This window comes from Enterovibrio litoreus (genome assembly GCF_045679545.1).
Taxonomy (GTDB): Bacteria; Pseudomonadota; Gammaproteobacteria; order Enterobacterales; family Vibrionaceae; genus Enterovibrio.
Window position 1 is genome coordinate 173015 of sequence record NZ_CP166195.1, and the last position, 230686, is coordinate 403700.

187 protein-coding genes, 1 tRNA gene, 2 pseudogenes, 1 CRISPR repeat array and 1 riboswitch (2 of these 192 cut by a window edge) are annotated in these 230686 nt (G+C 47.8%); of the genes and pseudogenes, 73 read left to right on the forward strand and 117 right to left on the reverse strand.

Features of this window, described 5'->3' with window-relative positions:
• The 21 genes from AB8599_RS16500 to AB8599_RS16600 form a co-directional block, all read right to left on the reverse strand.
• A protein-coding gene (locus tag AB8599_RS16500; protein WP_407333996.1) for a transglycosylase SLT domain-containing protein crosses the window boundary here: on the reverse strand, positions 1–1360 show its 5' portion. 362 nt of this gene lie to the left of the window's left edge; only the first 1360 of its 1722 coding nucleotides appear in the window; it begins with the start codon at positions 1358–1360; its stop codon lies beyond the left edge, outside the window.
• A gap of 78 nt (positions 1361–1438) precedes the next feature.
• Positions 1439–2038 (reverse strand): LPP20 family lipoprotein, encoded by a 600-nt coding sequence (locus AB8599_RS16505; RefSeq protein ID WP_407333997.1) that lies wholly within the window; start codon positions 2036–2038, stop codon positions 1439–1441.
• 2 nt (positions 2039–2040) lie between these two features.
• The gene (locus tag AB8599_RS16510) at positions 2041–3030 is read right to left on the reverse strand and encodes a hypothetical protein (protein WP_407333998.1); all 990 of its coding nucleotides are present in this window, start codon (positions 3028–3030) and stop codon (positions 2041–2043) included.
• A 21-nt stretch (positions 3031–3051) separates the two neighbouring features.
• Entirely contained in the window at positions 3052–4023 is a 972-nt protein-coding gene (locus tag AB8599_RS16515) for an LPP20 family lipoprotein (protein ID WP_407333999.1), read from the reverse strand.
• Positions 4024–4537: 514 nt separating this feature from the next.
• Positions 4538–5812 (reverse strand): type VI secretion system ImpA family N-terminal domain-containing protein, encoded by a 1275-nt coding sequence (locus AB8599_RS16520; RefSeq protein WP_407334000.1) that lies wholly within the window; start codon positions 5810–5812, stop codon positions 4538–4540.
• A 24-nt stretch (positions 5813–5836) separates the two neighbouring features.
• A complete protein-coding gene (gene tssM, locus AB8599_RS16525; RefSeq protein ID WP_407334001.1) occupies positions 5837–9382 on the reverse strand; it encodes a type VI secretion system membrane subunit TssM in 3546 nt (1181 codons plus the stop codon).
• A 19-nt stretch (positions 9383–9401) separates the two neighbouring features.
• Positions 9402–10817, reverse strand: a complete 1416-nt coding sequence (tssA, locus tag AB8599_RS16530) for a type VI secretion system protein TssA (protein WP_407334002.1) — start codon at positions 10815–10817, stop codon at positions 9402–9404.
• Between the two features lie 8 nt (positions 10818–10825).
• Complete coding sequence (gene vasI, locus AB8599_RS16535; RefSeq protein WP_407334003.1) at positions 10826–11530, reverse strand: type VI secretion system-associated protein VasI; 705 nt, start codon at positions 11528–11530, stop codon at positions 10826–10828.
• Positions 11531–11532: 2 nt separating this feature from the next.
• Positions 11533–13086, reverse strand: a complete 1554-nt coding sequence (locus AB8599_RS16540) for a sigma-54 interaction domain-containing protein (RefSeq protein ID WP_407334004.1) — start codon at positions 13084–13086, stop codon at positions 11533–11535.
• A gap of 3 nt (positions 13087–13089) precedes the next feature.
• The gene (tssH, locus tag AB8599_RS16545; protein WP_407334005.1) at positions 13090–15753 is read right to left on the reverse strand and encodes a type VI secretion system ATPase TssH; all 2664 of its coding nucleotides are present in this window, start codon (positions 15751–15753) and stop codon (positions 13090–13092) included.
• Positions 15754–15764: 11 nt separating this feature from the next.
• Entirely contained in the window at positions 15765–16541 is a 777-nt protein-coding gene (gene icmH, locus AB8599_RS16550; RefSeq protein WP_407334414.1) for a type IVB secretion system protein IcmH/DotU, read from the reverse strand.
• A gap of 18 nt (positions 16542–16559) precedes the next feature.
• Positions 16560–17894 (reverse strand): type VI secretion system baseplate subunit TssK, encoded by a 1335-nt coding sequence (gene tssK, locus AB8599_RS16555; RefSeq protein WP_407334006.1) that lies wholly within the window; start codon positions 17892–17894, stop codon positions 16560–16562.
• A 2-nt stretch (positions 17895–17896) separates the two neighbouring features.
• Positions 17897–18364, reverse strand: coding sequence for a type VI secretion system lipoprotein TssJ (gene tssJ, locus AB8599_RS16560; RefSeq protein WP_407334415.1), 468 nt, complete (start codon positions 18362–18364; stop codon positions 17897–17899).
• Between the two features lie 4 nt (positions 18365–18368).
• Positions 18369–19829 carry a type VI secretion system-associated FHA domain protein TagH gene (tagH, locus tag AB8599_RS16565; RefSeq protein WP_407334007.1) on the reverse strand — a complete coding sequence of 487 codons (1461 nt, stop codon included), beginning with the start codon at positions 19827–19829 and terminating at the stop codon, positions 18369–18371.
• A gap of 8 nt (positions 19830–19837) precedes the next feature.
• The gene (gene tssG, locus AB8599_RS16570; RefSeq protein WP_407334008.1) at positions 19838–20881 is read right to left on the reverse strand and encodes a type VI secretion system baseplate subunit TssG; all 1044 of its coding nucleotides are present in this window, start codon (positions 20879–20881) and stop codon (positions 19838–19840) included.
• Positions 20845–22611 carry a type VI secretion system baseplate subunit TssF gene (tssF, locus tag AB8599_RS16575; protein WP_407334009.1) on the reverse strand — a complete coding sequence of 589 codons (1767 nt, stop codon included), beginning with the start codon at positions 22609–22611 and terminating at the stop codon, positions 20845–20847. Before tssF ends, tssG begins: the two co-directional genes overlap by 37 nt.
• Positions 22612–23049 (reverse strand): type VI secretion system baseplate subunit TssE, encoded by a 438-nt coding sequence (gene tssE / locus AB8599_RS16580; RefSeq protein ID WP_407334010.1) that lies wholly within the window; start codon positions 23047–23049, stop codon positions 22612–22614.
• 3 nt (positions 23050–23052) lie between these two features.
• Positions 23053–24528, reverse strand: coding sequence for a type VI secretion system contractile sheath large subunit (tssC, locus tag AB8599_RS16585; RefSeq protein ID WP_407334011.1), 1476 nt, complete (start codon positions 24526–24528; stop codon positions 23053–23055).
• A gap of 29 nt (positions 24529–24557) precedes the next feature.
• Entirely contained in the window at positions 24558–25070 is a 513-nt protein-coding gene (gene tssB / locus AB8599_RS16590) for a type VI secretion system contractile sheath small subunit (RefSeq protein ID WP_407334012.1), read from the reverse strand.
• An 897-nt stretch (positions 25071–25967) separates the two neighbouring features.
• Complete coding sequence (locus tag AB8599_RS16595) at positions 25968–26252, reverse strand: type VI secretion system PAAR protein (protein ID WP_407334013.1); 285 nt, start codon at positions 26250–26252, stop codon at positions 25968–25970.
• A gap of 200 nt (positions 26253–26452) precedes the next feature.
• A complete protein-coding gene (locus AB8599_RS16600; protein WP_407334014.1) occupies positions 26453–27232 on the reverse strand; it encodes a phospholipase A in 780 nt (259 codons plus the stop codon).
• A gap of 336 nt (positions 27233–27568) precedes the next feature.
• Between AB8599_RS16600 and AB8599_RS16605 the strand changes: the two genes are divergently transcribed.
• Complete coding sequence (locus AB8599_RS16605; RefSeq protein WP_407334015.1) at positions 27569–28081, forward strand: hypothetical protein; 513 nt, start codon at positions 27569–27571, stop codon at positions 28079–28081.
• 37 nt (positions 28082–28118) lie between these two features.
• Positions 28119–29624 (forward strand): GGDEF domain-containing protein, encoded by a 1506-nt coding sequence (locus AB8599_RS16610; protein WP_407334016.1) that lies wholly within the window; start codon positions 28119–28121, stop codon positions 29622–29624.
• Positions 29625–29712: 88 nt separating this feature from the next.
• Here the strand turns inward: AB8599_RS16610 and AB8599_RS16615 are convergent, their stop codons facing one another.
• From AB8599_RS16615 to AB8599_RS16645, 7 genes are all read right to left on the reverse strand, one after another.
• Complete coding sequence (locus AB8599_RS16615; RefSeq protein ID WP_407334017.1) at positions 29713–30417, reverse strand: ThuA domain-containing protein; 705 nt, start codon at positions 30415–30417, stop codon at positions 29713–29715.
• 23 nt (positions 30418–30440) lie between these two features.
• Positions 30441–31325: an NAD(P)-dependent oxidoreductase gene (locus tag AB8599_RS16620; protein WP_407334018.1), complete on the reverse strand. Its 885-nt coding sequence runs from the start codon at positions 31323–31325 to the stop codon at positions 30441–30443.
• Between the two features lie 61 nt (positions 31326–31386).
• Positions 31387–32943, reverse strand: coding sequence for a sugar ABC transporter ATP-binding protein (locus AB8599_RS16625; RefSeq protein ID WP_407334019.1), 1557 nt, complete (start codon positions 32941–32943; stop codon positions 31387–31389).
• Positions 32940–33890 carry an ABC transporter permease gene (locus tag AB8599_RS16630; protein ID WP_407334020.1) on the reverse strand — a complete coding sequence of 317 codons (951 nt, stop codon included), beginning with the start codon at positions 33888–33890 and terminating at the stop codon, positions 32940–32942. Before AB8599_RS16630 ends, AB8599_RS16625 begins: the two co-directional genes overlap by 4 nt.
• A gap of 24 nt (positions 33891–33914) precedes the next feature.
• Positions 33915–34934 carry an ABC transporter permease gene (locus AB8599_RS16635; protein WP_407334021.1) on the reverse strand — a complete coding sequence of 340 codons (1020 nt, stop codon included), beginning with the start codon at positions 34932–34934 and terminating at the stop codon, positions 33915–33917.
• Positions 34935–35094: 160 nt separating this feature from the next.
• Positions 35095–36030, reverse strand: coding sequence for a sugar ABC transporter substrate-binding protein (locus tag AB8599_RS16640; RefSeq protein WP_407334022.1), 936 nt, complete (start codon positions 36028–36030; stop codon positions 35095–35097).
• Between the two features lie 70 nt (positions 36031–36100).
• On the reverse strand, positions 36101–36904 hold the full coding sequence (locus AB8599_RS16645; RefSeq protein ID WP_407334023.1) for an SDR family NAD(P)-dependent oxidoreductase: 804 nt from the start codon (positions 36902–36904) through the stop codon (positions 36101–36103).
• A 402-nt stretch (positions 36905–37306) separates the two neighbouring features.
• Between AB8599_RS16645 and groL the strand changes: the two genes are divergently transcribed.
• A complete protein-coding gene (groL, locus tag AB8599_RS16650) occupies positions 37307–38917 on the forward strand; it encodes a chaperonin GroEL (protein WP_407334024.1) in 1611 nt (536 codons plus the stop codon).
• A gap of 110 nt (positions 38918–39027) precedes the next feature.
• Here the strand turns inward: groL and AB8599_RS16655 are convergent, their stop codons facing one another.
• The 5 genes from AB8599_RS16655 to AB8599_RS16675 all read right to left on the reverse strand — a co-directional run bounded on the left by AB8599_RS16655 (position 39028) and on the right by AB8599_RS16675 (position 45422).
• A complete protein-coding gene (locus AB8599_RS16655; protein ID WP_407334025.1) occupies positions 39028–40482 on the reverse strand; it encodes a 2-oxo acid dehydrogenase subunit E2 in 1455 nt (484 codons plus the stop codon).
• A gap of 14 nt (positions 40483–40496) precedes the next feature.
• Positions 40497–41957, reverse strand: coding sequence for an NAD-dependent succinate-semialdehyde dehydrogenase (locus tag AB8599_RS16660; RefSeq protein WP_407334026.1), 1461 nt, complete (start codon positions 41955–41957; stop codon positions 40497–40499).
• Positions 41954–42934 carry an alpha-ketoacid dehydrogenase subunit beta gene (locus AB8599_RS16665; protein WP_407334027.1) on the reverse strand — a complete coding sequence of 327 codons (981 nt, stop codon included), beginning with the start codon at positions 42932–42934 and terminating at the stop codon, positions 41954–41956. Before AB8599_RS16665 ends, AB8599_RS16660 begins: the two co-directional genes overlap by 4 nt.
• On the reverse strand, positions 42922–43908 hold the full coding sequence (locus AB8599_RS16670) for a thiamine pyrophosphate-dependent dehydrogenase E1 component subunit alpha (protein WP_407334028.1): 987 nt from the start codon (positions 43906–43908) through the stop codon (positions 42922–42924). Before AB8599_RS16670 ends, AB8599_RS16665 begins: the two co-directional genes overlap by 13 nt.
• A gap of 209 nt (positions 43909–44117) precedes the next feature.
• Positions 44118–45422, reverse strand: a complete 1305-nt coding sequence (locus AB8599_RS16675; RefSeq protein WP_407334029.1) for a M24 family metallopeptidase — start codon at positions 45420–45422, stop codon at positions 44118–44120.
• A 226-nt stretch (positions 45423–45648) separates the two neighbouring features.
• On the opposite strand from AB8599_RS16675, the gene AB8599_RS16680 reads away from it, so the two are divergent.
• On the forward strand, positions 45649–46689 hold the full coding sequence (locus AB8599_RS16680; RefSeq protein WP_407334030.1) for a LacI family DNA-binding transcriptional regulator: 1041 nt from the start codon (positions 45649–45651) through the stop codon (positions 46687–46689).
• 116 nt (positions 46690–46805) lie between these two features.
• Here AB8599_RS16680 and AB8599_RS16685 read toward each other — a convergent pair whose 3' ends face one another.
• Positions 46806–47174 carry a winged helix-turn-helix transcriptional regulator gene (locus tag AB8599_RS16685; RefSeq protein WP_407334031.1) on the reverse strand — a complete coding sequence of 123 codons (369 nt, stop codon included), beginning with the start codon at positions 47172–47174 and terminating at the stop codon, positions 46806–46808.
• A gap of 348 nt (positions 47175–47522) precedes the next feature.
• Between AB8599_RS16685 and katB the strand changes: the two genes are divergently transcribed.
• A complete protein-coding gene (gene katB, locus AB8599_RS16690; RefSeq protein WP_016958868.1) occupies positions 47523–48983 on the forward strand; it encodes a catalase KatB in 1461 nt (486 codons plus the stop codon).
• A gap of 144 nt (positions 48984–49127) precedes the next feature.
• Here katB and AB8599_RS16695 read toward each other — a convergent pair whose 3' ends face one another.
• Entirely contained in the window at positions 49128–49790 is a 663-nt protein-coding gene (locus AB8599_RS16695) for a DNA alkylation repair protein (RefSeq protein WP_407334032.1), read from the reverse strand.
• A 71-nt stretch (positions 49791–49861) separates the two neighbouring features.
• Positions 49862–50755, reverse strand: a complete 894-nt coding sequence (locus tag AB8599_RS16700) for a LysR family transcriptional regulator (RefSeq protein ID WP_407334033.1) — start codon at positions 50753–50755, stop codon at positions 49862–49864.
• A gap of 131 nt (positions 50756–50886) precedes the next feature.
• Between AB8599_RS16700 and AB8599_RS16705 the strand changes: the two genes are divergently transcribed.
• Entirely contained in the window at positions 50887–51558 is a 672-nt protein-coding gene (locus AB8599_RS16705; protein WP_407334034.1) for a type 1 glutamine amidotransferase domain-containing protein, read from the forward strand.
• A gap of 51 nt (positions 51559–51609) precedes the next feature.
• On the opposite strand, the pseudogene AB8599_RS16710 reads toward AB8599_RS16705, so the two are convergent.
• A pseudogene (locus AB8599_RS16710) lies at positions 51610–51926 on the reverse strand (type II toxin-antitoxin system RelE/ParE family toxin).
• Between the two features lie 378 nt (positions 51927–52304).
• Here AB8599_RS16710 and cas1f point away from each other — a divergent pair.
• Genes cas1f through cas6f form a run of 6 tightly spaced genes read left to right on the forward strand, consistent with a single transcriptional unit; the run spans position 52305 to position 60425 of the window.
• Positions 52305–53282, forward strand: a complete 978-nt coding sequence (gene cas1f / locus AB8599_RS16715) for a type I-F CRISPR-associated endonuclease Cas1f (protein WP_407334035.1) — start codon at positions 52305–52307, stop codon at positions 53280–53282.
• Positions 53279–56599 carry a type I-F CRISPR-associated helicase Cas3f gene (cas3f, locus tag AB8599_RS16720; protein WP_407334036.1) on the forward strand — a complete coding sequence of 1107 codons (3321 nt, stop codon included), beginning with the start codon at positions 53279–53281 and terminating at the stop codon, positions 56597–56599. Before cas1f ends, cas3f begins: the two co-directional genes overlap by 4 nt.
• Positions 56600–56628: 29 nt before the next feature.
• Positions 56629–57933 (forward strand): type I-F CRISPR-associated protein Csy1, encoded by a 1305-nt coding sequence (gene csy1, locus AB8599_RS16725; protein ID WP_407334037.1) that lies wholly within the window; start codon positions 56629–56631, stop codon positions 57931–57933.
• A complete protein-coding gene (csy2, locus tag AB8599_RS16730; RefSeq protein WP_407334038.1) occupies positions 57933–58871 on the forward strand; it encodes a type I-F CRISPR-associated protein Csy2 in 939 nt (312 codons plus the stop codon). Before csy1 ends, csy2 begins: the two co-directional genes overlap by 1 nt.
• Positions 58872–58884: 13 nt before the next feature.
• Entirely contained in the window at positions 58885–59868 is a 984-nt protein-coding gene (gene csy3 / locus AB8599_RS16735; protein ID WP_407334039.1) for a type I-F CRISPR-associated protein Csy3, read from the forward strand.
• Between the two features lie 2 nt (positions 59869–59870).
• Positions 59871–60425, forward strand: a complete 555-nt coding sequence (gene cas6f, locus AB8599_RS16740; protein WP_407334040.1) for a type I-F CRISPR-associated endoribonuclease Cas6/Csy4 — start codon at positions 59871–59873, stop codon at positions 60423–60425.
• Positions 60426–60563: 138 nt separating this feature from the next.
• Positions 60564–62451: direct repeats of the CRISPR family, unit length 28 nt; unit sequence CTTCACTGCCGCACAGGCAGCTTAGAAA.
• A gap of 52 nt (positions 62452–62503) precedes the next feature.
• On the opposite strand, the gene AB8599_RS16745 is transcribed toward cas6f, so the two are convergent.
• Positions 62504–63703: an acetate/propionate family kinase gene (locus AB8599_RS16745; protein ID WP_407334041.1), complete on the reverse strand. Its 1200-nt coding sequence runs from the start codon at positions 63701–63703 to the stop codon at positions 62504–62506.
• A gap of 231 nt (positions 63704–63934) precedes the next feature.
• Positions 63935–64396 (reverse strand): TetR/AcrR family transcriptional regulator, encoded by a 462-nt coding sequence (locus tag AB8599_RS16750; protein WP_407334042.1) that lies wholly within the window; start codon positions 64394–64396, stop codon positions 63935–63937.
• A 453-nt stretch (positions 64397–64849) separates the two neighbouring features.
• On the opposite strand from AB8599_RS16750, the gene AB8599_RS16755 reads away from it, so the two are divergent.
• The gene (locus tag AB8599_RS16755; RefSeq protein ID WP_407334043.1) at positions 64850–66496 is read left to right on the forward strand and encodes an AMP-binding protein; all 1647 of its coding nucleotides are present in this window, start codon (positions 64850–64852) and stop codon (positions 66494–66496) included.
• Positions 66497–66717: 221 nt separating this feature from the next.
• Positions 66718–67014 carry a DUF406 family protein gene (locus tag AB8599_RS16760; protein ID WP_407334044.1) on the forward strand — a complete coding sequence of 99 codons (297 nt, stop codon included), beginning with the start codon at positions 66718–66720 and terminating at the stop codon, positions 67012–67014.
• Between the two features lie 187 nt (positions 67015–67201).
• Here AB8599_RS16760 and AB8599_RS16765 read toward each other — a convergent pair whose 3' ends face one another.
• Positions 67202–71257: a response regulator gene (locus AB8599_RS16765; protein WP_407334045.1), complete on the reverse strand. Its 4056-nt coding sequence runs from the start codon at positions 71255–71257 to the stop codon at positions 67202–67204.
• Positions 71258–71517: 260 nt separating this feature from the next.
• On the opposite strand from AB8599_RS16765, the gene AB8599_RS16770 reads away from it, so the two are divergent.
• Positions 71518–72372 (forward strand): DMT family transporter, encoded by an 855-nt coding sequence (locus AB8599_RS16770; protein ID WP_407334046.1) that lies wholly within the window; start codon positions 71518–71520, stop codon positions 72370–72372.
• Positions 72373–72414: 42 nt separating this feature from the next.
• Here AB8599_RS16770 and AB8599_RS16775 read toward each other — a convergent pair whose 3' ends face one another.
• The 3 genes from AB8599_RS16775 to AB8599_RS16785 form a co-directional block, all read right to left on the reverse strand.
• Entirely contained in the window at positions 72415–73023 is a 609-nt protein-coding gene (locus AB8599_RS16775) for a DNA-J related domain-containing protein (protein ID WP_407334047.1), read from the reverse strand.
• 416 nt (positions 73024–73439) lie between these two features.
• Complete coding sequence (gene gcvT / locus AB8599_RS16780) at positions 73440–74558, reverse strand: glycine cleavage system aminomethyltransferase GcvT (RefSeq protein WP_407334048.1); 1119 nt, start codon at positions 74556–74558, stop codon at positions 73440–73442.
• 121 nt (positions 74559–74679) lie between these two features.
• Entirely contained in the window at positions 74680–75312 is a 633-nt protein-coding gene (locus tag AB8599_RS16785; protein ID WP_407334049.1) for a helix-turn-helix domain-containing protein, read from the reverse strand.
• Positions 75313–75957: 645 nt separating this feature from the next.
• Between AB8599_RS16785 and AB8599_RS16790 the strand changes: the two genes are divergently transcribed.
• From AB8599_RS16790 to AB8599_RS16815, 6 genes are all read left to right on the forward strand, one after another.
• Positions 75958–77358 carry an L-serine ammonia-lyase gene (locus tag AB8599_RS16790; RefSeq protein ID WP_407334050.1) on the forward strand — a complete coding sequence of 467 codons (1401 nt, stop codon included), beginning with the start codon at positions 75958–75960 and terminating at the stop codon, positions 77356–77358.
• 150 nt (positions 77359–77508) lie between these two features.
• Entirely contained in the window at positions 77509–77886 is a 378-nt protein-coding gene (gene gcvH, locus AB8599_RS16795; RefSeq protein ID WP_407334051.1) for a glycine cleavage system protein GcvH, read from the forward strand.
• A gap of 15 nt (positions 77887–77901) precedes the next feature.
• Entirely contained in the window at positions 77902–80766 is a 2865-nt protein-coding gene (gene gcvP, locus AB8599_RS16800) for an aminomethyl-transferring glycine dehydrogenase (RefSeq protein WP_407334052.1), read from the forward strand.
• A gap of 359 nt (positions 80767–81125) precedes the next feature.
• Complete coding sequence (locus AB8599_RS16805; RefSeq protein ID WP_407334053.1) at positions 81126–83594, forward strand: hypothetical protein; 2469 nt, start codon at positions 81126–81128, stop codon at positions 83592–83594.
• Between the two features lie 228 nt (positions 83595–83822).
• A complete protein-coding gene (locus tag AB8599_RS16810; protein ID WP_407334054.1) occupies positions 83823–84227 on the forward strand; it encodes a DUF4332 domain-containing protein in 405 nt (134 codons plus the stop codon).
• Positions 84228–84407: 180 nt separating this feature from the next.
• The gene (locus AB8599_RS16815) at positions 84408–86138 is read left to right on the forward strand and encodes a methyl-accepting chemotaxis protein (RefSeq protein WP_407334055.1); all 1731 of its coding nucleotides are present in this window, start codon (positions 84408–84410) and stop codon (positions 86136–86138) included.
• 229 nt (positions 86139–86367) lie between these two features.
• On the opposite strand, the gene AB8599_RS16820 is transcribed toward AB8599_RS16815, so the two are convergent.
• From AB8599_RS16820 to AB8599_RS16835, 4 genes are all read right to left on the reverse strand, one after another.
• Positions 86368–87009, reverse strand: a complete 642-nt coding sequence (locus tag AB8599_RS16820) for a class II aldolase/adducin family protein (RefSeq protein ID WP_407334056.1) — start codon at positions 87007–87009, stop codon at positions 86368–86370.
• Positions 87010–87121: 112 nt separating this feature from the next.
• Entirely contained in the window at positions 87122–87796 is a 675-nt protein-coding gene (locus AB8599_RS16825) for a GntR family transcriptional regulator (RefSeq protein ID WP_407334057.1), read from the reverse strand.
• Between the two features lie 887 nt (positions 87797–88683).
• Positions 88684–89790: a M20/M25/M40 family metallo-hydrolase gene (locus tag AB8599_RS16830; RefSeq protein ID WP_407334058.1), complete on the reverse strand. Its 1107-nt coding sequence runs from the start codon at positions 89788–89790 to the stop codon at positions 88684–88686.
• A gap of 173 nt (positions 89791–89963) precedes the next feature.
• Positions 89964–90620, reverse strand: coding sequence for a glutathione S-transferase family protein (locus AB8599_RS16835; RefSeq protein WP_407334059.1), 657 nt, complete (start codon positions 90618–90620; stop codon positions 89964–89966).
• Between the two features lie 124 nt (positions 90621–90744).
• Here AB8599_RS16835 and AB8599_RS16840 point away from each other — a divergent pair, with 124 nt between their 5' ends.
• The gene (locus AB8599_RS16840) at positions 90745–91611 is read left to right on the forward strand and encodes a LysR family transcriptional regulator (protein ID WP_407334060.1); all 867 of its coding nucleotides are present in this window, start codon (positions 90745–90747) and stop codon (positions 91609–91611) included.
• Positions 91612–91698: 87 nt separating this feature from the next.
• Here the strand turns inward: AB8599_RS16840 and AB8599_RS16845 are convergent, their stop codons facing one another.
• From AB8599_RS16845 to AB8599_RS16870, 6 genes are all read right to left on the reverse strand, one after another.
• Positions 91699–92322, reverse strand: coding sequence for a LysE family translocator (locus AB8599_RS16845; RefSeq protein WP_407334061.1), 624 nt, complete (start codon positions 92320–92322; stop codon positions 91699–91701).
• A 217-nt stretch (positions 92323–92539) separates the two neighbouring features.
• On the reverse strand, positions 92540–94474 hold the full coding sequence (locus AB8599_RS16850) for a diguanylate cyclase domain-containing protein (RefSeq protein WP_407334062.1): 1935 nt from the start codon (positions 94472–94474) through the stop codon (positions 92540–92542).
• The gene (locus AB8599_RS16855; protein WP_407334416.1) at positions 94471–94968 is read right to left on the reverse strand and encodes a YfiR family protein; all 498 of its coding nucleotides are present in this window, start codon (positions 94966–94968) and stop codon (positions 94471–94473) included. The genes AB8599_RS16850 and AB8599_RS16855 overlap by 4 nt, the downstream gene beginning before the upstream one ends.
• Before the next feature lie 76 nt (positions 94969–95044).
• Entirely contained in the window at positions 95045–97207 is a 2163-nt protein-coding gene (locus tag AB8599_RS16860) for a TonB-dependent receptor plug domain-containing protein (protein ID WP_407334063.1), read from the reverse strand.
• Positions 97208–97559: 352 nt separating this feature from the next.
• Positions 97560–98111, reverse strand: coding sequence for an NUDIX domain-containing protein (locus tag AB8599_RS16865; RefSeq protein WP_407334064.1), 552 nt, complete (start codon positions 98109–98111; stop codon positions 97560–97562).
• Positions 98112–98159: 48 nt separating this feature from the next.
• Positions 98160–98729: a cysteine hydrolase family protein gene (locus AB8599_RS16870; RefSeq protein ID WP_407334065.1), complete on the reverse strand. Its 570-nt coding sequence runs from the start codon at positions 98727–98729 to the stop codon at positions 98160–98162.
• Between the two features lie 193 nt (positions 98730–98922).
• Between AB8599_RS16870 and yeiP the strand changes: the two genes are divergently transcribed.
• Positions 98923–99489: an elongation factor P-like protein YeiP gene (gene yeiP / locus AB8599_RS16875; protein WP_407334066.1), complete on the forward strand. Its 567-nt coding sequence runs from the start codon at positions 98923–98925 to the stop codon at positions 99487–99489.
• Positions 99490–99597: 108 nt separating this feature from the next.
• On the opposite strand, the gene AB8599_RS16880 is transcribed toward yeiP, so the two are convergent.
• From AB8599_RS16880 to AB8599_RS16905, 6 genes are all read right to left on the reverse strand, one after another.
• Positions 99598–100326: a DUF3726 domain-containing protein gene (locus AB8599_RS16880; protein ID WP_407334067.1), complete on the reverse strand. Its 729-nt coding sequence runs from the start codon at positions 100324–100326 to the stop codon at positions 99598–99600.
• Positions 100323–102032 carry a hypothetical protein gene (locus tag AB8599_RS16885; RefSeq protein WP_407334068.1) on the reverse strand — a complete coding sequence of 570 codons (1710 nt, stop codon included), beginning with the start codon at positions 102030–102032 and terminating at the stop codon, positions 100323–100325. The genes AB8599_RS16880 and AB8599_RS16885 overlap by 4 nt, the downstream gene beginning before the upstream one ends.
• Positions 102033–102155: 123 nt before the next feature.
• Entirely contained in the window at positions 102156–103727 is a 1572-nt protein-coding gene (locus AB8599_RS16890; protein ID WP_407334069.1) for a BCCT family transporter, read from the reverse strand.
• An 86-nt stretch (positions 103728–103813) separates the two neighbouring features.
• Positions 103814–104803, reverse strand: a complete 990-nt coding sequence (locus AB8599_RS16895; RefSeq protein WP_407334070.1) for a membrane dipeptidase — start codon at positions 104801–104803, stop codon at positions 103814–103816.
• Positions 104804–104842: 39 nt separating this feature from the next.
• A complete protein-coding gene (locus AB8599_RS16900; protein WP_407334071.1) occupies positions 104843–106291 on the reverse strand; it encodes an aldehyde dehydrogenase family protein in 1449 nt (482 codons plus the stop codon).
• A 64-nt stretch (positions 106292–106355) separates the two neighbouring features.
• Positions 106356–106760 (reverse strand): RidA family protein, encoded by a 405-nt coding sequence (locus AB8599_RS16905; RefSeq protein ID WP_407334072.1) that lies wholly within the window; start codon positions 106758–106760, stop codon positions 106356–106358.
• 145 nt (positions 106761–106905) lie between these two features.
• Here AB8599_RS16905 and AB8599_RS16910 point away from each other — a divergent pair, with 145 nt between their 5' ends.
• Both AB8599_RS16910 and trxC read left to right on the forward strand, forming a co-directional pair.
• Positions 106906–107838 carry a LysR family transcriptional regulator gene (locus AB8599_RS16910; protein WP_407334073.1) on the forward strand — a complete coding sequence of 311 codons (933 nt, stop codon included), beginning with the start codon at positions 106906–106908 and terminating at the stop codon, positions 107836–107838.
• A gap of 124 nt (positions 107839–107962) precedes the next feature.
• Entirely contained in the window at positions 107963–108391 is a 429-nt protein-coding gene (trxC, locus tag AB8599_RS16915; RefSeq protein ID WP_407334074.1) for a thioredoxin TrxC, read from the forward strand.
• Between the two features lie 75 nt (positions 108392–108466).
• On the opposite strand, the gene AB8599_RS16920 is transcribed toward trxC, so the two are convergent.
• The gene (locus AB8599_RS16920) at positions 108467–109795 is read right to left on the reverse strand and encodes an anaerobic C4-dicarboxylate transporter (RefSeq protein WP_407334075.1); all 1329 of its coding nucleotides are present in this window, start codon (positions 109793–109795) and stop codon (positions 108467–108469) included.
• Between the two features lie 623 nt (positions 109796–110418).
• Between AB8599_RS16920 and AB8599_RS16925 the strand changes: the two genes are divergently transcribed.
• Positions 110419–111450: an extracellular solute-binding protein gene (locus AB8599_RS16925; RefSeq protein WP_407334076.1), complete on the forward strand. Its 1032-nt coding sequence runs from the start codon at positions 110419–110421 to the stop codon at positions 111448–111450.
• A 377-nt stretch (positions 111451–111827) separates the two neighbouring features.
• On the opposite strand, the gene pcp is transcribed toward AB8599_RS16925, so the two are convergent.
• Genes pcp through AB8599_RS16940 form a run of 3 tightly spaced genes read right to left on the reverse strand, consistent with a single transcriptional unit; the run spans position 111828 to position 114109 of the window.
• The gene (gene pcp, locus AB8599_RS16930; RefSeq protein WP_407334077.1) at positions 111828–112466 is read right to left on the reverse strand and encodes a pyroglutamyl-peptidase I; all 639 of its coding nucleotides are present in this window, start codon (positions 112464–112466) and stop codon (positions 111828–111830) included.
• A gap of 11 nt (positions 112467–112477) precedes the next feature.
• On the reverse strand, positions 112478–113383 hold the full coding sequence (locus AB8599_RS16935; protein ID WP_407334078.1) for a DUF979 domain-containing protein: 906 nt from the start codon (positions 113381–113383) through the stop codon (positions 112478–112480).
• A gap of 3 nt (positions 113384–113386) precedes the next feature.
• Positions 113387–114109, reverse strand: coding sequence for a DUF969 domain-containing protein (locus AB8599_RS16940; RefSeq protein WP_407334079.1), 723 nt, complete (start codon positions 114107–114109; stop codon positions 113387–113389).
• A 433-nt stretch (positions 114110–114542) separates the two neighbouring features.
• Between AB8599_RS16940 and AB8599_RS16945 the strand changes: the two genes are divergently transcribed.
• Both AB8599_RS16945 and AB8599_RS16950 read left to right on the forward strand, forming a co-directional pair.
• Positions 114543–115118, forward strand: coding sequence for a hypothetical protein (locus AB8599_RS16945; RefSeq protein WP_407334080.1), 576 nt, complete (start codon positions 114543–114545; stop codon positions 115116–115118).
• A gap of 228 nt (positions 115119–115346) precedes the next feature.
• Entirely contained in the window at positions 115347–115859 is a 513-nt protein-coding gene (locus AB8599_RS16950; RefSeq protein WP_407334081.1) for a murein L,D-transpeptidase family protein, read from the forward strand.
• Between the two features lie 104 nt (positions 115860–115963).
• Here AB8599_RS16950 and gbpA read toward each other — a convergent pair whose 3' ends face one another.
• The 5 genes from gbpA to AB8599_RS16975 all read right to left on the reverse strand — a co-directional run bounded on the left by gbpA (position 115964) and on the right by AB8599_RS16975 (position 121657).
• A complete protein-coding gene (gene gbpA, locus AB8599_RS16955) occupies positions 115964–117523 on the reverse strand; it encodes an N-acetylglucosamine-binding protein GbpA (RefSeq protein WP_407334082.1) in 1560 nt (519 codons plus the stop codon).
• A gap of 81 nt (positions 117524–117604) precedes the next feature.
• Positions 117605–117707: riboswitch (cyclic di-GMP riboswitch) on the reverse strand.
• Between the two features lie 123 nt (positions 117708–117830).
• A complete protein-coding gene (locus AB8599_RS16960) occupies positions 117831–118310 on the reverse strand; it encodes a GNAT family N-acetyltransferase (RefSeq protein WP_407334083.1) in 480 nt (159 codons plus the stop codon).
• Positions 118310–120280, reverse strand: coding sequence for a monovalent cation:proton antiporter-2 (CPA2) family protein (locus AB8599_RS16965; RefSeq protein ID WP_407334084.1), 1971 nt, complete (start codon positions 120278–120280; stop codon positions 118310–118312). Before AB8599_RS16965 ends, AB8599_RS16960 begins: the two co-directional genes overlap by 1 nt.
• The gene (locus AB8599_RS16970; RefSeq protein WP_407334085.1) at positions 120277–120906 is read right to left on the reverse strand and encodes an NAD(P)H-dependent oxidoreductase; all 630 of its coding nucleotides are present in this window, start codon (positions 120904–120906) and stop codon (positions 120277–120279) included. The genes AB8599_RS16965 and AB8599_RS16970 overlap by 4 nt, the downstream gene beginning before the upstream one ends.
• A gap of 121 nt (positions 120907–121027) precedes the next feature.
• Positions 121028–121657: a LysE family translocator gene (locus AB8599_RS16975; RefSeq protein ID WP_407334086.1), complete on the reverse strand. Its 630-nt coding sequence runs from the start codon at positions 121655–121657 to the stop codon at positions 121028–121030.
• 119 nt (positions 121658–121776) lie between these two features.
• Here AB8599_RS16975 and AB8599_RS16980 point away from each other — a divergent pair, with 119 nt between their 5' ends.
• The 3 genes from AB8599_RS16980 to AB8599_RS16990 all read left to right on the forward strand — a co-directional run bounded on the left by AB8599_RS16980 (position 121777) and on the right by AB8599_RS16990 (position 124483).
• Complete coding sequence (locus tag AB8599_RS16980) at positions 121777–122205, forward strand: thiol-disulfide oxidoreductase DCC family protein (protein ID WP_407334087.1); 429 nt, start codon at positions 121777–121779, stop codon at positions 122203–122205.
• Positions 122206–122432: 227 nt separating this feature from the next.
• Entirely contained in the window at positions 122433–123134 is a 702-nt protein-coding gene (locus tag AB8599_RS16985; protein ID WP_407334088.1) for a flagellar brake protein, read from the forward strand.
• A 56-nt stretch (positions 123135–123190) separates the two neighbouring features.
• The gene (locus AB8599_RS16990; protein WP_407334089.1) at positions 123191–124483 is read left to right on the forward strand and encodes an alpha/beta fold hydrolase; all 1293 of its coding nucleotides are present in this window, start codon (positions 123191–123193) and stop codon (positions 124481–124483) included.
• A 164-nt stretch (positions 124484–124647) separates the two neighbouring features.
• Here the strand turns inward: AB8599_RS16990 and AB8599_RS16995 are convergent, their stop codons facing one another.
• The 3 genes from AB8599_RS16995 to AB8599_RS17005 all read right to left on the reverse strand — a co-directional run bounded on the left by AB8599_RS16995 (position 124648) and on the right by AB8599_RS17005 (position 129752).
• Positions 124648–127803, reverse strand: a complete 3156-nt coding sequence (locus AB8599_RS16995; protein ID WP_407334090.1) for an efflux RND transporter permease subunit — start codon at positions 127801–127803, stop codon at positions 124648–124650.
• A 6-nt stretch (positions 127804–127809) separates the two neighbouring features.
• On the reverse strand, positions 127810–128931 hold the full coding sequence (locus AB8599_RS17000; RefSeq protein ID WP_407334091.1) for an efflux RND transporter periplasmic adaptor subunit: 1122 nt from the start codon (positions 128929–128931) through the stop codon (positions 127810–127812).
• A gap of 296 nt (positions 128932–129227) precedes the next feature.
• Positions 129228–129752, reverse strand: a complete 525-nt coding sequence (locus tag AB8599_RS17005) for an NADPH-dependent FMN reductase (protein WP_407334092.1) — start codon at positions 129750–129752, stop codon at positions 129228–129230.
• Positions 129753–130064: 312 nt separating this feature from the next.
• Here AB8599_RS17005 and AB8599_RS17010 point away from each other — a divergent pair, with 312 nt between their 5' ends.
• Positions 130065–131627 (forward strand): ABC transporter substrate-binding protein, encoded by a 1563-nt coding sequence (locus AB8599_RS17010; protein WP_407334093.1) that lies wholly within the window; start codon positions 130065–130067, stop codon positions 131625–131627.
• 85 nt (positions 131628–131712) lie between these two features.
• On the forward strand, positions 131713–134622 hold the full coding sequence (locus tag AB8599_RS17015) for a methyl-accepting chemotaxis protein (RefSeq protein WP_407334094.1): 2910 nt from the start codon (positions 131713–131715) through the stop codon (positions 134620–134622).
• Between the two features lie 78 nt (positions 134623–134700).
• Here AB8599_RS17015 and AB8599_RS17020 read toward each other — a convergent pair whose 3' ends face one another.
• Complete coding sequence (locus tag AB8599_RS17020; protein WP_407334095.1) at positions 134701–136065, reverse strand: MATE family efflux transporter; 1365 nt, start codon at positions 136063–136065, stop codon at positions 134701–134703.
• A 106-nt stretch (positions 136066–136171) separates the two neighbouring features.
• Here AB8599_RS17020 and AB8599_RS17025 point away from each other — a divergent pair, with 106 nt between their 5' ends.
• A complete protein-coding gene (locus AB8599_RS17025; RefSeq protein WP_407334096.1) occupies positions 136172–137056 on the forward strand; it encodes a LysR family transcriptional regulator in 885 nt (294 codons plus the stop codon).
• A 95-nt stretch (positions 137057–137151) separates the two neighbouring features.
• Here AB8599_RS17025 and AB8599_RS17030 read toward each other — a convergent pair whose 3' ends face one another.
• The 7 genes from AB8599_RS17030 to AB8599_RS17060 all read right to left on the reverse strand — a co-directional run bounded on the left by AB8599_RS17030 (position 137152) and on the right by AB8599_RS17060 (position 142994).
• A complete protein-coding gene (locus AB8599_RS17030) occupies positions 137152–137631 on the reverse strand; it encodes a DUF3299 domain-containing protein (RefSeq protein ID WP_407334097.1) in 480 nt (159 codons plus the stop codon).
• Between the two features lie 4 nt (positions 137632–137635).
• Positions 137636–138892 carry an ABC transporter permease gene (locus AB8599_RS17035; protein ID WP_407334098.1) on the reverse strand — a complete coding sequence of 419 codons (1257 nt, stop codon included), beginning with the start codon at positions 138890–138892 and terminating at the stop codon, positions 137636–137638.
• On the reverse strand, positions 138893–139585 hold the full coding sequence (locus AB8599_RS17040) for an ABC transporter ATP-binding protein (RefSeq protein ID WP_407334099.1): 693 nt from the start codon (positions 139583–139585) through the stop codon (positions 138893–138895).
• A gap of 39 nt (positions 139586–139624) precedes the next feature.
• The gene (locus AB8599_RS17045; RefSeq protein WP_407334100.1) at positions 139625–140323 is read right to left on the reverse strand and encodes a DUF2796 domain-containing protein; all 699 of its coding nucleotides are present in this window, start codon (positions 140321–140323) and stop codon (positions 139625–139627) included.
• 43 nt (positions 140324–140366) lie between these two features.
• Positions 140367–140654: a hypothetical protein gene (locus tag AB8599_RS17050; RefSeq protein WP_407334101.1), complete on the reverse strand. Its 288-nt coding sequence runs from the start codon at positions 140652–140654 to the stop codon at positions 140367–140369.
• Positions 140655–140733: 79 nt separating this feature from the next.
• Positions 140734–141411: a response regulator gene (locus tag AB8599_RS17055; protein WP_407334102.1), complete on the reverse strand. Its 678-nt coding sequence runs from the start codon at positions 141409–141411 to the stop codon at positions 140734–140736.
• Entirely contained in the window at positions 141411–142994 is a 1584-nt protein-coding gene (locus AB8599_RS17060) for an ATP-binding protein (protein ID WP_407334103.1), read from the reverse strand. The genes AB8599_RS17055 and AB8599_RS17060 overlap by 1 nt, the downstream gene beginning before the upstream one ends.
• 273 nt (positions 142995–143267) lie before the next feature.
• Between AB8599_RS17060 and AB8599_RS17065 the strand changes: the two genes are divergently transcribed.
• Positions 143268–144671 carry a DASS family sodium-coupled anion symporter gene (locus tag AB8599_RS17065; RefSeq protein WP_407334104.1) on the forward strand — a complete coding sequence of 468 codons (1404 nt, stop codon included), beginning with the start codon at positions 143268–143270 and terminating at the stop codon, positions 144669–144671.
• A gap of 180 nt (positions 144672–144851) precedes the next feature.
• On the opposite strand, the gene AB8599_RS17070 is transcribed toward AB8599_RS17065, so the two are convergent.
• A tRNA-Asn gene (locus tag AB8599_RS17070) sits at positions 144852–144927 on the reverse strand.
• Between the two features lie 149 nt (positions 144928–145076).
• Positions 145077–146048, reverse strand: a complete 972-nt coding sequence (locus AB8599_RS17075) for a Gfo/Idh/MocA family protein (protein WP_407334105.1) — start codon at positions 146046–146048, stop codon at positions 145077–145079.
• A gap of 237 nt (positions 146049–146285) precedes the next feature.
• Here AB8599_RS17075 and AB8599_RS17080 point away from each other — a divergent pair, with 237 nt between their 5' ends.
• The 6 genes from AB8599_RS17080 (at position 146286) to AB8599_RS17105 (ending at position 154187) form a co-directional block, all read left to right on the forward strand.
• On the forward strand, positions 146286–146912 hold the full coding sequence (locus AB8599_RS17080) for a tetratricopeptide repeat protein (RefSeq protein WP_407334106.1): 627 nt from the start codon (positions 146286–146288) through the stop codon (positions 146910–146912).
• A gap of 91 nt (positions 146913–147003) precedes the next feature.
• Positions 147004–148989, forward strand: a complete 1986-nt coding sequence (locus tag AB8599_RS17085) for an alkaline phosphatase family protein (RefSeq protein WP_407334107.1) — start codon at positions 147004–147006, stop codon at positions 148987–148989.
• A 58-nt stretch (positions 148990–149047) separates the two neighbouring features.
• Entirely contained in the window at positions 149048–149311 is a 264-nt protein-coding gene (locus AB8599_RS17090; RefSeq protein WP_407334108.1) for a DUF2960 family protein, read from the forward strand.
• A 399-nt stretch (positions 149312–149710) separates the two neighbouring features.
• Positions 149711–151723 (forward strand): diguanylate cyclase, encoded by a 2013-nt coding sequence (locus AB8599_RS17095; protein ID WP_407334109.1) that lies wholly within the window; start codon positions 149711–149713, stop codon positions 151721–151723.
• A gap of 91 nt (positions 151724–151814) precedes the next feature.
• Positions 151815–153017, forward strand: a complete 1203-nt coding sequence (locus tag AB8599_RS17100; RefSeq protein WP_407334110.1) for a PQQ-dependent sugar dehydrogenase — start codon at positions 151815–151817, stop codon at positions 153015–153017.
• A 390-nt stretch (positions 153018–153407) separates the two neighbouring features.
• A complete protein-coding gene (locus tag AB8599_RS17105; protein WP_407334111.1) occupies positions 153408–154187 on the forward strand; it encodes a substrate-binding periplasmic protein in 780 nt (259 codons plus the stop codon).
• A 116-nt stretch (positions 154188–154303) separates the two neighbouring features.
• Here AB8599_RS17105 and AB8599_RS17110 read toward each other — a convergent pair whose 3' ends face one another.
• Positions 154304–155611 (reverse strand): glycoside hydrolase family 18 protein, encoded by a 1308-nt coding sequence (locus AB8599_RS17110; protein ID WP_407334112.1) that lies wholly within the window; start codon positions 155609–155611, stop codon positions 154304–154306.
• Positions 155612–155957: 346 nt separating this feature from the next.
• Here AB8599_RS17110 and AB8599_RS17115 point away from each other — a divergent pair, with 346 nt between their 5' ends.
• The 3 genes from AB8599_RS17115 to AB8599_RS17125 all read left to right on the forward strand — a co-directional run bounded on the left by AB8599_RS17115 (position 155958) and on the right by AB8599_RS17125 (position 159627).
• Positions 155958–156461 (forward strand): hypothetical protein, encoded by a 504-nt coding sequence (locus tag AB8599_RS17115; protein WP_407334113.1) that lies wholly within the window; start codon positions 155958–155960, stop codon positions 156459–156461.
• 152 nt (positions 156462–156613) lie between these two features.
• Positions 156614–157468: a lipase family protein gene (locus AB8599_RS17120; protein ID WP_407334114.1), complete on the forward strand. Its 855-nt coding sequence runs from the start codon at positions 156614–156616 to the stop codon at positions 157466–157468.
• Between the two features lie 482 nt (positions 157469–157950).
• A complete protein-coding gene (locus AB8599_RS17125; protein WP_407334417.1) occupies positions 157951–159627 on the forward strand; it encodes a hypothetical protein in 1677 nt (558 codons plus the stop codon).
• A gap of 89 nt (positions 159628–159716) precedes the next feature.
• On the opposite strand, the gene AB8599_RS17130 is transcribed toward AB8599_RS17125, so the two are convergent.
• A complete protein-coding gene (locus tag AB8599_RS17130) occupies positions 159717–160175 on the reverse strand; it encodes a YaiI/YqxD family protein (protein WP_407334115.1) in 459 nt (152 codons plus the stop codon).
• 67 nt (positions 160176–160242) lie between these two features.
• Entirely contained in the window at positions 160243–160569 is a 327-nt protein-coding gene (locus AB8599_RS17135) for a c-type cytochrome (protein WP_407334116.1), read from the reverse strand.
• A 380-nt stretch (positions 160570–160949) separates the two neighbouring features.
• Here AB8599_RS17135 and AB8599_RS17140 point away from each other — a divergent pair, with 380 nt between their 5' ends.
• Entirely contained in the window at positions 160950–162767 is a 1818-nt protein-coding gene (locus tag AB8599_RS17140) for a PhoX family protein (RefSeq protein WP_407334418.1), read from the forward strand.
• A 128-nt stretch (positions 162768–162895) separates the two neighbouring features.
• On the opposite strand, the gene AB8599_RS17145 is transcribed toward AB8599_RS17140, so the two are convergent.
• Positions 162896–163360, reverse strand: a complete 465-nt coding sequence (locus tag AB8599_RS17145) for a DUF962 domain-containing protein (protein ID WP_407334117.1) — start codon at positions 163358–163360, stop codon at positions 162896–162898.
• Between the two features lie 9 nt (positions 163361–163369).
• Complete coding sequence (locus tag AB8599_RS17150) at positions 163370–163903, reverse strand: GNAT family N-acetyltransferase (RefSeq protein ID WP_407334118.1); 534 nt, start codon at positions 163901–163903, stop codon at positions 163370–163372.
• Between the two features lie 800 nt (positions 163904–164703).
• On the opposite strand from AB8599_RS17150, the gene katG reads away from it, so the two are divergent.
• The 5 genes from katG to gltS all read left to right on the forward strand — a co-directional run bounded on the left by katG (position 164704) and on the right by gltS (position 170613).
• Positions 164704–166914, forward strand: coding sequence for a catalase/peroxidase HPI (gene katG, locus AB8599_RS17155; RefSeq protein ID WP_407334119.1), 2211 nt, complete (start codon positions 164704–164706; stop codon positions 166912–166914).
• Between the two features lie 403 nt (positions 166915–167317).
• Complete coding sequence (gene gfa, locus AB8599_RS17160) at positions 167318–167932, forward strand: S-(hydroxymethyl)glutathione synthase (protein ID WP_407334120.1); 615 nt, start codon at positions 167318–167320, stop codon at positions 167930–167932.
• Positions 167933–168212: 280 nt separating this feature from the next.
• Complete coding sequence (locus AB8599_RS17165) at positions 168213–168551, forward strand: DUF1840 domain-containing protein (RefSeq protein ID WP_407334121.1); 339 nt, start codon at positions 168213–168215, stop codon at positions 168549–168551.
• Positions 168552–168844: 293 nt separating this feature from the next.
• Positions 168845–169027: a hypothetical protein gene (locus tag AB8599_RS17170; protein ID WP_407334122.1), complete on the forward strand. Its 183-nt coding sequence runs from the start codon at positions 168845–168847 to the stop codon at positions 169025–169027.
• A 359-nt stretch (positions 169028–169386) separates the two neighbouring features.
• Positions 169387–170613, forward strand: coding sequence for a sodium/glutamate symporter (gltS, locus tag AB8599_RS17175; protein WP_407334123.1), 1227 nt, complete (start codon positions 169387–169389; stop codon positions 170611–170613).
• Between the two features lie 101 nt (positions 170614–170714).
• Here gltS and dctP read toward each other — a convergent pair whose 3' ends face one another.
• From dctP to AB8599_RS17205, 6 genes are all read right to left on the reverse strand, one after another.
• Complete coding sequence (gene dctP / locus AB8599_RS17180) at positions 170715–171806, reverse strand: TRAP transporter substrate-binding protein DctP (protein WP_407334124.1); 1092 nt, start codon at positions 171804–171806, stop codon at positions 170715–170717.
• An 89-nt stretch (positions 171807–171895) separates the two neighbouring features.
• On the reverse strand, positions 171896–173182 hold the full coding sequence (locus AB8599_RS17185; RefSeq protein ID WP_407334125.1) for a TRAP transporter large permease: 1287 nt from the start codon (positions 173180–173182) through the stop codon (positions 171896–171898).
• Between the two features lie 37 nt (positions 173183–173219).
• Positions 173220–173750, reverse strand: coding sequence for a TRAP transporter small permease (locus tag AB8599_RS17190; protein WP_407334126.1), 531 nt, complete (start codon positions 173748–173750; stop codon positions 173220–173222).
• Positions 173750–174226 carry a flavin reductase family protein gene (locus AB8599_RS17195; protein ID WP_016958338.1) on the reverse strand — a complete coding sequence of 159 codons (477 nt, stop codon included), beginning with the start codon at positions 174224–174226 and terminating at the stop codon, positions 173750–173752. Before AB8599_RS17195 ends, AB8599_RS17190 begins: the two co-directional genes overlap by 1 nt.
• The gene (locus tag AB8599_RS17200; protein ID WP_407334127.1) at positions 174223–175125 is read right to left on the reverse strand and encodes an aldo/keto reductase family oxidoreductase; all 903 of its coding nucleotides are present in this window, start codon (positions 175123–175125) and stop codon (positions 174223–174225) included. The genes AB8599_RS17195 and AB8599_RS17200 overlap by 4 nt, the downstream gene beginning before the upstream one ends.
• Positions 175122–176279 (reverse strand): LLM class flavin-dependent oxidoreductase, encoded by a 1158-nt coding sequence (locus AB8599_RS17205; protein ID WP_407334128.1) that lies wholly within the window; start codon positions 176277–176279, stop codon positions 175122–175124. The genes AB8599_RS17200 and AB8599_RS17205 overlap by 4 nt, the downstream gene beginning before the upstream one ends.
• Before the next feature lie 224 nt (positions 176280–176503).
• Here AB8599_RS17205 and AB8599_RS17210 point away from each other — a divergent pair, with 224 nt between their 5' ends.
• The 4 genes from AB8599_RS17210 to AB8599_RS17225 all read left to right on the forward strand — a co-directional run bounded on the left by AB8599_RS17210 (position 176504) and on the right by AB8599_RS17225 (position 180411).
• Positions 176504–177211, forward strand: coding sequence for a GntR family transcriptional regulator (locus tag AB8599_RS17210; protein ID WP_394209048.1), 708 nt, complete (start codon positions 176504–176506; stop codon positions 177209–177211).
• A gap of 61 nt (positions 177212–177272) precedes the next feature.
• On the forward strand, positions 177273–178400 hold the full coding sequence (locus tag AB8599_RS17215) for a Gfo/Idh/MocA family protein (RefSeq protein ID WP_407334129.1): 1128 nt from the start codon (positions 177273–177275) through the stop codon (positions 178398–178400).
• Positions 178401–178706: 306 nt separating this feature from the next.
• On the forward strand, positions 178707–179255 hold the full coding sequence (locus AB8599_RS17220; RefSeq protein ID WP_407334130.1) for an outer membrane beta-barrel protein: 549 nt from the start codon (positions 178707–178709) through the stop codon (positions 179253–179255).
• A gap of 379 nt (positions 179256–179634) precedes the next feature.
• The gene (locus AB8599_RS17225) at positions 179635–180411 is read left to right on the forward strand and encodes a siderophore-interacting protein (RefSeq protein WP_407334131.1); all 777 of its coding nucleotides are present in this window, start codon (positions 179635–179637) and stop codon (positions 180409–180411) included.
• Positions 180412–180432: 21 nt separating this feature from the next.
• Here the strand turns inward: AB8599_RS17225 and AB8599_RS17230 are convergent, their stop codons facing one another.
• Genes AB8599_RS17230 through AB8599_RS17245 form a run of 4 tightly spaced genes read right to left on the reverse strand, consistent with a single transcriptional unit; the run spans position 180433 to position 185708 of the window.
• The gene (locus AB8599_RS17230) at positions 180433–180678 is read right to left on the reverse strand and encodes a formate dehydrogenase subunit delta (RefSeq protein WP_407334132.1); all 246 of its coding nucleotides are present in this window, start codon (positions 180676–180678) and stop codon (positions 180433–180435) included.
• Positions 180679–183552: a formate dehydrogenase subunit alpha gene (fdhF, locus tag AB8599_RS17235; protein WP_407334133.1), complete on the reverse strand. Its 2874-nt coding sequence runs from the start codon at positions 183550–183552 to the stop codon at positions 180679–180681.
• A gap of 54 nt (positions 183553–183606) precedes the next feature.
• Complete coding sequence (locus AB8599_RS17240) at positions 183607–185184, reverse strand: formate dehydrogenase beta subunit (RefSeq protein WP_407334134.1); 1578 nt, start codon at positions 185182–185184, stop codon at positions 183607–183609.
• Entirely contained in the window at positions 185181–185708 is a 528-nt protein-coding gene (locus AB8599_RS17245; protein WP_407334135.1) for a formate dehydrogenase subunit gamma, read from the reverse strand. Before AB8599_RS17245 ends, AB8599_RS17240 begins: the two co-directional genes overlap by 4 nt.
• Before the next feature lie 261 nt (positions 185709–185969).
• Here AB8599_RS17245 and AB8599_RS17250 point away from each other — a divergent pair, with 261 nt between their 5' ends.
• The 4 genes from AB8599_RS17250 (at position 185970) to AB8599_RS17265 (ending at position 190539) form a co-directional block, all read left to right on the forward strand.
• Positions 185970–187061, forward strand: coding sequence for a PfkB family carbohydrate kinase (locus tag AB8599_RS17250; protein ID WP_407334136.1), 1092 nt, complete (start codon positions 185970–185972; stop codon positions 187059–187061).
• On the forward strand, positions 187055–187969 hold the full coding sequence (locus AB8599_RS17255; protein ID WP_407334137.1) for a pseudouridine-5'-phosphate glycosidase: 915 nt from the start codon (positions 187055–187057) through the stop codon (positions 187967–187969). The genes AB8599_RS17250 and AB8599_RS17255 overlap by 7 nt, the downstream gene beginning before the upstream one ends.
• A 320-nt stretch (positions 187970–188289) precedes the next feature.
• The gene (locus AB8599_RS17260; protein WP_407334138.1) at positions 188290–189330 is read left to right on the forward strand and encodes a GlxA family transcriptional regulator; all 1041 of its coding nucleotides are present in this window, start codon (positions 188290–188292) and stop codon (positions 189328–189330) included.
• 522 nt (positions 189331–189852) lie between these two features.
• Positions 189853–190539: an SDR family oxidoreductase gene (locus AB8599_RS17265; protein ID WP_407334139.1), complete on the forward strand. Its 687-nt coding sequence runs from the start codon at positions 189853–189855 to the stop codon at positions 190537–190539.
• Between the two features lie 132 nt (positions 190540–190671).
• Here the strand turns inward: AB8599_RS17265 and AB8599_RS17270 are convergent, their stop codons facing one another.
• The 3 genes from AB8599_RS17270 to AB8599_RS17280 all read right to left on the reverse strand — a co-directional run bounded on the left by AB8599_RS17270 (position 190672) and on the right by AB8599_RS17280 (position 193763).
• Positions 190672–191133: an Hsp20 family protein gene (locus AB8599_RS17270; RefSeq protein WP_407334419.1), complete on the reverse strand. Its 462-nt coding sequence runs from the start codon at positions 191131–191133 to the stop codon at positions 190672–190674.
• Positions 191134–191798: 665 nt separating this feature from the next.
• Complete coding sequence (locus AB8599_RS17275; protein ID WP_407334140.1) at positions 191799–192563, reverse strand: helix-turn-helix domain-containing protein; 765 nt, start codon at positions 192561–192563, stop codon at positions 191799–191801.
• Between the two features lie 297 nt (positions 192564–192860).
• Positions 192861–193763, reverse strand: a complete 903-nt coding sequence (locus AB8599_RS17280; RefSeq protein ID WP_407334141.1) for a GyrI-like domain-containing protein — start codon at positions 193761–193763, stop codon at positions 192861–192863.
• Between the two features lie 272 nt (positions 193764–194035).
• Between AB8599_RS17280 and AB8599_RS17285 the strand changes: the two genes are divergently transcribed.
• Positions 194036–194395: a DUF6404 family protein gene (locus tag AB8599_RS17285; protein WP_407334142.1), complete on the forward strand. Its 360-nt coding sequence runs from the start codon at positions 194036–194038 to the stop codon at positions 194393–194395.
• Positions 194396–194555: 160 nt separating this feature from the next.
• Here AB8599_RS17285 and AB8599_RS17290 read toward each other — a convergent pair whose 3' ends face one another.
• The 4 genes from AB8599_RS17290 to AB8599_RS17305 form a co-directional block, all read right to left on the reverse strand.
• Positions 194556–195404, reverse strand: coding sequence for an ABC transporter permease (locus tag AB8599_RS17290; RefSeq protein WP_407334143.1), 849 nt, complete (start codon positions 195402–195404; stop codon positions 194556–194558).
• A gap of 9 nt (positions 195405–195413) precedes the next feature.
• Positions 195414–196670: an ABC transporter permease gene (locus tag AB8599_RS17295; protein ID WP_407334144.1), complete on the reverse strand. Its 1257-nt coding sequence runs from the start codon at positions 196668–196670 to the stop codon at positions 195414–195416.
• Between the two features lie 71 nt (positions 196671–196741).
• Entirely contained in the window at positions 196742–197827 is a 1086-nt protein-coding gene (locus AB8599_RS17300; protein ID WP_407334420.1) for an extracellular solute-binding protein, read from the reverse strand.
• Positions 197828–198021: 194 nt separating this feature from the next.
• Positions 198022–199134 carry an ABC transporter ATP-binding protein gene (locus tag AB8599_RS17305; protein ID WP_407334145.1) on the reverse strand — a complete coding sequence of 371 codons (1113 nt, stop codon included), beginning with the start codon at positions 199132–199134 and terminating at the stop codon, positions 198022–198024.
• Between the two features lie 268 nt (positions 199135–199402).
• On the opposite strand from AB8599_RS17305, the gene AB8599_RS17310 reads away from it, so the two are divergent.
• On the forward strand, positions 199403–200395 hold the full coding sequence (locus tag AB8599_RS17310; protein ID WP_407334146.1) for an ABC transporter substrate-binding protein: 993 nt from the start codon (positions 199403–199405) through the stop codon (positions 200393–200395).
• A gap of 59 nt (positions 200396–200454) precedes the next feature.
• Here AB8599_RS17310 and AB8599_RS17315 read toward each other — a convergent pair whose 3' ends face one another.
• Entirely contained in the window at positions 200455–201216 is a 762-nt protein-coding gene (locus AB8599_RS17315; protein ID WP_407334147.1) for a viroplasmin family protein, read from the reverse strand.
• A 242-nt stretch (positions 201217–201458) separates the two neighbouring features.
• Between AB8599_RS17315 and AB8599_RS17320 the strand changes: the two genes are divergently transcribed.
• Complete coding sequence (locus AB8599_RS17320) at positions 201459–203195, forward strand: pseudouridine synthase (RefSeq protein ID WP_407334148.1); 1737 nt, start codon at positions 201459–201461, stop codon at positions 203193–203195.
• 99 nt (positions 203196–203294) lie between these two features.
• Here AB8599_RS17320 and AB8599_RS17325 read toward each other — a convergent pair whose 3' ends face one another.
• Positions 203295–203648: a rhodanese-like domain-containing protein gene (locus AB8599_RS17325; RefSeq protein ID WP_407334149.1), complete on the reverse strand. Its 354-nt coding sequence runs from the start codon at positions 203646–203648 to the stop codon at positions 203295–203297.
• Between the two features lie 482 nt (positions 203649–204130).
• On the opposite strand from AB8599_RS17325, the gene AB8599_RS17330 reads away from it, so the two are divergent.
• The 3 genes from AB8599_RS17330 to AB8599_RS17340 all read left to right on the forward strand — a co-directional run bounded on the left by AB8599_RS17330 (position 204131) and on the right by AB8599_RS17340 (position 209006).
• Positions 204131–205234 (forward strand): efflux RND transporter periplasmic adaptor subunit, encoded by a 1104-nt coding sequence (locus tag AB8599_RS17330; protein WP_407334150.1) that lies wholly within the window; start codon positions 204131–204133, stop codon positions 205232–205234.
• Between the two features lie 11 nt (positions 205235–205245).
• Entirely contained in the window at positions 205246–208359 is a 3114-nt protein-coding gene (locus AB8599_RS17335) for an efflux RND transporter permease subunit (RefSeq protein WP_407334151.1), read from the forward strand.
• A 155-nt stretch (positions 208360–208514) separates the two neighbouring features.
• Positions 208515–209006, forward strand: coding sequence for a peptidylprolyl isomerase (locus AB8599_RS17340; RefSeq protein ID WP_407334152.1), 492 nt, complete (start codon positions 208515–208517; stop codon positions 209004–209006).
• 179 nt (positions 209007–209185) lie between these two features.
• Here AB8599_RS17340 and AB8599_RS17345 read toward each other — a convergent pair whose 3' ends face one another.
• Entirely contained in the window at positions 209186–210016 is an 831-nt protein-coding gene (locus tag AB8599_RS17345; protein WP_407334153.1) for a M14 family metallocarboxypeptidase, read from the reverse strand.
• Positions 210017–210496: 480 nt separating this feature from the next.
• Positions 210497–211036: pseudogene (locus AB8599_RS17350) on the reverse strand (Mobile element protein); the annotation flags it as partial.
• A 184-nt stretch (positions 211037–211220) separates the two neighbouring features.
• Here AB8599_RS17350 and AB8599_RS17355 point away from each other — a divergent pair.
• Positions 211221–211550, forward strand: a complete 330-nt coding sequence (locus AB8599_RS17355) for a DHCW motif cupin fold protein (protein ID WP_407334154.1) — start codon at positions 211221–211223, stop codon at positions 211548–211550.
• 57 nt (positions 211551–211607) lie between these two features.
• Here the strand turns inward: AB8599_RS17355 and rlmF are convergent, their stop codons facing one another.
• Both rlmF and AB8599_RS17365 read right to left on the reverse strand, forming a co-directional pair.
• On the reverse strand, positions 211608–212657 hold the full coding sequence (gene rlmF / locus AB8599_RS17360) for a 23S rRNA (adenine(1618)-N(6))-methyltransferase RlmF (protein WP_407334155.1): 1050 nt from the start codon (positions 212655–212657) through the stop codon (positions 211608–211610).
• Positions 212658–212793: 136 nt separating this feature from the next.
• Positions 212794–213141, reverse strand: coding sequence for a YkvA family protein (locus AB8599_RS17365; protein WP_407334156.1), 348 nt, complete (start codon positions 213139–213141; stop codon positions 212794–212796).
• Between the two features lie 219 nt (positions 213142–213360).
• Here AB8599_RS17365 and AB8599_RS17370 point away from each other — a divergent pair, with 219 nt between their 5' ends.
• A complete protein-coding gene (locus AB8599_RS17370; RefSeq protein WP_407334157.1) occupies positions 213361–214389 on the forward strand; it encodes an ion channel in 1029 nt (342 codons plus the stop codon).
• A 135-nt stretch (positions 214390–214524) separates the two neighbouring features.
• Here AB8599_RS17370 and AB8599_RS17375 read toward each other — a convergent pair whose 3' ends face one another.
• Both AB8599_RS17375 and AB8599_RS17380 read right to left on the reverse strand, forming a co-directional pair.
• Positions 214525–215487 carry a hypothetical protein gene (locus AB8599_RS17375; protein ID WP_407334158.1) on the reverse strand — a complete coding sequence of 321 codons (963 nt, stop codon included), beginning with the start codon at positions 215485–215487 and terminating at the stop codon, positions 214525–214527.
• Positions 215488–215694: 207 nt separating this feature from the next.
• Positions 215695–216771: a hypothetical protein gene (locus tag AB8599_RS17380; RefSeq protein ID WP_407334159.1), complete on the reverse strand. Its 1077-nt coding sequence runs from the start codon at positions 216769–216771 to the stop codon at positions 215695–215697.
• A gap of 509 nt (positions 216772–217280) precedes the next feature.
• On the opposite strand from AB8599_RS17380, the gene AB8599_RS17385 reads away from it, so the two are divergent.
• Complete coding sequence (locus AB8599_RS17385; RefSeq protein ID WP_407334160.1) at positions 217281–218681, forward strand: tryptophanase; 1401 nt, start codon at positions 217281–217283, stop codon at positions 218679–218681.
• 97 nt (positions 218682–218778) lie between these two features.
• On the opposite strand, the gene AB8599_RS17390 is transcribed toward AB8599_RS17385, so the two are convergent.
• From AB8599_RS17390 to malX, 3 genes are all read right to left on the reverse strand, one after another.
• Positions 218779–219246 (reverse strand): Sbal_3080 family lipoprotein, encoded by a 468-nt coding sequence (locus AB8599_RS17390; RefSeq protein ID WP_407334161.1) that lies wholly within the window; start codon positions 219244–219246, stop codon positions 218779–218781.
• Positions 219247–219351: 105 nt separating this feature from the next.
• A complete protein-coding gene (locus tag AB8599_RS17395) occupies positions 219352–220524 on the reverse strand; it encodes a MalY/PatB family protein (RefSeq protein ID WP_407334162.1) in 1173 nt (390 codons plus the stop codon).
• 80 nt (positions 220525–220604) lie between these two features.
• A complete protein-coding gene (gene malX / locus AB8599_RS17400) occupies positions 220605–222179 on the reverse strand; it encodes a maltose/glucose-specific PTS transporter subunit IIBC (RefSeq protein ID WP_407334163.1) in 1575 nt (524 codons plus the stop codon).
• A 251-nt stretch (positions 222180–222430) separates the two neighbouring features.
• Between malX and malI the strand changes: the two genes are divergently transcribed.
• The 6 genes from malI to AB8599_RS17430 all read left to right on the forward strand — a co-directional run bounded on the left by malI (position 222431) and on the right by AB8599_RS17430 (position 227786).
• Positions 222431–223444, forward strand: a complete 1014-nt coding sequence (gene malI / locus AB8599_RS17405; protein WP_407334164.1) for a Mal regulon transcriptional regulator MalI — start codon at positions 222431–222433, stop codon at positions 223442–223444.
• Positions 223445–223540: 96 nt separating this feature from the next.
• Positions 223541–224623: a site-2 protease family protein gene (locus tag AB8599_RS17410; RefSeq protein ID WP_407334165.1), complete on the forward strand. Its 1083-nt coding sequence runs from the start codon at positions 223541–223543 to the stop codon at positions 224621–224623.
• A 188-nt stretch (positions 224624–224811) separates the two neighbouring features.
• On the forward strand, positions 224812–225507 hold the full coding sequence (locus AB8599_RS17415; protein WP_407334421.1) for a class I SAM-dependent DNA methyltransferase: 696 nt from the start codon (positions 224812–224814) through the stop codon (positions 225505–225507).
• 240 nt (positions 225508–225747) lie between these two features.
• Positions 225748–226260, forward strand: a complete 513-nt coding sequence (locus AB8599_RS17420; protein ID WP_407334166.1) for a DUF2589 domain-containing protein — start codon at positions 225748–225750, stop codon at positions 226258–226260.
• A 48-nt stretch (positions 226261–226308) separates the two neighbouring features.
• The gene (locus AB8599_RS17425) at positions 226309–227004 is read left to right on the forward strand and encodes a DUF2589 domain-containing protein (RefSeq protein ID WP_407334167.1); all 696 of its coding nucleotides are present in this window, start codon (positions 226309–226311) and stop codon (positions 227002–227004) included.
• A 338-nt stretch (positions 227005–227342) separates the two neighbouring features.
• Positions 227343–227786: a hypothetical protein gene (locus AB8599_RS17430; protein WP_407334168.1), complete on the forward strand. Its 444-nt coding sequence runs from the start codon at positions 227343–227345 to the stop codon at positions 227784–227786.
• Positions 227787–227906: 120 nt separating this feature from the next.
• Here AB8599_RS17430 and AB8599_RS17435 read toward each other — a convergent pair whose 3' ends face one another.
• The 3 genes from AB8599_RS17435 to AB8599_RS17445 all read right to left on the reverse strand — a co-directional run.
• The gene (locus tag AB8599_RS17435; RefSeq protein ID WP_407334169.1) at positions 227907–229070 is read right to left on the reverse strand and encodes a hypothetical protein; all 1164 of its coding nucleotides are present in this window, start codon (positions 229068–229070) and stop codon (positions 227907–227909) included.
• A 5-nt stretch (positions 229071–229075) separates the two neighbouring features.
• On the reverse strand, positions 229076–229990 hold the full coding sequence (locus AB8599_RS17440; protein WP_407334170.1) for a hypothetical protein: 915 nt from the start codon (positions 229988–229990) through the stop codon (positions 229076–229078).
• An 80-nt stretch (positions 229991–230070) separates the two neighbouring features.
• Positions 230071–230686, reverse strand: the 3' portion of a protein-coding gene (locus AB8599_RS17445) for a hypothetical protein (RefSeq protein WP_407334171.1). 164 nt of this gene lie beyond the right edge of the window; the window shows 616 of its 780 coding nt (coding positions 165–780); the start codon falls outside the window, past its right edge; its stop codon occupies positions 230071–230073.

The window sequence follows — 230686 nt, forward strand, 5'->3', positions numbered from 1 at the left end:
GACCTGCGCTGTTTGGTACAACTTGCATCAAACCAAAAGCAGGAACATGTGATTTCGCATCTGGGCGGAAAGAGGATTCGCTGTGCATAATCGCCATAACAAGCGCAGCATCAATTTCCCAACGCTCACTTTCTTTTTCTACAAGCGGCTGATAAGTAGAAGCACGTGTCTTTAACGCGTTTTCAGGTAGCTTCACTTTGTAGCTCACCACTTTTTTGGCGGTATTGTTACTTGGTTTAGAAGCTTGCACTGTAACGGTTTTAGCGGGTTCGACGTCGCTCACGACTGTGGTTGTTGGCTGCGTTGTTGGCAGCGGTTTCGGCTGTGATATTGGCGACTGCTCAGCTAACTCCGTTGCCGCTTGCTTTTTCGGTGTTTCTTCCACAGTGAGTGAAGGTTTACGGGTATCCATCGCTTCTGTTTTGGGTGCGCGCTCTTTTGGTGCTACTACGCCAGGCGGCTTCGCTTCAACGTTCGCGTTAGCATTAATTATCTTACTCGCATCCGTCATCACATTAGCTTTGGTTTCATCCGATTCAACGCTCACCACCTGCTCGACTTTCGCCGTAGATTCGACATCGGCTTTGTTGGCAATGACAGCGGTTTCCACAACCTTCTCGTCGTCGGCCTTTTTAGGTTGCATTTTTACTGGCTCAGGAATACCCAGTTCTTTGCGCTTCGCTTTGAACTGTTCGCTGATTGACGCTATACGAGGTGCCGCTGATTGAAGAAGTGCGATTTTCTTCTTATGCGCGCGCTCATAAATAAAGGACTCAGGAATCCCAGTATTTGATCGAATTAAACGTTCTGCTTGAACATCAAGTTCGCGCATTTGCACTTGAATTTGATCGATGATGAACTGCTTTTCAATGCTCTCTTGCTCAAACGAATAGTCAACATAAGCAATATCTTTACTCGCATTCTCAAGCGACACCGTTTGACCATCAACGTCCAATACCTTTAGCGATGTTAACGCCGCTGATGCGTCTTGGCCGGCATCAACCAACACTGAAATCGTGGCTGTGTTGTTGTCGTAATCAACCACTTTTTTTACTGTGTTACTGTCAGAATATTCAACCGATTTGGTTGAATCAGACACTTCGCCACTGCCCCATTGGTCAATCAGCAATTCACGCTCTTTGTCTAAATTCGACGTGTACTCATCTCGCCACGCTTCGTACTCAGACAAGTGGTTATCAAGCCATTGGTAAAATTCAGCAAATTTTTCTTGTTGAGGTTGATTCACTCGTTTTGCTTCACGATCTAGCTCAGCAAAAGAATCTGCTGTCGCCAATGCAGGGACAACATTCAATACGACAGCGATACACACTGCCAACGTTTTTATTTTATTCGTCGCCATTTCCGGTACCTAGCACCATAAAAAAGAGGTTATCTCGCGATAACCTCATAAGAAGGGTTCATTTATTACGTATTGCGCTTAAAGCTGTTTCAGAGACTCAAGAGTCTTCGCCAGATCGTCAGCCGCTTGCTCATTGTTGAATTGATTCCACAACGTTGCATCTTCGCCCGCAGCGTCAATCACACTGTTTCGGTTGGCTTTGTAGGCTTCTTTGTCCATACCGACAAGCACATACAATCCACCTGTTGGACTTACTTGGCTGACCAGCACACGGCTGTCTGTCAGTGAGCGAGAAACGACTGTTTTGGTCACATTTTCAAACGTTTCCATTACAGACTCATTCACGCCTTCAGCAGTATTTGTGGTAACAGATGCTTCTACTGCTTGTTTGAACATGTTATTCACGTCAACCTGAAACTGAGACGCCAAAGCAACACGCGCTTCATTCGCTGCCACTTTGCGCATCACGCTCATGCCCGCTGCGCTTTTCTTCGCATAACCTGTCGCAGCAATGCCAATGTCTGATGGCATCACATCACATACCCAACCTGGTGCTTCATCTTTCGGAGAATCAGGGAAAGTACATGCAGCAAAGTTTTGGCTTTGCTCAACGGTTGCGTTGTTAGAACAAGCCGAAAGAAGCAGTGCCAATGAGGCTGTTAAAAGGGTCTTTTTCATATTTAGTACACCGCGTTGTTAGCCCAGCATTGAATATCCCAAAAGGCGCATTCTTCAGGAACCAGTTTGGCGGTATCACCTTTGCGCAACTTCATCGACATTTCCTCGTCGATTGCGACCCATGAGAAAGTAGCTTTTACAGCATCACTTTCGTGTTCAACAACATAGCCTTCACCGACGGTGTACGACTCAACATGACCTTCGTCCGATTTGAATACTTGAGAGAAAGAGATGTCTGCACCAGGCTGAATACGCTTGTTGGTACCCATTTCTACTTTCACCATGGTGCCGTGCTCACACTGACGCATTTCCATCACTGGTGCCGAAGGCGCAAGCAGCTTTTGAAGCTCAAAGTTGTACTTCACTGATTTCGCAGCCGCTTCACTTGCCATTGACGTGTACTGCGCTTTAGAGATTGGACACTTAGAATTGGAGGTTTCAGAAGTAAACGTGTCGTAGCTTGCTAGCTCAATGCGCTGAACAAGGTTCATTTCTGGCAAAGACACCACTTTGGCAACGGCTTTCACTTCAGTGCGGAAATCACAGTGAGCCGGATAAACCGTGGTTTCTCCCTCGTCATCGGTTTCTGTACTGCGCTCAGTAAAACTGTATGAAAGATCGCTGGCTGTCACTTCGGTGATAATGGCTAGGTCGGCGATTGGCACACCTTTTTTATTGTAGCGACCACTTTGTTCCGCTAACTTGATCTCGCCTTTCAGTTTGTTTGCCAACTTGCGATCAACCAGCTTGCTGCCAGTCTTTTCAATGGTGGCTTCTAGATCGTTACGGTAAACAGTTTGAAGACGGCCTTTCGCCGAGTCTTCAAAAGCCATGTCAACAGGCAGAACGATCACTTTAATGTCTTGCGCTTTTTTACCAGGAACCGCCGCCGTTTCAAGCTCGACTTGTGTATTGGGCAAACAAACATTATTCACTGCACAGCCAGAAACTAAAGATGTAAGAGCCACTGCCACTAACGATTTTTTAAACACTTTTACTACTCCAGTGTAATATTATATTTTTTGTAATCCCAAAGACTGCCAAATACCTTTCTCTTCAATTTGCTCAGAGAAATGACGTTCAGCACCTTCATGGGAAAGTTTGAAGTTTGATACTGAATTGCCGGTCGAGATAACCTCGCTCGTGGACAATGTTTGTCCTTTGTTATTTTGCAGTGATAGCTCAGTCACTTTGGTGGTGATAAAAGCATCACCCACTTTATTTTTTCGATAATCTGAATTCATGGATAAAACATGGGAAACAGTACGGGTCATTGTTGTGGTGGTATTAATACCGACCGCGCCGAATTTTTCCGCTAAAAAGGCAGCACTTTTTCTGTCATTGGCATCAGGCTTTATATAAACGACAATGCCAGACTTCACTTGGTCTACCTTTGCAACCAATTTAGGTAAATAAGTAATGTCGCCTGCGTCTTTCTCGTTCATCGTTGAAAGAATACCGATGCGCACATAGAGATCTGACAGTTCGTCTTCTAAATCGTTATTCTCTAGCCACCACGTCAGCGTATCTTGGTGTGACAGATTTTTAAGTTGCGCTTTAGCGTTACTCTCAATTTGGTTCAGCTCGCTTTCTATCTGGCTTTTGACATTGTCACGCTTCACACGAGCCTGCACGTAATAAGCAATATCATTATGCTCACTGCGTAGGTATTCAGTACCAATCAAGGTCAACTGGGCAGATTTCGCGGTAACCGTGTTTTTTACATTCTCGAAACTCAGTGAACTGCTATTAAGCTGTCGAAATTGCTCGTCTTTGGTGAAAGAAGAATCAACTTGGGTCCACAACTGTTCATTAATTTGGCTTAACGCAGATTTCTTAGCGAGATTAAGGCTACGGCCTTCCCCAACCGAATAGATGTAACTTGGATCATTAACCGTCTCGACAACATACCAATCCGGAGGCGTCGTTGACTGACACCCTGCAATAATCAAAGGCAATAATGCTGCATAGATTCTTTTAATCATTTTAGGTGCTGCCTAATCAGAGTGATTTCTTAAAAATGCACATGAAATAAGAGGAATAGTTAAACAATCACCCAATGAAAAAAATCGGACAATCAAATACACACTCTCTCATTTAAAGAATATTTTCGGCCAACCATAAATGGAACAAGTCAAGCCCATATAATAATCGGCGGCATTATCTGGATAAACATCTAGTTTTTCAATATTAAATGTGAAGTTATTGCAAAAAAAATGACTTTATCCTGACATAAAAACCATTAAATAATCGAACAGTTTTAGTTGGAGAGCATTTTGAGGGGGTTGGGTATATTAATTGGTGAAATAATTTCGCTGAGTTATAAGTCATACATAGAGATGATTTTTCTCAATAAATACATTGAATCGAAACGATGCCACCTTGAGAGCATTAATGGGAATGTAATAACGTATAATATAAAAAATGCGCCAACCAAATTGACGCATTTTAAAACTTACTTTTAAGCCCTCGCTTAACCGAAGAAACCGTTGATATGCCCTACTTCGATGCTAACGCCTTCTGCTTAGACAATAGCCGCTGAAGAATCAATTTCTTCATAACAACAGATTTCAAATTTTCATCTAATGCTTCAAGCTCTGACTCGGCTTTCAAAAATTCACCCTCCTGAATCAACCTCTCCGTATAGGTAATACGAGCTATGAGAGGCGACAGACTTATCGCATAATTTTCTAATCCAACGGCCAATGCTTGCACCTGATCCGTTTTGCCTGTTCTCGCAAAAAGACTGACATTAGCGGCACGCGTCCTTGCCGTCGCAAAGCGATCATTAAGCTCATCAAAGTGCGCTAAAACTCCTGATTGCCAGCGCTGCATAGATTCCGTCATTTGCTGCGCTTCTGGAGAATCCGGAAATAGATACTGAAAGCTTTCAGCAAGGGCCAAGCTTGAACGAAACGTATCAGCCAAGTCCGTATCAGCAAGATCCGATAACTTGTTTCGATAACTGCTAAACAGTTGACTTTGATAATGCTTCAGCCCCTGCGCGCCAAACTCATCTCGAATCTGCTTCGCCTCTTCCAATGAAATCACCTTGGGCTCAGCGAGCGCTATGGTGAGTTCCGATGTTGGAGATGGTCGACTGCCTTGCACATGTTGCAAGCCAAAAAGTGCAGCTGCGCCCAGGACAGCGCCCAAAACAAAGACTAATGCACGGGCATTTTGCTTTTTCACCTTTACTTCAACGGGGGCGGGAGACATTGCAGCACTCGGGCGGCCGCTGTTTTCAAGTCTGTCTATGTGCTCGAAAATCGTGTATCCCAACACATCGAGATCCGCGACTTTCTCACTGCCTCGCTGTGAGAGATTTCGATCGATAGCTTCTAGCGCACGCTCACAACGATACAAATCGCGTAATTGACTAAGCTGTGGCTGCATCGCACGAAGATCTTCACCGAGACGACCCAGCATCCAGCGATAAAGCTCGACACGCTTGGCTTGTGGCATGGTGCGATCTACTCGCACATCTCGAAGCACTGCCACTTGAAGCTCTAGGCCATTAGCGAAGCCAGATAAACCCTGCGTTTTCAGTGAAGCTACGGTGTAGTAAATCGCCACCAGCAAATCAGCACCGTCGGTTGTCGCTACTTTTTCGCACAGCGTACGCACTTTTTCCCAATCCACCGCGCCCGCCAATGGGTTGAATCGGCGGTTGATCTCGTTGCGGATTTTTTGATAGTCGGCAGACTCTTTGAGTAAAGAATCATCTGCCGCTAACTTTATTCCATCGATGTCAGTTAACATCCATTGCGCCATGGTTATACATCCTTCGTCATGACGTTAGTAAAGAGTACGCGAGAGCTTAAAGCCTCTAAATATGGATGCTGTAAACGGATTGCTGTCTGCCTCTGAATGCAGTCTGTACATCACGTTACCGCTGTCGATATTGAATCGATAGTCGACGCTGGTTGCGGTTGAACCTACCACTTCTGCTGCTTCTAGTAACCGGAAGAACGCCCATGGGCCGCGAATACTGATGCTTCTTGGTGACGTGTTAGCCGCAACAGGCACCAAGGTGATTTTGCTCACCGCTGCTTCACGCAAGGTATTCGGCCAAATCAGACCCACGTTTTTACGTGGACCGTGGCTGTATTCCACATACTGACCATCGATATTAATCACAGAACGACGTTTGTTAGCACTTAGCTCTACCGGCTCAAGGGTGAATTCAACATCCAACACGCCTTTGCGGTTAAAGAAGGCCTGCTGAATTTGACGCGCTGATTCAAGTTGGCTGAGTACATCGTTACGAATCAGCGTTTTCTCACCTTCTGCGGTATCAAAATTACCCGCATCTTCTAAGAACATTTTCAGGTTATTCTCGTAGAAGTTAGTCAGGATTCCGTTCGGTGCAAAGAAGGCTTCAAAATCTTCCAATGCAACATCTTTGCTCGATGCAGGGTTAAATGGATAACGTGACGCAAGCTTGGTACGGAATTCATTGTAAACGTCAGTCGCCCAGCGCACTTCAAGGTAACGAATGGCTTCTTGACGAATCACATACCAACTCTCATCGGCCAGCTTTTTCAGCATGGTGTCATAAGGTTGTGGCATGCCTGTCGAGATGCGCTCCAACACGTAGATTGGATCAGAGCTATTCAATGTCAAACGCGCTTTTGTGGCTTCCAACGCCGCTTTACCGACGTCTGGTGAATCGTTGATCGACTTCATATAAGCGGTAAGCTGTGAGACAGCATCTACCACTTCATCAAGGTAAATCGGCTTGCCCGGCTCTGTGGTTGCTAAACCGTTCAGCTCAGAAAACTGATTATCAACCAGCGCAGCAACACGATAACGGGGAGATTTCACTAACTCGTCACGTGCGGCATCATTTTCTGGCAGCTGAGGGAACAGGTCCGTGTTATCTGTGATTTCCTCTAGCAAACGATGTAAGGGCTGGTTGTTCCCCGTGATGCTTTCGAGCACCAATACCGCATTGTGAATATCAGGGAAGTATTTGATGTCAATGTCGTTCATCGCACGACGCCAACTGTCAGAGTAGTCTGCGATGTACTGGCTACGGATTTTCTCGCGAAGCACACGCTTGTCTTCATCGGAAAAATCAATCGATTCGGTCTGACCCAATACCCAGCTGTCAACCAATGCCAATTCAGACACAGAGTCTGACTCTGGGATAAAGTAACTGGTGAAGCCTTTTTTGGTCAGCAGGCGCGGGATTTCAAGATCGCGGCTTTCTTCAGTACGCTGTGTAAACACCACATCAAACACAGGGCCAATCGCGGTAGCTAGGTTTACAGGCGCACCAAGCACAGAGCCAGAGGCTTGTTTTAGGTTCCGATAAACGCGTTGCTCAATTGGCATGCGACTCAGTTGCCTTTGGGTGTTGGCAATCAAGCCATCATATGGGGCAAGAATCGCTTCGGCATCATCTTGTCCCGCATTACGGTCACCCACAAGATCGGTATGCTGCATCGCGTAGTCAAGGTGTTGCATTAGTCGCTCTTGGGTTTGACGATCGCCTGGGTACTGCTCCTGCCATTCTGCGGCAAAGTAGCTCTGCACCATGTTTTTATATCGGCCATCGTCGTCTGTCATCATGCGGAATACGCGCAATGCCGTTAGCATTTGTTCATCGTCTTCTGCGCCAGCAATTTCTGCGGCTGCCGTTTTCAACAAAGCAGGTAAATAGCGGTTCTCAAGCAAGCTCAGATAAGTACGTTCAACTTCCGGGCCAATCACATGACCTTGGTACAAGCCTAAATCCGAGAAATACTGTTGCTTGTCACGGAAAAAACCAAACTCCAGTGTCGCTTGTCGAATCGTATCTAGCGGCGCGAGAATATCCACACCGTTATCAATGACCACATCAGAGGCATAGTTGTTTTCGTATTCGTTCACCTTGGCGAGAACGGCATCCGCCTGATCAACGTTTTTCAAATAGTATTGATGCCATGAACCGATAAGTAGGACTGAGGCAATGGAGCAAGCAACAACCGATAGCATCATGACGCGACGCTTGGTTTTCGCCACTCGGAAGTTATCTGATGCCAATCCAGCCTCGGGGTAAATCACCTTACTGAACAGGCGCTGCGTAAAATAGGTGGTTGAATTATTAGCATTTTGCGCGCTATTTACAGCATGGGAGAGCCCATATCGACGTGAAGCTGAATCAATAAAGGCATTTGTTGGCACGCCCTGCTGATACACAGAGGTGAAATATACGCCACGCACCAAAGCGGAGGTTGAGAACTGATCACTGCCGAACGCATCTTGCAAAAATTGCTTCAAGACATCGTGCAGCCCTGCCATTTGGCGACTGAAGCTATACATAGCAGTGCGATCTTCACCATCATAAGTTTGCATCAAAATGCTTGGCAGCATGCCGTTCACGCGCTCGACAAAGGCACCAAAGTCTTTGTCGAATTCATTCAGCCAGCTGTCCAGATCGTCAACCGAATCGAGTGTAAAGGTGAAGCCCAACACTTCTTCGCGTTCCGCCTTGCTGCAATGACGGAAAAACGGTTCAAATCCGTGTAATAAATCCAGCTTGGTCAAAGAAACATAAACAGGCAACCGCGTCGACAAGGTTTCCATCAACTCGCGCAAACGTGTTCTCAGCAGGTTGGCATAAGCGCGACGCTCACTGGTGGTCGACGTTGCCAAATTGGCGACATCCAGCGCAATCACCACACCGTTCAATGGGCGACGACTGCGAGTTTTCTCAAGCCACTTGATAAAGTGCAACCACAATCGACGTTCAAGCTCACCTTCACCATCGTTGGTGGTCGCGCGTTGCGTTAAAAGCTCGCCATCGGGATCGATGAGGACAGAGTCATCGCCAATCCACCAATCGAAAGAAAAAGGATTTTCACTTTTTTTGCCGGAAGCGCGCATAACCGACGAGAACACAAAGTTCTGTCCAGAGCGATTAATCAAGCTGGTCTTGCCCGCGTTCTCTGGGCCAAGCACCAAATACCAAGGTAGCGCATAAAGGTAATTACGCTTGTTCAGGCTTTTTTGCAGCGACGCCATGACTTGGTTGAGTTCTGATTCCTGACGTTCTTCAAAGCGCTTAATTGGATCATCTTGAAGCTGACGTTCGCGATCTTGGTCTGCGTGGTAGCCTTTCAGTTTGCGCCACTGCAAGAACCCCCAAAACGCAAGCCATGCCAGAGAGAAGATAACGCTGGTGATCGCGCGTGCAGTGATCGAGGCGAGCGGTTGAGAGTCGTTGATTGTTAGCCAAGGGCCTGCCCACCAAATGGCAACGTTGAGCAACACAAAAATAGCCACCAATAATATTGGTAGTCCTGCCTTCATGGCGGGCAGCATTTTCTGTAGAAGCGATTTTAACTTGCTGAACATAATGTTTCGATCCCTGCTTTTATTGTGCTTTCGCTATGTTTTCGAGCCGCTGAATCAATGACGGCTCCCAGTCAACCAACGACGTTCTGGTCGTCTGTTCTAACAAAATCTGATACTGCTGTTCTGCCATGGCAGACAGTTGATGACGACGCATGACATCTGCAGATAACATGCGCCAGTAAAATTGATCTCTGGGTTCTTTCGATTCGGCTAAGCCATCGTTGAGCATGGCGAGCGCGACGGATAAGCCGCCTTCATCTGCTAAGGTAAAGGCTTCTTTGCGTTTCGCATCCCAGTCAGACGTGCCAGCAGCGCCCGTGCTTGAGGTTTCCCCTTCATCGAGCCAACGGCGCGTTTCATCGTTCACAAACGGTGCGCCCCCTTTGAACCTAAGCTCAGTCACGAGCGGAAGACGTTTAATGAAAGCGCGGGTTTCGTTGGCAATGGTGTCTGCCCATTCGGTATTGCCAAGTTTCAACGCAATGCGGTAACTCAGAAAATGGCCGTCAATCCAATACGGTGCCACGGTTAGGCTTTGTTCTACCTTTCGCCACAAGGCATGGTCTGCACCACGGTTAAGTTGTTCTTCGTATTCGGAGATACGATCAAGCGAAGGAGGCATTAGCTGTGTCTCGCCGTTTGCTTCGGCTTCTGGGGCCGAAGTAATCGAAAACCATACCGAAAAACGGCGTAGCCGCAACGAAAGCGCAATACCACCACCATCCAACTCGGAGACAAATTCAGACACTTTGAGCAAGGTTTGTTTCACGGCGCGATCGGAACTGCCGTCAATTTCTAACTTGCCAGCGTTTGCCGCCGTTGATGGTGAAGCCGTTGAAAGCGCTTCGTTTTCAGTGGCTTTCGTTGTAGCTTGCACCAAACGCTCATTGTTGGTGAGTTTTCGCTTCACCATCGCGCCAATGTCTTTTACACCTTCGGTCGGTAAATCATGCTCGACTGCTGCCGCCTCAAGTTCGTTAAGCGCTTTGTCGAGTTGCACCTTTTGATCTTCATCGAACATCGAGGCATCAATTTTGTCTGCCGCTTTTTCTGTTCGCTGTATGATCTGCGAGTAGAACTTGCGACGAGGCAGTACGCCGCGAGGTCCAGGAGCCGGATGACAAGTTTCCCAATACGCGTTAATGAAATCTGCCAATACAAAAATCGACAGGGTAAAACGCTCCGGTGACGCTTGATGTTGAAGACACTGCAACAGATGCGTAAGAAGCTTCAGATCCTTGGTAGTGCCTTCCATCAATTTGAACGCACTTTGTTCGGCCTCGGCCCATTGCACTTCCGTGTGGGATAGAGAACCGACTTTCATCATCTGTCCTTCGACAAAGTCCAGTAACGCATCTTCAAGAAGTCGCTCTCCCACAGGGTTTGCCCCTTCAATGGGCTTGCTGACTCGCTGTCGGTAAGTTTGCATATCCATAAGCACTCCTACCAACGACACGTCTGGCGCATTGGGCCAATCGTTTGTTCGAGTTCGGCGGTGTCAAATGTTAGATTACCAATCTCATCCAAATCAGAGCGCACCACGGCACGAGGGCCTGACATCAATGCCTTCATCACATCAATCGCGGGTAAGCCTCGGCCTGCACGCATAATGCTTCCTGTATCGTCACTCAACCAACGTTGCGTCACACCGTAATTCGCGGATGTGGTCACTTCCGCTTTTCCTGCGGAAGTCACTGTCTGCAAGACGAGTTCCACTCGGCTGATGTTATCAATGCAGCTAAACATCAAAATTGGCATATCTGCGATTTTTTGACCTCGGTCAGGCAAGGCGGTCGCTGTCATCCACATGCCCGCTTTGGGTTCTTGATCGTTGATATAACGGAGAACAAACCCACTGCGATTGTCTTCATCACGCTGACTTTCGCTGGCGGTTGCCCGCAACCACGCTTCGGGCTTCATCACCTTGAACGTGGTTTCTGGCATTTTCATCAACGGGGTGTCGAACACTTGGTCAAAGCATGCGAGCCTTTCCAACCTGCCAGAAATGCCAACACACGTTTTCGCTTCTTCAAGCACACCCTCTACTTGTGATTGGCCGACATTATCGCCGTCAGCGTACGCTGCAATCGGTGCAAATAAACCGGTAAGTAGTAGGCAACCTAAGGCCATAGAACTGGCGCGATGCATAATTAACTGATCTCCATTTTCAAGCACTTATGCGCCAAGGTACGTTTAGGAACACCTAGGCTTTCCGCCGCTTTGGTTCTATCACCATCAAATGTGGTGAGACGCGAGCGGATAACACTGATTTCAAAGTGCTGAACTGCAGCCTTGAGATCATCAATATTGGTGAGGTCAACACCTATGAAGTCATCCGTTTCCACTTCATCGTTACTGGCTGCTGGCATCTGACTGCGCTGCTGAATCACTCGTCCGCTAAGACTATCGGCGGTGATTTCCTCCCCATTGGCCGTCATTGCGCAGGCATACTCCACCAAGTTACGCAGCTCTCGCACATTCCCTGGAAAGTCATGGCGATTGAGTAAATCAAGGGCGGCATAACGCATTCCTGCGATATCCACGCCAGCCATCTCGTTGTAAGCATGAATAAAGTGACGACATAACTCGGGAATATCATCCAGTCGATCAACCAACGCAGGCACATAGATAGGGAACTGGTTTAGGCGATAGAAAAGGTCTCGACGAAACTCGTCAGTTTCCGTTTTTTGTTGCATCTCAACATGGGTGGCAGCAACAAGGCGAAAATCGACTTTTATCTCTTTAGAAGCACCAACAGGACGATAGCTGCGTGATTCCAAAACCCGTAGCAATTTGGCTTGTAACGTCAACGGCATATCGCCGATTTCATCAAGAAACAGCGTGCCTCCGTCCGCATCAGCAATCAGGCCCGTTTTGTTGCGATCAGCGCCCGAAAACGCACCTTTTTGATGACCAAACAATTCGCTTTCCAACAAGTTTTCTGGAATAGCAGCACAGTTGATAGCCACGAAAGATTTGCCTTTGCGATCAGATAATTCGTGCACGGCGCGAGCGACCAGCTCTTTACCTGTACCCGTTTCGCCACAAATAAGTACGTTCAGTGATGATTGTGCTGCCGTCACTACCTTGTTGCGCATTTCTTCCATTGGCGTGCTTTCGCCAATCATCACGCGTTTCAGCTCAAAGGCTTTCTCGCGCTGTTTTTCATCACGGCGGATGGCGGCAATTGATGAGCTCAGTGCCGAGATTTGACGATGTTCATCACCAAGATCCGTGATGACCTGGCACTGGTTGATGAATATTTCACAAATCTGCACCCATTGAAGATCAGCCAATAAGCTACTTAAAACTGTCGCTGGGCCTGTCATGACCAACAGCGCGTTAATACGTTTAACGCCTGGTGGTAACGGCATCACCAGCACACTTTCGCCTCGACCTCTCAGCGACATCAGATCAACAAATGCACGGTTTTCCAGCCAATAATTCAGCTTTGATGGATCAAGCAGCATCGCAGATGCAGATTGAAATACGTGGGCGAAGGGATGCGTAAAATCATCCACTTCCCACTGATAGCGGCTTTCGTTTTCTTGCACACAGAGCTTTCTTCCCTGTTCACAAGGAAACATGACCCATACATGTGAAACACCCAGCGCGGCTTCCACCTGTTGCGAGAAAGTGGCCGTAAGCCGACCTTTTTCACGCATCGTGGAAATAGAAGCTGCGATGGAAAGCCAATCAACCATCGTCTAGATCACCTCACTGACGAATTCACCGTCTTCCGCGGTCAAACGAACGCGTTGAACAGGTTCGCGATCTGCAAGCTTATTTAGCAATGCTAAAGAAACAGGCGGCAGCAATTGACCCTCGATGATGGCTTCCAGCATGCGTGCACCATTTTCAGCTCGGGTCGCACGACGTTGAATCTCGCCAATCAGAGCGTCGTCAATGTCGGTTTCGGCTTTGTATCGTTGTTCGAACACCTTCACCAAACGCTGGAGCTTGCCTTTGATAATGGCGTGCAAGGTATCGCCATTGAGTGGTAAGTAAGGAACGACTTCCATTCTCGCCAACAATGCTGGCTTAAAGAATGCCGCCAATTCTGGATATAGCTGTTCTTCTAGCAGTTCTGGTTGCTCTGCATAATCAACAATGGTCTGGTAGCCCAAGTTGGAAGTCAGGAAGAACACGACGTTTTGACAATCAATCACGCGCCCTTCACCATCAGCCAACTCGCCTTTATCAAACGCTTGATAGAACAAGTTGAGCACTTCGGGGTGGGCTTTTTCCACTTCATCAAGCAGCACTATCGAATACGGCATTTTGCGGATAGCTTCGGTGAGAATACCGCCTTCGCCATACCCAACGTAACCCGGCGGGGAACCAATTAAACGAGAGACCGTGTGCTTCTCTTGGTATTCCGACATGTTGATTGTGGTGAGAAACTGTTTGCCGCCATACAGAAGCTCTGCCAGTTGCACGACGGTTTCGGTTTTACCCACGCCACTTGGCCCCACCAGCAAGAACGCACCTTTCGGACGACCAGGGCGGCGCAAGTCTGCACGCGCAGTCAGCAAATGGCGGTGAATACATTTCAACGCCACATCTTGGCCTTTGATTTGTGCGCCTAGCAGATCGGGAAGATGGGTAATGCGGCTGAGCTCGTCTGTGTTCATTTGGTCAACAGGGACGCCCGTCCAATCGCCGATCACTTCTGCCACTTGCTGTGCGTCAACGTGTGGATGAACCAAACGTTCATTGTGCGGAATGGCCTCTAGTTCACGATAAAGTGCTTTGAGCGAGTTGCGAATGTCTTCAATTTCGTCATCGCTCAGTGCTGCTTCTGCTTCTTTTATTGAGGTTTCTTCTAGCGAGGTTTCATCCTGATCTTGCTTGATCACTGGCACGGCGAGAATTTTCTGACGCTTTTCTATGATTTCATGTACCAGCGTTTTTTGCGCTTGCCACGCTTCATTGAGGTTTTCTTGTTCTAGAAGATCGGCTGCTTCGTCCGCCTCCAATGATGCCAATAGTTCGTTGTCTACGTCATAACCCAATTGTGCTTGGCGACTCAGCATGTCAATTTGGCGCTGACGCTGAACGGTTTTGGTTTCCAGCTCAGCCAAGCGGCGCGGTGGAGAACTTAAATTGATAGCAATACGCGCACAGGCCGTATCCAAAACATCGATGGCTTTGTCAGGCAGTTGGCGACCTGATACATAGCGTTCAGAAAGCTCCGCTGCGGCAACCAAGGCATCATCACTGATCAATACTTTATGCGCTTTTTCATACACACCATGTAAACCACGCATAATATCAACGGCTTGTGCACTGGTTGGTTCATCCAGTTTCACCAGTTGAAAACGACGGCTAAGTGCAGGATCTTTCTCGAAGTATTTTTTGTATTCTTTCCATGTGGTCGCCGCAACCGTACGCAGTTCACCACGCGCTAGTGCTGGCTTTAGCAGGTTAGCGGCATCACCACCCCCTTCTTGTGCGCCTGCGCCAATCATAGTGTGTGCTTCATCAATAAACAAAATGATTGGAATTGGAGAGGTTTTAACTTCATCAATAATGGCTTTAAGGCGTTTTTCAAACTCGCCTTTCACCGAAGCGCCCGCTTGCAGCAGACCCAAATCCAAGGACATGAGATCAATGCCCAAGAGCGATTCCGGAACGTTGCCATCAACGATGCGCTGCGCTAACCCTTCAACAACAGCGCTTTTACCCACACCTGCGTCGCCCACGACGATCGGGTTGTTTTTTCTGCGGCGACAAAGAATGTCGATCATCAAATTGATTTCGGCATCACGACACAGCACAGGGTCAAGTTCACCTTGCTTAGCCATAGCAGAAAAGTTGGTACAAAAACGCGCTAATGCGGTTTCAGCCTCGGCTGGAATGGGTGCGCCACCCGATTTTGAGGATGTCTTCACTGCCGTTTCCGAAGATGATTCGGTAATACGCGCAAAGTGTTTTTTCAAGGTCTCTCTATTTACCGATTCTAGCTGGCGGATCACATTGAATGGCAGGTAACGATCTGGGCGCATCAGGGCAGCAAGAAAAATAATGCCCGAACGAATCTCAATGTGCCCCATTTCGGTTGAACCCAGCATCCATGCGTCTTGCAGCAATTCCACCAGTAATGGCGAAAATGAGGGCGTATTTTCGGGTACCATCTCACGGCTCAATGCATCGCCGGTTAGCTGACGAATATGGGTGTGATCAACTTCCGCACTTTTCAATAAAATGCGCACATCAGAAAGCGGATTTTCCAGCATAGTGAACAGCATATGTTCTGTCGTCACTTCTGGGTTTTGGCGTTCAATGCTCAGCGCTCCCGCTTGCTCCAAAGCCAGTTTGGTTTGCGGGTTAAGTTTGCCAATGAGGGTGTGAAGTTCAATTCGAATCACGGGTTCACCTATTATTGAAGAAGTTGACTAAGTTGGGCGAGGACGCCAGATGTTTTGCTATTTAGCGCAAAGGAGTAACCCACAAATACCACCGCCCATAACGCGGCAAAGCCTGCGAAAATCGTCCAAACGGGCATTTGTTTACTTAATCGGTATTTCGTTGAGATCACGTTGTCTGATGCACTAGTTAGCGATAGAGGCTCGTTGTCATCCAATTGACGAAGTTGCTGGTGCAATTTGGTGATCACTTTTTCGTACTCTTCTCTGCCTTTTTCCATCACCTTGTAACGGCCTTCAAAACCCAAGGTAAGACACAAGAAGATGAATTCTAAAAGCGGCTTATAACGCTCAGGTTCGCCTTCTAAACGGGAAAGAATCGTAAAGACTTTTTCGCCACCCCAGGTTTCGTTGTGAAAACGGGTCAGCAAAGAATGTTCAGCCCAAACACTGTCTGCCCCCCAAGGGGTGCTCATAATGGCTTCATCAACAAAGGAACAAAGCACATAGCGATAAGCGAGGATAACGGCATGGTCGTAGTTCTTTTCCGTGAGTTCTACTTCAATGGCTTTAACTTCTTCTACCGCTTGTTTGTAGATGGCATCCACGTTGTGGCATTCGGATAATTTGCGCACGCGCAGCGCCATACCCAGCAAGGGAGTCGCCGCATCAATCAAAGGGTTGATATTGTCGCCACGCAGTTTGAACCAGTAGTCCTGATCAGCGTCGATATTCGCCGCTTCATCAAAAAGCAGATGGTCGTAATGGCGTTCACGATCTGGCGTATCTATATACATTTCGGCCATGACTTAGCTCCTTATTGCCCAGAACTGCAGGTCAATATCTGGGAAGTGTCCTGCGACATGGAAAGCAAACCCGCTGGCATTGTTCAGCATGCCCCAAGCGGCGCTGGTTTTATCCAATTGGTAATAGGTATATCCGGCGTGATATGGCAACTGACGCGGTGCAACGGGCAGCGGCGAGATTGGAATGCCCGGCAGTTGAAGCGAAATAAGCTCGCGGATTTTTTCCACCGAGGCCACTTTGGTTTGTTGCACAAACAATTTGCGAAGCTCTTCCATCGGCATACGAGCACGCACCGCCAAAATGAAGTCGGCATCACGAACCAGTGAAGGATCTTGAAGTGGTGCAACCATGAGGCCGTATTTGCGCTGATGCAACTGAATAGACACGGCTCTCGGCTCGAGAACAATACTCAGTGATTGGCGTAAACGTGTCATGACCGGACGGAATGATGACACGGGCATGTCATGCTGATAGCTGCCGAATTCTGGCGCCATGCGACTTTCATCGGTAAAGGTTGCTAACTCACCACACATGGATGACAAGGCTTCGTAAAGACGTTCTGGATGCAGGCTACGTAATCGAGAAAGATGCTGAAGTTGCGGTTGCATGCGGTTAAGTGATTGCAACAACATGAAGTCAGACACGTCTGCCACACCACCTTGGCTCGGTGCGCCAATTCGCTGAGATATATTCTTGGCGCGCTCTCGCATTAAGCCCGCCATCTCACCGATAAAACGATGCAACGCAGAAACCGCACTGACATTGAGATGACAAGGAAGAAAAGTGTCGTCCAACAACACGCTGCCATCAGGACGCTTTTCAAGAATTCGCGCGATAGCAATTGACGCATACGCACTACGATCTTCTTTTTCCAACATCAAACGCAAACTGACTGGGCTGACATCAATTGGCGCCATGTCACCTTGAAAAGTGTGAATGTCTCGCACTTCTTGGCTAGTAGACACATAACGCCCAGAGCCTGCACCTTCTGGCCACGTGACTTCGGTGATCGAGTCACTGCGCAAAGGAATGGCCAAATAGACTATCTGGTTTGCCAGCGAACTGTCGGCCACTTCTAGCGCTTCAGGTTGAATGTCTTCCTGAGGAATTCGGAACACTGTGCCGTCTGGCATAATGCCCGATGCGCTGTCTAGTGCGATCCGCCCAAAGCTCAAGTATTCGGCGTTTAGCGTCATTTCCGAAATGCCGTAAAGATAGCGACTTACCGCCGAAATCCTTTCGTCCAGCACATATTCAATATTGCGTTGTTGCTGTTGAAAATGCTGCGGCTTAATAAACAGCCCTTCGTTCCATACAACACGGTTTCTCGCTGACATCTCTATTCCACTTTCTTGAGTAAGACTTCGTTCTTATCGATGTAGATAAGCAGATGGTATTTCCTACCTACTGGGAGAATCTTGACCACTTTCTTCCATTCGCTAACGTCTGGGTCGGAGAACCGCACCATAGTCGCGATGTAGCGTGTGTCTTCTTCAATCTCAAAATGATCGATGAACTTAAATTGCCCCGGAACCAACGAGTAATCTCGATGGTCGATATAGTTACTTTTGAGCGCAGCTTTGGCCTCATCAGCCAGCTGTTCAAAATCAGAAGACAAAAACATCGAATCATCTTCAAGTTCAAACACCTGCACTTCTACTGACGTTGCATCGCCACTGATATTGGGGTTTACATTACCTGTTGCCACTAAGCTGTATGTCACTGTGGTGGGCTGATCTTGGGGTAGATCTGATCCCGCACAACCAGCCAGCATTAACAGAAACAGACTCGCAATCAGACGTAACATCACGTTAGACCTCCTGCTGCTTCTCACGAAGTTTGCGGTCATAGGCTTGATCGAATACTTCCCAAAACAGCTTCTCAAACCCTTTTTGTCTGTCCGAGGTCAGTTCGTTGTAGTAGCTCTTGTACATATTCCACGCCCACGCATCTGTAGACTCTGGCGTCACTTGGCCAGGGCGACGATAGGCACTGAATCGACGCATTAGCACTTCCGGTGAAAATGCACGCAGGATCTGACCGAGCGCTTCAACGGTGGCAATCTGCACGGCTTCGTTGTGATGGCCCACATTGGCCAAACTTTCGCTGATTGCTGACGGGGCAGACAAATGCACCGCACTGCGATCGCGGTCAAACATGGTGTCTACCGTGTCTTCATAAGACAGCCCCAAACGCAATGGGTTATCTTCAATCGGTTGGAGGTTTTTGCTCATCATGCCGTAGCGGCTTTCTTGCACTTGCCCATGCAAATCCAACAATCCGCGAATAGCCGATTGAAGCGATGCGCCAAGTTCTTCTGACAAGGCTTGCATCTCAGCCATATTGTTGGTGTTGCCTGCTTGTGCACCTAATCCGCGCATTAATGGACCCACAACCAAGTGATTGGTATCCGCCGGTGACGCACCTTCACCGTATTCACCACTGGAATAACCAGTAAACGCTTGCTCGCCATAAACCTTGTCCGCGGCGTCCTGCTTTGCGTAGTCTCGCCCGACTTCTCGTTCTAGGCGTTCAAGAGTTTTGTCATCCATTAGGGAATCCTCGTTGGTTAAAGTTTTTTTCAGGCTAATTGCTGAACTCATTTCGTATTCGCTGTCTGCGTGCACCGTTTTCTCTCTGCCATGCCATTCCGTGTCTTTCGCAAGCAAGTAGTCTTCGCGCTCTTGATTCGGCGTGAGTCTCTCTTTTTGATCGCTTAGCGGATCGATGTGAGCGTCACTTGCTATCTGTATCGCATCCAATGCGGCAAGAGGGTCATCGATCACCTCATCTTCGCTCGTGTCCTTTTCGTCATGCTTCGTATTCGAACCAATGTCTTCGGCACGATGTTGATGAAGAAACACGTTTTCTAGCCCATGCTGGCTGGACATAATCTCCTCACCGGCTTCGGTGATATGAATCCGAATCTGGTAGGGCCCAATCAACACCATGTCGTTATCATTTAAGCGTGCAGACTTGCCTGCACCAACGGGTATGGTTGCCCCGTTCATGTAGCTCGCTCCGCGCACATCAAGCAAACACAACTTTCCATCGACCTCGACAATCTCCGCATGATGAGAGAATACGCGCCCTTCTCGATCACGAAGGTGCCAATCATCGGCAGGGCTTGCGCCCATCGATCCACCTGCTTGTGAAAACGTATGTGTGGCCGACAAACCCGCTTCAAGGTATTGAGTATTGGTCACGACCAGCGTTGCCTGTTTGCCGCTTTCTGGGCGTTCGATTTCACTCTCGGAATAGTGTTGTGACATGAGTCCCTCTACTGCCTGATTTGGATTCGCACGATGCGGGGCTTATCTGCCACGCCGGTAAACGATGACCAACCCAGTGATGCGGGTTTGGCTTGATTCAATTGCATGGGTGGTGCTTCGTCTGGCTTAATACCTAGCTCTAAGTCGAACGCCATCTGCTCTCGCAGCACAAACTCAACCAAGGTGATAAGCGGAGAGTATTCTTTGCCCGATGGCAAAAAATCTCGAAAACGTGTTTGGGTTAACCCATTAATACAAATAACAAATTTTCCACTTCTGTCTCGAACGTTGCTGCCGATCACCGAATCCATGCCAATAGAAGCATTGGCCTGCCCTAAACGCATTTTTTGTTCTTCCGGAATATCAACATGACGCAGTTCCCATTGGCGAATCGAAACATCATCAAGATCAAAACAGTGAGAAATAATCCCTGATACTACTTGTGGTGAACGGCTTCTTCCTGCCAAAACGCCGGCATAAGAAAGCATCTTGCACCAGTTGATCGGCGTGTCTCCGCGAAGGTTTTCATCCGCTAGACCCACCAACGCAAACAGTTGCGCTGAAAAACCATCGGAAGCGTCTTCACGGAAGCGAATGTAGTAACGGTACTTTCGCCATATCTGGTATATCAGCGTGAGTAAGCGGTGATTAAAGAAATCCAAGAATGGCTTTCTCAAGCCGGTCTCTTCACTTTCAGTCAGGATGTCTTCAAGGAAAAAACCTGGAAGCGGAGACTGCGCGCCACTCATGCCAAAAAAGGTGGTTTCAAGGCGTAAACGATCCCCCGCTACGGCATCAAGTGCGGTGACGTCACTGGCTGCGAAACCCAATCCAGGGTTAGCGCCAAAAAGCAGCTTGCTTGATGTCGATGTTTCATCTTCAGGGTCGAGATCGCTGATGTTGTGCAGCAACTCGACCAACTGATAAAAGTTATAGCCACGGACATTTTTGGGCAGCATTTCTGCGTTGTTGTCGCTCCCCATCCCGACAGGCACATTGGGAGCAACGGACGCCGCTAAATCAGCGGCTGTTGACCGTTCTGTAGTCCCCATGTGTACCTTTCCTGGTTATCTGCATTAATCACGACAAGTTCGTGAAACGAATTGATACTGGCGTAGAGTGAGAAAAATCGGCTCAACACAGTGCCAAAAATATAGAGCTCGCCCTCTGATCCAAAACACGCCTGTGACAAGGTGATTTCTGATCGCAACCCTCGAACAGGTAAGCCGCGGATCAGTTTTTCTATCGGTGACGATTTGATGTCCACAATGCCATCAAGGCGATGACGGGAAACACGCTCTGCTTGTCTGTCAACAAGTGCACGAAAATCATAAGCACGTAGCACGGACGTCAGCGCATCTTTGGACAGCAACGACAAATAGTTCAAAGAGAGATTTGAAATGAGTGTCCATAGCAGGGTCCCGTCCAACATAGGACGCATTGGTGCGGTTGGCTCAGTCAAATTACTAAAACTCGCGTAAGCTGGCGACGAGTCGGTTGGCACACAAATGTCGCCTTTCCCGAGCTCCAAAGGCAATTGTCGATTGGTACAAGTCAACGACAACGAAATGGCCTCGCTAAAATCCGTGCATTCCGTTTCGTCGCTGCGAACAAACGAAATGTGGTGATCAAAACCATCATTGTGAACGCTGTCTTTCACCCGCACTCGGTAGTAAAGCGCCTTACGATTCCGGGCACGTTCAATTTCATGCTGGAAGCTCTCAAATGGCGTATAAGTTCTAACCTGACCGCGAATACGCCCTACATTGTTTTCTTGCCACCCTTGTACCGTATCAACACTGAAGATTTCATAGTGCGCAGCGTATCGGCTAGAGGGAGTAATCTTGTACTCCGCACTTTTACCATTGAGATCAATGGGGTCGGCATCATGAGCGAACAGGTTGATCACGGGGGTGCAGTTAAGCTCAAACGTTTCATCTTTTACCCTGACATCAGGCGGTAACGTCTTTGAAAAGCTGAAGCGTAAGGTGAATTTCCCGGTCACATCGGCGGGTACATAGCGACCAAGATCGGTCACATCGAAGAACAAGAACGCTTCAGGGAATGACAGGTACTCTTGTAAGATCCGATACCCTTCATACACATTTTTTGGGTACGGGAGAATCGCATCTTCGCCATCAAACCCGACCGCTCTAAACGCACTTTTTGGCAAAGTGACCACTTTGTCACCGGCAACCACTTCGACTTTTTCGAGATAGTGACTGAGCCAGAGATAAAGCATTTCAGCGCTATAGGTTTCGCCGCTCAAGAAGAAGCGAAGCGACTTTAGCCCAATTTGCCCTGCCTTCTGATCGCCCAGAATTCCCATTTCTACATCGATCAAAGACGCTTCACGAGTGTGAACGGTGCTGACTTTGTTTCGACGAAGAGGATAGATACTGACGTCACGACAGGTGCGAAAATGACACACGGTGCCGAAAACTGGATTGGCATCCAACTGTGTACCTTTTTCGATCGTTTGACCGTACGTCAGGGCTTTTTCGTCTGGAGAGAATTGAACAATGCTAATGCTTGGCACCGGACGCAAGTAGTTGGGCCACAACATATTGATAATAGAGTGAGTAAGCTCTGGAAATTCGTCTTCGACTTTTTGGCGTAATCTCCCAGTCAGGAATGCAAAACCCTCGAGCAAACGCTCGACATCAGGGTCGGTATGACGACTATTTAAAAAACGGGCGAGCTGCGGATACACTTCGGTAAACTCGAGTCCCTGCTCCCTTAGGAAAGCAAGCTCATCCCTAAAATATCGATTCCTTGACACCTACACTACCCTGTATTTTCGATTGCTATCCAACAGCAGATCAATTTGCACATTGCGGTGCAAAGCACCCAAATTGACCGACGCAATAATCTGAAACCGCAAGTTAAGCGGTGATCCGTTATCAGGCAGCACATGGATGTCCATGTTCTGGATACGGGGTTCATACGTTTCAATACAACGGTGAATCGCGCGTCGTATTTGCAACGCAAGATCATGAGAACTTAACGATGCATCATTAAAATCAATCAGGCCTAAATCGGGCGCACTGAGGGACTCCCCAATGCGCGCGTTTAGCAGATTCGAAACATTGTGTTTTAACGACTCGAGCACATCGGCCGGTTCAGGGCCTTGTGTAACAGAGCGTTGCGGCGCATCAGCTTCTAACCGTTGGAAAAAGCTGACGCCGTACGCGATGTCATCTGCATCTGGGATGGCCATCGATTACGCCTGATCCAAACGACCTACTAGTGACAACTCGAAGTTTGCACCCATGTATTTGAAGTGCGGACGCACAGACAAAGACACTTGGTACCAACCTGGATTACCCTCTACATCCATCACTTCTACTTTCGCTGCGCGAAGCGGACGACGGCTGCGAACTTCTGCCGGTGGGTTTTCCTGATCTGCCACGTACTGACGAACCCAAGTGTTAAGCTCACGCTCAAGATCTTGACGCTCTTTCCACGAACCAATCTGCTCACGTTGAAGCACTTTGATGTAGTGCGCCAAACGGTTGATGATCATCATGTAAGGCAACTGCGTACCCAACTTGTAGTTGGTTTCTGCTTCTTTACCTTCTTTGGTGTTCGGGAACACTTTCGGTTTTTGAATCGAGTTAGCAGAGAAGAATGCTGCGTTGTCACTGCCTTTACGCATAGTGAGTGAAATGAACCCTTCTTCGGCCAATTCATACTCTTTGCGGTCAGTCACTAGCACTTCTGTTGGGATCTTCGCTTGCAGTGCGCCCAAAGATTCAAACAGGTGTACTGGCAAATCTTCCACTGCACCGCCACTTTGAGGACCAATAATGTTCGGACACCAACGGTATTTTGCAAAGCTCTCAGTCAAACGAGATGCCAATGCAAACGCGGTGTTACCCCAAAGGTAGCTTTCATGTGATTCGCTAACGTTTTCACGATAGTTGAATGACGTGATTGGGTTTTCGACTGGATCGTAAGGAACACGAAGCAGGAAGCGAGGTGCGGTTAAACCGATGTAACGTGCATCTTCTGATTCACGCAGCGCACGCCACTTGGTGTAACGAGGGCTTTCAAAGGTAGCCGCTACGTCTTTCAGGTTAGGCAACTCTTCGAATGAATCAATGCCAAAGAATTCAGGTGCTACAGAAGACAAGAATGGTGCATGGGCCATGGCACCCACCGATCCAACGTATTGCAGCAATTTCATATCTGGCGTAGATGGTGTAAACGCGTAGTTACCAACAAGCGCAGCGACTGGCTCGCCACCAAATTGGCCATATCCCGCAGAATATACGTGCTTGTACAACCCAGATTGGGCTGTTTCCGGTGCAAACTCGAAATCGTCTAGCAGTTCTTGCTTAGTGGCATGCAACACTTCGATTTTGATGTTTTCACGGAAATCAGTGCGATCAACCAGCAGCTTCAAACCACGCCAAGCAGACTCCATTTCTTGCACAGGCTGGCTGTGAAGAACAACGTCCATTTGTGCACTGATTTTCTTGTCTAGTTCAACCAGCATTTGGTCAACAAGCGCTTTGTTTACAGGTTCTTGCTCTTTATCAGAACCGATCAGATTCTCAACAAACGCAGCAACACCTTTTTTAGCAATATCATAGCCTTCTTCGCTAGGTGCTATTCGGGTTTGCGCCATGATTTCGTCGAGTAGGCTGCCACTTTCTTTGACAGAACTATCAAGCGTTTTCTCTTGTACGGACATTAACAAAATCCTTTTCTCTTCTGCGTTAGTTAAGCATCGGACGCTGGTTTATCTTCAGCGCTTACCAGATCCAATTCAGCGAGTAGCTTTTCACGCGAATCTTCAGAGGCTAAAAGCTCCTGTAGGCGGCCACGAAAAGCAGGTATGTTTCCAAGAGGGCCTTTCAAAGCGACCAACGCTTCACGAAGCTCAACAAGTTTCTTAAGCTCGGGCACTTGATTGGCAATGGCATCTGGCGAGAAATCAGACAAAGATTTAAATGACAATTCAACAGGAAGTTCTTGTCCTTCTTCCTCTGTCATGACATTTGGTACAGACGTGGATATAGAAAGATCGCTCTCTCTCATCACAGCAGTAAAATTATTTTTATCAACAGAAACCGCTTCTCGCTCTTCAATTGAAGTGTCTTCCGGGTGACCTTTAAAGTCTCCTAAAACGACCATTTTCAACGGAAGTTCGATCTCCGATTGCGCGTCACCCGTTGCTGGAACGTATTTAATATTAATACGTTCTTTAGGTGCTACACTTCCCTCTTTCGCCATCTTATTGCTCTCCTTTACATTGTAGAGATGTCGTACAACTCATCGGTTGCAGCATTTGAAATCAATAATTCCCGCCAATAGGAATTCGCTGATTTAATTAATCAACAAATAGAATCATCCGTATCAAAGATGAGAAACCACAAACGAGAAACATATTTATATTTGCGACAAACAACTCAACAAAAAACACGCTACGAGTTGAATATAAAGCAATCTAAATGAACATTTAAAGCAGAGAACGACAGGAGGGATTGGAGAAAAAGACGATGTAAATCAATGACAACCTTGAACAACACGTTCAATTCAAGACAATAACATCAAGGACGTCGAATCAAATTACAATCATCAGTATTTACTTGTACCACCGTAGAACTTTGCCAACCAAACGTAAAAAACTTTCTTAAAATACCTTATCTAGTCTGTAACAAAGCGTTACAAATCACGCAGGGATTTAGTGTTAACTATTTCTTATTTTTTTATAAACCGCTCATTAAGAGCAATTCTAAAGTATTTATTCTTTCTTGACCGACATCATGAGACATCAACACGGCACACCACAAGAAATTTAGAAAAATTTCTCACAGAAAAATATTCAAACAAGATCTGTGTCTAGATTTTTTACAGGAGCAACAACTGTCTCAATTTTGATTGAATAGGTTTTTGAAACTGACAATTAACACATTAATTAACTGACAAAGTTGAATTTAAAATAAATTAGACTTGCCTAATTAATAATGCTTTTATCATCAATTACTAAAGATGGGTTAGATTTAACTAGATTAGTATGAGGAAAGTAAAATATTAGATAAAAATAATATACAACACAGTAATCACTCTTACATTAAGAGCAAATTGGCATATAAGTCATTTGCGAAAAATGGCATAGACAAAAAAATCTTAACCAATATTTACAGTGCCACCACCAATCACCACACCACCACAACCCACCGCATCCCCTGTTCGAGCAACAGGCTTTCCGTTTGCAAATACCGTTGGAGAGCCAGCAGAAATGCTTCTTCCATGAGGCGGGTTCTTGGGCTTATCGTGAGGCGCTAGTGCATCGCCCTGTCGAGCGAGAGGGATGCCATCGACCTTCACATCTGGCGATGCGGAGATAACAGGTGATGGGTGGAACCCGTCATGATCGGTGCCGATATTGCCTAAAACAACTGCATTTCCCATGGCGATTGATCCTTATGGTGAAAGTGTGGTTATGAACCAGCACTGATAGTTAATACAATATGTGATGCAAAAAATGAACCATCCTATAATTGATTAATTTTCATAGCTTTACATTTCTCAAATCACTTAATTCGAGCAAGAAATTGCTCACCACTAGGCCATTTCTTGCCAAGAGAGCAATTTCTTGCTCGCTCTAACGTTTAAAAATTGAACGCCACACCAACGCCATAGGCACTTTCGTTGAAGTCGTAGTTTGAGATTGTTAACCCGTATCCGGTTTCCGCTTTTATGTATCCGCGCAATCCCTGATAAATTGGGACATTCCAACTTAACTTGTAGTAACCGCGATCTAGGTCATCAGCAAATAGGTTCCCAAAGAGTAACTTGACCTCTTGATTGCCAGTAGGTCGCCAACCTAGCTCTGCTTGGCCGTATCCGAGATAGTCCGTGATATTCGGGTTGTAGCTCACACTGCCAAACCTAAACCAAGGTTTAAATCGGATATAGCCCCAATCAAAGTTTCGCTTTATATCCACATAAGCTCGATTCCAACTCACTTCATTGTCTCCCCCAGCTCCATTCGATTCATGTTCAGCCCCCAACGAGAACTGCCACGGATCGAAGTTCATGCGATAGAAGAGTTCTGGGTTGTAGCTACTGTCTCGAAAATAGGCGGAGCTATCATAGGCTTCCCAGTTTGAACGCTGGGTATACGCCATATACAGTCCATCATCTTCAAATTGCAAAATCCGATATTTCACACTGAACTGAAATTGAACGAAGGTATCTTGGGCATCGCTGCCATTAGGGTTAAGCGGGGCAAACCGTGCTTGATTGACCTTGGATTCTTTGTAGTAAGGCAGTAAGTAGTTGTCTCTGTGCGCAGATAATACGTTTTCTGACGCTTGCACTGTTGGAGATATCAAGATCATGGGCGCGATGAGCGCCGACATAACAAGCGGGCAAATCAGTGTGTTCATCAAACCTCCCTGAAAATCGACATTCAATGTTTTCTCCGCAAACAATAACGAAAAAACAGAGCAATGAAATCAACGAGAGTATAGATGGCCATTATCCGTTAAATGTCGAGATTAACCTGCTGAATCAACAATGAGTCAGCCGGAGATGTCGCGAAGTGACAAAGAGGCACTGGGGGCTGAAGATCTGTTGTCGTCATGTCTGCAATTCTTGCTTAGACCTGTTGCAACGCCGCATTATTGAAGGATTTTATTGTGACACCCCCATCGTAACAATTATCATAAATGAGACTTGGTCACTCAAGACGCTAAATGTTGTTACTAAAATGGAATTTACTTATGTTGTTTTCGGCTCGCCGATATTTTACTTTTTTATTCACGCTGTTGTTTAGCAGCTCAGTATTCGCAGATTCAATTGCTAGTTACCCAAAAGGCTGGGAAGACTGGCCCGTTGTTAAAGAATCCATGAATCTCCCAGCGGATACCGTTCTCCCCCCTGACGCCTCTTTGTTTATGCAAGAATCCGTAAGAGCATATTCATGGATCAATGATGGTCAAGGCTCGCCTCTCACTATCCGCGTGAATCCCAAGAAACTTGAAGAATACAAAACCCATGGCCCTTATAGCGATGGGCCGACAGTGATTGCCGTGTCTGAAGCACAGGGAATTATCTGGGTAACAGAGCACTTTGGCGGATTAGCCCTTTATGGTAGCTACAACCGAAAAGGTGAAGACATCAGCAGCATGCACTCCTCCTTAGAGCCTGCCTTTTGTCAAAGTTGTCATGATACTTACAAAGACATATGTATAAACGGCACCTGCACGGAGCCTGTCTCTTCTCTTTATGAGTAATTTCAGTTAACCGTTCCCCTTTGATTTGGATTTTAGAGTGCTAAAAAGATTTACGATAAATCAGCTTCTCTTTGTTTCTCATCTGATGTTGGTGCTAGTGCTTATCGCTGGGATGAGCGCCTCGCGCTATCAAAGTGAATGGGAAAGCCGAGTTAACTATGCCAACGAACGGGCCGAGCGCACGCTGACGCCTCTGGTCCGTGACTTTTCCGCCGCAGTCGCAGGCCGAAATTATGCCAACCTAATGATGCCCTCTCAAAATGAAGCACTCTTCAATATTGGAGAGTTGTTGTTTCTCGACATCCAGGGGAAATCAGATTACAGCGAAAACTCCGTCAGTGTGCGCTATTCACGAGAGCACATGACAGTGTGGCGAACGGATGTCACGCAAGATGAGATCAACGACGTCTCAGCACGAAAAAACACGCTGATGGCTGCGCTTGATAATCCCGAAAATCAAGACAAGGTGAGAAATAGAAAACTGAATTTCGTACTCAACAAAACAGTTGATGACCTGGACGCTCTGCAAAAAAGTACGCGTCTATCATCATCGTTTACGCCACGCTGGCCTCCTTCTAGCCATTCAGAAAAAGCGTTTCAGCTTCACCAAGAGGATGAGGTTCTGATCGTACAATTGCCACTGATCAACAAAAATGGCGGTCATGTTTGGGCGGTGTTTGATGCTGCTAATCTGTTCACTCTTAAGCAGCAGATATTTATCACCTTAGCCATTGAAGCCTTTGTGGCATTGTGTGTTTCTCTATTGCTGATTATCGGCGTCACACATTGGTTGGTTGCACCACTAAGTAGGCTAGCTAAACGAATAGACCATGACATCGAACACCTCGATATCTCGGATCTCGAGGAGCTTCGCCGCAATGATGAGATTGGTGTGCTGGCTCGTGGTCTTCACACGCTAACCCTCAAAGCCCAAACACAAATGAAGATATTGCGGCATCAATCGGATACTGATGCGCTCACTGGGCTAGCAGGACGCCACAGCTATACAGAACATGCAGACGCTTTTTTCCAAGCAACGCGTGCCGAAAATAAGCTTTTTGGCATTGTTGTTTGTGATATTGACCATTTCAAAGCATTTAATGACACCTTCGGACATGGACGCGGTGATGTCGTGATTAAGTCCACCGCAAACGCCATTTTAAGCGCATTACGCCAAGACGACTTGTGTTTCAGAATTGGCGGCGAAGAGTTTGTCGCTCTGCTTCAAATTGAAAATGCTAGCGCGCTTGAAACGGTTGCAGAACGAATGCGCAGTAGCGTTGAAGATCTCGCTATTCCTCATGCTTCCGAGCGCACCGTAGTCACTATTTCAGTAGGTGCATTATTAGTCAGCCCTTCAGCCTCTAACTTGTCGTTCTCTGATGTATTCGATAAGGCAGATTCTCTGCTCTATCGTGCCAAACGCAGTGGCCGAAATCAGGTCGCCACCAGCACAGTACATGACCAAAAGATCCCGCAAAGAAATGCCTGGAACATCAAAGAAAATGACAAGCAAGAAGCAGCAGTAAACAAGTCAATCTAAAGTGTATATCGCAACTGCTCTTTCCCCAGCGACAAACAGCCACTGAAGAGTTCAGTGGCTGTTTCGATCTAGGCCTAGATATATCTAACTACCTAGCCGCCCAGACAAAACCTTTGCGCATCAATTTGTCTACCATCGGGTGTTGCAATTCTTCCACGGTATGGCCTATCGAGCAGTAAAATACCTTTCCTTGATCCCAGCGGCGACGCCATGCGATGGGCATGACAGTACCCTCAATCCAATGCAGGTAGTCCCCAGAGAAAGTCGTGGTGGCGAGAACATCATTGCTTGGGTCAACCAGCATGTAATACTGCTCGCCATGAATATCGAAATCTTCTAACCCCGTCATGAAGGGGTCGTCATTTTTAGTGAACGTGACGCGATAATCGACGAAATCATCAGACGGAACAGGGTTGTCCGGCCAGCCTGGCGGATGGGCAACAAATTGGCCACCAATCATAAAATGGTAGGTCGGATGATCGCGAAAGGCGTCACCCATATGTCCGTGCCAACCCGCGATGCCACAACCTGCTGCAATTGTATTCAGCAATGCTTGCTCTTGCTCGCGCGTAATATTGCCAAATTCATCCTGATGGCTACTTCGGGCGCTAGACCATATAGGCACAATGAGGTCTAGTGAGGCAGTCACTTTCGGGTCTAACAAGGATTCGAACGTGTCATATGACGTGACGTCAAACCCCTCCTCTTCTAGCAGTTGTGTTGCCCAGTCACAAAATACCGTTGGTGTATGTCCTTCCCAACCACCCACAAACAACGCCGCTTTCTTTGCCATCGCCTTTTCCTTATTGCACACCGTTATTGATTCTTTTGGCTCGCCAAGAACGGGGCGATAGCCGCCATGTCGCTTTCACCCCAACCTTGCTTTTCTGCCGCTTCCAATTGCTGCAAATTTGTCTTGATTTGTGCCAGCGACCAGTCTTGTTGCTTTGCCATGTCTGCCACAAGCGCCATGTCCTTTTTTGCTAAGTGAAGCGAGAAGGTGACAGCGTCACTTTCGCCAAGGTAAAGTGGTGTCCGAAATCGAATCATGGGCGAGCCCGCCGCACTTTCTCCCAACAAGGTCATCAGCATTTTCTGATCAACATGACAAGAAGCGGCCAAGGCTAAAATTTCTCCTACAATCTGATTCTGGCTGTGAATCACACTGTTAATGAGAAGCTTGGCCGCATGCCCCCTGCCCGCGCTGCCTAGCAAAAACTGCGCTTTACCCATGATCGAAAAACAGCGTTGAACACGCTCTGGCACGGCATTATCTGAACCCAACATAAACACCAACTCACCCGCTTCGGCCGCGTTTACACTGCCGGAAACTGGAGCATCGATATAGTTAACGCCTTTTGTTTTGGCAAAGTCTGAAAGTTCTTCTGACAACGCGGGACTGATGGTGCTCATTTCCACCCAATGGGTAGCATGTTGAATCGTTATCGCCCCCAAACCGCTTTGTTCCTCCAAATATACCGATTTCACCGCGTCATCATTGGCAAGCATGGTAAACACCACATCACAGGTCGACGCGACTTGAGCAGGTGTTTTCGCGGCGCTCACATTCGGAAATGCATCAGTGAGTGAACGGGACTTGTCTTCGCTTCGGTTCCAAACCGACAGGCGAACGCCTTCGCGAGCCAGATTGGCGGCCATCAGCCACCCCATCCGGCCTAATCCAATAAAGCCAATGTGCATGCGATACCTATGTACTAAGTTGTCGAACTGAATTGTTGACGAACTGAATTGAAACGCAGCGTTAACTGAGGTTGCTTGTCGCCTCAGCCGTTTGACCTGTGATGGCGGTGACCAATCGATTCTCGGTGACCGTTTCAGCCGTAAACTCTTCCATCACTTTCCCTTCATAGAGGGCGAGTATTCGATCACTGACACTCAGCACTTCTGGCATTTCCGAAGAAATCACCAAAACAGCGAGACCAGATCGTGCGAGTTCTCGGATCAGGGCATGAATTTCTGACTTGGAGCCCACATCAATACCGCGTGTTGGTTCATCAAGAATGAGGACTTTAGGATGAATCGACAGCCACTTGCCGATCACCACTTTTTGTTGGTTACCGCCACTAAGGTTGCCCACGGGATAACTGCCATCGGGCGCTTTGATGGACAGTTGGTCGGCGTATTTTTTGTAGACTTTGCTTTCTTTTCCTTCGAGGAGCCAACCGATGACAGACACGCGATCGAGCTGCGCCATCGTGATGTTGTCCTGACAACTCATGGCCAACACCAAGCCCTGTTCTTTGCGGTTTTCCGGTACCAAGGCAATACCAAGCTCTACCGCTTTTTGGCTGTCGTTGATTACTGCTTCTTGGCCCTCAAAGCGAATAGTGCCGGAATCAGGCTGACGCAAACCAAACAAGGTTTCTGCGATTTCAGTACGCCCAGCGCCAACCAGCCCATACATACCCAATACTTCGCCTTCACGGATCTTAAACGAAATATCTTGATAGTGACGCTCAAGCGACAACCCTTCCACTTCCAGGCGAATATCGCCACCCGCCGCCATTTGAACCACTTTGCCCGTTTCAAGTTCACGGCCGATCATCATCGCCGTCACTTCCGGTTCATTGGTCTCTTTTGTGATCAAAGTGCCACGGTATTCGCCGTCTCGCAGCACGGATAAGCGATCAGAAATGGCGAAGATTTCTTCCATTCGGTGAGAAATGTAAGCAATGCCCACGCCATGTGCTTGTAGCTCTTTGATCACCTCAAACAACACGACTTTTTCATAGTCTGTCAGCGATGCCGTTGGTTCATCAAAAATCACAATCTTGGGTGTAAACACTAAAGCCCGCGCGATTTCTACCATGTATTTTTTAGCAATGGTCAACGACGAAACCTGGTCATCAGGCCCAAAATCGCAATTCAAACGTTCGAGAATTTCTGCGGCGCGCGCGCGAAGCTTGGTGTAATCCACCACACCAAACAACTTGGTGGGCATCATGCCAAGGAAAATATTTTCAGCCACCGTCATGTCTTCCACCAACGATAACTCTTGGTGGATCATCAAAATGCCATGGTGCTTAGCATCCATCGGGGTTTTTAGCTTGACCACCTCGCCATCAATCAGAATATCGCCTTCTTCGGCCTGATAAATGCCGGACATCACTTTCATTAGGGTTGATTTGCCCGCGCCGTTTTCTCCGAGCAGTGCATGCACTTCACCTGCTCGAATATCAAAACTCACGCCATTCAGAGCAACCACACCGGGAAACACCTTTTTGATATTTTTCAATTCCAGTGTCGGTGCGACTGATGGTGAAGCGGCTTCAGCGTTTGTCTTTGCTGCCATATTCATGCGCTCACACCTCCACGCTCAGTTTGGTTAACTTTCTTATCGATAAAGAGAACAAGAATGAGTATCGAGCCCATGATCACCAGCACGTAAAACGCGGGAACTTGAAGCAGATTCAACCCGTTTCGCAAAATGCCGATAGCAAGTACGCCTCCGAGCGTTCCCATGATACTGCCCGCGCCCCCAGTTAGACGGGTTCCGCCAAGTACAACCGCGGTGATGGTCCACAGCTCGAAATCACGCCCAAGATTGGGTGTCGACGCGCCCATTTGGGTGGAAAGCGTCACCCCTGCAAGCGCAGCAAAGAAACCCACCAGCATGAAATTGATCATCATGTGAGGGCCAACTCTTATCCCTGCATCAATCGCAGATTTTCGGTTTCCGCCCACGGCATAGCTATTGCGCCCATGAACGGTGTACTTCATGACGAAGTGCATAATTAACGTAGCGACCAAAAACAGTAGCGCCAACGTTGGAAAACCAAACACCGAACTTGAACCAAAATCTGAGTAAGCAAAATCGCTGGCATAGAAAGATTGTTCACCGGTATACACGAATACCAGACCACGAATTCCAATCATGGCGCCCAGAGTCACGATGAATGCATCGACCCCCGTCTTCCAAACAATCACCCCATTTAGCATCCCAAGCAAAGCGCCTGAGGCCAGCGCAATCAGAACTGCCGCGGGTATACCGATCGAGCCTTGCAGTTCAATGGCAAGGCTGGCCGACAACGCCACCACGGCGCCGACCGAGAGATCAATGTTGCCGTTGATCATCACCACCGTCATCCCCAGCGCAATAAAGCCAATCGTGGAGGTTTGGATCAAGATGTTTTGAAAGTTGGTGATATCAAAAAAGTATTCTGACGAAAAGCTGAATAACACAATACAAAACACAACGAATATCCATATCGGTTGCGTTTTCAGAAAGCGGACAATTCTATCCATCGTTTAATCTCCTTCGGCTTTCCGTCAAAATTTGGTGAAGAAACTGCCGCGTTTCGTGCCCACATCGAGCCAAACAGCAAGAATAATCACTGCCCATGTCACGAGCCATTGCGCGTAATAAGGGAAGCCCAGCAGCAGTAAGCCGTTCTGAATAAAGCCCAGTATCAACACACCAATCACGGTTTTTGTGATGCTGCCTGAGCCACCTAACAAACTGGTTCCACCCAAAATAACGCCTGCAAGTACGAGCAATTCATAGCCCTGCCCCACGTTATTTTGCGACCCCATGACCCGCGAGCCCAATATGAGCGCGGCGCAGCCTGTCGAAAAGGCTGACAACAAATAGGTACTGAACACCAGTTTATTTCGGCGAATGCCCGAATACGCAGTGGCGATTGGGTTGCCGCCAACGGCAAAAATCTTTCGCCCATATGATGTGCGTTTGAGTAGCAATTCATAGATAACCGCAAGCACAAGAAACATGATAATCGGCACCGCGATGGGGCCTAAGAAACCTCGCCCAAACACAGCGAACCAAGTGTCTTCTTGATTTGCGATATCTACGTTTTGGCCCCCCGTATAAATCAAGGTTAAGCCTTGTATCGCTGAGAGCATGCCCAAGGTGACAATGAGCGAATTTAGCCGCAAGTAGCCAACCAGAAAGCCATTCACCACGCCTACCAGCAGGGTAAATAGGAACATCAGCAAAATGGCTTGGCCAGGGCCGACTTTGTCGTGTAGATCCACCACAAGGACGGTCGAAAATGACAGCAGTGAACCGACCGACAGATCAAGGTTTCCGCCAATAACAACGATGGTCACACCCAGTGCAATCGTGCCAATGATAGACGCTTGACGGATCACCGTCATGAAATTATCCGTGCTGAGAAATCGGTCAGATGAAAGTGAAAACGCCACAATAAACATAAAGAACGCAACCAAAATACCGTGTCGCGCCATGAGCTTTTTCACGGAGAATGCTTGCGCTGTAACGTCTACTGCACCACCCTTTTTGGCAGCATCAGTTGGAGATCCTGAAGCCATATACATATCCCTTGATGAATAGAGAGAGCGTCGCAATCCTTGCTGAAAGGTGCCTTTCTAACCATGAAATACGGAAGAAGGCCAAAGAAGCAGAACAACGCCTCTGTACTCTTAGTCAATATTAACGCTCATACGTAAGAGTAGAGAGGCGATACGCTTTTTAGAAAACAGGCTTGGTGAAATTCGCCATGTTCTCTTGCGTAATTTTAGGCGTATCGAAGTAGTTAAGTTTCGGCACTTCTTCGCCATTTGCGATAGCAATAGCCGTCGCCAATGCGTTTTCGGCATCATCTACCGGAGACTGGTAAACAGAACCCCAGTACTCGCCACGACCCATGGCTTCATAGCCAACCGCAAAGTTGGTGGCACCGATAAAGGCAATACCTTCACGCCCTGCGGCTTTCGCTGCATTTAGCGCACCTACGCCCATGTTGTCATCACCGGAATAGACGCCGTCGATGTTGTCATACTTGGTTAGGAAGTTTTCCATCACGCGTTGTGACTTCTCGCGGTTCCAATCACCCGGTTGCGTTTCCATGATTTTCACGTCAGGACACGCAACAGCCAGTCTGTCTTCAAACCCTTTCTGACGCTCGATAGCTGTTGTATAGCCTGGCTGACCGGAAATTTGCACGATCTCGCCCTTGCCACCCAATGCATCACACATCATCTCGGCCGAATACGCACCTTGAACAATGTTGTTTGGCCCAGAGAAGGATTCAATAAACTGTTGGCCTTCCTCTGCCACATTGGAGTTGGTGACAACAACCGGAATACCCGACTGCTTCGCTTTACGAATAGCAGGCACCACCGCTTTACCATTGGTTGGCCAGATAATAATCACGTCCACTTTCTGTTGGATGAGATCTTGTATCTGTGCGATTTGGCGCGCGACATCACCACCAGCGTCCAAAACCACCGTTTCCACACCTTCCGTGTTTCCAGCGGCTTCCTTAAACGCTTTTTCGTAGGTGGTTTGGTATGAATCAACACCAACATTGTTCTGCGTAATACCAATGACCAAATCTTTGGCACTGACTGCTGTTGCACTTGCCGTAATCATCAGACCTAACAAGGTTTTACTGATTGTTTTCATCCTTACCGCTCCGTTGCTGTTGCACCCAATGAGAGAGTGCTTTCAAGTTCCGACAGACCTTCCCGGCCTGTTACTGCATTACCATGCCGCCATCAATCATGATGAGCTGACCCGTCATGTAATCTGAGTCTTTACTTGCGAGGAAACTGGCCGTGCCGAGCACATCTTCAGGGTAGGAATAACGACCAAGCAGAATCATTTCGCGCGCCAAGGTGTCCATGGATTCACCAGGCTTCTCAAACTTACCAATGGCGACTAGATCTTTATCCAGTTGCTCCCAAAGCTCGGTACGCACCACGCCAGGGCCATAGCCGTTCACTGTAATGTTGTGTTTCACCAATGCCTTCGCGCCGCCATTGATCATCGCAAGCACCGCATGCTTACTGCACGAGTAAGGCACCACATCATCAAATGCCATGCGCGACACAATGGATCCAACATTGATAATTTTGTAAGGCTCATCTTCAGGGCCTTGAGCAATCATTTGCTTGGCAGCTTCTTGCATACCCATCAAACAACCCAAACCATTCACATCCATGATTTGCTGCCAATTTTCCTCTGTAATATCAAGGAACATCAGAGGTTTATTAATACCCGCATTGTTGAGCATCACATTGATTGAACCGAACGCATCGACGGTTGCTTTCACGCCTGCGGCAATATCAGCACGTTTGGTCACGTCCATTTTCACCGCTATTGCTTCGCCACCTTTTGCTTTGATGCGCTCAACGACTTCCTGACAACCATCAAGATTCACGTCAGCCACACAAACCTTTGCTCCCTGCTCTGCAAAATTTTCTGCAACCGCCGCGCCCATGCCGCGCGCAGCCCCTGTGATCAGTACATGTTTCTTCGCCAGTCTCGATGTGTCCAAGTTGCCCTCCTTATTTTGCTGATCTTCGCCACCTGAGCCTCAGGCCGACAGCAAACGTTTGCAATGAATTTTCGTTAACTTATGATTTACATTTAGCAACAAGCATAGAACAAGAAATGCACGATAAAAATAGGCTACCCTGCTTCATTTTTGAGAGGATGTAGTAGGTATATTTAACAGCCTATTGCTATAGCCTTGTTAAAAAGAGAAAATATCTCCCAGCACGCCGTTTCTATAGATTAAATATTCCTTCCAAAACCCCAATATTGATCACAAACCGACTTTGGTAAAAATCGCCTCGAATGCGCATTTATTGCAAAAAAATGCCGATTTTATTGCAAACGTTTGCAAAAGGTTTAACGTTATAGATACAAATGACAAGAAACAACGCGAGGGATAGCTATGCATCAAGATCATCTGGAATTTGGCGAAGACGCACGCAAGCGCTTACTGATAGGCGCGAACCTTTTGGCCGATGCCGTTAAGGTGACGCTCGGTCCCAAGGGGAGAAATGTGGTCATGCGCAATTTCGACCAACCGCCCATCATCACCAAAGATGGCGTTTCCGTCGCACGCAAAGTCGCGATTAAAGGGCAAATGGAAGAAATGGGGGCATCGTTGATCCGTGCCGTCGCGTCAAAAGCCAACGATGAAGCGGGGGATGGCACGACAACCTCGACCGTGATCGCTCAAGCCATTCTCAATCAAGGTTTCAAAGCTCAAGCAGCGAACTACAACATCATCGATATCAAGCACGGTATCGAAAAGGCCATTCACGCCGCTGTAATAGCGCTGAAAGACCAAGCTGTACCTTGCAACCAGGAAGCAGACATTGAACATGTCGCCACCATCTCCGCTAACAATGACACTAGCATTGGTAAGATCGTCGCCGAGGCGATTCGTGCCGTCGGCGAACATGGCGTTGTCACTATTGAAGAAGGCAAAGGCTTTCACACCGAATTACACGTGGTCAAAGGCATGCAATTTGATCGCGGTTATCTCTCACCACATTTCGTCAACGTGAGAGGAAAAATGCGCGTTGAACATGCTATGCCATTGATCTTACTGGTTGATGGCAAACTAAGTCAGTTTGACCAAGTGGTGCCTGCCATGGAAATTGCGGCTAAGCAAAAACGACCGCTTTTTGTGATGGCAGAAGATGTAGAAGGTGAAGCCCTCTCTACCCTCGTTGTTAACCACATGCGTAAAACGTTAGATGTCGTTGCCGTGAAAACGCCCGGTTTCGGCCCACGCCGTCAAGCGATTTTGCATGACATTGCCGCACTCACCGGCGCAACCGTCATGTCGTCTGAAACCGGTCATGATGTCGCTCAGATCAGTGAGCATGACTTTGGTCAGGTCGAAAAAATCGAACTCTCTAAAGATTCGTTTACCTTAATCAAAGGCCTAGGTACTGAAGCGCGAATTGCTGATCGCATTGCACAAATCAACGCCGAAATCGAAAGCTCTGATTCTGAATATGACGTTCAGAAAATGACAGAACGTCGCGCCCGTTTGTCAGGGGGTATTGCATTGATCGAAGTGGGTGCCGCCACCGAAACCGAAGTCAAAGAAAAGAAAGCCCGTGTTGAAGATGCCTTGCACGCAACCCGAGCGGCAATTGAAGAAGGTATTGTGCCTGGCGGTGGCATTGCTCTACTGCGTGTTTGTGAAACCATGGCCCTGCCCGATGCCACGAGCGATGATGAAAAAGCAGGTATGCAAATCGCGCTAGATGCAATGAAATCGCCATTTAGACAGATTGTGAAAAATGCGGGGCTTGATGCCGGTGTCTATCTCGAAAAAGTCAGCAATCAACCCTTTGAATTCGGATATAACGCGGCAAATGGTAAATTTGGTTCTATGCTGGAGATGGGCGTGATAGACCCCGCCAAGGTGACGCGATTGTCACTGCAAACTGCAAGCTCCATCGCGGCGTTAATGCTCACCACCGAAGCGCTGGTCGGTGACACTGATCCTGACTACGTGCCATCACACCACCACGAGCACTAATGTTTGTGGCTTTATGTCCAAAAGCCAGACACAACAAAGGGAGCATCAGCTCCCTTTGTTGTTGCTCTTGTTACCCTTGCTTGTTACCGATTCCTAATTTAACCCTCGACTTAGAGCTCGCCCTGCCAATCGTGGGACTCAATCATAGATTTCACTTGCTGCAAGAAAGCACCGGAATACGCGCCATCCACTGCCCGATGATCGAACGATTGCACCAGCATACCCACACTGCCTATTCCCAATGTTTCTCTGCCATTCACATTCACCACCACGGGTTTGCGAACAATGCTGTCGATAGACAGAATCGCAATTTCAGGGTGATTGATAATGGGCGTGGTAAACGCGGTACCTGAACCGCCATTGTTAGAAAGCGTGTAGGTTGCACCAGACATATCATCCGGCGTTAACCGGTTTTCACGCGCTTTCGCGGCAAGCTCTGCAATTTTCCGCGCCAATCCCGACACATTCATCGCATCGGCATCTTTAATAACAGGCACAACCAAGCCTTGATGATTAAGGTCCACCGCAACGCCCAAGTGGATTGGCACACTCAGCACTAGCTTATCGATCCCCACTTGTCCGTTAAGCTGTGGAAACGCTTGTAACGCTTTCACAACGGCTCTGGCAATGAAGGCGAGCGGCGTTAAACTGCAACCATAACGCTGTTTGAACGCCACTTTGTTTGCCTGTCTTACGTCTTCAACGGCATCAAAGCTGATTTCCATCCCCTGAGCGACATGCACAGCATTCTGCACCGATGATGCCATCTGACGTGCAATTTGCTTACGCATGAAAGTAAAGGGTACCGCTTCCCCTTCAATCGAGATTGGCGAAGGTGGAAGCGAACTTGCCTGACTGGATTGACTGGCCTGCGGTGCTCTCAAAGCTGGTGCACTGTCACCATCAAGATAAGACAAGACATCGGATTCGGTAATACGCCCATGTCTACCTGTGCCATCAACATGATTGATATCGACACCATGCTCTGTCACTAAACGACGCACCGAGGGTGATAGCTCTGCCAAAGCAGCCAACGCTTCTGCATCTCTCTCTGGCGAGCTGTTGACAGTTGATTGCTCAATGTGCGCCTGCATATCCCGCTTGGTGATGCGCCCGTCTTTGCCACTGCCAGCGATTGCTGACAAATCGACCGTGTTGGTGGCAGCAAGGTATTTCACTGCTGGCGAAAACAAACCATTTCCGCCTTGTAAGCGGGTTTTGGACTCGTTCGACCCAGACTTGGCTTCATTCGACGATGCAGGTTTAGCGACTTCTGTCTCCGAGGATGCCGCGCGACTTGAGTTACCTGAACTCGCAACGGCTACCTCTTCGCCCTCAACAGCTAGCACGGCGACGGGCTCACCCACAGGGATGATTTCACCAACGGCAGCGATGATTTTGGTCAACACCCCGTTTTCCATCGCGGGCACTTCCATCGCGACTTTATCAGTAGAAATTTCAAACAGTGCGTCGCCTTTTTTGACGTCGTCACCTTCGGCTTTGTGCCACAGAAGAATTTCCCCTTCTGCCACGGTTTCCCCTAGTTGGGGCATGATGATATCCATGTCTGCCTCCTGGCTTATTGGGAACAACCGGGCCAATCAAGGCCGATGTATTGGGTTTCAGTGAATTCATCGATACCGACATAACCACCTTCGCGACCAAGGCCACTTTGCTTCATGCCACCAAAGGGCGCTGCTGGATCAGAAATCACACCTTTGTTAATCCCCACCACACCCGCTTCAAGTTGTTTGGCAACGGAAACGGCATGTGCCGTATCAGAAGACATCACGTAAGCCGCCAAACCGAAGATGGTGTTGTTGGCGGCATCAATCGCAGCCTGCTCATCATCAAAGGGAATGATCACGGCAACAGGACCAAAAATTTCGGTATACAGAATGTCTGCATTGTCGGGAATGTCATTGAGCACTGTCGGCGGGTAGAAATACCCGGCACCACTTGGCTGCACGCCACCTGTCAGTAAATTTGCGCCTTTTGCAACGGCATCATCGACCAGTGAAGCGACTTTCTTCTGAGTATCACGATTAACCAATGGGCCGATATCTACGCCGTCTTGCGTCCCATCACCCATGACTAGCGCCCCCATTTTCGCCGCCAACGCTTCACTGAACGCGTGATAATGCTGACGCGCGACATAGATTCGGTTTGCGGCAATGCAGGACTCACCCGCATTACGAATTTTGGCCACCAGTGTTTGTTCAACAGCGGTATCAAAATCCGCATCGTCCAACACCAACAGCGGTGCATTACCGCCCAATTCCATGGAGCTATTCACCACACGCTCTGCCGCATTGTGCAGCAACACACGCCCCACTTCCGTTGAACCCGTGAACGACACTTTTCTTACGCGTTCATCGGCAAACATAACGTCAGAAATGCTGCGAGCGCTCTTTGATGGCAACACAGAAATGACGTCGTCCGGCACGCCTGCCTCCGTCAGTAACGCGGCAACATACAACGCCGTAAGCGGTGTTTCGGTCGCCGGCTTTAAGATCACCGAGCAGCCTGCCGCCAACGCTGGCGCAATTTTTCGCGTCGCCATGGCAGCGGGAAAATTCCAAGGCGTCACCAGATACGCAACACCAACTGGGTGATGGGTCACCATAATGGCTTTATCACCATTGGGCGCTGCCGATAAAGCATCATTCATCTGCACAACTTGGTCGGCAAACCAACGGAAAAATTCCGAGGCGTAATTCACCTCACCCCGCGCTTCATTGAGCGTTTTACCCTCTTCGAGGGTAATGATCCGCGCAATGGTCTCTTTTCGCTCCTGCATCAGGTGAAAAGCACGACGAAGCACCTCGGAGCGATGGCGTGGCGACGTTTTGCGCCACTGCGCAAAGCCTCGACTGGCCGCATCAATTGCGTCTTTGGCATCTTGTGAATCTGCACTGGCAATCGAGGTTAACAAAGATTCGTTAGCAGGGTTGTAGACGGGAATGTCTGCTCGCCCTGTATGTCGCCACTCGCCACCGATTTTTAATCCGGTGGGCAGCGTGATGTCATCAACAATCATATCTGAACCACCTCACGTACTTCGGCCACGATACGTTCTACCGATGGGATCACATGGTCTTCCAAGTTATCCGCGGCGGGCAGAGGAATATGCGGCGTGGTGATGCGTGTGGGTGGCGCATCCAAATCAAAGAAACGCTCTTTGCCCACGATTGAGACGATTTCAGCCCCCCAGCCACATAGCTGAGGGTTCTCTTCTACTGTCACTAGCCGAGACGTTCTTGCGACATCTTCTAAAATCGTTTTGGTATCCAGCGGCACAAGGCAACGCAGGTCGATTACCGAGCAATCAATCCCTTCTTTGGCTAAAATTTCCGCTGCTTTCTGCGCTCTTGGCACCATGGCCGCCAGCGCCACAATGGTCACGTCATTGCCTTTGCGAAGCACATTGGCTTCACCGAGGTTAACCACATGATCGCCATCAGGCACTTCGCCTTTCATGGCATATAGCGACTTGTGTTCAAACACAATCACTGGATCTGGGTCACGCACTGCCGCCGCAATCAGGCCTTTCGCATCGGCTGGGTTTGACGGTGCGACAACCTTGATACCGGGAATCATCATCGCCCAGTTTTCGACGCTTTGTGAGTGCTGCGCACCAAAGCGCGAGCCTGCACCATTCGCGGTTCTGATCACCAATGGCACCGACACCTGACCCGCTGTCATGTATCGCGCTTTCGGTATTTCATTGGCGACAAAATCCCAACACACGGCAAGAAAATCTGAGAACATGATTTCCGCAATCGGTTTCAAACCTGTCATGGCAGCGCCCATTGCTGCGCCAAGAATGGCCTGTTCTGAAATCGGCGTGTCTCTTACGCGCTCTGGCCCGAATTCTTCAAACAACCCTACGGTTGCTTTGAAAACACCGCCTGCGGCAGCAACATCTTCACCAAGAAACACCACGTCTTCGTCTCGGCGTAATTCTTGCGCAATCCCTGCGGCAACTGCTTCGCGATAACTCATTAGTTGCGCCATGCGTAACCTCCATTTGCCCAGACATCTGTAAAACACAATGACGTATCAGGCGTCGGCGATGCTTTCGCCGTCTCTGTAGCCTGTTCAATTTCCCCATCAACGTCGCTTTCTATCCCCGCCAACACACTTTCTTCAACGCCTTCATCCGCAAGACGTGATCGATAGAGAGGAATGGGATCGTACGCGAGCCAACGCGCCACTTCTTCAGCAGGACGATACTTACCCGGATCGGCGCGAGAGTGCCCTTGGTGGCGATACGTTTTCGCTTCAATCAAAGAAGGGCCACCACCGCTGCGTGCCTTTTCAATCGCCGTAGACGCAACGTCATACATGGCATCTGCATCGTTGCCATCGACAATAATGCTCTCAAGCCCATAGGCGCTGGCACGATCTGCCGCAGGATGTTCAACCGCCGTGACGCTGCCAATTGGGGTGTATTCCATATACAGGTTGTTTTCACACACGAAAACAACGGGAAGGTTCCATACCACAGCGAAGTTCAATGCCTCGTGAAAAGCACCGATATTGGTGGTGCCATCGCCAAAGAACACCACGCTGACTTCTCCGGTTTTCTTGTATTGGCTCTTCCATGCGCTGCCATTGGCAATACATAGCTGTGCACCAATGATGGCGTATGAACCCATGGCACCATGCTCAACACTGGTTAAGTGCATTGAACCGCCTTTGCCGCGCAAAATGCCGCAGTCTCGGCCCATTAACTCACCGAATAGCGCCGTCATATCAGCACCTCGCACCAAGGTGTGAGTGTGTCCGCGATAGGTGCAATAGGTGTAGTCGCCTTTTTGCATGGCGACACCAAATGCCGCTGCCACGGCCTCTTGACCTAATGCCAGATGGTTTGTGCCCTTCACAAGGTTTTGAAGAAAGAGATCGGAGGCGCGCTGTTCAAAGCCTCTCGCCCGCAACATGGTGCGGTAGAGTGACAGCCGTGTCTCCAGACTGTTTTCCGACATAGTCTGTTCCTTTTGAATGTTTCTTGGGTACGCTCAACGGTGCTATGCGCTATTGAGCTATTGAGCTATTGAGCTATTGAGCTATTGAGCTATTGAGCTAAAGTTTGCAGCAGGCGTGGCTTCTTTATCCAAGGCAGAGGCTTCGACAGGTAGTACGCCTACATGAGAAGCCGATAACACTGGCAAAAAGGGCCACAACCGCTGTCAAATCAGTATTTATTGGCGATGAAGAGTTCTTGCGCCGGGAAAAGCGTAATGATTTCGCAGCCGTCGGCTGTGACGACCACTTCTTCTTCGATACGTGCCGCACCATTGCCATCGGCAGACGGGCAATAGGTTTCAAGCGCAAACACCATGCCCTCTTGAAGCTCAAAAGGGTTTTCCATCGAAACAAGACGACTGATAATTGGGCGCTCATGCAGTGCCAAACCCAAACCATGACCAAACTGCAATCCGAACGCTTCCATTTCGCTGGCAAAGCCAAATTTCTCGGCTTTTGGCCATACTGCGGCGATTTTGTCTGTGGTCATGCCGGGGCGGATGAGATCAATGGCTGCATCAATCCATTCACGCGCTTGCTTGTAAGCGTCTTGCTGGGCTTGGCTAGCACTACCAACGTTCAATGTGCGGTAGTAACAGGTGCGATAGCCGTTAAACGAGTGAATGATGTCAAAAAACGCCTGATCGCCGGGGCGATACATACGGTCAGTAAAGTTGTGTGGGTGCGGGCTGCCGCGCTCACCCGAGACCGCATTGATGGCTTCTACATCGTCAGAGCCATTGTCATAAAGAAACTTGTTGGCATTGGCGACACTTTCGTTTTCACGAACGCCGGGTTTTAAATTCACCGCCAATTCGTGATAAGCCCCATCTACCATGGCTGCAGCCATATTGAGCAACACAATTTCGTCCATGGATTTGATTTGACGCGCTTCCAACATCACTTGCTGACAATCGCGAACATCTAAGCCTTCAGCTTGAAGCGCCTCCAACATTGGCGGCTCACACACATCGATGCCGAGAGGCATATCTGCCACCCCCTCCTCCACCAGCAGTGCTTTAATGTCTCGCGCCGCTTGCTTGAACAAACCTGCTTCTTTCGCCACCGAGCCACGCAAACCCAACATACCGGCTTTGAAATGGTCAGGGTCGATAAGCCCTTGATACAGCTGATGATGCTTTGCCGCAGAACCGAAATCCCACAAGTACGGGTCAGAGTTACCCGTAAACAAGGCATAACGTGCAATTTTGTCTCGTGCCCATTCACCAATGACAGTACTGGTCAAATACCGAATGTTGTTATTGTCAAAACAAAGCACCGCACCCAAACCAGACTCTGCTAAAGCTTTACGCGAACGGCCCAAGCGATATTGATGCAATCGATTGAAGTTCACACGCTGTTCAAAGTCGACACTCATCCTACCGGGTGCAGGAATACGCTTAGACCAGTCCCAGCCTGGTTCAATGTCAGACTGTCGAATAATTTCCGGTTCCGTTGGTTTCACGATACTCATAGCATTAAGACTCCATTTATTGCAATCGTTTGCATTGATTAAGCAAATAATAGGTGGTTGATTGTCGCGAATAAAAACCATGATCGGCTGCACGCACAAAAAACCACCAACTTGCAAACGATTGCAGCACATAGTAACTTAGCTGTCAATGCAAAGGTTGATACAATGTTAAAGCAACGTTGCCCGGTTTCATTCACGTTAGGTAATGCTGTTTTAGGGAATAGTTTTGGATAACGATAAAAATAAACGCATAACTGTCAAAGACGTAGCTGCCGCTCTCGGTATTAGCCCATCCACGGTGTCACGAGCATTGAGCCCAGAAAAACAACATCTGGTCTCTGACCGTGTCATTGAGATGGTGGAAAAGAAAAGTGAAGAAATGGGATATACCGCCAATCCCATGGCAACGGCGCTAAAGCGCGGTGCAACGAAAACCATTGGTATGATGATCCCCGATATTTTGAACCCGATCTTCCCGCCTCTGGTTCATGAAATCCAACAACTCACCAATAAGCTGGGCTATACACTCACGCTGGCGTATACCGAAAACAATCAGGCTCTAGCGCTTGAGGAAGTCAAAAGACTCATTGCTCGAAATGTAGACGGTATTATCCTCGCCTCGGCGTTTCGCAAAGATCCCACGGTGGATTATTGTCTCGATCATGGCAAACCGCTGGTGCAGGTTAACCGAGTTATCGACAATCTCGCCTCTGATCAGGTGTTAGTTGATGACCGTGAAGGTATCTATCAGCTGTTCGAGCACCTTTATAAGCTTGGTCATCGTCACATTGCCCACATTGCGGGCCCAAACGAGATCTCTAGCGGATTAAGCCGACGCCACGCCTTTATTTCTATTGCTGACATGTTCGAACTTCCGCCGGATAACGCGCCTGTGGTTTTGGCTAGCGCATTCACCGAAGCAGCAGGAAAGCTGGCGACAAAAAGCTTACTGGAAAAACATCCTGAAGTTACCGCTGTCATTGCAGCCAATGATTTGTTGGCTTTGGGATGCATTGAAGAGCTAGAAGCGGTGGGGAAAGCGATTCCTAAAGACGTGTCTGTCACCGGATTCAATGACATGCCTTACCTTGATTGGTTCCGCATTCCTTTGACGACAGTATCATTGCCACAAACTCAGCTTGGCGATCAATCTGTACGCATGTTGTTTGGTCAAATTCGTAAAGAAAGCGACAGTGCTTTCCCTCGCAAGGTATTGCTGCAACCTAGGCTGGTTGTGCGTAAATCGACGACGAAGCCGAGGAAATAGCGACGACAGCATTCGGATTTGATTCGTTATGCGTTATGCGTTATGCGTTAATGCTATCCGAAATGCATAACGTGCAGAAGAAACCCACCAGTCCGCGCATTGCAGACTGGCGGATGTTATTTTCGAAGTTCAATTCGATGCTGCTCGGACCACACTCTCAAATCATCAAGTATTTTCAAAGCACTACGACCAAACTCGGTCAATTCATAGCTCACCGCAATGGGGCGATCACTGATCACTTTACGCACGACCATGTCTTCCGCTTCCAGCTCTTTCAAGCGCTGGTCGATCATTTTTTTACTCGCCCCGCCGAGCAAACGGGCCAAATCATTAAATCGTACGGGTCCATCTTTCAGGTGGTAAATCAGCGAACCTTTCCACTTACCACCTATTAAACGCATGCCCTTTTCGATGGCACAGGGTTCAGTACACGTGTTGACCACACTTTTACGGCCTTTAACGTCGATTTTCACTTCGCTGTTCACGATTCAATTCTCTTGTCAGACATACAGGTCACTTAGAGTACGCAGGCTGGCACCTGACTCAAGGTTACCATAATGAACCAGGTTGAAACATGGAAGCATCACCAAGGTTTCATCGCGTCAGATTGAATGCTCTGTTAGGTTTTCCTGTCCGCCCATATGCTAAAACCCCACACAGCACCTGCACACAGATCCAACATATACCCCAATAAAACATCATAAAGATAACATCTATCACTATAAATATGATTTAAATCAATATTAAAAACCAATATTCGTTTATAACTCTCCATACTGGAATGATATTGATTCTTGTTTGTGCATCGAGCATGAACATGTTTAGGGAAAGAAATGGAAAATACACGTTACCTCACCAGCCAGAATGGCGCACCTGTTGCCGATGATCAAAACTCACTGACCGCCGGAGAGCGCGGCCCAGTATTGTTGCAAGATTGGCATCTTATCGAGAAGCTAGCGCATTTTAACCGCGAGCGAATTCCAGAGCGTATTGTTCACGCCAAAGGCACTGGTGCATACGGTACATTCACGCTGACCCGTGATCTGGCTGAATTCACACTGGCTGATCATTTCAACGGCGAAGGCAAACAAACAGAAACGTTCGTTCGCTTTTCAACGGTGGGTGGCGAAATGGGCTCGGCGGACGCAGAGCGAGACCCTCGCGGTTTTGGCCTTCGTTTTTACACCCAACGTGGTAACCACGATATCGTCGGCAACAACACGCCAACGTTTTTCCTGCGTGACGGTATTAAATTCCCAGATTTCATCCACACTCAAAAACGTAACCCACATACCAACCTGAAAGATGCTCAGGCCATGTGGGAATTCTGGTCGTTAAACCCAGAATGTATGCACCAAGTGACGGTGTTGATGTCTGATCGCGGCATTCCTGCTAACTATCGTCAAATGCACGGCTATGGTTCACACACCTACTCTCTTTGGAACAACAAAGGTGAGCGCTTTTGGGTGAAGTTCCACTTCAAGAGCCAACAAGGCGTAGTGAACTTGACCAATGATCAAGCCGCGATTCTGCGCGGTATTGACCCAGATTCAAGCCAGCGTGATTTGGTTTTGGCTATTCAAGACGGTCACTTCCCGCGTTGGAGCGTGAACGTTCAAATCATGCCGGAAGCGGATGCGAACACCTATCACATCAACCCGTTCGATCTGACAAAGGTATGGCCGCACAGCGACTACCCATTGATTGAAATCGGTGAGTTAGAACTTAACCGTTTACCAGAGAACTACTTCGCTGAAGTTGAGCAAGTGGCGTTAGCGCCAAGCAACTTGGTTCCCGGTGTTGGTGCGTCTCCAGACAAGATGCTGCAAGCGCGTCTGTTCGCGTACGCGGATGCTCAGCGTTACCGTTTAGGTGCAAACTACAACCACCTACCCGTAAACTGCCCGCATGCCACACAGGCAAATCATTACCAACGTGCTGGCGCGATGGCAGGCACGCAATGCCCTTACTCTGGTCATCAGACAGGTCAAAATGCGTCACCAAACTTTGGCCCTAACCAACAAGATGATTTGGTTGAAGCCACTGAATTTAAAGAACCACCAATGCGTTTAGACGGCGAAGCAGATCGTTACAGTCGCTACAATCAAGACGACTTTGCACAAGCAGGTAACCTGTACCGCTTGTTCAGCGAAGATGAAAAAGCGCGTCTGATTGAAACCATCTGCGGTTCGCTGTCTCAAGCTTCTGAAGATGTTCAACGCAAAATGACCGAGCACTTCAGCAACGCCGATGCAGACTACGGTCAACGCATCGCGAACACGTTGGGCTTGTAGAACGCGACGTGTCTTAGATTTTCTAAGCAACACAAAAAAGGGACAACGAAAACGTTGTCCCTTTTTCTTTCACCCAAAATCGCCTAATTCCATTACTGCCGTTTTGTTGATTGTTGATTGTTGATTGCTGAAATAGTAATGATCCTAGAGTGACATAAGCTTCATGCGGGTGCCCTTGTCCAGCTTTTCCAGCGCATACCGAAAGGCTGTTCTTGGCATTCGAGCATGGTTTTTTATCAAATATTCCACAACTGGTTGTGGCTCTTTTTGCGACAACACTTTGAGCATCCAACCATAGGCTTTTTGTACCAAATGATGCTCATCTTCAAGCAGTAAATCGGCAATATAATAGGGCTCAAGGCCGCTATATCGCCCTTTGTTTATGGGGTAGATAAGCACAACCGCTGCGGCCCTTCTAATAGCGAAGTTTTCATGGTCAACCCAGTTTGCAACCCTTGAAAACAAATCATTGTGTTGCAAAATGAGTTCACCAAACGCATGAGTGCAAAAATCATCACAATCCCCCCAGTCCTTCACATAAGTGAACAGCCAGCGTTCGAATGTGGAAAATGTCTGTTTGGTATACTGCTTCCTGACTCGATAAGCCCAATCATAAGCAATGACACCTAACGCCCAATCTCTTTCATCCAGTAACATTTCGCACACAGAAAACACATGATGAATGTCTTTGCTTTCCAGCTTCTTAAACGCCTTGGCAGATACTCCTCTCACCTCCCCGGTTTTCACCGCATTTTCTGGGTAACCAATCTCAGACAAGTCTTGTCGAATTGCTTCTAAAATATTCACAGTGTCTATCCTTTGAAATCGCAGTATCGTCACGGTTTGATGACGAAATGAAACAGAACGAAGAGAATCCGTTATTCCTGCCACCCTTCAAAGTGTGTCAACAAATGGTCGATAGCGAGACGCGCTTTGAGTGGCAAGAACTTACGGTTTTGATACACCACCCAAGAGGTGATTTTTCGTGTCCAAAAAGGCGCGAGAACAGGAACCAGTTCGCCCTCATTCATTGCCTGCTGGAAACTGCTTTTTGGCATATAACCAATCCCCAACCCACCTTTACACGCCTCCACCAAGGCATTGGCGTTGTTGCATCGAAAACGCCCAGACACCTTCACAGGCATCTCTTTGCCATCATGCTCAAACAGCCAAGTGTCGTTGTTGGTGATTAAGCACGAATGTTGTGCCAACGCTTTGGGGTGGTTGGGTTCGCCGTGTTTCAACAGGTAATCTGGCGAGGCCACCGCCATTAGACTGCGATCAGCGAGCTTTCTCGCCACCAGCCCTGAATCTTGCAATCGACCATAGCGAATCGCGAAGTCGATACCGTCTTCCACAAAATTCACATGTCGACTGCTGAAATCCACTTCGACCGTCAGCTTAGGGTGCTGCTTGGCGAATGTTACCAGCGCAGGGGCGACAAATTGCTCCGCAAAAGACCCCGCCATGCTGATGCGCAGCGTACCTTGCAAATCAAACTGCGTACCCGTCACCATCTCATTGGCTTGATCAAGCCCGCTAACAAGCTCTTGGCACTGCAGATAATATTGCTGCCCCGTTTCCGTCAGCTTTACCGAGCGTGTCGATCGCGCAAACAACGCCGTTCCAAGTCGGTTTTCTAATCGTGACACTTGGCGAGAAACATGGCTGACCGAACAGTTCAAGCGACGCGCTGCCTCGCTGAATCCTTTAGCATCGGCGACTGTTACGAATTCGACAATGCCATCAAAGCTGAGTGAGTGAATGTTCATTACATTATTGCCATATAGCAAAGACGGTTTTCCATTTTAGCGGATTATCACCCATATAGCGAAAGCATAGAATGGCTGGCATCGAACGGCTTACCTTCATCCAAGTCGATTCGCTTTCAAAGGACTAGATTATGAAAAAGATTCTTATCATCACTACGAATCACGCCACGCTTGGCACTACTGATCAGGCTAACGGCACTTACGCCCCTGAGATGACCCACGCGTTGGATGCTTTTCTGCAAGCTGGTTTCAGCTACGACGTCGCCTCTATCAATGGTGGCGCAGTGCCTTTCTATGGTGAAAACATGGAAGGCGATGACGTGAACACGCGCATTTTCAACGACGCAGAATTCCAATCTCGCGTGAACAACACCATTCCCATGAATCAAATCAATATCGATGATTACGATGCCATTTTCTATCCGGGTGGCTTTGGTCTGCTTTCTGATTTGGCAGAACATGCTCTCACGGCAAGCCTAGCGGCAACGCTCTACGAAAAAGGCGGCGTGATTGGTTCTGTGTGCCACGGCCCTGCTGGCCTGCTTCCTATCACGCTGAGCAATGGACAACCGTTGATCGCAGACAAAACCGTGACAGGCTTTACCCGTGAAGAAGAAGTGGATTTTGGCACCATCAACGACATTCCTTTCTTACTGGAAGAGTCACTGACGCGCAAAGCGGCGAAATTTAGCAAAATTCAGCCTTGGGGTGTGCATGTGATTACTGACGATCGCCTTGTGACAGGCCAAAACCCTGCAAGTGCACATGGTGTAGGTGAAGCCATGGTCGCGCTGCTTAAATAACGCTGACACGCACAACAAAAAAAACAGATTTAAACGTCGGTGACGAGCGAACTACTGCCTTGCTCGACACTGACATTTTTCTTTTTGGCTTTTGGAAGTGCGCGGCTTTAACGACTGATTGTGCCACGCCTCAATAAAAGCTTTTAGTTTTTTTTTTGGTCTACAGTTGAGTCGCACATTTCATTCTTGCCATAAATTATCAGTAAGTAGAAACGACGCTTGCCCTTACCTTTACTTGCAACTCGAATCTTTCGAAAACCACCTGTACCTTGAATCATTTCGCCTTGTTTGGGGTTAGACATTAACTCCGCTTGAAAAAACCTAAACTCATCATCACTGAGATATTCAATGCGGTACTTTTCAAATATGGTCGATTAGACAAATACACTTTTCATGCGAAAACATACGCAATTCGCGTACAGATAGCATAACTATACGTGATTCCCGTAGTCGTGACTTTGAAGAAAGTGAATCCGACCTGAGCGATAACGCTGAGTAACTGACAACCCCGAATAGCAGAGATTAGATCGTAAAAACCTCAAACCGGATCTGTTGATATGTAGACCGATAGATAAGCTTCAGAAGCAACAACTTAGCTGTAACCTAAGCCTTTTGTCCGTCCCTCCTTTCACAACCATGCCGCAGTCACAAATATGACGCCAATGTACTTATAATTGGTCACTATTTATTGAGTTTGTAGTTAAAATCCCCACAGAATATGCAACCAAACTAAGTCAGTGGTAAACGTGGCCAATAAAGACTTTTCACCAAGTGATTTAAAAACAATTCTCCACTCTAAACGCGCCAACATTTATTACCTTCAACATTGCCGAGTGCTGGTGAATGGCGGACGGGTTGAATATGTCACCGACCAAGGTAAAGAGAGCCTTTATTGGAATATCCCCATCGCAAACACCACCGTGGTCATGCTTGGCACTGGCACATCCGTTACACAGGCAGCCATGCGCGAATTTGCAAAAGCAGGCGTTTTAGTCGGTTTTTGTGGCGGCGGTGGCACGCCATTGTTTAGTGCCAACGAAACACAGGTCGAAGTTTCGTGGCTGACACCACAATCGGAGTACCGCCCTACCGAGTATCTTCAACAGTGGGTTCGATTTTGGTTTGATGATGCATTACGACTTGAAGCTGCAAAACAACTCCAACAAGAGCGGATCCGACAGGTCAAAAAGCACTGGCTAAAAGCCAGTAAACACGATGCGTTTCCTGTTTGTGTTGATCAACTCAACGACGCACTTTCTCGCTTCACGGATAAAATTGAAACCTGCACCACCACGCAAGACCTGTTGTCTCTAGAAGCGACCACAACAAAAACGCTCTATCGCCTAGCATGCCACGCTACACAATATGGCGACTTCACACGTTCAGAACGCGGAAATTCAACTGACATAGCAAATCGGTTTTTAGATCATGGCAACTACTTAGCATACGGTCTGGCTGCTACCGCTTGTTGGGTTATCGGTCTGCCACATGGTCTCGCCATCTTGCATGGAAAAACGCGCCGCGGCGGGTTGGTGTTCGATGTCGCCGATATTGTTAAAGATGCCTTAGTGCTACCTCAAGCCTTTATTGCCGCGATGGCGGGTGACGATGAACAAGAATTTCGCCAACGCTGCTTAAACCAGTTTCGGGAGGCAGAAGCGCTAGACGTAATGATTGATACATTGCAGCGCACGTCAGCGTCATGTTCGGAGCAAGCGTTGTGAACATCCTTCTCATCTCTGAATGCAGTAAACAAGCCCTGCCAGAAACGCGACGAGTGCTAGACCAATTTGCCGAGCGAAAAGGCCAGCGAACATGGCAAACCCCCATCACGAATGAAGGGCTAAAAACGCTTAGGATCTTGTTAAAAAAAACGGCGCGCAGAAATACCGCCGTAGCCTGCTACCGAACGTATGGGAAAAACCATACCGAGTTGATGTGGATAGTCGGCAGCCGAAAACGCTTTAATGAAGATGGCACCGTGCCAACGAACACAACGCGTCGAAACATATTGCGAAGTGGCGATGAGAATGACAGACACAGCACCCATTCAACCGCCGTTATGGCGGGGATTGCTGGGCTTTTTCACGATCTCGGAAAAGCAAACCTACTTTTTCAAAACAAACTATTAGGTATTGGAAAACACTACGAGCCGTACCGACACGAATGGGTCTCCGCTCAGCTTTTTCTCGCCTTTGTCGGTGGAAGAAGTGATCAAGAATGGCTTGAGCATCTCAATACGTTGAATGAGATTGATGATAAGCATCTACTCGAGGGCTTTTCCCCAGCTAACATCGTTCCATTCGCAAGCATGGCCCCACTTGCCGCTTGCATCGCATGGCTGATTGTTTCACACCACCGCCTGCCTAAATGTTTAAGTGACAGGCAGCAAGACATGCATAACGTAGCGGCATGGTTCAACACGGGCATGAGCGCAGAATGGAACGCACTCAACCACCATGCTTTTGACGAAAAAGAGAAAACGGATGTGTTCCGATTTCCAATGGGTACGCCATTGGCGAGTTTCACATGGCGGAATAAAGCCAAAGAGCTGGCAGCTCGCGCACTAAAACTCCCAAGCCTAGTGGAATTCGCCAAACCAGAACTGGCATACCCACTGCACCTTGCTCGTATGGCCTTGATGCTTGCCGATCACGCATACTCCGCTGGTGCGCCAACCACACATTGGCAAGACGCAAAGTACACCGCTATTGCAAACACGGACAGGCAAACACGCCAACCCAAGCAAAAGCTTGATGAACACTGTATTGGCGTCTCACATAATGCGTATTTACTGGCCACTATTATTCCTAAATTGCGCGGTGCAATGCCTGCCATCACCCGACATCCTTCACTGAAAAAACGCACCACAGCTCCTCGCTTTCGTTGGCAAAATAACGCCTATGACGCCGCTGTTTCCGTAAGGGAACAAACCCAAAGCCAAGGTTTCTTTGGGGTTAACATGGCCTCAACAGGAAAGGGAAAAACCTTTGCCAACGCAAGGATCATGTACGGGCTTTCTGATCCACAAATGGGGTGCCGCTTTAGTGTGGCGCTAGGGTTGCGCACGCTGACATTGCAAACCGGTGATGCCTTGCAAGAACGCCTTCAACTCGATGGCGATGATCTGGCTGTTGTCATTGGTTCAAGCGCGGTTAAGGCACTGCACAACAAGAAAAAAGACCGCGACGTGGCCGCGATAAAAAGTGCGATGGACGACGAAGAGAAAGCATCGCCAACAGGCAGTGCGTCGGAAAACCTCTTTGCTGAACACCTGTATGTAAAATACGACGGTGAACTTGATAACCACTATTTAAATCGCTGGTTAAATAACGATAGAAACACGCGAAAATTCGTGCATGCTTTGATTAGCGCACCGATTTCAGTCAGCACGATTGACCACATCATTCCAGTGTCTGAAGGCACGTCGGGCGGCCAACAAATCGCACCAATGCTGCGATTGCTCACCAGTGATTTAGTGTTGGATGAGCCTGATGATTTTGGCATAGAAGACATACCCGCTCTGAGCCGTCTGGTCTATTGGGCTGGCTTGTTGGGATCCCGTGTTTTGCTTTCCTCTGCCACCTTACCACCGTCACTGATCAGCAACCTGTTTGACGCTTATCGAGCGGGTCGCCAGCAGTTCAACGTCGTAAATGGTCAAAGACTCGAATTACCCGTCGTGACGTATTGGTGTGATGAATTTAATGAAGACAACGGGCAGCATGACGATGCCAAAAGCTATCTCGCGCAACATCAGGCATTCACAGAAAAACGACAGCAATGCTTACGCGACAAATCGCCAGCACTTCACCTAGGCAAATTTTTACCTGTTGAGACATCGCCACCACAAGATGCTATCACCTCGTTAGCAGCGCTTTTCTTGCAAAACGCGCAACAGCTTGCAAGCGAGCATTGCACCGCAGATGGCAGCGATACGCAAAACAAAGGCAAAACCTTCTCGGCTGGCATCATACGCATGGCAAACATCGAACCTTTGGTCGCCGTCGGTAAACGGTTGTTGGACATGTCGCCAAACGACAATACACGTATTCACGTTTGCTTTTATCACAGCCAACATCCTTTAGCGGTACGCTCAGAAATTGAAGACAACCTAGATGCGATACTAAAGCGCGATCCGAAGCGCCCAATTACGGCCTTGCCTCAGGTGCAGGCGGTGTTCAAACAACACCCAGAACAACACCATATATTTGTGGTGCTCGCCACGCCCGTCGCAGAAGTTGGGCGCGACCATGATTACGATTGGGCCATTGTTGAACCCAGCTCAATGCGCTCCATCATTCAACTTGCGGGCCGCGTGCAACGCCATCGACAGCAACCGCCAACCACACCCAACATCTGCGTATTGACCCAAAACTACCGTGCGTTAAAAGGCGAATCTGTCGCCTTTTGTAAGCCTGGCTTTGAAAGCAAGCTGCCCTGCCCATTGAAGGAGAAAAAACCGCAAAAACAAGGTCACTGGCTGCAACTCAACAGTCATTACTTACCAGACATATTGAATGAGAGTGATCTTCACCCCATTTCATCGGCCCCACGTTTTATGCAGCCGACACTCTTTCAACAAGGAGTGGTCTCAGGGTTTATTGCTTTAGAGCACCTCGCCCTCAATTTCATCATGAGAGATAAAGCCAAGGTGTGGTGGACACAGCCTCACGCGCACCTTTTTGCCGAGATTCAGAAACAAACGCCCTTTCGAAAAAGCCAGCCGACACAATCCTATGTGTTTCGGATTGCGCAAGACGAAGAATCCCCAACCCTTGAGCAATGGGATCCGTTTGGTTTGGTATTTCAAGACAGTGGGAAGCTCGAACACGAGCCTGATATTACCCTTGCTAATGGCGTGTCAGTGTGGGGAAACATTGGATTGTCGAGCGTTCTGGAAACATTAGGCGAACAATTCGACCTTTCACTTGACGACACCTGTCAACGCTTTGCAACCATCGAACTGGGAGAACTGAATCACGGCCAAAAATGGCGCTATCACCCCGTGTTAGGGGTATTTAGGGGAACAGAATGTTAATCATTTGGAATAGGCGTTTAGGAGGATAAATGCCCACAACGTTAACCCAACATATCGTGCAATACATTGACGATAGACGCGCCGTGAAAGTAGAGGCGTTCGAAAAAGAATGCGACAAAGAGAAAGCAAAAATCACATCCGTTGAAGATGCTGACACCTTTGAAGCGAACCGGTCCGCCAAAGTCGCCAAACTGGAACTCGATTTTACCGTTACCCACTGGTTAGACAGCGCGGCAAAACGCGCAGGGCAAATCAGCATGGCGACGCATGCCATCAAGTTCAGCCACAGTGCGGCCAAAGGCACCAATGTGCTGGCAGAAAACTTAGGTAGCGATCCACGTTATGTCGATACCTTTTCTATCGCCAGCCCCGCAGTTGATGCGGTAGGCAATGCCGCAGCACTGGATGTTGCTCGTTTATTGCAGCTCAAAGACAACGCGGGGAAGAGCTTATTAGCGTACCTTCAAGAAGACAATATAGAACCGCTCGCCCCCTTAGCCAACACGCCTGAGCAACTGCAAGAATGGCAGCATGGGTTAAAGCAAGCGTTACGCGATTCAGCGCCTAGCAGCCACACCTTAGCCAAACAGGTGTACTTCCCTGTCGCTCAAGGTGAGTACCATCTTCTGGCACCGCTGTACTCATCGTCGTTATCGCAAGCGCTATACAGTGAGATCAATCACAGCCGTTTTAGCCAAGAAATGAAAGCCATTCGGGACGCCAGAAAGGCCAACCTGCCTTGTGAGAACCTTCTGGTGGCGTACCCCAATCTTGCTGTCACCATCAGCGGCGGATCTAAACCGCAAAACGTGTCTCAACTGAATAGCGGTCGAGGAGGGAGAACCTACCTACTCGATACTCGCCCACCAACGTGGCGCAACCAACAACAGCAGCCTAAAGACAATAACCAGCTGTTCAACCATTCATCGTTGCTATTCAACACAGAGCGAACCGTGAAACGCATTGCCGATTTTATGCTTTGTATTCTTCACAAACCGAGCAACCTAAAACGCCGCGAATACATTCAACGCATGGTTGAACAAATTGGCGAGCAAGTGATTAACGACATTGCCATTTGGCAGCAACAACCTGCGGGTTGGACGAACACCTACCATCAACTTCCTATGCATCATGCCCAATGGCTTGACCCAAACAACCCACGTTGGTCAGAGAAAAATGAAGACTGGCGCGACCGCGTGAGTGCTGAGTTTGGGCTGTGGCTTAAAGACAGAATTGATAAAGCCGCTGGCAGTGGTCAAACATTTCGATTATCTCAAGGCGAAGCGGATGAATGGCGACAAACCTTTAAGCAGCTACTTTGGGAGATGAAGTAATGGCCTATTTGGTACTTAAAAACATTCAGATCAGCAACGCCAACGCCATTTCAGGCATGACGTGGGGCTTTCCCGCCGTAAGTCATTTTTTGGGATTTGTTCATGCCCTATCGCGACACACTGAACGCAGCGAGTTCGGGTTTAGCCTTGATGCATGCGCCATCGTTTGCAACCAGCATCAAGTACATGCTCATAGAGAAAATGCCTACGAGCCGTATGCTTTTTCACTCACCCGCAACCCTTTGACCAAAGAGGGGAAAACCGCCCCTATTGTTGAAGAAGGCCGCATGCACCTGACCGTATCTTTGGTCATTGAGTGCAACGGCGTGAATCGCGTCACTGACGACATGGAGCGCGCACAATCTGATTTTGTAAAACGATTGGCGGAACGCAATAAACTCGCTGGCGGCACGATCACTGGGATTGGCGCTTGCTACTTCTCCGATGAGCCTCACGCGAAGCTACTACGCCGCCTGCTTCCCGGTTTTATCTTGATTGATCGCAGTCAATACCTCGCAGAGCAGAACGAACAATGCAACGTATCTGCCTTACAAAACTGGCTCGATTTCTCTGCGCTCAAATATCAGGCCACCGACACGCCTTTGTCGGCCGAAGAGCACAAAGAAAGCGCCAAGGTTGAATGGCAACGCGTTAAATCGCCCTTCGACGGTTACTTGGTACCCATTCAAATTGGCTATAAAAAAATTGCGCCGACATACGCGGCAGGCGGCGTTGCGAACGCGCGAGACAATGACACCCCAGTGAGTTTCGTTGAAGCCATTTACAGTGTTGGTGAATGGGTTGGAAGCCCAAGCCGACTCGCATCAATGCAGCAAGCTTTGTGGCAGCACACCTACCGCGACCCTTTTTACCTTTGCCACACCCAAACACAACTGTGTGAAGACATTGACCCAACAGAATTCGACGACATATTTTAATAAGGAAAACCCAATGACAAACCTAACGACGCCTTCAGTACTTGCCTTTGAATCCAAGCTCGCTTGCTCAGACGCACTCTTGTCATCAGGCAACTGGGAGCAACGCGCCGATACCACACAATGGCAAGCTGTAAATGTGATTGAGAAATCGGTCAGAGGCACCATTTCCAACCGAGTAAAAGGGGCAAAGGCCAGTAAAATTGACGCAGAGGTTGAAAAAGCTAACCTTCAAACCGTTGACAATGCCGCATTGCCATTCAATGCAGATACACTAAAAGTCAGCTTTAGCCTACGTGTGTTGGGTGATTTGTCTGTTCCCTCTACCTGCAACAACCCTGACTATCAAAAGGCACTGGCTGGACTCATTTCTGAATATGTTCAAGAGAATAGCTTTAGTGTGTTGGCGCTTCGCTTTGCCACCAACCTTGCAAACGGCCGATTCCTATGGCGAAACCGTGTGGGAGCCGAGCAAGTCGAAGTGCGTATTTCACATGCCGATAAACAATGGGTATTTGATGCACAGGAGCTTTCACTTCGCGATTTCAGCCATAAAGATGAACAGCTTTCTCAACTGGCAGCCGTGATAGAACAAGGGTTGATGGGTGAAAAGCCAACGCTAATCAAAGTGGCTGCTTTTAGCCGATTAGGTGAAGGGCAAACCGTTTTCCCATCCCAAGAATTGGTGATGAACAGTAGCGGCAACAAGAGCAAATACCTCTACCAACTTAACCAACAAGCCGCAATGCACTCACAAAAAATTGGCAATGCTTTACGCACCATTGACACTTGGTACCCTGAGGCCAGCGAGTTTGGCCCTATTGCCATTGAACCCTATGGCAGTGTGACCAACCGCGGCGTTGCCTACAGAAAACCAAAAGAAAAAACCGACTTCTATACCCTGCTGGACAATTGGATTCTTAAAGGGCAAGCACCATCAAACGAACAACAACACTACGTTATCGCGATGCTGATTCGCGGTGGTGTTTTCGGGGAGTAATCATGGACAGCTACATAGATATTGTTGTTCTGCCTGATGCGGAAATCACCAGCCCCGCACTAATGAACAATTTATTCGCAAAACTGCATCGCGCGTTAGTAGAAGTCGCCAGTGGTGACATGGCCGTCAGCTTCCCAAAATATGGTAAAACGCTGGGTGACACACTGCGCCTTCACGGAACTCAAGCAGCATTAGGTCAATTAATGGCTCAACCTTGGCTTAAAGGTTTACGGGACTACACATCGGTCAGTGATATATCACCCGTACCAGATAACGTTGAAGGGTATCGCTCCACGTTTCGAGTGCAACAAAAAAGCCCGCAGAACATCCGTAAGCGCGCCATCGCTAAGGGATGGTTATCTGAAGACGAAGCATTACATAAAATTCCAGATTCCAAGCAAAAGCGGCTCTCTTTGCCTTTTATCCAAATAAAAAGTCAGTCGACAAATCAAGAGGTTCGTCTTTTTGTTGAGCGCGGAGAATTACTAGATAAGCCCGAAACTGGCCACTTTTCCAGCTATGGGTTCAGTAGAACAGCAACCACCCCTTGGTTCTAACCCACTACAACCCTATTTTTTAGGACTAATTTAAGCCATTGATTTTAAATGGCTTAAATTTTCATCCAAAAATAGGGTTTTTCCATCATATTTCTTCCTAGCTCTTTAAAAATCTATGCTTCAGAGATATTCTCTACCCTTCACTGCCGCACAGGCAGCTTAGAAAAATATAAGTGGCTGGTTGAAAGACCTAGCCGACTTCACTGCCGCACAGGCAGCTTAGAAACCGAGAAAATCGAAACCATCACGCGCTTTGGCCTTCACTGCCGCACAGGCAGCTTAGAAAGCACTGGCCGCAATGAAACCCTGATACTTATCCTTCACTGCCGCACAGGCAGCTTAGAAAAACTGCATCAAGCATGCCGTGAGTGTGTTGGTCTTCACTGCCGCACAGGCAGCTTAGAAATACGGTGATTCAATCATCGTTGAAGTGAAGGTCTTCACTGCCGCACAGGCAGCTTAGAAAATCATTAAAGCGGCGATGAAGCTAGACGGGGCCTTCACTGCCGCACAGGCAGCTTAGAAAAATGTGGTGATGAACAAGGTCGGCAAGAGGAACTTCACTGCCGCACAGGCAGCTTAGAAAATCGGAATATGAACCCATCATGGCCTGCTTGCCTTCACTGCCGCACAGGCAGCTTAGAAATTCGCTTCTAGCCATTCAATCATTTGCTCGCTCTTCACTGCCGCACAGGCAGCTTAGAAAGAGATAAACCCCCAAGCATTGGCACGCCAATTCTTCACTGCCGCACAGGCAGCTTAGAAAACAAGATGCCGACATTTGCACAGCGGAATTGTCTTCACTGCCGCACAGGCAGCTTAGAAAATAGCCCTCAACAAAATTGATGCGGGACGAGACTTCACTGCCGCACAGGCAGCTTAGAAATTGATGTCGAGTTGCGCCCCCGCCGCGGCGATCTTCACTGCCGCACAGGCAGCTTAGAAAGTCAGAATGTGGCTTAGTGTCAACGAACCGGACTTCACTGCCGCACAGGCAGCTTAGAAACGAGTGTGGACACTCTTTTATCTCCACACTCGCTTCACTGCCGCACAGGCAGCTTAGAAATTTTCGTTAAAGCCTGAGCGCCCGCCGTGATGCTTCACTGCCGCACAGGCAGCTTAGAAAATAACCCACACATAATGCGTACTGATTGGCGGCTTCACTGCCGCACAGGCAGCTTAGAAAATGCGCAAATTCTATTGAATGAAGCATAAAAGCTTCACTGCCGCACAGGCAGCTTAGAAATTACCGTCACCAAGGGAACGGCGCACCGAAGTCTTCACTGCCGCACAGGCAGCTTAGAAAAATAAAAAAGTCCCTGTTGAAGTCCATTTGCTCTTCACTGCCGCACAGGCAGCTTAGAAAGACTCATGCAACAAATGACGCAACAAGCCCTTCTTCACTGCCGCACAGGCAGCTTAGAAAAACATGGCGTCCGACCATTGCGCGGTGGCATCCTTCACTGCCGCACAGGCAGCTTAGAAAAAATAACATCATTGGCCTTATACAAACGTTTTCTTCACTGCCGCACAGGCAGCTTAGAAAACGAGTAGCCATCGTACACATCAATAGCGTACCTTCACTGCCGCACAGGCAGCTTAGAAAGTCGCGAATCTGCAAGCTGATCACGTCCCAATCTTCACTGCCGCACAGGCAGCTTAGAAAAACGCTTTCAGCTCCGAATTCGACAGATAGAACTTCACTGCCGCACAGGCAGCTTAGAAAACTTATATTCGGTTCACCTCCCTTTTCGTAACCTTCACTGCCGCACAGGCAGCTTAGAAAAGAGAGCCATGCGAGGTTGTTGATGTGGATCTCTTCACTGCCGCACAGGCAGCTTAGAAATGACATTGGCACGATATACACCGTGCCTTGCTCTTCACTGCCGCACAGGCAGCTTAGAAAACAGAGTACAGGCTTTCGATTGTCTCCACTTGCTTCACTGCCGCACAGGCAGCTTAGAAAATGCAAATACTGAAGGCGAGGAAAACAGCGAACTTCACTGCCGCACAGGCAGCTTTTGACCAAAAAAACGCCGCTGATCTCAGCGGCGTTTTTATTCAATCAAAGATGGGTATTATTTTGCGAAGTCAGACGCTTGTGAGGCAATCACAAATTCTTCGTTCGTTGGGATAACCAATACGACAGCATCTAGCAGGTCAGATTTTGCAATCATGCCGCCTTTGCCGAAGCGTGCTGCTTCGTTACCGGCTTCGTCTTCAACAAAACCCAAAATTCTTAGGTTCTTGAGCACTTCACGACGAATAGGCAGTGAGTTCTCACCGATACCGCCCGTAAAGATGATGGCATCAAGGCTGTCGAGGGTGATCATGTATGAACTGATGAACTTAGCAACACGGTAGGTGAACACTTCAAAAGCCAGTTTCGCACCTTCGTGACCGTTATCCATGGCTTCAAGAATGCCACGTGCATCAGACGTTAGGCCAGATACACCAAGGAAACCCGATTTTTTGTTCAAGGTGTCGAACACTTGCTCTTGGCTCCAGCCTTTTTTGAGCAAGAACTCGATGATACCTGGGTCCAAGTCACCAGAGCGTGTCCCCATCATTAGGCCAGCTAGCGGTGTGAAGCCCATTGAGGTATCTACCGATTCGCCATTGCGCACAGCACACACAGATGCACCGTTGCCCAAGTGAACAGAGATAACGTTGGTGTCTTCAATCTTCTTGTCCAATACCTTTGCTGCTTCACGGCTAACAAAGTAGTGGCTAGTGCCGTGGAAGCCGTAGCGACGAATACCGTATTCTGTGTAAAGTTCGTTTGAGATAGCGCCAGTAAACGCTTTCTGCGGCATAGTTTGGTGGAATGCGGTATCGAACACGGCAACTTGTGGCAGGCTTGGGAAAGCCTTCATGGCAGCACGAATGCCCATGACGTTTGCTGGGTTGTGAAGCGGAGCCAAATCGCTCAGTGCTTCAATTTCTGCTACCACGCTTTCATCAAGCAAGGTGGCAGTTGCGAACTTCTCACCGCCGTGTACAACGCGGTGACCAATAGCAACCAATTGGCTGCCAACATCCATGTTTTCGACCAATTCAACGATGATTTCCACCGCTTTCTCGTGGTGGCTACCACCTTGCTCAAGCATAACTTCTTGCTTGTCTTGTCCTTCGCGTTTCCAGCTAATGCGCGCATCGTCAAGACCGAAGCACTCGCCAAGGCCAGATAATATCGCCTCGCCAGATTGTGCATCCATCAATGCGAATTTAAGGGAGGAACTGCCTGCGTTGAGGACCAGTACTAGTGAATTGCTCATGAAAAATCTCGTTGGCAAATGGGTGATACGGAATACTCAGATTCAGAATTCCCATTATTCAATTAATTTTTAAGTACACAACTTTTATTTGAATGATTAAACGTTTTTTAGCCTTTTAATGTTTCAGATCAAAAATGCTGACGTTTACTGAAAAAAATGATCGCAAGCGATTGGCAATGAATACAAAAAAACGCCCAGATGGGCGCTTTAAAAGTCAAGGTATTTAGCCTATCACGCCATCGTGAGAAGTGACTTGCCAAGCAGCCATTCAAACTCTTTTTCAAACTCTTCACCATAGCGATTGCAGCATACATCGTGCAGTTTACGGCTGGCGTGGCTGGTGAACTCTTCGGCGTTTTCCGACGAAACAGAGTGAAGAAAGAAGAGGCGGAGAACGGCAGTAAAGCGGTTGTCAGATCGAAGTGCGGTTAGCCAGCTCTCAATGAATGTGCGCTTGTCGCCTTCTAAATCTAACCGATCGATCAATATGTTCAGTAACCTGTCATCTAGACGTGTAATGAAATCGGTTTTCTTTGGAAAATGGTGGCTGATCCCTGTGCGTGATATTCCCGTTTGTTGGCTCAATGTTGTGTATGACATTTTGTCGTATCCAAGCGTAACCAATTGGTCAACCACCGCATCAAGGATCGTTCTAATCGTAACTTCAGTATCTTCTTTGCTTCTCTTTGGCATTGTCTTATCCCTGTTTCTTGGCTTCCGTAACCTGTAACAATCAAGACATCACTTCTACTGCCGCAAACGCTTCTAATAGTTATGTCGCATTACCGTAGAGCTTGATCACGCTTAACACTAAAGAGTTTACCGACCACCTACCCTTAAGCTAACGTCTTAAAGATAGTACATGCGTTCAATTTATGAACAAAAGCTGATTGAAAATCCAAGAAGCGTGAACAGCGTTAGATTTGAGGGTGAACAAGAATATGAATCTGTAACGTACTGAAAGCAAAATGCTATTCTATGTAAACAATGCGTGAACAAAATGCAGCGAGCGTTACCTGCATCAAAATTTGAACAAGTGTTTGAATGAATCACTTGACCTAAGTGGGACAAAATCCTTAATTTAACACTTCGATAACATAGAATTATAACTATTACTCTATTCCCTACAGCTATACGGGGTCCTTTATGGCTCAACCAAAACCTTACCAACAAGCTCTGCGCTGGGCAGAAGAACGCCCTAATGAAATCTTTCTTCGCCAGATCATTAATCGCCAGTTTACGGACTTCACTTACTCTGACGTTGTTGATCAAGCTCTGAGGATCGTTTCTGCCCTTAGAGGCATGGGACTGGAACCTGGGGACAAAGTCGGGTTGATCTCAAAGAACTGTGCTGAATGGTTCATCACCGATCTCGCGTTGATGCTAGGCAGCTATGTGAGTGTCCCCATTTTCCCAACGGCGGGCGCTGACACCATTGGGCATTGTCTTGATCACTCAGAAGCAAAGTTGTTGTTTGTGGGCAAGTTGGATGACACGAAAGCGCTAAAAGAGACCTTAGAAGCACGCAGCAAGTTGCCAACGATTGCTTTCCCGTACCCCACTATTCACTGTGGTTACGATTGGAGCGATTTGATTGCGCAACATGGTCGCGCTGAAGTGACCCCAAACCACCAAGACGATGATTTAATGTCTATCGTATATACCTCTGGTACGTCTGGGCTACCTAAAGGTGCAATGCTCACTCACGGTGCCTTTGCGTGGTCGTCTCAACAACTGATCAGTGCTATTGGTATGAAAGATGGCGAACGCCTCTTCTCTTATTTGCCACTCGCACACATTACAGAGCGTGTTTACATTCTTGGCACGGCCATGATGTCCGGCATTTGCACTGCATTTCCTGAATCTCTCGATACCTTTATTGATGATGTCAAAATGCACCGTCCAACGTTGTTCATCTCTGTACCTCGCCTGTGGACGCTGTTTCAGCAACGTATTCAACAAAAGCTACCTCCTGCCAAGTTGAATTTGCTTCTTAAAATCCCAGTCGTCTCCGGTTTGATCAAGAAGAAGATCGCTCAAAATCTGGGCTTGGATAAAGCGCGCGTGCTCGGGTGTGGTTCTGCACCTGTATCAGCAGCACTGCTGAGCTGGTATGAAAAACTGGGGCTTCATATTACTGAAGCGTGGGGGATGACAGAGTCATTCGCTTACAGCACGCTAAATTACCCGTTCAGAGAAGACAAAATTGGTACCGTCGGTATTGCAGGCCCGGGGGTTGCAATTAGAATTGCTGCTGACGGCGAGATCCTTGTAAAAAGTCAGGGACTGTTTGCGGGCTACTACAAGAACCCTGAGGCAAGTGCTGAAACCATTATTGATGGCTGGCTGCAAACCGGTGATATTGGCGATATAGACAACGAGGGTTATCTCACCATCCAAGGACGTAAAAACGACACGTTCAAGACGGCCAAAGGTAAATTTGTTAGCCCTGTACCTATTGAGAAGCGGCTGTTTGAACTCAGTAACGTTGAAATGATGTGCTTGGTTGGCTCAGGCATGCCTGGCCCTGTTCTTCTTGCTTTGCCCCATGATTTCCCTAACTTTGACCGCGCGCGCTATGAGCGTCGTGTAACGAAAGTGATTGAGACCATCAACAAGGAACTTGAATCACACGCGAAAATTAAGGGCGTAATGATGATCAAAGAGCCTTGGAGCATTGAAAACGGATTACTGACTCCAACGTTGAAAATCCGCCGCCATTTGCTTGAAAAGAAATACCATGATGTCGGTGCCACATGGCCTGCTGACAAATTGGTGCAATGGGAAGAGTAGTGCTAACTGCTTTTACATTAAGCTTTTACATTAAGCTTTTACATTAAATGGTTAAACGGGCCTTTGGGCTCGTTTTTCTTCTGATAACTCCCGCACATCAATTTCACCCGCATACTTTAATCAGATAAAAAACCCTACAAACTGAAACGTTAAATGTAGTAATATTACGAAATCCAGAAGGGTTATGACTATCCTCATCCCCATCATCGAGAGAGTGATCAATGAGCCAGGAAGAATTTCAAGTATGTGATGCGTGCGGCGTGACCGCAGAAATGGGTTACGTGATTAGCGAAGGCGACGACGTGGCTGAAGTGGAAATCTTCGCAGCCGACAAAGCTGCTGCACTTTCAGAGTTTCGCGCTTACCTATCACTGGCGAAAGAAGTGAATGACGCTGTGATTCATGACCTCGATGAAACAGCAGAGCTGGCGCTAGACCCACTAAAAGTAAAACTTAAGTTCGAATGCAGTGCCGAGAAGCTGATCTTCGAACTGCGTAGCCGCTCACTGGCAAAATAACCAAAATACATCAAGGCGTTACGCTCAACACGCATCGCCTAGAATGATTGAAAAAGGCCGCTAGCTGATTCAGCTAGCGGCCTTTTTTTGTTAGCCAGTTATAAAAAAACAACCTCAAGATACTTGTTCAGCGAGAGCTTGTTGGCTGTCAGGCGCGGTGCTGGTTTGAACACACATCCAAACGACGCTAGAACAAGGTCGGTGTATTTTCCTCTTCATCCACACCCAGGGTTTCAATTACCGCCTCAAGTTTCTTCGCTGCAATTTCATATTCGAACTTACGAATGGCGTCTTCAACGGGCTCAAGGTTAACGTCCATGCTTTTCGAACTTTGTTTGATGCCTGCTATGAAATCAACTGCCTGCGTATCGAAGTTATTGAGCAAGATTTTAAGTTGTTCCAACTCGATACGGAATTCTCTTGGCGTATAGCCAGCAAAGCCCACTTCAACGGGCTTCGCTTCTTCCTCTTTTTCACCCGGAATGTAAGTCTTGATTTGTTTTAGGCACGCCTCGATTTTATCCATCAGACCGGCATCCATTTTCAGATCTGATGAGCTTGCCTGTTCTTCAAGGTTACCTGCAAGCACTGCCAGCCCTTTTGCAGAAACATTGGCGGCGGCACCTTTCAGGGAGTGCGCAAACATTTCTACATCTTCTCTGTTTTCATCAGCCAATGCCTGTCGAATTTTATCAATCACGGCCAATTTCGTATCAGTGAACGCCCCCATTACTTTCCAATAGGCTTTCACGTTTCCACCAATGCGGTTAATCCCCTCATTGGCATCGAGAACCAGTGGATCAATGTCACTAAGCTGTAAATCAATTTCATCTTCGACCTTTTGAGCGTTGAGCACCACCGATGATTTCACAGCCTCTTTCGATGCAGTTGTCCAACGCTGAATGGTCGTAAGAAGCTCATCCACATCTATGGGTTTAGATACGTGATCGTTCATGCCGGCTTCTTTACATTGCTTAACGTCTCGCTCCATGGCATTCGCCGTCATCGCAACAATCGGCAATCCCGCCAACGATTCAATTTCACGAATTTTCTTCGTCGCCGTTACCCCATCCATGACAGGCATCTGCATATCCATCAGCACAATGTCGAAGTGTTGTTTCTGCACCATGTCTAGGGCAATTTGACCGTTGTCTGCTACTTCAATCACCGGATCAAACTGCTCAAGAATACCCTTAGCGACTTCTTGGTTGATCATGTTGTCCTCAACAAGAAGTATTTTGAGCCCTGTAAAGTCGATTTCTTCAGACACATCTTCATGTGCATCACGATTATTAAGAAGTTTTAGCTCCTCTTGCCCGAACGCTTCCATCAAAGCATCAAATAAAGAGGATGGGTTAATAGGCTTCACCAAGGCGGCATCAAACAGTGTTTGTACATCGTCACCGATCAGCCCTGCATCTTCACCATAGGCACTGGCAAGGATGACTTTCGGCATTTTATTAAGCTCTAACGCATGGATTTGCATGGTGGCTTCATCCCCGTTAATACCGGGCATCTTCCAATCCATGACCACCACATCAAACCCGTCATTGCACTGGTCGGCCGACTGCACTTCAAACACAGCTTCTTCACCGTTGGAAACGGCCGCGACACGCAAATCTAAGTTATCAAGCAAGGCATACATAATGTCGCGAGATGCTTGGTTATCATCGACAACCAGTACGCGCTTGTTTCGCAGGATAGTCGATTTAGCCACTTGTTCTTTAATGCTAGATTCGCTGCGGCCACAACGGATGGTGAATGAGAACGTTGACCCTTTTCCTGGCTCACTTTCAACCCAAATACGCCCTCCCATCAATTCAACAAAGCTTTTCGAAATGGTTAAGCCAAGTCCCGTGCCGCCATATTTTCGGGTAATCGATCCATCTGCCTGTGAGAACGACTGAAACAAACGTCCCAACTGTTCATCTGACATGCCAATCCCTGAATCCTGAATGTCGAATTGAACTTCAACAATGTCTTCACATTCGCTCACTTTTCTGGCGCGAATAATAATCTCACCGCTGTCGGTAAATTTAACGGAGTTACCGGTCAGGTTAATGATGATTTGCCCGAGACGTAACGGGTCTCCAACGAGGTCATCTGGCAGATCTGGGTCAATATCAAAAATAAGTTCCAGTTCTTTTTCTTTTGCCTTTACTGAAATGATATTGCTGATGTTGTCCAACACTTCGCTGAAGCGGAACCCAATGTGTTCGACTGAGAGCTTGCCAGCCTCAATTTTCGAGAAATCAAGAATGTCATTGATGATGCCAAGCAGCGACTTGCCGGCTTTTTCAATGTTGCCGACGTAGTTACGTTGCTTGTCATTTAAATCGGTTAATAAGGCCAAATGAGACATACCCAAGATGGCATTCATGGGTGTGCGAATCTCGTGGCTCATGTTCGCCAGGAATTCCCCTTTAGCTTTACTGGCCTCGGTGGCTTGGTCTTTTGCGGAGATCAGATCAGATTCAAGGCGTTTTTGTGTTGTCACATCCACGAACATTCCCACAACCCCTTGGGGTTCGCCAGAACCGCCATAATAGGTTGCCTCATACACCGTCAGTATACGGGTGTCGCCATTGGCATTGGGAAGCTCAACCTCGTAAACACTTGAGCCGGGGTTTTCAAGCAATGCTTTTTCTTTCTCATTGAACGTGGTGGCTACGTCATCGGCAAAAAGCTCCGAGGGTGTTTTATCCACCACATCTACATAGAACAAGCCCAGAAAATCTGTGAACGCATCATTGACGCCGATGTAATAGCCTTCTGTATTTCTAAAATAGGTGGGGTTAGGAATCGCATTAATAATTTGTTGATTGAGCTTCAACTGCTCAGAGACACGCTGCTCAGCTTCAAGCTGCAACTCGGCGTTAATGGTGAGCTGAATGCCCACCGCCAAATCTTCTTGCGCCTCTAACAGCCAATCAATTTCTTTGTCGGAAAATGAGCTCACAGAGCCCAACTCCAACACACCTACCATGTCGTTGTTCACAATAAGTGGCATGAAGTACATTTCTTCCAGCATCAGCTTGCCTGCCGGTAAAGCTAGCGCGAACTTGTCTTTGTCGTTTCTGATCCGCAAAAATTCTTTGGTCAGCATAATGGTGCGATGAAAAGATACGGCTTCAGCATGCATTTCTTTTGTTTTTTCATCGATCCCTACACCGCCAACCAATTTAAGCTTATCGCTCCGAAGCACGTAGATCGCGACATAAGGCAACTCAAGGCGCTGTGAGTAGAAATTCGCAACTTGAAGACCCAGCTCTTTGGTATCTGAACAGCCACGAATGAGATCTGAAAAAGCTTTAATCTGGCGACTGAATTCAAACCGTTGAGCAATTTCCCCCAACACTTCGTTTTGCGCAGCGGCAAGGTCTTTCAATTCGCCTTGGCTTTCCACATCAAGTTTGAATTCGAACTGTTTGTCACGCACTTTGCTAACAATGACGCTGCGAATATTATCCAAGGGTTTAAGAAATCGATACCAAAGTAATATCGTCGACATAAATACGGTGATGATCAGCAATACGGACATCGTAGTCGCGATACCTTCCATATTTCTGCGTTGCTGAAGTAACTGGTTCAACTCATCACGGGTGGATTTTTCAATGGTGTCGTAGAACGCGCCTATTGGCCCCATGATTTTATTTTTGGCATGGATGTAGTCAGGCCCAAATAGCATTTGTTGAGCGAGTTCAGGGTCGGGAATAACGCGTTCAATCCCCCGCGCCGTTCGCTTTTTGCCCTGAATTAAATCCATGGCTATTTGCTCAATAGAAATCAATTCCTGAGAGCGTGAAAGCGCCTGGGTCAAAAACGACATATGCGCTTCGCTTATTCCTGACGATCTCAGGCGGCTTAGCAAAGAAGGATAGTTAGGCCGGATTGGAATATCAGGGGCTTGCACTTCGTAGTTGGGGTCCGAAAGTTGTGACCAATAATCGAAGTTGTAACTTTCAGGCAAAGGCAGTTGCCCTTCACGCACAGCACTGACATGGTCAAACAAGTAGCGCCAACGGTTGTTTGATGTCACTGCATAATTCCGCGCAAATTGTGTCAGCAAATCGGAGCTATTTTTTAACTCTACCGCCAACATGTACTGGTCTTGGCGCTTCTCATGAATGTCGTTAATCGCATTCGTGATCGCCTCTGAGCGGACAATAGCAAAAATAATTAACACGCCAAGCAGGAGAATAAATCCCATCAATGCAAAGAAAATGTGGCGAATTGATCTCATTTTGTCTCCGAAATCTCAAAATATCGACATCTATGTCAATTAAGCGTAGACCTCGAGTCTCGGTTGATAAAGTGAGAAAAAGCAAAAGCCTGTTTGCACTTAGCTCTGAATCACGTCATAAATGGGCAATTGTTGAGCCACTTATTGGTAAGAGTGGTGGATAAACTCAGCGTTTTCGTATCTCGCATTAGCGCGTTAGATAAAGCAAGAAGTTGCATGGAGAGCTTAAATTGACGCCAATTTACAAAGGAACAATGGCCATGTTGGTCGGCATTTCCATACTGAGCGTCGACAGCTTGTTGATTAGATTGGTTGAAGCATCGGGTTGGACGTTACTTTTTTGGCGAGGACTCATCTCTGCCATCGTCATTTCAATATTCGTTCTTGTTACTAGACCCAGAGCCACGCTTGCCGTGCTGAAAAAGCCACCTAAGAATTTACTGATTGGGTCTTTGGCTTTTTCGTTTTCGACCATCTGCTTTGTTTTATCAATTGAACACACACAGGTAGCCAGCACGCTTATCATCATCAATGTCAGTCCTTTGATCTGTGCAGCCTTGGCATTTGTGTTCTTAAAAGAAAAAATCGACACGAGAACCCTACTGGCGATCATCGCTGCCACGCTGGGGATCGTATTTGTTTTTTACGGTAAGACAATGCCGAATGCGTCGTTTGGCAACATGATGGCGCTGATCACTGCATTTATGTTGGCCACCTATTTTGTGGTGCTGCGAGAAAGCAAAAGTGCAAACGCCCCACTTTTTCTGATCTTTGGCGGTTTTTGCACAGCCACGATTGCATTCATCGCCGGCGCTGAGCCTTTTTCTCTGACACAGCAAGAGTGGGTGTACATTTTTATATTGTGCGCGGGTGTTGTGCCGGTTTCTTTTATTTTGATATCAATTGGCCCCAAATACCTTCCTGCCGCACATGCCAATTTGTTCATGTTGCTTGAGGCGATTCTTGGACCAATTTTTGTGTGGATGGTGTTAGGAGAAGTGCCTAGTGAAAATGTATTCATCGGAGGTGGAATCATCATGCTGACGCTGGTGCTGTTTACCCTATCAGCCGCAAACAGCCGAAGAGTAAGCAGTAAAAAACCCAGCGCCCTGTGAACACAACAATGCACTGGGTTCTAATTTTTGTTTGCACCACTTCTATAAGCGCAGGCTTTGCCATGCTTCGCACATAGTGCGAAATGTCGCGGCATCGCCTTCTGGGCGATCAGGGTGCCACTTCAACGCCATCTTGCGCCACTGGCGACGGATTTCTAAGTTGGACGCCGTGTCCGATAATCCTAACGCTTTGAGCGCATTGCGACGCTCAACGGTGGTTTCGCTGCAATGCCCTACATGCTGCTGATATTTTTTCCAGAATGACTTGAGTAGCTCTCTTACGTCTTCTGTTTGCGCATCATAGTTTTTCCAATCCATGTAGTATTCTCGCAATGGGTCATCACGGTTCACTTCATGTTGAACAAACCCTGATCCCGCTCCGCGCCACATCAGTCGAATATCCATGGATTCGACTTGAAGCCATTGGTTGGGAAGCAACGTCTCTTGTAACTGGTAGAGGGCGTTCATGATGAGAAAATTACGCTTGAACAGATCCAATTGGGGGTCATCATCCAAATGGTCCATGATGGTATTTTTCTGCAACTCCGCCATTAGGTAGTGCACTTTCCAGCTTTCATTTGACGCTTCAAGAACACTAAGTATTGGCCAGATCAGAGGGTTATCAATCTCATCCCGTTGTTCTGCAAGCATACTGCTATTTCTCCTTCGCCCTAATGTCGTACTTATAAGACATTAATCTAAAATCACGTGAGTCGCCGACAAAATTGCGTTCTTCTGCAACGAGTCACAACTTCCTGTCTTCTTTCGTCTGGTGTTACCGCCACCTATTGATAAAAGACTCAGATAAATAGACTGCATACTCAGTGCCAACTTCGAGATGAACTGTTAAATTTTATGACAGGTATTATTTGGCAGAATTTTCGGTAAACGCAGGGCACTGAGAAGTAAAAGAAAATGAAAATGAAAAAGGCCAGAGTGACACTCTGACCTTTGAGACCTTGGGCTATTGTGTTGTTTGATCAATGCTAGGACATTGAAACAAAGCGGCAAAAAACCGTCGCATCCATGTCAAAGGAAAATCAGTATTTTGTTCCGAGACTTAGCTGTTAACCACGGTAATAACGCTGTGGCACAAACGGCATTTTCTCAACCGTCATCGGCAATTTCTTACCACGAACTTCAGCAAACACTTCGGTGCCGATGACAGCACTTGGTGTTGCTACATAGCCCATCGCCACAGGTTGGCCTTTGGTTGGCCCAAATGTGCCGCTGGTCACGATACCAATTTCATTGTCATCCGCATCAAACAGTTTTGCGCCTTCGCGAACAGGTGCCTTGCTTGAACCAACGAGACCAACACGCTTGCGCGAAACTTCTTTGGTCGCGATTTGATCAAGAATGATGTCAGCACCAGGGAAGCCACCCGCGCGCTCGCCGTCAGCGCGACGTGGTTTGCTAATCGCCCAAAGCAAGCTGGCTTCAACCGGTGTGGTGGTGGTGTCAATATCATGCCCATACAGGCACAAACCGCACTCAAGACGCAGCGAATCACGTGCGCCAAGACCAATCCACTCGACTTCTTCGTTTGCGAGCAAAGAACGCGCAAATGCATCTGCTTGATCAGCAGGCACTGAAATTTCATAGCCATCTTCACCGGTGTAGCCTGAGCGACTGACCACGCATTCAATGCCGCCAAGATCCATGATCGCCGCGTCCATAAACACCATGTCTGCCACAACTGGGTTCAAGCGAGCGAGTACCTCTGCCGCTTTCGGCCCTTGCAGTGCCAAGAGGGCGCGATCTTCAATCACTTCTAGTGTTACATCCGCAGGCAAGTTAGCCCGTAGATGTGCAATGTCTTGTTCTTTACACGCTGCATTCACGACCACAAACAGGTGATCGCCAAAGTTGGTGACCATCAGATCATCCATCAAGCCGCCTTGTTCATTAGTAAACAAGGCATAACGTTGCTTGCCGGCAGGCAAATCAATGATGTCGACTGGCACTAATGCTTCGAGCGCCTTTGCTGCATCGTCACCATGAAGGCGAAGCTGACCCATGTGCGACACATCAAACAGACCCGCGTTATCGCGACAGTGAATGTGTTCTTTTCGTACACCTAGCGCGTACTGAACGGGCATTTCGTAACCCGCGAATGGCACCATTTTTCCACCCATTTCAATGTGCAAATCGTGTAGCGGGGTTTTCAAAAGATCCTGAGACATGTTTCACTCCATGATCACGGCTTCAGCCGACGTTCTCGCATTTCCGCTCTATCTGTAAGCTCAAGGTGTAAGCAAGCTAGAGATATCAGCGGGCTAAAATATGTATGCGTCTGACACACTATCAGGACGCGGTTACCCATAGAATCAGGGCATCTTCTTCACTAACCGAGGCCAGCATGTGACCCATCGCGGCGTCGTAATACACGCTATCGCCCTCGTTTAGCTCAATCGCTTCATAAAATTCTGAAAAGAAGGCAATCGTGCCTTCTAGTACCAGCAAAAACTCTTCGCCATCGTGACGGATCCACTCGTCGTACTCTTCAAATGTACGAGCACGAACCCGAGATTTGAATGGAAACATCTTCTTGTTGGTTAGCTGCGCCGCCAACAATTCGTGCTCATAAGTCCCTGTTGGACGCATTTTGCCTTCGCCAACTCGCGTGACATCGCGGCGCCCCATGCCTTTGCGCTGCTTGGGTGGCGCAAAAAGCTGCGGAATATCGATTTTTAGTCCCGCCGCCAGTTTCTGCATAGCTTGAAATGTTGGCGAGATTTGCTCATTCTCGATTTTGGATAATGTCGAGCGCGCCAAGCCCGTTAGCTTGCTCGCTTCTTCTAACGTCAGGCCACTGTTGGTGCGAATTTCTTTCAGTCGCTCACCCAGCTTTAGCGGCGCTATGTGCGCATCTGCTTGCCCACTGGCTCTTTCAATGGCTACTGACGGATACACATCCTGTGCATCTGAATCTGTCATTTATCGTCCCTCACCTTGCCGATCCATACACCGCGCCTAGCTGGCGAATTTTTTGAGCCGCCATTTTTACACGAGAATCCGTTTATCCAACACGGTCAAGTTAACATTTTTAACAAAAAGTTTCTTATAGGAAACTTACGTATTTACCTTAGCGCGCTCAAGTAAGATGTCTAGTACGAATTATCTTCACCGAATAGTCCGCTATTTCACCCACAAAACAGCCACCTTAAGCAAGTCAAACTTAACTCATTGTTAATAAACACTATTAATTATTTTCAAGTAATTGTTAATTGCAATTTTTCCAGCAAAAGAGTAAAAAGGCAAACGATTGCGCAAGATGGGCTGTCTGAAGTCATTGTTGAGGTGGAGGAATGTCAGAACTGCCTATGAGATCACACTGAGAGTTTCCTATAGGAAATTTTGTTTTGCAGGACGCAAATTCGAGTTGTATGTTACGCAAATGTTGAAGTCGAAATAACCATAAAAAATCAAGGTTGCTCCACCCACGACGACTATAACCAAAGTAGTGATGTGCAATGCACAGGCTGGATAAGCAACCATGAGAACGGGACGACAACACATGACACGGACTATCCATTACCTCGGTATCCGTGATGCATAACCTACAAAGCAAGGATACGTGCGATGAGCCACAGCATGTTTGACCTGTTTAAAATTGGCGTTGGCCCTTCAAGCTCCCACACGGTGGGCCCTATGTTGGCAAGCGCTCGATTCGCTTCTGCTTTACGTGAACTTGAACAACTACACAGTGTGGAAACAGTAAGAGTGGAACTATATGGTTCACTCGCGCTCACAGGCAAAGGTCACGCAACAGATGTAGCTTGCGTGATGGGATTAATGGGCGAATGGCCAGACACCATTAACTCAGACGATATCCCAACCATGGCAGCCATGGTCAAAGGCAGCAAAGAGCTACCGCTAGACGGTCATCGTTTCATTCCATTCGATTGGGATACCGATTTGGTTTTCCATTTCGATCAAGTGCTCCCCGAGCATCCAAACGGTATGACGCTAACGGCTTCTGGCAAAGACGGCGAATCCCTGCTCTCTCGCACCTATTTCTCTGTTGGTGGCGGTTTTGTGGTTGAGAAAGGTGAAACGGATGCACTGGCGTCTGATTTCAAACCACCTTTCCCATTCAGCAGCGCAGTCGAACTGCTGGCGCATTGTGAAAAAGAACAAAAATCGATTGCCCAACTCATGTTCATTAATGAGCTTGCTCGCGCCAAACATAGCGACAAACGCGCCACCATGAAGACCGTTAATGCGCAAATTGATGCCATTTGGCAAGTAATGCTCGCCTGCATTGAACGCGGGATTGAACAAGATGGCGTGTTACCGGGCGGGTTAGAACTCAAGCGACGTGCAAAAAAATTGCATGATTGCATTTTGAAGAAAGACACTGACGGTTTACCTGTCGATACCAACGATTGGGTCAACATGTATGCCATGGCAGTTAACGAAGAAAACGCCGCTGGCGGACGTGTTGTTACCGCGCCAACAAATGGCGCAGCGGGCGTAATTCCGGCTGTACTGGCTTATTACCACAAGTTTGTTGCACCCAACAACATCGATGGTATTCGCACATTTTTAGCGACGGCTGCAGCGATTGGTTCACTGTATAAAACCAATGCGTCGATTTCTGCTGCGGAAGTCGGTTGCCAAGGCGAAATTGGCGTGGCCTGCTCAATGGCCGCCGCCGGACTAGCCGCCGCGATGAATGCGACACCGGAACAAATAGAGAATGCCGCAGAAATCGGCATGGAACACAACCTTGGCCTGACCTGCGACCCGATAAATGGCCTGGTACAGGTGCCGTGTATAGAACGCAACACCATGGGCGCAGTGAAAGCGATTAACGCAACGCGATTAGCGCTCAATGGCGATGGCAGCCACCATGTTTCGCTCGACAGCGTAATCAAAACCATGCATGAAACCGGTTTGGACATGATGAGCAAATACAAAGAAACATCGCAAGGCGGATTAGCGACCAACGCCATCGCGATTAACGTGGTTGCTTGTTAACAAGTGTTGATTATCAACAGCGGATAAAGCAAAGAACTCAACAAAGCACTTATTGGTGTCCAGTGGGAAGACTGGGCATCTAGGAAGCCCAAATTTTCCGTTGTTTGTGCAACGGACAACAATTAACTCGTTTCATACGGAGATGTAAAAATGGATGCAACCCTGAAGTTTTCTGAAAGCCATGAGTGGGTAAAAGACAATGGCGACGGCACGGTAACTGTCGGTATTTCCGATCACGCTCAACAGCTTCTTGGCGATGTCGTTTTTGTTGACCTGCCTGAAGTGGGCAGTGAAGTTGAAGTCGGCGAAGGCTTTTCTCTGGTGGAATCAGTCAAAGCTGCATCTGACATTTACGGCCCAGTAAACGGTGAAGTTGTCGAAGTGAACGAGAATTTGGAAGATAGCCCAGAGTTGGTGAACGAAGAACCGTTTGAAGGCGGTTGGATCGCAAAAATTAAGTTAGCAGATGACAGTAATCTTGATCATTTAATGAATGCTGACGCGTACCAAGAAACCATCGAAGACTAATTCAGGACGAAGGTCATGACAGAATCACGCTTACTTGATCAACTGCAAGCTCACAACGAGTTTGCCACTCGCCACAATGGTCCGCGCGAATCCGATCAGCACGAGATGTTGCAAACGGTTAACGCCACCAGCCTCGATCATTTGATTGAAGAAACAGTGCCTGCTGGTATTCGTTTAGCTCAACCTTTGGAACTTGATGACGCACTGAGCGAAGTCGCGATGCTGCAAAAGCTTAAAGCCATTGCCAGCAAGAACGTCATCAAGCGCAGTTTCATTGGTCAGGGTTACTATGGCACACACACACCAAACCCAATTTTGCGTAACGTACTTGAAAACCCAGGTTGGTACACGGCTTATACCCCGTACCAGCCTGAAATTTCTCAAGGCCGCCTTGAATCCTTGCTGAACTTCCAGCAAATGGTGATGGATTTGACCGGCATGGATCTGGCGAACGCATCACTGCTTGATGAAGCGACCGCGGCGGCAGAAGCCATGACCTTGTGTCAACGTGGCGGTAAGAGCAAAAGCAACGCCTTCTTTGTAGCAGATAATGTTCACCCGCAAACACTGGACGTGATCAAAACTCGCGCACAGTTCATGGGCTTTGATGTCATTGTTGGTGCTGAAGACACGCTCCCAACGCATGATGTTTTCGGTGCCTTGTTGCAATACCCAGGCACGACCGGCCAGGTACGTGACCTCACTGACCTGATTGCTGCTGCACAGGCGAATAAAACGCTAGTCAGCGTTGCGACCGATCTGCTGTCGCTTACCCTGCTAAAAGCACCGGGCGAAATGGGCGCAGATGTCGTGATTGGTTCCGCGCAACGCTTCGGCGTGCCAATGGGCTTTGGCGGTCCACACGCGGCCTTTATGGCAACGCGTGACAAACTCAAGCGCACCATGCCGGGTCGCGTCATTGGTGTGTCTATCGACACCAAAGGCAACCAAGCACTGCGCATGGCCATGCAAACACGCGAGCAACATATTCGCCGCGAGAAAGCAACGTCAAACATATGTACTGCACAGGCGCTACTGGCCAACATGGCGGCGTTCTATGCGGTTTATCATGGCCCACACGGCTTGAAGAAAATCGCTCGTCGCGTTCATCACCTGACCGCGTTGGCTGCCGCTGCGTTTAACCACGCAGGCGTTACCCTTGCCTACCATGATTTCTTCGACACCATTACTCTGAACACAGGCGCAGACACTGATGCACTGTTCCAGAAAGCAGAAGATGCAGGCTTCAACCTGCGTAAGCTGGATGGTCAACTGGGTGTAAGCTTCGATGAAACGACGACTCTAGACGAAGTGAATTCGCTGATCGCTGCCATGACGGGCGGATCAGACGTGGCACAGTTTGCCTCTTCTGTTGAAGCTGACGAGTTCGCTGCCATTCCGCAATCTTGCCGTCGTACCAGCAATTACCTGACTCACCCTGTGTTTAATACACATCAGAGTGAAACTCAGCTGATGCGCTATATGAAGAAGCTAGAAAACAAAGATTTCTCGCTGACGCACGGCATGATCCCGCTTGGCAGCTGCACCATGAAGCTCAACGCTGCTGCGGAGATGATCCCTGTTACTTGGCCAGAATTTGGCGCATTGCACCCGTTTGTTCCTGCTAATCAAGCATTGGGTTATGCCGAATTGGCGGATTCACTCAGCAAAATGCTGTGTGAAATCACCGGCTACGATGCCATGTCTTTGCAGCCTAACTCCGGCGCACAGGGCGAATACGCTGGCTTGGTCGCTATTCAGCGCTACCATGAAAGCCGTGGTGATGCGCACCGCAATGTGTGTCTGATCCCAAGTTCCGCACACGGCACAAACCCTGCGTCAGCGGCCATGGTTTCTATGAAAGTTGTTGTTGTCGGCTGTGATGAAAATGGCAACATCGATGTGAACGATCTGAAAGCGAAGATCGAAAAACACCGCGATGAACTGTCATGCATCATGATCACCTACCCATCGACACACGGCGTCTATGAAGAAGCAGTGCAAGAAGTATGTGAATTGGTTCATGAAGCCGGCGGTCAAGTGTACCTTGATGGCGCGAACATGAACGCACAGGTTGGTTTGACAACTCCGGGCTTTATTGGCTCAGACGTGTCGCATCTTAACCTACACAAAACCTTCTGTATTCCACACGGTGGTGGCGGCCCAGGTATGGGTCCAATCGGTGTGAAATCGCACCTTGCACCATTCTTACCAGGCCATGTTGAAGACGGCTCGCAGTTCGCGGTTTCTGCTGCGCAGTTGGGCAGCGCGTCTATCTTGCCAATCTCTTGGGCATACATCGCCATGATGGGTGAGCAAGGCCTAACAGAAGCCACCAAGATCGCCATCTTGAGCGCAAACTATGTGATGGAGCGCTTGCGCCCTTACTACCCAGTATTGTACCGCGGTACACACGGGCGTATTGCGCATGAGTGCATCATTGATATTCGCCCACTCAAAGATGCATCCGGCATCAGTGAAGAAGACATTGCGAAACGCCTGATGGACTTTGGTTTCCACGCGCCGACTATGTCATTCCCTGTTGCTGGCACACTGATGATTGAACCAACAGAAAGTGAAGACAAAGCCGAACTGGATCGTTTCTGCGATGCGATGATCGCTATCCGTGAAGAAATCGCCAAGGTTCAAGACGGTGAATGGCCACTGGAGAACAACCCATTGGTGAATGCGCCGCACACCCAAGCTGATCTGATGGCAGAAGAGTGGGATCGCCCATACAGCCGCGAGCAAGCCTGCTTCCCTAGCGTGCAAGCGAAGAGCGCCAAATACTGGCCAACGGTAAACCGTGTCGATAACGTCTACGGTGACCGTAACCTGATTTGTTCCTGCCCCAGCATTGAAAGCTACATGGAAGAGTGATCATGCGCCTTTAACCTCGCACATTTGAACAATAAAAAGGGCTATCCAATGTGATGGCCCTTCTTTTTGATATCAAGACCCATTGCTGTCCAGTTAAACCCCATTTTTGACCAGAAAGTTTTTGTGTCAAAAATTTTGCCACTTCCCTTCTTTTTGCATCCTGCTTTATCACCCCCTCAGATTTCAACATTAAAAATCACTAAAAACCGATATAAAACAGAACATTAAATTCCATTTTCATAATGATAAATGCCTACAATAAATCCTCATTTTGACACGCATATTGCATTATTTGTACATCCTGAAAATCACTTCTAGGCTCGGGTCATAAGTCATTTAAAAGAGTGCCCGGAGTTATTATGTCAAAGCGTAAATTGGACGTGACAGAGGTGGAAGGAAACGTATTTGTCATTTCATCATCTGGCAAGCAGGAAGTATTGAAAGTAGGCGACGGACTTAAGCACGGAGACATCATCGTCAGCCAACACAGCGAGTCTGCATCTGTAGAAACAAAAGATGAAGTTATTGCAGTCAACAATGACATCTTGCTGATAGGCAAAGACGAAGACACGACAGTCGTCTTGCCGGACAATACACCAGCCAAAGTGATTGAAATTGTCAGTGCGCAGAATCAACCCGTTGAAGCCAACTCGATGACGGATTTTTCCGGCTTCAATGGTGAAGACGGTTCGTTACTGAAAAGCTTGTTTGATGCTGCAAAAGACCTAAATCCTGAGATCAATCTCACGCCGCCACAGTTCTATGGTGTGCTGTCAGCAAGATATAGCGCGTACATTGCTGCGCAATTAGGTAACCAAGACAATAGCGAACAAAACGACAACACAGACGCGCAAGATGAGAACAATGGAAAAGGGAAAGGTAAAGACGATGATGGAGATCGTCCAGATTCCGTGATTGTCGGTACACCGCAAGATGACGTCCTAAATGGCACGTCGGAAGACGATATTATTTTCGCCAAACAAAATGACGATATCGCTCACGGCCTAGAAGGCGACGACAAACTCTACGGCTCACAAGGTAACGACACCTTGTACGGTGACGAAGGCAAAGACACGCTCTATGGCAGTGAAGGCACCGATACGCTTTATGGTGGCGACGATGATGACATCCTTTATGGCGGTAACGCGAAAGATGGCCTAGAAGGCGGCAAAGGAGATGACACCCTCTTCGGCGGCAAAGGCAAAGACATCATGAGCGGCGGTGACGACAATGACACGCTTTATGGTGACGTCGGCAACGACATCCTTAATGGCGACGCCGGAGACGACAGGCTTTATGGCGGCAAAGGCAACGATGTTCAATTCGGCGGCGATGGCGACGATAAGCTTTGGGGCGACGTGGGTACCGACACCCTGTCTGGCGGCGACGGCCAAGACTTGATCTATGGCGGTGTTGGTAACGATGTTGTTAAAGGTGGCGACGGTGACGACACCCTTTATGGTAGTGATGGCAATGACGTCGTATTTGGCGACAACGGTAAAGACAAGCTTTACGGCGGTAGCGGCAATGACACATTAGACGGCGGAGATGACGATGATCGCCTGAATGGCGGCAGCGGCGATGACTTACTGTTCGGTGGCAAAGGTAATGATAACCTTTCTGGCAGCAGCGGCAGCGATACTGTGTATGGTGGTGAAGGTACAAATACCCTTACGCTCGGCAGCGGTAACAATGTGGTAGTTTATGACGGTAAAGGTAATGACACTGTGACCGATTTCAGTGTCCGCGATGACAAAATCGTGGTGCCTAAAGCCTTGGGGCTTCTTTCGTTCGAATTTCTTGATTTATCACAAGATGGTGACGACACCTTACTGTCGGTTGGCGATAATGTACTTCGTCTAGAAAACATCGCGTTCTCAACGCTTAGCGATGACAATTTTGAATTTGCATCAGACAATGAGTTCGCGTCTTTCATCTCAACCCCTGCCCCCTCTTTTGATGAGGTGGCCGTCGTGAACAACAGCCAAGGCAACTTCCTTGCGACAGGGAATTTGATAGAGAGTGAACAAGCCGTTGGTCAGTGGCATCTTGCTTCAATCACTCTTGATGGGGCGGTTTATGATGTGACCAATGGGACGGTGGTCGTCGAAACGGCACGTGGTGAACTTACCATTTACGGCAGTGATGATGAAAACCATGATGAAGGCAGCTACAGCTATCGATTGACCTCGGAAGCCACCACAGACGAGATGTTAGAGCAGTTTTCGTTCACTCTCGCTAACGAGTTTGGCGATACAATTGAAAGCACGTTTGATATCCGTTCCGGCGGCAATGCAGACGCAGAACTGCATGATCTTGTCGATGACAACGTCATCGACGGTCTTTCAGGTGATAACGTCCTCGTTGGCGACGATAACGTGAATACAATACGAGGCTTTGGTGGGGACGATTATATCGACGGTGGTTTAGGCAATGATCTCATCACTGGCGGTGCGGGCTCTGATGACATGTTTGGCGGTGAAGGTTCCGACACATTCATTTTCTTGCAAAACGATGTCGGCCAAAACACCATCGATACGATCATGGATTATTCAGTGACCGATGACATCATCGATCTGAGTGATATTCTCGACAACGTCGAAAACGAAGATATCGGTCAGTACCTTGTGTCACTTGAAAACAATGCCGACAATGAAGCTGTCTTGTCTATTGCGTCAAATGGCACAGACGTTGATCAGCAAATCGAATTTGCCGGTCTGTCTGTTTCCGATTTGGCAGAAGGCATTGGCATGGCTTCTTCTTCGTTCGGACAGGACGTTATCACAAACCTTTTGGAAGACAACAAAATCCTCTCCGCTGAATTCTAGTATTTACCCAATTCAGCAAATGCTCAAAGGCCTGCCGTCGCAGGCCTTTTGTTGTCATCATCGCTCAAAATCATCGAAATACAAGAAAAAGGACAGTTGTCAGCCGTGTGTCCTTGGTACTCTTTTTCTGCTAATACAGCACCGTTTGTTTCAGCGTCGGCGCTTTCTCTTTTTTCACTGACCCCGCTGTACAGACTTCATCGCTCTATTGTTAAGGAGACAGGGCAAATGACTAAGCTTGTTGATATTGAAGGAATTGGTGGCACATATGCTGAGAAGCTAGAAGCTATCGGCGTCACCACTATTGAGCAACTACTGGAAAAAGGCGCTCAGCCTTCAGGCCGTAAATCTCTCGCAGAAGATAGCGGCATCAGTGGCAAACTTATCCTGAAATGGATAAACCGCGCTGACCTTGCACGTATCAAAGGGATCAGTACCCAATATGCTGATCTATTAGAATGTGCGGGTGTAGACACAGTGCCTGAGTTGGCACAACGAAACGCTGCTAATCTCACGGCAAAAATGGCAGAAGTTAACGAGGAAAAAAACCTGGTTAGACAACTTCCTGGAGAAAGCAAAGTGGAAGATTGGATCGCACAAGCTAAAGATCTGCCTCGCGCTATTCACTACTAAATGACATTAATATCAGCATATTAGCTGATACTTCTATAAAAGAGAGCGAAATGTGATTTTTTTCTCTCTTTTTTTTACACATCAGAATCTTGTTAATTAGCCATATGATCCTACTTTTAAACAAGGCACATTTAGCCTTAGAAGTGGCGCTTTGCGCTTTCCTTGTGAAGGATCATGTAAATGAAAACCAAAACAATTATGTCTCTGGTGTTTGGGCTGATATCTATTCTCGCTCTTGGCACCATTCTGTTATCTGCCACCATTTTGAATTCCGCAGGCAAACTAAAAGGCACCTCCGAAGTTCGTTACAGTTCTTATCAGGTTGCAGACGAACTGCGCCAAAGTTCTGATGATTTAACCCGACTTGCACGAACCTACGCGCTAACTGGCGATGCGGGATACGAAAAGATGTATCTCGATATTCTGGCGATAAGAAACGGAGAAAAACCGTTGCCAGAGAAATATCACCAAATCTATTGGGATCTGGTTTTGGAATATGGGCAAAAACCCAAGCCGGATGGCCAGACAATTTCCATTCAAAAACGCATGGAAGATCTGGGCTTTTCAGCCAAAGAGTTCCAGTTGCTCAAAGAGGCACAAGGCAACTCTGACGCACTGGTCGCTTTGGAAGTCAAAGCAATGAATGCGGTCAAAGGCATCTATCAAGATAGCGCCACAGGTAAATACACGGTAAAAGGCGAACCCAATTTCGCCCTTGCTGCAGAACTACTCCACAGCAAAGCTTATCACTCAGAAAAAGCCAAAATCATGTCACCGATTGACGGTTTTTTCTCAGAGTTAGAAACACGGACCTTGGGCTACTTCGAACGTGATTTTAATGCATTGAACACCAGCGTGATTGTCACCATGATATTAATGGCCTCCATGCTCGCCGCCTCTCTGATTGGCTTTGTCATGGTGAGTAAAACAGTCTCAACGCCGGTATCGAAGCTTAGTGAACAGTTAACCGCCATTCAAAATAGTGGCGATGTGACAAAGCAGATTTCACAACTCGGTAAAGGTGAAGTGGCAGCAATTGGTGCGCAGATCAACGCACTGCTCCAAAGCCTTGCCGAATCGAAGCGTGGACAAGAGAAAGTGTCTCAAGAGGTATCGTCACTTGCACAAAACACCAGCAGCACAGTTCAAAACAGCCGAACGAGTGCTGAGGCACTGAAGCGCGAAACCCATTCTGTCGTGGTCGCGGTGGAGGAAATGTCAGTGGCACTTTCTCGTGTTGCTGAAGTCACCCAAGACGCAGAAAATAAAGCATCTACCAATGACGCGAATGTGATTGAAGGTGAAAACGCCATGAATTCAGCACTGAGTTCAATGACCACGCTACAGAGTGAGTTTACTAAATCTCAGTCGGCCATGAGCGGCTTGATCAATGAAAGCACCCAAGTATCGGGTGTGCTAGACGTGATCAAATCCATTGCAGAACAAACCAACTTACTCGCGTTAAACGCAGCCATTGAGGCGGCACGAGCTGGTGAGCAAGGGCGCGGATTTGCCGTTGTTGCAGATGAAGTGCGTTCCTTGGCACAACGTACACAAGATTCAACCAACGAAATCGAAGAGATTATCGCTAGCTTACAAACAAAAACGAACGCGATGGGCGATTCAATTTCTCAGGCCGCCACCTTAATGGAAGATTCGCACAACAACATTAAAGCCATCGGCGATGTATTCCACCATATTAAAGAGAGCACGAATCAAATCTTTACGCTCAACTCTGAAATTACCTCTTCGACGGAAGAGCAATCAAAAGTCGCTAATGAAATTAATCTCAGTCTATCTCAAATCAGTTCACTCACCGACACCGTGGTTAACGGTATTTCATCGGTCGAAGGCTCGATGATGTCACTCAATGAAAGCGCTCGACAGCTTGGGAACACCAAAGCTGGCTAATGTTGATAACGGACAAATATTGATAATGGACAGGCAAGCAAGACTAAAAAGGAGAGCCCGGCTCTCCTTTTTTACTTGTACTAACGAAATAAAGTGTATACCCAAGCAAGCTTAAGATGTTTGTTCAGCATCATGAGCTTGCATGGGTATATTGCCTCAAAACTCAAAGCCCCAGCTAATTAACTGGGGCTTTGTTACCATTCAGTCGCCAACGCAATTTCCAGTATTTTCAATGTGCGAATACCGCTTTAATCTCGGCAATTTCTTCATTACTGAGGTATTGAAAATTTTCATTGGGATATTGCAATCTTAGCGCTGCGGTTTCCTCTAACTCTTCAAAGTTATACATCGCGTCTTTTAAGTTTTTGCCCATCACTACCAATCCAAGATTTGCAGTCAATACCGCATGATACTGCCTGGCTTTTTCTGCCAACATATAAAACTCATGGCTGGCGCTATTGCCATCAATCACGGAGACCCTAGGCAGTATGGGTGTTCGCATTGCAACGAATGGCGCAAGTGCTGGCAAAACGTTTTCCGGATTAAGGCTGGCGTTATCAGCCAATTCAGAAATATGCTTAGAACGCATGGAAACAATGGCGCGATGCTTTGGATTGGCGCGATAGATGGCCAAATGACACTCAACATCCCATTGCGGCCTGTCACCGGATATGAGCTGACCTTCCAAAGACACCAATGAAAGCAACTGTGGTTGTAACTTTCCATGGCTCAAACCGTTTGGCGTTACCAAAACTGTGTCATCACTCGTCAACACAGAGAGATTGCCCCCCTCCTCTACACCCTGTCTGTGTAAAAAAAGTTCGCGGCTGTAATCAACGAGCTGTTTCCGTAGATTACCCTGCTCTAACATGCCTTATCTCCAACCAAATTAATTGCCACTGCCAAAATTAGACTGCTTACACATTTACATTTACTTTGCTGCTGCCAAATCAGCATCAACGTCTATTGCGTCGGTCTCGCATCTATTGCGTCGATCTTGCTTCAATCATGCCCGTAATGCCTTTCAATAAAGCAATTAAATCGGTCGAGGCTCGCTGCAAATACGCTTCATGCGTACTTTTCGCCGTTTCCTTATCGCCACGTTCTATTGCGCCCACTAAACGCGAGTATGCGTCAACAGAATCCCAAGGCGTTGCCCCTAACTTGGATACCATTGCCCGAACACGGCGAGATTTATCCATCATGCGCTGCATGAGCAGTAGAAAGGTTTTGTTACCTGTTAGGCGGATCAATGCCATGCGAAATCCCGCCTCATGTCTCACCCACTTGCTGTTGTTCTGTTGTTGGCGCGCGTCATAAAGCCCTTGAAGATGAAACTTCAAGGTATCCCACGTTTTCTCATCTAACGTTTGAAGATCAAGATGGCTGATGGCATAGAGTTCCAATGCGGCAACCACGTCAAGCACTTCATTCAGCTCATCCAAAGAAATCGGCTTGATATAGATACCGCGCCTTGGCACTGGCTCAACCAATCCTTCCTGCGCGAGCCGAATACATGCTTCCCTCAGTGGCGTGCGTGACACGTCGATGCGACGTGCCAGCGCTTCTTCGAGGTAATAGTTCCCGACTTCAAGTTCATTGGACAAAACCATTTGCCTGACAGCCTGATATGCCGTTTCTGTCAGCGTTCTTCTCATCACCATCCTTCACTCTTCATGCGCCCCGCTTTTGGATGGGAACATCCCAGAAAGAATCGCATTGCGTCACAACCATTTATACGTGTTACATGATTTGTGTATACGTTGATAGTCTTGTCAAAAAATAGATATTTCGCAAGTTGACTGTGTGCTTTCATAAATATTAGTCGATAAATGAGAGTGTTATCACTTAATTGTTCGATCTTTAATCTTCGAAAGCATAGCTCATAGTGAGGATCTTTATGATCAAACAATTTTTAATGTATACGTTATTTGATCTTTCAATGCTGTTTCTCATTGTCCTCAATGGACAATTGGGATGCGTAGGCTTGTACCATTTGGCGGGGCAAAAGGATTAGATACGCAGGAAAATGTCAGAGTTGGGCTGGTTGCTCTTTGCACAAAAATACGGGAAATATTTGAGATGAATCACAATACTCGGCGACATCAATGAGGAAGATCTGCCAGTTTGTGTAGGGTGGATGTCAGCGCGACAACATGTAGCACCTGAAAATATGCAGCATGTCGTGCTCGATTCTGTAAAGCGAACCAAGGAGGGTCACATGGCAGAACACCCCAACAAGCTCTTTTGTAATGAGTGCGCGCAACTCACCTCGCACTCACACATCCAACTTGAGCCCAAGAAAATCGCACCCGACGCCACGCTGTTTCAGCGCGCAAGTGTCATCTTATCTAACTCCATGGATTTGGTATTGGGCTGCTCTTATGATCAATGTGATCACTGCGGGTCAACGTTTGGGTACACAGACTCGATAAGCGGAATTTAATATCTAATGAAAAAGCCGCCCGATCAGGCAGCGGCTTTGTCGGCATTCCCTACCTAAGTAAGTCATTTTTATTCGAATAAACAGAGCAAAATCGCGTGTTTATCGAGTGACGTAGCTGCGAACAAACTCACTGATAGCCACGAGATCGGCAATCGCAATGAACTCTTCCGTCGTGTGTACCTTGGTCATTCCCGTCGACAAGTTGACCGTGGTCAGCCCTTTTTCATTGAAGATGTTGGCATCTGAACCACCGCCTGTCGGTTTGGTGACAGGCTCAATGCCGATTGCTTCGAACGCTGCTTTAATCGCAACAACGTGTGGGTTGTCATCAGAAATACGGTAGGCATTGTAAGAACGCGTTGATTCAATTTGAATGCCTGCACCATGCTTTTCCGCTGCGGCTTCAAACGTCGATACCATATGCTCAACTTGTTTCGCCAGTTTGTTGTCATCCAGCGATCGCGCTTCAGCTTCGATGTAAAGCTCAGGCATCACGATGTTGGTCGCTTGCCCGCCACGCACCACACCAATATTTGCAGTGGTTTCTTCATCGATACGGCTCAAGGTCATGTTACTGATCGCATCAGACGCCACGGTTAAGGCATTGATACCAGTTTCCGGCGCCAAGCCCGCGTGAGCAGGTTTACCTTTGATGGTGATTTTTAGGCTTTGCTGACCCGGTGCAGTCGTAATAATCGTGCCTATTGGGCCGCCTGAATCCAAGACAATCGCTTGCTGCGATTCAATCTTACTCATGTCGAAATGCTTCGCCCCTTCAAGGCCCAGCTCTTCATAAACCGTAAAGGCGACTTCAATCGTTTTGTGGGCTTCACTGCTTTCTTGAATCGCGCGAACCGCTTCCATTACTGCTGCGATGCCGGACTTGTCATCACCGCCAAGCACTGTATCGCCTTTCGAGCGAATAATGCCATCTTCGATCACCGGCTCAATGCCGTTACCCGGCGTCACGGTATCCATGTGACTGCTGAAAACAATGCTGCCTTCTAGTGTGCCCGGCAATTTGCCATAAATATTGAAACCATTAGAGATGTGTGCCGGAACGGGCAATTGGATCACCGAAAAACCCATTTGCCCAAGTTGTTCGGCAAGGGTTTCAGCCATGGCTTTTTCATTGCCAGATTCGCTGTCAATTTTTACCAGCTCAATAAAATGCTCAACCAGTCTGTCTTGATTAATCGTTGTCATCGGTGTGCGACTTCTTTTCTGCGAGATGAGGCAATACCATAAACCCAAATGAGGCACCGTTTAGATGGGTTACATCAAAAAAATATGCGATTTGATGGGAATATATCCAAACAACAAAAAAGACGGGCAAATGCCCGCCAAAAGTATGGTAATCGTTTCTCTTCTCAGGCGTTTTAATGCACTTCCACACCCGCTTCATCTTCAGATACCACGGACGTATCCAATTTCGATTCGCGAACCCATTGCTGCACGGCTGGATTGCTTAGCACAAGGTCCGAATAGGCCTGCGCCAGCGGTGATAAGGCGACGCCGTAGGTCACAAACCTTAATGCCACTGGTGCATACATCACATCAGCAATGGAAAACTCACCGAATAGCCAACCGCCTTTTTCACCAAATTCTTTCATTTGCTCTGCCCAGATTTGATCGATTCGGGCGATGTCTTTTAAACAGCCTTCTGACGGTGTTATTTTGCGGCGACCCCGAATATTCATTGGCATTTCATTTCTCAAGGCATTAAAACCTGAGTGCATTTCTGCCGACATGGCACGTGCTTTGGCGCGCTGGGCGATATCCTGAGGCCAGCCTTTACCATTAAGGTAGCGATCATTCACATATTCACTGATGGCCAGTGAATCCCACACTGCGATATCGCCATCCACCAGCACCGGCACTTTCGCTGCACCAGAATGTTTGGTTATCTCTGCGTAGAAAGACTCGGTGAATAACTCAAGCTCGACTTCTTCGAAATCAATGTTGAAGCCACGCAGTGCTAGCCAGCCGCGTAACGACCACGTGGAATAATTTTTGTTCGCGATGATCAGTTTCATTGCACACTCCTTTGCGTTGAGAGGGGGTGAAGACAGAACCAGTATGCTTGGTTGCACTGAAGGTTTCTAACGCATAGTCTTGATACCTTGTATTTGAATTGTTGATGCTAAGGATGTATTCGATATGGATATTGATTCGCTGAGAAGCTTTTTAGCCATTGTTGATACTGGCAGTTTCACCCGTGCCGCAGCGCAAATTCATCGCACGCAGTCGGCGATCAGCATGCAAGTCAAACGTCTTGAAGAAGAGCTTGGCAGCCCGCTTTTTGACCGCGAAAAACGGCCTCTTAGCCTGAGCTTTGCTGGTCAGCGCCTTGTCAGTCATGCGCGCCGTTTAATTGCCGGTCACGACGAAGCGCTGGATGCATTCAAACGAGAAGATACATCACGCCCCATCCGCCTCGGTTGCCCTGATGACTATGCGGAATCCTTATTGCCTCAATTTATCAAAACGCTACGTTCACAAGTGGGCGATCAAACCTTCGATATCCTTTGCGCGTCTAGCACTCGGCTCAGACAGCGTTTAGACAGGGGTGAGCTAGACATGGCGATAATCACCCGCTCGCCGGATTCCGACGAAGGCTGGCTACTCAAGCACGACAAAGGTGTTTGGGTGAGCGGCAGCGACACGGATTTGGTTCACCGCCGACCTTTACCCGTGGCCTTGTTTGATAAGAATTGTAAGTTTCATGCCACCGCTTTAGACGGGCTGGGCAAGTTCGGCATTGAGGTCGACTTGGTCACCTTCACCACCAGTGCATCCACACTTAAAGGACTTGCACGCGCAAATCTCGCCATTTCCGCGATGGCATCAGGCAGCGTGCCGCCCGATCTTCAGATCATTCATGACGCTCACCTTCCTCCCTTGCCTGCTGTCGATATCGTGGTGGTCACCGCAAGCCGATCGCATCCTTTAATCACGCCATCCGCTGTTTCACAACTCTCCCACACATTTTTGACTCAAGAGCTACCTCAAGCCAGTCTTGCATAACAACGGCTTAGCGTAGTGACATCATCACGCACAAAAAAAGCAGCGAATCCGCTGCTTTTTTTGTTGGTGACGATAGTAGCTTATCCGCTAGCGACTTAACGCCAAGTAAGCGCCCGCGCCAATCATGATAGAGCCCGCCCCCCGGTTCATGCGTCTGACGGCTTTTTCTGTTCGTAACAGCTTTGCCGCTCTCGCCGCGCCCAACGCCACCAGCATCGCACCGCTCATCAATGCAATGGCAGCAAGGACGTTTGCCAATACAACATCGCCCAAACTCAGTATGGTCAGATCCATAAACGTGGGCAGGAAAGCGATATAGAACAAAATCACTTTCGGGTTTGAGGTTGAAATCAAAAAGCCTTGGATGAAAGCAGACAAGTGTCCTTTGGTTTTCTCTTCTTGCGAATCGGGCACCGTGGCCAATTGTGGCAGTGCACGAAACATTTTGTAGCCGAGATAAATCAAATACGCTGCACCGACAAAACGAATAACGGTAAAAAGTCCCGCATAGTTCTCTGCAATAGTCGCCAAGCCAAAACAAGCCAGCGTGAGATACACGAGATCGCTCAGCACCATACCCGCCGCCAGCGCTGTGCAATCACGTGCCCCTTTGACCATGGCACGAGCAAGGATGGCAAAAATCCCCGGGCCCGGTGTCAATACAAAGATAAAAATAGCTAGCGTAAATGTTATCGCACCTTCGAGAGACATAGCCTTTCCTTTCTTTCGGCATTTCCTGATTTCTCGAAAGTACCAGAAAATGTAGGGTGACTCGAGCCGAGTTTTGTATGAGTTTTACGACCGTCATGTGGACATGCCCAAGCAACCTCAAGATGCTAAACGGCGTGACCCTGAGAATCGAAACGGTCGTGTGACTTCACATTTCTACATAGACGACGAGTCAACTGTCGATAACAAATAGACTCGCCTACACAAAATCAAGCGCTTCTTCTTTGCCTGCTTTTGCAAAGGAATAGCAATTTTTCCCTTTCGCTTTAGCGTGATACATGGCTTTATCCGCCTGCTCAACCACGGTACTCAAAGGCGTAGTATCCACCGATGGCCAAAAGCGCACACCAATGCTGGCGCTCACTTTCGGCTGACAACCATTGATTATCATGACTTGATTCAACTTGTTAAGTAGGCGCTTCACGATATGGTGAATGGTTGACGTGTCATGAATAGCAATAAGGAATTCATCGCCCGATAAACGGGAGACAAAATCGGAACGAGACACGCTCGCTTTCATTCGGCTCGCCACCACTTTCAACAGTTCGTCACCCACCTTGTGTCCGTATTGATCGTTGACGGCTTTAAAGCCATCTAAGTCGATAAACAGGACATACATGTTTCGCCCTTTGTCGTGGTTCTTCGTGAGTTTTTCAAACGCACTAGCGCGGTTAGATAGTCCCGTCAGTCCATCGTGGTTAGCAAGGTAGTTAAGACGCTTTATTTCCACTTCGACTGATTGATCAACAATAGACACGACAAACCCCTCAACCTTCCTTCTATGATTCGAGAGTGTTTGCACCGTGATCTTACAAGGCAAACTAGCGCCAGTTGCAGATATAATTATTCGTTGCCATTGGTAACTGCCCTTCGACATCAAGACTTTCAACTCCCTAAATCTCACGTTCGGTTGACCGTCCGCAACGAGAGTTGCCCACTGGCTATTCGCACCAAACTTGCTAACACTGACTGTATTTTGGGTTTTGATCTCGAGTGAACGCGACAGCACCAGCGTGGCATTCGGGCTTTTATCAAAGATTAATTCGGCGAGTTTTCGTCGCTGCTCGGCTTCTCGGTGGGCGGTTATATCATCAAACTGTAAGAGTGAGTGCTGTGCCGATGCCATCGGATGCGTGCTGACAAGAAAAATCGTTCCCGTCTCAGTATGGGTCAACTCGACATTTGTTAATGGTAGATGTTTATCAACCGCTCTTGATATTGCCATCATGCTCGACACAGGCTCAAACGATACTAGCAGTTCATCAAGATCTGTCGGGGAACATCCAAATCGACTTAGCTGGTTTGCCGCCGCCGGGTTGTAATAAGTGACTTTATCACCTGGCGAGGCAACGATAACGCCATGTTCCATCGTATCGAGCACTTGGCTGATATAGCGGCTTTTTTTCTCCAACTCTTTTAGCGTCTGTTTGAGTTGACTGTCGCGCTCGGAGAGGTTCATCACCATCTCATTAAAACAAGTCGTCAGTTGCCCGAGCTCATCATCATGGCGAACAGGTATGGTTCTGTTTAACACGCCCAAACGAATGATCGCCGACATGGACTGATGCAATGATGCCAAAGGCGATGCAACAAATTGGTGCAGTAGCTGAGCAAACATCAACGAGAAAAATGACAATAAGCCAGTGCCGATGGCCAAATAAGCCAGCAATATGCGATGTTCTCGGTCAATGGTTTCACGAGAGATATAAAGCTCGATTTTACCCAATGTCTCTTTGCCTAGAACAATTGGCCTTACGACATATTCAGTGGCCGTGTCAGTACATGCAATCGTGTTATCTTGAGGGCCACAATCGATAGGTAGCCTCAAGAACGAAACAAATTCCACATGGTTAGGAGAAACCACTCGGGCAGCAATTAAATCGGGATCTGCACTGAGTGCCGTCAATTGTTCGCGACCGGTTTCCATATCACCAAAGGCGATTGCTGCCGTAAGGTTACTCGCGGCCGCGTTAGCCATCACAGTCGCTCGACTGATCAAACTTTTCTCGAGATTCTTGCCCACAATGTGGTCAACTGCCATCCCAAGAAACATTACACCTGCCGTCATTAATAACCATGTAGGCAGAACGAATTTCACCCTTAATGGGAGGTTATTCAAGAAACGAAATATCATGCGTTACCCTCCTCATCAATGACGGCGATTGAAAGCAACTGAGAGCGCAGGGTAAACGGCACACCCAGCAAGTTTTTTCTGTTTACCAAGGGTTTGACTCGGTTGTTCACTTTGATAAAGGCCACCATGCCGCCAGCAGCAGTAAAGCTTTTACCTTCTCCGACAATCAACGCATCAGGAAAACGACTGCGTAAGGCCCCGATTCGCTGCTCTTCATTTTCAGTGGTGTAAACAATATGGCAGCCTAGCTCGATATCATCTTCCAATGCGATGTCACGAAAAATGGCCTGCTCAGGCTTTTGAGCAACAACGTCTTGCAAACGCTGGCTGACGGCACTTTTCCCATCCGCACAAAATTCGTAACGACCATTTTGAGGCTGACGGTCTTTCCAATCAGTCAAAAATGCAAATCGAAATAGGTACACTGCTTTCAGATCTTCATCTCGAAATTCATTCGCGCGCACGCCCAGGCTGACGGTGATAATTATCACCATCAATAGCCAGATAGCTCGTTGCCTTAAGGCACGCTTCGTCTTAAAGAACTGAAAGACTTTCCTTACCATCATTGCCTCAAGGCCATTGCCAATCGACTTCAACCCAATATTGCGTTCCGTTGTCGAACCCACCGTAATTACTCGGAAATTCATTCACTTGGTCGTTAAATAAGTTCTCGATACTCAATGTGAAATTCGGCGCGTGCTTTGTTGGTTGCCAACCCATGATGAAATCCCATGTCAACACATCTGGCCATCCATAATATTCTTCATCACCAACCAATGGATCTGGCTTGGTGCCATGCACATATTGAACAACATTGCTTACCCACCATTGTGAGGTGATATCCCACATTACCTGTGCGGTAGCTAAGTGAACTGGCTCATTCTCATAGGAACGCAATGGACCATCACTACTTGCACAAACACTGCCGTGACAATCCGCTTCAATCTGGCGATAGCTATAGCCGGCGTTGATTTGCAATACTGAAGAGGGTTGCCACTTCATACTGAGTTCGCCGCCGTACGTGATGGAGCTCAATGGCGCAATTTGTTGATATTTATAAATATCAACAATGGTACCTGCCGTACCAGGTGAAGAGTTGCCAGGTAAATAATCGCGTGTTGCACTTATTAAATGCCATGCAGGAATGCTTTCTTCTTCGCTATAAAACAAATTGGCATCAAACTGAAGCTGTTGACCTTGCCAAAAACGATACCCGATTTCGTAGGTATCCACTGTCGGCACTGGCATGTCTTCATTGCCCAGATTCTCAATAATCTGCAGGTAATCAAAAGTCCAAGGCAAACAATTGTTCACATTACCCGCTTCACAGAATGAAACATCGCTCCCATAGGCATTCTGATGGAAATTGGTGGTTCGCCCCTGACGAGCTGGAGTGATTACTGCCCGTCCCCAGCCAGCCCATAGGCGCTGGTTATCACCTAAATCTTGCATGACACGGATTTGAGGTTGAGAGAACGTATCGTCAACGAGATTAAAATACTGCCAGCGGTTACCCACCATCAGTTCTGTCGTGTCTGTGAGTGGATATGAATAGTTCATGTAAACCGCGAGACTCTGATTAACAAAGCCAGACTCGTCAGCCACCCTGACATACGGTGACGTATATATTTCTTCCTGCTCGTAAGGGCGAAAATACTCATCAATAACACGATAATTTAATCCGACCGTAAGATGACCACCCAGCACGTTGGCATCGCTGTAGCGGGTTTCAGAGTCCAATCGCGTGAAATAGGCATTACGATCTGCGCTATCACTGCTGCTATAAGTTAGCCAAAACTGTTGTTCCCATTGCCTGTCATCCGCGAGTTCTTGCAGCACTTTTACGCCCGCAAAGTACTCTTCTGCCAACATTTCTGTATCGAAACTGGCAAAGTCAGGGCCATCATGTCCAGGATTCAGAAAATGCGGTTGGTAGTACCCCCAAAGGTAATCCTCTCGCGAGCGAATACCGCCCAACTGCAAAGACACCGTGCGGCCCATGTTCTGATAGTCACCGCGCATACCAAAGCGTTCTGTGTAAACCCGGTAGTTCTGCATGGGCTGCACTTTTTCTTCATCGCTCGTCCAAGGCATATGTTCGACAAATTCGGCATAACCGCTCAGATACAGGTTGTCGCTCACCTGCCCACCATGATGTAACTGGTACTCTCGGTAGTTGTAGTTGCCGACCGACGCCGACACATGTCGACGTGTTGCATCTTCTGCATCCAAGGTAATGATATTGACCACCGCGTTAACCGCGTTTCCACCCCAAATGGTGCCCACCGGCCCCATCACGACTTCGATGCGGTCAATATTGTCCAGGCTAACCGGGATCAAATCCCAATCAACACCGGAAAACATACCATTGAATACACTGCGCCCATCTACCATCACCAACATGGTATTGCTCAGAGATTCATTGGTGGTTCGCGCTGCAATGCCCCAGTCATAATTCGAGAATTTTGCGACATGCAAACCGGGTGCAAGAACGAGTGCGTCAGCCACAGAGCGCGCACCAGAACGTTGAATTTCTTTCGAGGAGATCACGTGCACAGCAGCAGGAATATCGGCAAGGCTCAACGAAGAACGCGTTGCAGAAACCACTTTGGTCTCTGACAACGTTTCGAGTGGCATGTCCAACAGATCACTAAAATCAGTGCTGGCAAAAACAGGAGAAGATAATTGAAAGCTTAAACAAGCAGCAGTCGCTGCTAGACTGACTTTAAGCATTAGCGTGTTTCCAGTATATAAACGCAGATGCCACGCCTTCTATAGCGTCCGGCTATCAGCGTTATACCCACGAAGAATGTGTCGGCTGTAATTCAATAGCCAAAACAATGGCCGTTTGCATTACAGTGTATTTTTACCGGCATTATACGTGGAATATTTAGAATTCTGTACAGCAACAATTTGAAAAAAAATGTTTTTTTAGCCAGTCTGAGAGTGAAAACAACACGTGACATAAAAATGGCTTTCAACGCTAAAAAAGTGTCAGTTACATGGCGATTTTTGCGCAAAAAATCACCACGAAAATACTGTATTCAGCGGTTGGTGTTGCTATCCGCGACGTGTATTTCGAGCGTTAAACCAAGCCTTTCAGTTTCGCCAAGCCATAAGCCGCTATCGTCACATTATCTTTGATCTCACCGTCTACCATCATGCGCTCAAAATCCGCCACCGAAAAAGCCTGAGAGATGAGATCTTCCTCTTCCGCATCGAGTTGTTTTCCGACCTCAGTAAGATCGCTGGCAAGATAGACATGGCAAGTCTGGTTAAGGAAGCCATAAGCCACAAACTGCGCACCGACATACACCATGCTTTGCGCTTGCATGCCGGTTTCTTCTCGAAGCTCCCCCTTAGCCAGCTCAGCATGATCTGCATCTGCATCTGGATTGGATTCCCACGCCCCTTGCGGGATTTCCCAACAGCGCTGCTTAACCGTATAACGATATTGTTGAACCAAATGAATCAGCCCGTTATCAATGGCGAGAATCGCTGCACAATCCGGCTTATCAACCACACCATAAATGCCTTGAGCGCCGCTTGGTCGAAGGATTTTGTCTTCCCGCACCGTCATCCATTTGTTTTGGTAAACAATTTTACTGTCGAGTTTCTTGATCACAGGCTTGTCCATTCGCTAACACGCTTTTGCTTTAATATTCAGCCCACAAGATTATCAGGGTTACTCATTGAGTAAACTTGCTTGATGTAAGGTCGCGATCCGCTCAAGTAAATGAAGCGATGTTTGGTGCTCATCTTCTGTGTGCGCCGTACAGGCGTCAGCGACAATGTGAACGGTGTAATCCCGGTCATGAGCATCTCTGGCGGCACTTTCAATGGCCCACCCTGTGCTCACACCGCACAAAAAAACACTGTCGATCTGATTCGTTCGTAATATCGAATCCAACGACGTATTAAAGAAGGGATTCACACGAGGCTTCACGACAACCAGATCTGTCGACAACACATTCAAATCCTCGTGAAACTCCGTCCCCCATTCGTCCAAATTGAGCGCACCAATTTCATTCGCTTTGCCGAACATAGGTGAACGTTTAGGTTGGTCTTGGTAGCTAGGGTGAAATCCCACTTTGACGAACACCAACAGATGATGATGTTCCCGCGCCCATTGAATAGCCGTGTTAGCCTGTTCGATGACCTGTTTTTGCGAAACCTGAAGCGCGCAACTGGGGATTTTTCCCTGCGGATGAACAATATCGTTAATAAAGTCGATAACGACGAGTGCGTTTAGCATGCTGCGCCCTTACTAAAAATAACAATTTGATCAGTATAGACACGGCGTACGGAAACCACGATCCAATGAAAGCCTACTCGAATAGAGAAAGCACAAACAGCTTGTTTGAACGCGGATAGTCATGCTGATCCCCTTGCGAAAATTCAAAATCGTGATATTTTCTTGCCAAATTTTCTCAATTGGAAATATGACCATGCCAAAGGCAAGTGAAATTAAAAAGAACGCAGTTATCGAACATGGCGGCAAAGTGCTTGCGGTCAAAGACATTTCGAAGCTAACGCCTGCAGGCCGTGCAGGTACAAGCTTGTACAGAATGCGTATGTACGATGTTGCAACCGGTGCGAAAGTCGACGAAAGCTTCAAAGCTGACGACATGCTGAACTTTGCTGATTTCAGTCGCCATGCCGCAGATTTCTCTTACATCGATGGTGAAGAGTATATCTTCATGGACAGCGAAGATTACACGCCGTACCACTTCAACAAAGAAACCATTGCTGATGAAATTTTGTTCATCAACGAAGACACCAAGGGCATTCAGATCCTGACGGTGAGTGGCAAGCCAGTTGCGATTGAACTGCCTTCTACTGTTGATATGGTGATCACCGAGACGTCTCCGTCTATCAAAGGTGCATCAGCGAGCGCACGCACTAAGCCTGCGACCGTGTCTACTGGCCTGACGGTTCAAGTGCCTGAGTACATCGGTATTGGCGATAAAATTCGTATCAATACCACTGAACACAAATTCATGAGCCGCGCGTAACACCACGTTATCTCCGCGATTCATCGCACCAAACAAAAAAGCCCTGATGCCAGTCGCAAACACGGCGGCATCAGGGCTTTTTGTGTCTAAGGCTGAGATCTTTTCTGTCTATTCCCCTGCGCCTTGTAACGATCGTTCGCTGTTTTCCACTAAACTTCTGGCGACATACGCTTTTAGCGTATTCCAATGGACTTCGTCCACCTCAATGCCATGCCGCCATGCCCGTTTCTCCGCTGCCGATTGCATGTCTGAATTGATGTCCGGTTCACCGTTAATGCTGGACACAACAAACATCGTAAGTTGAATATCCACGCGTAAATCTTGGCTTTGCAGCTCCCTGATCGCGTTCTCGCAAGGTCGGTCGAAATAGATATCTGGGTATCTATTTCCCGCATTGTGAACACAATCCACATACGAGGGCGATTCACCATTTGGCCATTGAGCGCGAACCGACAAACCTTTGCCTGCAAGTTTTAGCAATTCACTGAATCCAAACCAGCGGTGACGACAATTGCGTATATGCAGTTGAACATGCTGGCCTTGAATAAGTTTTTCTACTGCCACATCGATTAAGGCGGGTAAGAAGCAAAGCAAACTTTCGCCCCCCAAATCCACCGTCACTTTCTCATCATCTTGCTCAATAGCCACGGCGTGATACTTATTTTCCTGCTCAATGTAGCCCAGCGCTGACAAAAATAGTGCCACACCACGTAAGCCTGCCATTTCAAGGTCGACGACCATGTTAGCGATATTTTCCGCTTCCCCGCATTGGCGCTTTAAGCTGTCGTAAGCTTTGGCGCACAACGTGACCAATTCATTGTGAGAGACTTTCATCATGTATGCTCTCCACGCTTGGGTGGCGCGTCAGGCAGCATCGGGAACAGCCAACTCTCTTCCATGTTTGACGACGACAGTTCTTGGTAAAGTGGCGCACCCTGAAACAAGGTCACGCGTACCCAGCGATCCGAGCGAGGGTCGAACTTGGTCGCGCCGAACATGGCGAGCTTGCACCTAAGAAGATGCATCGGCAACACGTCACGAGCCAACACGTTGATTTGAATATCACCCATGGGCGAATTCCCCATCGTCCAAACGCGACGCGCAATGGTGCGCAAATGTGGATGAGTCAATAAGAATTGAGCCAATGAACCATTGGGATCGCAATCTTGTAGCGCCTGAGAAAGGCGAGACACCTGGCGAGCAATGTCTAGCGACGATTCATTCTCTTCGCCCGGCTCTTCGCCACGCACCGCCATACGAGGTTCTTCTTTGTCCACAGACCGATACCAAAACCAATACTGACTGTCTGGCTGCGCGAAATCGATGTTCATGGCCCATTGATATCGTGACTCTATAAGCGACACCATCGCCCCTATCGTCACCCCAGGTGTTAACGACAAGGTTTGGTCGCTATTCATACCCTCAGCAAAAATATCCACCTGCTCAGGGTGCACTTCCAGCAAGCAAGACAATAAAACTTCTTGAGTTTCAAGGCTGTGTTCTGCTGCCATCGCGTAAATATCGGCCCACTGCAAACCCGTGCGATTGCGCTCTTCTAATGTCTTGATAAGCGCATCTAGCTCTATCACGCTTTGTTCGTTAAGCGCCCTTTGTTTATCGTTGATAGTGACAACTTGGCACAGGTGTTTTCTCGCTTTGGCGAGCAAGACTTCAACCTGTGTAAGACGATCAACATCCACGGCCAACGCCAAAACAGTGGCAAAAGCGCGTTCTCGTTGAGTGAGCCATTTATCCACCACGCACGGGTGAGCAATCAAATAGGGCGCCATGCCGAGTCCCGTGGCATTTCCGACACCAATGTAGCGTTGCAGCGCGGGTGACAAGGTTGCAGCGGTCTCTCCCCCTTCCTGCTTCGCAATAAAATGCACCCAATCCAAGCTAAATTGTCTGAGCAGATATACCGCACACATCTGCGCACTAAACGAAAGATGAAAATCCTCATTGGCTTGCAGCGTTTCAAAGTCTGCAATGCCAAACTTCCCATTGCCGTAGACTGCCGTGGTTCGCAGGATATATCCGACATTGGCAATTTCAGCCGAGTCGGGTTGTTCACCTCGCGCAAGAGAAGACACAACATGGTCAAACACCCGCACGCTTTTGTTAGCGCGAGACAGCACCAAGACTTTTGGTGAGTTGCGTCCCGCTTCCTGCAACGGCACATTTTGGCGTAATTGGTCGAGCCCTTTTGCACCTACACGCCCTTTTATCAGTGCAAAAGTCACGTCCCATTTTTCAGCAATCACCCTGTCGTTGCGCTCGTCGTCCGCGATTGCGTCACAAAACACCACCAGTTGGTAAACATGCTTTGGGGTTTTTAGTTCATAGATTGCCGTACCTAGACCGTCTTTCTGGAGATCCCAGCGATGTGTCGACAGCGCCCAACCTTGGTTGCTCATTTTTCGCAGCAATGAGCGCACGAAACTGATACGTGTTTGATGCATGGCGCCAAGGCGATAAGGGTTCATCACCACAGAGGGATCACGCAGCAAGGTGGCTGCTTCCATGACAGAGTTTGCATTCATCACTTGTTACCTATGCTTAAACGCGTGGTAAAACAGACTGATCCTCAGCCTCACTCACAATATCGGGCAAAAGACCAACTCAGTCTGTCCCGATACTGCGTCCAATCAAATAATTCGCTTGGGTTAATCCAACCCTTGCTCAGTGGCCATCTGTAGTGCGATTTTGGGGCCATTCCAAAGTGCTGGAAGAAGAATGAGCGACACGGGCACCGCGGTGATCACAATGAAGGATTGCAGTGCAGATACCCCGCCCGCTCCTAATGAAATCAATATGATGGCCGTCGCCCCCATCATCACACCCCAGAAGATGCGGATCAGCGGATTGGGGTTGAGATCCCCACTGATCACCACACTGATGGTGTAAGTCATGGAGTCACCTGTGGTCACGATGAAAATGGTGGTCAAGACTAAAAACAGAATCGAAATCAGTGTTGGGAACGGCAGTTGCTGCGTTATTGCAAGCAGCGATGCGGGTAAATTAAATCCTTCAAACGCTTTGCTCACCGAACCCGGTTCCGCCATTTCGAACGCCAAGCCAGAACCGCCCACAATGGTGAACCAAAAACAGGTGATAAGCGGTGCGATGATACTGATGGTGACGATTAACTGACGAATCGTTCTGCCGCGCGAAATGCGCGAAATGAAGATAGCCATCATAGGGCCATAGCCCAAGAACCAACCCCAGAAGAAGACCGTCCACCAGCTCAACCATCCCATGTCACCCCGAAACGTCGCCATAGGGATGAAGTTGTCCACCATGGTACCCACACCTTGCAGATAGCCATTAATAATAAAGTCTGTCGGGCCAACCAATAGGATGTATACCATCAGTGCCACGGCAAGAATGACGTTATAACGGCTCAAGATTTGAATACCACGATTCACGCCGCTAAGGGCAGAAAGCGTATAGATAGCGATGGCGAAAAGGATGATCAATAACTGGGTTGTGAAGCCATCAGGTAGCGCGAACAAAGCATTGAGTGCATAGCTGATTTGCAGACCAAGAAAGCCAATTGGGCCAATCGTACCTGCCGCCACGGCCACAATGCAGCATGCGTCAATCAGTGCACCAAACCAACCTGTCATCGCGCGATCGCCAAACACTGGATATAACAAGGTACGCGGTTTTAGCGGGAGCCCTTTGTCGTAGTGAAGATGCATTAATACGATGGTGGTCAACGTACCGAGGATCGCCCATGCAAGGAAACCCCAATGCATAAAAGACTGTGCCAGTGCGTTAAACGCCTGACGTTGAATATTGCCTTCTGGCACACCATACAGCGGTGGTGGATTGACGAAATGGGCAATGGGTTCAGCCGCCGCCCAAAACACACCACCGCCGGCGAGCAGAGTACACAAAATGATCGCCAGCCATTTAAAGCTGTCCATTTCGGGCTTGTCCAACGCCCCCAATCGTACTTTTCCCGTTGAGGGGTTAAACGCCAACGCCAAACCGATCAAAAACGTGGCCAACAGCAACAGCTGCCAATAAGGGCCAAAGATCTTTACGCTCCAACTGAATCCACTGTTTACTATGCTTGATAGCAGTTTGTTGTCGATAAGTGCAGTCACCACAAACGCGGTAAGGAAGCCGCCACTTAGCCAGAGAACAGGGTTGTCCAACCCTAGTTTTCTCCAAACGTTTTGTTCCTTTTCCATCGCTGTTGTCTTCTCGGTATTGAGTAAATCAGACATCATCTGTCTCCACATCATAGCGGTCACTGCGCCGAGACAGCGTCAGTGCCGATTCCTTGTGAGCGAGTTTTTCTCGCTTGCGATTATCAGAGTGCTGGTTGAATGCCAGCATCTAAAAAATTGAGCCAGTTCCCGCCCATCACGGCGTTAGTTTCTGCCTCGCTAAACCCAATGTTTCGCATTCCCTGATAAATATTTTTCATGCCGCTGCTGTCGGGAAACCACGGCAGTGCCGCAGGCCAGCCCGCATTCGAGGCTGAGCCTTCTCCATAATCGAGGCTTTTCGACCATTTCCCATTTCGCATCCAATCCAACACACCTTGCGGCTGGTTCAGACAAAGATCACTGCCTATCGCTAAATGCTCTACCCCAAACTCACTGGCGGTATCCGCCACCATTTGGCAGAAAGTGTCCAAGCGACAATGACTGCCATGAGGCAGATGGAAGGGATAGAGACTAAATCCCAGTAATCCACCTCTCGCCGTCAGCGCGCGGATCACTTCGGGTGATTTATTTCTCAGCGCAGGGTGCGCTGTTGCTGGGTTCGCATGACTGATGCAAATGGGACGAGAAGAGAGATCAATCGTTTCTAACGTCGAGCGTTCAGCACTGTGAGACATGTCGATCACCATGCCGACACGATTCATTTCTTGAATGACTTGCCGCCCGAAACGCGTAATACCCGCATCTTCTTGTTCGTAGCAACCTGTCGCCAATAAGCTTTGGTTGTTGTAGGTCAACTGCATGATCAGCAGGCCTTGCTTACGCATCACTTCGATAAGACCAATCTCATCGTCGATGGGCGAACAGTTTTGTGCGCCAAAGAAAATGCCCACTTTGTTTTGTCGCTTCGCTTCTTCAACATCCTGCATCGTCATGACAGGCATGATGAGATCGGCATGGCGCTCAAAGTGCAGGTTCCACTCAGCAAATCGCGTTAGCGTTTCGCGCGCATTTTCGTGGTAAACCAAGGTGACGTGCACCGCTGTCACCCCGCTTTTTTGCAAGCTTTCAAAGTAGGCACGATCCCAGTGGCAATACTGCAACCCATCGATGATGATTTGATTTTGATACATGGCGGCTCCTTGCTCGAAACGAGTAACGATGGTCTGTAGTTAGTAAGGGCGCTGGTATGCGGTTTTCACTATGGTGTAAAAATCACGCGCATACTGGCCTTGCTCTCTCGGTCCAAAGCTGGATTCTTTTCTGCCACCAAACGGCACATGATAGTCCGTCCCTGCGGTCGGCAAATTCACCATGACACAGCCCGTTTTCGCTTGCTGTTTAAACAAAACACTGCTGCGCAAGCTCGTGGTCACAATGCCTGCGGTTAAACCAAATCGAGTGTCGTTGGCATTCGCAATCGCTTCTTCCAACGAGTAAACACGCTGAACACACGCCATGGGTGCAAACAATTCCTCTTGGTTCACATCCCAACTGTTTTGGGTATTGATGAACAGCGTTGGCGCCATGTAGTAGCCATCATGTTCTAATGAAACCTGCCCTCCGCCTGCGACGAGTTCACCGCCCAGTTCACGCGCGCGATCAACCCAACGCAGATTCGAAACGAGTTGTTTTTCATCCACCACAGGGCCCATGAACACACCTTCATCCAATGCGTGTCCGACTTTCAATTGGGCAATTCGCTGAGTGAGCGCATCCACATAAGCGTCATGAATGCCGTCCATGACAATCAAGCGAGAGGAGGCGGTGCATTTCTGCCCTGTGCCCGAGAAAGACCCTGCAATCGTCGCCTCTACCGCCACTTGCAGGTCGGCATCATCTGCAATCACTAAGGCATTCTTACTGCCCATCTCTAATTGGCAGCGCACAAAGTTCGGCGCAGTCGCCGCCGCAATTTTTCGACCAACATCGACAGAGCCCGTAAAGCTCACGGCATCGACCTCTGTGCTATGAATTAAGCTGTCTCCCACTTCTGATCCTGAGCCCAAGACCAAATTGAACGCACCAGACGGCAAGCCAGAACGATGGATGATTTCTGCCAGCGCCACGGCACTCGCAGGCGTCAGGTTGGCGGGCTTCCAAATCACGCTGTTGCCAAACGCCAAGGCAGGTGCGATCTTCCACGATGCGGTAGCAGTCGGGAAATTCCACGGGGAAATAATCGCCACAACACCAACCGCTTCACGCGTGATTTCTACTTGAACACCAGGGCGAACTGACTCGGCTGTTTCCCCCATTTGACGCAGCACTTCCGCCGCGTAGTAATGGAAAAACTGACCCGCGCGATACACTTCTCCTCGGCCTTCTGCGAACGGCTTTCCTTCTTCGCGAGACAGCAAACGCCCTAACTCATCGCAACGCGCAATCAATTCATCGCCAATGTTTTGCAGCACTTTTTGCTTTTGTTCTAGCGGCGTTTTTTCCCAAATCGGCTGCGCTTCACGGGCACAAGCAATCGCCTGTTTGACCTGTGCGTTACTCGCCTGCGCAAAATCACCCAGTGATTCATGAATGTTTGATGGATTGATATTGGTGATGGTGCCAGCACCTTGCTGCCATTCACCGCCGATGTAGAGTGCGTTTTCGCTGTTTGGTGTCATGTGTAACTCCTTGACCTTTCATCCATTCCCTGTGTGTTTAGGGGACAATGCTTTTTCAGAATAATTACTGAGGAACGGCGGCATACACCACCAACTCAACCAGCATACCTTCCCGCGCTAACCCAGCAATCACCATGGCGGCACGATTCGGATAAGGCGCATTGAAATATTCCGCATACACACGATTCACAACGGGCAAATCATCTCTGTCTGTCACGTAGATCAGCACTTGCAATACGGCATCGCTGTCTACGCCCGCCGACCTTAGTGTGTGCATCAGGTTATCCAAGGTTTGACGCGTTTGAACTTCAATACCGCCCTCCACCAGATTGCCGGCTGCATCAATAGGAATTTGCGCGGTATAAAGCGTCCCGTTGTGCGTTACAGCCCATTCCAATGGCGATTTAGAGGCAAAAAGATCCGTTTTCACCGCTGAGATCCCGTGCTTATTTGTCGGAAATTCTGACATGACATTCCTTGTCGAACTGGCTACTTGTTAATGATTGGTTAAATCCTGCCTCACAATAACTGATAAATCTAACGGTTAATTTTTGACAATTGTTCAGTTTTATTTATCACTAGAGGACAGGCGACAGCGGAGAAGGAACACAGGCGTGGACATTAAGCTTCAACAACTCAAACATTTTTCTTTGGTTGCGGAGCAGCGCGGGTTTCGTGCGGCAGCGTCTAAGGCGAACCGATCTCAAGCAGCGCTATCCACCTCGGTGAAAGAGCTCGAAAAGATTCTGGGACAAACCTTGTTTGATTCAGGCCACAAAGCCAAACTCACGCCATTTGGCGAATTTTGCCTGCCGAAGATCAATGATTTTCTCGCACGCTATGACGATCTCAATTCTGACCTACGCGCTGCCGCAGCCGGGCAACTCGGTCAAGTGCGTATTGCTAGCGTGCCCTCGGTGGCCGCCAAACTGATCCCGGGCATTCTCGCCACTTACACGGAAAGTCACCCCAAGGTAGAAGTTGCGCTTATCGACGATAATGCCGCGGGGGTGGAAGCCCGCCTGTTGGCGGGAGATGTGGATTTGGCACTGGGAAATTGTCTGCATATTCAAGATGAGCGTATTGAGTTCACCCTGCTCATGACTGATCCATTGGGCGTCGTTTGCCTGAAAGACCACCCATTGGCCTCCAGCAAAACACCTATCGATTGGCAGACCTTGCAACCCTATCCGTTTGTTAAAAATGGAACCTGTTCATTGCTAGAGCCAACGCCGGCCAACACGCTTGCTGCCAATGCGCTTTATAGCGTGGAAAACATCACCTCGCTGTTCTCGGTACTCGAGCTCGGCATTGGTATAACCACCTTACCGAAATTAGCATTCCCGGAAAATGCGGAGCATCTTTGCTGGCTGCCTCTTTCTTCCCCTTACGTTGAAAGACAAATCGGCATATTTCGCTTGCGTGACCGTTACATATCGCCCCAGGCTTATGATTTCTTCGATCTTTGTATTTCGTCGTTAAGCACAACTGAACTTCTAGAAGAAGCAGAAAAGAAAGCATGTGATACCGCCTTAACCGACACTTAGCTAGGTTTCACCACCTCATGTTGATAGGTAATTACTATTAAAATCATTGGTACAACCCAATGGTATTTTCTTAACGGCAGGTTTAGGCTACCAACCATAAACAAAACACAGGAAAGGTTTAACCATGAGTACATTAACGGTGCGTTGCCCCCACTGCCAAAAACTGAATCGCATTCCAGCAGAGCGCATTGAGGACACTCCAACCTGCGGCGTGTGTAAATCATCACTGATCAACGGTAAGCCGATCGAAGGCACTGAAGCCAACATGGATGCGCTCATCGCTTCTGGCAAACCTGTGGTCATTGACTTTTGGGCGCCGTGGTGTGGTCCTTGTCAAAGCTTTGGTCCAATATTCGAATCCACTGCGGCAAACAAAGGCGATGATGTCATTTTCGTCAAAGTGAATACAGAACAAGAACAAGCGCTCGGCGCGAAATACCGCATTCGCAGCATCCCGACCATCATGGTGTTTAAAGACGGGAAGGTGGTGAACCAGATCAACGGAGCATTGCCGCAATCTGAGTTTACTGCTTGGTTGAATCAAAGCATCTAACGGCCTAGTTTCCGAGACATGAATGCAAAACGCCCTCTGATGAGGGCGTTTTTGCTTCCACTAGAAAGCGAGATACTAAGCGATAAACATTTGCCCCAGCACATAGCCCAACAAACACGCCCCAATAACGCCAATCAAACCCACTGACATGAATGAATGGTTGAAATACCATTTACCAATCTTGGTTGTGCCCGATGTATCAAAGTTAACGGTCGCGATATCTGACGGGTAATTAGGAATGAAGAAATAACCATACACCGCAGGCATAAGGCCGATTAGCAATGCAGGCTCTAAACCTAGCCCCAAACCAACAGGCAACATCATACGGGCTGTTGCAGCCTGCGAGTTCACCACCACAGACACAATGAAAAGCGCCAGTGCAAATGTCCATGGGTGATCCGTAACCATTTCAACAATCCCTGACTGGAATTGAGGCATGGCGTATTGGAAATAAGTATCAGACATCCAAGCAATACCGAATATGGCAATCGCCGCCACCATGCCGGATTTAAACACTACACCGTTAGGCACGTTCCGTGGGTCGGTTTTCGTTGCCAGCAAAATCACGCCACCAAAACACAGCATCATCATTTGAATGATCACTGACATGCTGATGGGCTTCGAACCTTCGACTATGGTTCTGACCTCAGGGAACATGGCGATAAACACAATGGTCAAGATAGCGAAAAGGAAGATCAGTACCGCGTTGCGTGCCGACTTGGGCAAGGTTTCATCAAGGGATGTTGCTGTGGTATTCAAGATGCGTTCGCGCCACTCTGGATCAGCCAAACGCGCTTGATATTCAGGATCGTCATCTAGCTCTTTTCCACGTTTCAAGCTATAGAGTGACATCAATAAGGTGCCGAACAAGGTCGCAGGAACGGTCACCATAAGAATTGAAAGCAGCGTCAATTCAGTCTGAATGTTTGAAATCTGTGCCAGATAATAAACCACGGCCGCCGAGAGTGGTGACGCGGTAATGGCGATTTGAGACGCCACAGAAGATGCCGCCATTGGGCGCTCAGGACGAATACCGTTTTTCAGTGCCACATCGCCGATAATAGGCATGATTGAATACACTGCATGGCCGGTGCCCAATAAAAAGGTCATGGTATAGGTGACAAACGGCGCGATAAGAGTAACGCGTTTGGGGTTTTTACGCAGTACACGTTCAGCTACCTGAAGCATGTATTTCAGACCACCTGCCGCTTCTAGGATAGACGCACAAGTCACAACCGCCAGAATGATGAGCATCACGGTAACAGGCGGCGATGTCGGCGGCATTTTGAAGACAAAAACTTCAATCACCAAGCCAATACCTGACACGACACCTAAGCCAATACCGCCATATCGAGAGCCGATGTAAAGCATCAGCAGTAGAAACAAAAACTCCAAGTACAACATGCCATTAGTCCTTTCAAAAATCGGTAGTACGGTCTATTTTCGACCTATTAACATAGGAAAAATGGCGGGCACCTCACAGTACTTATAGGTGCAAAAGTCGATGTTAATTAATGCCACCGTTACCACGTTAATTCGCCAAGATGTAACACGCATAATGCGCGTTAGTAGATAAAATGATGCATCGAAATGATGACACCGTTAAATGACCAGTAACGTCTTTTTCAATGAGTGAAATCTCGACACACATCTTCCTCTCAACGACACAACTTTTGCCCAACTTTTCGTATCGTTCCTAAAATTCATAGTGGCTTCTTATCTGCATCGTTTGCTACGGCATCCGGCCTATTATGGGGAAATAAAACACCAAACACGCGGGATACTGACCGTCGCTATTTATACCGTATCGCCCCTTGGTATTCGCTCTGTAGCATTTGTGTTGCCAGTTGCCGATTTCATCGGTACTATCCCGCGACTTTTCACAATGCCAGCGTTAAAAGGCGGTAACGTGAAGCGTCTAAATTATGGAAATGACGTCAACTTTCCGAAACCAGGCAAGAGAGAATGGTTCTGTTCTTGCTGTATGAATGCTCCCGACACACGGGACTTTGGAGTGGATAACACCAATGAAGAAATGGTCTGCGATTCTGGCCGGCGCTGCATGTGCAGCGGCTATGTTCACTACTGCTGCTAAAGCAGAAAACGATCAACTTATTTTTGCAAACTGGGGGCCCTACCTCTCGACGGAACTGCTAGAGCAATTCACGCGCGAAACTGGTATCAAGGTGATTTACTCAACCTACGAGTCAAACGAAACTCTGTATGCAAAAATGAAGACGCACCCTGAAGGGTATGATCTGGTAGTGCCATCTACCTACTTCGTCGCAAAAATGCGCGACGAAGGTATGTTGCAGAAAATCGACCGTTCTAAGTTGAACAACTTCACCGAGCTAGACAAAAACTACCTCGACAAGCCATTCGACCCAAACAACGACTACTCTATCCCTCACGTTATCGCGATGACAGGTTTAGCCGTTAACACTGACATGTATAACCCTGATGATTTCACCAGCTGGGCTGATCTTTGGAATCCAGAGTTGGAAGGTCAAATCATGCTGATGGACGACACCCGCGAGGTGTTCCACATTGCATTGCGTAAACTTGGCTATTCAGGCAATTCGACCGATCCAAAACAGATCGACGAAGCTTACGAAGAGCTAAAAAAACTGATGCCAAACGTATTGGTGTTCAATTCAGACAACCCAGCAAACCCTTACCTATCAGGTGAAGTGGGGCTTGGTATGTTGTGGAATGGCTCAGCGGCAGCAGCGCAACGCGAAGGCTTGCCTATCGAACTCGTGTGGCCAAAAGAAGGCGGTATCTTCTGGGTAGACAGTCTTTCTATTCCAAAGAACGCAAAGAACGTTGAAGCAGCACATAAAATGATCGACTTCCTTCTACGTCCAGAGATCTCAGCAAAGATCAGTGCAGACACGGGTTACCTAACTGCAGTTGAGAAATCGAATGCGGCTTACAAAGACAACCCAACACTTTTCCCGCCACAAGAAGATATCGACCGTGGAGAGTGGCAAGACGCGGTGGGTGATTTGACCGAGAAGTACGAAAACTACTTCCTGCGTTTAAAAACCGGCGAATAAGCCGAATTTTACATAAGATCATGAACTTTAAGCCGCTCAACAGAGCGGCTTTTTTGATCCATTCAGTCCAAAAAATAGACTTCTCAAAAATGTTCCGCAGGCTATTTCTTAACCACAATAATTATTAATTATTCAATTAATAATTATTTGCAAGCTGGCGCGGTCTCTGTCTTAACAGGCTTTGATCGAGATAAACTCAGATCAGTAGGCGTTGGCAACGCCCAGGTAACAGTTTCAACCGTTGACTAACGCAAAAGCACACTTCGCCGTTATGTGTTCTGGCATTCTAAAAAGCAGCGAATACAAAAACGCTGGGCAGTTGCCCAGCGTTTTTCTTTTTTACTGTTCTTTTTGGTCATGCGTTTGACCGACTTGCCTCAGCAAATCTTCCCCGCACCCACTGCGATGTCGTGCTTATTATCCAGTGTTGCTTGTGCAGCCACTTTCAAGCCTTCCACAATGGTTTCAAGAGACATTGACGGCTGATCTGTCGCTGCCGCTTGTTCAGGTAGCAATGGAATGTGAATAAAGCCGTGTCCAATATCCGTGTCACGCAAGAAGTGTTGAACACCATAGAAAACATGGTTACAGACAAACGTACCCGCCGTGTTAGACACGGTACATGGAATACCCTTCTCTTGCATGGCGCGAGTGATTGCTTTGATTGGCAAGGTACTGAAATACGCATCAGGGCCATCTTCATCAATTGGCTCGTCGATTGGCTGGTTGCCGCCATTGTCTGGGATGCGGAAATCATCAATGTTAATCGCAACACGCTCAGGCGTAATCGCATTTCGACCCGCAGCCTGACCCACGGTAATCACAAACGATGGCTTATGTGCTTGAATCGCTTTAGTGATCGCTTTAATCGCGTCGTAACGCGTCACTGGTACTTCACAAGTCACCACTTTTCCGCCATTAAGTTGCAAGCCATCAAGTTGCTTAACCGCTTCCAATGCAGGGTTGATTGACGCGCCACCAAAAGGCTCGAAGCCTGTAATCAATACTTTTCTCATCACTACTACTCTCAGAATGCAAAGCTATACATAACGAAGATGTTGAACGCCAAGATGCACAGGCCAGGAAACACCTGCATCAAAATAACGTGGTGTTTATTTTTCAATTCAAGTAACGCAGCAGGTACGACATTAAAGTTGGCAGCCATTGGCGTCATGAGCGTGCCGCAGTAACCGGAGAGCATACCCAGCACACCTACGATGGCTGCGTTGCCGCCGTTTTCGAGTATCAGCAATGGAATACCGATGCCAGTTGTGATCACGGCAAACGCGGCAAACGCATTACCCATCACCACGGTGAAAATGGTCATACCTACGCAGTAAGCAATCACGTTCACCAACAGCATGTTCTCAGGGATCATCATTTTGACGATTTGCGCCACAGTGTCACCCACGCCAGCTTGATTAAACAAGTACCCTAACGCTGCTAAAAATTGCGATAAAATAGCAGCCCAGCCAATGGAGTCGATCAAACGACGTCCTTCGTTAAGGCTGTGCATCGGCTTGCTTTTGGTGATCATTAACGCCGCAACGATAGCAGCAATAGAGCTGAGACCTAGGCCAACCAGTGCGCCGAGTGACGTGAACTGGCTGATAGCAACCGTGCCGACAGGCACGATAGCAGCTGGAATGAACAGCTTGTTTTTAAGCACGGATGCCGTGTGCTTGCGCTCTTCTTCGGTAGTGGTGCGGTAGTTGCCCACGCCCATAAACCCACCCGCCGCCAGCGCGGTAAGCGCCAATACCATAAGGCCTGTCACCCAGTTCGGGATCATCGCGCCAAACAGGAATGTCATGCCATAGATCAGCCAAAACAAGCCGCTACCGATGCGTTTTGGGTTTTCTTTATCAAGGAAGCTTTGCAGCGAGAACGCTAACAGCAATAAACCCGTGGTTTGATATATGTACTCTAACATGGGTTATTGCCCTTCTTTTTGCGCGTCAGCGTTTGCAGTCGCTGATGCACTTTGATTGGTCGATGATTTGAGAAGACGCACTTCCACGATTTTGCTGAAGGCAACGAACAGCACAAACGATGCAACGGCGGTTGGCAGTGCCCACAAAGCCATGGTTTCAAGCTTCACGTCGAGCTGGTTATCAGCCATTACGCCTTTGATAAGAAGAATGCCGCCTGTGCCGATAAACAGCAGTTGGCTAAAGAAGTTGCCAAAATTTTCACTCGCCGCTGATAACGCACGAATCGACTGACGTTTTTCATCTGATAGATTGGGGGAGGCTTTTTCTGCGGCGGCTTCCGCCATAGGTGCAATCAACGGACGAATCATAGATGGGTGGCCACCGATACTCAGGCCCATGCCATTGGTGACTTTACGCAACAGTAAGTAGGTCATCAAAATCTTGCTGACTGATGCTTTCTTCATCGAGCCAATCAAAGCTTCTGCACGCTGACGAAGGCCAAAACGTTCAAGAATACCAATCATTGGTAAGATAAGAATGAAAAGAGACATATAGCGGTTTTGAGTAAAGGATTGACCTAAGATCGACAAGATTTCCATTACCGCAATGTCTGCGACTAAACCAGTTGCGACACCCGCAACCAAAATGACCAGTAAAGTATTGAGTTTTAACGCTAACCCTACCGTAATTACAACAATGCCAATTAATGGCCAAAAATCTATCATCGTGCTCTCTACTCGGCCTCTTTATATAAGTAATGGTCAATGTTTTTACCCATCGACGCCCAGAGTATACGAAAGCACCAAAACTAGCTCCAATCAGAGATTTTCATGGTTATGACCAGTAATCCCGCTTGTTGAGGTCAACAATCAACCGTTCATAGTTATCTCTATTTATTCAATATATATCAATCAATTAAAAAACACGAAATCAACAAATCCACTCAAAAAATCAACAACAATTAACATTAATTCTTCATGCGCCTCTTCAAGAATATACTCAGCGCCATAAGATAAAAGCGGGTGTTTTAGACACTTATCAAACAGCATCGCCGTCAGGAAGATCTCAATATGAGAACAACCACAGCGAACTCACAACGGTATAATTTCCCCTCTGATTTCACTGCCTCGAATCGCCCCCTATCAATAAGGATGTATGATGGTCCCGACTCGTTTGTTATTCGGTTACGTGCTTTTTGCAATGTCGCTTATTGGCTGCTCTTCTCAGCCCGAACCATTAAAAACCATTCAGTTGTATTCCAAGAAAGAAGTGATTCAACTGGCGTATTGCACAGAACTTGCTGATAACGCTTACTTCATTGCATCGGAAAAATTGAAACAGCGTCCAAAGCAGGTGCTGATTGAACGCTACGCCTCTGACCCTTCCGCCCAGATTAAAGTAAATGCTGTCGAGCGAATCTATAACACAGATTTTGATAGCGCTTGGAATTATGCGGTGAACCTGTTCAGTCAATGTGCGCTGAAAGTGGCTGAAATTGCGCCACAGCGCCAGGAAATCGCCCGCTTTTGTGCGCAGAAAGCCATAGTGGCGGGAGGGGCTTATGATTTGAAACAACGAGGCACACCCAAGTTAGACGCGTACATTGCGTTTGCAAGCTATAAACAGACTCGACCTTATGAAGTGATTGATGCTGTTTATGACAGCAGCGCAAAGTCTCACCTCAACACGTCGCAAAATACGTGGGATCAATGCATTGACGTCATGTCAGAGTAGTGGTTCTGCAAAAATTGGCATTACGTTTATTGAGCGGGAGTGGGCCAATCAATTTGCGAGTACCGTTCTGCTAATCTTATAAAATATTATTTCTAGGAATACACACTTGGCCAAATTGAGAATGGATTGCTATCAATGCCAATCGGATTAAACAGTGATGCTCAATTTTTAGCGCAGGGATGCTGTGGGACGAAAGGGCTTACAATTGATTGACTTGAAATGGAAGCGATGAAACGAAACCTTAGTAAAACGTCATGGTGCCTTTTACTGCTGACGCTTGTCCTTGCGTTACCAGCGCAAGCAACACTCAGTGTGATTGGTATTGATTTGGTTAAAGTGGATAAATCCACCCGAAAAATGTATCTGATCCAAGGCGACAAGATCGTTAAATGGTATCCCATTGCGCTGGGGGCCAATCCAAAAGGCCATAAGCTACGTGAAGGCGATAAGCGAACGCCAGAAGGCAGTTATATACTGGACTTCATTAACGAAGAATCCCGCTTCTATCGTTCAATTCGTATTAATTATCCTAACAATCGCGATCTCGCGCGTGCTGAGCTTTTGGGTGTTAACCCTGGTGGTCAAATTATGATCCATGGTCAAAAAAACGAAGCAGGCCCTCACCCTAGCCTAAGCCGTGGTGAAGATTGGACAGATGGCTGCATCGCAATTGCCAACGAAGAAATGGATGAGTTCTTGAGCATGGTGCCAGTAGGCACACCAATTAGCATTGAATGGTAAGACGACCGCTGTAGCTTGTCGACTTGCAATATGCCCATAAATGATAAAGCCTGACACGATAGTCGCATCAGGCTTTTTTTATTGCGTATCAACCAACATGGCGATTAAACGCAGTCAAATGGGCCTTTGTTCGTCCACGCTTCTGGTGCAGAAACTGGGCTGCTGTTGACCCACCATTTAGCCTGATACAGGTTACCTTCAAACAAAACCTGCTCACCCGCCAGATATGCTTTACCTGATGTCCATGCCACTGGCAACGCACTGATCAATTTCCATGCATCGCTGTTTTCTGGTGCTGAGCCTTGAATCCAGTATTTTGCTTCCCACACCAAGCCATTGAAACTCACTTTTTCGCCGCCGGTGTAGGTGGTGGTTTCATCCCATGCTGGGTGGTTCATCGCATCGGGATCAGCGCCACACTGGTCACTTTTTTCAATAAGGTGGAAATCGACGGTTTGCTGTTCAACCAAATTCCCTTCCTTGTCTTTTACGCGAGAAACCAACATGTGGTGTCCAGCATTCACACGCGTCAATGCCATGTTCACGTTTTCGGACGAACCATCTAGCATTGAGATTTTCTCGTATGCTAGAGCATCTTGTGCGTGGTTATAAACGGTCATTTCAACGGTGATATCACCCGATGCTGTCACGCTAAAATCGAGCTCAACCGCATCGTCAGAGATCATGTATTCCTTTGCCAACCCATCAATCGTTACACCGTAATTAGGCTCAGGCGAGGCAATGTCGTACCCCACTTCCACACGGGTTAAACCACTGTCTTTTTTGAGGTAAATGGGGTTTGCGCCAAAAACAGGCACGAACGTGTTATCGCCGTCACGCTTACCAGCCTTGATCAGGCTATTCGTTTGGTTAATCTTCGCTGCAAGGTCGTGTGACCATGTATTTGCTACACCAGCTTTATCGCTTTCAATTACCCAATTCGTTGACAGCTCAGGTCGCTCACCGTCGTTGTCAAACACACGAGTAAATACCGCGTCGCCTGCTGACAAATTCATACCAGGGTTAATTTGACCGGCTTGTTGCCAATTTGGAAGCACAGGCTGTTCGCCATCAAACTGCACATCAATTGCGTTATAGAACGCCGCAGCAGTATCGCCCACATCCCAAACAGCCAAAATCACATGGTATCCTTCACGAGCAGGCACGTTGCATGAATGAGCCATCGTTTTCGGTGGCTTCTCCATGTTTCCTTCCACCACACAGAATGGGTTCAGATCCAACGAAGCACGTGCTAGCGGCTGATTCACGTTCCAATCAGGCTTGGTGATGTAATATTTCCAAGTGCGTGTCACATGGTTTGCCGTGAAGGTCCATTCAAAGTCATTTTGACCCGCAACAATGGAGCGTTTCACCCAGCGTGAAGCGGTTTGCTCGTCCAACGGAGAGAATTGAATTAAACCTGCACTTGCCAGTTTGCCATCTTCAGGGCCGAGTTCAGGGAAGCCTTCTGGCCCTTCCACGCTTTGGGGTTCCCACTGTACTTGACCACAATCGGTATTTTTTTCACCGGCTTCTGAGGTGTATTTGCATAGCGCTGCGCGGCCAGCCAGATCGCCACCAACGGCGCTAATGTACCCGTGAGACATTGCGCTGGCGCTAAATAGTGCAGCAACAGGTAAAAGAGACGTGTGTAACTTGAGCATGTATGTACTTCCTGAGTGATTTTATTGTTATTCACCCACAGCACGGACAGACGACGAAAAGAGGACATTTTCAACATTGAAAATGGCAACCCCGCTATCATAAGTGTTCTCCCATTAGATGGAGAACCCTCTTAGACCGGAAGCTTTGCGTCCTGTTTTTTCAAACAGTTTGCCGATAATTGTGGAACGCGGGCATCGTATTCTGAATATTTTGATATACAACAAAAAAATATGATGTTTTATGGCGACAAGAATATAAACGGAAGGAGCATCACACTTTAGCGGAATGGATAGTACACTTCTTAATCTAACGATGTTTTTGCATTCTCAGTAGTATCCATGCCTCTCCTTGAAACTCCCGCGTTTTAGTCTCGTTTTTCATTACATGGAAACCCAACGCACGGTAACAACCGATAGCGATCTGATTGTGCTCAAACACAGCCAAGCTAACGATCGTGATCTTGGGGTCTTCGAATGCCACACTCAACGCCAGTGATATCATTCCTTTCCCCCACCCTTTACCACGGCTATTTTCCGACGCAATGAGCACCCGACATAGGCGATATTCAGAAGAAGACACACGGTAGAGCTCAATGTATCCTGCCGCTTCGCCCTGATGAAGAAAGAGAAAGGGGCGCACCTCGGGCTTTGCCAAGTGCGCAGTGATCTGCTCAACCGTGAGTGGAAAATCAAACGCAGGACCACCCCATAAGTAGTTATCCTTCGCGTTTGATATCCAGCCACAAAGTTTCAATGCATCTGCTACTTCAAATGGCACGAGCAGCATTACGCAGGTTTCCCCTGTCCGTCCGACTTATCATTCGGCTGCTCATCGGAAGAAGGTGTGACAAACTCATCAATATATCCCTTCGGCGGCGGTGTCCATTCACGCTCAGTGAGACCGTGCTTATCCATGCGGTCAGCCCCCATCGCATCGCGAATAGTATCTTCCAGCTCAATAAATAGATGTTGAAAATGGTTGTCGTAGGTTTGTGACTCTTCGCCACCCAACCAGCTTTGGTAAAGCTTTTCTGAGCTCTGTTTTTCGATTTCGTTGAACATTGCTTTTTGCTGTTCAACCAAGAAGGGATGAGACCCAAGTGTACGAAGCGCTTCTGCGCCCATTTCCAGTGCTGAGTGATAGGTTTCTTTGATCACAAAATCTGCCCCCGCATGTCGAAGTTTGTACGCATGTCCACGGTCAAACGCACGTGCGAGCACTTTTACATGGGGATAGGTATGCTTAACATATTCGACAAGCTCGGTCGTGGTTTCCTCGTTGTCCATGGCGACCACCAGCAATGCCGATTCTTCGATACCGGCAGTGTGCAGAAGATCTGGCCGAGTGGCATCACCAAAATAACTCTTCACATTAATTTGGCGCAAATTTTCTACCTGAGTGGCTTCATGATCGAGCACAACCGTTGACACGCCATTGGCCGTCAGTAATCGGTTCACCACCTGACCAAAACGGCCAACACCCGCAATAATCACCGACCCTTTTTCGTCAATAACATCCGCTTCTCTGTCGTTCGAGACTTTCTCGTAGCGCGGCAAAATCACCTTGTCATAAAGAATAAACAAGCCCGGTGTGAGGAACATCGAAATGGCCACCACCAGCGACAACATTTGCGCGGTTTCAGCTGGTAACACATGGTTTTGAAGAGAAAAGCTCAGTAGCACAAAGCCGAACTCACCCGCTTGCGCGAGACTTAATGCAAACAACCAACGTGCCGAGCCTCTGATTTTAAATATCAGCGTCAGGAAAAGCAGTACAAAGGCTTTCAATACCATCAGCCCAATCGTCAGGCCAATAATGACAAAGAAGTCCTCAAACAAAATGCCAAAGTTGATACCTGCCCCAACGGTGATGAAGAACAATCCGAGCAATAACCCTTTAAACGGCTCGACGTTTGATTCCAATTCATGGCGAAATTCACTGTTCGCCAGCACCACACCCGCGAGGAAAGTTCCTAACGCCGGCGACAGCCCAACGAGACTCATCAGTGCCGCAATACCAATCACCAACATCAATGCCGTGGCGGTAAATATCTCACGTAGGCCAGAGCTCGCAACAAAGCGCAGTAGCGGACGGCTTAAATAGTGTCCACCGACAACCACACCGGCAATGGAGGCCAGTATCACCAAACCAACCGCCCAACCCGGCAAGCCCGCCACTAAACTCATTTGTTCATGATGCTCAGCAGCAGACGCAGCGGCATGCTGCGCTTGTTCAACTAATTCAGGAAGCGCCAGCAATGGAATAAATGCCAGCATTGGGATCACGGCGATATCTTGGAACAGCAGGACAGAAAAAGCGTTCCGTCCACCTTCTGTTTTGGTCAACCGCTTTTCATTGAATGTTTGCAAAACAATAGCGGTTGATGACAAAGCAAAAATCAAGCCGATGGACAACGCGATGGTCCAAGGTTGCTCAAAGGCCAACGCAATGCCCATCACAGCAGCCGCGGTGATACCCACTTGAAGCCCGCCCAATCCCATCAGACGGTTTCGCATCGCCCAGAGCATTTTTGGCTCAAGCTCCAACCCCACAAGAAACAGCATCATGACGACGCCAAATTCTGCGAAGTGCTGGATGGTGTTAGTTTCCGATCCTACTAGCCCTGTCAGCGGCCCAATGATCACGCCCGCGATCAAATAGCCGAGCACCGACCCCAAACCATAGCGCTTGGCGATAGGCACGGCGATAACGGCCGCAACAAGGTAAATGAATGCTTTTAGGAATATGTCCGTCATGCCATGTCTTCCTTGACAACGAGATCGATCGAACTGGCTGTGATTTTTTCCATGTTAGCGAGCACATCCACATTCAGTTGATGGTTAACCAGCGCTACCAGCAGCTTTTTATATGCCGCATTGTGTCGGCCAATCTTTCCTTCTTCTAAGGCAGTTCTTGAACCGAATAAAGCAAAGGGTGCCAGATATTTCATGCCCGTTAAGTTCACCATCTGCTCTAATGGATAGAGCAATTCTCGAATTTTAAAGTGATTGAAACCATCCGCCTTGTAAGCGCCTTCGCGACCGCCTGCAGAAATAGCGCACATGAAGTGTTTCTCGTGCAATGCCGTACCGCTTGAGCCGTAAGCAAAACCGTATTCCAGCACCAAATCTTGCCATTCTTTCAAAATGGCGGGCGTTGAATACCAGTACAGCGGGAATTGGAAGATCACCACATCATGCTCACGCAAACGCGCTTGCTCTCGATCAATATCAATATGAAACGTGGGGTATTCAGCATAGAGATCCACGGCTGTCACCCCTTCTATAGACTTCGCGGTTTTGAAAAGAGGCGCATTCACTTCGGATCGTCGCTGAGACGGATGGGCAAATAACACGAGTACTTTCTTTTTATTGTCTTCCATAAACTTCCTTTATTGGCGTTGTCACCACGGCTGCCGTGCTGTAAGCACTGGTAGCTCGCCGACAATGCGCTCACATTCATGTTAGTTACGCCTTGTCCATTTTTTGGCCCGTGATCAGTGGCTATTTAGTCGTACTGGTAAACAGAAGCTTCACACCAAATGCCAACATCACTGAGCCCAACACTCTGTCTACCCAATGCCCGACGCGTTTAAACTTGGCTTGCACTGAAGGCTTAGACAAAACCAGCGCGACCGAACTGAACCATACCAATTGAATGAACATCATCCACACACCAAGCAGAAACAGTTCAAACACGGGCATATCAGGAGATACAACGAGGGTAAATACAGAAAGAAAATACAAGGGCGCTTTCGGATTCAGCGCATTACAAACAAAGCCCATAGCAATCAGTTTTGCTGCAGATCGAGATTTCACCTCGACGAGTTGCTCGTCACCCACTGCGGCTTTGCTGCGAATCCCTTTTATGCCGAGATAAATCAGGTAGGCCGCTGCCAGGTACTTCATGCCCGATAAAACAATCGCTGAGTCACTGATCACGGTCGCTAGACCAATAGAGGAATAAATAATATGGACGGAAAGGCCAAGTGCAATACCGAGGCTCACGAGCAAACCCGAACGTCGCCCATGCACGAGTGATTGTTGTGACACCATCACGAAATCAGGCCCAGGGGAAGCGGCCCCCAATAAGTGCACTAACGTTAAAGTGAAAAATGCATGATAAAATTCCATTTGATATGCTCCTAGCTTTTTGAACAACAGATGACATGGTGGCGATCCGGACAGAAAACAACCACGTACTGCTATGTACTGAATAAATGTTTCACTCTGCTATCGAAGGAAACCACGAGATGAAGTTCACACTTTTCTATGATGGAAGTTGCCCACTGTGTGTCGCCGAAATGCATCAACTTCGCGCACTCAATCACCGAGATACGTTAGCATTCGAAGACATACTCGCGCCAGATTTTACACATCGCTACCCAGACATCTCTCCCGACAAAGCGCGTAATGTTTTACACGGTAAATATGACGATGGCAGACTGCTGTTGGGGTTGGACGTAACACATCACGCATGGAAGTTGGTGGGCAGGAAACGCTGGATTGGCTTGCTACGCTTGCCTGTTATTCGTTGGTTTGCAGATAAAGCCTATCTATTTTTTGCAAAAAACCGCTACCGCATTTCATGGTTACTTACCGGAAAATCACGCTGTGCCCCCTGCGCCAATGGTGCGTGCGATATCAATACAATAAACAATCGCAATACGCCGAAAAGCTAATCCCACCTATTATGAGTGGAACTGCAACATTCCCACCCCTCCACTAATTACCCATAAAAACCAGGAGATACTGCATATAAATCAAACTATTGTGCCAAAATCATTCTATTGACTAAATGTTCATTTACACGCACCATTCCTTCCAAAAGACGCGTCGCAAATTTAAAGAACGCTTGCGCATTTTCTAACTCAGCGACTCACTTCAATATTTTGATTTGTATAACAGAATGAAGACCACCGACACGCTTGCGGCTTCGGCCTTTTTACCGACGATCCCAGTCGGTACTGCTCTCACGTTTGAGCTTAGATACAAAGACAATATCAAAGCCTTTAGCGGCGCTTCTCGCCTCATTGGCTATCGTGATAGAAAATATCTGCTTCTTGAAACGCCGAGTGATCCAGAACTCAGTAAGTTGCTGGCCGACCCTTCTGACTGGCTAGTGGTGGTTCGCGGTCTATCTTCGTCCCGATATGGTGAAATATTCGCGTTCAAATCGCACATTTTGAGCGTTATGCATCGGCCTGAGAAGATGCTTGCTATCGCCATTCCTGATTCTGTTGGGATTCATCGAATGCGCAGATTTGCACGTTACTCGGTGTCACGCATTGTGCAGCTGGAGATTGATGGTAAAAACACGCTCGCGAAACTCGCTGATTTCTCTTTAGGTGGGTGCGCAATAAGAATTGCGAACAACAAATTTATCGAGCCTGGCGAATCAGTGCGCTTTAATATCAACGCATTGTTTGATACGCCGATTTTGTTTGAAGGCAAGGTTGTCACGGTGACCAGTAGCGGTGAAGGTATTCAGTTGGGTATTAAATTCAACGACGAAGGCACTCATCAGGCACGTGATACGCTTGCTAGACTCATCATGACATCAGAATTAGATGCCAGAAATTCAACAAGTAACGTCTCGACTGTCTCCTAGTAAACAGAACGTTATTGACGTCAGCGACGATACCGTCAGGACGAGAGGAAAAAGTCATGCAAGACACTTTTATCGACGATGGCTTACTCTATCGTCAGCACCACTTCGATTTACCGCTAAATTACGATGACAAAAACAGCACCACACTTCGCGTATTTGCTCGAGAAGTGGTCGAACACCAGCGTGATGCCGATTCTCTGCCTTGGTTGGTGTACTTTCAAGGTGGCCCAGGTTTCCCTTCCCCACGCCCTGACGGTCGAAATGGCTGGCTAAAACGAGCATTGCGGCAGTACCGTGTGCTGTTGTTAGATCAGCGCGGCACAGGGCTGAGCTCTCCACTCACACACCAGACACTTGCCGACCTATCGTCGAGCGACCAATCAGACTATATCTCACATTTTCGCGCCGACAATATCGTTCGCGATGCGGAAGCCATCCGTGAGCAACTGGGCGTTGAAAATTGGTCCATTTTAGGCCAAAGCTTCGGCGGTTTTTGCGCGCTCACCTATTTGTCGTTCTACCCAAACGGTCTCAACCGGGTATACATTACAGGTGGCGTACCTTCGTTAACTCGCCCTGCCGATGATGTTTATCGCGCCACCTATCAACGCGTACTGGATAAAAATGCGGCCTTCTTTGCGCAGTTCCCAAGCGCTCAAACACGCTGCAAAGAGATCGCCGATCACCTCGTAACAAACGACGTTCATCTGCCGAACGGTCAACTATTTACGGTGGAACAATTCCAGCAAATCGGCATTAATCTTGGGCGAAGTGGCGCGAATTTGCCAATGTACTATCTGCTTGAAGACGCCTTCGAGAATACCAGTAACGGCAAGGCTCTCAGCTATGCGTTTTTGCAGGCGATGCTGGCAGAGCAAAGCTATCAGACCAACCCTATTTATGCGTTCTTGCACGAACCGATTTACAACCAAGGTCAATCATCAGATTGGTCAGCGCATCGTGTTCGCAATGCGGAATATCCTGCGTTTAACTATTCAGCCAATAGACCGTTCTTGTTTACGGGAGAAATGGTATATCCGTGGATGTTTGACCAGCTTCAAACTCTTCAGTCTTTAAAAGGGTCAGCGGAGCTACTGGCTGCTAAATCAGACTGGCCTGCGCTGTATGACGTTAACGCGCTCAAAGCGAACACTGTGCCACTTGCATGCGCAGTATATGCAGATGATATGTATGTTGAAATGGATTACTCACGTGAAACACTGCGGAACATACCGAACAGTCGCGCATGGATCACCAACGAATATGAGCATAATGGCCTTCGCGCCGATGGTGAACGCATATTGGGACGATTGATTGATATGGCAGAAGAAATCGCCAATCTGCCCTAAAAACGAGAGGCGTCAACGTCAGGGTTGGTTTGGCTAAGATTCGCCAATAGCAGCGAATGCAATCAATAATTGTCAGACAAATGTGAAAACAAAAAAGGCATCCGAGGATGCCTTTTTGATATCAAACTCGGTAACGACTTGCGCGACCAGAGAATAATGTCTTGTTATTTATCGTCGTCCAATTCAACCAACTTGGTAGAACCCCCGTGGTATTTCTCACGCAATCGCTGAATGAAAGCAAAGAAGCCTGGGATAAAGAACGTACCCGCCAACAACACGCACAGTAAACCACCTGCCAGCGATATACCCAGTGAGTTCTGGCTAATATTACCCGCCCCACTCGCGAACACCAGTGGCATGATGCCCAGAATAAATGACCAAGACGTCATGTTCACCGCACGGAAACGAAGCTTGCCCCCCATCACCGCAGAGTCATTGATTGGGTGTTCATTCTGCTCACGCTCATTCTTCGCGAACTCGACAATCAAAATGGCATTTTTCGCCGCCATCGCAATCAACAAAACCAGACCAATTTGCGCATACAGGTTCAGCGGTGTACCTGTTGCAGCAAGGGCAAGGAACGAGCCCAAAGTCGCAACCGGAACCACCAGTATAATTGCCAGTGGAATGGTCCAACTCTCATACTGCGCGACCATGAACAAGTAGATAAAGATCAGCGCTAGACCAAAGGCATAAATCGCCAAGTTACCAGCCTGCTTCTCTTGATACGCCATGCCCGTCCATTCATATTGGTACCCTTGTGGCAACAGTTCCGCCGCAACACGTTCCATGGCGGCAATCGCATCACCCGAAGAATAGCCAGGTGCAGGTGAGCCTTGAATTACCGCTGAGCGATACATGTTGTAACGCCACGCCACGTCTGGCTCGAACACTTGCTCGATATCAATCAAGGTTCCCAGCGGGATCATATCCCCTGAGTTGGAACGAACATAGAAGCGATTCAATGAATCCAAGTCATTGCGGAAATCCGCATCAGCCTGAATGGTCACTCGGTAGCTCTTGCCGTACAAACTGAAATCATTCACATACATCGACGCCAAGTTACCTTGAAGCGTCGTGAAAATTTCGGAAAGAGGAATACCCAGTTGCTTGGCTTTTTCGCGGTCGATATCAATGTAGAAATGCGGCACATTGGCACGGAACGTACTAAACGTACTCGCAATCTCAGGTTGCTGATTTGCAGCTTCCATTAATTGTTGTGACACCATAGCCAAATCACCACGGCTTCGGCCTAGCGTATCTTCCAACACAAACTCAAAGCCAGATGCAGGTCCCATACCCGGCACAGCTGGTGGGCCCATGGTAAAGACAATCGCTTCTGGCAATTGCATTGCGGCTGCCACATTGATTCGGTTGATGATGGCAAACGAGGAATGATCACCATCAAGTGCTTGACGCGTTTCCCAATCCTTTAATTTCACAAACATTGATGCACCGTTTGATGCCGAAGCACCTGTCAAAAATGCGTAGCCGTTAGCAACGGTAGCCCCTTCAACACCCGGTTCATTCACCACAATATCATTCAGTTTGCTGGTCACTTCCTCAGTTCGCGATAAAGACGCAGCATCAGGTAGCTGAATGTTGATCAGCAGAACGCCTTTATCTTCTTGCGGCACAAAACCTGTTGAGGTGGTTTTGGCAAAATAGCCCGCCGCGCTGACTGCGACAATAAACAACACACCTAAAACGGCTGTTTTACGCACCAAGAAGCCCGCAATAGCGCCGTATTTGTTCGTGACGCTTTCTAACCCACGGTTAAATGCCGTAAACCAACGCGCGTGATTGTCTTTACCTTGCTTGAGAACCAAGGCACACATGGCAGGTGATAGCGTCAGTGCATTGATTGACGAAATCAGTACCGAGATACAAATCGTCAGCGCGAACTGGCGGTACATGATCCCTGTAATACCTGGGAGCATTGCCACTGGCAAGAACACCGCTAGCAACACCATGGTCGACGTAATAATGGGACCCGTCACTTCCTTCATCGCAAGCAATGTCGCTTGGCGCGGCGTCAAAGACGGATCTTTTGCCATGTTGGTATCAACGTTTTCGATAACCAAAATGGCATCATCCACCACGATACCGATAGCCAAAATCAAACCAAACAGCGTCACTGTGTTGATGGTAAAGCCCGCCGCCAGCATGATGGCGAACGTACCAACAAGTGACACTGGAATCGCGACAACCGGGATCAAGGTAGAACGGAAGCTACCAAGGAACAGATAGGTGACGGCAATAACCAGCAATATCGCTTCTATCAGCGTGACAACAACGCCCTTGATTGACTCGGAGACGAACAGCGTGGTGTCGTAACTGGTCTCGTAGCTCATCCCTTCAGGGAAGCTTTGTGAAAGCTGCGACAAGCGCTCCATCACCAAACCGCCACTTTCCAGCGCGTTAGCGTCAGATTGCAGGTTCAAGATCACGATGGATGCTGGCTGTTCACGGAAACTCCCGTTACCCGTGTATGACTTACGGCCCAGTGAGACATCGGCGATATCTTTCAAATACACCATGGTGCCATCTGCATTTGCACGCACAACGACATTTTCAAACTCATCCACCGAGCTAAGACGGCCTTGTGTCACGAGCTTAAACGTCATCTCTTGTGCATTGTTAAATGGAGGGGCGCCAATATCACCTGCGGCAACCTGAACGTTTTGCTCCGCAAGTACAGAGCGCACATCTGAGGTTGTGATGCCAAGGTTCGCCATCTTTTCTGGGTTCAACCAGACACGCATTGAGTATTCGCCGCCGCCAATCACATTGACATCACTGATACCTTTTACGCGCGCAATTTGGTCTTTAATATTTAGGTTGATGTAGTTAACGAGGAACTGCTCATCGTATTTACCGTCGGGAGAGTAGAAGTTCAACACCATTAGCAAATCCGGCGAACGCTTCTTCACTGTCACACCGATCTGACGCACTTCTTGTGGCAATTTCGATTCTATCTGTGCAACACGGTTTTGTACGTTGACCTGCGCCATGTCAGGATCAGTACCAATATCGAACGTAACGTTAAGACTGTAAGAGCCATCGTTAGCACTTTTGGAAGACATGTAAATCATGTTTTCCACGCCATTGACTGAGGTTTCAATCGGATCTGCGATGGCTTGTTCTACCACCTCAGCACTGGCGCCTGAGTAATACGCGGTCACACTCACAGAAGGCGGGCTGATTCGAGGATACTCAGCAACAGGCAGGTTCAACAGCGCGATGAGACCTGAAAGCGTGAGAATAATGGAGATCACCAGCGCAAATTTTGGGCGGTGAATAAAAAAGCGACTTAACATATCAGCTTATGCCCCTTGCTCTTGAAGGCGAACTGTCATGCCATTTCGAACACGCTGTAGGCCTTTGGTCAGCACTTGCTCGCTTTCTTGTAGGCCGCTTAACACAATGACACCTTGATCGGTTTGCGGACCCAATTTCACGTTACGGCGCTCAGCAACGTTCCCTTCTTTCAGTACCATCACGAAATCACCTTCCAAATCAGTCTGAACCGACAAACGTGGCACAACAATGTGTGGCGTGGTGGCTTTTTCTTTCACAATGACTTCAACATATTGCCCGGGAAGTAGGCGATAACCCGGGTTAGGGAATTTTGCGCGCAGCGCAATGGTGCCAGTATTCGTATCAATACGGTTGCCAAGGTAGTCTAACTGGCCCGCATGTTCATACTCATTGCCGTTACCTAAACTCAAAAGCACTTCTACTCGATTAACGCCACCTTCTCCATTTCCTGACATTCTGTCAGCACCTGCTGCCAAACGTTGTTTCTCACTCATAGAAAATGAGGCCTGCATCGGGTCAAGGCTAACGATGGTGGTGAGAACGCCCGTAGACGGAGAAACCAAATCGCCAATGCTGGCCAAACTTTCACTGATACGCCCAGTGAATGGCGCGACGATTTCGGTATGAGACATGTCAGTTTCAGCGGCTTGCAATTGCGCTTTGGCTGCCTTCAACCCGGCTTCAGCTTGCAACTTCACTGCTGTTAAACGGTCGAATTCTGACTGGCTGATGCCGCCACGAGGCAACAAGTCTTTACCCCTTTCGAAATCCAAAGAGGTATTGGTCACACTGGCTTCTGCTTGTGCCACAGAGGCTTCAGCACTGGCAACTTTCGCTTGATAAATCGCAGGATCGATTTGAAATAGGCGTTGACCTTCGAGCACCATTTCGCCTTCGTCAAAATAACGCGCGGTTAAGTAGCCTGAAACTTGAGGAACAATGCTCACATCTTCTACGGCTTGGGTTCGACCCACAAACGTTTGCTGAGGTTGATAATCAATCACTTGTGCAGATTGGACTGCAACGATAGGTGAAAAACCACTTTTTTGTTGAGCTTCTTGCCCGCCACATCCAACAAGCACTGATGCGCTAATCAGCGCGGGAAGCAATAACTTCCGTTTAATCATTTTTCTCTCCTCACTTAACCTGTTTGCATTGATCCAAACGCAAAAAAGAATAGCGATAATTTATAGTCATAGTGTTCAGAACATAGCCAATATAAGACATAAGGTTTGTGACAATTGAGTCACACCAGTCTCTATAATGCGGCAAGCCAGCACCAGTATGCCAAAATATCCTTTCTGCAGGCTGTACGACACAGAAAATTGCGACAGAATTGCAGTTATAAAGCATTAAGGTGTAACAAAATGTGAGGCGGTAACAAAGGCGGGTTTGACGCCGCCAAAACCGTTGGCGGGGTAGATTAACGTAGGGTATTCATCGCTTCGGCAAGCTGTGCGGACAGAGCATCATTCGTTAGCACACCCGCCTCCATATCAAAGTTGTCAAAAAAGGACGGAATCGACAAAGACGCTTTTAAATCGCCGGCGAAATAAGGGCATGATGTAGATGCAACTGCAAGTACATTTTTGGCACCGCCCGGTCCTGGCGATGTTGACAGCATGACCATTTTCTTGCCTTGAAACACCTTCTGATTAATACGAGATGTCCAATCGAACAAGTTTTTGTAAGCAGCACTGTAAGAGCCATTATGTTCTGCAAATGAAATCACCAGCGCATCTGCCCTGCCAATTTTATCGAAAAACACCTTTGCTTTCTCTGGCTGACCCAATTCCTGCTCACGATCAATGCTAAACAAAGGAAGCTCATAGTCGTTGAGATCTAATACCTCAATCTCCGCACCATCGATCATGCTAACCGCGTGGGTGACCAACTGCTTGTTAATTGACGCGTTACTACTTGAAGCGGCAAAAGCTAGAACCTTCATATTTTTCTCCTAATTAGCGGCATTATCATCACAAGCAAGCATAGTGTTTTATTAGACCCTTATGCGTTCTATTTTTCAGATAGTTAGCCAAAAAAAGAGTCTCCTAGCCCGAACGAAGCGTATCTCTTCACTTTACAGAAAACCCTTAAAGCCAGAGAAAAATAAACCCAGCAATTTCAGTGAAATAGAAAACACCCGCTCACATAAGCGCCATTAGTTTCATAAATGAGTCATTGATTAACTACACTTTTTTATGAACTGATAATCAATCACTGTTATTAAGTATTCCCGCTATAGGGCAAGGGTGTTGATATGAAACTTGTAGGTTTAATCGTGAAGAGCATGATTTCGTTGCTCGTTCTGGCTCCCATATTGTCATGGGCAGCGCCGACACCGGGGTCACATTTAAAAGTGTTCATTCCAAGTCTGCCCTACTTGTACATTTCGCATTCCATCAATGGCGCGTTGTTGAGACCCGCCAATAATGAACAAGGATGGGATTACGACATGGCGGTTTCACACAGACAGATCGACGACACAACCTACGAGTTCGATTTGCGTCAGGGTGTGAAGTTTCAAGATGGCACGCCGTTCAATGCCGATTCGGTGTTAATGAACATGAAGTTTTTCAAAGAAGAACCTTTTCTGTTCACCAAAATCGATACCGTTTTCGATCGGGCAGAAAAAATCGATGACTACACCGTTCGCTTCCACCTCAAAGAAAAATATGGCCAGTTCTTGAACGATGCGATTTGGATTCAGTTCTACACAAAAACGTATCTCGATAAGTTTGGTTGGAATGGCAAGGCTACCTGCCCCAATCTTGCTGAACCGGGTCTTTATGGTTTAGGTCCTTACATTCTCAAAGAGGGGTATATTGAAGGTGATCGCCAAACCCCTAAAGCCGTCTTGGTCGCCAACCCAAATTATTGGAACCCTGAATTTCCAAAAATTGAAACCGTCACTGTCTATACCGAACTTGACTCAAATCAAGCGCTAGAGATGGCTACCGACAAAGATGCATCGCTAGACATCATGCCGATACCGTTTTCCGAGAAAGAACGCGTTAAGCAGTCACGATTCGCAAAACTCGTTACAGCCCCTTCAACCAACAATATCGCTATTCACATCAACATGAGAACAGGCAATAAACGTCTATTAGATAAAGATGTGCGTGTCGCTCTTAACAAAGCACTCGACCAGCGTCGCTTACTGGAAAAGAACTACGCCGGCGAAGGTCAGATAAGCCCAACCCTTGCTGCCCCGCTTTATCCTGGCGTTGATAAAGTGGTGAAAAACCTCAAAGCCTATTCCGAAGTCCAAGATCCTAAATCGATTCGCGATGAACTAAAAAAGACCTTAGATGGGCTTGAACTTAATGTTTATACCCAAGATCGCTTTATGTACATCTGGAAAGGCATTGATCGTGATTTACGCAAAGTCGGTGTAAAACTCAACTTCACCATCACGTCGAGTGAAAAAGATGTTTTCGGCCAACTGCTGACAACCAATGCAAAAAAGAACACTCAAGACTGGGATCTGCTCGTTTGGGGTAATGACGATTGGTATTACAACCATCCATGGTCGGCATTTTTTGTCTATCGCACACACAATGCGTGGAGCACCATTTTCCCAGACAGCACGATGGATGGGTACATTGAAAAAATGTTCCGCGAGTCCGCCGGAACACCAGCGTTCGACGATGTATCTGACAAAATCATGCGCCATGCCTACAACAACGGATACATGCTGTTTGTGCCAACGCCAAACAAAGTATTAGCCGTAAACAGGAACGTAAATTACTCCCCGTTCAGGATGGCAAACATGCCGCTGTGGCAAATTGAGGTCACACCGTCACATTGGTCTGTGAAGTAAGCCTCTGTATGAAGTTAACGGACACCATGAAACGGCATGCGAGAGAATGCCTCTAGGGCGCTCGTTGGTGAAAAAAGGGTATCGAATGTTTGGAAAGTTAAAAATAAAACTGCTTCTCATTTTCTTGTTGATTGGTGTTTTACCCATTCTGATTGTTGGGTATTTAGCACTGGCAACGTCGAGTTCAGCTTTGCAAGATCAGGCCTTTGCTCAGCTTGTGAGTATGCGAGAAGTGAAGAAAGATCAAATAGAATCCTATTTTGATCGTGCATACAAAGACACGATGATCCTTTCAAGCAGTGAAGACACCAAACAGATTCAAAAACTACTCCAGTTCTATGCCGCCGATGAAGAGGTGGAACGTGATGAGCCCTTCCCTACTGACACCTACGAATATGAAGAGATTTGGAACATTAACGGCAAAACACTCAGCGACTATGTCAGTGTTTACGGCTATTCCGACGTTTTCATCATACAAGCCGATACAGGACATGTCGTTTACACCGCACAAAAAAAATCTGACCTTGGCGGCAATCTCTATGTTGGGCCGTTGAAAGACAGCCCTTTGGCTGCCCTGTTTCAAAAAGTGCTATCGAACAAGGACATTACTGTTCAAGATTATCAGCGCTATGCGCCGCACAATAATGAGCCCATTGCACTCATCGGTGCGCCGATAACAGATTTAGGTGGAAACATTCTCGCCGTTGCCGTGTTGCAGCTTTCCGTCGAAGCCATTAACGACATCATGTTACAACGCACAGGCATGGGGCAAACCGGAGAAACTTATCTTGTCGGCCCTGATTATTTGATGCGTTCAGATTCGTATTTATCCGATAGTGGGCACTCCGTTTTTTCTTCATTTGCAAACCCAGAAAGTGGCACGATAAAGACCATTGCAACAGAGAAGGCCATCGCTGGCGAAACCAGTTTTGGGGTGACACTGGATTACTTAGGCACCTCGGTACTATCGGCCTATACGCCGATTAGTTATGGCGATACAACTTGGGCACTCATTGCCGAAATCGACGAATCAGAGGCTTTTGGACAAGTCAGCGTGATGAAGAATATGATTGCCATTGCCTTGATCATAGGTGTAGTGGCTATCACCATTTTAGCGCTCATTGTCACACGCTCAGTGACGCGTCCCATATTGGAGCTGACTCAGAACCTTGAAACCGTGGCGCTGTCAGGCGATTTTTCGGGTCGAGTAGCAGTGAAAACCAAAGATGAGCTGGGCCAAGCGGCTAACGCATTCAATACTTTAATGGACAGCATGCAAGCCGCTATCAGTGACATACGAAAAGTCATGGAAGGCCTAGCAGAAGGTGATTTCAGTCATCGTATAGAAACCGATCTTCGTGGCGATCTACTGTCCATCAAGCAAGCGACCAACACGTCATTGGAAAACGTCGAAGCATCAGAGCGAATGAAAGCGGAGCTCGAACACGACGCTAAAATTCAGGCGGAAGAGAATGCCCGGGTTCGTCAAGCGCTAGACAATGTTTCAACCAACACCATGATTGCAGACAGAAACTTTGACATCATCTATCTCAATCGATCTTCCAAAGCGCTACTGAGAGAGGCAAGAGACGATTTCTCTCAAATTATCCCAAATTTCAACCCCGATGAAGTCCTGGGGAAAAATATTGATTTCTTCCACAAGAACCCAGCTCATCAAAGACAATTGTTGGAGCATCTTGATGCAACGCATGAAATGGAGATGCCTATCGGCAATCGCATTATGGCCATCACCGTCAATGCCATTATTGACGAGAATAGCGAAAGAATTGGCACTGTCATCGAGTGGACAGACCGCACTGCTGAAGTCGCCATCGAGCATGAAATTGATGCCATGATAGAAGCTGCCACGCACGGTGATTTTTCAAAGCAACTTTCGCTCGACGGAAAAAAAGGGTTTTTATACAAACTCGCTCAAGGCTTAAATTCTCTAACAAACAACACCGATGCTGCACTGGAAGACATGCAACGTATTCTAAGTGCAATGGCAAAAGGCGACCTTACCCAAAGAATCGAGAAACGTTATGACGGACGTTTTGGACAGTTAAAAGCCGATACCAATGCCAGCATTGACAGGCTGACTCAGGTTATTAGTAACATTCGCCGAGCATCGGAAACCATTTCCAACTCTTCTAACGAAATCGCTTCTGGCAATCGTGACCTAAGTCAGCGAACTGAAGATCAAGCCACTTCTTTACAAGAGACGGCAGCCAGCATGGAAAGCATGACAGATACCGTGAAGCAAAGCGCGGAAAATGCGAAGGTCGCCAATAAGCTCAGTGAAGATGCAAGACTCAAAGCACGGGAAGGCGGCAACGTCGTGATGAGAACCATCACCGCCATGGATCAAATCAGCGGGGCCAGTAACAAAATTTCAGACATCATCGGCGTCATTGATGAAATTGCCTTCCAAACCAATTTGCTGGCACTCAATGCAGCCGTTGAGGCAGCCCGTGCAGGTGAACAAGGTCGCGGTTTTGCCGTTGTTGCTGGTGAGGTTCGAAACCTTGCTCAACGTTCAGCAGAGGCCGCGAAACAAATCAAGGAGCTTATCCGCGATACGAACAAAAAAGTGGAAGACGGAGCGGACTTAGTCGCTGAATCCGGCGAGACACTGCAAGAAATCGTCAACATGGTTGAAGAAGTCAGCAATAAAATGGCTGAAATCAGCGATGCCGCACAAGGTCAAAGCTCCGGCATTGAACAGGTGAACATCGCGGTTGCACGCATGGACACCATGACACAACAAAACGCAGCCCTCGTCGAAGAAGCAGCAACGGCTGGCGAAAGCATGCTATCTCAGGCGCAAGATATGAATGCGATGATGGAATTCTTCACCGTTTCCCAAAGCAATCAAGCCATTAAAACACCAAATTTCAAAAAAATCAGACAAGCTAAAGTTGAACCGACAAAAGCCTCGAAACCACAGGAAAAAGACGAAGAAGATGATGATGACATTGAATGGGGTGAATTTTAGTCTCTCAAACTCAATCGGCACAGGGAGCATTCACTCCCTGTTTTTTTAACGGCTTGACGTGAAATCAACCGGGGATAACTACGCGGCCAAAGGCGTTGAAACGCATTGCTTACGTTTCTGCGCAAGGATATCGTGCCACATCACAGGCAAGACCATTGATGCGAGAACAAGGTTCGAAATAGGCATCGCCAACCAAACACCATCTACACCGTAGAATTTGGGTAAAACATACAAAAATGGGAATTGAACCAACATATTCCCGACTGAAATAGCCAGTGATTTCCCCCCTTTACCCACCGACAGAAAATACATTGAAGCAAGAATGATCAGCCCATCAAGATACATTGCCGATAAATGCAGGCGAATGCCCTGCGTTGCCTGTTGCACCAGCGCTTCATTGCCACTGCTAAACATGCCAATCACGACGTCCGGGAACAAATTCAACACCGCTAACCAAATTAACCCTGCGGCTAAGGACACGGAAGTCGCCAGCTTGACCACTTTAACAATCTTTGTGTATGACTGTTCGCCGTGATAAAAGCTCACTTGCGGCTGCATACCCTCCGCAATGCCTTCTGCCACCACGTAGTACAGTGTCATCAAATAGCCGACAACAGCGAAAGCTGCGACACTTATCGGTGTTCCATACTCAGCAAACAAACGATTGTGAAAGCCTACCAGCACGCCGTAATACATGAACATAACGAGCGAAGAACACCCTAGCACCAAACTCTGTTTCGCATCATAAAAGCTCAACGTTATCTTGTGACGAAATACTCCCAATAACGAGCGTGATGAAAGCAGATAGGCCAAGCCCATTGCGACACTGACAAATTGTGCGGACACGGTTGCCACTGCAGCGCCTTGCAATCCCCAACCCAACACGCCAATAAACAGGTAATCGAGCACGATATTTGTCAATGCACCTACAACCATCATGGACGTGGCAACAAAAGGGCTGTTATCGTTTCGAATTAAAAAGGGTAACGCCCCCGCAGCAACCGTTGCGAGAGAACCTAGCTGAAACACCCCCAGATAATCTGAGGCGTAGCCATACCCCGCTCCTCTGGCTCCCTGCAATTCAATCAGTGCATCACTGAAACAAAATAAATAGAACGAAGCGACCACGGCCAATCCGAGCACCAAGGTAAGCCCCGTCGCCATCGCGTTTCGCGCTTTGTGCAGGTTGCCTTCGCCACGGTAGATAGACACTAAACTGCCCGCCCCCATGCCGATCATTAACCCAATTCCGCCCACAACAGCAATCACAGGCCATGCCATGTTGATGGCTTCTAGCCCTTCCGCGCCAATGTAGTGCCCCACAAAAATACCGTCCACCAATTGATAAAGCCCATTAACGAGCATCGCGGCAATCGCGGGCAGGGTAAAGCGCCAAAACGTTTTGGTGATGGAGTCACTCTGATTGAGATCAATAGTATGCATAGAAAAAAACTTAAATAGCAAAAGGGTAATAAACGAGTTTGATGTTGTTTTGATATAGATAAAAGTTACAATCAATCCTAAATTCGGATAGATGGCAGATATTCCTATGCAGTGGACTCTCGAACAACTTAAAGCTTTCACAGAGGCGGCCGAAGCCGGTTCATTCTCCGCAGCAGCACGTAAGCTCGGCAAGGCGCAATCACGCGTCAGTACTGCAATTGCGAACTTAGAAGTGGATCTGGGGTTTGATTTATTTGATCGCAGTGCCAAGTTGCCGGTATTGACCGACGCGGGAAAAGAAATGCTCGTTGATGCCAAAGCTATCCTACAACAGTGCCAACGCATGAACTCACGCGCCATGTCGGTGACAAAAGGTGAACCTGTCGCGTTCACGGTCGCCATGGATGAGGCCGTTCCGATCCAAACCTTTGAAACCTTATTCGAGAAGCTGGCCAATAGCTTTCCAGAGTTAAAGCTCACTATCTTGAATGGATCTCAAGATGATATTGCAACATGGGTAAACGAAGGCAGAGCGGATATGGGGTTTATTTTTCGTGTCAAACCCTTATCTGAATCATTAGATTGGTACGATATCACCACCGTAAAACAAGTATTGATTGCCTCACCTCAGCATCCACTTTCTACTTTAGATCTCCCCCGCGAAGATGACTTGGTTAAGTACCGTCAGCTAGCAATTCGAGACCGTTTAGGTTCATCGCAAGAACAACCCATTTCACCGCGTTACTGGCACGTCGACAGTTATTATTATATTTCAGGGCTGGTTAATCGAAACCTTGGCTGGGCTTTTGTGCCGGAACATATTGTGAACCATGATTGGATGCAGGGCTCGGTTAAAACGCTTTCAACTGCCGAACTTTCCAGCCCTCCCTTGCTCACGCTCAGTGCAATAAAACGAAAAGCCAGAGGCTGGGACAAAGTGATGTTATGGATAGACAGCACCCTCAATACCCTTTTCCCCACGCAGACGTGATCGAAACTAAAATTTATTTTCTCATAAAAAACCGCCCTTGATTTGGGCGGTTTACCATTTCGTCTCAGCTAGACACCGGAGCAAGCTCAGGAAGCTTATTCGTCGTAGGGTTCGATCGACACACCTTCAAGCAAGTAACCCGCCTGCGCAATGTCATGCGATACCGTTTCAGTTTTCAATGTTCCTACCACGTACACCACATCCCAAAGCTCTTGCACTGGCGCACCTTTCTCAAACTTCACGTACACAATTTGGTTGGGTGGCGGCGGCGGTACATGAATACAGGCACCAAAGAACGGCACTAACAAGAACTCAGTGACTGTGTTGGCGTCACCTTCTAACGGAATCACGAAGCCTGGGATTTTCACCTGACTGTTGTTCAATTCAGGGCGTACATTGCCTACCATGCTTTGCTGAGTTACATCACTCTCGTGATCAATCATCGGCATACCGCGGTCATTGAAGAGATTACGCTCTGATTCTGGGATCAAGTCAATCCAATCCAAGGTCAATGTATCGTTCGCTTGGGCAAACAATGGCAAACACGTCGCCATCAATAAAAGCCATTTTTTCATCATGTTATATCCGTATAGTCATGCCATCTGACAGTGATTGACGATAGGCGCGCAACGCGGGGAATACGCCCACGAGAATCCCAGCCACAAGCACGATGCCCATCAGCATCCATTCGCGGCTATTTAAAAATGTGGCGGAAAGCTGCAAGCCGTATTGGCTTAAAACAATGGGGGCTGCAATGGTGATCATTGTAAACAAGGCTGTAATACCAAGCACAATACCGAGCAGCGTTAAGCATACCGCTTCGCTGATCAATAGCGCAAAGACATGTGCTGGCCTTGCCCCCATGGCACGCAATATCGCCATCTCTCGCCGCCGCTCATTCAAGCTTGTCAGGAGACTTGAAAGCATTCCCAGCAGGCCTGCCACCACCACAAAACTCGATACCACCAGCAAGGCTTGTTCAGCCACCGACATCAGCCCCCACAGCTCATGCAATGCAATGCCCGGCATGATTGCTGTCAAAGGTTCCCGCTTGTATTCGTTAATGGTTCGCAGCAAGGCAAAGGTTTGGATTTTGCTTTTCAATCCGACTAAGAGTGCCGTAATCTGCTCCGGTTGTAGCGTATCAGGATCGATACCCTCTGCACTGACACCCGTTCCCATTCGAGCGCCACTTTCCCAGCCAATATGAATGGCCTCAATCGCAGGCAATGAAACATGCACGCTTCGGTCGACTGGCGTGCCTGTCGGCGCAAGAATGCCTGTGATAACAAAGGGAAGATTGTCGTGACGACTGAATTTCATGTCTGCCAGTCCATGCGCAATCACGATTTCATCCCCCAGCTTATAACCCAGTTTTGCTGCAACTTCAGCGCCAATCACGGTATCAAACAAACCGTTAAATGGCTGCCCTTGCGTAAACGTGAGTGGCTGTTTATTCCCGTATTTGTAATGTTTGAAGTAATCGCTGGTCGTGCCCACCACGCGAAATCCGCGATGAGAATCGCCCAACGAAATAGGAACAGACCACGCCACCGAAGGATGACGCTGAATCTCTTCAACGCTATCCCAACCAATGTTGTTGGTTGCATTGCCAATACGAAACACCGAATAAAGCAACAAGTTCACCTGACCGGATCGCGCACCAACTATTAAATCGGTACTGGAGATGGTGTTGGCAAAACTTTCTTTGGCTTGGGTGCGAACACGTTCAACACCGAGTAACAGTGCCACGGAGATAGCAACGGTAAGAATCGTCAGAAAAGCGGTCGCTTTTCGATTATTGAGGCTTTGAATCGCCAACCGGAAAATAGCCATTTACACCAGCTCCTTGGTCAATTCACCGCGGTTAATGTCAGACAATGAAACCGCACGATCGAATTGAGATTCCAGCGAATGATCGTGACTCACAAACAGCAAGCTGGTTCCAGCATGCTCGCATTCTTGCATCAACAACGAAATAAACGCGTTGCGGCTATCTGCATCCAGTGCAGAGGTGGGCTCATCGGCAAGTAACAACGCAGGTCGACCAATCAGCGCACGCGCTGCAGCTACCCGTTGCTGTTGTCCGATACTCAGCGCCGTCACGGGTTTGTTCAAGCATGCAACGGGCAAAGCAAGTGCGTTCAATAGACGCGTGGCTTCTTGGTTCAAATCACCGCCCACACGCTCTTTTCGCACTGACGAAAATCGGCACGGTAAGGTGACGTTGTCTAGTACAGAAAGGTAGGGCAACAGGTTGAATTGCTGAAAAATATACCCAAAATGATCGGCACGAAACGCATCGCGCTTAGCCCCTTTCAACTGTGAAATATCGGTATTTTGAATATGCAATGAGCCAGATTGGGCAACATTGATACCCGCAATTAACCCCAACAGTGTGGATTTTCCGCAGCCACTGGCGCCTTTAAGAAACACTTTCTCGTCTGCGCCAACGTCAAAGTGCGGAATATCAATCTGCCAGCCAGCCTGCCCCGGCCATCGAAAACAAAGATCTTTAATTATTAACATGATGATGTTTTAAGGCCTCATTGATGAGGCCTCCCTGGACTAGAAACGAATGGTTCTTGAGGCTGGCGTAAACTCGCCCGCAAACACACCTTTATCAGTGATGGCTTGCACACTGACTTTTTCGGTTAGACCGAAGGTATCAAACCAGCCTGTTGTGACAGATTGAAGTGCCGAAGGGTTTTCACAGGTAAATGTGTACTGAGCAGAGAACTCACCGTGTGACGCAGCCTCTGCTGAATGAGGCTGCTCGTCATGTGCGCTATGCTCGTCAGGGTGAGCATGGTCGTCGTGGTGTTTTTGATGCTCATCGTGTTGCTCGTGATCATCATGAGACGCATGGTCATGGTCATGGTCATGGTCATGGTCATGGTCATGGTCATGGTCATGGTCAGCATGAGCGTCGTGTTTATCTAGCGTCTGTGAAACAGTATGCGCCGTGAGTTTACAGTCTGCCGCTTTACTCAGTTGAATCAAAGTTTCCGGTGTCGCCAAAGACTTGAGTGCACGCTCAATGGCCGCTTTTTGTTCATCATTCAGAGGGGCATGTTCAAAGCCAACAATGTCACTGCCCGGCGCAGTGATTTCAACGAGAAGTTCGTTGCCATCTTGTGCGATATGCCAATCCACCACACCATGTTGATGAGCGCTGTACTGAGTAAATTCGTTGCTTTGGGCGACTGCAAATGTCGCCATTGCCAATGCCATCGCACCGAGCGTAAATTGCGTTGTATTACGCATGTTCTCTCCAATTTAATGTGATCTCATTTGTTTAAGTGTCGTTCTAAATTGAGGAGAAAAATGGCGGTGCACGCGCGTTAGCATCAGGCTGCGCTTTTTGTGGGGATTGAACTAGATAGTCTGACGACTGATAACCCAGCGCCACCACCACGGGAGCAACAACATCTGTCGATGCAATCGCAGGCGCACTCATGGCACAGAGCGCACAATGATGGTCTGTATTTAGCGCGTGTTGATAGGAGGCTTTGTGTTCCGCCACTGCAAAGCCTTGCCAGCCCAAAAGAACAGCAAGCAAAAAAGGAAGCAGAAATTGGCGAAACTGTCGTGTCATGATCCGTCAGGCGCAGTGATATGTAATGTTATAATGTAACACTCTCTTTGAGTCTTGCCCATTGAGCTATCAATAGAATTTACAATTCTTCCAACAAAGGTCTTCGATACACGCGAGTCGGCCGCCCAACTTTGCCATGCTCGAGAAATGCCAACAGCTCTCCGTCTTCAACCGCTTGGTCGAGATAGCGTCTTGCCGTGCTTTTACTTATTCCAAATTCTTCAGCAATATGGCTAACCGTGACCTCTATGTGTGCATGACTGAAGTAGTCAACGATTTGCTTCAAAGTGAAGGCATCTGTGCTCGACACCTGTTTTCTGTTTTTCTGAGCGCCACTGAATAGCCCATCCAAGTCTCTCTGAATGAACTGTTTTTCATGGTTAAATTGTTGCTGAAGAGCCGAAAACCGTTCAAGGCTATCAGCCAAACGTCGGTAGTCCAGTGGCTTCACGAGATAATCAAACGCACCAAATCGCAGCGCTTTTTGCACGGTTTCCGCATCATTGGCGGCAGTGACCAACACACACTCCACATGAGAGCTTTCTCCCGATAAGGTGTGAACAAAGTCGACACCTAGTCCATCAGGAAGGTAATTATCCACGATAATCAGATCCAGCGATGCTGCTCGGGTCATTGCTCTGGCCTGCGCGAGTGTCGATGCTACGCTCAATACTTTAAAACGCGGATCTTGCTCAATGAAATGGGCGTGAAGCATGGCAATATCGTTGTCATCCTCCACGATAAGCACGCGATACATCAGATCACCCTCGGAAAATAAACGATAAAAGAGGTTTCGTTGCTGTCACTCTCCAGCTCCATGTAACCGTCAGCAGCGTCGATGATTGATTGCACCAAATACATCCCCACACCATGTTCACTAAAATTAGGTTTGCTTGTATATCCCATCAGACACAACACATCTAAGCTCACGTGAATGGCTGGCCCGTTGTTTGTCACACTCAACACATGTTCTGATGCGGTTTCATACATGGCAATGCGAACACAAGCCGAATCAGTATCTGTCATTGCATCAATGCTGTTATCAAACAGGTTGCCGATCAGCGAACTCAACGCTTCTTCATCTACGTCTAGCGGAAGCCCTGACCATCCTTCTAAGCCTTCGAGATCGACAAGCACACCGCGTTCATTAGCCTGACCCATTTTGGCCAATAGCAACCCTGAAACTAGCGGCAGCGACGCTAGCTGCTTAATGCTGTCCATCTGAAATTGATCTGCTTGTGACTGAGACAAGATGAAAGCTAATGCACGTTCGTACTGCCCCATTTGCAGTAAACCCGCCAAGCTCGACAATTTGTTTTTGTACTCATGGCGTGTTACCCGCAGTGACTCAAGATATTGATCGACCTTGCTAATTTTATTGGAAAGTAGCAACAACTCATGCTGAGTACGGATGCTAAACACTGCCCCAGACACTTCCTTATCTTGACCAGACAGACTCACGCGAGAAACAACAAGACTTCGCCCGTTCACCCTTAACATGCGGTCAATAAAGTCGTCTCCTTCCAAGGACAAAACAGACGGGTTGTCGACCACCGAATCCACCGGAGTAAGCAGAGGAATCGGCTTATCACTGTTTAGCAATGAATTGGCCGAGTCGTTAATGAGATAAATTTGATTGTCAGTGTTGATCGCCATTAGCCCCTCATGAGCCGCATCTAGCACTCCTTGGCTTGTTTTTAATGACTGCCTAAGTTGCCAAGGTTCAAGATGCTCCATTTGCTGGCTAACATACCCCGAAAAGCGCCACGCCATGAATCCAGATCCAAGCAAAGCAAAGATGGCGAAGCCAATCAATGGCGAGATATTTTCCGCATTAAGCACGGCTAACGTTTGCTTGAGATAGCCCACTTTAATCATCCCGACTACCGAGCCTGAATGATCAAAAATCGGCGTAATATAACGCACTGAAGGCCCTAACGATCCCACACCATGAGACAGGTACGCCTCGCCATATTTCAGTGCACGCTCAATATCTCCACCGACCACAGGATGCCCAATCCTTTCTGAGAGAGGGTGAGCAAGACGGACCCCCTCTTCGTTGCTAACCGTAATAAAATCGGCATCTGAGACCTGTTGCAACTGAGAAATAATGGCGGAAACATCAAATTGATTGTCATGAATGACAGCTTCAACCAAGCTCGGCAATATCGCCAATTGCCGTGACTGCACTTCTGCGCGTAGCGCAATCTGATCATCCAGCGTGTGGTTGATTCTTTGTGAGCTAATCATCCACCACCCCATTGCACTAAATAGAAATACACCACAGAGCAATACCGTTAAAAGCTGAGTAAATGAACGCGGAACAAGACGAGGAGACATGAAATAAAGCCACTGTTGTTGAAGCCCTTAGAATACGTGAATTTCTACCAATACGGCAGTCAATGAACTGCCGATATTGAGCGAGATCTCACTCGTGGCGTTAATGAGTTTTATTGTCTCAATGCTTTTTATCACAGAGTAATTTCACAACTCCATGGGCTCACTTTTGGTTCTGAATAACCGCCTAAGCAATACCAGTGAAAGATTGATTTAAAACAGCTTTGCGTCTTCTTGCCTTGATAAGTTGAAGAAAAATCCATGGAGGTTACTACGATGTCTTCAACGAATTTACGATTAGTCGTACTGGCGATAATAGGTATCGCCATATGGTTCTCACCCGTTCCTGATGGTCTCACCGATCAAGCTTGGCAAATGATGACTATTTTCGTCGTCACCGTGTTTAGCTTAATTCTCGCACCGCTTCCCCTTGGGGCTATGGCTCTGCTTGGGCTCACTGCAGCCACATTGCTCGATGTACTGCCAATAAAAACAGCGCTAACAGGTTTCGCTCACCCCACAATATGGATGATCGCAGCCGCATTCTTCATTTCTCGGGGTTTTATCTCAACAGGGTTTGGACGACGCGTAGGCTATTGGTTTATTGCTAAGCTTGGTCACAGTTCATTGGGATTGGCTTATGGCTTGGTGATGACCGATCTTCTTTTCGCCCCTGCAACACCCAGCACAACAGCGCGATGCGGTGGCATCATTGCCCCACTATTTCGCTCAGTCGCCAGTGCGTATGATTCAGACCCTGAAAAAGGCACCGAAAACAAAATTGGTGCATTTCTGGTTCAATGTATCTTTCAATGTAACGCGATCACGTGTGCCATGTTCCTTACTTCCATGGCAGGCAACCCTCTCGCCGCCAATTTTGCAAAAGAACAAGGTGTTGAAATTACATGGGCAGGTTGGGCGTTGGCAGCCATTGTTCCGGGGATCATCTGTCTCGTTCTCATCCCTCTGGTTATGTATCTGGTTTTCCCACCTGAGCTGAAAAAGACACCTGAAATGCGTGCCATTGCACGACAAAAACTCCGAGAAATGGGCGCAATGAGCCGTGATGAATGGATGATGTGCATCACCTTCATTGGTATGGTCTCACTTTGGGTGCTAGGTCCAACTCTGGGCATTCATGCAACGGTCACCGCGCTGCTAGGCCTTGTTTTTCTTTTGTTCACTCGCACCATTACTTGGGATGCCGTACTAAGCGAAAAAGAAGCATGGCACACCATCACTTGGTTCGCTGTCTTGGTCATGATGGCAGCACAATTGAATAAACTAGGTTTCATTGGATGGTTTGGTGATGCTATCGGCCAATCGTTGTCAGGTTTTGGTTGGGTAACGACGATTGTTGTTTTGCTGCTGGTTTACTATTACAGCCACTATCTGATGGCAAGTGCCATGGCACATATCAGCGCTATGTACTCCGCATTCCTCGCCATTGCTATCGCAGCGGGTGCGCCTCCAATGCTTGCTGCCATCGTATTGGGGATTTTCAGTAACTTGTACATGTCAACAACGCACTACTCGTCGGGCCCCGCACCCATCCTGTTCGGTGCTGGTTATCACTCCCTACAAAACTGGTGGAAAATTGGCTTTGTGTTTTCTCTCATCGTCATTCCCGTTTTCGTCATCATCGGCGGCGCATGGTGGAAACTGATCGGTCTGTGGTAATCCGCGTTTAACTCAAAAGCAAGAAACCCGCCAAATGACGGGTTTCTTTTGTTTGGCTCTTCCTGCAAAGCTTAGTAGGAGCACCTAGCTAGGAACACATGTGCTTATGACATATGACACATCGGGAAGCGATTGCCGAAAACGAAAAAAGCCTCGTCTTTCGACAAGGCCTTCGTAATTTGGCTCCCCCTGCAAGACTTGAACTTGCGACATACGGATTAACAGTCCGCCGTTCTACCGACTGAACTAAGGGGGAACAGTCTGTTCCTGAGAACGAGGTTGATATTAGGAAAAGCACGGGAACCTTGCAAGCACTAATTTTCATTCTCACGCTTTTTTCGGTTCAAATGGCTAATTGATAACCTATTCCATTAAAATCAAGCTGTTTTCATCTTCGGTTGCCCATTATCTCGCGAGTATTTGCTCCATCACCCATGTGGTATTTCTCGCGCTTTTCGCCAAACTAGGATGTATTTTTTCACCCAGTAAGTGCTTAACCAAGTTTTCGACATGAAAATATTGCACGGGATCAGGGTTATCAATCGAAGATATCGCCTGCTCTGTTCCTTCTAACACAAAGGGGTCGTCCCCAAAGACCGAACATAGAATGCGCCCTTCGCTGCCAATAATCTCGACTCTATCTTCTCGCGTAGCGGCGCCAAAGTTCCAATAGCCTGAACCGAGCACGCCGTTTTCAAATGCGAACGACGCCGACACCGCATCTTCTGCGGCATAATAACCTTGTTGGTTAGACGCAATGCCGCGCGCCATCGTGATATCACCGAACCATTGCTGGAATAGATTTAAACCATGACTGGCCAAATCAACGAAGTAACCCCCACCCGCTTGGTCTGGATTCACACGCCAGTTTTCCAGCCCTGCTACGTCATTAGGATTTGGTGCACGATGATAAGTCCAATGTATATGGCGAACAGCGCCAATTTTCCCTTGTTCGATCCAATCTCTCACGATCTTAAATCGAGGAAGAGATCGACGATAATACGCTACAAACAAGGGAACATTGGCTTGCTCAAAGGCGGCGATCATGTCGTCACATTCCGCCGTGGTTAATGCCATCGGCTTTTCCACCACACACGGTTTTCCCGCTTTCGCGGCCATCAATGCATATTCATGATGGCTATCCGGAGGGGTCGCCACGTAGATCGCATCAATGTCAGGGTGATTGATTAATACAGCTGCATCCGTGGTGTAAGCGGGAATATCATGCTTGGCACAATACGCTTTGGCTTTTTCTTCTCGACGGGACATCACCATCTTCAATGACGACCCGTCAACTTGCCAAAATGCGGGGCCACTTTTACGTTCCGTGACACTGCCGCAACCAATCATGCCCCAGCGAATTATTTGTTGTTTCATCATTTCATCCATTGTCTAAAGCCATTAACCCACTAATGCCCTGATATTCAATTTTTGTTTTTCTTATCCTTAGCATTGTACGTCTAAAACTACGGCAACCCGCTAAATGTCTCTCATTGTTAACGAGGCTACACGCCTGTCCCGTTGATATCCATTTCGTGTAATCCCAAATTTGCAACGCCTGCTTACGCACACGCCTTCGTAAACTGCTTGGGTACATACTGAAAGGAACGAAGTATGAAGTGGTTGCTTCCGCTATCCATTGTCATCAGCACCGTGAGTTGTTCTGAAGAAGTCGCTCTGCCGCTCGCTGATTGCCCTACCGTTCAAAATTACTCAGAGGCGTTTCTCGACAGCGATTTCTATGAAGGCTGGCGTCATTTGCAACGCGGCAACTATCCAAGAGAGCAGTGTCAGGCCGCATCGCCCTACTTTCTGGCAGGTGTAAAAAACGATACCGTATTTGAACTCTCGACTTTATATCTCGATTTTTGTAGTGAAACACCAGATGTTGATGCCCTCAATGGCAGTAGCATTTATCACAGCAAGCGCCTAAAAAACGGCATTGACTACGACGAATTCAAATGGGTGTTGGATTTGGCCCTCTGTAACAGCCCCGTCGAACAATATGCATTGGGCAAAATGCTACACGACGGATTTGTTACCGATCAAGATACCGAGAAAGGGATCTACTTCTTGAGCTTGGCGGCACATCAAGACCATATTCAAGCGCAAATAGCGCTAGCAGAGGCGTTAGTCGGTATTGATGAACACGATATCGCCGCACGTTGGTTGGAAAAAGCTCGCAACAATGGAGGTCAAACCTTCGCAGGGCGCAATCTTTCGCCAAATAATGCGAAATAGCACCTTTGCATGAATTTACACATTGGAAGCTACAAATTACTCACTTCGACACGTAAAGTAAGGATACTGAAAATCGAATACTGAGTAGTGTATGTCGAAGACATTGCCCCTTTTCCTGGCGGGGCCGATATTAAGAAGAACAACAAAAACAGAAATCAGCATATGGGCGGTGACTTCTTCGCCGTTGGTTGCCGATTTTGTGCTTTACGAAACAGACAGTGATACGCCTTTCTTTCGCACTTCTTTCAACGATCAAAAACAGATTCAATTGGGCGCACGCTGTTTTGTTGTATTCGCGCATTTTACCAGTGTGGCGCGTTCTCAAGACCTACCTAGTCACGATCATCACGCAGACAACAACGTCAGCAGCTTCAAAACAGACACGCCACTAGAATATGACATCCTATCGCAAGACCAGTCCTTGCTAAGCGATATTGAGGGCTTGCTATACAGTGGCGAGAAGCGCCCCACCTTTATTATTTCAACACGGGCTGAAAATATTGCTCACGGTTCCTGTCGCCACCCTCACCACCAATGTGATGACGCACTGGTGGCATTAGATACCAAGTACGATTCGCTCCCTATTGACGAACGTGCAGACATGCTGATCATGAGTGGGGACCAAATATACGCGGATGATGTATGCGGTCCGATGATGTACGCCATTCGAGAAACCATTACTAAGCTTGGCCTATACGACCAAGAACTTGATGACGAAACCATTACGCATTGCAGTCAATTGGCGCTGAACATTTCCCCGCTATACAGCCGAAGCGATGTGCTGCCTAAAACCAACATCAACCATGGTTTGATAAAGCGATTACTGAAAGCCGGCCCAGAGCCAATTTTCAGCTCACGAACCACAGAGAACCACCTGATTAGCTTTAACGAATTTATCGCCATGTATCTGTTGGTATGGTCGCCGTCATTGTGGGCACACATGACCTTACCAAATGCCGATGCCGTCACGGGCCTACCCGACGAGCACAAACAACGCTGGGCATCAGAGAAAAACGAACTGCATCAGTTCTGCGCCGGACTGAAACAAATCAGACGTTTGTTTGCACACATCCCGGTATATATGATTTTGGATGATCACGATATTACGGATGATTTTAACCTTACGGTGGGATGGGAACGTGCTGTCAATGAATCCCCATTTGCGCAAGGCATTATTACCAATGGCATGGTCGGCTATTTCTTCTGTCAGGGGTGGGGAAATGATCCTGACGCGTTTGATGACCACTTCTGGGAAACCATCACTCAGTTTTCGTCAGCCCCTACCCGAAAGACTCTTAATGAGGCAACGCAACTCATTCACCATTTTGAGCGCTGGCATTACACGCTACCCACCAAGCCAAAAGTCGTGGTGCTTGACACGCGAACACGTCGATGGCGTTCAGAATCAAGTAACAACAAACCCTCAGGGCTCATGGATTGGGAATCGTTAATGGATTTCCAACAGGATGTTATCAATGCCGATTCGGTTGTTGTGGTGTCCCCCGCCCCCATGTTTGGGGTGAAGTTTATCGAAACGTTACAGCGTATTGTGACCATGTGTGGTCAGCCATTGGCGACCGATTCTGAAAACTGGATGGCGCATCCCGGCTCAGCCAATGCGTTACTGAACATTTTCAAACATCCAAAAACGCCAAAGAACTTCGTGATTTTGTCGGGTGATGTGCATTATTCCTTTTCTTATGATATTCGCATTCGATTCCGAAAAGGCAGCCCGAGAATTTGGCAGATCACGTGTAGTGGATTCCGTAACCAATTCCCAGAGCCTCATCTGTCGATTTTCGAATGGTTTGACAGAAAACTGTTCTGGCCAGAATCACCACTCAACATTTTTACGCGCCGCAAACGCATGCGCATAGAAAGACGACGTCCAGACAATGGCTGTCCGCGTTATTTAGTCAATAAAAGTGCCGTGGGCGAAGTGAAGCTTAATCCTGATGGCTCACCCGCGAAGATCGGGCTATTGACGGGAACGGGTGAGAAAATTGCGTTTACACCCTGCGAAGAGGCCCCAAGCGAATCTTATGTTTCTAGCACTGATTCGATGACGCGGGATTGACTTGAAGAGGAGGCTGATAAATACTCCGCCCCCTAAAAAACTTGCCAAAGGTGCGGATATGTCACGCCAACTTCAATACATTTACAAAGGCGAAACCAAGGTCATGACCTTTTCTTACCGTCAGCACCGTTCACCTCATGAAGCTGCTGCCGAAGCGGAAGGTATCGACATTACCGATTTTCTGAAAATGGAAAGACAGCTGGAAGTGATTGCTGATGGCAAAGCGGTGAAAAACCATCGAGAGAGCTACTTCAACAAGTTAGGATTTGGAAAAATTATACTGCTGAAGAAAGACGCAGAGTCAATCAAAGATAAACGCTGATTCTTCACCTCTTCTTTAGGCTGGTGACGGGATAGTGAATACTACCCGTCCCAGTTAGTCCACTCCTACCCAGCCATCTATACTCAGACACTGCTCCATGCCGCTATTCAAAACGTGTGTGTTTAATCAACGAATGACAAAACATGTACCGCTTTCTGTGAAACGTCTTTAGCGCGATCAGGGCTAAATCCATGCCTTGCCTGTGAAGCATATTTCGCATAACACCGCTAACCCAGTAGGAAAAATGTCATTCCTCTATCTATCCTTAAGTAACGCATATTTAAAAAAATCAAACAAACGTCTTACAATTGAGTCAAAGTAATATCCGTGCGTTGAGTAATCTATAGCCTCAAAAGTAACGTGTGAAATATAGCGATGTCGGTCAGGGAAGCTCAATCAATGCGAAAGCCGTTTTTTAATCCACTTTTTTTATTCCTTTTTGCGTTTTTTTCCGTGTTTTCACACGCCACAGTAGAAAAGACACAGTCCTTTGAGCGCGCCCTCAATGGCGTACAGTCGATCCTCTACTCGGTGCCAATAAAAGCGCGAGCGTTGCTCAGCGAATTGGAAAAAGTGGAACTCAAAGAAAACCAACCTTTACCACTACTGGCACGTTACTACCTTCAAAAGTCTACAGTCGATTTGCTGCTTAACGATCCAGAAAGTGCTATTGAGGCAGCCAATCGAGGCATCGAACTCACGGCGAACGACCCCCTTCTTCAAGCCGATCGTTACTTAATGCAGTTGCGTTTAAGTCAGGCACGTATATTAAAAGGAGAAGAAGCCCTTGTGCTTGTGCAACTCGACCAACTTCTGTCAGAGTCACAAACCCTTAATAACCCAGAAGTCACCGCCGAGATCCTGCTGGTAAAAGGCCAGGCTTATAAAGCTCAAAATGAATATGACGTGTCGATGGCCGCGTTAATGAGCTCGCTAGAAACCGCCAAAAATACCAAAAACGATCTTCTTATTGAACGCATAGCATCCAATCTTGGCGGAATATTAGTGCAGCTTAATGGCTTTGATAAAGCTTCATTGTTGCTTGATCAGTCCTACCAATTTTTTCGCCAACGAAAAATGTCGTTTAATCAATTGCTGGTTAAACTCGACATGGCGGAGCTTGCCAAAAAGCAGGGTGATGACAAGCAAGCTCTACTCGAATACAAGCAAGCCCTTCAAATTGCGCAAGTGCTTGGCGACGGCTCACACCGTTTTCGCATCAACTTACAAATCGCGGATCTTTTGCTCCAATCGGGCGATACCAAAAACATGATTCGATATCTCAAGGCAACTGATAACTTGCGCGAGCGCGAAACTATTCGTTACTACATCAGCAAATACAACTACCTCAAAGCTAACGAAAGCCTACTCAGCAATAACTATCAAGCCGCTATTGATTTAGTGACGCCACTAATGGCTTCGCTGAAAGAGCAAGCGCGCCTGTATCGCTCAGAAATCGCACTCTACCTTGTGGCCTCAAAAGCCCACTTTGGCCTAGAAGACTACAAAAACGCCTATCTGACGTTGCTCGACTATCAAGATAGGTTCAACACATTCAGTTCAGATGAACAAGTCGACAACCTTGAGCGTCAGCAAATGCTGTTTAATCTTGAGAAAATCAAAGCAGAAAATCAGCAACTGAGTTGGAACAATGTGCTTCAGACGCTTGAGTTGAAAACCAATGACCAGAAAGTGGAATACTTGAACGTTTTGGTCGCGGCAGGAATTGGTTCAACCCTTGTTGCCTCTCTCATTGCACTTTGGATCAACCGCCGTCGGATCCAATGGGGTAAAATCGCCAACACGGATAGCCTAACCGGGCTGTTCAACCGTCGCTATTTCGACACCCAGATGACTGACTTAAAAAAAGAGATGTCGGCGGGCGACTTTGCGGTAAGTTGCTTAATACTTGATGTGGACCACTTCAAACAGGTCAATGACAACTTCGGTCATCCGGTCGGGGATAACGTGCTCGTGGGTATTGCCAAACTGTTTAATGACAACCTGAGACGAGACGACATATGTGCACGTGTTGGCGGTGAAGAATTTATGCTATTACTCCCGAATACGGGAATCGAACAAGCATCAGTGATCGCCGAAGACTTGCGACAGCGTATTAGTGAACTGGAATTTCTGACTGAACAAGAAGAGAAATTTAATGTGACGGCTAGCTTTGGCGTGACTGAGGTAGGTGAAAAACAATCTCTGTCGGATGTTTATAGCATCGTCGATAAGCTGCTGTATCGTGCAAAGCAAAATGGCCGAAACCGTGTTGAAACGACGATCAGCGAGGTCAACACCGCTCAAGATCAACCCGCTCAGGACGAACAGTCTTCCATGGCAGATCGGGTTCAGCGTTTTTCTCGCAAACTGCGTCGGTTGAAATTTAGGTTTGCGCAGCACTTCAGTTAATCAGCCACGCACGTTAACGTGAGGTAAGGAAAAGACGTCCGATGAGCGTCTTTGCATGGCAAAGACGCTTTGACTTCAAAGGAACTAACTTATGCACCCTCTCAAACGCCTGATACGTCTCAAACCTCTCTTGCCCATTGCCATTTGTCTCGGACTCACGGCTCCTGCTACTGCTGACACCGTTCAATCTGAAAAGCATATCTTTACTGTAAAAAAAGTGGTCAGTGGGCTCAATCACCCTTGGTCTTTGGTTTTCCTTCCTGATGGCAGCATGATCGTGTCTGAGCGAAATGGCAGCCTCAAACATATCTCAGCAAACAACTATGACGTCACCACTATCCAAGGGTTACCAGAAAATTTGGCCTACCAAGGTCAAGGCGGGTTGCTAGGCTTAGCACTTGCACCTGATTTTGAGCAATCCAGAACACTGTACCTTGCGTTTACAGAAAGCGGCGAATTTGGCAAAGCGGGTACCAGTGTTGTTAGTGCAAAACTAGAAGCCGTTTCTCCATCAAGCTTGGGATCGAAAAGCTTGGGATCGAAAAACAGGACCCCGGCAAGCCTAGCCCTTTCAAATATTACGCCGCTATTTAGTCAAATGCCCAAACTTGGCGGTGGTCGTCACTTTGGCGGGCGATTATTAGTCACGGAAAAATATCTCTATATCGCGTTGGGCGATCGCGGAAACCAAGACAAAGCGCAGCAGAACGACTCACATGTCGGCACGCTTATTAGACTTAACCATGATGGTTCTGTACCCGTTGACAACCCATTCAAGTCAGATCCAGATTCGAAACCAGAGATATTCAGTTTGGGTCACCGAAACATTCAGGGAATGACGTTAGATAACGACGGAAAAACGATTTGGACGCATGAGCATGGCCCACAAGGTGGGGATGAGCTCAACCCAATATTTAAAGGTGCCAACTATGGCTGGCCAACCATTACCTATGGCGTGAATTACGGCACTGGGTCTAAGATCGGCCATGGAACAGAAATGAAAGGTATGGCGCAGCCCATTCACTATTGGGTGCCTTCTATCGCACCTTCAGGACTTGAAATGGTGTCAGGAAACGCCTTCCCAAATTGGCGAGGCGACCTCCTGCTGGGTTCGCTCAAATTTGGTTTGTTAGTCAGATTAGACATGGAAGACGGCAACGTTATTAACGAAGAAAGACTGTTAGACGGAAAATATGGCCGAATTCGTGACGTAGTAGAAAGCCCTGATGGCAATATCTATCTTTTAACCGATTCATCTAATGGCGCCTTGCTAGAACTCCGACCCAAGCCATAATTCGGTGAGAGACCATAAAAATTAGGCTAACCGGATGAAATGTAAAGATTAGTTTACAAGCATAAAAATCAAATTCTGCCCGAAATTTGGCCTTTTTCTGGAAATGAATCTCCAAAAAAAACATGTAACAGATTCAATTGCATAATAAAAGTGATGCCCAGCCCAGCTTTCAACATGCGCGTGTTAACTATTGGACAGGCCTTACTAACGCCACTATATTCAGCGCATACCAACTAGAAACAAAGTCATCTTTGCTTGCTAAAAACGACATAACCCCGCCCTGCGGGGTTTTTGTCTTTTGGGGCTTTATCTGCAATTAGCGCCCACAGTCAGCAAAAGACCCGAGAAATCACGACTATACTTTTCCTGTGTTTATGAATAGGGCGAGAAATGAAAGTCAGATATTCTCAGCGATTACTGGTGGGCCTTGTTTTATTCACATTGTTTGCCTCTACAAACACCAGTGCCAAACAAAAGAAACACGTCATAATCGGCGTACAATCTTTTACCGATTATGCCCCCTACTCAACGTACAAAAACGGGGAGTACCTCGGCTTTAACCGAGATTTATTGGATGCTTTTTCTAACGAATATAGCTACGAATTTGAATACCAAGCATTGCCGCTAAAACGGCTCTACAGCAGCCTATTGATGGGAAGAGTGGATGTAAAATACCCAGACAACCCGTTATGGACAACGGATTTAAAAGCGGACTATGAAGTCATCTATAGCGACCCAGTGGTGTCTTTTGTCGACGGTATCATTATGTTGGATAAGAACCACGACAAGCCTAAAGAAGCGCTCAAAACAATTGGAATGATTTCAGGTTTTACTCCGTGGCCATACCTCTCAGACATAAAAGCCAACGCCATCACCGTCTATGAAGCCAATAACATGGATGCGCTAATTAAAATGTTATTAACTGGCAGGATTGATGGGATCTACACCAATGTCGCCGTTATCAACCACATGCTGAAGCAGACCGACAAAACCACATCCACTCTGTCTCTCAATACAAACTTGCCGCTCCTTGCCGGCACGCGTCATATGTCGAGTGTTTCTCGCCCAGATATCGTCATTCAGTTCAATCAGTTTCTTATTGAACGCGCATCCTATATTGAATCGCTAAAACAGAAATACGGGCTGAAAAATAGCCCACTCCTTCAATGACGTACATAGCATCAAAAAAAACAAACCCAGCATGACGGCTGGGCCTGATATTGTTAACCACACAAACTCAAGACGCTCGTTCAGCAAGAATGTGTTCGGGTAACGCGTTTTGACGTTTAATTATTTGCCGTCTTACTGCTCAGAACTTGATGCATGACTTCGGTTAACTCATCGTCTGGATCGCCCGAAAGCTCCCACGTAAAGACACCAGCAAGACCCTGTTCTTTCGCCCATTCCGCTTTTGCTTTTACAGAGCGTTTGTCTTCAAAAGAGATGAATACTTTCTTCTCTGGGTTCCACAAAAATGGCGCGTGCGACTCTTCGTCATAGCCGTACTCGTATCCCTGTTCTTTGCCGTAGTTGGCTTTCAAATCCCAATACATGAAGTAGCCCGCCTCACCAGAGCCAAAGCTCGCCCCTTTCTCTGATGCCAGATCAGCACTTGGTAGCGACCCATCAAACTCTGACCCTTCCCAGCCACGACCATAGAATGCCGCGCCTAGAACCAGTTTCTCTTTCGGGATACCGATTTCAATCATTTGGTTGATAAATACATCCGCGCCCATCCCCCACCAACTGCGCTCTGTCGCATGCAAATTGGTCAAATGACCGGTTTGTGGTCCCCAACCGCCGAGAAAATCGTAAGTCATCGCAAACATGTTATCCATTTTTGGTGCAACCGCAGCCCAATCAATTTGCGCCGCTTTCGGACCAACACCCACAGCGGTTGAAAGCTCGTAGGTTTTTCCCGTTGTGGCCGACAAACCGTCAAGCTCGCTTCGAAGCGCTGTCACCAAGGTCGTGAATGCATCACGCTCAGACGCTTTCGCTTCATCCGACAGTTTAGTGTCAGGGTTCCAAGGAGATGTTGTCAGACCGCCACCGCCTGGGTACTCCCAGTCAAGATCAATACCACCGAAGAATTCGTATTCACTAATTAACGCCACTGCCGATTTTGCAAAATGCTTAATCGCCGCGTCATCTTTCGCCATTGCATGGAAAGGTTCAGACATTGTCCAGCCGCCAAAGGATGGCAGGATAGTCAGATCTGGGTTGTCTTTCTTTAGCTGAGCCAACTGTGCGAAATGCCCTTGATATGGCACATCAACATTCACCTTGCCAAAATCCACATTAAACGCAGCTTCTTGATCAACCACAATGGCGGAAAACGGCGCTTTGCCTTCACAGGCTTTAGCCACTTGTTGTTGCACAGCCTCAGATGCGCCGTTATGCGGGCCACACATGCTCAGGAAAGCATAAATAATGTGAGTAAGTTTATCCGCGGGAATATCGGCAACCGTATAAGGGTTTTGTTCATTCGCATACTGCCAATCAGCAAAATAACCGCCAACGACGTGATTTTCCGCAAATGCTGGCGCCGCCAAACACGCACTGAGCGCAGCCCCTGCTATTATCTTTTTCATGCCTTCTCCTAGAATGTGCTGTTAATTAACCACCTAATTATCAAGCGATTTCAGGAGAATTAATGATGCGCAGATTCCGAACGATGGTTTCGTAACATTTTGGTGACAAGGTTTGCGAGGCTAAGCTTTATTTGAATGGAAAATCTTTTGCAAACATGCTTAAAGCTGCATAGCAGCGCACACTATTTTTAGTGGTGAAGTGTTCGACGTGACTTGCCTTAATGGCAAAGAGATTCCGTTTTTTGGGTGGACAGAGTATGCTTCGACTACATTCGTTTAAAATCATTGCTTTGCCTCTTAGCACTCAAGCAATACGGCAAAGAATCGAAACAAGGACACCACCACTTTGAGCAATAAACTCATCAGTATCGATTTGTTTTTTGTGATTGAAAGGCTCTTACCGGGTAAGCGCACCGTTGAGCTATTCCGGAGCAACGCTAAACACCTGCCGATTACAACCTTGTCTCTCGATCATTGCGATTCTGCATCAGCACTCCAACTTGCCTTGTATAAATACTGCATCAACTACGCTGCATTCTCACAAGGTAACCCGCTTGCAGACGAATATGCGATTGACGGAAAAGATGATCAGATCCAGCCAGCAACGAACATTGTTGCTGCCTTTATACGCGGCGCCTATTGGTGGGTAGAGCATTACCACGAGCTTTACCGCGAAGATTGGAGTGAAGATCAAAAAGCGCGTTGGCTTCGAGATTTCAAACTACTCGTTCAAGCCATTATTGGCGTAGGTAACTGCACCAAAGCAGAATGGCTGATTAAAAACCATAGCGCAGTAAAAGCGCTCACCTACAACAGCCATATTACTCCATTTATGCAGCACTACGATTGACATAACCCCATCGTAGACACGGCCGCAATTCTGCGGCTTTTCACCATCCCCTCATCCCCTCCCTTCTCTTAGAAGTACCCAAACCACTGTCGCATAATCGTCACTTTCACCAACTACAATCTTCTGAACGCTCGTCTGGATTGAACACACTGTTGAAAAGACTCAAACGTTATCAATATGAACGTTACGCCATTCTTTGTCGCGATGCCTACCCGGCCGATTTCGATCATCTTCAATATGGGTTTTCTGAGCACGGACGTCGAGACATTAAAAATCGATGGGGAAAAACCATTATTCGCGTGCTTTGGCGGGATAACGGGGATGTCGTCGTGGTTTTTAAAGGATCTCAAAGTGTGTGGGATTGGTTGCTGAATCTGGTTTTCATTCCCAGCCGAGTTGATGCACCCAAATATGCGGGGCATGTTCATTGGGGATTTCAATTCCTTCTGCGTCAGCGCAGTCGCTCCTTCTCTCGTGTATCAAATCGAGAAACAGCCAAACTGACACACGCCCAGCAAGCTGATATCGCCCATTCCATGGAAGAAAACCTCCTTAATGGAGTGTCTGTGATCGAGAAGCTCGAGGCATGCGTTGCACCGCTTATAGCGCAGGGAAAGCGCTTGTCGTTCACCGGTCACTCATCCGGTGGCAGCATGGCGATTATTGCCGCGGAAATCATGGAGCAAAAATACCCAAGCTCAATCAAGCGCATCGTCACATTCGGACAACCTGCAACCGGCTATTGGAACTTCAAACAACGCTATCGATTGAAATCGAGAACGTATCGAATATGCTGCGATGTCGACATGGTCACTTTCTTGCCTGGAATTCCCTTTCTTTTTTGGCATGTCGGAGAACTGCTTTGGCTTCATAATGATCGCATCTACCACAACATGCCCTCTCTGATTCGCATCATTCGTGTTCTGACAAGCTGGGTATTACGCCCCATCGCCTATCACTTTATGGAAAAATACATACGTCGGAAAAACTACTTTGATAAACACTAACGTTAAGACGGATGCCCCGTTCTTAATAAAGGGCCGATCTCGATAAAAGGCCGATCTCGATAAAAGATAGTTAGCCTTTGAACGAATTATTGGTTAAAGATACTGGCATGTTGCTGAAATTAGTGCGCAATTTACCGTCTTGACTGAATATTCAGCGACTCACACTTTTCTCGTTCTTTTATTGAACAAAGCATTAAAAACAAGTGGCTACTTTGTCATTCTTTATTAATGAGAGACTCCGATAGTCTTATGGGCTTCTACTTAAAAACCATTAAAAAACCAAACGTCTCAACATTAAGAAAGAAAAACAGTCCTCTTTTCCATAATCTCTTTTCATCGCTAACGTGTCGTCAGCGCAGCAACACAGTACAAACCCAAAATTAACATCGACTCGCACAAGTTTTAAACAGGTAAATACGCAGGGCTGGGATGATGGGTTTGCCTACAAAACAAATAATGGATGACAGGGACGAATAATGAAGATGATGAAGAAGACATTGCTTACGACTGCAATTCTTGCCGGAGCAATCACCTCTGCCCAAGCTTTTGCAAATTGTGCAGGCAACGTATATTCCATGAACGCTGGGCGAGGGCATGTTGGTTTGCTTCTTGATTTGCAAGAAGCGAAAGAAATGGCAGCCATGTATACCGATGCCAGTGAGCGCGAAGAATACCATTCTCGTGCGATGTTTAGCTCGCCAAGTATGTCTTATGACCGTGTGACTGATCGTCTCTATTACGCCAGCGCGCCTCAGCCAACGTCTTACCATGTTCAAGGCCCTGAGGACGATGTTTCTGCGGAAGAGTTTAAAAATCTTGATTTGCACGCGAAAACCATCAACGCCTATCAATTGGCGTATATGGACCCTGCGACGGGAGAGCATGTTGCTGGCCCAACAGTAAAGAAACAAATCCTTCGTATGGCATTTGACCCTGACAGTGGCGAGCTCTTTGCCTCTGACGCACAAACCATTTTTCAAGTTGACCCAATTACCGGTGATATCACCCCGATTGGTAACTTTGATAACAACCTGAAAATTGGTGGCTTCACTAACTGGGGTGACTTTGTCTTCCAAGACGGTGAATTACTGTTTGTGACCAATGGCCGTACATTTTCGATTGACACTTCTACCGGCGCGCAAACACTTAAAGGCTTCCACTTCATCGATTTTGTTGCCGCAGCAACTTTAGATCAAAATGGTCAGATGTTGGTAGCCGCAAAAAACCAAAACGTTTCAGGTAACGTTAACAGTAATATCTTGTATCGCATCAAGCCTTCTACGGGTGAAAAAGTGCGCGTTGGTTTGTTCCCAAGCCGCATCAGCGCCATGGCGACAGTGACATCAGAAGACCACACGTGCTATGAAAAAACCGTATTCGGTAGCGATTTGAAACCGGAAGTGACCGGCATTACATTGGCGTCCAACTCAGTGAGTGAAGGATCTACGGCTTACTTTACTGTTAGCTTCGACAAAGCAACGGGCGATGCCAACACTAAAGTGCGTGTCGCATTGAAAAATGGCAGTGCGGTGCTAAACAGCGATTATCGAAACACCGTCGCCCTGTTGTTCTCTGACAACACCACAGGGTCAGCAACTCTTTCATCAACGTTGACTGAAATTGCGTTGCCACAAGGCGTTACATCCGTTCGTATTGCCGTGCCAACCGTGAATGACTCAACACACGAAAACAGCGAATACTTCACTATGCAAGCGTGGGTGAATGATGATAAGAGTGATGTAAGCTCCGCCAATGTCACCATTATTGATAATGACCCAGATGTGCATACTCTTCTGACTCAAGCTGCACAAAACAGCGGCGTAGCATGGCACGGTAGCCGTGGTGGCAACTTGTTCACGAAGGATCAATGGATTCGAGGCGTTCATGCAAACATCGGCGGTACGATTCCACCGGGAACCACCCTTGAGTTCTATCAAACTGGCTCACATCTTCGCAGTATTTCTATCAATAGCGGTGGTCAATACTATGAACAACATGCAAACCACGAGCGTTACTACTACTCTGGGGATATTGCATGGGCGCGCCTAAGAGGCTCTAACGGTCAGACTTACAATATTAAAACCGGGCACCGCGCTCAACTTCATTGGAATAAAAATGTAGATTGTTCTAATGGTTGTTGGAGCAGAATCTATAACTAATTCGTTATGAACTAGTTCGATATGAAATAGTTAAGTGTAAAAAAGAAAAAGGAGCGAATCATCGCTCCTTTTTTTGTTCTCGATAGCAGTTATTTCGACGCTTTGCTTCGTTGCAAAAATTTATCCAATTCATTGGCAAAGCGCTGACGATCTTGTTGGTTCAACGTTGGCGGCCCTCCCATTTGAACACCGCTGGAACGCATAGTGTCCATAAAGTCACGCATATTAAGACGCTGACGAATGTTTTCAACCGTATAAAGCTCACCACGCGGATTTAGCGCGAGTGCTTTTTTTTCAATCACTTCTGATGCCAATGGAATGTCCGCAGTCACCACCAGATCGCCTGCTACGACGCGTTTTACAATTTCATCATCTGCGACATCAAAGCCCTTCTCGACTTGAATGCTTCGAATAAAACGAGACGGGGGTGTACGTAAACCCTGATTCGCCACCAACACAAGTTCTGTCTGTGTGCGGTCTGCGGCGCGATAAAGGACATCTTTGATCACCGTTGGACACGCATCGGCATCAACCCAAATTGTCGCCATTTATTCTTCCTCTTGGGATGTTTGCTCGCACATTACCAGTGACACGGCGCCCCCGCAAACAGTTATCCTATTGCGTAGCTTGCTTAGCATAATATTCCGCTATGTCCGCCATATCCTGCTCGTTGAGCACAGACATTTGCTGTTGCATTAATTTACCCATTGCACCGCCACGATCGCCTTTTTTATATGCTGTCATTGAATCATATAGATACTGTGCGTTTTGACCATTCATATTCGGATAGTCGTCACGAGGGCTAACACCCGTCTCGCCATGACAAAACTGACAGGTATAGGCTTTTAACGCCCCTTTTTGAGAATCACCTTTAGGCATATTTGCTAGTGCTGGTGTTGCGATGAATGCCAAGAAAAATACCCCTCCCAAATATCTGTTCATTTGTTCGTCTCCAAAATGTTCCACGCTCACTGTATTAATTGCACCACACTTAATATGTTAAGGCTTAGAGCAATGCGTAATTTGAATGTTTTATGCATTGCATTGTACAAGGGTGAGCGGCATATAAGAATGCAACTTTTTGCATTTTGACTCGTAGACTTTTCCCCATGCCAATCGAGTATTTGTGAAATGACATCTTATGTTCATTGATAGGTCACGAATACTTAATACTTCCTACGCACACTTCGCAGCCTAAACCGAACGTTTTCATTTCCGTTAAACCACACGTAAAGGAAGTTATCGTGAGCGAATATAACCAACATAACGATCAACGTGAGCTGGACGCAGAACCAGCATTTAACCGATTTATCGATGCAGCGATGAATCGCCGCAATTTCCTTCGAACCGCTGGTGCAGCAGGTTCTGTAGCTTTCTTTGCCGCAAACCCGGTAGCACAAGCGGTTGCAGGGACAATGGATAAAAATCAGCTGATAGGCTTTGAGGCGATTCCCGCTTCCACCGCAGACACGGTAATTGTTCCTGAAGGATATGTGGCAGAGCCGCTCATCTCTTGGGGTGATCCTTTGTTTGTGGACTCACCTGCTTTTAGCCAATCTAACGATTCCAAAGCACAGGAAATGCAATACGGTGACAACACCGATGGCATGACCCTATTCCCAATATCTGACACCCGAGCAGTATTGGTTGCAAATAACGAATACACCAACAACGAATACCTTTACCCGCATCAGGGAAAAAATATTTCTGCGGACGATGTGCGCAAGTCTCAAGCCGCCCATGCAGTATCCATTGTTGAATTAGTTAAAAAAGATGGAAAATGGCAGGTTAACCGCGAAGGTCGTCTAAACCGCAAACTCACCGCCTACACGCCAATGGAAATGACGGGGCCAGCTGCAGGCAATGATTTACTGAAGACCAAAGCCGATCCAACAGGTAAGAAGATATTAGGCACGTATAACAACTGCGCAAACGGTCAAACGCCTTGGGGCACATACCTAACATGTGAAGAAAACTTCAACGGCTATTTTGCCACGGCTGAAGACGTTGAGTTAGGCGACACGTATAAGCGATATGGCGTTAGCAACAAAGACTGGGGATATGACTGGTGGAAACACGACGAGCGATTCGACGTTGGCAAAAACCCCAATGAACCGCATCGTTTTGGTTGGGTAGTAGAAATCGACCCAATGGACCCGAACTCAACACCGAAGAAACGTTCTGCGCTTGGTCGCTTCAAACATGAAAATGCCGCCATGCTGATCAATGATGACGGTCATGTCGTCGTCTACCTTGGCGATGACGAACGTGGTGAGCACCTGTACAAGTTCGTCTCTAAGAATAAATACAAACCAGGCACGCACGCTTCAAACCGAGATTTGCTGGAAGAAGGCACCCTTTACGTATCGAAATTCGATGGTAAAGAAGGTGAGATGAAAGGCACGGGTGAATGGATAGAGCTAACGTTCGGAAAGAATGGTCTAACGCCAGAAAATGGCTTTAACAGCCAAGCAGAGGTCATGATCTTTGCTCGCCAAGCAGCAACTCAAGTGGGCGCGACGACCATGGACCGCCCAGAGTGGGTTGCGGTTCACCCAGACAACAAGCACGTATTCTGTACCCTCACGAACAACAAAAATCGTGGTGTGAAAGAAAACCAGCCGGTGAACGTAGCCAATCCACGCGAGAAGAACCCGTACGGCCATATCATCCGTTGGGAACCGAAGGGCGGCGATCATACCGCGTCTGATTTCACATGGGATATCTTTGTGATGGCAGGCAACCCAGAGGTCAATGAAGGGCTAATGGCCGGCTCTGCAAATATTAACAAAGACAATATGTTTAACAGCCCCGATGGTCTCGGATTTGATGCCAGTGGACGCATGTGGATTCTTACCGACGGAAAATATTCTAACGAAGGTAACTTTGCAGGCATGGGTAATAACCAAATGCTATGTGCCGACCCAAATACAGGCGAGATCCGCCGATTTTTAACTGGCCCCATCGCATGTGAAATCACCGGCCTCACATTTTCTCCAGACTACAAAACCATGTTCGTGGGCATACAGCACCCTGGAGAGGAGCTTGCACCTTCACATTTTCCTGAAGGCGGTGATTCCATTCCAAGGTCAACAGTAATGCGAATTACTCGTAAAGATGGTGGTGTGATCGGAGCATAAATGAAACCGGCACCACACCAGTAAAAACGGCGCTCATGGGAGCGCCGTTTTTATTTGAGTGATGATATTAGAGCGTGTTTTTCAACTTGTAGGCTTGAATGACAATTCGATGTCCCCACTCGACGGCGCTATTTCGTGCTGTCGTCTGTGGTCAGCGGCAAGATAAAATGAAACACCCATGCTGGCCCAATCAACAAAAATTGAACATCTTTAAAGAAGGAGGGTTTCTTGCCTTCTATGTGGTGCCCAATAAACTGCAACACCCATAGCACAAGGAACATCACGACTGAGATGATAAGAATGTTGGCACCGATACCTTGAAGTTCCAGCAACACCATGGTGCAGAATCCTGAAAAGACAGCCATCACCACAAACGCTCTGAACGACAAAGAAAAGTAAAACCCGAGCACCATCGCCAAAATCAGAAAGTACGGAGCAATGCTATAGCCGAAAATCGAAAATGACGGTATCAGCCATAAAAGCCCTGCCACTGAAAAGAAGATGCCGGGCACAGCCACTTTGTGAATCTTCTGGTTAGTAGGGTTCTGGTGACTGTCGCTGTATTCCTCAAACCATTCCTCTAACGACTTCATCATTGCTCCTTAGCGCGTTACCTTTAAGCCATAAATAGCATGGTCAATGATACGTCCATTTAAGTTTTCCGCATTGCTGATCTCGCCCTCCAACCGAAAACCGAGTCGTTCACACAAACGTCGACTCGGCTGGTTCTCGGTTGCCACTGCAATTTGTACTTTTTCCATTCCAAGATCTTCGAAAGCCATTTTGATCATGGCTGACACACTGCGAGAGGCAATGCCTTTTCCTTGATAGCTTTCACTTAACCAATAACCGATCTCGACCTTTTTCAATTGATGGCAGATAGTATTGAAACTGACGTTCCCGACAACACGCTCTTGATAAACAATCGCACAGGTCAGCGATTTTCCATCCGCGTAATCGTGCAGCGCACCTTGGATAAAGCGTTCAAAAAACGCCTCTTCGTTTGCATGAGGTGGCCACGCTAACCAAGTAGACAGGTATGCGCGTTCTTGGCAAACAATTCGATAATAATCCTTAGCGAATGAAGGCTGAACAAGTGCGAGTGACACCTCATCATCAACCGTGAAGATAAACACGATTCACTCCTTAACATTGTTTTAAAAGCTTTTTTTTGCATCTTATCAGGAAATTAACGAAAAATGTGTTGGCAAAGCCACAGCATGGTTAAGAAGCCCTCCCTCTTTGATGTAAACAATTTTCGCGAAACACTTTGTTATTTTAGAACGCCCCACATTCACTTTTCCATAATTAGCAAGAAATCTAACAAACAAGAAAATACAAATTGTTTCATAACAAAAATAAGTATCAAGTTAATTAGAAAAGAATTAATTTTCCGCCGAGAAAGTCAACCAAAAAACCAAATTAGCAACCTCTAATGATAAATAAAAATCAAGAATATTAATGCGTTAATACACCATAGGTAAAAAGTCACATGCTAGTCATTTGATTTTTCTATTGGAGCAATCGAAATATTCCCTTATATATACTCACCATTTAATACCTATAATTTCAGCATGGAGAATAAATTGGACAATTTCATCTGAAATCAAAAGTCAGGCTCAGCACGCCGCGCTCCACTTCGGCAAGTAAAATCATGCACTTAAAAGAACATAACGTTCTGTCTTGATTTTGAAAAGCATGAAACACCATGCAAAGCCCTAGTGAAGCAAGTGCGTTCTTTAATTTATAAGTAAATATTTAACGCCTGATTTAAGCGTTAAGTATTCACCTTTTAAACTTGAACAACACCAATAATCACGAAAGAGAATTCAAACCAAAACCCCAATCAAAAAACAAACATCATTCTCAACAAAAAAATATTTTAAAGCCCATGGCGAATTATACGCATTGAGTACACATGAAAAAGGAGACAACCATGTTAAAACGTACATTACTGTCCATCGCATTATCAAGCGTGTTAGTGACTGCCCCCGCACTGTCACAAAGCGAACCGAAATCTAATCAATTTTGGTGGCCAGACCAACTCAACCTTGCACCGCTTCGCGACCATAGTCAGGAATCGAATCCAATGGGTGATGGTTTCGATTACGCAGAAGCATTCGAAACGCTCGACTTGAATGCAGTCAAAAAAGACATTAGCGAAGTGCTTGTTACGTCGCAAGATTGGTGGCCCGCGGATTATGGCCACTATGGGCCCTTCTTCATTCGTATGGCATGGCACGCTGCAGGGACTTACCGCGTGGGTGATGGCAGAGGCGGAGCCGGTGGTGGACAACAACGTTTCGACCCACTCAACAGTTGGCCGGATAACGGTAATCTGGACAAAGCACGACGCCTGCTATGGCCCATTAAACAGAAATACGGCTCGAGTCTCTCTTGGGGCGATCTGATGGCATTGACAGGCAATGTGGCCATGGAATCTATGGGCTTTAAAACCTTCGGTTTTGCTGGCGGACGTCAAGACGACTGGGAGCCCGATCTGGTTTATTGGGGCCCAGAAGAAGAGATGCTAGCTGATGAGCGACGTGATGAAAAAGGTAATTTGAAAGAAGGCCTCGCCGCAGTTCAAATGGGCTTAATCTATGTTAACCCTGAAGGCCCGGGTGGTGTTCCAGACCCGATCGCAGCCGCCAAAGATATTCGCCACTCTTTCGGTAGAATGGCAATGAATGACGAAGAAATCGTCGCACTTATCGCCGGCGGGCATACCTTTGGTAAAGCACATGGCGCACATAAGCCCGAAGATTGCGTCGGTGATGCGCCTGCTGGCGCCCCCATCGAAGATCAAGGTTTTGGTTGGAAAAACACTTGTGGCACAGGTAAAGCCGGTGATGCAGTGACCAGCGGCTTAGAAGGCGCATGGACGTCGACACCCACCCAATGGACAACCGCTTATCTCGACAATTTGTTTAACTTCAACTGGGTGTTAACCGAGAGCCCTGCGGGTGCCAAGCAGTGGATACCCGATATTGAAGCCGCCGCCCAACTGGTTCCTGACGCGCACGATCCTAACAAACGTCACGCACCCATCATGTTCACCACGGATCTTGCCGTGAAAGAAGATCCGCAGTTCCGAGCCATTGCAGAGCGTTTTCGCGCTAACCCTGAACAGTTCGAACAGGCATTTGCAAGAGCTTGGTTCAAGCTGAACCATCGCGATTTAGGCCCGCGCGCTCGTTATATTGGCTCTGAAATTCCAGAAGAAATTTTGATTTGGCAAGACCCGATCCCTCAGGTTGATCACCCACTGATCTCCGATAAGCAAGCTGATGCAATTAAAGCGAGCATTTTGGCATCAGGCCTGACCGTTCCTGAGCTTATCCGAACGGCATGGGCATCTGCAGCGAGTTATCGCGGCACTGACATGCGTGGTGGTGCCAATGGCGCACGCGTGGCGTTAGCCCCTCAAAAAGACTGGCCCGTGAACGACCCCAAAGAGCTACAAAAGGTGTTGAAGACACTCACTTCGGTTCACCAAAAATTCAACAAAAAAGCCGGTGATACCAAGGTCTCCTTGGCGGATGTCATTATTCTTGGCGGTAATGCCGCCGTCGAAAAAGCCGCAAAAGATGCTGGCTATACTGCCGATGTGCCTTTCACACCCGGTCGTATGGATGCCACTCAAGACATGACAGATGTTAACTCCTTTGCTGTGCTTGAACCCACTGCAGACGGTTTCCGCAACTATTATGACGCGTCTAGGAACTACCGCTCACCTGCTGAAATGCTGGTTGAACGCGCAGATCTGCTCACGTTAACTGTGCCGGAAATGGCGGCCTTGGTGGGTGGTATGCGAACGCTCAATGCCAACAGTGATGGCTCATCCAATGGTGTGCTCACAGCAAAACCGGGAACGTTAAGCAACGATTTCTTCGTGAACCTGCTTGATATGTCCACCAAATGGTCTCCTTCAGAGGAAGATAAGAGTATCTACGTGGGTTATGACCGTGCATCTGGCGATAAAAAATGGACGGCAACACCGGTTGATCTGATCTTTGGTTCTAACGCGGAGTTACGTTCCGTTGCGGAATTCTACGCTTCAGACGATGCTCAACAGAAGTTTGTTGATGATTTTGTCGTCGCTTGGACCAAGGTGATGAACAACGACCGTTTTGATGTGAACTAAAAAACCATCCCCTTTGAGGTTTTAGCTGATTCAGTATCACCTCGCGTTCAAAGCGCTCGTCCTGCATTGGTCGAGCGCTTTTTCTTGCAAACAATCTACATTCTTAGTGCGCCCAATCAATCCAACCCATTTCATACCGCCAAAACACGCTGCACTCCCTGACGAAAATGAAGATCCAACTGAGACTCGATGCGTTTTCACAACAGAGTTTTGCAAAACGACGCATATTCACCGCCCGTAAGAATAACTAGGATCAAAGCGGTACTCTTTGCGGGCACACGCCCTCGTGCAAAAGTAAAACACATGCATAGGTAAAACCGCCGAGTCATTGTTCATTCCAACGAGCAAACTCAACGCCGTAGGGCACGCAAAGAGAGGGGATCTTCATAAAACAGGAGGTCAAATGATGTGGAACGGAGTTCGAAATCTCATTGCTAAGGTGTTCCCTATGACTATTACTATCCATCCCGCCGTTGATAGCGGTGTAAAACACTCTGATGTTGCCGGATTCGCTGGCGGCAAACTAACCTGCAAATGCGCGACCAACCCCGTTGTGGTGAACGTTACCGCACAAACGGCGTATAACCATGTGTGTGGTTGTTCGAAGTGTTGGAAGCCTCAAGGTGCACTGTTTTCTCAAGTCGCCGTTGTTTCCAAAGACAATCTGGCCGTTGAACAAGGTGGCGACAAGCTCGATATCGTCGATACAAGCGCAGCTATTCAGCGCCATGCCTGCCGTGATTGCGGTGTTCACATGTTCGGGCGCATAGAAAACACCAATCACCCATTTTATGGGTTAGATTTCATTCACACTGAATTATCAGATTCAGAAGGCTGGTCAGCGCCTGAGTTTGCTGCGTTTGTTTCATCCATTATTGAAACCGGCACGCCACCAGAACAAATGCCCCCCATCCGTGAACGTTTGAAAGAGCTAGGCCTTGAGCCCTACGATTGCTTGTCCCCCGGCTTAATGGATGCCATTGCCACCCATGTGGCTGCACAACGCGCAGCACAGTGATAAGAAGACAAGAAACCTTCGTCGATTAAACAACGCATTAGATAAAAAAGCCGACTCGTGTCGGCTTTTCGTCCAACGCAAAGCGCATCTTTCCCGCATTCCCGTTCAAAGTTTGTCACTCCATAACAAGATGTCACATTTGCTCAAAGTCGAGATATCACATTGTGTTAGGGTGAATTATGGTTAAAGAACACGCCAAGAGTTTGTGCCATGTTACTTGCCGGAAGGCATACTGGCTAAGTGAATTTCCCTTAAGAACATAAAACACAGGATCACCAATATGCTGATTAGATTTAGCTGTAAGGCCTACGCAGATATCACTATGTTTGGCGATGTGGGTCTACAGATGTTGAAGATGATGGGACACAGCGAAACCGTGCCGGGCGCGATTCTCGCTGAAGATATTCCCGCTGCACTGGCACAGTTAAAAAGCGCAATAGAAGCGGAGAAGAATCAGCCAAAGCCAGACCCGCTAGAAGATGACGAGGAAGAAAACTTCATCGAATCTCCTGTCAGCATGGGGAATCGCGCCATTCCCTTGATAGAGCTATTAACAGCCGCCGCCAAAGAAGAATGCGACGTCATGTGGCAAGACGCTACCAATAGCAATTTTCTTTAAGGCCGAACTGAACAGTCCGAACCTTCAAAGAAACAATAACACTTCAGCAAAAACACAAAAGCACCGATGGGTTTGTCATCCGTGCTTTTTCGCTTCCCCGTTTATGACACTCACGCGTTAACCTTCATATCACAACAGGTTCGTCGAACGCCTTTCACCGAATCTATGCCATCGAACTGCGCTCATCGCAACCTGGCTCTGGCTAAAACTTTGGAAATTCGTACCTAAGTGTACGCTGGAGATACTGACCCGGCACAAAGAGTATCACCATGTTTTTTAGAGCAATAAGTTTCATGATTTGGTTCACTGTTATCGACGGCATCATCGACCCCGACACGCCAACGTGGTTCCAATGGGTATCTTGGATAGCAATCTTAAGCTTGTTTGCTGTCGGTATTTTCACCTTGTATGCCGAAAAAATCTTGAATTGGGCAAATCGAAAAGAAGCTGAATTGAAATCAAGATTGAAGCGCTAGGCAACGTTACAAGGTGTTCAAATTGTGCCCTCAATGTGAGCACCTTGCCACTGAGCTCAAAGAGAAATCGAATACTCATCAGTTCACATTATTCGAGCCGTCTCGGCGCTCAACGCGTTTGTTTGTCAGCAGGAAAAATAGCCGTGTATTGCTCCGCTGTTATTGCACCAAACAGACATCTGCGTTCTTTTGACTATGCAATCAATCAAAGGAATGCACCCTGCTCAAGCCGCTGATTCTAAATTGATTATTTAGCGCATATCCGCGAGCCATTTCACACTCTAACCTGCTGACAAAATAGCGAGTGTCAAACATCGTTATGATGCGCAATCCGATGCTTAATTATGAAAAGGATTGTCATGAACTTCGTTGACGGTGTCTTGCACATCGAATCATTTCTCGCCGTTACACTCGGTATCATCGTTCTTTTTTTAGGCCGGCGATTGACTCAAATGAGTTACTGGCTAAAAGAGTTCAGCATTCCAGAACCCGTTTCCGGCGGCATTCTCGTTTCACTTCTGTTTGCAGCTGTTCACTATGCATTTCAGGTTGATATCTCTTTTGATCTCGCTGCACGCGACCTGCTTCTCGTTTACTTCTTTACCACCATTGGTATTAATGCCAGCTTGAAAGATCTCGTCAAAGGCGGCAAACCCCTGATCATTTTGTTGAGCATCACCATTGGCTATATGTTCATCCAAAATATAGCGGGAATAGGCCTTGCACTGGCCCTTGATCAGCCTGCAGCATTTGGTTTGCTGAGTGGGTCAGTATCTCTCATTGGCGGTCACGGCACTGCCATCGCATGGGCACCAAAAATTGGGGAATCCTTCGACCTCAATACCGCAATGGAAGTCGGTATTGCTTGCGCGACCTTCGGACTCATTCTTGCCAGTCTGATGGGGGGGCCCATCGCAAAATTCCTCATCAACAAACACAACTTGAAAGCCAATGAGGGCGAAAAAGTAGATGTAGGCACGAGCCAAGATTCCAAAGAAACGCGTATCACGTCTTATGATTTTTTAGATGCGATGCTCGCCATCCATCTCTGTATTATTTTGGGCGCAGTGCTCAACGAAGTGATATCTGGGCTCGGTTTGGATCTTCCCCTGTTTGTTAGTTGCTTGTTTGCAGGTATCTTAATTTCGAACCTAATTCCGTCTTCTTACCCTCGTTTAACCGGTACTCGCTGGCCATCACGTCAACCCGCTGTCGCATTGATTGCTGACATGGCACTAGGCGCTTTTCTATCGATGTCGCTCATGAGCATGCAGTTGTGGGCTTTGGTAGATTTAGCAGGTCCGCTCTTCATTATTTTGGCGGTTCAATTCGTCATTGCGGTGTGTATTGCGGTATTTGTTGTCTTCCCTCTAATGGGCAAAACCTACGATGCTGCGGTGGTTTGTGCCGGGTTTGGTGGCATATCGCTCGGCTCTACACCAACGGCAATGGCAAACATGTCAGCCGTGGCACAAAAGTACGGCAATTCGCATCAAGCTTTCATCATTGTGCCTCTGGTCTGCGCATTCTTTATTGATTTAGCCAATGCCCTGATCATTCCCTATTTCATTGGGGTGATTAGCTAACTATCTTGGTTCAATAACTGCATCGACGAGAGTAGCCATATTGGCGACAAAAAATCAGCCCTTCTGGGCTGATTTTCATTTAAGTATTCAGATTATAAACACTAAGAAAGGTCGGCTTTATCCGCGTCAGCAATTTGCTTCTGCGCTTTGCCTGATTCCATCTGAAGCAAATCAAACCACTTCTTGCCGTCTTTGACGTTCTCTTGGAACCAGATATAGACAGGTGCGGCGGCTTCCTGAAATTTAGCTTTCTCTGCTGGCGTTGGCACATAAAGCGTGCCGCCTGCTTTTTTGAAGGCCTCATACGCGGCAATGGACTTGCGTTTCGGTGAGGCAAATGTCGCTTGCTGTAGCGCACGGAAGCCATCAACGATCACCTTGCGCAACTCAACAGGCATATCCAAGAAGGTCTCGTTGTTCATGTACCAAAGCGCCGACATATAGGCATGGCCATCCAAAGTGACATATTTCAGTCCTGCTTCTGGGAACTTCATGCCCATGATGTCAGTAATGCCGTTTTTCGAGCCTTCCACTACGCCCGTTTGAAACGACGTATACAGCTCAGGCCAAGGGATCGGTGTTGGGCTGGCGCCCAGTGATTTAACCAGCTCTTGCGGTAAATCAGCCACCACGGTGCGGATCTTCAACCCTTCCAAATCACTTGGCTGTTTCACCGTGCGTTTAGTGTTGGCAAAGTTACGCCAACCGCCTGTGTTACCAATGGCCATCAAACGTAATTTGTCGTCAGTGTCAGCCAAGATGGCTTTGCGCAATTCACGCACGAAGTCGCCTTGCAATACCACTTCTGCGGTGCGGTCATCCGGTAACAGGTAGGGCAAATCCAATACTTGAATGTACGGGAACATGTTGGCAGCGCCACCTGATGTGGATATGTAGATATCAACCGAGCCATCTTCGACGGCTTGGATACACTCAGTACCGTTGCCACAAAGCTGCGTACCTATGTACAGGTCAACTTTGATCTTGCCGTTAGAGTGCGCCTCCACAAAATCTTTGAATACCACTAAGCCATCATAGTCTTCATCGTTTTCGTTTGAGTTTGCGACGGCACGAAGGTTGAAGTCGGCAGCCATCGCTGGCAAAGACAACACCGTGGTGGTCATTAACCCCGCGAACAGCGCCAGTGCACTTCCCTTTAATGCATTACGCACCTGATTTACTGTTTTATTCATACTTCACCTTTCACTTCCGTGATCATCAGCTTTCGCTGCACTTGTTAAGGTAAGAACTCACGTTCTCGCTTGCTCACTACCCGTAATCCCTAAGCCAACCCCAACCATCGTGGGATCGTCATGGAAAGAGACGGGAAAAACGTAATGAGGAAAATCACCGCCACCTCAACCGCCAAAAACGGCAAGATGGCGCGGGACAAGGTTTCGACTTTGACGCCAGAAACACTCGACGCGACAAACAGCACCAACCCCATCGGCGGCGTCGCCAAACCCACCGTGAGATTGACACTCATGATGATGGCAAAATGCACAGGGTCGATGCCTAAACTGACAAAAACCGGTGCCAGAATAGGCCCCAAAATAATGATGGCTGGCCCTGCATCGAGGAACATGCCAACAATAAAAAGCAGAATATTGATAAGAAAAAGGAGGATCAGTGGGTTTTCACTGATACTTAGCGTCCATGCCGCCATGGCTTCTGCGGCATGAGAGAGCGAAACCACGGTTTTGAAGGCCAACGCCGAACCAACCAACAACAAAATAACCGCTGATGATTTCGCGCTTCGGGTGAAAATGTCAGGAATGTCTTTCCAACTGATAGTGCGAAGCACGAACATGCCAACCACCAAGGTATATAGCACGGCAACAGCAGACGCTTCTGTTGGGGTGAAAATACCGCCGAGGATACCGCCCAAGATGATCACTGGCGTAAGCAGTGGCCAGAACGCCGCTTTGGTGGCTGTACCGCGCTGCTTCCATGTGGCCTTTTCACTGGCTATGGGCAGGTTTTGACGCTTCGCCATCAAGGCGATCAACAACATCAGGCCACCACCAATCATCAGTCCAGGTATCACCCCTGCTGCGAACAAGGCCGCCACCGAAATTTCCATGGTATAGGCGTAGATGATCATGATGCCGGATGGCGGAATAATGGGGCCGATCACCGAAGACGCTGCCGTAATCGCCGCCGCGAATTTACGCGAATAGCCGTTCTTTTCCATCGCGGGGATCATCATGGAACCAATGGCAGAGGTGTCTGCTACTGCCGAACCAGACAGACCCGCAAACAACATGCTCGACATGACGTTGACATGCGCCAGTCCTCCGCGCACATGGCCAATGAATGATTGCGAAAAATTCACGAGGCTCATGGTGATACCGCCTCGGTTCATCACCTCGCCAGCGAGCATAAAGAAGGGAATTGCCATGAGGGGGAACGAATCAATGCCGTTGTAAATATTGCGAAACAACAACGGGATATCACGATCCATGCCTTCTGCGTACAACATGATGCCGGGCGCGGCGAGCAGTGCAAAAAACACTGGCATGCCAATCAGAAGAAGCAATAAAAACAGAGGTAAAAAGAAGATCAACATCTACAACCACATCCTTAGGTAAATCAGTCCCTGCTGCTCATCCTTTCTCTGCTTGCGCAGTGATGGCATTTTCTTTGTTATCCATGAACGCTTTAAGCAGCATTTCTATATTGGCCAGCAACATGGTGCCAAAGCACACGGGCATGGCGAGGTATATCCATGCGCGTTTTAGTGGGAAGGAAGCCGCTCGCGTGCGGAAACCTCGATCAAAGAACTCAATCGCAACCACACACAACTGAACAAGCACAGCGAAAGCCAGCACTAACAGAATGATTTTTATCGCGCGCGCCACAGAAAACGGCACATAGTTGTAGAGCATGTCAATCGACACAAACATACCTTTGCGATAGGCCTGCCCTGCTACCAATGCCATCATCCAGATCATTAGCGCTCTGGCCACTTCTTCTGGCCAAGGTAGTGCTGAATTGAAGACATACCGACACACCACTTGCAGCAGAATGCTAGACACCATTAAGGCCACCAGCACCCACGCAATCGACGCGCCAATCTTGTCTAATTTGTCATTCAGCTTTTCCAGTGCTGTTACAAACGCCGTCAACACTGTCATTACGCCACTTCTCCAACCCGCCCAAATCGGCTGCGTTCAAATACCAAACCTGCACTGTCTTGCTGCGAACTAAACTCGGTGACTTTACCCAGTAAAATATCGTGATCACCCGCCGCAATAACGCCATTCAAATCACAGTCAAACCACGCCACCGCACCTTCGATGATGGCGCGACCGCTGGGCGCACGCTCAATAGCGACACCATTGAAACGTTCATCGTGGCTGTCACGGCAAAACTTCATGGCAAGTTCGGAATGCTCAACAGCCAACACGCTCACCGTGTACCCACCTGATTCGAGTATCGGGCTCTTAGATGTCGAGGTTCGATTGATGCTCCAAAGCACAATCGCAGGGTCGAGCGAGACCGAATTAAACGACGAACACGTCAACCCAAAGTCTTGATCATCATGTCGTGCTGTAATCACAGTCACGCCCGTTGCAAAACAAGAGAGTGCGTTTCTCAGTTCACGACTCATGCAACTTCCTCCCCGGCGGCTGCCGTCCACAATTCAAACCATGTTTCTCTGTCTATCGACACGTTCAATGCATCGCTGGCGGTGCGAATGCGCGACAGATTATTCGTACCCAACACCGGCAAAATGCCCGCAGGGTGTGCCAGTAACCATGCGGTTGCCACTGCATCAATGCCAACACCAAATCGCTCCGCTTCTCTTTCTAACAAGGGCCTGACGCGTAACGCGGCTTCCCCATGACCAAACAATTCGCCGCCAGCAAGGGGCGACCACGCCATCGGCGTCACGCCATATTGCTGCATGAACGCCAGCGTACCGTCGGTAAAGCTGTTTCGTCTCAGCAGGTTCATTTCAATCTGGTTAGTCACCAAAGGGTGGCTCATACCCGATTGCAGTAAATCCCAATCCCAACGCTGAAAGTTCGACACGCCCACGCCTTTCACTAAGCCTTCGTTAACCAAAGCGTCAAGCGCTTGCCCTGTTTCGATATGATCCATGAAGGGATCTGGGCGATGTATCAGCACGAGATCCAGATAGTCTGTGTTGAGGTTTTTCAGCGATTGGGTCACCGATTGGCGAATATGTGCCGCCGAGGTGTCGTAGTGCTTCACGCGACGCTGAGGATAACGCTCAGAGAGCAGCATGATGTCGCATTTACTCACTAGTTGGATTTGATCTCGCAGTGAAGGTTTTGCTGCCAGCACCTGCCCAAACACCGCTTCACAGGCGTAGTCCCCATAAATATCGGCGTGATCAAAGGTGGTGATACCCTGTTCTAAACAGGCATCCACTTTGGCGCGAACATGCGCTTCAGAGGTGTCGCTGTCATCGGCCAATCGCCACGCGCCATACACAATGCGACTAAACGCAGACAGGCTTGGATGAAGTTCACTGTATTTCATTTTCGCTCTCCTACACCCAACGGTGTTGCTGGCGTGGTTGCAGGTACTCGCCCATATTCATCAGGCAATGCGCACGTTTTCAATTCTGGCAGGATTTTCTGCCCAACAATTTCACATTCGTCTTTGTGCGGGTAACCCGAGAAGATAAACGATCGGATCCCCATCTTTTGATAGCGCTCTATTTTGCTTAATACTTGATCGACACTGCCCACCAGCGCAGCACCACACCCCGAGCGGGCACGGCCAACACCTGTCCACAAGTTTGGCTCCGTAAAACCAAATTGATCCGCGTGATCACGTTGCTCTGACTGCAGCGCCACACCGAGGCTTTTTGCGTCTAGCGCACGGTCTCGAATCGAACGACCAAATTCATCATCTAATTTTGATACCAGCGATTCAGCATACTCTCTGGCTTCCGCTTCAGTATCACGCACCACCATGTGAACCCGCAGACCATAGTCCAAGGTTCTATTGTGTCGTTGAGCGACATCGTTCACCGCGCGCATTCGCTTTTCGAGCATGTCTTCGGTTTCTGGCCACATCAAATACACATCGCATTCAGAGCCACAAAGCTCGAGTGCATCGGGTGAGTAGCCCCCGAAATACAGTAATGGCCCGCCGTTTTGTTGATACGGGCGCACAGGGTCGGTAGATATTTCACTCAGTTTGTAAACCTCACCGTCATAGCGAATCTCATCTTGTGTCCACGCTTGACGCAAAATATCGACCACTTCTTTCGAGCGACGATATCGAAAAGCACTGTCGGCTTTCTCACCAGGGAAATCAGAAGAAATCACATTCAGGGTTAAGCGCCCTTTCATGATGTGATCAAGGGTTGCCACCGTGCGCGCCAACATAGCGGGATGCACTTCGCCACAACGAATGGCTGCCAGCATGTTGATGCGATCCGTCAACGGCGCCATGGCCGATGCAAACGTCAGGGTGTCTTGGCCTACTTGATAAGATGACGGACATAAAATGTTGCGAAAGCCCTGCTGCTCCGCCATCAACACGATATCGCGGGTGTTTTCCCAACTACTACGCAGGCGTCCTTCTGGTACACCCAGATATCGATAATCATCACTGCACAAGGGCGCAAACCACGAAACCTCTGAGGCATCCAATCCTGCACTTGTGATGGGCACTACACTCATCGCTATTCTCCTGATCCTGAGACCTTAAACCGTTTTTCTTGGCTAACTATTCACACACTTCAAATGAAAATGAATAGTGAATGATTTGTTAATAAATGCTATAAGATAACCAAGAAAAGTAAATCAATGATGAATGAATTAAATCAAGATCTCGTATCTTTCACAGATAATCCGCCTCTAACTATTTAGAATTAAAACGATTATTTTTTTTGAGAATATAAGAAATGAGTGAATCAACCCGATTACCCCTGTTCATTCAAATCAGTGAATTGTTACGCAGGGAAATCTCTGCTGGGTATTGGCTGCCAGGTGAACGCTTACCGACAGAAGCCGAACTCGCTAAGAAACTCGGCGTCGCCGTAGGCACGTTAAGAAAAGCGCTGACCGAGCTTGAAAACAACGGGCTGTTGGAACGTAAACAAGGTTCAGGCACCTATGTAAAAACCACACCCGATAACAGCGCGGTGTATCACTTCTTCCGCCTTGAACTGCAAAGCGGTGGCGGACTTCCGAATGCCGATATCTTGAACGTTGAACGACTCAGCAATACCCACGTCGCTTCATTGTTGGGGCTACCGTCTAATGCCCCTTTATGGCGCTTCAGACGGCTTAGAAAATTGGATCAGCAACCTGCTGCTATGGAAGAAATTTGGATTGATGGTCGCCACATTGAGCACGTCACCCCCGAAGAAGTGGTGGAATCGCTCTACGTATATTACCGCGACAAGCTCGGGTTTTGGATTTCACGCGTGCAAGACAGCATCACCGTCGGTCACGTACCGGACTGGAAACACGCAGATTTCGCGCCTGACATTGGCAGCGCTTGCGGCTACATAGAAAGGTTAAGTTGGTCAAACCATGATCGTATCGATGAAGTCTCATTCACTTGGTATGACCCAGAAAAAGTGCGCTATGCCGCGCGCTGGACATGACCCCATACCGCTCGAGACTACGCCATCACATGGATTAACAGTACAAGGAAGGTAAGGCAAAATGACAAAACGACATCCAATCCGTTACGGCATTCTTGGTTGCGGCATGATGGGACAAGAACACATCCGCAATATTCAGTTACTTGATCATGCTGAGATCACTGTGCTTGCCGAGCCAAACCCTGACATGCTCAAAAAAGCCCAAGCGCTCGTACCCAGTGCACGTGCGGTATCGGATCTGGATGCCTTGCTTGAAGGAAACGATGTGGATGCGCTCGTTGTCGTGACACCTAACTTTCAACATGCGGAGCAACTGCTTGGCATTATGAGCCGCTGTACCTTGCCCATTTTGATTGAAAAACCCATCTGTACGCACATTGATGATGTGAAAAAACTCGTTGAAGCCGCCGCCAATTACCCTGCGCCCATTTGGGTCGCGATGGAATATCGCTACATGCCGCCCATCACCTTATTGCTTTCATTGATTCACGGCGGTGAAATCGGGCAGCGCCACTTGTTTTCCATTCGAGAGCACCGCTTTCCTTTCTTACATAAAATCGATGATTGGAACCGCTTTAACCACAAAACAGGCGGCACTTTAGTCGAAAAATGCTGCCACTTTTTCGATTTAATGCGCCTGATGGCGAACGCCAATCCCGTGCGCGTGTTTGCGTCTGGTAATCAGGCCGTGAATCATCGAGACGAGCAATATGAAGGGAAAACGCCAGACATTATCGACAATGCCATGGTGACCATCGAATTCGATAACCACACCCGCGCCAGCTTAGAACTTTGTATGTTTGCGGAAGGTTCACGGTATCAAGAAGAGATTTGCGTGGTCGGCGACAAAGGGAAAGTCGAATGCCTTGTTCCCGGTCCCGGTCGTTTTTGGCCAACAGAGACCTTGGGCGAAGCGCCAGTGCCGCAGGTGATTTCCAGCCCACGCGATCCAAAAGGGCCAAAAGTCATGGATGTGCCCGTTGACTCTGCCCTGCTTGAAGCGGGCGATCACAATGGCTCGACTTTCTATCAGCATCAAAGATTTCAACGTGCTATTTGGGGCGAACAAGAGGTAGAAGTCACGATGGAAGATGGCTTAAAAGCCGTGGTAATGGGTTTAGCGGCGCAGGAAGCGATAAAACGAAATCAAGTTGTTACCTTTACAAACAATGGCCTTACGTTTGCTTGACTTTATCTATATTTTCATGAATGCATATCTGCTACCACATGATTAATTCGCTACTTATACTCCAAGATATTCACTCAATAAATTCACACAAACAGCACCTAAAAAACTAAGTAAAGTCTCATTTTTGTAATTTTTCTTTTCAAAAATGAGACTTTACTCATTTTTCCCTCAACTGCATAGTTGATACATATTTGATCAACACGGTGAATTTTTGACAGCCATTTACATCAATTAGTAGCCGTCAAAATATTCACCATTTTATTTACTTAAGATTAGAGTTTTTACACTAATTCAAGGCGGATGATTATGAAAAGACTAGTAGTTGCGACAATAGTAATGGGCTTCGCATTTGGCGCTCAAGCGAATGAAGGCTCGGGGTTTAGACTTGGTTTTCAGGATGTTAAATCAGATTTGGAACTAAAAGGTGGCAGTGTCATTGACACTAAATACAATGCTGACTTGTCTGGGATAGAGTTAGGCTACGACTTCAATAACGTGGCAGGTGTGTCTGCAACCTATTCAAAAGGCAACGGCGCTCTCGGAGATTACACAGATTACCGTATCGCAGGTGAGTTTGGTTATGACTTTAATGTCATTACAGACTACTTACGTCTGAAGCCTTATGGTTCTATCGGTTACGAGAACGTAGATATCGCTAGCCCCGTTAATACACTCACGCAAACGCCGATAGATGTATCCATGAACGGCCTGTCTGTTGGGCTAGGTGTAAGAGCAACCGTGATGAAATACGGATATGTCGGACTCGAAACAACCGCAATGACATCCAACGACTATGGTATTGATACTAGCCTCGTCAATTCCAGAATCACTGTAGGCGGAAAATACGCGTTCTAACGCCAAACAAACCGATCATTTCTACTGCTCCTCGTCTCGAATCAACCATTTTACCCTCATGGTCAGAGAGAGAAAAAGGCTCCTTCGGGAGTCATTTTCGTTTCGATTTATTCCCACGCTAGTAGTTTTCTGCAATCTGAACATATTGCTTGCTGCTGCTGTCTTCAACCGTGCCCGTAAGCATTAATGCTTTCTCTTTTTTGTAGTTCGAGATAGCAATATGGAACTAGCATTTCAACATTTGATAAAAAATTGGAACAAGTGACTATCCCTATCAGAATGTAAACTTATGCAAATGATAATCGTTATCATTGTAAAATTCGTTGAGTCATCTTATTGTAGGCACAGTCCAGTCGTCTTAAAAACCACGAGAACAAGAATGAATAAACCCAGCCCTACTTCGCTTGTCGTTCAATCTTCTGAGCAAATCACACCTAACATGCAGCGTATTGTCCTTCACGGTGAAGGGTTGTCACGCTTTCCTTCCCATTGCGAAGGTGGCTACATCAAGCTGATGTTCACACCCAATGGCAGTACCGATTTGAGCACATTGGCAGACAGCGAACGCCCCGTTCTTCGCACTTACACCATTCGCGCTATTGATCTAAGCGCACATACAGTCACTGTTGATTTTGTAAGGCACAACGTCGATGACTGCGGTTGTGGTCATGCCGCGCGTTGGTCGATGAATGCCAAACAAGGCGACACCATCAACATTGCAGGCCCCGGCACGATTCAAACTATCAATCAAGAAGCAGACTGGTTCTTTATGGTGGCAGATATGACGGCGTTGCCTGCCCTGTCTGTGAAAATCAGTGCGTTGCCCAAAAACGCCAAAGGCTATGCTGTTATTGAAGTGCTCACGAAAGACGATATACAAACGCTCGATGCCCCAGAAGGCATGAGCGTGGAATGGATAGTGAAAGACCAAAACGATGCTCTTGCCTCACACATTGTGCAAAAAACATGGCTTGATGGTGAAGCCGCCGTCTGGTGTGCCTGCGAGTTTGATTCCATGCGGACACTTCGCCAGTATTTTCGTAATGAAAAAGGCGTAGAACGCGACAACATTTACATCAGCAGTTATTGGAAAAATGGCGTGACAGAAGAAGGCCATAAGGTGGCAAAGCGCAAAGACGCGGAAGCCACCGCCTAGCCCATCTGAGACTTACACTAACTACTTGCGATAGTCGAACGCCAGTTTTTCTGCTGCCGAATTAGCGATTGGGTTCAACACTTCTGAACCCACTGCATCAAACAAGCTTTCTTTCATGTCGAGCGACCAAAATCGGCGAATGTGTGACGCCACTTCTTCCACGGTGTCATCTTCATCTCTTCCGTGAATGAGGTTATCGGCAATCTGATTGGCCATGTCATACAAACGCTGATTCCGAACGACTTCTCCATTCATCTTATGTTCCATTTATGCTTCTCCATCTTGCATTGCTGCCGACAAATGCGCTTGCTGTTCTTGATCGAATTTTTCGAAACGCGTTTGCCAATCGCCCTGTTCTACCGCCACTTTTACTTGCACAGCAGTCACTTTGTACTCAGGGCAATTTGTCGCCCAATCTGAGTTCTCGGTAGTGATCACGTTAGTGCCAGAAACAGGATGATGGAAGGTGGTATAAACCACCCCGGGCTGCATACGTTCGCTGATTTTTGCGGGCAAAGTGACCGCCCCGGCCCGGCTCGCCACACTCACTGGCGTGCCATCGGCAATGCCGCGATCTTCGGCGTCTATGGGGTGGATCTCCAACACATCTTGGGTATGCCATTGTGAGTTCTCGGTACGGCGTGTTTGCGCGCCCACATTGTATTGCGAGAGTATTCGTCCTGTGGTCAAAATCAGTGGGAATCGTTTGTTGACTTTCTCTTCCGACGCCACATATTCCGTGACCACGAAACTGCCTTTTCCTTTTACAAACCCGCCAATGTGCATGGTCGGCGTGCCGTCTGGTGCTTCATCATTACACGGCCATTGAATAGAGCCCAACTCATCCAGTTTTTCATAGCTCACGCCATGAAAGGTCGGTGTAAGGCGGGCGATTTCATCCATGATTTCTGATGGGTGGCTGTAGTTCATTTCAAACCCAAGCGCGTTAGACAAGGCAACCGTCGCCTCCCAATCCGCTTTGCCTGACAAGGGTGCCATGACTTTTCTAACAGGAGAAATTCGCCTTTCCGCGTTGGTAAATGTCCCATCTTTTTCCAAGAAGGTCGCACCAGGTAAAAACACGTGAGCAAACTTGGCCGTTTCATTCAAAAAGATGTCTTGCACGATCAAGCATTCCAGCGCGGAAAGCGCGGCTTCTACGTGTTGGGTATTCGGATCCGATTGCGCGATGTCTTCGCCTTGCACATACAAGGCTTTGAATCGCCCCGCAATGGCAGCATCAAACATATTGGGAATACGAAGACCTGGTTCGCTGTCGATGGGTACGCCCCACTCACTTTCAAACAAAGCTCTGACTTCCGGATCAGAGACGTGTCGATATCCAGGCAATTCATGAGGAAACGAGCCCATATCACAGCTACCCTGTACGTTGTTTTGTCCGCGTAACGGGTTCACACCTACTCCTTCTCGGCCAAGGTTTCCCGTTGCCATGGCAAGATTGGCAATGCCCATGACGGCAGAGCTACCTTGGCTATGTTCTGTGACACCTAAGCCATAGTAAATCGCACCGTTGCCCGCTTTGGCATAGAGCCGCGCGGCTTCACGAATGGTCATCGCAGGTACGCCCATTGCCCCTTCCATGGCCTCTGGGGAATGAGAAGGCTGTGCGATGAATTCGCGCCATTTGTTGTATGCCTCAAGATCACAGCGTTCTTGAATAAACGGCAGATCTTCAAGACCTTCGGTAATCACAACATGTGCTAGTGCATTCAACACCGCCACATTGGTTCCCGGACGAAGTTGCAGGTGATATTGCGCACGCACATGCGGCGCATTCACCAAGTCGATTTCCCGTGGGTCGATCACGATTAGCTTGGCACCCGCCCGCAATCGACGCTTTAGTTGGGAAGCAAACACAGGGTGACCGTCAGTAGGGTTTGCACCAATCACAATCACCACATCGGCTTTTTGAACCGAATCAAAGGTTTGTGTGCCTGCGGATTCACCAAGGGTAGTTTTCAGGCCATAGCCTGTTGGAGAGTGACAAACTCGCGCACAAGTATCGACGTTGTTTGTACCAAACCCCGCCCGTATGAGTTTTTGCACCAAATAAGTTTCTTCATTGGTACAACGCGAGGAGGTGATCCCTCCCAAGGCATTCGCGCCATGTTTGTCGCGAATCGCCGTCAGACGAGTAGCCGCAAAAGTAATGGCTTCATCCCAACTCACTTTGCGCCAAGGCTGATCGATTGATTCACGGATCATGGGATCCAGCATGCGATCTTTGTGCGTGGCATAACCAAAGGCGAAGCGCCCTTTCACGCACGAATGCCCCTGATTCGCTTTACCATCTTTGTTCGGCACCATGCGCACTAACTGATCGCCGCGCATTTCCGCACGGAACGAACAACCGACGCCACAATAGGCACAAGTGGTAATGCGAAAATGACTCGGTGTGCCTTGTTCAATCACGCTATTTTCTGTCAGCGCCGCTGTTGGGCAAGCTTGCACACACGCACCGCAGGACACGCATTCAGATTCCATGAAATTGTTATCGCCCGCCACGATGCGGGATTCAAACGCACGACCGTTAACCGTTAGCGCATGTTGGCCTTGAATGTCTTCACAAGCACGCACACAGCGCGAACACACGATGCATTTGCTGGTATCGAAGGTGAAATACGGATTCGAGGTATCTTTCTCCATGTTGAGATGGTTTTCACCGTCGAAGCCATAACGAACATCGCGAAGCCCTACAGCGCCTGCCATGTCTTGTAATTCGCAATCGCCATTCACCGCACAGGTCAAACAATCCAGCGGATGATCTGAAATATATAACTCCATTACGTTACGTCGTAACTTTTTAAGTGCACTGTTTTCGGTGGTCACGACCATGCCTTCCGCGACAGGTGTGGTGCAGGAGGCAGGTTTACCCCGCATACCTTCAATTTCCACGACGCATAATCGACAAGAACCAAACGCATCCAAGCTATCTGTTGCGCACAGTTTGGGAATTTGAATATTCAATGTCGCGGCAGCCCGCATCACGGATGTGCCTTCTGGCACGGTGACAGGCCAACCATCAATGGAAAGCGTCACTGTCTGCACATCTTCGCCTGTAATGGCAGGCGTGCCAAAGTCCTTGCGGTCTTGCTCAATGGGAATGTAATACTCAACCATTGCTTTTGCTCCTTGCCGCGCATACTGCGCTGGCTACGCTAGATTATCGATAACTTAATGGTCTGCCTGCTCGGCCAGTCCAAAATCAAGGGGGAAGTATTTCAGCGCACTTTTGACAGGATATGGCGTCATGCCGCCCATGGCACAGAGCGAGCCTTGTTCCATGGTTTCACAGAGATCACGCAGTAATACTTCACTCTCTGCTTTCGCTTCACCGGTTTCAGCCATTAACTGGTCGATCACTTCCACACCGCGCACCGCACCAATTCGGCACGGCGTGCATTTTCCACACGATTCGATGCTGCAAAATTCCATCGCAAATCGCGCCATTTGGCTCATGTCAGTTCTATCGTCAAAGGCAACAATACCACCATGGCCTAACATGGCTCCTCGGGAAGAAAGTGCTTCATAATCCATGTCGATATGCCATTCTGATTCCGGCAAATACGCCCCCAATGGTCCACCCAGTTGCACCGCTTTCAGTGGCCGACCAGTTTTGCTGCCGCCGCCAAATTCAAACAGCAACTCACGGATAGTCACCCCAAACGCAAGCTCAAACAGCCCCCCTTGTTTGAGGTTACCTGCCAACTGGATCGGCATGGTGCCGAGCGAACGTCCTTGACCGAAGTTCTGATAATACTCAGCCCCTTGCGCCATAATGGTGGGGATCGAGGCTAGGGATATCACGTTGTTGATGACCGTTGGCTTACCAAACAAACCTTGGATTGCGGGTAGAGGCGGCTTGCTTCTTACTAAGCCTCGTTTGCCTTCTAAGCTTTCCATCAGCGAGGTTTCTTCGCCGCAAATGTACGCACCCGCACCGACGCGCAACTCGAGTTCAAACGAACAATCAGAACCACAAATGTTGTCACCTAAATAGCCAGCGGCTTTTGCTATATCAATGGCTTTTTGGAAAATGTCACACGCTTTGGGGTATTCCGATCGGGTATACACATAGCCATAATTTGCCCCCACCGCCATGGCGCAAATGATCATGCCTTCAATCAAGGTGAACGGGTCGCCTTCCATTAGCATGCGGTCAGCAAAAGTGCCGGAGTCCCCTTCATCGGCGTTGCAAATCACATACTTTTGGCGATCGACTTGATCCGCCACCGTCTGCCATTTGATGCCCGTGGGGAATGCCGCTCCGCCGCGTCCACGTAAGCCTGATGCTTTCACTTCATCCAAAATGCCTTGCGATGACAGCGCCAAGGCGTTTTCAAGCCCGACAAAACCGCCGTGCTTTTTGTAATCCTCAATATCCAACGGATCAACAATGCCTACGCGTGCAAAGGTCAAGCGCTGCTGTTTTTTCAGGTATGAAATGTCTTCGGTGAGTCCTAGACACAAGGGGTGCTCTAACCCCGCCTGGCCATTGCCGTCGGGGTCAAAAAAACGCAGCGCTAACAATGCGTCAACGTCATCTGGCGTTACAGGGCCGAACGCGATGCGCCCTTGCTCAGATTCCACTTCCACCATAGGTTCAAGCCAAAACAAGCCACGCGAGCCATTGCGAACCACGACGATGTCTTCGCCGAGATTGGCCGCGCTGTGCAGCATGTGATCAGCCACTTTGTCTGCGCCACGAGAAACTGACGATGTATCAAGCGGAATATAGATGCGATAACTCATGGTGCTTTTACCTCTATAACCTGCGTGAGCAAACCACTAAGTAAGAGGTCAAGTTCTTCGTCTGTCATATCACCATAGATTTGATCGTCAACCCTCACGGCCGGTGAGTTCATGCAATTCCCAAGGCAATAAACAGGTTCTAACGTGAAGTTGTTGTCTCGTGTGGTTTGATGGTATTCGATACCCAGTCGTGAACACGCATGCTGTTCGAGTGAACGCGAGCCCATTGACTGACACGACTCTGCGCGGCATATCTGAATGACATGCGCTCCTGGAGGTGTATGCCGAAATTCATGGTAAAAGCTGATCACGCCGTGCACATCCGCATCGGAGAGATTCAGCCCTTTTGCTATCACAGGAACCGATGACGGAGGCACATAATTCAGTGCCCCTTGAATATGATGAAGCACTGGCAGCAATGCACCTTGTTTGGCCTTTAGCGCATTTAGCGCTTCATTGACGGCTTGATATTCTTGTTCTGTCAGCGAGCGATGTAATGCTGGCCGTGACGCAGAGTTATCCATTTGCCTTCCTTGCTAAGCGAACTCGTCTTCCTAAGTGTAGTGGTATTTACTCCCTGTCCTGTTCTCGAAATGAGACCACTTACACCCATTTTACGACCTGCTCACCTAGGTAAACCCGCATGGAAATGACTAATAAATCACCATATTTTCATCTCACCATCACACTTTGATTAATTATTGCTCAGTAACAATTGACAGTTTACACAGCAAGATAAAAACTAACATTTGTTTACTATCTAAACAGATGTTAGGTGAGAGGCTATGACCACCCGTGAAGATGAAATACTGCAACTGATCAAAGATGACCCCTTTATTCAGCAACAGCGCATTGCCAAGTTACTGAATATCAGCCGCTCTTCAGTGGCGGTTCATATCATGAACATGACCAAAAAAGGTGTGATTCGCGGCAAGGGTTACATCGTGGACCAACAACGATATGTGGTGGTCATTGGCGGCACCAACATTGATGTGCTGGGCCAACCCAATGCCGAATTGATTCCTAGAGACTCTAACCCCGGCAATATTTCTCATTCAGCAGGCGGCGTTGGGCGTAATATTGCGGAAAATCTGGCGCGTTTGGGTACAGACGTCAAACTCATCTCTGTGGTAGGTAACGATACCTACGGCAATATGGTACGAGATATCACGCGTCGTGCTGGCGTCGATGTTCGCGGGGTCAGTGTCTTAGAAAACGAAACCACTTCTACCTATTTGTCGTTGCTTGACCATGATGGCGATATGCTCGCTGCAGTCGCGGATATGTCTATTCTCGACAAACTCGACGTCTCGATGATTAGCCAGCATGTGGAGCTGATCCGACATGCAGAAGCGATAGTGCTCGACACAAACCTCAGCGATACCGTGTTGGCCTATGTGTTTAGCAACTTTAGTGATCAGGCTATTTATCTCGACACAGTCTCGGCAACCAAAGCGATGAAAGCCCGCCCTTATTTGTCACACATCCACACCCTGAAACCTAACTTGGTGGAAGCGCAGATGATTTCCGGAATGACGGTGGAATCCGAATCAGACATCGACGAAATGGCAGATTGGTTTATCCAACAAGGTGTTCAACGGCTGTTTCTTAGTATGGGAGCTGACGGCATCTTGTTCCGAACACCCCGAGAAGAACGTCTGATCCGGCCTGTTACGTCGCACATCATTAATACCAATGGTGCCGGTGATGCGTTTTTAGCTGGCCTCGTACACGGCCAAATACAAGGCATGAAAGAAGCCGACGCTTGCGAGTTTGCCGCAAGTTGCTCCGCGCTTGCCATGGAACACATCAACACCATTAACCCAGACGTTACCGAACTTTTGGTTCAACAACGCATTGAGGGCGTCTTATGCTAAATCCTTATCTCGATATACATCCTGACGTAAAAGCCGCCTTAGATGCTGGTCAGCCTGTTGTGGCGCTTGAGTCCACCATTATTTCCCACGGTATGCCCTACCCAGAAAATGTCGAAACAGCTTTACGCGTTGAGCAAACCGTAAGAGACAATGGTGCCGTACCGGCAACGATTGCGATTCTCAAGGGCCGTTTAAAAATTGGACTCTCGCAAGAAGAAATCACTTACCTCGGTAAGCGCGGTCAGGACGCAATAAAAACCAGTCGCCGTGATATTCCGTTTATTGTGGCAAACCAATTGGACGGCGCAACCACAGTCGCATCCACGATGATTTTGGCCGATATGGCTGGCATCCGCGTGTTCGCGACAGGCGGTATTGGCGGCGTTCATCGCGGCGCTGAAACCACTTTCGATATCTCTGCTGATTTGGAGGAGCTTGCTCAAACCAATGTTGCTGTCGTTTGTGCGGGCATCAAATCTATCTTGGATTTAGGTCTGACTCTGGAATATCTAGAAACTAAAGGTGTACCTGTGATCGGCTACCAAACAGATACCCTTCCTGCTTTTTATACACGTGAGAGCGAATTTGGCGTCGATTACCGCCTTGATTCTCCCGACGAGGTGGCTGCAGCACTAATGGCTAAATGGTCAATGTCACTGAAAGGTGGTGTCGTGATCGCCAACCCAATCCCTCAGGAACATGCCATGGCTTCAGCTTTGATAAACGGTGTGATTGCACAAGCCATTGACGAAATGGATGAAAAGGGTATTAAGGGCAAAGACTCAACCCCATTTTTGCTGGCGAAAGTTGCCGAAAAAACGCAGGGAAGCAGTTTAAAAGCAAATATCGCATTGGTATTGAACAACGCCAAACTAGCAGCAAACGTGGCGGTTTCGATTTGCAAATAACTGCATCTTGAAAAAGCCGTGAGATAAAACGCACTCACGCCACACACCCAAATAATACTTACACGTCTAAACACATTACTCCTAAAGGCCAACGGAGTAATGTGTTCCATTTTCGATAATCACCCCCATCATTCCTCATATTTTCAAGAAACATCGCCTTTAATGGACAGTTCTGCTCGTTCCAATTTTACTTTCTATTAACAATGTCCTACGCAGAGGTTATGAGCCACTGATACTACTGGCTAATTTCAATACGAACTGTAATGAATTTAAACATGGACGGTTTAGATCACTAAACCCATAACGGAGGAGTTCCATCAATGGGCTCAGTATCCTCAATTCACCAACCTGTCCGGCTTGGTTTCTACCTTTGTAATGGTTTCACCATGCTAGCCATGGCGTCTGCCATCGAAGTACTGCGCATGGCCAATCGACTCTCCAATGAAACATTGTATGAATGGTTCACCTTGAGTGAAGACGGAAACCCCGTTTCAGCCAGCGACTCCTTGAGCATTAATGTGGATGAGAACATTCAAACGCAGCGAGAGTTTGATATCGTCATCGTCTGTGGCGGTGTCGATATCGAGCGTAACTACCCGACGAAACTAGTCAGTTGGCTCGCCCAACAAGATCGTAAGCACAAAACCCTCGGCGCAATTTGTACCGGCAGTTATGTGTTAGCAAAAGCCGGGCTCATGCAAGACAAAGCCTGTTCGATTCACTGGGAAAACTTAGCAGGTTTTCAGGAAGCGTTTCCGTCTGTCAGAGTCAGTAATAAACTGTTTTCTTTGTGTGAAAAAAGAATGACCAGTGCGGGCGGAACAGCACCAATGGACATGATGCTAACCAAGGTGGCGCAGGAGCATGGGAATAAGCTCAGTGCCGCGATTTCTGAAATGTTTATGTGCGAACGAGTGAGAAACAGTGAGGATGTGCAAAAGGTCCCTCTGCGCAACTTGATAGGTACCGCGCAGCCAAAGTTATTGGAAACGGTTTCCTTGATGGAAGCCAATCTCGAAGAACCTTTTTGTATTGATGAATTGGCCGCGTTGGTTGAACTTTCTCGGCGACAACTGGAAAGACTGTTTCAACGTCATATCCAGTGCTCACCATCACGCTACTATCTGCATCTGAGATTAAGCCGAGCGAGACAGCTTCTTAATCAGACCAATTTGTCGATCATTGAAATCTCCATTGCCTGTGGCTTTGTTTCTACGCCGCATTTCAGTAAATGTTATCGCGATTATTTTGGAATTCCTCCACGCGAAGAGCGGTTAGGGCTTAAGAAAGAACAGCATTTACTCTCAACCTCATTGGAAGAGCCAATTGTCGTGACAAATGATGAACAAATCGCCAGTTAGGTTTTGCGCGACCACCAATGAGCCACAAATCACAGCCCTGAATTTTATCAGGGCTTTTTTTGCTTAACGATTGAGTGGTTCTCTGCTCACAACCCATCTGATTAAAAAACAACCAAACCATGAAAGCGTCGACGCCACGCGCCTGAATTGCTTAATAATCTGGGCGTAACACTTTGTTTAATAAGAAGCCAAGCGCATAGGCTAACCCCAGACAAATCATTACTTTTTTAGTCCAAAAATTAAGTGTCCTGTGTTTTAACAGGCGTGACTAACACGTTAAATTTCCACAGCAAATCACCAAAAACATCAATGACAAATGTATTAATTAAATGTTACCCAGAGACTTATCCACCGTTTCTGTGGGTAACTTTATTTGCGAAGCGTAATATATTGAACTATCGGGTTATTTCCTCGCCACCGTGTAATTTGCGATCTGATACGTAGATTACTCAGTTTGATTTCCGCTATTTATCAAGGAGATATAATCTATCTGAAAAATCAGGCATTGGAATTTCTCGTCATATGAATACAGTTTTAGTCACGGGAGCAACCCGAGGGATTGGGCTTGAGTTAGTCAAACAGTTCCTTGAAAACGGACATCAAGTCTTCGCAACCTACCGAGGCCAGACACCGCCCGACACACTCAATGCACTGTTATCGACCAATCAACTTTCTCTGCGCCCATTGCAAGTCACTGATGAAAAAAGCATCGCTGAACTTGTTTCAATACTTGACGGTATCGCCATCGACATTCTCATTAACAACGCTGGCAGCATTGGCCCTGATAACCAGTCCTATCATGATATGGATGTAGAAGGTTGGGCTGAAGCGTTTAGAGTTAACACTATTGCGCCATTAATGGTCACAAGTGCGCTCATACCAAATCTTGCTATAAGTGACTCACCCCGTGTGATCACGATATCCAGTCAAATGGGCTCATTGCATCGAGAATCAGTGGGCATGTATGCCTACCGAAGTTCAAAAGCAGCATTGAACAAAGTCATGCAGGTACTTGCTTTGGAATTGAAAGAGAAAGGCATCATCGTCTGTCCCGTTCATCCAGGATGGGTGAGAACTGACATGGGGGGTGAAGACGCTGACATATCTGCAAAGGAAAGTGCGCAAGGCATTGTTGCTCTTAGCAGCCAACTGACACTTGCAGACACAGGAAAGTTCTTAACCTGGGAAGGCAAAGAGCATGCATGGTAAAAAATCATCACCCTACTTGCCCCATCATGTTCAAATGGTCTCATGAAAAAAAAGGCTGCAATAGATATTGCAGCCAGTTGCTCAATGTTTATCTAAATCTATTTGTCGCGATGACTTATAACACCATATTTATTATGCTGTCATTTCTTGTTTTTGTTCAATCGTCTCTTTCTTACCAGAGTTAATGGCAACGGTTTTTGGTTTCATCGCTTCTGGTATTACTTTTAACAGATTGATGGTTAATAACCCATTTTCCAAATCAGCACCTGTGACTTCGATATAATCAGCAAGATTAAACTTGCGCTCAAAGGTGCGGTTTGCGATACCTTGGTAGAGGAAGTTTTTCTCTTCTACTTTCTCTTTCTCACCACGGATAGACAGTACGCCACGCTCAACATTGATGCTAAGCTCATCTTGCGTAAAGCCGGCAACCGCAAGGGTGATGGAGTATTTATTGTCAGCCAGTGACTCGATATTGTACGGAGGGTAACCACCCGCCGCGCTGTCTGAACGTGACGCATTGTCCAATAATGACGCATAGCGGTCAAAGCCCACACTATTTCGGTAAAGCGGTGTCAAATCGACTGTTTTCATCATATATCCTCCAATGAAGCGATATTGGTTATTTAATTATTTTTGATTGTCCAAGGTCGCACGAATATCGCCACAACCTCTTCACTCATTATTTGGAGTCAATACAAATCACTTTCAAGAGGGAAAATATAAATATCATTCAAGAAAATCATAAATGACTGAATGAAATGGAGAATTTTTTTCAATTTTTTGAGCCGACACTTAATGGTCAACTTTATATTAACAACTTTGCATGGGGACGGATTTTAATAATTTCAACCCCGTTGGCTTCTTGAGATTACTTGGGCATTGTCACGAAGAACTTCAGTTGAGACCAAGCCGACTTTCACCCTCTCTTTGCGGCAAATCCGATTCATGCAGGTGTTCAAGCAGAGTGATTGTACGGCTTGTTTTGATTCGGCGTTCAAGCAACTAAATTCGGCGGCACAAAGCTGTCCTTGCACAAACAAACGTTCGAGCGTATTCGCGCTTATTTCGATCTGCACCTTTTTTCCGCCAACTCTCGATTTCCTATCGATGCAATCAGGTTCTCTGAGTCTCTGATTGGCGTATTCATCGCTTCTGTCGCTCTGCATACTCAGCCTCCCATTTACGTTTACTTAACATTAAATGAGAATAGGTATCATTACAAATTAAATTACAGTGTAAATTTCCACCCTGTAAGGTCAGATATATCGCCCAGGCGTATCACCTGTCATCTTACGAAAGAAGCTAATAAACGCACTATCACTAGAAAAACGAAGCGCACTAGCAACTTCAGAAACACTCGCACCTTCTGATAGTTGCTCAATAGAGGCTTGTAGTCGCCATTGCTGACGCCATGATTGGTAAGGCATGCCTGTTTCACGCGTGAAAATTCGGCTGATCGTTTTAGCGCTTGCGCCGATGTTCTCCGCCATGTCTGCTAGGGGTTCGGGCAACTGCCCACCTTCCATCACATCGTCTAACCATGCTTTCAAACGACGGTCAGTTGGGAGCTTTAACGAGAAATACTCTTCCTCCGCGGCGTTTAGTTCTTCACAAAACAAGGCGAAAATCGTTTGCTGCTCCTGTATCGACTTATCCCATTCCCAAAACGCCATTCGCTCAATCAACTCTCGCAGCAAACCATTCACCGTGATGATTTTGATTTCTTTAGGGAGTAACGGCGAGATTCGACGCTGAAAATACAAGGAACGATACGCAACGACATTTCGCATCACTGCGCAATGTTCTGTACCAGCAGGTATCCAAGCCGCACGCGTTGGCGGCAGCACGCACCACACCCCATCAAGGTTAATGCTCATGCAGCCTGACGAAGCAAACAACAATTGGTGCTTCTTATGCTTGTGTATTCCCGAGTCATGCTTACCCACTTGGGCAGCAACGCCTACGATCAGATTATTGATTTGGTCGGCGTTGAATCGGGTCTTTTCTGTGATTTCAGCCATTTGTCTATATCAGTCAGTATTGAGCTTGCATCCAAACAGCCATCGTTGCCACGAGTGTCAGAATGACAAACCTCACGATTGTGCCAATTCAAGAGTGTCATAGGCGTAAAATACAACCACTTTGTCCATTGCTAATACGGGGTAAGCATCAGTGTTGGTTTACTTTTTGTATCGAGGAAAATTGGCTAGGCGCTCATTAATCATACAGAGCATGTTAGGCATATTGATGAATCAAAGACTTGGACGAGAGTTTATGGCTGAGGAGAAAACCGCCCATATTCACGGGCGGTTTGCGATTTACATTTTAATGGCGGTGCAAAAGCTTACATCTGCTTGATGTGTCTTTGGATCAAAGCTGTGGTAAAGCTCAAAGCAAGGTCGGCTGTCCGTTTCAAATCCCGACGCAATCACATCAGCCATGATCTCGTCCCATGCTTGAGGGTACTGACTGAAATCGGTGATCGTTTTGCGCATCACGCCATAGTGACCACCCGGAAAATCTTGTAACTCAATGCCAGCGGCTACTTCTGTGTCTGATGGCACCATTAAACAAATATCAGTTCGGCATTTTTCAGCAGGCGTAATTTCAGGATTATCGTGATAAATAAAAATACACGTGCTGCCAGCCAGCCCTTTGGCGCCCGCCCATTGATAGAGGCGACCTGATGCCTCTTCGTATCCTTGCCCATAAGGGCCAGTGACTCGAACATAGGCCAGTGTTGCTTGGTCGAATAATTGCGTTTCCATATATGCACTCCGTTGTGATGTGTTGGAGCCAGTATATGGATTGTCATTTATGTCAGCGTTTCCAATCTTGCGCAGTGCGTGTCCAATCTTGCTGTTTCGAGAAAGCGTCGCAAACGCAGGGAGATCTTCACACTCTCGAAAAGCCGAAGGTGTGACACCGAAGTGTTGACTAAATGCTTTGGCAAGGCTTTGAGAGGAAGAAAATCCATACTCTAGCGCCACGTTAAGCACGGCCGGCTTTTTCTTAAAAAGATCATCTGCAGCAGCTTCTAACCTCAAGCGTCGGATGTAATCAGCCAACGTTTCTCCTTGTACCGCTTTAAAGGTGCGATGAAAGTGATACGGCGATAAGTTGGCCAGCGCTGCAACTTCAATCAAATTCAAGGGTTGATTAAAATGTTTTTCCAAGTGACGAATCACGGGGAGCAAACGTTTTTGATAGTCGACTTTCATGGCAGAATATTCGCTTTGGGCAAGAACAGAACATCTAGCCTAGCTGAAGTTGAAGACGGTTCAATGGCGCATCAAAACAAATGGGACAACTGCCCAACTTGAGACGGAAATGACACGTCTTGTCGAACTTATCACGCCTCTTGTTTTTACCCATGTCGCGAGAATGCAGTCAAATACTCATCTCAACGAGAGCAGAGTCACCAAATACATTTGCATTCCTTCAATATGCAAAAGGTTTAGGTATAGTTTCGACACTGAGTTGTAGATAGTGAATGAACATGGATTTTGAGCAACAATTAGACCGAGCACATCAAGTGCTGCTTAAGAAGGGATTTTCTGGCGCAGCCATCAACCCGATCATTTATCGCCTTGTGCGAAAAGCGGGCTTTAAAGTCCCACCTCCCCAATTTGCCCATATCGGCATTAACATTCTCGTTGGCACAATTTGGTTTGGCACCTTGTGGGGCGTGATCATGTGGTTTATGCAATGGCAAGCGCTAGGCGTGACGTTGAGCTACGCGGTCAATGCGTCTTTGCTCACGGGTATGTTTTTCGGCCTCATGATGTCCATCTGGTACAAGGTAAGCGCATCGCGTAAATCATTGCCTAGCTGGCAATCACTGGCCGAGTAACGTGGCTAAATAAAATAAGCGCGACAGAATAAGTCGTTTGGTTTGCCGGGTACCTTATTTGGGGGAATAAGTAACCGGCACACCAACCCAATACCTTGCAATGAAAGCACGATGACAGCGTCATCGTGTTTTTTTATGCTATTTCGCATGCTGCCTGTGATCACTCTTCGATACCACGAAGCCTTGCACTGCGACGGCGTAGCATTTCCAGCGTGGTCAACAAAGCAATGGAAAGCACCACCAGCAAGGTCGCGGCAGCCAAAATGGTTGGGCTGATTTCTTCCCGTATTCCTGACCACATTTGGATAGGCAAGGTGGTTTGCTCAGGCCCCGCAATAAACAGCACCACCACCACTTCATCGAATGACGTGATAAACGCAAACAGTGCGCCGGAAATCACACCCGGCGTCACCAAAGGTAATACCACTTTGAAGAAGGTCGTTACAGGGTTGGCCCCTAAACTCGCCGCAGCACGTGTTAGAGAGTGATCAAAACCACTTAATGTTGCGGTAACCGTGATCACTACAAACGGAATACCCAGCGCGGTATGCGCCAATACCACCCCCAAATAGGTGTGGGTCATCTGAAATCGGGAAAAGAAGAAAAACATCGCAGCGGCAGAAATAATCAAAGGCACGATCATTGGCGAGATCAATATCGCCATGATCACGTCTTTGTAAGGCATGTAGCGGCTTGATAAGCCAAGCGCGGCAATGGTGCCAAGCACGGTTGCCAAAATCGTCGAAGCTATCGCCACAATGACACTGTTCTTCACCGCAGATTGCCAAGCGTCTGACGTGAAGAAATCTTCATACCACCGCAGAGAGTATCCCGCAGGGTCAAAACTCAACATCTCAGGGGTGAAGGTGAAATAAGGTTCAGCGTTAAAGCTCAGCGGTAAAATGACGAGCAGCGGTCCAATCAGAAACAAGAATATTCCTGCGCAAATCACGCGAAAGACCACAAACCATACTTTTTCGCCTGTCGTCGCACATTCTGGTAATGCCATCGTTATTCCCTACCCTAACTTCACGTTGTCGACGCCAACAAGACGGTTATAAAGCCAATACAAAATCATCACGACCACCAGCAAGATTGAGGCAATCGCAGCTGCCAAGCCCCAGTTCAACGACGTTTGCATGTGATACGCAATAAAGTTGGTGATGAAGGTACCCGTTTGACCGCCTACCAATGCCGGCGTTATGTAATAACCAATCGACAGAATGAACACCAAAATCGACCCTGCCCCAATACCCGGCAGGGTTTGGGGGAAATAGATCCGGCGAAACGCCAATGCTTGCGTCGCCCCCATTGAACGGGCGGCACGCACATAGCTCGGTGAAATAGTTTTCATGACGGAATAGAGTGGTAAGATCATAAACGGCAGCAAAATATGCGTCATCGCAATCAAGGTGCCCGTTTGGTTATAGATCATCTGAATGCGACTCTCGTCATCCAGCACACCTGCACCCACCATCAAATCGTTCAGTACGCCCTGTTGCTGCAAAATGGCGATCCACGTTGCGGTGCGAACCAGTAGTGACGTCCAAAATGGCAGCAATACCAAAATCATCAACATGTTGGCTTTCTTGGCAGGCAAATTAGCCAGTAAGTAAGCGACGGGATAGCCCAATAGCAAACAAAGAAAGGTGATCGCCATACTCATATAGAGCGTGCGCCAAAATAGAGAGGTGTATATCTGTAAATATTCGGGTTGAGCAACAATATCGCCGTTATCGTCGTAACGCAGATCAACGGCATTGAGATAATAAGAAAGCGTGTAAGGTGACGACTCTCGCTCGATCAGTTTCCAAGTGCCGATATCCATCCAGCGCTTATCCACTTTGGCCATCGCGTCTTTATATGGCCCTTCTGTGATTCTTTTCGATTTTCGCGCCGATTTCATGATCAGCGAACGCATTCCTGATTTTTCATAGTTTAAGCGGGAGGCCACTTTGCCAATGTTTCTCGCTTCGGCGCCAATTTGTAAGTCAGATACCAGTGCTGCGTAAATTTCTTCACTCGGGAGTTCACTACCGTCCCAATTTTCAAGAGCCACCGTCGTTTGTGGCATATAGGTAGCCACTTCTGGGTTTTCAACACTGCGTTGCAGCATATCAAAAATGGGGAGCACAAAAGCCACAAGCAAAAATGCCAACAAAGGGGCGACAAGCAAGAAGGCTTTGATTTTGTTTCGACGAATTGAGCGCTGTTGGCTCACGTGAAGTGATACACCATCTGCCGTTTTAATATCGTTGGCTGAAGTTTCCTGCACCACACTCTCCCATTTAGATAAAAAGCAAAAAGGCAGGGATCAACACGCGATCACCCGCCTAAAACATCAATTTATTGCACTAACCACGCATTGAAGCGCTGCGCTAACTCATCACCGTTGTCCGCCCAGAACACATCGTCCTTAGGAATAGCCGTTGCAAAGTTAGGTCCGTAGGTTGGCATGTGAGGTTTCATTTCAATACCAGACTCAGCGTGAGTCGTCACCATGCCTGCCGACGAATTACGTGCTGGGCCATACGAAATGTATTTGGCTTGATCAGCAAGGCGCTGAGAATCCGTTGCGAAACGCAGGTAGTCTTTCACCTTGTCCAGCTTACCTTTTGGCACAACCCAACCATCTAGCTCGAACACTTGGCCATCCCAAATGATGTCGAACGGCTGCTTCTCGTTAACAGCTGCGTTAAAGATGCGGCCATTGTAGGCAGACGCGAACGCCACTTCTTTATCAGCCAATAGTTGTGGCGGCTGCGCACCCTCTTCCCACCAAATAACAGAATCTTTGATGGTATCCAGTTTCTTAAACGCGCGTTGAACGCCCGCTTCGGTGCTCAATACGTTATAAACATCAGAGGCGGGAACACCATCGGCAATCAAGGCCCACTCAAGGTTATTGATCGGCTTTTTCTGCAATGAGCGTTTACCGGGGAAGTTTTTCAGGTCAAACACATCTTGAATCTTGCTTGGTTGTTTGCCGTCAAACATCTCTGAGTTGAACGCAACAATATTGGAGTACACGATGGATGGGACAAAACATTCACCCAGAGAGCCAGCAAGGAAGTCTTTCGTTGCTGGCGTGCCATCTGGCGCAGCAGCAAGTAAAACATCATGATCAAGTGGTTCAGCCAATCCTTCATCACACGCAACAATGGCGTCAGACGGCAGAATGTCGACCAAATCCCAAGTCACGTTGCCCGCTTCAACTTGAGCGCGCAAACCCGAAAGACCATTTTGCGCCTTATCGATGTTGACCACTTTTTGGCCCGTTTTTGCTGTCCAAGGTTCATGGTAGGCTTTGGTTTGGCTATCTGTGTAAGCGCCACCCCAAGAGACAATATTCAGTGTTTCATCAGCCATTGCTGTGGAAGCAACGCCAGTCAAGCCCGCCAAAATGGCAATATGTAACGCAAGTTTCTTCATCGTCTTCTTCTCCTTAAGTCTTTCGCTTAGTGACGTCTGAGCAGGAACTGGAATCCATTTCTTCGCCTCACCATCAGCGACAGAAAAACTGCGTTCCATACTTGCCCCATCCTTTCCAAACCTTTTTTCAACTGGCGGTATTACCAGCCGAGCAATTTTCCATATCAAAAAATCATAAACCTTGAACGCGCACTTTAAGAGGCGTCCAACGCTCGGCAATCTTCTTCAGACCAACCAATGCTGATCATGTCTCCGCGACGAAGATCAGGATGCCCTTCCGCATTCGGTGTTTTTATTATGAATTCATCGCTGTCACACACTTTGACGCGTGTGCGTAGGTGATCACCGAGGTAAATCACTTCCTCTACTTTGGCGTTAAAAATATTAGCTAGCGCCCCTTGTGATGGGTTGATGATAATACGCTCAGGACGAAGCGATAATGTGGAAATATCCCCCGGTTTTCCAACGGCAACAGGCTTAGCAGTGATAATGTCGCCATTAGGGACTTGCACCTTACACAAGCTGTCATCTAGCGAAATCACATTGCCTTTCAGGCGATTGTTCTCACCAATAAACTGTGCGACAAACGCATTCGCTGGTCGTTCATAGAGCTCTTCCGGTGTCGCCAATTGCTGCACCACGCCATCATTGAAAACCGCAATACGATCGGACATGGTGAGTGCTTCAGACTGATCATGCGTCACGTAAATCATGGTCACACCCAAGTCTTCCTGAATATGTTTGATCTCGTATTGCATCTCTTCACGCAGGTTTTTATCCAGCGCACCGAGCGGTTCGTCCATAAGCACGAGTTCTGGCTCAAACACCAAGGCACGCGCCACAGCAACACGTTGCTGCTGACCGCCCGACAAATGTGCAGGGCGGCGATGGCCGAACTCAGACAAACGCACCATATCGAGCGCTCGCTTCACTTTCTTTTCGATGTCAGATTTGGAGAGATTGCGAACTTGCAGGGGAAAGGCGAGGTTTTCTTCCACTGTCATATGCGGGAAAAGTGCATAGTTTTGGAATACCAGACCAATACCGCGTTTGTGCGGTGGGAGTGTTTTGATCGGGTTGCCTTTGAGATAAATCTCGCCGTGAGTTGGCTGTTCGAAGCCCGCCATCATCATCAACACGGTCGACTTGCCTGAACCCGAAGGGCCCAGCAAAGTAATGAACTCCCCTTGCTCAATATCCATCTCAAACCCTTTGACCACCAAGGTTCTACCGTCATAACTTTTCTGGATGTTATCGAACTTTACAAAGGGGAACGCCGTACTGTTTGAATTGCCATCCTGTTGCATGATTCACGCATTCCTTACACCTCTAAACAACTTAAAGCGTATAACACGGCATTAACAATAATCAAAGTGCATAGCGACTAGTGAGAGGCTGATCATGACCAATTCAAATATTTCTTTCACAAACGTGGGGTCAAACCATCCACCTAAATGCCAGAAACATCACGTTTATCAACAATAGCTAAACAACGATTACATCGCCTTGTTATTGTGACGTTATCGCTGAGCACATATAACAAAACACTATTGCCAATCGCTGGAGATTCTATCAATGCTTGCACGTCTAACACCCTTGGTACTTCTTTCGCTCTCACCTTTTGCTTCTGCCGATACTAACCAATGCGGCGATGTCACCATTGCTGATATGAACTGGAATTCAGCCACACTGATGGCGCACGTTGACCAATTCATCCTGCAAAACGGCTACGACTGCAACGCAGAGTTGGTTCCTGGTGACACCATGCCAACCGGCGTTTCTATGACAGAAAAGGGCGAACCGGATATTGCACCTGAATTTTGGAGTAACTCACATAAAGAGATGCTTCAAAAAGGCGTTGATGCCGGCAAACTGCGATTTGCAGGTAAAGCCTTCGCCGAAGGGGGAGAAGAAGGTTTCTGGGTGCCTAAGTACATGGTTAAAAAACACCCAGAGCTCGCCACCATCGAAGGGATTAAAGCCAATGCCAGGCTATTCCCTCATCCAGAAGATGACAGTAAATCCGGCTTTATGACTTGCCCATCGGGTTGGACGTGCCAGATCACCGCAGGGCATCTATTTGATGCGTTGAACTTGGAAGCATCTGGCTTTGAGCTGGTTGATCCCGGCTCTGGCGCTGCACTTGCTGGTTCAATCGCCCGTGCTTACGATCGCGAAAAGCCTTGGTTTGGTTACTATTGGTCACCCACCCCTGTGCTGGGTCGCTATGACATGGTGAAAGTCGACTTTGGCGTTGACGCCGATCCCGCTCACTATGAAACCTGCATCACTCAAGAAGATTGTCTCGATCCAAAAGTCACGGCTTACCCACCCTCCGCAGTGAACACCATCACGACCGAGTCCTTCGCGCAGAAATCTCCTGCTGCGTATCAATACATTGCCAATCGCGCCTACGCCAACGCTGATATGAGCGCAATGATGGCATGGATGGAAGAAAACCAAGCCGACGGGGAAATTGCCGCGATGGAATTTTTGGAATCCTATCCGCAGGTCTGGACTCAATGGGTCCCTGCTGACGTGGCAGAAAAAGTGAAAAAAGCGCTGTAGCGCGTTAACTGAGCAGCAAACAGACAAACGGCCCAACGCTAGCGCCTTGGGCCGCTTTTTTAGCCCCTTCGCAACGCCAATATTTCATTGATATCCGTGGTTTCTCGATACAGATTCAGTGCTTTTTCTTTGCGTTCGATGGCCAAAATCGACATACGGTCAGCCAGTTCATTTCCCTCAATACCAACGTGACCATTAACGTGATAAATGGTGATTTGGGATTTCAGCGTTTGATAGAGCGCATAAGTGGGCTGAATGATGTCGAGATTCTTAATCTCTCCCCCCGCCTTTTTCCATCCTTTCGCTTCCCAACCCGACGCCCACTTGGTCACGCAATCAATCGAATAACGAGAATCGCAATAGATTGCCACAGTCAGCCCTTGTTCGAGCTTCTGTTTGGCGATCATTAACGCTTGGTATAGTCCGTGAAGCTCTGCAGTGTTATTGGTGCCAACTGCCTGATAAAGGCCATACCACAGTTCACTGACTTGATTATTCTCATAAACCGCCAACCCGGTGCCGGCTTCGCCAGGGTTCGGCTCACAGCCACCATCAGTAAATATTTTGATATCAAACGGCATCTCGGTGATTTGCGTCTGCGTCAATGCTGCGGGTTTAGGTTTGGCCGATTTTTTAGTCGTTGTGGCCTTGGTTGACGTTGCGCTCGCCTTGCCGCCATAAGCTGCCTCCGCTTCGCCTAACGTAGGAAACGATTTGAATTTTGCGCCTTGAAAGCCGTCAACTTGCGCCTTGCACTGTGTCCAGTCAGTGTAAATACCGCTCTTACGACCTTTCCAAACCACATAGTATTTTTTAGCCAAACTGATCCCTTACTTAAATGACGAGGATGCAGTTAACGAAAAGCACCCATCATACGGCGATTGCCGTGCAACGCTCATTATTCATAAATCTGGCTTGCCTGCTACCGATCAGTTTGCACAATATTGCTGATGGTGCTGAAACAACCATGGGAAAGAATGCATCAGCTGAATGAGCCAAAGTAGTATTTCTCCCCTAAACAGGTAGAATCACGCCCCCATCGTGTTGCTGATAGATTTTTGCCATGCACCCAAACGCATTGTTTACGCCAAACGAATTGTTTACCCCAGACGAACTGTTTACCTGCTTTAACGCCACCATCGATCAATTCGAGTTGCCGAGCGCGTTTACGTTCCCTTTTTACTATCAGCCACATCCGCTTTGTGTGCTTGCCGCGAGTGAGTTGCAACAACACTTAGCCACGCAAATTGATTGGCAGCATGACTTTGGGCTAAGCGATGATTTCGAGCTAGACAATGACAAGGCGTCAACAGGCATGGGTAAAATGTTTGGCGTCTTGCTTGTACGTTCTCCAAGCGGTGATCTCGGCTATTTCAGTGCTTTCTCTGGCAAAATTGCTGAGCAAAACATCCTCCCGAATTTCGTACCACCTGTGTTTGATATGCTGGCCGAAGAGGGTTTTTTCCAAACAGAGTTGGAAGCGATCACTGCGTTAAACACACAAGTCACAGCACTCTCGGCCAACCCTCAAATAACGCAATTGAGTAACCAAATCGGGCAATACCAAGCTGACTACAAGACGCTTGAGCAAACACAACGACAAGCCATGATTGAGGGCCGAGCACAACGCAAGCAACAGCGCCAACAGGCTGAAAACACGTTAACTGGCGATGCGTTGAAAGCAGAACTCGACACCCTTGCCAAGCAGAGTGTTGCAGAGAAAAACAATCTCAAATACCTCAAGCTAGAATGGGATGAAAAAATCGCTGCGCTTCAAGTACAACTCGTTCAGTTAACCGCTGACATCGAGCACGCTAAACAGCAGCGCAAAACCCTGTCTAATGCACTTCAAAACAAACTGTTTGAGCAATATTGTTTCCTGAATGCGCGCGGGGAAGAAAAATCCCTCAAAGCAATTTTCGCTCCAACGGCCAGCCCTGTTCCACCCGCAGGGGCCGGCGAGTGTGCCGCACCAAAACTGCTTCACTACGCCTACAAACACGGCTTTACCCCGCTCGCAATGGCCGAATTTTGGTGGGGGGCATCGCCAAAATCAGAAGTGCGTCAGCATAGAAAGTTCTACCCATCTTGCCATGGCAAGTGCAACCCCATTCTCGGACATATGCTGGAAGGGTTAACGGTTGATCCCAACCCACTCGAACAGAACTGGGCGCAAGATAAAGCACTGGAAATTGTCTATCAAGACGACGCTATTGTGGTGGTCAACAAGCCTTCTGGCCTGCTCTCAGTGCCGGGAAAAACCATTCAAGATTCCGCTTACACCCGCGTCCTCGGAATGTTCCCTGATGTTGAAGGGCCGTTTGTGTTGCATCGATTAGATATGGCAACATCGGGGTTGTTGGTGTTTGCCCTCACGCGACGTGCGAACAAGAGCTTACAAAAACAGTTCATTACGCGCGGCGTAGAAAAACGTTATATCGCCATGGTGGAAGGGATTGTGGCACAAAGCGAAGGCGAGATTAATTTGCCGATGCGCGGCGACCCAGACGACAGACCCCGCCAATTGGTCTGTTTTGAACATGGCAAGCCCGCAACTACCTATTGGCAACTCATCCATACTGAAAACGGTCGCAGTAAACTTCACATGTACCCGAAAACCGGACGCACGCATCAGCTACGTGTGCATTGCGCACACCATCTGGGACTGAACATGTCGATGGTAGGTGATGGTTTATATGGCGATAGAGATACTCGCCTTCACCTTCATGCAGAGCAACTGTCGTTTGATCACCCATACACGCACCAACGCATGACGTTTAGTGTTGATTGTGATTTTTAATCAATAGAAGATAGAAACACCTGGCGGGCACAGCATACTCAAAATTTATAAAATGAGAGTCAGTGCCTACCCATTTCTTCGAGAACTGGGAACACTGGATCACTCGTTTTTCAAACCACGCTCCACTCTCGCATCACTAATGCCGCCTGCGTTAGACACATTCTGATAGCCCGCCTTTTTGAGCGCTTCCATTGCGCTTCCGGAACGTGCTCCACTCAGACAGTACAAACGGATTTCCGTATTTTTGTCGGGGTAAAGTGTACTGACTTCTTCCACGATGTCTGAATGCGAGATCCTCACATCGCCCGGGATATTATCGAAAAAATGTTCCGCTGCGCTACGCGTATCAATCCAAACTGGCTCGGCATTCGCTGTGGCTGTGGCTGTGGCTGTGGCACTAAGCAGAATAGCCATTAAAGCAATAACGATGTGTTTAGTGTTCATCAATGTCATGGTTTTCACTCCCTGTGTTTATGAATATGCCGTCGGCTATCGTTCCAATGACTAACATTATTCGTCATCAATATACCCCAACAACCTCAAGATGCTTGGGTATAGACAGTTTACCGATTTAACATAGATTGACCGAGATTCAGGATTAGAAATTGTCCACGCCCATTTTCCCGCCACATTAACAAGCCTCTGTTTCGTCCCAACAAGGAAACACTCCCAACTTTCTCGCCGCATATACTTTTTATGAAACGTCCCTAATGGAGTGAGTGAACATGGTGCCGAAAACTGCACTTTTGACTCGGTTTGGTCTCTATTGTTGTGTGGTCCTCCCGACCTAATCACCCAAGCAAAACCCTGTCTGTTTTGCTTTTCTCCCATGCCAATGTGGTCTCGTCATGGGCGCTTTAGGCTTTAACTGACGCTTTAGGTTTTAACTGACACTGTTTAACACATTAAATGGATACGAGCATGGAGATTCGCGCATGAGTAAGTGGGTAATAGGGATGATAGTGATTGTTGTGCTCGCCTTCGGCACAGTGATTGGGTTCAACCTCTTTGTAAACAAAAAAATTGAGAACACATTGGCCAATTTGCCCGAGCCTGTGTACCCAGTGACAACCGAAAAGCTCACGGCGACTGTGTGGCCACAAGGCATTAGTGCTATTGGTTTTATCGAACCCAATCAAGGCGTCGATGTATCCAATGAAGTCGCCGGTATCGTTACCGCCATCAATTTTAAAAACGGGGAATCAGTAAACCAAGGCGCTGTGCTCGTTAGCCTTGATGCATCCGTTCAAAAAGCCGACCTAAAAGCTCAGCAAGTGCAATTGCCGTCTGTGCGTGATGATTACAACCGTCTGGTCAAACTCTACCAAGAGCGCTCCGTGTCGGAGCAAAGCGTCGAAACCGCCCAAGCCAAATATCAAGCCATGTTGGCAAGCATCGAAAGTTTGCAGGCAACCATTGCACTGCGTGAAATCAAAGCGCCATTTAATGGCTTACTGGGTATTCGAAATATCAACCTCGGCCAATATGTCGCAGTCGGTACCGACATTGTGAGACTAGAAGATCTGTCTTTGATGAGGGTTCGCTTCAGTGTTCCTCAAGCAGAAATCGGCAATATCAGCATTGGCCAAGCGATCTCATTAACGGTTGAAGCGTTTCCAGGACGCACTTATAAGGGCGCAATCAACGCCATTGAACCGGTAGTAAACTACCAAACAGGGCTAGTTATGGTGCAGGCGGAATTGCCTAATGATGACCAGTCTCTTCGCGGTGGTATGTTTGCCGACGTCAACATTGCGCTATCCAACCTCGAAAACCAATTTGTCGTGCCACAAACAGCCATTGTGTTTGCGCTTTACGGCAACTCTGTTTATGTAATCGAGAAGAAAGACAATGAAACCCGTGTCAAACAAGTCACGGTTGACGTGGTTCAGCGCAGCGGTAACGATGCGTTAGTCACTGGCGATCTGAAATTCGACGACGAAGTCGTCACGACAGGCATATTGAACTTAGGCAACAACGCTAAAGTAGACATTGTGCCTAACCCTATTTCCGTACCCGATAAGATGCCGCAACTTTAAAGGAGCCGGAAATGAAATTTACCGATATTTTCATCCATCGTCCGGTCATGGCGGCGTCACTCAGTGTGTTATTGCTGTTACTTGGCTTAAACGCACTGAAAGATTTGCAAGTTCGCCAATATCCCGAAATGACCAACACGGTTATCACGGTCACTACCCCCTACCCGGGCGCAGATGCCAATCTGGTTGAAGGTTTTATTACGCAGCCCTTAGAGCAGGCATTAGCACAGGTGGATAACCTGGATTTCATGACCTCAGCCAGTCAACTTGGCAGTTCGAGCATTGTGCTTAACATGATGCTCAACACCAACCCTGAAGCCGCGCTGGCGAATGTGCTATCGCAAATTAACTCTGTCACTAACTTGCTTCCCAAAGAGGCTTACAACCCTTCGGTGACGTCATCAACGGGCTCCACCACGTCCATTATGTATATCTCGTTCTTTAGTGGTGATTTGAACTCCAGCCAGATTGCAGACTATTTAGAACGTGTGGTGAATCCCCAACTCTCAACCGTTAACGGCGTATCTAATATCGTCTTGATGGGAGGCGCGCCATTTGCGCTTCGAATATGGCCTGATCCGAAAAAGCTCGGGCAATACAACCTGTCGACGATGGATCTCGTCAACATTTTACAGCAAAACAACTACCAATCTGCTGTGGGGCAGTTCAACAGCTATTTCACGGTATTGAACAGCACCATAGACAGCCAAGTCGACACCGTAGAGGGGCTGAAAAATCTGATCATCAAGAGTCAAGATGGTCAGGTTGTGATGCTGCAAGACGTTGCTGAAGTGAACATGAGTAAAAGCAGCGACAGCTCTCGCGCACTGGCCAATGGGCGTGAAGCCGTGATCATCGGCATCAATGCAACACCCACGGCGAACCCGCTTGATGTTGCTGCTGGCATTCGCGTTCAGTTTGATTCCATTAAGCGCAATCTGCCTTCCACTATCGAAGCAGAGGTTCTGTATGACTCCACTTTGGCGATCACCGATTCCATTGATGAAGTGGTAAAAACCATCATTGAAGCCGCCGTGATTGTTATTGCCGTTATCTTGCTTTTCCTTGGTTCATTTCGCGCCGTGGTGATTCCTATTGTGACCATTCCGTTATCCTTGATTGGCGTGATGGCGGTAATGCAGGCCTTCGGTTTCACGCTCAATTTGATGACGTTACTCGCCATGGTTTTGGCCATCGGTCTGGTGGTAGATGACGCCATCGTGGTGGTGGAAAACGTCGATCGGCATATCAAGATGGGCACCAAGCCCTTCAAAGCCACGATTGAAGCAACCCGAGAAATCGCCATTCCGGTGATTTCGATGACAATCACGCTTGCCGCGGTATACGCGCCGATAGCGCTGATGGGCGGGGTGACAGGTGCGTTGTTCAAAGAGTTTGCACTAACGCTGGCAGGCGCAGTATTTATTTCCGGTTTTGTGGCGCTCACCTTGTCACCCATGATGTGTTCAAAAATGCTTAAACCTCACGCGAAACCGAGCAAGTTTGAATCCACTGTTGAACGCGTGTTGGGGGGATTAACCAAGCGCTATGAGCATGCGCTTCATGCTGTGTTAGATCACAAGCGCGTGGTGGTAGTCTTTGCCCTTTTCGTCTTGGTGTCGTTGCCTATCCTGTTTAGCTTTATTCCATCGCAGCTCGCCCCCGATGAAGATCAGGGCGTGGTTGTGGTGATTGGCAGCACGCCATCCACCTCCAACAACGACTACATCCAGTCCAATATGGAGTTGATTGGTAAAATCATTTCCGAACAACCTCAAGCAGAAGCTTCGCTTGCCATGATTGGCGTGCCTACCAGCAGCCAAGGTATTGCGATTGGCCCATTGATCCCATGGAGTGACCGAACTCAGAGCCAAAAAGAAATTTCGGCCACCATTAATACCGCTGCCAAGAAAATACCGGGCATTAATGCCACGGCCTACCAAATGCCGTCACTGCCTGGTGCGTCTGGTGGTTTACCGGTGCAGTTCGTGATCACCAGCCCTGCCGATTTCGAAACACTGTATAACATTGGTAGCAAAATGCTGGAGAAAGTAAAAACCAGTCCTTTGTTTGTGTATTCCGATGTGAACTTGAAATACGATTCAGGCTTGGTGCAATTAACCATCGACCGAGAAGCAGCCGGTGCGTATGGCGTGACCATGCAAGCAATTGGCGCCACATTGGGCACCATGATGAGCGGCGGCTATATTAACCGCGTCAACATTGATGGGCGCTCATATGAAGTTATTCCTGAAGTCGACCGTATCAACCGTGCTAATCCGCATTTGATTAGCCAGTTCTATGTCACGGCGCAAAACGGAGCGGCCGTTCCCTTGTCTAGCTTGGTGAGCTTTACCGTGAATGGACAGGCAAAATCGTTGCCACACTACAACCAAATGAACTCCATCTCGATTGAAGGCGTGCCTGCACCAAACGTAGCAATGGGTGATGCAATAAGCTTTCTCGAAAACCTTGCCGCCACCGACTTGCCGCAAGGCTATACCTACTCCTTCATGGGAGAGGCAAGGCAGTTCGTGGAAGAAGGTAGCTCGCTTTACCTGACTTTCGCTCTGGCTTTAGCGATTATTTTCCTTGTTCTTGCCAGCCAATTTGAAAGTGTCCGCGACCCATTGGTGATCATGTTTACTGTGCCCCTCGCCATCAGTGGCGCGTTGATTGCCTTAGCTTGGACGCACATTTCCGGCGAAACATCGATGAACATCTACTCTCAAGTCGGCTTGATTACCTTGGTCGGGCTTATCACCAAACACGGGATCTTGATGTGTGAAGTGGCAAAAGAAGAGCAGATCATGAAAGGCGTATCCAAGCAGGAAGCCATTGTAGAAGCGGCCACTGTGCGTTTGCGTCCGATATTGATGACAACGTCAGCCATGATTGCGGGCTTGATACCTCTGTTGTTCGCAACAGGGGCTGGTGCAGCGTCACGCTACAACATTGGTTTAGTTATCGTGGCCGGCCTTGCCGTGGGTACGCTGTTCACCTTGTTCGTACTTCCTGTGATGTACACCTATATCTCAGGCGGTCATAAACTTCATGAAGGTGAAATGGATGATGACCCAGAAGAACCCGACCCTATCAGTGATCAGCCTGAAACAAGCCACTAAAGAACGTTGATAGGCCTTAGACGGTAGATAAAAAAGCGCTCAGTCTTTTTGACTGAGCGCTTTTCTCGTTTAACCGCGTTGTCATCACTTCTTTTAATCTTTGGCTTTGTGTATATACTGCGCCCCTTTCATTTCTACCCAACGGCTTTCGACTTATGATCATCTTCACCACTAACTTTGGCGACATTGAAATCGAACTGGATTTGGACAAAGCGCCAGTCTCATCGAAGAACTTCTTAAAATACTGCGAAGAAGGTTTCTACGACAACACCATCTTCCACCGTGTGATCAAAGGGTTCATGATCCAAGGTGGTGGTTTCACGGCAAAAATGAAAGAAAAGCCGACTCACGCCCCTATCGTAAATGAAGCGAACCGTGGATTGAAAAACCGCATTGGTACCATTGCCATGGCACGCACGGATGCACCGCATTCTGCCACCGCACAGTTTTTCATTAACTTGGAAGACAACGACTTCTTGGATTACACCGCAGCCACTAACCAAGGCTGGGGCTATGCCGTATTTGGTAAGGTGACGGCAGGCATGGATGTGGTAAACAACATTGGCAACGCCATGACGACACGCGTTGCGGGGCATGATGACGTGCCTATGGATCTGATTGTCATCGAAAAAGTGACCATCAAATAAGGCGACCATCGTGAAAGTGGCGTTGGCGAAGACGATCAGCTCCGTTTCCAGATAACCACCTGATCAACGCCGAACAAAAGAGGCAGGTTCAATACCTGCCTTTGCCCTTTCTTGAGCCACGAGCAGCTCTGCGAGCCAACTCCCACTATCAGCTAACAACACGTGCTCAAATGCGTGAACTAGCCGTTGGCGCGAGGTCCCGAAAGCATTTCCAAAAAGGCGGTCATCACCGCCGCATTGGCCTGAATGCGTTGATCCAGATTCTGTTGGCCTGGGGTTTCGCTACAACAGCCAACACGGGCGCCACTGCGCACCAAAAAAGACTCAAACGACGTATCAAAGTGGTTGAAAATCACGCCATCTTTCACCGGACAGTTATCGATATCGCCATCGTTGGCAATGGGAAAGTAATGCCCTAGGGCATTTTTAAGGCCGTGACTAAATGGTCCCGGCGTCTGACTGGGTTCAAAGGTGTAAACGTAGGTGTCGCTCAAAAGAACATCTTCGTGGCAGGTCAATATGCCATCTCGACTTGCAGCCTGAAGCAGTTGGGCGTGTTCTAGTAAAATCTTGCCTTCGAAAGAGGTGTCATTCCCCGCCTTGGCCTCATCATTTTCAATAAAGAAGCCGCGATTGGGGTTCTCGCCAAGTTCATTAAATCGGTGGCCTCGGGCAAAGCCTGTAGGATTAACCAGTGGTAACAGGCTTAAGTTCACACGCTCAAACAAATGGGTATCCAACTGTGACAATAAATATAAAAGCCCCCAAGGCCCTGCAGCCTCCTCGCCGTGAAAACCTGCACTGATAAGCAGGTTTGGCCGATCGGCTTTCTGCGTCGGTGATTGCATCAGCCACAGAGGGTAACCTCCTACATCACCAAGCTTTTTGGCACTCAAGCTCAAACGGGTCACTTCCCGCTCCAACAACGCATAAAACCGGCTGATATCCGTGCTGTCGCACTCAAAAATATCGCTGTGCCAGACAAAGGATTCGAAGGGAGAACGGCTCATTGAATACATCCTTGTAATTTCTAACAACAAAATGGGAGGTCTTGCCAGCATACCAGCAAAGTTGAAAAACGAAATGACACTCAGTGGCTTAGATAACATGCTTTGAGTGGCTGTGTGTGGGATTTGTCCCTTTTTTCTTAGGTCAATTACTCAAAACAAAATGCGGATTCCCAATTCGCATTAAAAAATATCAGGGCAGTACAGCTACTTTTAGGGCATGTAAAAGTTGATAACACCATTCGCTATCTTGGTGTCGAGATCGAAGATGTGAAGCTTACTGAGACAGTCACCGTTAGAGAAAGGCAACAACTGATTTGTCGATAACCCTACTGTTATAAAGTTAGATATATAAGAAGGACACTCAATCTCCCCAAGTTACTAGATTTCTCATCAAATCTCACTAAATCTGGGTACGGGAGGCAGCATAAAAACAGGCGATTGCCTGTTAGTTGATGACGTTGGGGTTAGAAAGGAGAAGGTTTAGCCGTCGGGCAGTCTAAGCCCTGATATTCGCTTTCGGTTTAGTTGAGGTAATGCAGCTTTGATTGCAACATCGCTGCCCACTAGCCTGCCCCGCTCTATTTGGGTGCAAACTTCTAGCCAATCTGCGGGCTCAAAGCCGAGCCTTGAAAGAATAGGCGGTAAAGCGCTGTTGATATGCCTACGTTTGTTGTCCCGCATTTGCCTCCCTGTCCAGTCGACAAGTTCCAGATAATCCATTAATCGAAAGGGAATACCATCGGGCATGGGTTCGCGTGGATTGCCAACAAAGGGGAAAAGGTAGCGGGCGGTGTGTTGCTCTTTTCTCAACGCTTCAATCCGTGCTTTGACGGAGGTAAAAGCGGATTGCTCAGGTGTATCGGCAATCGCCGCACGAACGGGGTTTAAATCCACATACGCCATGGCTGCTGCCAGTGCTTTTTCATCAAGCAGCGCTTGGCTTTTAAAGCGACCTTCCCAAAAGTGACCCGTACATTGGTCTTCCCGATTCGCTTCCAAAGCGATGTGTTGATTGAGCACCTATGGATCCGATCACCATCCACAGTGTCACCATCCACAGTGTCACCATCAAGTAAGGTTTGTATCCTCTTTAAGATAACAGGCAGATAAAAACCTCACACGACTCGCTGTTGCGCAAATCATGTGGTTAACTCACCCTTGACTTAGCCGATTCAAATCGACACTCACAAGGAAGGGTTAACACATGGAAATAAACGATTTGCCATTTGGCACAACGGATTGGGAAGCCATACCGCCCACCGAACACGCTGGCGAAACGGGGGTGGCAATTTGGCGCACCCAACAGTTTGGCGATATCAGAGTGCGAATTGTTGAATACTCAGCAGGCTACCTTGCTGACCATTGGTGTGCTAAGGGACACATTCTGTTTTGTCTTTCTGGCGAACTCACCACCGAGCTTGATGACGGTAGCATTCACGTATTGAAGCCCGGCATGAGCTATCAGGTGGCGGATAACGCTGAAGCGCACCGCTCTTCCACCACCGTTGGCGCAAAGCTGTTTGTGGTTGATTGAGTATCGCACGACGAGAACAACCAACCGCGTTTCAGGTAGCAATGAGCTCAATCTTTGCTAAACGGCGAGATGACTCCACCCACTACACCACAACGTTCTCTCGTCTTTGTCCAAAAACGTCCAAGCCACCACGCGGGTGATCTTCTGGCCTTGTGCCATTTCAATAGTGCGGATATCTTTCACTTTTACGGCTTTCAATGCTTGGTTGATGGCTGGCAGGTTTTCTTTTTTCGACACCATGGTAGTGAACCATAGGCATTGGGTTTTAAACTCTGCACTTTGTTCGATCATGCGTTTGATGAACGCGGCTTCCCCACCAGGACACCAAAGCTCTGCGTTTTGGCCACCAAAGTTTAGAACAGGCTTGCCCTTCCCTTTGTTGATGCCTTTTACGTCTGCGTGTGACATGGCGTGAGAGGCTGTTCCCTTATCACCGCCTTTCTTAAGCGCATTGGCAGCAAGGTTGCGAACTTTGCGCTCAGAGCCTTTGGTCGCTTCTTCCATTGACGTGTGGAATGGCGGATTACACATGGTGAAATCAAAGCGGTCTTTGGCGTTAATCATGCCCGTGAAAATGTGGTCAGGGTTGCTTTGCAATCGGCACTGAATGCCACCTTTCAATGTTGGGTTCGCGTCCACCAGCAGCTTGGCGCTTTTTACAGAAATCGGATCAATGTCTGCGCCAACAAATTGCCAGCCGTACACACGATGGCCAACCATAGGGTAAACGCAGTTTGCGCCCATGCCGATATCCAGACCTTTAATTGTTTTGCCCTTTGGAATACTGCCGTTGTGAGTCTCAGCAAGAAGGTCTGCGATATAGTGTAGATAGTCAGCACGTCCCGGAATCGGCGGGCACAAATAGCCTTTAGGAATGTCCCAAAAGCTGATTTGGTAGAAATGGTTCAACAAGGCTTTGTTGAGGGTTTTGACCGCGTCGGGATTGGAGAAATCCACTGACAACTCACCAAACGGATTTTTCTTCACAAAGGCATTGAGTGAAGGGGTACTTTTTACCAATGCGGGGAAGTCATAGCGAGCACGATGCGGGTTACGCGGGTGCAGGCCTTTTTTCTGTTGTGAAGATGTTTTGCTCGGTTTTGCCATGTTGACGCCTAATCGATGCTGTCCGAAAATTGCAGGGCTGGCATTCTACGCATTCAGTCTCTTAAGCGTTAGCGATAAATGCGCGTTGTCTGCGATAAATAAAGGCTGCCAAGGATAATTGCAAAACCAATGTTGATCACTTTATCTTCTTGAACCAGTTCTCAAGCTTCTCGGTCGCTTTCTCACCATGTTCATTTTTGACATGCATGACAACTGCCGCTGCGGCAGCCACCAGCACTCCCAAATCGTCTGAGAAACCCACGGCAGGGACAAGGTCAGGTATGGCATCTATGGGCGTAATGAAGTAACCGAGCGCAGCGAAGATAGTGGTTTTCGCCCACTTGGGTGTGTCGTCATCCGTGGCGGAATAGTAGAGCCTAAGCGCTTTTTCCAACACTTCGTAACCAGCTTTTTGCGCAAAATCACGCGTTTTTGTCCAGAAGCTATCTTCTGAATACTCATCAAGATATTTGTTATCACTCATGGCAGTTTTCCTCTTAATATCCGCCTTCATATCCGCGCAACCTCAATATACTTGGGTACATCATGATGACTCGACCTTAGCGGGAAAGTTTCAGCGCAGCCAGCACTAAGATGAGAACTTTTTCACAGTCAACAGAATTGAGAAATTGGCATTGTGATTAGGCTGTTATAGTGTGCGGCTAAATTTAATAGAAAAGACACACGTGAAGGAAAACGGCTGATGACAAAGTGGTACATGGTTCGCCGATGGATCACCTCTCAATTTCAGCATTTGAGCGGTAAGCACGTCGCCGTTGCGGTATTTGCTTATGCCGCAGTGAGTTGGGCCTTGCTTAAAGCAGCGGGAGAGCAAGAACTCACCACACCAATTGTTGATTTTGTTTACTATTTACTCGTGACTGCGTCGACGGTCGGATATGGCGATATGTCGCCACAAACAGACGCAGGCAAATGGGTTGTTGCCCTGTTCGTTATTCCCTGCGGGTTAGGTATTTTTGCCATAGGTGTTGGGCGGTTAGCAGGTATTGCTCTTCAATTTTGGCGTAAAGGATTAACAGGAAAAAGGAGCGTTGACGTGTCTGACCACATTTTAATTTTGGGCTGGAATGAAAGCCGTACCCTACACCTCATCGACATGTTGCTTCATGAAGAAAAAAACAAGCGCCCTATCGTGCTTTGTGTCCGTGCAGAGATTGAGAACCCACTGCCGAAAGACATCGATTTTGTTCGCACCACCAGTTTCACCGATGAGACGGCCATGGCACGAGCAGGCGTTCAAAATGCGAGTTGCATCATCATTGATAACCCAGAAGATGACATTACTTTTGCGGCGGCGCTGTTCTGTGCAAGCAAGAATCCCGACGCGCACATTTTGGCATATTTTCAGGAAGAGGTGCTGAGTAATCTTTTGAAAACGCACTGTCCGAAAGCAGAATGTATTCCATCGGTATCGGTGGAGATGATGGCAAAATCGGCGGTCGATCCGGGCTCTTCCGAACTGCATCACGAACTGCTAAACACCCGAAAAGGGATGACTCAGTACGCAGTACACTACCCGGCGGATGCCAAATACACCACGGTGAATGCACTGTTTTTGCGCATGAAAGAAAAACATGATGCCACGTTAATTGGCATTCGCCGTGATAGTCATGTGCAGCTTAACCCACCGCTCGGCGCAGAAGTAAAACCGAACGATTTGTTGTTTTACATTGCTGATGAGCGTGTGTCGGATTTTAGCTGGGAACACTGATTCACATAAGGCTGAGTTCGCTAGTAACATGCCTAGTTTCAACACATAAAGAAAGGGAGCGATCATCGCTCCCTTTTCAGTTTTCAAATGCATCCGAAATCGCTAGATGCTGATTGGCAATCTCAGCAAAAAGCCTTATTCCTGATGAAGGGTTCTGCGCAAATTACGGCGGACTAAATAGCCAAGCTCTCTGCCTTGCTTGCCAAGGTAAGCGCCAAGTAAGCCACCAAATCTCGCGCCATCTTTCGCACCTTCATAAACCAAATCAAACAGGTTGTTTTCCATTTCTGTCAGATAGTTACTGCGATCATCACTCTCATACCACGCCTGAGTCTGTGCATTTAACGGCGCATCAATCAAGGTCAGTTTTTTCTCAAGCGGCAGCTTAGATAACATCTGGTTCATGAGTTTAAGCAGGTTAAACGGACGAGGCGCTTCATCGCGGCGCGAGAATTCTGCCGCGTAACAAACGGGCGCAATTTCGAGGCCAGATTCATCCAACATGCAGTGGCGCAATAAGGTGGCTGTGCTTTCAGGCCAAATTTCCACTTCAGGTGACGGGCTGTCAACAATATAGCCCCACTCATACCCATAGCTCGCAGCATCCACTTTGTTCAGTCCGACAACCAATCGGCTATCTAGCTTATCGCCCAGCGCAGGCACAAGCACTTCGGTGATCAAACGATAACCACTGTTGAGGTTTCTTTCTGCTGCATCCAACACCACGACAACCATATCAATAAGCGGATTTCCGTCACCGTCTCGCTCGGTCAACGTCGCAGCCAACTGCATGTCGAGCATGGCGTCTTGCTCTGCATTGCCCGTGTGCCCCGGATAATCCCAAACCACGAGATTACCCATTTCATAACGACCAGTATCAGAAGAGTTCTTCTCTATCCCGTCTAATGCGCCACCAAACAGTGCCTTGATCGTGGATGTTTTGCCAACACCTTGTGGCCCAGCAAACAGGATGTTCAGGGGTTGTGCTTCCAATTGATGCAAACGAAGTTGCAGTGCTGCCTTTTTGAATTCATCCAGCAGCGACGAATGGCTGATGTCCATGGCCAATTGTCGAGAAAATACGGTGCTATTTTGCATGGGGTTGCCCTCAATGAGTACTACGTAACCAAATGCAACTATAAGCAAAGCAACCGAGTGAATCTGTCTCGGTATTGATAGCCATTAACAATTTGTTTACTTACAGGTTGCCGTGCGGAATATATTTGAGGGACAATCAGGAGGACGATAGCCCTAGCGGCAAGCCCTCCAGCATGTTTTCGCTTAGAATGAGTCGATTAACCGATGTTAAATCGTGATACCCATTTGTGCGCGAATCGTGTCTGACACTATGTCGCCCAACGCGCGTCCATGACGCCCTAAAAAAGCTCCGAGTTGGCCGCCGAACCGATCACCGTCTCTCGCTCCTAGATGTAAGCTATCAAAGCAGATATTCTCGACGCTTTGCAGGTAAATCATTTTTTCATCGTGATCACGCCACTGGTCATCACCACGAGTAAGTGGTTGATTAAGAAAAGTTATCCGCTTTTCTTCCGGTAGGCTCGCCAGCATATTGACCATCAATTTTTGTAAGTTAAACGGACGGCCATTTGGTGACTCTCCCGCCAACGCGCTGTAAGCCAACGGGCGGGTTTGAATGCCAGTGTTGTGCCATAAACGATAGCGCAGCGTAGCCGCTGTGCAGTCTAGCCAAATTTCCGCATCCAGTGGCATTAGCTCATTCGCCCGTGTGCCGCGGATATGTCTGGCGACTTTGTCAGCTTTGTTCATCACGATCATTAAACGGTTTTCTGGCATCGCACCCAGCATGGGAACAATGGAATGGCAAATATCCAAGTAACAATCGTCAATGTTGCTATTGGCAGCATCCAACACCACGACCACCTGATCGATGAGCGGCGTGTTGTCAGTGTCAGTTTCTGACAGCAAAGCGCCAACCTCACTCCAAAATTGCGGGGCAGGATCATTTCCATTGGGCAGATCGGCCTGCCACACCGTGAACTGATTCAGTTCATGACGGCGGAGCGCCGCGGGAGGAGCGTAGCTACCACCGTTATTCAAATCATCGGCTTGCCAATCGTGCTCTCCAAACAGTGCCCGCAAAGTTGCAGATTTCCCAGCGCCTTTTGAACCGATGATCAAAAGATTGAGTGTGTTTTTAGAAAGCACCTGAATGCGACGCTCAATACGTGCTTTGTAGCTAGCATCCATATCTGTAGATGCTAAAACCTGCCGCGCTATCGCATCAAGAAAAGGCAAATTGGTCATCGTGTTCGACGCTGGCTTCTTGCCAGATTCGGACAGTGGCGAGCGAAAAATTGTCGTATTAAAAATCGATGTGTTGACGTGGTTTTCAAATTGCATAGCGCGGGCTCTCCTCTCCATTGGAATCACTGCTGAACCGTTATGCTCTGCTCACACTATATGCATGGATTTGGCTAACAATGTGTCTCGCACTTGATAGGATGGAAAAGTTTTCCCCTGCAACAGAGTGATATCAACCGATTTCATCGCGGAATCACACAGTTGCATTCACCGCTAAATTTGACTAAGTTATCAACAGTTGCAATCAAATCATCTATAGCCACAGCATCAAGGAGGATAGCGAATGAATACGTGCACGCATGATGACAGCGCAGTGCTATTCCACTGGTACAACAACGATATCCAACTCGCCTACGACTTCCCTCGCGATTGATCCTCGCTGACGCGCTCGCGTCGACATTTCATCTCTTTTAAACACATTGTATTTGCTCGCACGTCCCTTTTTTATTGGGGTCGGTTTGTGGTTTCTTCGCTTTCTTGATCGCTCACTGAGCGAATCATCAGGCGGAAACACACCGTCCGTGCGAGCGCAAAAAAGGATCAATCCTATGAAACGCTTACCAGAACCGTTCCGCATCAAAATGGTTGAACGCATCAAAATGACCACGCCAGAGCACCGCGAACAAGCACTACAAACCGCAGGGCTCAACCCGTTTTTGCTCAAGAGCGAAGATGTGTACATTGACCTGCTGACCGATTCCGGCACCGGCGCCATGAGCGATAACCAGTGGGCAGGCATGATGTTGGGCGATGAGGCTTATGCAGGCAGCCGCAACTACTACAACTTGTGTGATGCGGTAAAACACTTCTTTGGTTATGAACTCACCGTGCCAACTCACCAAGGGCGTGGCGCAGAGCAAATTCTGTTCCCTTGTTTAATTGAACGGATGCGTCAGGTACGCGGGGGCACAAACCCTGTATTTATCTCGAACTACCATTTCGACACCACGGCAGGTCACGTTGAAATGAACGGTGGCAAGGCGATAAACGTACTGACAGAGAAAGCGTTCGACACCGACACCTATGATGATTGGAAGGGCAATTTTGACCTCGATAAATTACGCGACACCATCGCGCAATATGGTTCGCATAACATCGCAGCTATTATCACCACGGTCACCTGCAACAGTTCTGGCGGTCAACCGGTTTCCATGGCCAACATGCGCGAGGTTTACCAAATCGCCAAAGCAGCCGACATTCCGGTGGTGATAGATTCTGCACGCTATTGCGAGAACGCATGGTTTATCAAACAGCGTGAAACGGGTTACGAAAACCACTCAATCACTGACATCATCCGAGAGATGTACACGTACGGCGATATGCTAACCATGTCGGCCAAGAAAGACCCACTGGTGAATATCGGCGGACTTTGCTGTGTACGTGACCACGAAGAGTTGTTTCAAGCGGTACAAACACGCTGTGTGCCAATGGAAGGTTTCATCACCTATGGCGGGATGGCTGGCCGTGATATGGAAGCACTGGCGAGAGGCTTACACGAAGGTGCGGAGGAAGATTACCTTAACTACCGTATTCGCCAAGTGGAATATTTGGGCGAGCGTTTACGTGAAGGTGGCATTCCCATTCAATACCCAACAGGCGGCCATGCGGTGTTTGTGGATGCAGGAAAATTGCTGCCACATATTCCTGCAGCACAATTCCCCGGCCATGTTCTCGCCAATGCACTTTATGTGGAAGCCGGGATTCGCGCGGTAGAAATCGGTTCGTTACTCCTTGGGCGAGACCCTGCTACTGGCCAGCAAAAGCCATCACCGATGGAGCTGATGCGCCTCACTATTCCCCGTCGCGTATACACCAACGATCACATGGACTATATCGCCGACGCGTTGATTGAACTGAAAGACAAAGCCGCGTCGCTCAAGGGGTTAGATTTCACCTATGAACCGTCGGTGCTCAGGCACTTTACGGCGAAGTTTAAAGAAATTAGCTAGAGGTAATATGTCTGCAAAACAGCCCGTAAATCGGGCTGTTTTTTCTATACACTCCCTCAATACAATCAATGATATACCGCTCATAAAGAGGGATTTATTACATCTGATCACTTTCTATTTTCTGTTGTGCTTCTGACAGGCTTGCTTCACCGAACAATAGCGACATCATCATTTGGATGCGTTTGTCATCATCGCCGTATTTAGAAAGGTTTCCGTTGTTGGGCGCTTTGAATGTCACCTCGCCAACTTTCTCGCTATTTTTATAGGCTTTGATTTTGGCATCTGCGACAAAGGTTCTGAAATCCCAACTCCAACGCGAAATATAGGTCAGCGTCAACGCGGCGACATCGTGCGGCGTCCCTTCGTTGACCACATTGCATTGCTTTCCTTCATCCATACACCAGGTCAACATGTTATCGAGGAAAACACTTCGAGTGGCATTGTGCTTCACGATAGTGACATTTTCCGTTTGGTTGTCAGCGCTAATTGCTTCAACCGTGTATTTAGGGCCCGCACACCCTGCAAGCAAAGCAACAACAAAACCCGCAGCGATTACCTTCTTCATTCTTGAATCCCTTCTTATTGAAAATAAGAACCTAAACCAGCTTTTGTGAATCAACAAGGGGGATGATGCAAATTTTGTCGGCTTCTCATTCCATCAACACTAAGCCTATTGCAGCCCAATCGCCCCCACCAGCGCATCCAGTCCTGCTTGCACTTTCGCTCGAGGACAGCCAAGGTTTAATCGCACATAGCCTTTCCCTGACTCGCCATAAACGCCGCCGTCCATGATGGCGACATTGAAGTGCTCAATCAGGTCACTTTGTAGTTTTTGCATATCGAGATTCAACGCAGAAAGATCGATCCATGCCAAATACGTCGCATCAGGCACCTGATATTCAATGCTATCGAAAGCACTATTCAACGTATCGCGCACCAGTTCATGACTTTCTTTCACATATGCATTCAGCGCTGTTAGCCAAGTTTCACCGTGGTTATAAGCTGCCATCATCCCGATGACGCCCATAATTGATGGGGACGATAGTCCGTCGACTTCTTTCAATTTGAACAAATAATCATTGCGTGATTGCTCATGGGGAATAAACGCATACGCGCCATTGAGCGCCGGAATATTGAAAGACTTAGACGCCGAAGTCACCAATGCCCAACGCTGTTTCATGCCAAAACCCAACCATGGCGTATGTGCTTTGAACGCAACATCCATGTGGATTTCATCGGAGATCAGCGCGACATCGTGCTCGTCGCAAAGCGCAGCAATGCGCATCAGTTCTTCGCGGCACCATACTCGCCCCGTCGGGTTGTGTGGGCTGCACAGCAAGAACACTGTGGTGTCAGGCTGGGCAATCTGCTGCTCCAATAACGGCCAATCAATGTCCCAACCGCTGTCGGTTTTTAGTAACGGGTTGCGAACACAGCGACGCCCTGCACCTTCTACCAGCTTATCGAATGCGTCATAAGCTGGCGTTTGAAACACGATACCGTCACCGGTATGGCTCCATTTTTCAATCAACTTGGCGATGATGTAAATCACCGATGGGCCATAAACAAGGGCGTTTTTATCTATTTGGGTATCGAATCGGCGCTGATACCAGCGTTCAATCGCGCCTTTGAAATCGTCGTGATTCCAACGGCTATAGCCCAGCACCGGATGCTCTAAACGTGCTTTTAATGCATCGATCACGGCGTCTGGTGCCGCGAAATCCATGTCTGAAATGGTGAACGGTAACAAGCCCGCTTTGCCAAATCTGTCCTGCACATAATCCCATTGCGTGCAGTAAGTGCCCATGCGGTCAACCGGCGTATCAAAATTCATTGTTGTCATTTTTCTCATCCACACAAACAAGAAAACCCTCGGTCTGACTTTGACCGTCAATCCGAGGGTTTTAGGGGGAAACCGTTTAATTAGCTCGCGGTCATCAGCGCTTGCATTTCATTCTTCACAAGGTGTACTTGCGTCCCAATAACCACTTGCAGGCTATGTGCATCGAGCTTCACCACACCCAGTGCGCCGTAAGCTTTCAGCTTGTCTGCATCCACCAAATCCATGTTGTCGACCGTTAAACGAAGGCGAGTAATACAGTTATCTAGCGAAGTGATGTTACCTTTACCACCTAGCGCTTTTAGAATCGCTGCACCTTTACCAGATTCGTTGATGAATGCTGCTTCTAGCTCACCATCTACTTCCGCAGTATCGACTTCACGACCTGGTGTTTTCAGGTTGAACTTCAAAATCGCGAACTTAAATACGGTGTAGTAAACCGCGAACCATGCCGCTGCAACCACAGGCACCAAGTACCACTTCGTTGCCGTACCTTGCAGTACGCCGAACACCAAGAAGTCGATGATATTGCCGTCGGTGTTACCAATGGTCACGTCCAGCAAGCCCATTACCATAAAGCCAAGGCCAGTCAGAATTGCGTGAACCACATACAGCACAGGGGCAACGAACAGGAACAAGAATTCCAATGGCTCGGTAATACCACCCACCACACACGCCACCACACCAGAGATCAGCAGCGCTTTAATCTTTGAGCGGTTTTCAGGTTTAGCACAGTGGTACATCGCCAATGCTGCGCCCGGCAGACCGCCAAGGAATGCTGGCATCTTGCCTTGAGAGAGGAATGCGGTCACTTCTGGGGTGAAACCAGTGGTTTCTGCACACGCTAGCTCAGAGTAGAAAATATTCAGTGCGCCAGAAACTGTCTCGCCACACACTGCCATGGTGCCACCCGCTTCGGTAAAGCGAACCAGTGCCACCAGAATATGGTGCAAACCGATTGGCAGCAGAAGACGCTCACCCGTACCGAACAGCATTGGGCCAAAAGCACCAGCACTTGCAATCAAGTTACCAATACCGTTGATGCCTGCCGCAAAGTAAGGCCACACGAAGGGAACCAGCACACCGACCACACCCAGTGTGATAGCCGAAATGATAGGAACGAAGCGTGCACCACCGAAGAATGCCAGTGCATCGGGCATTTTGAAGGTGTAGAAGCGCTGATGCAGTCTAGCAACGATAATACCGACCATCACCGCACCCAAAATACCGGTGTCGATAGATTCAATACCGATGATGCTTTTCACGCCATACGCTTTGCTCGCCACTGGGTCGCCAAGCACGTTGGCCACAGTCAGGAAGAAGTTGATAGCAAGGTTGAACGCGGCATAGCCAACAAAGCCTGCAAAGGCAGCAACACCTTTTTCTTCACGCGCCATGCCAAGTGGAATCGCAATGGCGAACATAACAGGCAAATAAATGAATGCCACCAAGCCAATCTTGGTCATCCACATGAACAGGTATTGAAGCAAGATGTTATCTAAAAAGGGGATGGCCTCACGGATTGCCGCGCTCGACAGCGAACTGCCGACCCCAAGCAAAATACCCGAGAATGCAAGGAGTGCCACAGGCAGCATGAAGGTTTTACCAAGGCTTTGCAGAAACTCCCACATAGTGGTTTTTGTCGCTTTGTTCGTCATAACAACTCTCCGAAACATGAGAACATGACAGAAGTGACGGGTCATCGGACCAGCACACTGAATAAGTGATTTCGGGGCCATCATAGGGAAATAAAATTTAGGTAAAACGTTTTATCAAAACTTTTGTGATCTACGTATCTACGCTTAATCCACAAATTTGATCGGGTTTATAAAACGGCAAAATATCAGTATCCTTTCGAGGTAAAACGTTTTATCAAGGCAGCCTGCCCTAAGACCAAAAAGGAAAACACTTGAAGAAAGTGACGATCACGGACGTGGCGGAACATGCTGGCGTTTCTGTTACCACAGTGTCGATGGTGCTCGGAAACAAAGGGCGGATATCGGCAGATACCATTGAAAAGGTAAACAACGCAGTTGCTGCGCTTGGCTATGTGCGCAATCGCGCCGCCGCAAACTTGCGCTCCAACAGCAGCGAAATCATTGGGCTGATCCTCAAAGACATCAGCGACCCTTACTACGCGCAAGTGGCCGCTGGCCTTTGCGAAGAAACGGAAAAGCAAGGCTACATGGTGTTTTTAACCCAAAGTGGCGATGAAGCCAAATTTGAACAATGCGTACTCACCATGGCAAGGCAAGGTGTCGGTGGCATTGCTTTCTGTCCAGCCAATGAAAACCAACACGTGGATGTGGACGCATTAAAAGCCCATAACCTACCACTCGTGTGCATTTCTCGCGCTTCAGTGAATCAGCAAATTGATTATGTTGGCCCCGATAACGCCAGCGCTGCCAAAATGGCAACGGAGCATTTGATCAATCAAGGGCATCGTCGCATTGCATATGTGGGTGGAAAAATCAGTTCACTCTGTCGCGCCGAACGCGTAGGCGGATATTGCAGTACCTTGATGCAGTTTGGCTTGCCATTCAAACCTGAGTGGGTAGTGGAGTGTGACGCAGGGCAAGCGCCCGCCGCTAATGCGGTCGAACAGTTACTGATCAATCATCCGCAAATCAGTGCGGTGTTATGTCACTATTCGTCGACCGCGGTTGGGGCGGTACAAGGCATTCATCGCCTTGGGCGCTCTGTTGGCACCGACAATCTTTTTAATAAGCAAATCTCAATTGTCGGGTTTGATGCAGTCCAAGAAGCTGAGTTGTCAGAGCCCCCGATTACTTTCGTTAATTCTGATGCGAAAGAGATTGGCCGCCAAGCGGCAAAGCGTCTGATTGAACAGTTTGAAACCAGCGATACTGTCGCCCGTAAAGTGATTGTCGCCCCCACCTTGGTCAATGCCAACACAGAGTAATCCGCTTTAGGGCGCATGCGCCCTTCAGTTCTTTTCGTCCCCCTCAAAAAACTGCTACATTAGCGCCCATCATTTATCAGATTTAATTACATCATTTTGGAATTATTCAATATTTCGTGCATGGGCAAGCCACTGCGCTTGGAAGGCTCTTTAGCAGGCTGGCAAGCGCTTTACTGGGACAACCAACTCGTGTCTCAACTTGCCGCCAGTGCCGACCCAGACGGCGAGAAAACCCATACCTTTCAGCTTACTGCCGATGACAGCATCATCACGGTGGATGTCTCTACCGATATCCATTGGCAACCTTTCAAAGTCGACTATCGTGTGACCGTTGATGGCGAGGTCATTGAATCTGGCTCACGCAATGAAAAAGACATTGAACGTCAGCAGCCTGTCGTGACACCCCAAACGAAACCAAAATTCAGCGTTGTGGGTTTGGCCTCACTCGGCTTCAAGCTTTTAAAAAGCGCCAAAGTCATCAAGGTAGTGTTGGCGGGTGCCAGTGTTGCGGCTTATTCGTGGCTGTTTTCTTGGCAGTTTGCATTGGCGTTGATCGCTTGCCTTGTCGTGCATGAATACGGACACATTCGCGCCATGAAATACTTCGGCATGAAAACCAAAGGCATTTACTTGATCCCGTTTATGGGCGGTTTGGCGCTGTCTGATGAAAAAATAAACACCCGCTGGCAAGACGTGGTTATCTCCATCATGGGGCCAACATTTGGTTTGTTCATGTCGTTATTAGCCATGGTGGCGTATTGGATCACAGGCAACATATTCTTTGCAGGCATCGCGACCTTTAACGCCCTGCTTAACTTGTTTAACTTGCTGCCTATCCTGCCGCTGGACGGCGGGCACATTCTTAAAAGCATCAGCTTTTCAATGAACAGTATTGCGGGCTTAGTGGCCTGTATTGCAGGTGCTGCCGTCGGTGTGTACGTCAGTTACGCATTTGGCTTGGCGCTACTGGGTTTTCTTCTGTTGATTGGTAGTGGTGAGATCATTTTTGAATGGAAGTACCGCCATCGCACGCATTTATTGCCGCTTAACCGCTACGGCCAAATTTTCAGCACCCTTTGGTATTTTGCTACCGTTGCTTCGCTGATTGGCGTGATCATCTATTTCGCCACCAAAGGCGATGACATGTTGGCACTGCCGTTGATGATTTTGCAAAGCTAACTTTCCATTCTTGTCCACGTTGAACGCCAGCCTATGCTGGCGTTTTTATTGCCACAAAAAACGTTAACCACTTCGCAAAACAGTGCAAACGGTATAGTATTCGCCACCTTCATTTTTCCTGGTGAATTTGCTTGAACACACAGCCCTCCACTGCGCTCTATTCTGACCTGTCTGGTTATTACGATTTGATGTGCGCAGACATTAACTACCAACAACAGAGTGACTGTGTACGCAGACTCCATCAACTGTTTGGTAGTGAAGGAAAAACCCATTTAGACCTTGCATGTGGCACGGGCCCGCATGTGCGTTTCTTCATCGACAATGGCTACCAAAGCAGTGGATTGGATCTAAATCAGCCTATGCTGGATTTAGCGAAACAGCGCTGTCCTGAAGCCCAATTCTCGCTGCAGAACATGTGTGATTTTGTGGTTGATGAACCTTACGATTTGATCACCTGTTTTCTCTATTCGATTCACTACAGCGGCAGCCTAGAACAGCTTAACGCCTGCATTAAACGCGTGCATGCCGCGCTGAAACCAGCCGGCGTCTTCTGTTTCAACGCCGTTGAGAAAAAACTGATCAACAATGACTCTTTCGTTCGCCACAGCGTGGAGCACGAAGGCAGCCACTTTGTGTTCAAATCAGGATGGTTTTATGGTGGGAATGGCGACAAGCAAGCGCTCAAGCTCAGCATTGAAAAAACCACCAACAAAGTGACCGAAGAATGGCACGATGATCACCCGATGGTCGCGGTCGGATTCGATGAGCTGACAGCGCTACTTGAGCCGTATTTCGATGTGACGATTTTAGAGCACGATTACGACAAATTGCTGCCGTGGGACAACGCATCTGGCAATGCGATATTTACCTGTGTGAAGAGATAGCCACATACCCAAATAACCTTACTATGCCGACCCAAACGTCGGCATTTTTGTATTTAATTAATTTTGCGCCTTGCTTTCTGAAAAATATTTCTCAACACCCACTCACTTCTTCGTTCTATATTTCACTCTCTTAGCTCTACATTTCCCTGCTGTTATACCCTCTATTCCAAATCCGATTTGTGTTAATCCAATTCAAACCCAAAACTGAACCCAACAGAATAAAAAACAAAGGAACAACCCATGATTAATTTTAACGCTTTGGTTTCAGCCGTTCATTTGAGCGTAGCTAAAGCCAATCAGGCGTTACAAAGCGAAAACCAAGAGTTGATCAATCGTTTCTTTGATGCAGTTACTGAGGACGATAAAGGGGTATTAACCAGTGGTGAAATGCCAGATAACAGCGGCAGAACGAGCTATCGCCCCAAATATGTCACCATCGAGTATCCAACCGAAACACCAAGCGGCATGGAAACATTACATATTGATGTTCCACTGCTAACCATTGTTCCAATGAGCAGCCCAAGAATTAGTGAAGTGAAATTTAAAGCAAACCTAGAAGTTAACGTGAATGAAAATGACACCCTTGAAGTTTCATTCGCGAAAAATAATAAAAAAGGGTTATTCAAATCAGACGAAGTATCTAATCCCGTGGCGGAATTGGAAATTACCATTAATGCCGATGAGCCACCAGAGGGCCTGAAAAAATTAATTGAAGGCTATGAACGCGCATTGAGAGCACAGATCCCAGGTTAAATGGGTCACGCTTAAATTTGCGATTATTCAACCATCAGGAGAAACACCATGCCAGACGTTAAAACTGGGCCAGCGTTGGTCTCAATGGCACAGCAATTCACAGGATTGCCAATGCGTGCATTGATTGGCGGCCCATTAAACGCCGCCGCTCAAGCCAACAGCATGATGGCCGTGACACAGACCAAGTTCATGTTGGACACCTGCTTCAGTAAAAACACCGATTCAGGTGACAAAGGCAAAGAGACTCTCACCCCCATCATGGTGACGATGCAAATTACGCGAGGCGTCATTACCGAAGGAGAGGCGAAACAGGGAGAGGCGCCGGAAGTCAATGTCACAGACGTTACCACGCAATTTGATGTCCCCCTTTTGACGATTGTTCCACTCAATTCTCTTGGTGTGGATAACGTACAGATTGATTTCGAAATGGAAGTGAAGTCCAGCTATTCCGACGAATCTTCGCAATCGTCATCAAGCAGCACCAGCGAACAAGGCAGTTTCGACGCCAAACTGGGTGGCGGTTGGTGGTCAGTCGAAGTAAAAGGCAGCGTCAGTCATGACAGTCAATCTGCTTCTTCACAAAAATCGTCTTACCAGAAGAGTAACAGCGCCAAGTACACGGTAAGCGTTCATGCAGGACAACTCTCACTGCCGCAGGGTGTTACCACCATTATCCAGGCGTTTACTAACAGCATTAGTCCCATCACGCTTGGGTCTGCAAAATCCGGGGACAAAGCGGCGTAATTAACGTCTTTGTTTCTCAACACACTTTGGAATGATGTTGTTATCCACCCGGCTGAGGCCAACCGGAGTCTTTGATTCTTTGACTCAGCCGGATTTTTTTAGTTGGAGTGACATGATGAAAAGCCAGTTACCTTGCCCTGACTGCCAAACCAGTATCTCCTTTGATGTAAATCTACTTTTGTCCGGCACTGCGTTTTCATGCCCAAACTGCACATTGAGCTTTAACCTGGCCCCTTCTAGTCAGCCGCAGCTAAGCAAAGCAGTAGAAGGATTCACCAACCTACAGCGGCTCAGTCAAGAAGCAAAATCAGCATCGCTTAACGCGATAGGAGCGTGATATGAAACATTTTAATGCTTCATCCCTATTTATTCTCACCTTGCCCGCTGTCGCCCTGCTATTTGTCGGCTGCAGTAAGTCAGAAAGTGACAACCCAGACACAACGCTGGATGTGAAAGCCGCACTGAAAAGTGGTTTAGTGATCCGAGCCGGGCAATGTTCAGCCACGGCTTTTAAAAACGGCAGTGGCGTCCACGTGTCGGGAGATGGCGATACCATTTCTGGGTTAAGTGTCAATTGCACCACCCAAACCAGTGACAAAGCAAAATACACCAATTATCTGACCGGCATCACGGGTTACAACCAGTACTGCGTATCAACAGTGGCTGGGTTGAACGGCGTGGGTGCAAAGGTAGAACCTGACCCACTCCCCAACAACGCCGATCATTGTTTGCTGTCCGGTAAGGCGAGCAAAATCTCAGGCAAACTCGCGAAGTACCCGTAATAAAAAACGACGTTTATACCCAAACAATCTCAAGATGCTTGGGTATAATTCTCTCCATTAAACGTATTAAACGTCGTTAAACTCCTTACTCAAAAGACACATAGTCCCGAAGCCGCTCTGCTACTCGCCAGCAATGGCTGCCCACGTCAGTAACACACTGTTAAAGCTGCTATAGAAACCACAACGCTGATAGATAATGCCAGACCAATTGCCGCGCACGGACTCTGGGATCGGGTGACCTGACGCGGTGTGCGTCACCACAATGGGATCCGAAACATTGCGAATGAACGCATATTCCACCCCCGCGCGCTCAGCCTGGTGGGCTATTACCGCATCATCCATCTCTAAAAAGCAGTAAGGATCGTGGGGCTCTTCTCCTTCAATGAAGTAGTAGTCCGTCGTCAACAACGGCTGGTTTTTACACACTTTCACCTGTGCCTGCTTGAGGTTATCGGGGTTAAGAGGAGGGTTGATCAGATCATCATAAGTATATGTTGTGGCATCATCGCAAGGTTCAATCGGCGGGTCGGTTAGTGGGCTTTGGTTAAGCGCAACAATCGCATCTGCAATCGTGTCAGCATTCCAAACTTGGTCCATCGCAAACATCAGGCTGTCACGTGTAGCTTTGTACAAGCCTTCTGAAGGAAACCACGTTTTGCAGGTAAACGTTTGGTGGTTGTAATCGCAACCACTATTTTCCGGCTTTTCTAACTGAATGTGACCACTGTTTGTCACAATAGCTGCACCCAACATATCGGTGATTGAGCCACCACCAGCGGTACCGGTTGAGAGGATTTTTTTCGCGCCCGATTTTTCGAGCAAGATATCTATCACCGCTTCTAACCCTGTAATCCAAGGCGGATGCGCGAGATGAGCCTGTGACTTCACTAACAACACCCTCTGCTGATGTCCCTCCCCGTTATCGATCCCAACCAGTTGGAAATAAAACAGCGGTTCCATATCCGGCGAGTCAGTGTAGGCAGTAATGTCGTGGCTATCCGTGTAGCCAAACCAGTGACTTCGCCATTGCGTGTCATCAGGGAAACGGCGCTCTGCGCTATTTAGCATCACATGATCAAGTGCCGACCATTCAGCCGATGTCCATGTCACAACAATCATATCCGCTTGCGGAAATTGGCCAGCTTCAATCACAAGAGGTTTTGGTGCAGCTTGGCGTATGGCCTGCCAATCAATCACAGGCAGAGGAATTTTATTGGGAATAGTAGCCAGCAATAGCGGCGCGCTGATGTTGATGTTGATGTTGATATCAGTAAAACGGTTCACTGTGTTTACCCCTCGCTTTGAAGCATAAGAATAAGCAATCGTTTTTCCAATTGCGCGGTATGATGCAGTGAAATGTTTGCAGCCTGTTGACAGGTATGCATTAACGCCCAGCCCTCACAATCACCATCAAATCGGTTGAATGTCATGACACCCTTGGGCTGATAGGTGAAAAAGTAGGGGTTGTGGTGCACATCGTAAAACGTTTGCACCTTGGTTAAGCTCAACATTTCCGCCGAAGCAGGCTGATTCAATACCGGATGTGAACCCTGATCAATGTTATCCATAAAATGATCGATGTTCACTTTAAGGTATTTTTCGTTGGTTTTAATAAAGAAGTTCTCCGCACCTAAACGAAAAAACGAAAACCGCGTCCAACCCTGAGCCCAAGTGGCCGACCACGTCTTCTGCGCGTAAAGCGGAGAATAAGCGGGTGCCACGATTTGAAACTTCACCACGTCGCCCGTGTCTTTGTTGTAAGCGACGAAGAAAACATCGTTGCGATAATAAAGGGGCTGCACAGTGGTAAAGCCTTTGCCCACGCGAATCGACGTCACAGGCGTGATAGTCACCGCTTCGCTGTCGAAACGGTAAAAATGCACAGTGTCAGCATCGTGATGATAAGAAAGCAACCAAGGCTGACCACCAAAGTAAAAGCCTTGAAGCGTATCTATGGGTTCATTAACAGGGATAGCGACAACGGGCTCAAAATAGCTATTTTTTTCAGCGTGATAAGTTCTGCATACCATCAACGAATCTGGATTTTTCTGCGCGAAGATTGAAAACGATATGCCATTAACGTCAACCGTGGCGCTTGCCGTAACAGCCTCACACTGCGACGCAATATGAACCGTTGGCAGCGTTGTTAATTGCAAGGCATTATCCGGTAATACGGTCACCTCGATGAGTGTATTTGTGTTCATGATTCACTCCTTTTTTTGCCTGTATCTTGTTGATGAAAAGGGCTTAATTTTGGGAGCATTTGACAAGCTAAAGACGGCGATTAGGTAGACAAACGAACATCGAGCGCCTGACCTGCTGCTGCGTCGATTCCAGGATCATTTTCGCTAAACAGGGGCGATATATTGACGATGTCGTGAAAAGCCTTCATCACCACTGAACACTGCAAATCACTAAGGGTATGAAGTATCCGATCTGGCCAGTGCAAGGTGTCTGATGCAAACCACAAGATGCCGTATTCTTTCTGAAGAACCGTAATTACCTCGAACAAGTTTTGACTGCGCGAAACACTCTCATCGCACGTTTTCAGCGTCATCATTCCAAGCGCATAATGGTCGCTGTCAGACCCTTCAGGCCATGTCCAGATAATCACGCCCACATAGCAGGCATGCCAGTCTATGGCTTCTCCAGAAAAGTAATAGGGTGTTTTCCACGCAAACTGAGCGTGGTCTGAATATGCGCACGGGAAACTCGAAAAACTGGTGGGAATGCTGGAAGGAGAAAAGTTAAACACGGTTTCGTGGAGGGAAGAATAAGCTCTGCCCGCAACAGAGTGATGGCTGGCTTCATCATAGTTTTTTGCGGAGGGATAACCGACTAAGGCGATTTCATCGGGAAGTGTTATCGGAGGTGAAATAACACGCTGCGGCACAATGGCG

What these genes read in the sequence shown, in the direction of transcription:
- AB8599_RS16630 (WP_407334020.1), bottom strand. Translation starts at nt 33,890, where the DNA reads ATGGATAGAATTGTCCGCTTTCTGAAAACGCAACCGATATGGATATTC.
- AB8599_RS16950 (WP_407334081.1), top strand. Translation starts at nt 115,347, where the DNA reads ATGAAACGAAACCTTAGTAAAACGTCATGGTGCCTTTTACTGCTGACG.
- AB8599_RS16865 (WP_407334064.1), bottom strand. Translation starts at nt 98,111, where the DNA reads ATGGACAAGCCTGTGATCAAGAAACTCGACAGTAAAATTGTTTACCAA.
- AB8599_RS17215 (WP_407334129.1), top strand. Translation starts at nt 177,273, where the DNA reads ATGACAAAACGACATCCAATCCGTTACGGCATTCTTGGTTGCGGCATG.
- vasI (WP_407334003.1), bottom strand. Translation starts at nt 11,530, where the DNA reads ATGCATCGCGCCAGTTCTATGGCCTTAGGTTGCCTACTACTTACCGGT.
- AB8599_RS17345 (WP_407334153.1), bottom strand. Translation starts at nt 210,016, where the DNA reads ATGAGCCGTTCTCCCTTCGAATCCTTTGTCTGGCACAGCGATATTTTT.
- AB8599_RS17440 (WP_407334170.1), bottom strand. Translation starts at nt 229,990, where the DNA reads ATGAACACAAATACACTCATCGAGGTGACCGTATTACCGGATAATGCC.
- AB8599_RS16505 (WP_407333997.1), bottom strand. Translation starts at nt 2,038, where the DNA reads ATGAAAAAGACCCTTTTAACAGCCTCATTGGCACTGCTTCTTTCGGCT.
- AB8599_RS16985 (WP_407334088.1), top strand. Translation starts at nt 122,433, where the DNA reads ATGAAGACCACCGACACGCTTGCGGCTTCGGCCTTTTTACCGACGATC.
- AB8599_RS17035 (WP_407334098.1), bottom strand. Translation starts at nt 138,892, where the DNA reads ATGGCTATTTTCCGGTTGGCGATTCAAAGCCTCAATAATCGAAAAGCG.
- AB8599_RS17185 (WP_407334125.1), bottom strand. Translation starts at nt 173,182, where the DNA reads ATGTTGATCTTCTTTTTACCTCTGTTTTTATTGCTTCTTCTGATTGGC.
- gbpA (WP_407334082.1), bottom strand. Translation starts at nt 117,523, where the DNA reads ATGCTCAAGTTACACACGTCTCTTTTACCTGTTGCTGCACTATTTAGC.
- AB8599_RS17335 (WP_407334151.1), top strand. Translation starts at nt 205,246, where the DNA reads ATGAAATTTACCGATATTTTCATCCATCGTCCGGTCATGGCGGCGTCA.
- AB8599_RS16765 (WP_407334045.1), bottom strand. Translation starts at nt 71,257, where the DNA reads ATGAGATCAATTCGCCACATTTTCTTTGCATTGATGGGATTTATTCTC.
- AB8599_RS17320 (WP_407334148.1), top strand. Translation starts at nt 201,459, where the DNA reads ATGCACCCAAACGCATTGTTTACGCCAAACGAATTGTTTACCCCAGAC.
- AB8599_RS17245 (WP_407334135.1), bottom strand. Translation starts at nt 185,708, where the DNA reads ATGGATAACTCTGCGTCACGGCCAGCATTACATCGCTCGCTGACAGAA.
- AB8599_RS17190 (WP_407334126.1), bottom strand. Translation starts at nt 173,750, where the DNA reads ATGACAGTGTTGACGGCGTTTGTAACAGCACTGGAAAAGCTGAATGAC.
- cas6f (WP_407334040.1), top strand. Translation starts at nt 59,871, where the DNA reads ATGGACAGCTACATAGATATTGTTGTTCTGCCTGATGCGGAAATCACC.
- malX (WP_407334163.1), bottom strand. Translation starts at nt 222,179, where the DNA reads ATGACGAACAAAGCGACAAAAACCACTATGTGGGAGTTTCTGCAAAGC.
- AB8599_RS17090 (WP_407334108.1), top strand. Translation starts at nt 149,048, where the DNA reads ATGTCACGCCAACTTCAATACATTTACAAAGGCGAAACCAAGGTCATG.
- AB8599_RS17085 (WP_407334107.1), top strand. Translation starts at nt 147,004, where the DNA reads ATGTCGAAGACATTGCCCCTTTTCCTGGCGGGGCCGATATTAAGAAGA.
- groL (WP_407334024.1), top strand. Translation starts at nt 37,307, where the DNA reads ATGCATCAAGATCATCTGGAATTTGGCGAAGACGCACGCAAGCGCTTA.
- tssM (WP_407334001.1), bottom strand. Translation starts at nt 9,382, where the DNA reads ATGTTCAGCAAGTTAAAATCGCTTCTACAGAAAATGCTGCCCGCCATG.
- AB8599_RS16755 (WP_407334043.1), top strand. Translation starts at nt 64,850, where the DNA reads ATGGCTCAACCAAAACCTTACCAACAAGCTCTGCGCTGGGCAGAAGAA.
- AB8599_RS17135 (WP_407334116.1), bottom strand. Translation starts at nt 160,569, where the DNA reads ATGAACAGATATTTGGGAGGGGTATTTTTCTTGGCATTCATCGCAACA.
- AB8599_RS17170 (WP_407334122.1), top strand. Translation starts at nt 168,845, where the DNA reads ATGATTTGGTTCACTGTTATCGACGGCATCATCGACCCCGACACGCCA.
- AB8599_RS16925 (WP_407334076.1), top strand. Translation starts at nt 110,419, where the DNA reads ATGAAGAAATGGTCTGCGATTCTGGCCGGCGCTGCATGTGCAGCGGCT.
- AB8599_RS17105 (WP_407334111.1), top strand. Translation starts at nt 153,408, where the DNA reads ATGAAAGTCAGATATTCTCAGCGATTACTGGTGGGCCTTGTTTTATTC.
- AB8599_RS17375 (WP_407334158.1), bottom strand. Translation starts at nt 215,487, where the DNA reads ATGCAAAATAGCACCGTATTTTCTCGACAATTGGCCATGGACATCAGC.
- AB8599_RS16600 (WP_407334014.1), bottom strand. Translation starts at nt 27,232, where the DNA reads ATGAACACACTGATTTGCCCGCTTGTTATGTCGGCGCTCATCGCGCCC.
- AB8599_RS17165 (WP_407334121.1), top strand. Translation starts at nt 168,213, where the DNA reads ATGCTGATTAGATTTAGCTGTAAGGCCTACGCAGATATCACTATGTTT.
- AB8599_RS17145 (WP_407334117.1), bottom strand. Translation starts at nt 163,360, where the DNA reads ATGAAGTCGTTAGAGGAATGGTTTGAGGAATACAGCGACAGTCACCAG.
- AB8599_RS17380 (WP_407334159.1), bottom strand. Translation starts at nt 216,771, where the DNA reads ATGCAATTTGAAAACCACGTCAACACATCGATTTTTAATACGACAATT.
- AB8599_RS17130 (WP_407334115.1), bottom strand. Translation starts at nt 160,175, where the DNA reads ATGGCGACAATTTGGGTTGATGCCGATGCGTGTCCAACGGTGATCAAA.
- AB8599_RS17255 (WP_407334137.1), top strand. Translation starts at nt 187,055, where the DNA reads ATGCTAAATCCTTATCTCGATATACATCCTGACGTAAAAGCCGCCTTA.
- AB8599_RS16960 (WP_407334083.1), bottom strand. Translation starts at nt 118,310, where the DNA reads ATGCTGCTCGTGCCATTTGAAGTAGCAGATGCATTGAAACTTTGTGGC.
- AB8599_RS16595 (WP_407334013.1), bottom strand. Translation starts at nt 26,252, where the DNA reads ATGGGAAATGCAGTTGTTTTAGGCAATATCGGCACCGATCATGACGGG.
- AB8599_RS16825 (WP_407334057.1), bottom strand. Translation starts at nt 87,796, where the DNA reads ATGAGAAGAACGCTGACAGAAACGGCATATCAGGCTGTCAGGCAAATG.
- tssJ (WP_407334415.1), bottom strand. Translation starts at nt 18,364, where the DNA reads ATGTTACGTCTGATTGCGAGTCTGTTTCTGTTAATGCTGGCTGGTTGT.
- AB8599_RS17075 (WP_407334105.1), bottom strand. Translation starts at nt 146,048, where the DNA reads ATGAAACAACAAATAATTCGCTGGGGCATGATTGGTTGCGGCAGTGTC.
- AB8599_RS16970 (WP_407334085.1), bottom strand. Translation starts at nt 120,906, where the DNA reads ATGGAAGACAATAAAAAGAAAGTACTCGTGTTATTTGCCCATCCGTCT.
- AB8599_RS16940 (WP_407334079.1), bottom strand. Translation starts at nt 114,109, where the DNA reads ATGATAGATTTTTGGCCATTAATTGGCATTGTTGTAATTACGGTAGGG.
- AB8599_RS17055 (WP_407334102.1), bottom strand. Translation starts at nt 141,411, where the DNA reads ATGTATCGCGTGCTTATCGTGGAGGATGACAACGATATTGCCATGCTT.
- AB8599_RS17205 (WP_407334128.1), bottom strand. Translation starts at nt 176,279, where the DNA reads ATGAGTGTAGTGCCCATCACAAGTGCAGGATTGGATGCCTCAGAGGTT.
- AB8599_RS17010 (WP_407334093.1), top strand. Translation starts at nt 130,065, where the DNA reads ATGAAACTTGTAGGTTTAATCGTGAAGAGCATGATTTCGTTGCTCGTT.
- AB8599_RS17425 (WP_407334167.1), top strand. Translation starts at nt 226,309, where the DNA reads ATGCCAGACGTTAAAACTGGGCCAGCGTTGGTCTCAATGGCACAGCAA.
- pcp (WP_407334077.1), bottom strand. Translation starts at nt 112,466, where the DNA reads ATGAGAAAAGTATTGATTACAGGCTTCGAGCCTTTTGGTGGCGCGTCA.
- AB8599_RS16750 (WP_407334042.1), bottom strand. Translation starts at nt 64,396, where the DNA reads ATGCCAAAGAGAAGCAAAGAAGATACTGAAGTTACGATTAGAACGATC.
- AB8599_RS16760 (WP_407334044.1), top strand. Translation starts at nt 66,718, where the DNA reads ATGAGCCAGGAAGAATTTCAAGTATGTGATGCGTGCGGCGTGACCGCA.
- AB8599_RS17230 (WP_407334132.1), bottom strand. Translation starts at nt 180,678, where the DNA reads ATGGAACATAAGATGAATGGAGAAGTCGTTCGGAATCAGCGTTTGTAT.
- AB8599_RS17045 (WP_407334100.1), bottom strand. Translation starts at nt 140,323, where the DNA reads ATGCGTAATACAACGCAATTTACGCTCGGTGCGATGGCATTGGCAATG.
- AB8599_RS17095 (WP_407334109.1), top strand. Translation starts at nt 149,711, where the DNA reads ATGCGAAAGCCGTTTTTTAATCCACTTTTTTTATTCCTTTTTGCGTTT.
- AB8599_RS17125 (WP_407334417.1), top strand. Translation starts at nt 157,951, where the DNA reads ATGATGAAGAAGACATTGCTTACGACTGCAATTCTTGCCGGAGCAATC.
- tssK (WP_407334006.1), bottom strand. Translation starts at nt 17,894, where the DNA reads ATGTCAGCGAGAAACCGTGTTGTATGGAACGAAGGGCTGTTTATTAAG.
- AB8599_RS16860 (WP_407334063.1), bottom strand. Translation starts at nt 97,207, where the DNA reads ATGCTTAAAGTCAGTCTAGCAGCGACTGCTGCTTGTTTAAGCTTTCAA.
- AB8599_RS16625 (WP_407334019.1), bottom strand. Translation starts at nt 32,943, where the DNA reads ATGAATATGGCAGCAAAGACAAACGCTGAAGCCGCTTCACCATCAGTC.
- AB8599_RS17415 (WP_407334421.1), top strand. Translation starts at nt 224,812, where the DNA reads ATGTGCGCAGACATTAACTACCAACAACAGAGTGACTGTGTACGCAGA.
- AB8599_RS16745 (WP_407334041.1), bottom strand. Translation starts at nt 63,703, where the DNA reads ATGAGCAATTCACTAGTACTGGTCCTCAACGCAGGCAGTTCCTCCCTT.
- AB8599_RS16890 (WP_407334069.1), bottom strand. Translation starts at nt 103,727, where the DNA reads ATGTCTGATTTACTCAATACCGAGAAGACAACAGCGATGGAAAAGGAA.
- AB8599_RS17065 (WP_407334104.1), top strand. Translation starts at nt 143,268, where the DNA reads ATGTCTTCAACGAATTTACGATTAGTCGTACTGGCGATAATAGGTATC.
- AB8599_RS17305 (WP_407334145.1), bottom strand. Translation starts at nt 199,134, where the DNA reads ATGCAACAGGATGGCAATTCAAACAGTACGGCGTTCCCCTTTGTAAAG.
- AB8599_RS17270 (WP_407334419.1), bottom strand. Translation starts at nt 191,133, where the DNA reads ATGAAAACAGTCGATTTGACACCGCTTTACCGAAATAGTGTGGGCTTT.
- AB8599_RS16670 (WP_407334028.1), bottom strand. Translation starts at nt 43,908, where the DNA reads ATGTCGGAAAACAGTCTGGAGACACGGCTGTCACTCTACCGCACCATG.
- AB8599_RS16620 (WP_407334018.1), bottom strand. Translation starts at nt 31,325, where the DNA reads ATGCACATTGGCTTTATTGGATTAGGCCGGATGGGGTGGCTGATGGCC.
- AB8599_RS16935 (WP_407334078.1), bottom strand. Translation starts at nt 113,383, where the DNA reads ATGTTAGAGTACATATATCAAACCACGGGTTTATTGCTGTTAGCGTTC.
- AB8599_RS17370 (WP_407334157.1), top strand. Translation starts at nt 213,361, where the DNA reads ATGACAAAGTGGTACATGGTTCGCCGATGGATCACCTCTCAATTTCAG.
- AB8599_RS16815 (WP_407334055.1), top strand. Translation starts at nt 84,408, where the DNA reads ATGAAAACCAAAACAATTATGTCTCTGGTGTTTGGGCTGATATCTATT.
- AB8599_RS16605 (WP_407334015.1), top strand. Translation starts at nt 27,569, where the DNA reads ATGTTGTTTTCGGCTCGCCGATATTTTACTTTTTTATTCACGCTGTTG.
- AB8599_RS17195 (WP_016958338.1), bottom strand. Translation starts at nt 174,226, where the DNA reads ATGAGTCGTGAACTGAGAAACGCACTCTCTTGTTTTGCAACGGGCGTG.
- katG (WP_407334119.1), top strand. Translation starts at nt 164,704, where the DNA reads ATGTTAAAACGTACATTACTGTCCATCGCATTATCAAGCGTGTTAGTG.
- AB8599_RS16975 (WP_407334086.1), bottom strand. Translation starts at nt 121,657, where the DNA reads ATGGAATTTTATCATGCATTTTTCACTTTAACGTTAGTGCACTTATTG.
- AB8599_RS17260 (WP_407334138.1), top strand. Translation starts at nt 188,290, where the DNA reads ATGGGCTCAGTATCCTCAATTCACCAACCTGTCCGGCTTGGTTTCTAC.
- AB8599_RS17420 (WP_407334166.1), top strand. Translation starts at nt 225,748, where the DNA reads ATGATTAATTTTAACGCTTTGGTTTCAGCCGTTCATTTGAGCGTAGCT.
- AB8599_RS16775 (WP_407334047.1), bottom strand. Translation starts at nt 73,023, where the DNA reads ATGCTTGCAGAACAACGGGATGAGATTGATAACCCTCTGATCTGGCCA.
- AB8599_RS17020 (WP_407334095.1), bottom strand. Translation starts at nt 136,065, where the DNA reads ATGCATACTATTGATCTCAATCAGAGTGACTCCATCACCAAAACGTTT.
- AB8599_RS16520 (WP_407334000.1), bottom strand. Translation starts at nt 5,812, where the DNA reads ATGGCGCAATGGATGTTAACTGACATCGATGGAATAAAGTTAGCGGCA.
- AB8599_RS17080 (WP_407334106.1), top strand. Translation starts at nt 146,286, where the DNA reads ATGAAGTGGTTGCTTCCGCTATCCATTGTCATCAGCACCGTGAGTTGT.
- AB8599_RS16840 (WP_407334060.1), top strand. Translation starts at nt 90,745, where the DNA reads ATGGATATTGATTCGCTGAGAAGCTTTTTAGCCATTGTTGATACTGGC.
- AB8599_RS16675 (WP_407334029.1), bottom strand. Translation starts at nt 45,422, where the DNA reads ATGAGTATCGTGAAACCAACGGAACCGGAAATTATTCGACAGTCTGAC.
- tssA (WP_407334002.1), bottom strand. Translation starts at nt 10,817, where the DNA reads ATGGATATGCAAACTTACCGACAGCGAGTCAGCAAGCCCATTGAAGGG.
- AB8599_RS16770 (WP_407334046.1), top strand. Translation starts at nt 71,518, where the DNA reads ATGTTGGTCGGCATTTCCATACTGAGCGTCGACAGCTTGTTGATTAGA.
- AB8599_RS17310 (WP_407334146.1), top strand. Translation starts at nt 199,403, where the DNA reads ATGCTTGCACGTCTAACACCCTTGGTACTTCTTTCGCTCTCACCTTTT.
- AB8599_RS17100 (WP_407334110.1), top strand. Translation starts at nt 151,815, where the DNA reads ATGCACCCTCTCAAACGCCTGATACGTCTCAAACCTCTCTTGCCCATT.
- AB8599_RS16700 (WP_407334033.1), bottom strand. Translation starts at nt 50,755, where the DNA reads ATGAACATTCACTCACTCAGCTTTGATGGCATTGTCGAATTCGTAACA.
- katB (WP_016958868.1), top strand. Translation starts at nt 47,523, where the DNA reads ATGGAAAATACACGTTACCTCACCAGCCAGAATGGCGCACCTGTTGCC.
- AB8599_RS17050 (WP_407334101.1), bottom strand. Translation starts at nt 140,654, where the DNA reads ATGACACGACAGTTTCGCCAATTTCTGCTTCCTTTTTTGCTTGCTGTT.
- AB8599_RS16990 (WP_407334089.1), top strand. Translation starts at nt 123,191, where the DNA reads ATGCAAGACACTTTTATCGACGATGGCTTACTCTATCGTCAGCACCAC.
- AB8599_RS17025 (WP_407334096.1), top strand. Translation starts at nt 136,172, where the DNA reads ATGCAGTGGACTCTCGAACAACTTAAAGCTTTCACAGAGGCGGCCGAA.
- AB8599_RS16895 (WP_407334070.1), bottom strand. Translation starts at nt 104,803, where the DNA reads ATGTATCAAAATCAAATCATCATCGATGGGTTGCAGTATTGCCACTGG.
- AB8599_RS16705 (WP_407334034.1), top strand. Translation starts at nt 50,887, where the DNA reads ATGAAAAAGATTCTTATCATCACTACGAATCACGCCACGCTTGGCACT.
- gcvT (WP_407334048.1), bottom strand. Translation starts at nt 74,558, where the DNA reads ATGTCTCAGGATCTTTTGAAAACCCCGCTACACGATTTGCACATTGAA.
- csy2 (WP_407334038.1), top strand. Translation starts at nt 57,933, where the DNA reads ATGGCCTATTTGGTACTTAAAAACATTCAGATCAGCAACGCCAACGCC.
- AB8599_RS16660 (WP_407334026.1), bottom strand. Translation starts at nt 41,957, where the DNA reads ATGATTGTTGATGACATCACGCTGCCCACCGGATTAAAAATCGGTGGC.
- AB8599_RS17300 (WP_407334420.1), bottom strand. Translation starts at nt 197,827, where the DNA reads ATGAAGAAACTTGCGTTACATATTGCCATTTTGGCGGGCTTGACTGGC.
- AB8599_RS16810 (WP_407334054.1), top strand. Translation starts at nt 83,823, where the DNA reads ATGACTAAGCTTGTTGATATTGAAGGAATTGGTGGCACATATGCTGAG.
- AB8599_RS16615 (WP_407334017.1), bottom strand. Translation starts at nt 30,417, where the DNA reads ATGGCAAAGAAAGCGGCGTTGTTTGTGGGTGGTTGGGAAGGACATACA.
- tssE (WP_407334010.1), bottom strand. Translation starts at nt 23,049, where the DNA reads ATGGCCATCCCAGATGCAGATGACATCGCGTACGGCGTCAGCTTTTTC.
- gfa (WP_407334120.1), top strand. Translation starts at nt 167,318, where the DNA reads ATGATGTGGAACGGAGTTCGAAATCTCATTGCTAAGGTGTTCCCTATG.
- tssC (WP_407334011.1), bottom strand. Translation starts at nt 24,528, where the DNA reads ATGTCCGTACAAGAGAAAACGCTTGATAGTTCTGTCAAAGAAAGTGGC.
- AB8599_RS16830 (WP_407334058.1), bottom strand. Translation starts at nt 89,790, where the DNA reads ATGACAACGATTAATCAAGACAGACTGGTTGAGCATTTTATTGAGCTG.
- AB8599_RS17325 (WP_407334149.1), bottom strand. Translation starts at nt 203,648, where the DNA reads ATGACATTGATGAACACTAAACACATCGTTATTGCTTTAATGGCTATT.
- dctP (WP_407334124.1), bottom strand. Translation starts at nt 171,806, where the DNA reads ATGAATAAAACAGTAAATCAGGTGCGTAATGCATTAAAGGGAAGTGCA.
- AB8599_RS16870 (WP_407334065.1), bottom strand. Translation starts at nt 98,729, where the DNA reads ATGCTAAACGCACTCGTCGTTATCGACTTTATTAACGATATTGTTCAT.
- AB8599_RS17385 (WP_407334160.1), top strand. Translation starts at nt 217,281, where the DNA reads ATGAAACGCTTACCAGAACCGTTCCGCATCAAAATGGTTGAACGCATC.
- AB8599_RS17200 (WP_407334127.1), bottom strand. Translation starts at nt 175,125, where the DNA reads ATGAAATACAGTGAACTTCATCCAAGCCTGTCTGCGTTTAGTCGCATT.
- AB8599_RS17390 (WP_407334161.1), bottom strand. Translation starts at nt 219,246, where the DNA reads ATGAAGAAGGTAATCGCTGCGGGTTTTGTTGTTGCTTTGCTTGCAGGG.
- AB8599_RS16805 (WP_407334053.1), top strand. Translation starts at nt 81,126, where the DNA reads ATGTCAAAGCGTAAATTGGACGTGACAGAGGTGGAAGGAAACGTATTT.
- AB8599_RS17355 (WP_407334154.1), top strand. Translation starts at nt 211,221, where the DNA reads ATGGAAATAAACGATTTGCCATTTGGCACAACGGATTGGGAAGCCATA.
- AB8599_RS17340 (WP_407334152.1), top strand. Translation starts at nt 208,515, where the DNA reads ATGATCATCTTCACCACTAACTTTGGCGACATTGAAATCGAACTGGAT.
- gcvH (WP_407334051.1), top strand. Translation starts at nt 77,509, where the DNA reads ATGGATGCAACCCTGAAGTTTTCTGAAAGCCATGAGTGGGTAAAAGAC.
- AB8599_RS16965 (WP_407334084.1), bottom strand. Translation starts at nt 120,280, where the DNA reads ATGACGGACATATTCCTAAAAGCATTCATTTACCTTGTTGCGGCCGTT.
- trxC (WP_407334074.1), top strand. Translation starts at nt 107,963, where the DNA reads ATGAGTACATTAACGGTGCGTTGCCCCCACTGCCAAAAACTGAATCGC.
- tssG (WP_407334008.1), bottom strand. Translation starts at nt 20,881, where the DNA reads ATGGGGACTACAGAACGGTCAACAGCCGCTGATTTAGCGGCGTCCGTT.
- AB8599_RS16635 (WP_407334021.1), bottom strand. Translation starts at nt 34,934, where the DNA reads ATGGCTTCAGGATCTCCAACTGATGCTGCCAAAAAGGGTGGTGCAGTA.
- AB8599_RS17030 (WP_407334097.1), bottom strand. Translation starts at nt 137,631, where the DNA reads ATGAAAAAATGGCTTTTATTGATGGCGACGTGTTTGCCATTGTTTGCC.
- AB8599_RS16850 (WP_407334062.1), bottom strand. Translation starts at nt 94,474, where the DNA reads ATGATATTTCGTTTCTTGAATAACCTCCCATTAAGGGTGAAATTCGTT.
- AB8599_RS16880 (WP_407334067.1), bottom strand. Translation starts at nt 100,326, where the DNA reads ATGATGAAAGTCTCTCACAATGAATTGGTCACGTTGTGCGCCAAAGCT.
- AB8599_RS17110 (WP_407334112.1), bottom strand. Translation starts at nt 155,611, where the DNA reads ATGAAAAAGATAATAGCAGGGGCTGCGCTCAGTGCGTGTTTGGCGGCG.
- rlmF (WP_407334155.1), bottom strand. Translation starts at nt 212,657, where the DNA reads ATGGCAAAACCGAGCAAAACATCTTCACAACAGAAAAAAGGCCTGCAC.
- gltS (WP_407334123.1), top strand. Translation starts at nt 169,387, where the DNA reads ATGAACTTCGTTGACGGTGTCTTGCACATCGAATCATTTCTCGCCGTT.
- AB8599_RS17330 (WP_407334150.1), top strand. Translation starts at nt 204,131, where the DNA reads ATGAGTAAGTGGGTAATAGGGATGATAGTGATTGTTGTGCTCGCCTTC.
- AB8599_RS17250 (WP_407334136.1), top strand. Translation starts at nt 185,970, where the DNA reads ATGACCACCCGTGAAGATGAAATACTGCAACTGATCAAAGATGACCCC.
- AB8599_RS17365 (WP_407334156.1), bottom strand. Translation starts at nt 213,141, where the DNA reads ATGAGTGATAACAAATATCTTGATGAGTATTCAGAAGATAGCTTCTGG.
- AB8599_RS17000 (WP_407334091.1), bottom strand. Translation starts at nt 128,931, where the DNA reads ATGATTAAACGGAAGTTATTGCTTCCCGCGCTGATTAGCGCATCAGTG.
- AB8599_RS17225 (WP_407334131.1), top strand. Translation starts at nt 179,635, where the DNA reads ATGAATAAACCCAGCCCTACTTCGCTTGTCGTTCAATCTTCTGAGCAA.
- AB8599_RS16540 (WP_407334004.1), bottom strand. Translation starts at nt 13,086, where the DNA reads ATGGTTGATTGGCTTTCCATCGCAGCTTCTATTTCCACGATGCGTGAA.
- AB8599_RS16905 (WP_407334072.1), bottom strand. Translation starts at nt 106,760, where the DNA reads ATGTCAGAATTTCCGACAAATAAGCACGGGATCTCAGCGGTGAAAACG.
- AB8599_RS16790 (WP_407334050.1), top strand. Translation starts at nt 75,958, where the DNA reads ATGAGCCACAGCATGTTTGACCTGTTTAAAATTGGCGTTGGCCCTTCA.
- AB8599_RS17015 (WP_407334094.1), top strand. Translation starts at nt 131,713, where the DNA reads ATGTTTGGAAAGTTAAAAATAAAACTGCTTCTCATTTTCTTGTTGATT.
- AB8599_RS16920 (WP_407334075.1), bottom strand. Translation starts at nt 109,795, where the DNA reads ATGTTGTACTTGGAGTTTTTGTTTCTACTGCTGATGCTTTACATCGGC.
- tssB (WP_407334012.1), bottom strand. Translation starts at nt 25,070, where the DNA reads ATGGCGAAAGAGGGAAGTGTAGCACCTAAAGAACGTATTAATATTAAA.
- AB8599_RS16995 (WP_407334090.1), bottom strand. Translation starts at nt 127,803, where the DNA reads ATGTTAAGTCGCTTTTTTATTCACCGCCCAAAATTTGCGCTGGTGATC.
- AB8599_RS16855 (WP_407334416.1), bottom strand. Translation starts at nt 94,968, where the DNA reads ATGGTGATAATTATCACCGTCAGCCTGGGCGTGCGCGCGAATGAATTT.
- csy3 (WP_407334039.1), top strand. Translation starts at nt 58,885, where the DNA reads ATGACAAACCTAACGACGCCTTCAGTACTTGCCTTTGAATCCAAGCTC.
- AB8599_RS16515 (WP_407333999.1), bottom strand. Translation starts at nt 4,023, where the DNA reads ATGATTAAAAGAATCTATGCAGCATTATTGCCTTTGATTATTGCAGGG.
- AB8599_RS17265 (WP_407334139.1), top strand. Translation starts at nt 189,853, where the DNA reads ATGAATACAGTTTTAGTCACGGGAGCAACCCGAGGGATTGGGCTTGAG.
- AB8599_RS17060 (WP_407334103.1), bottom strand. Translation starts at nt 142,994, where the DNA reads ATGTCTCCTCGTCTTGTTCCGCGTTCATTTACTCAGCTTTTAACGGTA.
- csy1 (WP_407334037.1), top strand. Translation starts at nt 56,629, where the DNA reads ATGCCCACAACGTTAACCCAACATATCGTGCAATACATTGACGATAGA.
- gcvP (WP_407334052.1), top strand. Translation starts at nt 77,902, where the DNA reads ATGACAGAATCACGCTTACTTGATCAACTGCAAGCTCACAACGAGTTT.
- yeiP (WP_407334066.1), top strand. Translation starts at nt 98,923, where the DNA reads ATGCCAAAGGCAAGTGAAATTAAAAAGAACGCAGTTATCGAACATGGC.
- AB8599_RS17240 (WP_407334134.1), bottom strand. Translation starts at nt 185,184, where the DNA reads ATGAGTTATCGCATCTATATTCCGCTTGATACATCGTCAGTTTCTCGT.
- AB8599_RS17395 (WP_407334162.1), bottom strand. Translation starts at nt 220,524, where the DNA reads ATGACAACAATGAATTTTGATACGCCGGTTGACCGCATGGGCACTTAC.
- AB8599_RS16665 (WP_407334027.1), bottom strand. Translation starts at nt 42,934, where the DNA reads ATGGCGCAACTAATGAGTTATCGCGAAGCAGTTGCCGCAGGGATTGCG.
- AB8599_RS17430 (WP_407334168.1), top strand. Translation starts at nt 227,343, where the DNA reads ATGAAACATTTTAATGCTTCATCCCTATTTATTCTCACCTTGCCCGCT.
- AB8599_RS16845 (WP_407334061.1), bottom strand. Translation starts at nt 92,322, where the DNA reads ATGTCTCTCGAAGGTGCGATAACATTTACGCTAGCTATTTTTATCTTT.
- AB8599_RS16945 (WP_407334080.1), top strand. Translation starts at nt 114,543, where the DNA reads ATGGTCCCGACTCGTTTGTTATTCGGTTACGTGCTTTTTGCAATGTCG.
- AB8599_RS16885 (WP_407334068.1), bottom strand. Translation starts at nt 102,032, where the DNA reads ATGAATGCAAACTCTGTCATGGAAGCAGCCACCTTGCTGCGTGATCCC.
- AB8599_RS16900 (WP_407334071.1), bottom strand. Translation starts at nt 106,291, where the DNA reads ATGACACCAAACAGCGAAAACGCACTCTACATCGGCGGTGAATGGCAG.
- AB8599_RS17005 (WP_407334092.1), bottom strand. Translation starts at nt 129,752, where the DNA reads ATGAAGGTTCTAGCTTTTGCCGCTTCAAGTAGTAACGCGTCAATTAAC.
- AB8599_RS17285 (WP_407334142.1), top strand. Translation starts at nt 194,036, where the DNA reads ATGAACATGGATTTTGAGCAACAATTAGACCGAGCACATCAAGTGCTG.
- AB8599_RS17040 (WP_407334099.1), bottom strand. Translation starts at nt 139,585, where the DNA reads ATGTTAATAATTAAAGATCTTTGTTTTCGATGGCCGGGGCAGGCTGGC.
- fdhF (WP_407334133.1), bottom strand. Translation starts at nt 183,552, where the DNA reads ATGGTTGAGTATTACATTCCCATTGAGCAAGACCGCAAGGACTTTGGC.
- AB8599_RS17290 (WP_407334143.1), bottom strand. Translation starts at nt 195,404, where the DNA reads ATGGCATTACCAGAATGTGCGACGACAGGCGAAAAAGTATGGTTTGTG.
- AB8599_RS17210 (WP_394209048.1), top strand. Translation starts at nt 176,504, where the DNA reads ATGAGTGAATCAACCCGATTACCCCTGTTCATTCAAATCAGTGAATTG.
- AB8599_RS17140 (WP_407334418.1), top strand. Translation starts at nt 160,950, where the DNA reads ATGAATCGCCGCAATTTCCTTCGAACCGCTGGTGCAGCAGGTTCTGTA.
- AB8599_RS16835 (WP_407334059.1), bottom strand. Translation starts at nt 90,620, where the DNA reads ATGAAACTGATCATCGCGAACAAAAATTATTCCACGTGGTCGTTACGC.
- AB8599_RS16820 (WP_407334056.1), bottom strand. Translation starts at nt 87,009, where the DNA reads ATGTTAGAGCAGGGTAATCTACGGAAACAGCTCGTTGATTACAGCCGC.
- AB8599_RS17220 (WP_407334130.1), top strand. Translation starts at nt 178,707, where the DNA reads ATGAAAAGACTAGTAGTTGCGACAATAGTAATGGGCTTCGCATTTGGC.
- AB8599_RS17280 (WP_407334141.1), bottom strand. Translation starts at nt 193,763, where the DNA reads ATGAAAGTCGACTATCAAAAACGTTTGCTCCCCGTGATTCGTCACTTG.
- tagH (WP_407334007.1), bottom strand. Translation starts at nt 19,829, where the DNA reads ATGTCACAACACTATTCCGAGAGTGAAATCGAACGCCCAGAAAGCGGC.
- AB8599_RS16640 (WP_407334022.1), bottom strand. Translation starts at nt 36,030, where the DNA reads ATGAAAACAATCAGTAAAACCTTGTTAGGTCTGATGATTACGGCAAGT.
- AB8599_RS17275 (WP_407334140.1), bottom strand. Translation starts at nt 192,563, where the DNA reads ATGGCTGAAATCACAGAAAAGACCCGATTCAACGCCGACCAAATCAAT.
- AB8599_RS16785 (WP_407334049.1), bottom strand. Translation starts at nt 75,312, where the DNA reads ATGACAGATTCAGATGCACAGGATGTGTATCCGTCAGTAGCCATTGAA.
- AB8599_RS16655 (WP_407334025.1), bottom strand. Translation starts at nt 40,482, where the DNA reads ATGGATATCATCATGCCCCAACTAGGGGAAACCGTGGCAGAAGGGGAA.
- AB8599_RS16980 (WP_407334087.1), top strand. Translation starts at nt 121,777, where the DNA reads ATGAAGTTCACACTTTTCTATGATGGAAGTTGCCCACTGTGTGTCGCC.